Below are 228,997 nucleotides of genomic sequence, written 5' to 3' on the forward strand. Positions count from 1 at the left end.
CTCGCCTCCTTCGGTAACGCCCTCCAGCTCGGGGTGACCACCCTGGAACTGGACGTGCAGATCACCGAGAACGGCCAGGCCTGCGCAGCCCGTGGACCGGCGGGCTGGACTGGTGGAAGTACCGGGACCTGGGCAAGCTGACCCGCGCCGCGGGCGCCGGCACGGTGTCGGCGAACTGGCAGGTGCACGACCCGTCGCAGGGCACGGTGGCCTCGGCCGACTGGTACCTGCGGGAGAACCCGGCGTACTTCCACGGACCGGACGTACGCACCCTCCAGACGCGGTACGACCTGAAGGTGATCCCGTACACCGTCGATGACGCGAAGGTCATGCAGCGGGTTATCGACCTCGGTGTGGACGGCATCATCACCGACGACCCGGACCTGTTGGTGAGCGTCGCGGTGCGCAACGGCCTGCGCTGACGCGCTGCCACCCGACCGCCGTCCGGAGATTTCCGGCCGGCGGTCGGTGTTACCTGCTCCCGGGCCTCGGGTAGTCGGGGGGTGTCCCCGCCGTGAACACGAACCGTGCCGTGACCGAAACGCGGTAGCGGGGCGAGGGAATGCAGGTACGACTCATCGCATCCTGAGGAGGACCAGATGAGCACGCAGGCTGCTTCCACCAGGCCCATGAACCGGCCGATGAACGACCCGCAGAACCCCGCGTCGATGCGGAACACGCCGACCCAGCAGATGCCGGCGATGCACGACGGGCACCGGGAACAGATGCCGTCGCCGGGTACGGAGACCAAGCAGGCGTTCCTGACGACGGAATTCTGGATCTACGCTGCCGCGGTCGCGCTCGTGGTGATCTCGGCGTTCTGGAAGGGCACCACCGCCAACGGGTTGAACATCAACAACCCGAACCAGGCATGGTGGTTCCTGACCATCCTGACGGGTGGTTACCTGGTCAGCCGTGGTCTGTCGAAGGCTGGTTCCGCGCGTCGGTCCGGCCGGGAGCGCAGCAGGCGCTGAGCGTCGTAGGTGAACAGTGGCCTCCGGGAGAATCTCCCGGAGGCCACTGTCGTACGTCGACGCCTACTCTTCGAAACCGCCGAAGTCCCCGCCGAAGTCCTCACCGGCGTCGCCCTCGAAGGCGTCGCCGATCATCTCGCCGGCGATCATGCCGCCCGCGACGCCGAGCGCCGCACCGGCCACCATGCCGCCCACACCCATCCCTCGGCCGTGGCCGTGGCCGTGGCTCTTGCCCGCTCCGTAGCCCTGGTGCCCGTAACCCTGCGAGCGGAGGCTGCCGTAGCGGGAGGTGGTCTCACGCAGCCAGCCGTCGACGACCTGCGCCCAGTCGACCCCGTCGGCGTCGGCGTGCGACACCTGGTAGCGGCCGACCGCGTCGTGCCCGGCGCTGAGGAAGCCGCCCCGCTTGTCGCACTCCAGGATCACCTCGACGCCGTGCTGACTGGTCACGAAGGTCAGCTCGACCTCCTTGATCGTGCTGGAGTACTGCGGTGCGGCGAAGAACTCGATCTCCTGGTAGAACGGCAGCGTCTGCTGGACGCCCCGGATGTGACCGCGCTCCAGGTCGGCCTTCTTGAACTGGAAGCCGAGCCGCTGGAACGCCTCCAGGATGCGCTCGTGCACCGGCAGCGGGTGCACCGCCACCTGGTCCAGGTCGCTCTTGTCGACCGCGCGGGCGATGGCCAGCTCGGTGCGCAGGCCCATCGTCATGCCGTGCAGGCGCTGGCCGTACACGTCGGTGATCGGGGTTTCCCACGGCACCGGCAGCTGGAACGGGATGGAGAGCTGCTGCTTGGGCGCGAGCTGGAGCGGGCCGCTGACGACCATGCGGTGGAACTCCATCGTGCCCGTGTACTCCGCATCGTGTCCCTCGACCTCGACCCGGGTCACCAGGCCGATGACCACCTGCTCGATGGCCGCCGAGGCGTCGCCGCCGATGAGGTTGACCTGCCCGTCGAGGGTCAGGCCGGGCCGGGTGTTGGGGTTGGTCAGCACGGTGTCCACACTCGGACCGCCGACGCCGAACGCGCTCAACATCTTCTTGAAGACCATCGGAACTCCTGTGCGACGGGCGACCGCTCCAGATTGGAGCCGGACGTTGACTCAACGCGCAGCTTATCCAGATGCGCTGTGAGATGGCTGTGAAGCGCGCCCGACCCGCCTCGTCTCAGGCGGGCTCGACGACCATCAACTCGCCGACCTGTTCGCCGATCGTGGTGCGTGCCTCGGGCGACAGCCCGACGTCGGTGATCAGCACGTCGGCGGCCTCCAGCGGGGCGATGGTGGCGATGCCGATGGTCTCCCACTTGGTGTGGTCGGCCAGCACCACGAGCCGGCGGGCCGCCCCGATGAGGCAGCGGTTGACGCCCGCTTCCAGCAGGTTCGGCGTGGTGAAGCCGGTGCGGGGGCTGAGCCCGTGCACGCCGAGGAAGAGCAGGTCGACGTTGAGCGCGCTGATCGCCGCCTCGGCCACCGGCCCGGTCAACGCGTCCGACGGGGTGCGGATGCCGCCGGTCAACACGACCGTCTGGTCGGCGCGCGGGTTCTGGTAGAGCGCGTCGGCCACCGGGATCGAGTTGGTCACCACGGTCAGCCCCCGTACGTCGGAGAGCAGCGTGGCCAACGCGGCGGTGGTGGTGCCGGCGGACAGCGCGATGGCCATCCCCGGCTCCACCATCCTCGCCGCCCGGTCGGCGATGGCCCGCTTCTCGGCCTGCTGGCGGATCGACTTGGCGGCGAAGCCGGGCTCCTCGGCCGAACCGGGCCCGGCGAGCGTCGCGCCGCCGTGCACCTTGTCCACCAGGCCACGCTCGGCCAGCACCTCCAAGTCCCGGCGGATCGTCATGTCGGACACGCCGAACCGGCTGACCAGTTGGCTCACCCGCACACCGCCGCGCTGGCGGATCAGATCGAGGATGGCGGTCTGCCGCTGCTGGGCGAGCATCTGGGGAACCTCCTTCGCGCCGCGGGGATCAGGACCGGTCCTCACGGACGACCGCCACCTCACCGGCCGGCACGACCAGCTCACCGGCACACCGGGCACCGGTCAGCAGCTCGACGCCGGCCACCGGGAGCCGGATCTCCGCCTCGGTGTGGTTGATGACGAACAGCCAGGTCCGCTCGTCGTCGCGCCGTCGTACCACCTCCACGCCGGTCGGGGCCGACGCCGCCGGGCGGACGCCGGCCTCGTCGAGCAGCCGGGCGACCAGCCGGTCGGTGGCAGGCTCGTCCAGCCGGGTGCCGACGTACCAGGCCGCGCCCTCGCCGACCCGGCGCCGGGTCAGCGCCGGCACGCCCGGCAAGGGCCCATCGGTGTACGACGCCAGTACCTCGGCGCCGTCGGCGTGCAGCCACTCGGTCCACACGTCGGCCGCGCTGCCGTCGTCGAGGCGGACCTGCTCGCCCTCGCGCAGCGGGAAGAACTCCTCGGTCCGTACGCCCAGCAGCTCCCGGAACGCCCCCGGGTAGCCGCCCAGCCGGATGTGGTCGTTCTCGTCGACGATGCCGCTGAAGTAGGTGACGGCGGCGGTGCCACCGGCCTCGACGAAGCGGCGCAGCGCGTCGGCGTCGGCGTCCCGCACCAGGTACAGAGTGGGCACCAGGACGAGGCGATAGGCGCTGAGATCCGTCGACGGGTGGACGATGTCGGCGGTCACGCCGGCCCGCCACAGCGCGCCGTGGAGGGCGTTGAGCCGGTCGGCGTAGGTGACATCGACGCTGGGGTGCGAATCCAACTCGACGCCCCACCATGCCTCCCAGTCGAACAGGATCGCCACGTCGGCGTCCACTCGGCTGCCGCGTACCTCGGCCAGGGCCTTGAGGTCCGCGCCGAGCTGGCAGACCTCGCGGAACACCTTGGTCTCGGGGCCGGCGTGCGGCACCAGCGCGGAGTGGAACTTCTCGGCGCCGGCCCGGGAGGCGCGCCACTGGAAGAAGAGAACCCCGTCGGCGCCCCGGGCGACGTTCGCGAGGCTGTTGCGGCGCAGTTGCCCGGGCAGCTTGGCCACGTTGCGGGGCTGCCAGTTGACCGCGCTGGTGGAGTGCTCCATCAGCAGCCACGGGTCGCCGCCGGCGACGCCGCGGGTGTGGTCCGCCGCGAGCGCCAGCCCGAGGTGCGCCTGCGGGTCGGCGGCGGTCAGGTAGTGGTCGTTGGCGACCAGGTCCACGTCGTCGGCCCAGGAGTGGTAGTCCATGTGCTTCACCCCGGTGCCGATCATGAAGTTGGTGGTCACCGGCTGCCGGACCAGGGTCTTGAGCAGGGCGCGTTCGGCACGCAGTTGGGCACGCTGCTCGTCGGAGGAGAAGCGCAGGAAGTCGAGCTGCTGGGTGGGGTTGGCGAACGTGGGCGCGGTGCGCGGCGGGTTGACCTCGGCCCAGTCGCCGTACCGCTGGCTCCAGAAGGCGGTGCCCCAGGCGTCGTTGAGCCGGCCGAGGTCGCCGTAGCGCTCGCGCAGCCAGCCGCGGAACGCCTCGGCGCTGACGTCGCAGTAACAGTGCACGTTGTGGCAGCCCAGCTCGTTGGAGACGTGCCACATCACCACGGCGGGATGCTCCGCGTACCGGTCGGCGACGGCCCGTACCAACTCCAGTGACCGCTGGCGGAACACCGGGGAGCTGGGGCAGTACGCCTGTCGTCCGCCCGGCCAGAGGATGGTGCCGTCGGCCCGGCGGGGCAGTGTCTCCGGGTGGGCGCGGGCCAACCAGGGCGGCGGGCTGGCGGTGGCGGTGGCCAGGTCGACCTGGATGCCGCCGTCGTGCAGGAGGCCCAGCACCCGGTCGAGCCAGCCGAACTCGAACCGGCCCGGGGTGGGCTCCAGCAGTGCCCAGGAGAAGATGCCGACGGAGACCAGGTTGACCCCGGCCCGCCGCATCAGCTCGACGTCCTCCGACCACGTCTGCTCGGGCCACTGCTCGGGGTTGTAGTCGCCGCCGAAATAGATGCCGTCACCCTGCCATCGCCGCATGACAGCTGAGGGTGCACCTGGCGGCGCGGGTAAGTCAACATGTTCCAACATCGATCTCCTTTCCAACGTTTACCACGTAACGGCCGTGTCACAACTCGGTTATCGGAGGCGAACAGCCCTCTTGACAGCGCCCGACGGACGGGTAGCTTGATGCCCCACTGGCCGATCGTGTTCGTCAATGTGGATTCTCGGTGGATCCCGATGTGTATTCACGAGTCCGGACCGCTCACCACCTGACGGCCCTTGGGCGAAGCACCTCTTCATCAGCAGGAGGCACAGATGTCCCGTCCCCGATCCCAAGCCGAGTACCTCGCTCGGCTCGTACCGCCCTCCGTTGCCGGCATCAACCGACGCTCGCTGCTGGCCGGCGCGGCCGGCACCGGCGCGCTGCTCGGCACCGGCCTCCTCGCCGGCTGCGGCGACGACTCCGGCTCCGGCGGGTCCACCAAGGACGTGTCGCTCGGCTCGAACCAGTCCGACCCGAAGCCCAAGGACGTCGTCGCCAAGGTCGCCGACGGGTTCAAGACCTCGTCCGGCGTCCAGGTCGCGGTCAACACGGTCGACCACAACACGTTCCAGGAGAACATCAACAACTACCTGCAGGGCAAGCCGGACGACGTGTTCACCTGGTTCGCCGGCTACCGGATGCGCTTCTTCGCGTCCAAGGGCCTGGCCGGCGACATCAGCGACGTGTGGGGCAAGCTCTCCGGCTACTCCGACGCCTTCAAGAAGGCGTCCACCGGGGACGACGGCAAGCAGTACTTCGTCCCGGCGACGTACTACCCGTGGGCGGTCTTCTACCGCAAGTCGGTCTGGCAGCAGTACGGCTACCAGCAGCCGAAGACCATCACCGAGTTCACCGACCTCGGTGCGCAGATGAAGAAGGACGGACTGACCCCGATCGCCTTCGCCGACAAGGACGGCTGGCCGGCGATGGGCACGTTCGACATCCTCAACCTGCGCATCAACGGCTACCAGTTCCACATCGACCTGATGGCCGGCAAGGAGGCCTGGACCTCCGACAAGGTCAAGAAAGTCTTCGACACCTGGGCCGGCCTGCTCCCCCTGCACCAGCCGGACAGCCTCGGCCGCACCTGGCAGGAGGCCGCGCAGTCGTTGCAGCAGAAGAAGAGCGGCATGTACCTGCTCGGTCTCTTCGTCGGTCAGCAGTTCAGCAACGACGAGCAGGACGACCTCGACTTCTTCACCTTCCCCGAGATCGACCCGTCGATCGGCGCCAAGGCGCTGGACGCGCCGATCGACGGCTACATGATGGCCCGCAAGCCCAAGAACGAGGACAACGCCCGCAAGCTGCTGGAGTACCTCGGCAGCAAGGACCCCGCTGACATCACCGTCAAGAACGACCCGGCCACGCTTGTCGCCAACACCGGCGCGGACGTCAGCGGCTATACCGCGCTGCAGAAGAAGGCCGCCGAGCTGGTCGGGTCGGCCACCGAGATCGCCCAGTTCCTCGACCGGGACACCCGGCCGGACTTCGCCTCCACGGTGATCATTCCGGCGCTCCAGCAGTTCATCAAGGACCCCAAGGACATTGGCGGGCTCACGTCGTCCATCGAGAACCAGAAGAAGTCGATCTTCACTGACTGACGGCGGAAGGGGAAGGACACCATGTCCGACCTGCCCCTGATCCAAGCGGATCGCGCCGTGCCGCCGCCGGCCGCGACCACCTCCACGGGTGGTCGTCGCCGGCGGCTACGGCTCCTGTCCCGCACCGACCGCGTGGTCATCACGCTGATGGTGCTCGTCCCGCTGCTGCTCGTCACCGGGTTGATCTGGCTGCCCGCGGCGGCCACCGTGGTGCTCTCCGGCACCAACTGGGACGGCATCGGCCCCCTCAACGAAATCGAGTTCGTCGGCGCGCGTAACTACAGCGACGTGGTGAACAACTACCCGCCGTTCGTGCCGGCGGTCCAGAACAACCTGCTCTGGCTGGCAGTGCTGTTCCTGGTAGCCACCCCGTTCGGCATGTTCCTGGCCGTCCTGCTCGACAAGGAACTTCGGGGCAGCCGGTTCTACCAGACCGCGCTCTACCTGCCGGTGGTGCTCTCGCTGGCGCTGATCGGCTTCGTCTGGCAGCTCATCTACTCCCGCGACCAGGGGCTGATCAACGCGGTCTTCGGCAGCAGCATCGACTGGTACGGCGACTCGAACGTCAACATCTGGGCCGTCATGGTCGCCTCCGGATGGCGGCACGTCGGCTACATCATGCTGCTGTACCTGGCTGGCCTGAAGGGCGTCGACCCGTCGCTGCGGGAGGCCGCATCGGTCGACGGCGCATCGGAGAGCCGCACCTTCTTCCGGGTGGTGTTCCCGGTGCTGCGGCCGATCAACGTCATCGTGCTGGTGGTGACGGTGATCGAGTCGCTGCGCGCGTTCGACCTGGTCTGGGTGGTCAACAAGGGACGCAACGGGTTGGAGCTGATCTCCGCGCTGGTCACCCAGAACGTGGTGGGTGAGGCGAGCCGGATCGGCTTCGGCTCCGCGCTGGCCACCATCATGCTTGTCGTCTCGCTGGTCTTCATCACCATCTACCTGGCGACCGTGATGAGGGAGAACCGGGAATGAGCACCACGACCGTGACCCGGCGTACCGACGGCGAAGCCGACGCCCCGGCCCGCCGCCCCAGGATGACCCCGCTGCGGATGCTGCTGCACGGTTTCCTCATCGTCGTCGCGCTGATCTGGCTCTTCCCGATCGCCTGGGCGGTGCTGACGTCGCTGCGTTCCTACGAGTACACCGCCACCAACGGCTACGTCTCGTTCGGCGGCTGGACCTTCGACAACTACGTCACCGCGTGGCGGACGGCGGAGTTCGGCCAGCACTTCCTCAACTCGGTGTACATCACCGTGCCGGCGGTGCTGCTGACCCTCTTCCTCGCATCCTGCGTGGCGTTCGTCATCGCCCGGTTCAGTTGGAAGCTCAACCTCGTCCTGCTCGGGGTGTTCACCGCCGCCAACCTGCTGCCCCAGCAGGCGCTGCTCATCCCGCTGTTCCGGCTGTTCACCGAGGTGCCGCTGCCGGAGTTCATGAGCGACTCGGAGCTGCTCTACGACAGCTACTGGGGGCTGATCCTGATCAATGTGGCCTTCCAGTGTGGGTTCTGCGTCTTCGTACTCAGCAACTACATGAAGGCGCTGCCCCGCGACCTGTACGAGGCGGCGATGGTCGACGGAGCGAGCGTCTGGCGGCAGTACTGGCAGGTCACCATGCCGCTGTGCCGACCGGCCCTGGCCGCGCTGGCGACGCTGGAGGTGACCTGGATCTACAACGAGTTCTTCTGGGCCACCGTGCTGATGCGTACCGGTGACAAGTTCCCGGTCACCAGCTCGCTGAACAACCTGCGGGGCCAGTTCTTCACCGACAACAACCTGGTCTCGGCGGGCAGCGTGCTCGTCGCGATCCCCACCCTGGTGATCTTCTTTATGCTCCAGCGACACTTCGTCCGGGGCCTGACCCTGGGAGCTTCCAAAGGATGACGATCCTGCACCTGCGCCGCGCGCGGACCAGCCTGGTGCTCGACGCGCGCGGCCCGGGGCTGCCCCGGATCGTGCACTGGGGCGGCGACGTCGGCGACCTCGACGACGACGGCCTGCGCCAGCTCGTGGACGCGACCGTACCGCCGGTGGTGCCGAGCAGCTTCGACGAGCCCACCGTGCTGTCGCTGCTGCCGGAGCCGAGCGCCGGCTGGAGCGGCCGACCCGGGCTGGCCGGGCACCGCGACGGACGGGACTGGTCCACCGCGTTCCGCCTCGACGGGTTGGACAGTGGGCCCGATGCGGCGCGGGTGAGCGTGCGGGCGTCGGACCCGGCCGCCGCTCTGTCCCTGACCATCGAGATCGCACTGGACCCGCATGGCCTGCTGACCATCCGCCACCGGCTGCGCAACGACGGCGACGGCACGTACGAGTTGCGGGAGCTGGCGCCGGTGCTGCCGGTGCCGGCGGTCGCCACCGAGCTGCTCGACCTGACCGGCCGGTGGTGCCGGGAACGGTCCCCGCAGCGGCACCCGTGGCAGCACGGCGCCTGGGTCCGCGAGGGCCGGCACGGGCGTACCGGGCACGACGCCACCCTGCTGTTGGTGGCCGGCACCGCCGGGTTCGGTTTCGGCCACGGCGAGGTCTGGGCGGTGCACACCGCGTGGAGCGGTGACCACGTCACCTTCGCCGAGCGCCAGCCCACCGGCGAGTCGACCCTCGGCGGCGGCGAGTTGCTGGCTCCAGGCGAGATCCGGCTCGGCCCCGGCGACTCGTACGACACTCCCCTGCTCTACGCGGTGTGGTCCGACGCCGGGCTCGATGGCCTCAGCGACGTGCTGCACACCCACCTGCGGGCCCGACCCGGGCACCCCCGCTCCCCCCGCCCGGTCACCCTGAACGTCTGGGAGGCCGTCTACTTTGACCACGACCTGGACCGGTTGGCCGCGCTCGCCGACCGGGCCGCGCAGATCGGGGTGGAACGGTTCGTGCTCGACGACGGCTGGTTCCGGGGCCGGCGCGACGACACCGCCGGCCTCGGCGACTGGTACGTCGACGAGGGCGTCTGGCCGGACGGCCTGCAACCGCTGATCGACCACGTGACCGGCCGGGGTCTGGAGTTCGGCCTCTGGGTCGAACCGGAGATGGTCAACCCGGACTCGGACCTGTTCCGCGCGCACGCCGACTGGCTGCTGGCCGTGCCGGGGCGGCTGCCGCCGGCCTGGCGCAACCAGCAGGTGCTCGACCTGGGCCGCCCGGAGGCGTACGGCTACCTGCTGGAACGCCTCGACGCGCTGCTCACCGCGCATCCCGGCATCGGCTACCTCAAGTGGGATCACAACCGGGATCTCACCGAGGCCGGGCGCGATGGCCGCCCCGGGGTGCACGGGCAGACCGTGGCGGTCTACCGGCTCTTGGACGAGCTGCGCCGCCGCCACCCCCGCGTGGAGATCGAGAGCTGTTCGTCCGGGGGCGCCCGGGTGGACCTGGCCATCCTGGCCCACACCGACCGGGTCTGGGCCAGCGACTGCAACGACGCCCTGGAACGCCTCAGCATCCAGCGCTGGACCGGGTTGTTGCTGCCACCGGAGCTGGTCGGCACGCACATCGGCCCGGCACGCTCACACACCACCAAGCGGGTGCACGACCTCGGGTTCCGGGCCGCCACCGCGCTCTTCGGCCACCACGGCATCGAGTGGGACATCGCGTCGATCAGCAGTGCCGAGCAGACCGAGCTGGCCGCCTGGGTGGCGCTGCACAAGCGGCTGCGTCCGCTGCTGCACGCTGGCCGTGTGGTCCGGGTCGACCACCCGGACCCGGCCGTCTGGGCGCACGGCGTGGTCGACCACGACACAACCCGGGCGGTGTACGCGGTGGCCCGGCTGACCACCTCGGTGGCGCAGACCCCGGGCGCGGTACGACTGCCCGGTCTGGACCCGGGCCGGCGCTACCTGGTGCGGCCGGTGCCGGACGTGCCGGCCCCGGCGACCAGCGACCGCCGCGCGCCGGCCTGGCTGGGCGCGGGTGTGACGCTCAGCGGGGCCGCACTGGCCCGGGTGGGTGTGCAACTGCCCGCGCTGCACCCGGAGCAGAGCCTCGTGCTGGAGGTCACCGCCGTCGACTGATTCGGTGATGATCGTCGCGGCGGCGCCGACGCGTGGTCCCGTGCCTGCGGGACGCGCGGTGGTGTCCCATGGGCCCAGGGCGAGTTCACCCGGGCCGGATGGGCAGCTTTACTCGGTACCCGGGGAGTGTGCCCGAGACTGCCTTTGGAGTTGATGTCGTAAACGAATCACCGACGCGTCTCCCCGGATCAACGGGCAGTAGGGCCGCACGTCCAGGCCGCCGGGATGGAACAGCTTGTCCCCGAACTCCTTGCGTAACTGTGCGTCGTCAAGGTGCCCGGCGCGGATCTGAATCGTTTACGGCATCAGCTCCAAAGGGGCCGCGTGGCATATGCCCCGGTGAGCGCGGGCGGCACACCGGCGCCCGAGCCGCACCGCACGTGGGCGGATATCGCGGCCCGGCCGGCGCGGAGCGGAGCGGCACGGCACGGGGCGGGGCGGCGCGGCGCGGAGCGGGTGCGGGGCGGGTGCGGGGCGGGTGCGGGGCGGGTGCGGGGCGGGTGCGGGACGACGGATCCGGGACGGCTACGACGCTAGCCTGACCATCGAGGAACTTTCCGCCGAGCATCAGGACTGAGGGCCGCATGGCGTACGTGCTGCTGGGGATCGCCATCGCCGCGGAGGTGGTGGCGACCAGCCTGCTCAAGTCCACCGCGGGGTTCAGTCGGCTCTGGCCGACGCTGGCCTGCGTCGGTGGCTACCTGCTGGCGTTTCTCCTGCTGGCCCAGGCCGTCAAGGAGATACCGGTCGGCGTTGCCTACGCCCTGTGGTCGGGTCTGGGCACCGCCACCATCGTGGCGATCGGGGCGGTGTTCCTGGACGAGCCGGTCGGGCTGGCCAAGCTCGCCGGCATCGGGCTGATCATCGCGGGGGTGGTCATCGTGAACCTGGCCGGAGAGCACTGACCGTCGCTGGCGGGGTGGCCGGGCCTGTCGCTGGGCCCGGCCACTGCCGTCGGTCAGTTCGCGGCGCAGGTCACCTGCGGTGTGGCGTTGGTGCCGGTCCAACCACCGATGAAGCCGAAGCTGGTGCTGGCGCCGGCGGCGAGCCGGCCGTTGTAGTCCACGTTGCGCGCGGTCACCGTGGATCCACTGCTCGTCAGCGTCGTGTTCCAGGACTGGGAGACGCTCTGCCCGTTGGCGAACGTCCACCGGGTGGTCCAGCCCGTGATCGCCGTCGCGCCGGCGGTCACGCGTACCTCACCCTGGAAGCCGCCCTGCCACTGGTTGGTGACCGTGTAGGTCGCCGTGCAGCCGCCGGCCGGCGGCGGCGTGGTGGGCGGGGGCGTCGTGGGCGGCGGCGTGGTGGGCGGCGGAGTCGTCGGAGGCGGGGTGGTGGGCGGGGGCGTGGTCGGCGGGGGCGTGGTCGGCGGGGGCGTGGTCGGGGGGATGCTGTCGAAGATGCTCGCCTGCCGGGAGGTCTGCCGGATGCCGTTGGCGCCGTTGAAGAGCCGCTGGCCCCAACTGGTCAGGCTGGCCGGGTTGAAGGCGGTGGCCATGTCGAGATATTCCACGCCGCCGCCGTTACCGCTCCACGACCAGCCCAGCCAGCCGATCCCGTTGGCCTGGCTGTAGGCGAGGATGGTGTCCTCGTCGGGGTCGCCGTCGGAGTGGTTGAAGCCGAACTCACCGACCACGATCGGCAGCCCGGCAGCGCGGAAACGGCCCAGGTAGTCGGTGATCTCCGCGGCGGTGTCGAAGACGCCGTACATGTGGATGGAGAAGACCGTGTTGCGGGCCGGGTCGGCGGCGAAGACCGACGCGGCGTTGTCGCGCATGGTGAACGACCAGTCCTGCCCCCAGTTCGGCGCGTCCACCATGATGGTGTGGGTCAGCCCGCCGGTGCGCAGCCGCTTGATGGCGTTGGCGTTGTCGGTGGCCCAGGACGCGTAGTTCTGGTTGCCGTACGGCTCGTTGCCGATGTTGACGATGACGTACTTCTCCTGGCCGGTGAGGACGTCGGCGAGGCTGAGCCAGTAGTCGACGGCGCGGTCGAGGGTGATCGCCCCGCTCTGCTCGCCGTACCCGGTGGTGTCGTGCACCTCCAGCACGCAGATCAGGCGGTTGGCCTTACACAGTGAGATGACGTTCGCGACATCGGCGTTGGTGTTGCGGGTCCACCGGTCACCGCTGGAGAGCACCACCCGCACGGTGTTCGCGCCGAGCGCCTTGACGTCGGCGAACGCTCGGGTCTGCTGTGGATACCAGGTGTGCGCGTGGTTGACCCCGCGCATGATGAATTCGGTGCCGTTGGCGTCGTACAACTTGCCGCCCGCGACGGAGAAACCGGATGCGGCGTGCGCCGGCTGGCCGAACGCCAGCACGGCGACGAGCAGCGCGAGCAGGGCCGCACCGGCGGCGGAGAATCGAGTTTTCATGGCCTTCCTCAGGGAGGACCCCCGATGCCCAGCAGGGGTGGGACGTGACAGGGGATGGCAGCTGCAGCCCGGCAGCCGCCGCCCGGCTCGCGTCGGCGCTCGCATCAGCGTATGGCGATGGATCGATCGCCGCAACCGGTTCAGTGGGCCGGCCGGGAGGGCAGACAGCCGTGACGGCCCACGCGGGCGCGGGCCGTCACGGGGCGGTCATCCCCACCACAGGATGTGCGCCAGGCCGGATGTCTTAACCGGTTAAGAGAACGCTAGGCAGGTCTCCGCCATCCGTCAAGCATTACCCGCGCGAACCGGACGGGAGGGTTGAGCCTTGCTGACCTGGGTATCCCCGGACGATCCAGGCGTTGGGAAGGAGATACCAGGATGGTCAGCGTCGGTTACACCCTGATGTGCGAGCAGGCCGGTCCGAAGCAACTAATCGACCATGCGGTACGGGCCGAGGCCGCCGGCTTCGACCAACTGGTGATCTCCGACCACTACTACCCGTGGCTGGACGCCCAGGGCCACTCCCCGTACGCCTGGTCGGTGCTCGGCGCGGTCGCCCACGCCACCTCCCGCGCGGAGCTGATGTCCTTCGTGACCTGCCCGATCCGCCGCTACCACCCGGCCGTCGTGGCGCAGAAGGCCAGCACGATCGGCGCGCTCTCCGACGGCCGGTTCACCCTCGGCCTCGGTGCGGGCGAGAACCTGAACGAGCACGTGGTCGGCGGGTGGCCGCACGTGCAGCAACGCCACGAGATGTTCGAGGAGGCGTTGCAGATCATCCGGCCGTTGCTCAACGGGGAGACGCTGACCTTCTCCGGTAACCACTTCGACGTGCCCGACGCCTACATCTGGGACCGGCCGGAGCGGCCGGTGCCGATGGCCGTCGCCGCGTCCGGTCGACAGTCCGCGACGCTGGCCGCCGAGTACGGCAACGGCATCATCTCCACCGAGCCCGACCGGCACCTCATCGAGATGTACGACGACGCCGGAGGCGCGGGCCAGCCCCGCTACGGGCAGGTGGCGATCTGCTACGGCCCGGACGAGGCGGAGTGCCGCAAGATCGTGCACGACCAGTTCCGCTGGTTCGGGCTGGGCTGGAAGGTCAACGCCGACCTGCCGGGGCCGGAATCCTTCGCCGCCGCCACCCAGTTCGTCCGGGAGGAGGACGTCGCCGAGGGCGTTTCCTGCGGCCCGGACGTCGACGCGCACGTCGAGGCGTTCCGCAAGTTCGTCGACGCCGGCTTCACCCACGTGGCGATCATCCAGGTCGGCGGCGAGACCCAGCCGATGTTCCTGGACTGGGCGCAGGACCAGTTGCTGCCTCGCCTGCGAGCGCTGTGAGGACGACCCCCACCTGTCGGTTCGGCCGGGCGGAACTCCGGCTGGCGCTTGCCGCACCCCGGCCGACCGCCGGCCTGACCAGCGAGTGGCGGCTCGTCAACGGATTACGGACACACACCCGCCTCGGCGGGGACCCGGGCACCGACGCGCCTCCCGTCGTCCTGGTGCACGGCCTGGCGGTCTCGCACCGCTACCTCACCCCGCTGGCCGTCGCGCTCGCCGCCACCCATCCGGTGTACGTGCCGGACCTGCCCGGCTTCGGCCTGACCGAGCACCCCCGGGGCGCGTACGACGTGCGCCGGCACGCCGAGCACCTGGCCGCCTGGCTGGCCGCGTACCGGCTGCCGCCGGTCTGCCTGCTCGGGCACTCGTTCGGCGCAGAGGTGGCCGCCGCGCTCGCAGCCAGCCACCCGGAGGCCGTACGTGCGCTGGTGTTGGCCGGGCCGACCAGCGACCCGGCCGCCCGGTCCCGCCGATCGTTGTTCGGCCGGTGGCTGGTGGACACCCTGCGCGAGGCGCCGTTGCAGACGCCGCTGCTGGTGCGGGACGTCTGGAACGCGCGGCCCTGGCGGGTCCTCGCGACGCTGTCGCACTCGGCCCGCAACGCCATCGAGGCCGATCTGGTCCGGATCACCGCGCCGACCATGGTCCTCGCCGGCGGTCGGGACCCGGTGGCGCCGGCAGGCTGGCGGGATCAGGCGGCCCGGCTGGTGGACGGTGACCTGGTGGTCGTCCCCGGCGCCGCACACAACGTGGCCACCACCGCCCCGACGGCGGTCGCCGACGCGATCCGCCACCTCCTCACCCGCACTCTGACGAAAAGGTGAACCCATGCGCTTCGGCAACACGGAGATCCGTCCGCTCGGCGGCGGCCTCGGCTGCCTGCTGATGATCCTCTTCTCGATCCTCGCCTCGGTGGTGCTCACCGTGCTGCTCAACGTGGTGCTCTAAGCGGTTGGTCAGCGGCGCAGGCCCAGGGCGCTGAACACCTCACGGGTGGCAAGCCGGGCCGGGTCGAGGACCGACCGGCGCATCCACCGGGCCGCCGGTGTCACAGTGGCCCGCCAGAGCGCCCGCACGCCACGCGCCACCGGAATGACAGTCACCGACCAGACCCACCGCACACCTCGCAGCAGCGGGACGACTGTGTGCCGCCACACCCAGCGCAGCGCGCGCCCGAGCGGACGCAGCAGCAGCCGGTAGAGCTGCCGTAGCAGCCATCCGGCTGTCCGCCAGGCACCGAGCACTGCGGCGACGATCAGCAGACCGACGCCCCGTATGGCCCACCAACACCACCGGCCCAGCCAGACCAGCGCGGCGACCACCGCACCGGCGAGCATTCCGAGCCCCTGCCACAGCTGCCGGCCCAGGGGCGCGAGCACCGCGCCCAGCCACCGCAGCGGCCGGACCACGCCCCGGTCGACGAACCAGCGCACCGCGCTGCCCAACCAGACCAACGGCGGGCGGATCACCACGCGCCCCAGCCACACCAGCGGCTCCCACACCAGCCAGCGCACCCCCCGCGCTGCCGCAAACGCCACCGCCACCAGCAGGCCGCCGAGCGCGACGAGCGGCACCCAGACCAGCACGCGGGCACTCCACGCGAGGCCCCGCCCCAGCCAGACCAGCGGCAGCCAGACCAGGGTGCGCCCCGCCCAGACCAGCGGCAGCCAGACCAGGGTGCGCCCCGCCCAGACCAGCGGCACCAGCAGCCAGCGGTGCAGGAACCGACCGGTCGGGTCGAGAACGTGGCGTTGCAGCAGCCGGCCGGAGGCCGCGATCAGCTCCCAGAGCAGGCGTACCGGAAGCACCACGACCAGCGCCACACCGCGCGCGACGGCCGCGACGAGCGGGAGCGCGACGGCGGCCGGCTCCGCCCCGACAGGATCGGGCGGGCGTGCGGCCGGGCCGGTCACATAGGAGTCTCTCCTGTGGCCGAATGACGGATCGTCGTGGCGGTCGATCACGGTGGGCACGGTAACCGGTCGATGCCACAGCGGACATCCGGGTCGCGCCGCCGATCAGTGAGGTGCCGGGTCCAATGCCAGCTCGGTCAGCAGCGGATAGTGGTCGGAGGCGGTGTCGGCCGTACCGCCCCGGATCACCCGGCAGCTCCGGACCCGCCCGGCCAGCGCCGGGGTGCCGAACAGGTAATCCAGTCGCATCCCGGCGAACTCGACCCCGCCGAACCGGGTGGGCACGGTCAGACCGTCGGCCTCCGGTGCTCCGTTGGCGGAGGCGGGCCAGAGGTCGACCAGCCCGGCGGCCAGCAACCGGGCGATGGCGCGGGTGTCCACGGCGCCGCCGCTTCGCCGCAGGTGCCGCCGCCGGTAGAGGTCGGGCATCCCGGCCAGGCGGGCGGTGTGGTCGACGCCCGGGTCGAGCGAGTTGAGGTCACCGGTGACCAGCGTCAGCGGCCCCGGTGCGCGTCGTGCCGCCGCCACCAGCCAGTCGACCTCCATCCGTCGGCGTCCCCCGGAGTACGGGTAGAGGTGGGTGCCCAGCACGGTCAGCGGGCCGGCCGAGGTGGACATCACGACGCGGACGGCGGCGTGGTGGAACGGCCGGCGCAGCGGTGTCGCGGTGACGACCCGCAGCGGTGGCCGGACCAGCACCGCCACGGGCTGACCGATAAAGGAGCGGGCCAGGTGGGGTGTCATGCCCAGCCGATCGGCGACCTGGGCCATGAGCCCACCCCGGTCGAAGCCGCGCAACTCCTGGAGCGCCAGCACGTCCGGCGCCTGCTCGTCGACGACCTCGATCACCCGATCCAGCCGGCCGGGGTCACCACGATCCCGACCGCCGGTGCGGATGTTCCAGGTCATCAAGCGCAGCACGGCGACGCTCAGTCGGATTTGCCGGCTCGGGCCAGCTCGTCGTCGAGGGTGTCGACGTCCTCCGACTCGACGGCCGGCTGGTTGCCTTCCTTGAGGTCGGCGTTCGGGCGGATGACGAGGTAGAGCAGCCCGATCCAGAGCGCGGAGAGCAGGATCGCGCCCATGAAGTCGGTCGGGTGGTGCATGCCCCGGTACATCCGGGAGGTGGCCACTCCCACCGGCATGATCACGGCCAGCGCCACGAAAATCCAACGCCACCAGCGGTCGGTACGCGGAAACACGATGACGGTGATCGCCAGCCACACGCAGATCGTCGCCGCGATGTGGCCGGACGGGAACGACGACGTGGGCATCGGCCCGTCCAGGTTCTCCACGGCCGGGCGCGGCCGGTCGACCGCGCGGGCCGAGGCGAGGAAGAGGGTCAGCTCGCCGATCATCGCCAGCGCCACGAACAGCACGGGACGCCAGCGCCGCCACACCGCCAGCACCAGCGGACAGAACACCAGCGAGATGAGCAGGATCGCGTGGGTGTCACCGAACTTGCTCCACCACCAGCTCACCTCGGTCAGCATCTCGGTGTGGTGGTCGGCGAACCAGCGCGGCACCTCGGTGTCGAGGGTGTCGAAGAAGGTGCCCTTGGCGTGGTAGCTGACGTACATGCCGAAGGCGTAGAGCGCGCCGAACACCAGCACCCAGCCGACCAGCAGCTCGGCCACCGCCGAGCGGGGGTGGGCCAGCACGTGCTCCTCGGCCGGGGCGGGGGCGATGTCGCGCCCGGCCTCCGGCTCCAGCCCCTCGGTCAGCGGCGGCACCGGCCGGCCACGCTCGCGGCGCCACAGCCGGAAGGCGTACGCGGTCACGCCGAGCCAGGCGGCGCCGAGCAGCCAGCCGGCCAGCACGTCGGAGACGAAGTGCACGCCCAGCGCGATCCGGGTCAGCCCGATCAGCGCCACCAGCACGCCGACGCCGACGATCGCCGGCTTGCGCCAGCGGGGCGCCATCGCCGGCAGGAACACCAGCAGCAGCGCGCCGTACGCGACGAACGAGCCGAGCGCGTGCCCGCTCGGGAAGCTGTTGCCGGGGGCGCTGGCGATCGGCACGTCCACCACGGGGCGGAGCCGGCCGACAAGCGCCTTGAGCGACGGGTCGAGGATCAGGCCACCGACGCCGGTGATGATCAGATAGACGGCCAGCCGGGGCTGTCGCCGGATCAGCAGCCCGACCACGGCGATGGTGACGAGCCAGATGAGGATCGGTCGACCGCCCAGGTCGGTCACCGCCTGGAGCACGGTGACCAGCGGGTGGTGCGGGGCCACCAGCGAGTTGAACCACTCGGCGACGGCATGGTCGGCGTCCTGCAACGGGCTCCAGCGCACCCGGACGAGCAACAGCAGCAGCCCGAAGGCCACCCCGGCGCCGGTGACCGCCACCAGGCCAGCGATGCTCCGTTCGGCGAAATGACCGATCGGACGCCGCGCCACCTCTTTGACCGCGGTCACCCCGCACCTCCCTTGTCGTCCCTGGCGAGGCGCTTTACCCGATCCGCGCCGGGCGTACACGTGGCACCGGATCGGGCGCGGGCTAGAGGGCGGTCATGTCGCCGGTGTCGAGGAGTTCGGCGCGGTCCGCCTCGGGCTCCCACAGGTCGGGTTGGGCGGGCTCCTGCACGCCGATGCGCAGCGCCTCCAGTTGGGCGGCGAAGGACAGCCCGCCGAAGAGCGCCATTCCGGTCAGGTTGGCCCAGAGCAGCAGCGCCATCATGCCGGTCAGCGCACCGTAGGTCTGCCCGAAGTCGCCACTGAACCGCACGTACGCGGCGAGCAGCAGACTGGCCAGCCACCAGAGGGCGGTGGCGATGCCGGCGCCGAAGAACAGCCAGGAGAGGCCGGGCTGCCGGCGGCGCGGCGCATGCCGGAACAGCACGGCCACGGCGAGCACGGTCAGTCCGAGGCTCAGCGGGAAGCGGACCACGTTCCAGACGACGTTGGCGACCGCACCCCACTCGTAGTGCGCCCGCACCGAGTCGCCCATCGCGCCGCCGCCGACCAGGATCAGGAAGCCGGCCAGCGCGGGCAGGCCGGCGGCGACGGCCAGGATGGCGGCGCGGACGTACTTGCGCAGCGCGGGGCGATCCCGTTCCACGCCGTAGATGCGGTTGGCGCCGCGTTCGATCTGGGCCATCGTGGTGGTCAGCGTGACCAGCCCGGTGAGCAGACCGAGGGTGAGGGCCAACTCGCCGGCGTCCTCGACGCGTTCGCCCTCGCCGAGCAGTTCGGCGACCATCTGCTCGCTCTGACCGGGGGTGACCGCCAGCACCGTGTCGGCCACCACCCGGCCGCCCTCCTCGATGCCCAGCTCGCTGATCAGGCCGGTGAGGGCGATCAGGAACGGCACCACGGCGAGGCAGAGCTGCAACGCGAAGGCCCGCGCATGGCTGAACCCGTCGCCGTAGCGGAACCGGATGAAGGCGTCGCGCAGCAGGTGCCACCCGCCCTCGCGGCGCAGCGTGTGCCAGGCGTCGTCGGCGGACAGTTCCGCGTCGGCCATCAGCCGGGTCTCCGGCACGATCCGCGTGCTACTCACGGCGTGCCTCTTCGATCAGCTGCTCGCCCCGCTCCCCGGCGCCTTGTGCGTCGACGGCCAGGTCGGGGGTGTCCTCGGGTTGCGGAACGCAGAGCCACAGGGCCTGGGGTCGGACCTCGGCCCGCAGCTGCCGGCCCGGCGAGATGAGGTCGCCGTCCAGCTCCCGGGGCTGGTCCCGATTACTGGTGACCACCACCCGCCGGGCGCGGAACACCTCCATCCGCGGCACCTGGCCGCTGCGGCGGATCACCGCCCAGCCGAGCGCGAGCCAGTGCCGCAGGTTGCGCGGGGTGAGGACGGCGACGTCGAGCCAGCCGTCGTCCGGCTCGGCCTCGGTGAGCAGATGTACGCCGCCCTGTAGGCGGCCCACGTTGGCGATCAGGACCGACCGGGCGCGGCGGCGCACCGGGGGCCGGTCGTCGATGCGGATCTGCACCCGCATCGGCCGGTCCCGCAGGTGCCGGGCGGCGCCCATCACGTACGCGGGCCAGCCGATGCGGGCCTTGGTGGTCTCGGAGGTGGCGGCGAGCATCTGGGCGTCGAAGCCCATGCCGGCCATCACGGTGAAGTAGCTGTCCTCGACCGCGCCGACGTCGAGCAGCCGCCGACCCCGCTCGATGGCGACCTCGAGCCCGGCGGCGAGGTCGGTGGAGAGGCCGAGGTTGGCGGCGAGGAGGTTGCCGGTGCCCTGCGGCAACACGGCGAGGGCCACGTCCGTGCCGACCAGCCCGCTGACGCAGGACATCACGGTGCCGTCGCCGCCGCAGGCGAAGACGAGGTCGACGCCGGCCTTGACGGCCTGCTCGGTCTGGCCCCGGCCCGGGTCGTCGACGGTCGTCTCGAACCACTGGGGCTCGGGCCAGCCGGCGGCGGCCAGGGCGTCGTTGACGGTGCGGCGCAGCTCGTCGAGATCGTCGACCTTCACCGGGTTGACGACCACGGCCGAGCGCAGCCCGCCGTCGCCGCCTGAGGGGCGCCTGTCCTGTCCAGCATCCACGGCGTCAGTGTGCAGCACCGGGGCGGTGTCAGCGACCCGGCGACGCGGTGGCGTCGGGAGTGCCACAGACAGGTTTCAAACGCCGGCGGAGCCCGGTCAGGCCGCCGCCCGCAGCGCGGTCTCCACGCGTCGGCGCAGGTCGTCGAGGTCCACGCCGGACTCGGTGAGCACCAGCGCACCCAGCCCATGGCCCTCCCGGAGCACCCCGAGCAGGATGTGCTCGGTGCCGATGTGTCGGTGGCGCAGCCGCAGCGCCTCGCGCAGCGACAGCTCCAGCGCCTTCTTGGATCGGGGCGAGAACGGCCCGCCGAGGTACCGCTTGCGCCCCCAGCGGCGGCGTGGCGCCGGCACGGCCTCGCGCAGCGCGTCCGGGCCGAAGGACTGCTCGATCCGGGCGACGATCGCGGCCAGGTCGATGCCGATCTCCCGCAGGGCGGCGGCGTCCGCGTCGGCGAGGCCGGCGCCACCGGTGGCGGTGTGCCGCCGGATCCGATCGCGGAGGTCGTCGGCGCGCACCCCCGCGTCGGCGAGCACCCGGCTGGCGAGACCGGCGTCGTCGGCGAGCAGGGCGAGCAGCAGGTGCTCGGTGCCGACCGGCCGTTGGCCCTCGTCCCGCGCCTCCTCCAGTGCCCGCCGCACCACGCTCCGCGCCCGGTCGGTGAATCGTTCGAACATCACGCCTCCCAGGATGAGTTGACCGCCGGTCGTCCGGCGTGCTTCTTGTGCACCGCCTGCCGGCTGACCTCGAGCGCGTCGGCGATCTCCTGCCAGGACCAGCCCTGTCGACGGGCGTTGTCCACCTGGACCACCTCAAGCCGCTCGAGCAGCCGGCGCAGCGCGCGGACGGCGCGGAGCCCGACCCGTGGGTCGGTGCTGCCGGCCGCTGCCGCGAGTTCTGTCGCCTGACTCATATCGTCAACATACGTTGACAACACCACCTCTGTCAACCTTGGTTGACGACGCGCTCGGCAACGACGGCGATCCTGGCCCGCCACCGCGACCGCCCGACTACCCTCGGTGAAGGACACCGATGGTCGTGCCGGGCGCGACGCCCGGGAGGTGATATCGGATGGCGGCATCCGCCGACGCGGAGGTGCTCGTCGGCCTCGGCTCGGACCACGACCTCCCGGTCGTCGAGCAGGCCGCACAGGAGGCCGCCGGGCACGGCCGGCCACTGCACCTGCTGCACATCTTCGACTGGCACGCGGCCTTCTCGGCGAACACCGTCGCCACTCCCCGACAGCAGGCCGAAAAGCTCATCACCCAGGCCGCCCAGCTCGCCCATCAGGTCGAGCCGGGCCTGACCGTGCGCGCCGAGATCGTCGAGAGCGCCCTGCTGCCCACCCTCATCCGCCGCTCCGAGACGGCCTTCCTGCTGGCGGTCGGCGACAGCGGGATGGCCGGCAGCGGCCAGAACATCCCGGCCGAGACGTCCGCCGTGCAGTTGGCCGCGCGGGCCGGCTGCCCGCTGCTGGTGGTCCGCCGCGAGCCCCCGCCGGAGGGGCCGGTGCTGGTCGGCGTGGACGGCTCGCCCAGCTCCCACCTCGCCCTGCGGTGGGCGCTGGAGTGCGCGTCCCGGCGCGATGCCCGCCTGCTGGCGCTGCGGGTGGTGGAGAGCGACGAGGACACCGACGCGGTCGCCGAGCAGCTCAGAGACGCCATGGACCGCCACGCCGGCCGCCACGCCGGGGTGCCCACCGAGTGTCGCGCCGTCCGCGGTGACCCCGGCCAGGTTCTGATCGACACGTCCCGGTCGGCGCAGGTGGCCCTGGTCGCCGCCCGGGGCGACGAACCCGGCCGGGCCATGCTGGGCGCCGTCGCCCAGTCCCTGCTCTACCACTCCCCCGCCCCCGTGGTCGTCGTACGCGGCCTGGCCGACATGCCGCTCAAGGGGCCCGACGCCCACCCGGCCCGGGACCAACGGCCCTGACCCCGGGGCATCGACGACGACGAGGCTGAAGGCCGGACGCCACCCCTACCCGCGAGAGGCAGCATCATGGACACCGCTCTCGACGCGCACCGCCCCCTCGCCGAGGACGAACTGCGCCGGCTGGACGCCTACTGGCGCGCCGCGAACTACCTCACCGTCGGGCAGATCTACCTGCTGGGCAACCCGCTGCTGCGCGAGCCGCTGACCCCAGAGGACATCAAGCCGCGGCTGCTCGGTCACTGGGGCACCAGCCCCGGGCTCAACCTGATCTACGCGCACCTCAACCGGGTGATCGTCGCGCGTGACCTGGACGCCATGCTGATCACCGGCCCCGGGCACGGCGGCCCGGCCATCGTGGCCAACACGTGGCTGGAGGGCACCTGGTCCGAGCGCTACCACGACGTGGCGTGTGACGAGGAGGGGATGGCCCGGCTGTTCCGGCAGTTCTCCTTCCCCGGCGGCATCCCGAGCCATGTCGCGGCGGACGTGCCGGGTTCGATCCACGAGGGCGGTGAGCTGGGGTACGCCCTGAGCCACGCCTACGGCGCCGCGTTCGACCACCCGGACCTCGTGGTGGCCTGCGTGGTCGGTGACGGCGAGGCGGAGACCGGGCCGCTGGCCGGCAGCTGGCTGTCCAACGTGTTCCTCAACCCGGCGCGCGACGGCGCGGTGCTGCCGATCCTGCACCTCAACGGCTACAAGATCGCCAACCCGACCGTGTTGTCCCGGATCCCCGAGGAGGACCTGCTCGGCCTCCTGCGTGGCTCGGGCTACCAGCCGTACGTGGTGGCCGGCGACGATCCGGCCCTGGTGCACCACACGCTCGCCGCCACCCTGGACCGGGCGCTGGACGAGATCGCCGCCATCCAGCGCCAGGCCCGCTCCGGCGGCGCCGTCGAACGCCCCCGCTGGCCGATGATCGTTCTGCGGACGCCGAAGGGCTGGACCGGGCCGAGCGAGGTCGACGGCATCCAGGTGGAGGGCACCTACCGCGCCCACCAGGTGCCGCTGTCGCAGGTACGCGACAACCCGGCGCACCTCGCCGAGCTGGAGCGGTGGCTACGCAGCTACCGGCCCGAGGAACTGTTCGACGCCACCGGCGCGCCGGTGGACGAGCTGCGGGCGCTGCCGCCGCGCGGCGACCGGCGGATGAGCGCCAACCCGGTCACCAACGGCGGCGTCGTGCTGCGCGACCTGGCCCTGCCCGACTTCCGCGACTACGGCGTCGACGTACCCGAACCCGGCACGCCGATGGCCGGCGCGACAGGCGTGCTCGGCCCATGGATCCGCGACGTCATCGCCGCCAACCCGCAGACGTTCCGGCTGTTCGGCCCGGACGAGGTCGCCTCCAACCGGTTGGACGCCGCCTTCGAGGTGACCGACCGGGCCTGGATGGCCGGCACGCTGCCCGGCGACGACCACCTGTCCCCCGACGGCCGGGTGATGGAGGTGCTCTCCGAGCACCTGTGCCAGGGCTGGCTGGAGGGTTACCTGCTGACCGGCCGGCACGGGGTGTTCACCAGCTACGAGGCGTTCATCCACATCGTCGACTCGATGCTCAACCAGCACGCCAAGTGGCTGAAGGTGACCCGGGCGATCCCCTGGCGGCAGCCGCTCGCGTCGCTGAACTACCTGCTCTCCAGCCACGTGTGGCGGCAGGACCACAACGGCTTCTCCCACCAGGACCCGGGCTTCATCGACCACGTGGTCAACAAGAAGGCCGAGGTGGTGCGGGTGTACCTCCCGCCGGACGCCAACACCCTGCTCGCCACGATGGACCACTGCCTGCGCAGCCGGCACTACATCAACGTGGTGGTGGCCGGTAAGCAGCCGGCACCGAACTGGCTCACGATGGAGGAGGCGATCCAGCACACCCGCCGCGGCCTGGGCATCTGGGAGTGGGCCAGCAGCGACGGCGGCAGTGTGCCGGACGTCGTGCTGGCCTGCTGCGGCGACGTGCCCACGCTGGAGACGCTGGCCGCCGCCGACCTGCTCCGCCAGCACCTGCCGGAGCTGAAGGTGCGGCTGGTCAACGTGGTCGACCTGATGCGGCTCCAGCCGGACACCGAGCACCCGCACGGCCTGCCGGACAACGAGTTCGACACCATCTTCACCGCCGACCGGCCGATCATCTTCGCCTACCACGGCTACCCGTGGCTGATCCACCGGCTCACCTACCGGCGTACCAACCACGACAACCTGCACGTACGCGGCTACAAGGAGGAGGGCACCACCACCACCCCGTTCGACATGGTGATGCTCAACGACCTGGACCGCTTCCACCTGGTCATCGACGTCATCGACCGGGTGCCCGGCCTGGCCGCCCGCGCGGCGCACCTGCGCCAGCAGATGGTCGACGCCCGGCAGGAGGCCCGCGACTACACCCGGCAGTACGGCGAGGACGACCCGCGGGTCGGCCAGTGGCGCTGGGTCCGTGAAACCGACCCAACCAACCGTTGAGGAGGACGACGTGCGTGACGCGGAGATCCTGGTCGGCTACGACGGCTCCACCGACGCGTCGGTGGCCCTGGACTGGGCGCTGGAGGAGGCCGAGCACAGCGGCCAACCGGTGCGGCTGGCGTACGTCTTCGAATGGCTGACCGTGGCCAGTTGGGTCGGCCCGGGCGTGGCGCCCGGCGTCTGGCCGGACGACACCGCCCGGCGGCAGGTGGACGACCTGGTGCACAAGGCCGCGACGGACGCCGCCGCCACGCATCCCGGGCTGACCATCACCGGCCAGGTGTACGACGGGCCGCCGGCTCTGGTGTTGCAGGAACGCTCGGCCGACGCCGGGATGCTGGTGCTCGGCAGCCGAGGCCACGGCGGCTTCGGTGGGTTGCTGGCCGGGTCGACGGCGGTGTCGGTCGCCGCGCACGCGCACTGCCCGGTCGTGGTGGTCCGCGACGGGACCGGCAGCGAGCCGGACGGCCTGGTGGCGGTCGGTGTGGACGGTTCGGAGCCGTCACTGGTGGCGCTCGGCTTCGCCGCCGAACGGGCGGCCCAGCGGCGGGTGCCGCTGCGGGTGCTGCACGCCTGGACACCGGGCCCGAACGCCGAGGCCGGGGTGCCCGCCGAGCGGGCCGCGGTGGAGCAGGCGCTGGAGCCGTGGCGACGGACGTTCCCCGAGCTGGACGTGACAGTCGACCTGGTCCCGGGCAGCCCCGCAGCGATGCTGATCGAGGCGAGCCGCGACGCGCGGGTGGTCGTGGTCGGCAGCCGGGGCCGGGGCGGGCTGGCGGGGATGCTGCTCGGCTCGGTCAGCCAACAGGTGATCCAGCACGCCCACTGCCCGGTCGCGGTGGTCCGGGAACGCTGAGCGGGCCGGGCGCGCCGATCAGCGGTGCTCGGGCTGTGGGTCGGACGGGTTGAGCGTGAAGAACTCCTCCTCTTCCTGGGCCAGGTGCAGTCGGAGCAGGGCGTCCAACCCGTAGAGGGTGGCCAGCAGGTCGGGCACCTGGTCCGGCCGCAGCCGGCCGTCGGCGGTCTGGTTGAGCTGGGCCCCGAGCAGGTTGACCTGGCGGCGGATCTCCACGTGCGCCCGACTCATCGTCGCGGTCGCCGATTCGCTGCCCAGCGGGTCGGCCAGCGCCGGATAGAGCTGCCGTTGCTCGGCAGCCTCGTGCGGCAGCACCTGGTCGGTCAGCCGGCGGTACGTCTCCCGTACCGCCGGCAGGCACCGCGACGAGGCCGGGTCGGTGGCGACCAGGTCGGCGGTGTCACGCAGCCCGGCCAGCACGTCGCGTACCCCCTGGTGCTCCCCGGCGAAGCGGGCGAGCAACTCCCGGGTGCGCGGCGGGACGGCCCGGTGCCGCAACCCGCCGCCGAGGGCGCGCAGCGCGTTGAGGATGACCAGCACGTCGATGCCCTCCTGGAGGAACGCGCCAGCGACCGGGGGCAGCCGGCCGGCCGCCGCCGCGACCATCGCCAGCACCGCGAGCCCCATCCCGACGGTGGCGCTCTGCACGGCGATCCGGCGGGCGTACCGGGCGATCTCCACCGCGTCGGCGAGCCGGTCCAGCCGGTCCACGGTGAGCACCGCGTCGGCCACGTCCGCCGAGGCGCTCGCGCCGGTCGCGCCCATCGCCACACCCACGTGCGCCTGAGCCAACGCCGGCGCGTCGTTCACCCCGTCGCCGACCATCACGGTGACCGCCCGGTCCGCCTCGGCCCGGACCCGGTTCACCTTCTCCTGCGGCGTGCAGCGGGCGAGCACGTCGTCCACACCCACCACCTCGGCGACCTGGGCGGCGGTGGCCGGCCGGTCGCCGGTGACCATCACGATGCGCCGCAGGCCCGCCGCGCGCAGCCGCCGTACGGTCCGGCGGGCGTCGGGGCGCACCGGATCCTCCAACAGGATCGCGCCGAGCGGGCCGTCGTCGTCGCTGACCCACACCGTGGACCAGCCGGTCAGCTCGGTACGGGCCCGCGTCCGGTCCGCCCAGTCGGGCAGCTCGCCGGTGAACTGGCCCACCCGGATCAGCCGCCCGTCGACCCGGCCGCTGACCCCCACGCCCGGCTCCTCGGTCACCTCGGTCGGCTCGGTCAGCGTCAGCCCCCGCTCGCCGGCCTGCCGCACCAGCGCGGTGGCCAGCACGTGCGGGGAGAGCTGCTCGACCGAGGCGGCCAACCGCAGCACCTCGTCCCGGTCCCCGCCGGGTGCGACCACCGTCTCCGCGGCGCGCGGACGCCCCGCCGTCAGCGTGCCGGTCTTGTCCACCAGCAGGGTCTGTGCCCGCCCGAGCAGTTCCAGCGCGCCGCCGTCGCGGACCAGCACCCCGCGCCGGGCCACCCGGGACAGCCCGGACACGATCGCGATCGGGGTGGCCAGCAGCAGCGGGCAGGGCGTGGCCACCACCAGCACCGACACCGCCCGGACCAGATCGCCGGAGAGCAGCCACGCCAACCCCGCCAGCACCAGCGTGAACGGCACGAACGCGGCGGCGTACCGATCCGCCAGCCGGACCATCGGCGCCTGGTGGGCGGTCGCCTCCTGCGCCAGCCGGACGATCCCGGCGTAGGTGCTCTGCGCCGCGCTCTTCGTCGCCCGCATGCCGAACCCGGCGCCGGCGTTGACCACACCACTGGCCACCGCCTCACCGGCCGTCCGCTGGACCAGCCGCGACTCCCCGGTCACCACCGACTCGTCCAGGGTGGCCGGCTCGTCGATCGTGCCGTCGACCGGCACCACGTCCCCCGGGCCGACCAGCAACCGGTCCCCCACCGCCACCCGGTCCAGCGGCACCACCTCGATCGCGCCGCCGGGCCCACGCCGACGCGCGGTACGCGGAGCACGCTCCAGCAGGGCCCGCAGGTCGCGGGTGGCTCGGCGCTGCGCGTACGCCTCCAACGACCGCCCGGTCGCCACCATCACCGCGATCACCGCCCCGGCCAGGTACTCCCCGACCCCGAGCGCGCCGGCCAGGGCCAGCACGGCGATCACGTCCACGCCGAAGTGCCGGTGCCACAGCGCCCGCAGCATCGACCAGAGCGCGGGCAGCAGCGCGGCAACCGTGACGGCCGCCCAGATCAGGTCGGCCGCGCCGGCCCGACCGACGATCCGCAGCACCGCACCCGCCAGCACGGCGGCGGTGAGCCCGACCAGCGGCGTCCACGTCCACCAGCGGCGGATGCGGTGTCGGGCCGGCTGTTCCGGCACACACTCGGTCGAGTCCGCGCTCACCTTCGCATCGTCGCAGGCCACGACCGCCACGGGCCGGGCACCAGGCTTTTCGCCCGGCCCGGCGGCGCCCACGTTGCCAGGCGCGCGACCGGCGGGCAGCGGACGGGAGACAGCGACGGCCTGGCCGGGGCGGTGGGCGTGACGACCTGGCGGGATCGGGACCTGCGGCCCGTGCGGGACGCCGCCGGATGCCACAGGATGGAGCGGCGAGCCACGCGGGCACCGCGTCGTGAGGCACGATGAGCAGAGACGAAAGGTCGTGAGAATGAGTCAGGAAAGTCAGCTGACCACCGCGCTGGCGGAGGCCGCCGCGACCGCCGGCCACGCGCCCTCGGTGCACAACACCCAGCCGTGGCGTTGGCGGGTGCTGCCCGACGCGCTGGAGCTGCGTTCGGTGGCGGACCGGCGGCTGACGGCCACCGACCCGGAGGGCCGGCTGCTCGCGTTCAGCTGCGGCGCCGCCCTGCACCACGCCCGGGTGGCGCTGGCCGCGGAGGGTTGGCGCGCGGTGGTGCGGCGGATGCCCGACCCGGGCGACACCGAACTGCTGGCGCGGCTGACCGACCTGAGCCACATCCCGGCCGATCCGGACGCCATGCGGATCGTGCAGTGCATGTCGGTGCGGCACACCGACCGGCGTCCGGTCAGCGACGAGCCGGTGCCGGCGGCCGCGATCGAGGACATCACGCACGCGGTCACCGCCGAGGGCTGCCGGTTGCAGATCCTCAGCCGCGACCAGGTGCTGGAGCTGGCGGCCACGGCCGGACGCGCCGACACGGTCGAGGCCGAGGACCAGGAGCTGCGCGCCGAGCTGGCGTACTGGACCAGCCAGGCCGGCACCGGCACCGGCCTGCCGGCGGAGGTGCTGCCCGAGCAGCAGCCGCAGACCACCGTGCCGGCCCGCGACTTCGGCCGCCCCGGCAGCCTGCCGGTCGGCCCCGGCCACGACCGGGCGGCGGCGTACGCGCTGCTGTACGGCGACGAGGACGAGCCGGACAGCTGGCTACGCGCCGGTGAGGCGCTCTCCGCCGCCTGGCTGACGGCCACCCGCGACGGCGTGTCGGTGGTGCCGCTCAGCGCCGTGGTGGAGGTTCCGGCCACCCGGCAGACCCTGCGTCAGATGCTCGCCGGGATCGGCTACCCGTACATCGTGCTGCGGTTGGGGATCGCGGACCCGGCGGTCGCCGGCCCGCCGCACACCCCGCGGTTGCCCACCGAACAGGTGGTCGACACCTCCGCCGTGCGCGGCGAGCGGAGCTGAGGCACGAGACAGGGCGCCCGACGTCGGCAGTACGATCGCTCGATGACCAGCACCGACCCGCAGCACCGCCCGGAGTTCCCGGTGACGCCGTCGCTCGGGCTGAGCCCGCTGTCCCGGGTTCGTCTCGACGAGTTGCTCCAGGAGATGCTCGACCGGGTCGGCGAGGTGATGACCAGCCGGGAGCGGCTGCGAGCCCTGCTCGACGCGGTGGTCGGCATCGGCACCAACCTGGATCTGCGCACCACCCTGCAACGCATCGTGCAGGCGGCCTGCGAGCTGGTCGGCGCCCGGTACGGCGCGCTGGGCGTGGTCGGCCCGGACCGGCTGCTGCACGACTTCATCGTGCACGGCATCACCGCCGAACAGCACGAGCAGATCGGTGACCTGCCGCACGGGCGGGGTGTGCTCGGCCTGCTCATCGACGACCCCCGGCCGTTGCGGATGCCGGACATCACCCAGCACCCGCTCTCCTACGGCTTCCCGGCCAACCACCCGCCCATGCACACCTTCCTGGGCGTGCCGGTGCTCATCCGGGAGCAGGTGTTCGGCAACCTCTACCTGGCCGAGAAGAAGGGCGGCGTGCAGTTCACCGACGACGACGAGGAGATCGTCGTCGCGCTCGCCGCAGCCGCTGGCGTGGCCATCGAGAACGCCCGCCTCTACGCCCTGGCGCACCGGCGGGAACGCTGGCTGGCCGCCACCGCCGAGATCACCACGGTGCTGCTCGGTGAGGTCCGCCGCACCGACGCGCTGACGCTTGTCGCCCGCCGCGCCCGGGAGGTCGCCGAGGCGGAGCTGGCGCTGGTGCTGCTGCACGACACCGACACCGACCAGTTCACCGTCGAGGTGGTCGACGGCGTCGACGAGCAGGCACGGGCGCTGGTCGGCGCCGTCCTGCCGGCCGCCGAGACCAGCTTCGGCACGGCCGTGGCCGAGGGCCGGCACGACCAGGTGGACGACCTGGCGCACGCCGCGCCGTGGCCGGCGCTGCTGCACACCGGGCCAGCGACGATCTCACCGCTGGCCACCGCCGAGACGCTGCACGGTGTGCTGATCGTGGCCCACGGGCCGGAGCGCGGCGGCGGCACCAGCGCCGAGGACGTCGCCCTGCTGGGCAGTTTCGCCGGGCAGGCCGCGCTGGCCATGGAGCGAGCCCGCGGTCAGGAGGAACGGGAGCTGCTGGTGGTCCTGGAGGACCGCGAGCGGATCGCCCGTGACCTGCACGACGTGGTGATCCAGCGGCTCTTCGCCACCGGGCTGCAGTTGCAGAGCACCGCCCCGATGGCCCGCCCGGAGCTGGCCAAGCGGATCAACGCGGCCGTCGACGATCTCGACGCGACCATCCGCGACATCCGCCGGACCATCTTCGAACTGCGTACGCCGATGTCCGCCGCGCTGCGCACCGAGATCCGGGAGGCGGTCGAGGCGGCCGCCGAGTCGCTGGGCTACCGGCCGCACCTGGAGCTGAGCGGGCCGGTGGACAGCGCCGTCCCGGACGCGATCCGCCCCGACCTCACCGCCGTGCTGCGCGAGGCGTTGTCCAACGCGGTCCGCCACGCGCAGGCCACCCAGGTCGCCGTGGCCGTACGCGTCGCCGAAGGCCAGGTCACCCTCACGGTCACCGACAACGGGGTGGGCTGCGACCCGGCCGCCGCCCGGGGTGGGCTGGTCAACCTGCGGGAGCGGGCCGACCGCCTCGGCGGCACCTTCACGATCCGGCGGGTCGACCCGCACGGCACCGAGCTGTGCTGGTCGGTGCCGCTGCGCGACTGACCGGCACGGGCCGGGTCAGGGCATCTTGCCCAGCAGTCGGGTGGCCAGCACGGCGGCCTGGGTGCGGCGCTCCAGGCCGAGCTTGGCCAGCACGCTGGAGACGTAGTTCTTCACCGTCTTCTCCGCCAGGAACATCTTCCCGGCGATCTCCCGGTTGGTCAGCCCCTGCGCCACGTACTCCAGGATCCGCCGCTCCTGCTCGGTGAGCGCCTTCAACTCTCGGGGTTGCTCGACGCCGTTGCGGATGCGCTCCAGCACCCGGGTGGTGATCGCCGGGTCGAGCAGCGACTGCCCGGCCGCCACCCGGCGCACCGCGTCGACCAGGTCGGTGCCGCGGATCTGCTTGAGCACGTACCCGGCGGCCCCCGCCATGATCGCCGCGAACAGCGCCTCGTCGTCCTCGTACGAGGTGAGGATCAGACCCTTGATGGACGAGTCGACGGCGCGCACGTCCCGGCACACGTCGATGCCGTTGCCGTCGGGCAGGCGGGCGTCGAGGATCGCCACGTCGGGCCGCAACGCCGGAATGCGGCGGGCCGCCTCCTGCGCCGAACCGGACTCGCCGACCACCTCGATGTCGCCGCTGCTCTGCAGCAGGTCGGCCAGGCCACGACGGACGACCTCGTGGTCGTCGAGCAGGAAGACGCGGATCATTCCTCGTTTCTACCCGCCCCGCACGTCAACCGCACGGGCCGAAGGTCCCGCCGCGCCGAAACCCCGGTCCCGCGACCGCGCCCGGCCGGTGCGACCGGGGGCCTGGGCAGGGGCGGTCGGGCCCACCGGTTCGGGACGTACGGCCCTGCTCGGCACCCACCCGGCGGGCGGACCGTAGGGGTTACAGCCGTCGCGGCGTCTCCCGCGATCGGCCCACGGGAAGGGAGCACCGCCATGGACATCGGCTACACCGCTGACCACCTGCGGGCCGCCGCCGTCGACGCGGTCCGGGCACCCTCGCTGCACAACACCCAGCCGTGGCGGCTACGGCTGCGCGACGGGGGCATCGAGGTGCTGGTCGACCCGGCCCGGCGGCTGCCGGCGACCGACCCGAGCGGCTGGGGCGCCCGGGTCGCGTGCGGCGCGGCGCTGTTCAACCTGCGGATCTCGCTGGCCGTCGCCGGCAGGCCGGCGACGGTGCGGCTGCGCCCCGACCCGGCCGAGCCCGACCTGCTGGCCCGGCTGGTGCCGGACCTGCCGCGCCGCCCCACCCCCGCCGAGCAGAGCCTGCACACGGCCATCCCGCGCCGGTTCAGCAACCGGATGCCGTTCTGGCCGGACCCGGTGCCGTCCGACGCCCGCTGGCGGCTCATCGAGGCGGCCCGCGCCGAGCAGTGCTGGCTGGAGCTGCTGGTCGGGGTGAGCGCGGTGACCGCCTTCGGTGAGGTCGCGCGCAGCGCACACCGGGTGCTGGAACGCGACCCCGCCTACCGGACGGAACGCGAGGCGTGGCTGCGCCGGGAACCCGCACCGGACGGCGTGCCCGCCTCGGCCGGCGGCCCGCAGAGCGAGCCACAGGACGTGCTGCCGACCCGGGGCTTCGGCGGACGCGACCGTGCGCCGGGCCGGGACTTTGAACCGGAGCCCCTGGTGGGGGTGCTCGGCTCGGTGGGTAACACGGCCGTCGACCAGGTAGTCGCCGGCCAGGCCCTGCAACGGGTGCTGCTCACCGCCACCGACTCCGGGCTGAGCGTGTCGATGCTGTCCCAACCGATCGAGGTGCCCACCGCGCGGGAGCAGTTGCGGCTGTCGCTGGGGCGGTTCGGCGCGCCGCAGATGGTGCTGCGCATCGGGTACGGCCAGCCGGGCCGGCCCACCCCGCGCCGTGGGATCGACGAGGTGCTGGACCTGCCGGTGGTGCGGGCCTGAACTCGTCGACGGCGGACACCCTCAGGCGGCGAGCAGGGCGGCCTCCCGGATCGGGTCCAGGCCGATCGAGCTGCGGAGCGGTCGTCCGGCGCGCGGCGGAACCGAACCGACGTCGCGTAGCCACCGCCAGGTGTCGTCGACGGTTTCGACCACCGGTCGGCAGGTCAGCCCGGCAGCGAGGGCGCGGGTCACGTCCCGCTCCAGCAACCCCCGGTACGGGTGGCCGACCGGCAGCCAGATCGGCAGGTCGCTCCAGGGCTCCACACCGGCGGCGAGGATCGACGCGGGATCGGTCCAGCGCAGTCGGGCGTCGCCGCCGGTGGCAGCCACGCACGCGTCGAGCAGCTCGCCCATCGTGGTCTGGGCGGGGCGACCGATCGCGTTGAACGTGCCGCCCACCCGCCGGGCGCCCGCGTCCAGCATCCACCCCGCCAGGTCGCGGACGTCGATGTACTGCACCGGCAGGTCGGCCGGCCCGGGGGCGAGCACGTCACCGCCCCGTTCGATCCGCCGCAGCCACCACGGCAGCCGGCCGATGTCCTCGCCCGGGCCGAGGATCAGGCCAGCCCGGGCGACCAGCGCACGCGGGCCGAAGACCTCCCGCACGGCACGCTCGGCACCGGACTTGAGCTGCGGGTAGTCGCCGTCGACGGAGTCCGGGTCGGCGTCCACCACCGGGGAGTCCTCGTTCAGCCCGAGTGCGGCCGGGTCGGTGTAGACCGACCCGCTGGACACGTACACGAAGTGACCGACCGCGTCGACCAGGGCGCGGGCGGCGTCGCGGGCAGCGCGTGGCGCGCCGTCCCAGGTGTCCACCGCCAGGTCCCACTCGCCGGCGGCCAGAGCCGCCAGGCCGTCCGGCGCGGTGCGATCACCCCGCAACCGGTGTACGCCAGGCGGCACCGTGCCGTGCAACCCTCGGTTGAACACCGTCACCGACCAGCCACGGCGCACGGCCTCGGTGACGGTCGCCCCGCCCACGAAACCCGTCCCGCCCAGCACCAGCAGTCTCATGCGCCCCACCCTGGTCGCCCGGGCCGGCAGACGACACCCCTGTTCACCGACAGCGGATCTGCTCCTGGCAGAACGATCAAGGGCCGGGCCTCGATGGCCCAGCCCTTGATCACGACAACTGATGGTGGGCGATACTGGGTTTGAACCAGTGACCTCTTCCGTGTCAAGGAAGCGCGCTCCCACTGCGCCAATCGCCCGTGGTCCCCCCGATCCGACAACCAGGATCGTGGGGCGGATCGCGAGCGGACGACGGGATTCGAACCCGCGACCCTCACCTTGGCAAGGTGATGCGCTACCAGCTGCGCTACGTCCGCACGTCCCCGGCAAGCGCCGGCGACGGGTGAACTCTACCCGATGCCAAGATCGCCGAGCGCGGCCCCCTCGGGCATGGGCGATTGCACTGCTGGGCGTCGGGGTACTGATGAACCTCGACAGCGCACCACACCCCCTAAGGAGGCTGTCGTGGGTATCGGCACCAGCATCTTCCTGATCGCGCTCGGCGCGATCCTCACCTTCGCGCTGGACGCGAACATTGGCGGCCTCGACCTCGACGTGGTCGGCTGGATCCTGATGGCGGCCGGCGTGCTCGGCCTGATCATGACCACGCTGATCTGGGGTCGCCGCCGCTCGGCGGTCCCCGCCACCGAGCAGCCGGTCGAGTACCGGCGGGTCGAGGAACCGGTGGAGTACCGCCGGGTCGAGGAGCGTCGGGACATCGCCCCGCCGCTGTGACACCGCCACCGGCCGTGGCCGGTGCACCCGCAGGAGCACGCGCCCCGGGCCGGCCGCCTCGAACGAGGTGACCGGCCCGTCGCGTCCCCCGCATCAGCGGCACGGCCTGGCGCTGCCAGAGCCCGCGTTAGGATCCGGATCATGGCCTCTCTCGACACCGTGCTGGCCGCACACCGTGCCTACCTGCTGGGCTGGAACGTCGGCGAGCCCAGCGGCCCCGACCTGGTGACCTACCGCAGCGACGTGCCGCACGCCCCCCTCAACGGCGTGCTGCGCGCGACCGGACGTACGCCGCGGGAAGCCCTCGTCGAGGCGCGGCGCCGTCTCGACGGCGTACCCCGGATGTGGTGGGCCGGCCCGGACAGCGACGGCGGCCTCGCCGACGGCCTGGTGGCCCTCGGTGCCGTCGAGGTGGCCCAAATGCCGATCATGACGGTGGAGATCGGTGACGCGGCCGATGCTCCGACGCCGGCCGGGCTACAGATCAGTCTGAGCACCGACCTGGACGCGTTCGTCCCGGCCTACGCCCGCGTGTCCGGCATCCCGCCCGACGGCGTGGCGGCGGCGATCGACCGGGAGAAGGCGTTCGCCGGCAACGGCACCGTGCTCAGGTTGGCCGGTCACCTCGACGGCCGGATCGTCGGGACGGCTGTCGCCTGGCTGAGCCACGACCTGCTCACGCTCTACTTCGTCGGCACCCAGCCGGAGCAGCGTCGGCGGGGCATCGGCGCCGCGATGACCAGGGCCGCCCTCGACCTGGCCGGCGACCGGGGCATCCGCACGGTCGCTCTCACGTCGACGCCTGTCGCGGAGCCCGTCTACCACCGCCTCGGCTTCCGCACCGCCGGCACCTTCCGGTTGCTGACGTTCTGAGCCGCACATGCAGAAGGGCTCGCTACCGATTTCGGTAGCGAGCCCTTCTGCATCGTGTGGGCGATACTGGGTTTGAACCAGTGACCTCTTCCGTGTCAAGGAAGCGCGCTCCCACTGCGCCAATCGCCCTAGCTTGTTGCCGAGGTGGGGACGGGATTTGAACCCGCGTACACGGCTTTGCAGGCCGTTGCCTCGCCTCTCGGCCACCCCACCGAGGTTGCCCCCGTCATGCGTGGCGGCAGCTCCGAGCGGACGACGGGATTCGAACCCGCGACCCTCACCTTGGCAAGGTGATGCGCTACCAGCTGCGCTACGTCCGCACGCCCCCCGGCGTTCCCGGGTGACGGATCAGAACTTTAGCCGAGCCGGTGAACGACTGCCAAATCGGGGGTCATGTCGGCGCGTCCCCTTTCGTGCCGAACGGCAGTCGGCTGACGGCCCCGGGGGGACCGGAACCACGGCCGGCAGGCTTCCTAGGGGGCTGCCCTGGTGCCGCCACCGCCACCGACTGTCACCTTCCGGCGTCGCCCGCTCCCGTCGGGCCGATCGGCCGCCGGCGGACGGTCGGCCCGGCCGGCCGGTGTCGCCAGACCTCGACGAACACCCTCAAAAGAACGACCCGGAACGACATTCGAAAGTGTCCGGCTTCCGACTGCCACACTGCGGATCAAGCGGCGATGGTAACTGTTCGTGTTCGGTTGGATGGGCTACGGTAACGGTCGTGACGAGACGTGCGGCCGAAATTCGCCTGGATGCCCTTCTGCGCACGGCCTGTGACGTGATCGTGGAGCGCGGGCTGGCCAACACCCGAACGGCGGACGTGGCACAGGCCGCCGGGGTCAGCCAAGCACTGGTTTTCTACCACTTCGCCACGAAGGAGCGGCTGCTCGCGCAAGCATTCGCGTACGCGGTCGAGCAGGACCTGGCCCGACTGGACGCGGTCACCCGCTCCTCGGCCCCGCCGCTGACCAAGCTCCGCCGAATCCTCAAGCTCTACACCCCGGCCGGACGGCCGACCTCCTGGTCGATGTGGATCGACGGCTGGTCCGAGTCGCTCCGCACCCCCGAGGTGGAGAAGGCCTCCCGCCGGCTGGACCTGCGCTGGCGGGAGGACCTCGCCGAGGTGATCTCCGCCGGGGTCGCCGACGGCACCTTCCAGTGCGCCGACCCGGACGGGGCAGCCTGGCGGATCAGCGCCGTCATGGACGGCCTCGCCGTCCAGCTCGCCGTGCACGAGCGGGTGATCTCCCGCCGCCAGTTCGGGGAGTGGGTGCGGCTGGTCACCGCCCGGGAGCTGGGTCTGGAGCCGGCCGTCCTGGACTGAGCCGGCACGATCCCCACCTCCGGGCCGGGCAAAACGGCTCGAAGCACCCCCGACGACCGGAACAATCGGCAGCATGGATCTGCTGGAGGCGTACCGCCGGAGCCTGGCCGAGTTCGTCGACCGGGTGGACCAGGTCGGGCCCAGCCAGTGGCCCGACCCGACCCCCTGCGCGGACTGGGACGTCCGCACGCTTGTCAACCACGTGGTGAGCGAGGACCGGTGGAGCGTCCCCCTGCTCGCCGGCCGCACCATCGACGAGGTCGGCGACCGCTTCGACGGCGACCAGCTCGGCGCCGACCCGGCCACGTCGGCGCGGGAGGCGACCGCGCAGGCCGAGATCGCCGCCACCCATCCCGGCACGATCGACCGCACCGTGCACCTCTCCAGCGGTGCGACCCCGGCCACCGAGTACATCCAGCAGCTCCTCGCCGAGCACCTGGTGCACGGCTGGGACCTGGCGGTGGCGATCGGGGCTGAGCCACGGCTGGAGCCGGACGCGGTGCGGGTGTGCGCCCGGTGGTTCGCCGGCCAGGTCGACACCTATCGGAGCAACAACCTGGTCCACGACGCGGTGCGGCTCTCCGCCGACGCCGACGAGCAGGACCGCCTGCTGGCCGCCTTCGGCCGTGACCCCGACTGGGCCCCGGCCGACTGAACACGCCCCACGCCGGCCCCTGATCCGGTCGCAGCCAGCGGGCCGCCGCCACACCTCAGCCGACAGCAGCCGCCGCGGTATCGACCGCGGCGGCCATTGCACCCTTACCGGACACCACCTCTTCCACCGTGCTGACCTCGCGGAAAAGTCGAGCACAGGACCTTGCCGCACCCCCTGCCGACTGATATTCACAGATGCGCATGCTTTACCGCACGCGCCGGTCGGCGGCCCGCCGGCCATCCCGCTCCCATGAGGAGGTTCTGTGCCCCGGTCCGAGTGGTCACTCCCGACGAGCCGGCGACGACGCCGGCTCGTCGCCGTCCTGGCGGCGACGGCGACCGCCGCCGCGTTGCTCCCCACCGGTGCCAGCACCGCCGCCCCCACCGGCGGGGCACCGGCCGCCGAACGCTCCTCCGGGCCGTTCGCCGAGGGCCACCAGAGCGCCGACGTCGACAACCGCGCCGGTACGGCGGCACCCGACGCCCGCCAACGCGGCCTGGCCCGCGCCGCCGACCCCGACGTGCGATGGAACCGACTCGGCACGCCGCACGCCCTCGGCCCCGGCAGCGCCCCACTCGCCACCGGGCTACCCGCCGACCCGGAGGCCACCGCCCGCGCGTACCTGGCCGCCAACCGCGACCTGTTCGGAATGGACGCCGCCACTGTCGCCAGCCTCGACCGGGTGCTGGTCCGGCCCATCGGCACCGGTGCCGTGGTGACCCTCCGGCAGCGCTTCGGCGACCTGCCCGCCGGGCCGGACGGCCTGGTCACCCTCGCGGTCAGCGGCGGGTCGGTGCTCTCGGTCAGCTCGTCGCTGGCCCGTGACACGAGCCCGCCCGCGCCCGCCACCCGCACCGCCGAGCAGGCGTACGCCGACGCGCTCGCCGACGCCAAACTGACCCCCGACGCGGTGGCCAGCCACACCGTGCACGAGGTGGCCGTGCCCACCCCGCTGGACGGGCCCCGTGCCGCCTACGAGGTGACACTCATCGGCGCGAACACCGACCACCCTGCCGCGTTCACCACCTATGTGGACGGCATCACCGGGCAGGTGCTGGTCCGTGAGGATCTCGTCGACTACGACTCGGACAACCCGAGCTGGGCGGTCTTCCCGGCCACCCCGCCCCGCAACCTCGGCCCGGGGAAGGGCCCCCGGGTGCGCTGGTGCGGCGACCCGACGCCCGGCTGCAAGGCGGCGTGGCGCGACCCGGCCACCGGCCAGCCGTGGGACGTCGACGCGGCCACCGGCACGCCCACCTTCACCTCGCGCGGCAACTCCGCCAACACGGTGCTCTCCTGGGGTGCGGGCACCCCGGCCGTCCCGGCTCCCACCAGCCCCGACCGCCGCTACGAGTACCCGTTCACCGACCAGTGGCACCAGGCGAAGTGCAACCCGGAGGTGTTCACCTCCGCCCAGCGCAACGACGCGGACGCGTCCATCGCCAACCTCTTCGCCATGCACAACCGGATGCACGACTGGTCCTACCAGTTGGGCTTCACCGAGTCGGCGTGGAACCTCCAGGCGGTCAACCTCACCCCGGACGGGCTGGGCGGTGACGCCGAGCAGGGCCGCGCGCAGCAGGGCGCGCTGACCGGCAACCGCAACAACGCCAACCAGAGCACCCCGCGCGACGGGCTGCCGCCAACCACCAACATGTACCTGTGGCAGCCGCAGGCCGGCGGCCCGTACCCGCCGTGCGTGGACGGCGACTACGACATGACGGTGATCGGCCACGAGTACGCCCACGCCATCACCAACCGGATGATCGCCGGCCCGAACAGCGGGATCAGCGGCCACCAGGGCGGCGCCATGGGCGAGTCGTGGGGCGACCTGCTCGCCGCCGAGTACCTGTTCCAGCACGGGCTGCGCGCCCCCGGCGAGACGCCCTTCGTCACCGGCGGCTACGTCACCGGCAACCTGGTGAGCGGCATCCGCAACTACGACCTGAGCCGCAGCCCGCTCAACTACTCCGACATCGGCTACAACACCGGTGGTCCCGCCGTGCACGCCGACGGCGAGATCTGGGGCGCCACCAACTTCCGGGTCCGGTCCGCACTCGTCAAGCGGTACGGCCTCGGCACCCCGAAGCAGCAGTTGGAATGCGCGCAGGGGAAGGTCGCCGCCGACAAGTGCCCGGGCAACCGGCGCTGGTCGCAGCTCGTCTTCGACTCGTTCCTGCTCCAGGCCGTCAGCCAGGTCAGCATGCTCGACATGCGGGACAACATGCTCACCGCCGACCTGCTCCGCTTCGGCGGGGCGAACCAGGACCTGATCTGGGCCGAGTTCGCCCGCTCCGGGATGGGCCGGGACGCCGCCACCAACGGCGCCGCGGACACCGACCCGACGCCGAGCTTCGCCTCCCCGCGCGGCGGCAATGCGACGCTCACCCTGCGCCCGCGCGGGGACAGCGCCGACGCGCCCATCCGGGTGTACGTCGGTGCGTACGAGGCGCGGGCCACGCCCATCGCCGACACCGACCCGGCCACGCCGATCCCGGACACCGTGGAGCTGGTGGCCGGCACGTACGACCTGCTCGCCGTCGCGCCCGGCTTCGGGCACCAGCGGCTCAGCGTGGTCGCCAAGGCCGGCAAGAAGGGGCACATCGACCTGCGGATGAGCCGCAATCTCGCGTCCACCGCCTCCGGGGCCACGATCACCGGCGACGGGGTCAACCTGGACCGGATCGGCGACGACACCGAGGCCACGAACTGGGCGTCCCTCGACGGGGTGGCCGGCAAGCAGGTCACCGTGGCGCTGCCCGGCACCGCACCCCAGCTGATCAAGCGGGTGAACGTCAGCGCCATGCTGCGCCCGGCGATCACCGGGGACGCCGACACCGGCAGTCAGAACGCACTCAGCGCGCTGCGCTCGTTCGCGGTGTCGGCGTGCAACGCGAAGACCACCGACTGCGCGGACCCGACGCGCTGGAAGCGCATCTACACCAGTGCCGACGACGCGTTCCCCGGCGGGACGTACCGGGCGTACACCCGGGACATCAACCTCCGGACGTTCGCGGTGCCCACCACCCACGCCACGCACCTGCGCCTGGAGGTGCTGGCGAGCCAGTGCACCGGCGGCCCGCACTACGCGGGTGAACAGGACGACGACCCGGCCACGACGACGGACTGCGCGACCGCCAGCCCGGCCCGCGGCCAGGTCAGGATCGCCGAGTTCCAGGCCTTCTCGAAGTGACACCGTCGGGGCCGGCGGATCTCCGCCGGCCCCGACGCCCCCGGGTCAGCGGCGGGCCGGTCGCCAGCGGCCGGTCGGCGGGGGCCGCTCCCAGCGCCGGTCCTCGGACGGGTCCTCGGTCCCGGCCGGCGCGGCCCGGGTGAGGTGGCGCAGCCGCAGCAGCAGGCCCATCCCGAGTGAGAGCAGCAGGGCACCGAGCAGGAAGGCGGCCTGCACCACACCGAACCCGCCGGACTGCGCGACCGGGCGACCCGCGCCGGCCGCCGGTGGCGCGGCGTCGATCGGCTGGTCGGCGACCGGTTCGGTGCTCTCCTCCTCGGCCGGCTCACTCGCCGGTTCGCTGGGCTCCGGCGGCGTCGCGGTGGGCTTCGGCGTACTGGTCGGGGTGCCGCCCGCCCCCACCACCGAACGGGTCGCGGTCTGCCGGGCCAGCAGGCGCAGGTTCGCGTCGTACGCCTCGGCGGCGAGGGTGACGCGGCCCTGGGTGACGTCCTCGGCGAAAGCCACCCGGTAGCGGGCGGTGACCGTTCGGCCCGGGCAGAGCGTGCCCGGGTCGAGCTGCCGGTCGGTCAGCCGGGCCACGTCGCCGTCGGTCCGGATCTCCAGCGGAAAGACTCCGGTCTCCTCCACCCGGTCCATCTTCACCTGATCGAGCCGGATGCCCTGCACGCTCAGCACCATCGACCAGCGCACCTTGACGCAGCCGCCGCGCCGGTCGGTCCGCGAGACCACCGCAGAGAGCGTCCGCACCTGGTCGCCGGCGGTGAACCGGGCCGGCAGCCCACTCAACTCGGTGGCGAACGCCGCCTGCGCCGGAGCGGCCATCGCCAGCTCCACCCCGCTCAGGCAGGCCAGCACCACCCCGATCCGTAGCGCCTTCCGCCACACCGTCACCACCGCCGCCCTCCGTTCGGTTGTCTCCACCACGCAACGCTAGGAGCGCGCCGTCGACCGGGCCAGACGGGTGTGTTCGCACCGGGCGGCAAGGACAGGGCCTGTTATCACCGAGTGTGGTGAACCGGTGACCGGCCCCCGCGACACGCCCGGCGGTTGGTCGCTGGGACAATCGCCAGCGTGTCCGAACTCTCCACCACCTTCGTCCGGCTGCACGCCCGGCTCGCCCCGGTGGCGTTCGTGCCCGAGGTACGGCTGCACCAGGCGGACGAGCCGATCGGCCTCTGGGAGCTGACCGAGGGCGAGTTCAGCACCGACCGGCCGCCGCCGTTCTGGGCCTTCGCCTGGGCCGGCGGCCAGGCGCTCGCCCGCTACGTGACCGACCACCCGGAGCTGGTCGCCGGCCGCCGGGTGCTCGACCTCGCCTCCGGCTCCGGCCTGGTGGCCATCGCCGCCGCCCGGGCCGGCGCGGCGTCCGTGCGGGCCGTCGAGGTCGACGAGTTGGCCGTCGCGGCGGTCGCGCTCAATGCCGAGGCCAACGGGGTACGCGTCGACGCCGAGTTCGGCGACGTCCTCGACGGCGATGCCGGGGACGCCGAGGTTGTGCTCGCCGGCGACGTCTTCTACAGCGAGGCGATGGCCCGTCGGGTGCTGCGGTTCCTGCTGCGCGCGGCCCGTGCCGGCGCCCCGGCGCTGGTCGGCGACCCCGGGCGGGCGTTCCTGCCCCGGGATCGTTTCGACGAGCTGGCGAGCTACGACGTGCCGGTGCCGGAGGCCCTGGAGAGCGTCCGGGTGAAGCGCACCACCGTGTGGCAGTTGCGGGCCGGCCTGCCGGGGGCTGCCGGCTAGCGTGTCGGCGTGCTGTTCCGGAGCTGGGCGTCCGAGGTCGAGGCACCCTGGCCGGACGTGGCCACGGTGACCGACCACGTCGGCGTACCCCATCTGGTCGTGACCCGGCACGCGCTGGTCCGTCAGGTCCTCGCCGACCCGGCGACCTACCGGCCGGACAACGCGCTTGACGCGGTGACCCCGATGCCGGTGACCGCGCTGCGGGTGCTCGCCGGGCACCGGTTCCGGCTGCCGCCGACCCTGGCGAACAACTCCGGCGCCAGCCATCCGCAGATCCGGGCGATCGTCGCCGACGCGCTGCACCCCGCCCGGGTCGCCGCGCAACGCCCGTGGCTCACCGCGCTGGTCCGCGACCGGGTCGCCCGGCTGACCGCCACGCTGGACGCCGGGCAGCCGGTCGACCTGTACGCGGACCTCGCCGCCGACCTGCCGCTGCTGGTCCTGGCCCGGCTGGTCGAGCTGCCGGACGCGCCGGTCGGCGCGGTCAAGGAGTTCGCCCGCGCGGCGCTGGAGCTGTTCTGGGCGCCGCTGGACGGCGAGCGGCAGTTGGCGCTCACCGCCGAGGTGGGCCGGTTCCACGGCGTGCTGCGGGACTTCGCCACCACCGGCGGCGGCCTGGCCGCCGAACTGCGCGCGGCCGGGCACCCACCCGACGTGGTCGTCGGCGCGCTCTTCTTCCTGCTGGTCGCCGGCCAGGAGACCACCTCGCAGTTCCTCACCCTGCTGCTGCACCGGCTGGCCGGTGAGCCCGCCGTGCGGGCCGGCCTGCGCACCGGCGAGGTCGCCGTGGCCGACGTGGTGGAGGAGGGCCTGCGGCTGGAGCCACCGATCGTGACCTGGCGCCGCGTCGCGTCGACGGACAGCACGCTGGGCGGGCACCACGTGCCGGCGGGCACCAGCCTCGTGCTGTGGCTGGCCCGCGCCGGCCGGGACCCGGCGGTCGTCGAGACGCCCGACGAGTTCCGCCCGGGCCAACGCGGGTCGCGCCGGCACCTGGCGTTCGGGGCGGGAGCGCACCGCTGCGTCGGCGACGTGCTGGCCCGGATGGAGGCAGCCGTCGTGGTGGCCGAGGCCGCGCCGCTGCTGGACGGGGTGACCGTGGTCCGCCCACCCTGGTGCCCGGACAACCTGACCTTCCGGATGCCGGACGCCTTCGTCGTCCAGCGCTCTTCGGGGACCACCGGCCTGACCGGCTCCTGATCAACTCGGTAGGTTTCCGGGCGTGTCAGCGACCCCTGCTCGTCGGATCCTCGCCGTCGTACCGCTTCTGGCCCTGCTGGTGCTGAGTGCCTGCACAGGCAGCCCGGCGTCGCACGCCGCCCGACGGACCACCACGGATCAGCCGACCCCGTCCGCCCCGCTCCCCACTCCGTCGGCCTCACCGTCCGCGACCGCGAAGCCCACCCCCGGAAGCCTGGCCTGGTACGTGTCCCAGGTGCCGACCTTTCCCGAGGCGCCGCTGCCGCAACCGGTGCAGCTTCCCGCGACCGACACGGCACCGTTCTGGCACCGCGTGCCGACCGAGCAGAAGGTCGCCTTCATCACCATCGACGACGGCGGGCTGGCCCGCCCACCCGAGGTGATCGACTTCATCTGGGAGGCGCGGATCCCGGTCACGATGTTCCTGAACTCACCGGCGGCGCAGGAGCACACCGACTACTTCCGGCAGATCGAGGCGGTGGGCGGGATCATCGAGAACCACACCATCACGCATACCTCGCTGGCCGGCCGGTCGTACGCCTACCAGAAGCAGGAGATCTGCGGTGCGGCGGACAAGCTGGAGGCGCTGTTCGGCAAGCGACCGACCCTGTTCCGCCCCCCGTTCGGCGAGCACGACAGCAGCACCCTGAAGGCCGCGCACGACTGTGGCGCGAAGGCGGTCTTCCACTGGACCGAGACCGTCCACGAGGGGAAGGTGCGCTACCAGACCCCGGAGAAGGTGGTCCAACCCGGCGATGTGCTGCTCATGCACTTCCGGCCGGCGCTCATGGACGACCTCCTCGCGGCGCTGAAGGCGATCCACCGGGCCGGGCTCACACCGGCACTGTTGACGCAGTACGTACGGTGACCGAGCCGCCGCCGGCATGACCAAAGTCAGGGTCGGGTGGTGCCGTTCGGGCGCGGTGCGGCAGCCGGCCGGCCGCCTAGCGTCAGCGCATGATCACATTACGTGGGTTGACGAAACGGTTCGGGGAGACCACCGCGGTCGACGCCCTGACCGTCGACATCGCGCCCGGCCGGGTCACCGGCTTCCTCGGCCCCAACGGCGCCGGCAAGTCCACCACCATGCGGATGGTCCTCGGCCTGGACCGGCCCACCGCCGGGCAGGCGCTGGTCGCCGGCCGGTCGTACCGGGAGCTGCGCCGACCGCTGCACGAGGTGGGCGCGCTGCTCGACGCTCGAGCCATCCACCCCGCCCGGTCCGGTCGGGCGCACCTGCTCGCCATGGCCCGCAGCAACGGCATCCCGGCCCACCGGGTGGACGAGGTGCTGGACACCGTCGGGCTGGACGGGCGCTCCGCCGGCAAACCGGGCCGGACCCTCTCCCTCGGTATGGGTCAGCGGCTCGGCATCGCTGGCGCGCTGCTCGGCGACCCGCCGGTGCTGATGTTCGACGAGCCGGTCAACGGCCTCGACCCGGACGGGGTGCGCTGGGTCCGGCAGCTCATGCGTTCGCTGGCCGACGAGGGACGTACGGTCTTCGTCTCCAGCCACCTGATGAGCGAGATGCAGCTCACCGCCGACCAGCTCGTGGTGATCGGCCGGGGACGGCTGCTCGCCGACGCCCCGATCGGTGACGTGATCGCCGGCAGCGCGGTCGCCGTCCGGGTCCGCAGCCCGCATCCCGACGGGCTGGCCACCCTCTCCGCGCGTCTCACCGCGACCGGCGCCACCGTCGAGCCGGCCGGCACCGACGAGCTGACCGTCACCGGGGCCACCGTGGACCGCGTCGGTGACCTGGCGTACGAGCTGGGGGTGCGGTTGCACGAGCTGAGCTCGCACGGCGCGTCGCTGGAGCAGGCGTTCATGGAGTTGACCGCCGACAGCGTCGAGTACGCCGGCGGCCGGACCGGAGGTGGAGCACGATGAGCACGAACACCGTCGCGGGTGCCCGCCCCGCCGCGTCACAGGCTGCTCCGGCCGCGTTCGGCGGTGCGGTGGCCGCCGAGTGGACCAAGTTGTTCTCGGTCCGCAGCACCTGGTGGACGATGCTGGCCGGGCTGCTGCTGATGGCCGCGAGCGCCCTCCAACTGGCCATCTACGCGGCCAACGACAACACCAACGACGACCCGCTCGACGACCGGGGAATCGTCACCGCCGGCAGCGTGGTGATCGGTTCCGTCGAGCTGACCCAGTACGCGGTGCTGGCGCTGGGCCTGCTGGCGATCACCACGGAGTTCACCAGCGGCACCATCCGGAGCACCCTGCAGTGCACCCCGGCACGGGGTCGCGTACTGCTGGCCAAGGCCGTGGTGGCCGGGACGGTCACCTTCGCCCTCGGGCTGTTGCTCGGCGGCGTCGGCGCACTTGTCGCGCGGCCGACGCTGGGCGAGTGGGGCAGCGCCCCGGTCGCCGAGACGATCGGCGACATCGTGGCGGTGGCGACCTACCTGGCGCTGGTCGGCGTGCTCGCGCTGGGCCTCGGCGCGGCACTGCGCAGCGCGGTGCTCACGATCACCGTGCTGTTCGCCACCCTGATGATCGTGCCGCTGTCGCTCCAGGAGCCGGACATCGCCGCGCTGAACCGGGTCGCCGACGTCTTCCCCGGCGTGGCCGGCGGGCACTTCCTGGCCGGCGACACCGAGCCCTACCCGGGCGCGGTCGGGCTGCTGCTGCTCGCCGGGTGGGCCGGCGCAGCACTGCTGCTGGGCCGGGCCGCGCTGCGCCGCCGCGACGCCTGACCGGTGAGCGGGGGCCGACCCGGCCCCCGCTCACCCGTCGACCAGCCCCGCCTCGTAGGCGATGATCGCCGCCTGCACCCGGTTGCGCACGTCCAGCCGGGTGAAGATGCTGGTCAGGTAGCTCTTCACGGTCCCCTCCACCAGATGCAGCCGGCGGGCGATCTCCGCGTTGGACAGCCCCGCCCCGACCAGGGCCAGCACCTCACGCTCCCGCTCGGTCAGCCCGGCGGTCCGGTCCCGCGCGGCGGGCCGGCGGGCCAACCGCCCGGCACCCAGCTCGATCACCCGTCGGGCCACCCGAGGCGACAGGTACGCACCGCCGTCAGCGACCGCGTGCACCCCGGCGAGCAGCTCACGCGGGTCGCCGGCCTTGAGCAGGAACCCGCTCGCGCCGTGCCCCAGCGCACGGGCCACATGGTCGTCCTCACCGAAGGTGGTCAGCATGATCGTCGCCGTGGCCGGTGCCAGCCGGTGGATCTCGGCGGCGGCGGCCAACCCGTCCAGCCGGGGCATCCGGATGTCCAGCAACGCCACCCGGGGTCGGTGCGCCCGGACCAACTCCACCGCCGCCCGCCCGTCGCCGGCCTCGGCGACCACCTCGATGCCCGGGTCGGCGGCGAGAATGGCCCGCACACCGGCCCGGATCATCGCCTCGTCGTCGGCGAGGACCACCCGCACTGGCGTCGCCCCGACCGTGTCGGTGTTCACTGCGCGATCCGCTCCTTGCTGGCCAGTCGGCCGTCGGCGAAACACAGCCGCCACGTCGGCTCGGCGAGGGGAAAGTTGCCGTCGGTGTAGTACTCGCAGCCCGGCTCCGAGGCACCGAGCGGCGGGGTGAGCTGCCGGCGGGGCAACCCGGGCAGGTCGGCGCGTACCGTTCCGGGCCGCATCCGGTCGTACGTCGGCTCGTCCAGCACCGTCCCGGCCGTGGCGAACGGGTAGTAGACCAGCGACAGGACCAGCGCGAGACCGGCCGGCGCGGCGAGCGCGGTCAACAGGCTCCGCCGGACCCGACGCCGGGCCTCGCGCAGCCGCCGCTCGGCATCGGCCGGCCGCTCGAACCCACCGCCGGCGGAGCCGTCATCGCCGAACGCCCCGTCGATGAGCGGACCGTCGGTCACCGCGCCCGGCTCGACGGGACCGGCCGGCCACCCGCTGACGGGAACACCGGCAACCGGGTCGACGGGCAGCCGCGCCCGCACCGCGAAGCCGCCGTCCGGACACGGCGCCGCGGCCAGGACACCGCCGGCCAGCCGTACCCGCTCGGCGAGGGCGAGGAGGCCGCTACCCGAGGACGCCAGTCGGGGCAGTGGACCGGCCGGCGGCGGCCCGTTGCGCACCCGCACCTCGATCCCGTCCCCATCGAGGGCGATGGTGACGGCGACCGGGGCGCCCGGGGCGTACCGCGCCGCGTTCGTCAGCGCCTCCCGGACCACCCGGTGGGCGGCGGGCCCGGTCATCCCGGGCAACTCGACGACGCCCGGCGGGGCGTCCAGCTCGACCGCCATCCCCGCCTCCCGGGCACCGGCCACCAGGTCCGCGACGGTCTCCCCCACCGGCCGCACACCGGCGAAGCCGTCCTCTTCCCGCAGCACCCCGATGATGTCGTGCAGGCGTTCGGTCGCCGCCGCGACGCTGGCCCGCAGCTCGCCCACCGCCGCCCGGTGCCCGGGGGCCAGATCGCTGGCCAGCTCCAACGCGGCCGACCGCAGGGCGATCAGGCTCAGATCGTGGCCGAGCGAGTCGTGCATCTCCTCGGCGATGCGTGCCCGCTCGCGCAGCCGGATCCGCTCGGCCGCGCCCCGCCGCTCGCGCGCCAGCGCCTCGACGTGCCGGCGACCGGCATCGGCCAACTCCTGCTGCTGCCGGCGGTACCGGCCCACCAGCCACGGAAACACCCCGGCGAACAGCAACACCGAGGCCAGCAGGAACCAGGTCGCCGCACCGGTGTCGAGCAACCCCAGGTTGAGCACGGTGCCACCCACCGCGATCACGCTGAACAGCACCGCCGCCGGTGCCGCGCCCCCGCTCCGCCGCCCGGTCAGATAACTGAACACCGGGATCGCGAACACGAAATTGCCGTCGACCAGCGAACCGAGCACCACCAGCAGCAGCCCCACCAGCGGCCAACGCCGCGCCGACGCCACCGCCACCGCCAGCACCGCCAACGAGCCGAGCAGCAGCACCGCGCCGAAACGCGGGTCCGGTGGAGTCAGCCTGGCAACCACGATCGGAGCGGCCACCACCATCCAGAGCAGCACGTCCACCAGCGGACGCCGCCACCGGTACGCCCACGACGGCGCACCGGCCACCAACCGGCCCAGGATCCCCACGGCGGCCAGGCTACCCACGCCCGACCAGCGCGGACACCGACTAAAGTCAGGTGTTCAGCTGCTCTCCTCGGCCCACACCCGCCAGTCGTCGAGCACCCCGTGCAGGGCCGGAGTGAGCCAGCCCGGAGCCGACCGCCGGAACACGCCCGGATCCATCGCGCCGGCACCGTCGGGCACCGCGCCCAACAGATTCGGAACCAGGTCGGTGAGGTTCGTCCAGTGCACCAGCTCCGGCGACGACGGCCAGGCGCCGATCACCACACCAGCCGGCACCGCCCGCCGGTCCAACGCCTCCATCGTCAGGGCGGTGTGGTTGAGAGTGCCCAAACCGGCACGGGCCACCACCACCGCCGGGGCACCGAGCGACACCGCCAGGTCAGCCATCGTCCACGGCTCCCCCGACGGGCGCAGACCCATCGGCACCAGCAGGCCACCAGCCCCCTCGACCAGCACCAGGTCGTGCTTGTCCGCCTCGTCCCGGACGGCATCCACCGCCGCGTACAACTCCAGCGGCGGCAGGTCCGCCACCCGGGCGGCAGCCAACGGGGCGAGCGGATCCGGAAAACTCGCCAGGGTGCGGCCGGTCAGCGGGGCCGCCAACCGGTTGACCACGTCCACGTCACCCGGCTCCCCGCCGGCCGTACCCGTCTGACCCGGCTTGACCACCGCCACCCGCAGCCCGGCGGCCTGCGCGGCCGCAGCGATCGCCGCGGTCACCACGGTCTTGCCCACCTCGGTGTCGGTGCCGGTAACCAGGACCGGCCCCTCCCACGCGCTCACCGCGCGGCCCTTGCTCGCGACTGCGGGGCTCGCAAACCCGGCTCACTCCTCGCGCTCACGGTGTCACCTCGGTTCGCGACTGCGGGGCTCGCAAACCCGGCTCACTCCTCGCGCTCACGGTGCGCAGTCCACGATGACACCCAGCGCCCGCTCGAAATCCGCCCGGGGCACCCCGGCGCCGACGGTCAGCCGTAGCCGGGAGCGGCTGTCCGGGGTGGACGGCGGCCGGAAACAGCCCACCGCGACACCCCGGTCGCGGCAGTCGGCGGCCCAGGCGGTCGCCGCCTCCGGGCCGGGGGCGGTCACCGAGATCACCGCCGCGTCCGGCGTGGAGACGGTCAGCCCGGCGGCGCGCAACCGGCCGACCGCCAGCGCCACCCGGTCGGCCAACTCGGCCCGCAGGTCGTCGCCGTCGCGGGCCAGCCGCAGCGCCGCGTGCACACCGGCGGCGACCGCCGGCGGCAGCGCGGTGTCGAAGATGAAGGTACGGCCGGTCTCGACCAGGTGCCGGACGAACTCGGCCGGCCCGGCGACCACCCCGCCCGCGCCGCCGAGCGCCTTGGACAGGGTGGCGGTGACCACCACGTCCGGCTCCCCGGTCAACCCGGCGGCGGCGACCGCACCGGCCCCGGACGGCCCGGTCACGCCGAGCGCGTGCGCGTCGTCGACCAGCAGCAACGCGCCGTAGCGACGGGCCACCGCGTGCAGGTCGGCCAGCGGGGCGAGGTCACCGTCGACCGAGAAGACCGACTCGGTGACCACCACCGCCGGGCGGCCCGGCGCCACGGCGAGGGCGGCGGCGACCGCCGTCACGTCGGCGTGCGCGGTGACCACCGTCTCCGCGCCGGAGATCCGGCAGCCGTCGATCAGCGACGCGTGGTTGTGCGCGTCGGACACGAGCAGCGTGCGAGGTTGGACGAGGGCCCGCAGCGCACCGAGGTTGGCCAGGTATCCGGAGGAGAAGACGAGAGCCCGGTCGGTGCCCAACCACCGCGCCAGCTCGTCCTCCAACGCCTCGTGCGCATCGGTGGACCCGCGGACCAGACGCGACCCGGTCGCCCCCAGCCCGTACGCCGACAAAGCCGCCGTGGCGGCGGCGGTGACCTCCGGGTGGGTGGCCAGGCCGAGGTAGTCGTTGCCGGCGAGGTCGGTCATCCCGTCGTCGGCGGGGCGCGGATGCAGTCGCCGGGTCAGGCCGGCCTTGGCCCGCAACTCCGCGCGGCGGTCGAGCGCCGCCAGCCAGTCCGCCACCGTCACCCCTTCACTGCCGTCCGCGCCGAGACCCGCCGGGCGAAATTACCACCCGCCACCGCCAAACCGACGGCTCCGCCCGGCGCGGCCACCCGCCGAGCGGACACTGCCGCCGAACGATCAACCGGCCGGCGGGCCATTCCGGCTGACCGGGGCGCCTTGTAGGGTACGAGCCATGCCAGAGATCCTCGACCAGGCCCGTACCCAGGTCCTGGGTGACGGCGTCGGTCTTGACGAGGCCGGCGTCCTCGCCGTGCTGAACCTGCCCGACGAGCACCTGCCCGCCGCCCTCCAGCTCGCCCACGAGGTGCGGATGCGCTGGTGCGGCCCGGAGGTCGAGGTCGAGGGCATCGTCTCGCTGAAGACCGGCGGCTGCCCGGAAGACTGCCACTTCTGCTCCCAGTCCGGCCTGTTCACCTCCCCGGTGCGCTCGGTCCTGCTGGACATCCCGTCGCTGGTCGAGGCCGCGAAGCAGACCGCGAAGACCGGTGCGACGGAGTTTTGCATCGTGGCCGCGGTGCGTGGCCCGGACGCCCGGCTGATGAAGCAGATGCGCGAGGGCGTCGCCGCCATCAAGGCCGAGGTCGACATCCAGGTCGCCGCGTCGCTGGGCATGCTCTCCCAGGAGCAGGTCGACGACCTGGTCGACATGGGCGTGCACCGCTACAACCACAACCTGGAGACCTGCCGGTCCTACTTCCCGAACGTGGTCACCACGCACTCGTGGGAGGAGCGCTGGGAGACGCTGCGGATGGTCCGGGAATCCGGCATGGAGGTGTGCTGCGGCGGCATCCTCGGCCTCGGCGAGACGGTCGAGCAGCGGGCGGAGTTCGCCGCGCAGCTCGCCGAGCTCGACCCGCACGAGGTGCCGCTGAACTTCCTCAACCCCCGCCCCGGCACTCCGCTCGGTGACCGCGCGGTGGTCGAGGGCAAGGACGCGCTGCGGGCCATCGCCGCGTTCCGGCTGGCCATGCCCCGCACCATCCTGCGGTACGCGGGCGGCCGAGAGATCACCCTCGGTGACCTTGGCACGCGTGCCGGGCTGCTCGGCGGCATCAACGCGGTGATCGTCGGCAACTACCTGACCACGCTGGGTCGGCCGGCGAACGCCGACCTGGAGCTGCTCGACGAGCTGAAGATGCCGGTGAAGGCGCTGTCGGCGACCCTGTAGAGACGATCCGTGAGGACGACGTGACCCAGCTTGTCGAGACCGTACCGGCGCAGCGCTGGTGCGACAGGTGTGGCGAGGACGCGGCGGCTGGTGGGCACGAGCCGTGCGCGGCGGCCCGGGCGCTGGAGCCGCCGCGCTACTGCGCGCACTGCCGCCGCCGGATGAAGGTGCAGGTGCTGCCGGTCGGTTGGTCGGCGGTCTGCGTCGAGCACGGCGAGATCCGGGGCTGACGCGTGCTGCGGGGGCGGGCGGTGACGTTGCGGCCGGTGACCGACGACGACGTGTCGGCCCTCGCGGCGATCCGGGCCGATCCGGAGGTACGCCGGTGGTGGCGCGGCGGTGACGACCTGGCCGACTCCGTCCGCGCCGACCTGGCCGACGACGAGCTGACGCTGTACGCCATCGAGCACGACGGCCGGGTGATCGGCGCGATCCAGTGGTACGCCGAATCCGACCCGGACTACCGGCACGCCAGCATGGACATCTTCCTCGACCCGGCGGTGCGCGGCGCGGGGCTCGGCGTGGACGCCATCCGCACCCTGGCCCGGCACCTGATCGACGAGTACGGCCACCACCGGTTCACCATCGACCCGGCGGCGGCGAACAGCGCGGCGATCCGGGCGTACGCCAAGGCCGGTTTCCGCCCGGTGGGGGTGTTGCGCCGGCACGAGCGGGGCGAGGACGGTCGCTGGCACGACGGCCTGCTGATGGACCTGCTCGCCGACGACCTCGTGGAGTGAGCCGGCGGGTCAGCCGTCCCAGCACAGGTGCCCGTCCGGGAGCCGGCGGGCACCCTCGGCGGGTTGGTGGGTGCTGAGCCGCCCGTCCGGCAGCAGGTGTGCCACCGGCGTCCCGTGGCCGAGCGCCGCGACGTCGGCGATCAGCCGGCGGTGGCAGCGCCACCAGAGGCTCTCGCTGCACATCACCGCGGTGGTCCGCCGGGTCGCGTCGGCCAGCACCTCGGTCAGTGCCACGTCGAACTCCGGTGTGCGGGTGTACGCGGCGTACGCCCGGAACGCCGCGACCTTCCACCAGGTGTCCGGCTCGGGCTCTCCGGCCGGGACGTGCCGGCGTCCGCCCAGACGCGGCTCCCAGCGGTACTCGATCCCGTACTCGGGCAGCCACCGCTCCAACTCCTCGCGCCGGACGTCCGGGTTGGTGCGGCTGGCGGGGTAGCGCCGTACGTCCACGAGCAGGGCCACCCCGGACCCGGTCAGCAACTCCCCCAGCCGCACCCGGTCGGCTGTGCCGTGCCCGACGGTCAGCAACTCCCCCACAACGCTGAGATGCCCGAAATCCCGGCGGGTTATCCCTGGTCGGCGCGGCGAGATCTTGGACAGTTACCGTTCGCGCGAACGGTAACTGTCCAAGATCTTCAGCTCAGGCGATCGTGCAGGGGGTGTTGTTGAGGGTGAAGGCCGTCGGTTTCGGGTTGCTGCCGTTGTGGTTGCCGTTGAAGCCGAAGCTCACCGACGCTCCGGGGGCGAGCGTGCCGTTGTAAGAGAGGTTCGTCGCGGTGACCGCCGCTCCGCTCTGGCTGACCGTCGCCGACCAGCCCTGGCTGACGGTCTGCCCACCGGGGAAGCTGAACCGCAGCGTCCAGCCGTTGATCGCGGTGGTGCCGGTGTTCGTGATCGACACCGTGGCGGTGAAGCCGGTGTTCCAGTCGTTGGTGGCGTACCCCACGGTGCAGGTGCCGCCGACCGGCGGGGGCGCGGTGGTCACCGCGACCGGCGCGGACGCCGCGGAGGTGTTGCCGGCCGCATCGACGGCCACCACGTAGAACTGGTACGCCGTCGAGGCGGTCAGGCCGGTCACCGCCGCCGTGGTGCCGGTCGGTGAGCCGACCAGCGTGTCGGTGGCGCCGGCCTCGCGGTAGACCCGGTACCCGGTGACGCCCACGTTGTCGGTCGACGCCGCCCACGTCAGGGTGAGCCCGGTGGCGGTGACCGCCGAGGCGACCGGGGTGCCGGGCGCGGTGGGCGCGGTGGTGTCCGGTGCCGGTCCGGCCGGCGTGGCGACGCTGACGGCGGCCGACGACGCGGACCGGTTGCCGGCGCCGTCGAGGGCCCGCACGGTGAACTGGTACGTCCGCTCCGGCAGCAGCCCGGTCACCGCGAGCGTGTTCGTGGTGGCGGTATGCAGCACCAGCGCGTCGCTGCCCGTCTGCGACTGGGTGATCTCGTAGCCGGCCAGGCCGCTGCCGCCCGTGTCGGTGGACGCGGCCCAGGTCAGCGTGAGCCCGCTCGACGTGACGGCGGACGCGACGGGCGTGCCGGGCACGCTCGGCGCGGTCGTGTCCGGTACGACAGGTCCCGGCTCGTCGCCCCACACCCGGGTGGTGCCGGAGTAGAGCGGCACCTTCCGGTTCGGCCCGGCGGTGGTCTGGTACGACGGGTCGTTGGTCGGGTCCCAGGTGCCGCCCTCGGGCACGCCGATCTTGAACTGGACCTCCATCCGGTGCTGGGACTGCCCGGCCGGTGCGATGGTGTGCCCGGTGCAGTCCACCTCGACGTACCAGATGTCGCCGCTGAACTGCTTTGCGGTGGTCGGCGACGGGCAGCCCTGCGTGTAGCCGGCGGTGACCTGCACCGGACCGGTGCCGTCGGGCCGGAAGTAGTACCGGAACTTCCCGTCGGTGAGCGCGCGGGCCGGGAACGCCGACTTGTTGTAGACCATCACCTTGAGGCCGGTGGCGCGGGGCTCGGCCTGCATGACAGTGGTCTCCACGGTCAGCTGGTCGATGTCCGGCGTCTCGGCGACCGGGAAGTTGGCCAGGGGTGTGCCGCCGTACTCGGAGGTCAGCCGGACCAGCGCGGACGTGAAGCCGGCGTTGTAGTCGGTGGCCACCTCGTTCATCACGTAGTCCGACCGGCTGTCGCTGTACGCGTCGTTGGGCGAGGACGGGCCGCCGACCAGCGCGCCGTAGAGGGTGTGCCGGGTCTCGACGGGCACGGTCTGGCTGTCCCACCAGGAGCCGTGCGCGGTGCGGTGGTGCGGGTTGCGCGGTGAGTTGGCGCCGAACCCGATGACGTAACTGGAGCTGCGCGGGTTGTCGCCGAGCGCGTAGTTGATCTGCCGGACGGCGAAGTCGTGGTAGCGCGCCTTGCGGGTGGTGTCGGTGGTCTTGTCGCTGTAGACGAGCGCGGCGAAGGACGTGTTGGCGGCGTAGCGCAGCGCGCCCCAGGAGTCGAGCACGGCCATCCCGCCCGGCGAGTACGGCACGCGCTGGCCGTTCACCCCGACGGTCCAGTAGTCCAGCCAGCGGTTGGCGTCGTCGACGTACTTCTGCTTGCCGGTCAGGTTGGCCAGCAGCACGTACGCGCCGAACTGCTTGTTGTCCCAGGCGATTGTCCACTTGTAGGAGCGGGTGGTGGTCTGGTTCTCGGTGCCGAGCTTGTCGTACTCACTCTCGGCCTTGGCCAGGTAGCTGGCCTCGCCGGTGGCCCGGTGCAGCCAGATCGCGGCCCAGACCAGCTCGTCCTGCCAGCCGCTCCACGAGCGGTAGAAGCTTGTCGCGTCGGTGATGCACTCGTGGTAGGACTTCCGCACCGTGTCGGCGAAGGTGTAGAGCTGCCGGGCGTGCGTGAGCAGCCGGTCGGCGTAGGTCGCGTCGGTGGGCCGGAACACCATCGAGGAGGCGGCCATCGCGGCCGCCGTCTCCCCCGCCAGGTCCGCGCCGCCACAGCTCGCATCGATTTTGTACGCCGGCCGTGCCATCTGCATCACCTCGGCCGGGCCCCACCACTTGTGGTCGTCGTCGCCCTTGCCGACCTGCCCGTAGAGGACGTTGGCCGACGGATGTGCCTTGATGAAGTAGTCGTTGACGAAGCGCAGGTTGTTGAGCAGGTGCGGCAGTTGCCCGGAGGCGGTGTAGCCGCTGCGGTACTCCACCGCGCCCCAGGCGAGCATCGTGGCGCTGAACGCCATCGGGAAGCCGAACTTGACGTGGTCGCCGGCGTCGTACCAGCCGCCGGTGAGGTCAAGCCCAGCGTCGGCGCCGTCGGTGAGCGCGCTGTCGCCGCGCCAGGAGACCCGGTTCCAGTCCGGCAGCCGACCCGACTGCTGTGCCTCGTAGAAGAGCAGCGACTTCTGCAACGCCTCGGCGTAGTTGAACGCCGGCGCGGCGGACGCCGGCCCGGACGGTGGCGCGGCGACCGCGAGGGACAGCCCGGTGAGCAGGGCGACACCGGCGGCCAGCAACCGCCGGGGCCAGGGCTGGTCGGCGACCGCCGACCGGCCGGGGTGGCCGGTGGACGGCCGGGTCAGGTGGCGCATGGCAGCTCCTGTCGGAGGCGCCGCCGGTGGTCGCACCAACGCGGGACGGCGTGGGGGCGGCACGGCCACCGGCGACAGCGGGGTTGCGGTGTGACCACGGGACACTCGTGGAAGCGCTCCCATGGATAAGCGACAATGTAATGCGCGCATCGTCGGTTGGGAAGCCGGCCCGAATTTCGTACTCACGGGTAATCGGAGGCAGTCACCCTGGGCTATCTCACACTATCGACGCAACTCGATTGATGGTTGAACATACCCGCAGCTCCGGAGCCATCCGTCCACCTCGATGACACCGACGGGCGTGCGCGCCGGCCTCCTACCAGACAAACGTACTGTTGCTGACCCGCTACCCGGCGCGAGACAGTACCGATCATCAGCGGTGCCGTCGACGCCGCCGCTCCCCGGCCAAACCCTGAGGAGAACGCGATGGCACTACGACTCGCCGAGGGCACCGCCTGGTCCGACGTCCTCGCCCAGGCGGTGGCCGCCACTCCGGAGGCGTTCGGCGCCGACGTGGACGGCGTCACCACACTGCGCAACCTGATTGAAGGCGACTGGCGGGCGGTCGGCCAACCCGCCCCGGTCCGCACCCCGGTGGACAACACCGTCATCATCAACCTGCCCCGGCTCGACGCCGACAGCGCCCGGGCCGCCGTCGCGCACGCCGCGGGCGCCCACCGGGCCTGGGCGGCGACCCCCCTGGCCGACCGCAAGGCACGCGTCGCCGATGCGCTGGAGGCCCTCACCGCACACCGCGACCTGCTCGCCCTCCTGCTGGTCTGGGAGATCGGCAAGCCGTGGCGGCTGGCCTGCGCCGACGTCGACCGGGCACTCGACGGCGTCCGCTGGTACGCGGGCGAGATCGACCGGATGCTCGCCGACGGCCGCGAGCCGCTGCCCGGCCCGGTCAGCAACATCGCCTCGTGGAACTACCCGATGAGCGTCCTGGTGCACGCCGAGTTGGTGCAGCTGCTGGCCGGCAACGCCGTCATCGCCAAGACCCCGTCCCAGGGCGGCGCGGTCTGCCTGACCGTCGCGCACGCGCTGATGCGCCGGGCCGGGCTGCCCGCCACCCTCGTCTCCGGCGGCGGCGAGGAGCTGTCCGAAGTGCTGGTCCGCGCACCCGAGATCGGCGCGGTGGCGTTCGTCGGCGGGCGCTCCAACGGTGGCAAGGTGGCCGCCGCGCTGCTCGACAGCGACAAGCGGCACTTCATCGAGCAGGAGGGCCTCAACGCCTGGGGCATCTGGAACTTCTCCCAGTGGGACCTGCTCGCCACGCACCTCAAGAAGGGCTTCGAGTACGGCAAGCAGCGCTGCACCGCGTACCCCCGCTTCGTGGTCCAGCGCGACCTGGTCGACGAGTTCCTCGACATGTACCTGCCGGTGGTGCGCTCGGTCCGCTTCGGGCATCCCCTCGCGGTCGAGGAGACCTGGGCCGCCGGTGACCCGCTGCCCGAGCTGGACTTCGGGCCGCTGATCAGCGCCGCCAAGGCCGACGAGCTGCACCGCAAGGTCGAGGAGGCGGTACGCGGCGGGGCGGTGCCGCTGCACCGGGGCAAGCTGACCGGCGCGCCGTTCCTGCCCGGTCAGGACACCTCCGCGTACGTCGCGCCGTCGGTGCTGCTCGCCCCGCCCGGCCGGTCCCGGCTGATGCACGCCGAACCGTTCGGGCCGGTCGACACGATCGTCGTGGTCGACACCACCGACGAGCTGCTGGCCGCGATGAACGCCTCCAACGGCGCGCTTGTCGCGTCGCTGGCCTGCGACGACACCGACGAGGCCGGCAAGCTCGCCGTGGACCTCCAGGCGTTCAAGGTGGGCATCAACAAGCCGCGCTCGCGAGGCGACCGGGACGAGCCGTTCGGCGGGCGGGGCGCCTCGTGGAAGGGCGCGTTCGTCGGTGGCGACCTGCTGGTGCAGGCGGTCACCGTGGGCGGCGACAGCCGGCTCTACGGCAACTTCCCCGACTACAACAGCTACCCCGCCACCTGATCGAGGCGTGCGGGAAGGGCCCTCTGTTGGCACGGCAGGGGGCCCTCTCGACGTCGTACCGGCGGCGTACCGTCGAGTGATGGTGATGATCGCGCAGCTCTCGCTGGGAGTGTCCGATGCGGAGCGGGCCGGAGCTTTCTGGGCCGCCGCCCTCGGCTACCGCCGCCGCCCGCCCCGCCACCCCGGCGACGAGTGGATCGTGCTGGAGCCGCCGCCCGGGACACCCGGCGCGCCCATCGCGATGGACCTCAGCGAGAGCCCGGTCGAGGAGTTCCCCCGCGTCCACCTCGACCTGGACGCCGGTGAGCGCAGCCTCGACGAGGAGGTCGAGCGGCTGCTCGCCCTCGGTGCCCAGCCGGTCGACTGGCGGCACTACCCGACGGACCCACTGCCGACGGAGCCGCCGTACGTGGTGCTCGCCGACCCGGAGGGCAACCGGTTCTGCGTCTCGGGCCGCCGAGAACCGCCCCGGCCTTGACCAGGGCTCCTGCTACGCCCCAGGCGTCAGGAAGGTGCCCGTCCTCTGCACCGGCACGGCGAGTGGCACGGTGAGGGTGACCAGCGCGCCGTCGCGCTCGACCGTGCTGGACCGGCCCAGTCGGTGCAGCGTCCGCAGCATCGGGGTGTTCTCGGCCTGGATGTGCAGCACCAGCGCCGCGTACCCGGCCCGGTCGGCGTGCTGCACCAGCCGACGCAGCAGCGCCGAACCGAGCCCTCGCCGCTGCCAGTCGTCACGCACCAGCAGGGCCACCTCGGCCTCGTCGCCCTCGCCGAGCAGGTTGGCCATCGCGACCACCGAGTCCGCCGCACCGTCGGAGGCCGCGCTCGTGGCGACCAGTGTCACCCCCCGACTCGGCTCCAACAGTCGGCGCAGCCGGGCCGGTTGGGGCAGCGACGCCCCGCCCAGGTAGCGCCGCTGCCGGCTCCGCGGGGAACAGCCCTCGTGCAGCTCCAGCACACCCGACAGGTCATCCGCGGTCGCTGGGCGGACGGCCACCTCGGCCCCGTCCGGCAGGACCAGGGTGACCTGTTCGGCGGCCCGGCGCGCCACGGTGGCGGCCAACTCGACCAGCGCCTGCGCGCGGGCGTACTCCGCCGGTGTGAAGGCGGGCGCGGCCCGCCGCAGCGCGAACGAGCCGCCCGCCGGATCGGCCAGCAGCATGCCCGCGCCGGTGATCCCCCGGTCGATCCCGGCCGACGCCGGCCGCCAACTGACCGAGTCGGCCCCGAGCAGGGTCCGCAGCGCCTCGCCCGTCGCGTCCGGGTCACGGACCAGCCGGGTGGCCAGCCCGAGCACCCGGGTGGGCTGATCTGCCAGGCCACGCGCCTCGCTGCGCGCCACCCAGCAGTCCCGGCCCCGACCCCGCTCGACGGCGGCGATCAGCCCTGCCTCGTCGAGCGTGTCCGGGGCATCGACCAAGAAATCGTCCACCGCACCGTGTTCGGTGGGTTGGACCTGCACAGTGAGGATGTTGACCCCACGCAGCGCCAGGCTCGCCGTGAGAACCGACAGGTAACCCGGCCGGTCGTCCACGGTGGCTCGGATCCGCCACAACGTCATGGTTGGCTCCCTTCCCCACCTCAGAGCCTCGTCCCCGGCTGTTGCCGCCCGATTGCCCGGCGGTGTCAGGCCCGGAAAACCCCGGCCGGTCAGGGGCCGGCGACCACCGGCGGCGCGCCGACCAGATCCAGCCGGTCGCCGAGGATCACCGCGCTGGCCCGGACCAACTGGGTGAGCCGGTCGACCTCCGTGCTGTGGAAGTTGGCGGCGCAGAGCGTGTCGTTGTACTCCCGGGCCACCACCAGCACCAGGCCGGCCCGGCCGAACGGGGTGATCGCGTGGTGGGTGCCGTCGGGCGTGGTCACCGACCGGCCGCGCAGCGGGGTCACCTCCGGCAACCGCGGCGGTACGGGTGCACGCCAGCTCGCGTGGCCCACCGTGGCGCCGCCGCCACCGGTCCGCGAGGCCCAGTCCACCGGCACCACGGCGGCTACCGCCCAGTCGGCCGCCAGCAGCCCCGGCACCGCATCGACCAGGGTCGCGACACCATCCGCCGGGTTGGCCGCGACCTGTGCCAGCAGCTCCGCGTCCTGGCCGGTGGTGGTGGGCGCGCCGATCGCCCGCCACACACCGTCCACCCGTACGCCGGGGATCGCCGCGAGGCCGGCCAGCAGCCGCTCGACGCGAGCCGCGCCCGGCCAGACCACCGTGAAGTCGTCCACCGCGCGCCCGCCGAGCCGTTCGAGGACCACCACCTGGACGATGTCCGCCCCGGAGACGCCCAACGTGCGGGCGACCTGGCCGAGGGTGCCCGGACGGTCCGGCAGGGTGACCCGAACTCGCAGCAACATGTCTGTCCCTCCGCTCGGCGGGCCGGCGACGGCCGGCAGGCTGGTCACAGCCTGGTCGTTGACCATTTCGTCCCTGTTGCAGAGGCATGTCCCGAGGGGAAAATCTGACCTTGACAAGGTGAGCGGGCTGCCATGAACTAGTCGGATGAGTGATCCGGCCGTCGATGCGTTGCGGCCGGAGGCCGTCCCAGCCTCACCCACGGGGCTGGCCCTGGACCGACTCGCCAGCTATCTGGCCGAGCACCGACCCGAGTTGGCCGTCGGGCCGCTGCGCGCCCACCTGATCGCGGGCGGCAAGTCGAACCTCACCTACCTGCTGCACCTCGGCGACCGCGAGGTTGTCCTGCGCCGCCCGCCGCTGGGCCACGTGCTGGCGACCGCGCACGACATGGGCCGCGAGTTCCGGGTCATCTCGGCGCTGGCGTCGACCGAGGTGCCGGTGCCGGGCGCGCTGCTGCTCTGCACCGACCCGGAGGTGATCGGCGCGCCCTTCTACCTCATGGAGCGGGTGCCCGGCGAGGTGTTCCGCACCCGCGCGCAGACCGACCCGCTGGGCGACGAGCGACGCCGGGCACTGGCCATGGCGATGATGGACACCCTCGCCGCCCTGCACACCGTCGAGCCCGCGGCGGTCGGGCTGAGCGACTTCGGCCGCCCGGAGGGTTACCTGGCCCGGCAGGTCCGCCGCTGGGCCGGGCAACTCGACCGCTCCCGCAGCCGCGACCTGCCCGGCATCGACGAGCTGCGTGACCTGCTCGCGGCGACCGCGCCGGAGGGCGCGAACGCCGGTCGGATCGTGCACGGCGACTACCGGCTGGACAACCTCCTCGCCACGGCCGACCCGGTGGCCGTGCACGCGGTGCTCGACTGGGAGATGGCCACCCTCGGCGACCCCCTCGCCGACCTGGGGCTGCTGCTGACGTACTGGGATGTGCTGGGCGGCAGCGACGAGACCGAGGGCAACCCGGTCGCCGACGGGCTCGGCCCGCACGCCGGCTTCCCCACCGGCGCCGAGCTGATCGACAGGTACGCCGGGCGCAGCGACGTCGACGTCGGGCCGCTGCACTGGCACGTGGCACTGGGCTGTTTCAAGCTCGCGGTCATCTGCGAGGGCATCCACTACCGCCACACGCTCGGGCAGACGCTCGGCGAGGGCTTCGACCGGATCGGCGACATGGTGGCACCGCTGGTCGCGCACGGGCTGACCGCCGCCAGGGAGCGGTGATGGACTTCGCCTACGACACCCGGACCGAGGAGCTGCGCGACGAGCTGACCCGGTTCCTGACCGAGCACGTCTACCCGGCCGAGTCCGTGCACGCCGAGCAGGCGGCCGCCGGTGACCCGTGGTCGCGTACCCCGGTGCTGGCCGAACTGAAGGCGGAGGCCCGCAAGCGCGGCCTGTGGAACCTGTTCCTGCCCGACCCGCGCTACGGCGCCGGCCTGACCAACCTCCAGTACGCGCCGCTCGCCGAGCTGACCGGGCGCAGCCCGCACCTGGCACCGGAGGCGGTCAACTGCGCCGCACCGGACACCGGCAACATGGAGTTGCTCACCGAGTTCGGCTCGGACGCGCAGCGGGAGCGCTGGCTCATGCCGCTGTTGGAGGGTGAGATCCGCTCCGCGTTCTGCATGACCGAACCGGACGTCGCGTCCTCCGACGCCACCAACATCGCCACCCGGATCACCCGGGACGGCGACGAGTACGTGATCAACGGGCGCAAGTGGTGGTCGTCCGGCGCGATGGACCCGCGCTGCGAGATCTTCATCGTGATGGGCAAGACCGACCCCGCAGCCGACCGGCACCGCCAGCAGAGCATGGTGCTCGTCCCCCGGGACACCCCCGGCGTGACGGTGCGCCGGGGCATGACCGTCTTCGGCTACACCGACGGCTCACACGGCGGGCACGCCGAGATCGACTTCACCGACGTACGGGTGCCGGCGGAGAACCTCATCGGCGCCGAGGGCACCGGCTTCGCCATCGCCCAGGCCCGGCTCGGCCCGGGCCGCATCCACCACTGCATGCGGCTGATCGGCATGGCCGAACGGGCTCTGGAGCTGCTCTGCCGCCGCGCCAACGAGCGGATCGCGTTCGGCCGGCCCCTCGCCGAGCAGGGCGTCGTCCGGGAGTGGATCGCCGAGTCGCGGGTCCGCATCGAGCAGGCCCGCCTGCTGGTGCTCAAGACGGCCTGGCTGATGGACACCGTCGGCAACAAGGGCGCGCACACCGAGATCCAGGCCATCAAGATCGGCACGCCAGCGATGGCGGAGTGGGTGATCGACAAGGCCATCCAGGGGTACGGCGGCGCCGGCGTCAGCCAGGACACCCCACTGGCCGCCCTCTGGGCGCAGTCCCGCACGCTGCGCCTGGCCGACGGCCCCGACGAGGTCCACCGCAACTCCCTGGCCAAACGCGAACTCCGCCGCTGGACCCCCACCCCCGCCTAAACCCCCACCCCCGCCCCGCACCGCCCCAGGGCCCCGCCCGTTGATCATGAAGTTATTGCCACTCGCATCGGCGAGCCGCAGCAATAACTTCATGATCAACGGGGGGCGCCCTGGGGTGGGGGCCGGGGTGGGGTGGGGGTGGGGATTAGGCGGAGGAGCGGTGGATCAACTGGGTGTCCAGGAGGATGTGCGGGGCGGGGATGTCCTCGCCGCGGATGCGGGCGACCAGCAGGCGGGCCATCTGCCGACCCATCTCCTCCACCGGCTGGAAGACCGTGGACAGCGGCGGGTCGGCCTGCCGCGCGATCGGCGCGTCGTCGAAGCCGATCACCGCGACGTCCTCGGGGACCCGCCGGCCGAACTCCCGCAGGGTACGCAGCGCGCCGAACGCCATCAGGTCGGACGCGACGAAGACCGCGTCCAGGTCGGGGCAGGCGCCCAGCAGCCGGCGCATGCCGATCGCGCCGCTCTCCTCGCTGAAGTCGCCGTACGCGATCAGGTCGGGGTTGACGCCGGCTCCGGTGGCCTTGACGGCCTCGGTGTAGCCGGCCAACCGGGCCAGGCCCGCCCCCATGTCCTGCGGGCCGGCGATGGTGGCGATTCGTCGTCGCCCCTGGCCGGTCAGGTACTCCACCGCCTGCCGAGCGCCGCCAACGTTGTCCACGTCGACGAACCAGGCCGGCTGGGCGCCGGGTTGCAGCATCCGGGCTGGCCGGCCGCCCAGCACGGCGGGCAGGCCCCGATCCTCCAGCAGGGTCGGCAGCGGGTCGGAGTCGTGCAACGACAGCAGCAGTACGCCGTCGACGTGCTGGTTGGTCAGGTGGTGCTCGACGCGCTCGCGCTCCACCGGCGACTGGGCCATCGCCAGCCAGAGCTGCATGGGTGTCTCCAGCAGCCCGGAGCTGATCCCCCGCACGATGCCGGCGAAGAACGGCTCGGTGAAGACCCGCTCGCCGGATTCGGAAACCACCAGCGCGACGGAGTCGGTGCGCTGGGTGACCAGCGCGCGGGCCGCCCTGTTCGGCACGTACCCCAGCTCGGCGATGGCCTGTTGGACCGCGGCCCGGGCCTCCGGGCTGACCTGGGGCGAGCCGTTGACCACGCGGGAGACCGTGCCGCGACCCACGCCGGCGCGCGCCGCGACCGCGTCGAGGGTCGGGCGCCCGAGCGACCGGGTGCGCTGCGTTGTCATCGTCTGCTCCTCCGACGGCGGGCGGACCCGGCGCCACCTGAGTGGGGTGGACACCAGGACCGCCCTGATGGCTGGCCCGAGCCTATTGTGCGGCCAGACCGTTGCGTCGGATCACCTCGGCGTACCACCTGGCGCTGGACTTGGGGATGCGGACCTGGCTGTCGTAGTCGACGTGGATCATGCCGAACCGCTTGGTGTAACCCCAGGCCCACTCGAAATTATCCATGAGCGACCAGGCGAAGTAGCCCCGCAGGGGAACGCCCGCCTCGATCGCCGCGTGTGAGGCGCGCAGGTGGGCGTCGAAGTACGCGAGCCGGTCGACGTCGTCGACCTCCCCGTCGACCACCGTGTCGACGAAGGCGGAGCCGTTCTCGGTGACGTAGAGGGGTAGGTCGGTGTACTCCTCGTGGACCCGGCGCAGCGTCTCCAGCAGGCCCGGGGCGTCGATCTCCCAGTTCATGTCGGTGACCGGGAAGCCCCGGGTGACGAACCGGACGTCCTCGCTGCCGGGCCAGCACGACGGCGCCCGCCAGTACTTCTCCGGCTGCTCGCCCTCGATCGGCGCGGCCACCACGTGCCGGCTGTAGTAGTTGACGCCGACCACGTCCAGCGGGCTGGAGATGGTCGCCAGGTCACCGTCGTGGACGTGCCCGAAGTCGGTCACGCCGGCCAGGTCGGCCACCAGGTCCTCCGGGTACGCCCCCTTGAGCAGCGGGTCGAGGAAGAACCGGTTGGCCAGCCCGTCGATGCGCCGGGCGGCGTCCACGTCGCCCGGCGCGTCGCTGGCCGGGTCGACCGGGTAGAGGTTGACCGTGACGCCCAGCTCGGCGGTCGGGCGGGCGGCCCGCAACGCCTGCACGGCCAGCCCGTGACCGAGCATCAGGTGGTGCCCGGCGCGGACCGCGTCCGCGCCGTCGGTGCGGCCCGGCGCGTGCACACCGGAGCCGTAGCCGAGAAACGCGGAGCACCACGGCTCGTTGAGGGTGGTCCAGTACCGCACCCGGTCGCCGAGGGCGTCGGCTACAAGCGTGGCGTAGTCGGCGAACCGGGCCGCGGTGTCCCGGGCCGGCCAGCCCCCGGCGTCCTCCAGCGGCTGCGGCAGATCCCAGTGGTAGAGGGTCAGCCACGGCTCGATGCCGTTGGCCAGCAGGTTGTCCACCAGTCGCCGGTAGAAGTCGAGGCCGGCGGCGTTGGCCGGACCGGACCCGCCGGGCTGCACACGCGGCCAGGAGACGGAGAACCGGTACGACTTCAGCCCCAGCTCGGCCATCAGCGCCACGTCGGGGTCCAGCCGGTGGTAGTGGTCGCAGGCCACGTCGCCGGTGTGCCCGTTGACCGTCCGGCCCGGGGTGTGGCTGAAGGTGTCCCAGATCGACGGGCCTCGACCGTCCTCGGTCGCCGCGCCCTCGATCTGGTACGCCGCGGTGGCGGCGCCCCACAGGAAGCCGGGCGGGAAGGTCAGCGACGGACGCTCGGCGAGTGCACCGGAGGCCGGCGGGCGGGAGGGGTTGCTCACGATTTGACGGCACCTTCCATGATCCCGCCGATGATCTGGCGGCCAAACACGAGAAAGACGATCACCAGGGGGATGGTGCCGATCGCCGTGGCGGCGAACACCTGGGAATAGTCGGTGTAGTAGGCGTACGAGAGGAAGGAGAGCGAGACCTGCAGGGTCGGGTTCTCCGGAGAGAGGATGGCGTACGGCCAGAGGAACGAGTTCCAGGTCTCCATGAAGGTCAGCAGACCGAGGACGCCGGCGGCGGGGCGCAGCGCGGGCAGCACGATGCTCCAGTAGATCCGGAACGTGCTCGCACCGTCGACGCGACCGGCCTCGATGAGCTCGTCGGAGATCGCCTGGCTGGCGTACTGCCGCATCATGAACACGCCGAACGCGCTGACCAGGAACGGCACGGTGACCGCGTAGAGGGTGTCGTACCAGCCCAGGTCCTGCATCATGCCCCAGAGCGGGATGAGGCCCATCTGGGTCGGGATCATCATGGTGACGATGATCGCCAGCAGGAGGGCATTGCTGCCCTTGAACCGCAGCTTGGCGAAGGCGAACCCGGCCAGCGAACCGGTGAGCACCACCGACACGGTGACCACCGAGGAGACGATGATCGAGTTCATCATGCCGGTGAGGAAGTTGGCGGCGTCGTTGTCGAGCACCCGCCCGAAGTTGTCACCGAACGCCCCGCCGGGGGTCAGCGGCGGCGGCACGTCGTTGATGTTGTCCAGGCTGCGAGTGCCGATCACCACCATGTAGTAGAACGGGTAGATCGACAGCAGCGCCGCCAGGACGAGCGCCATGTAGGTCAGCGGGCTGGTGCGCCACAGGCGCTGGGAAGCCGAGATCATCGATCTCTCCTCACTTCGCCGAGCGGCGGACGAGTAGGAAGTTGAACAGCGACACCACGACGATGATCATGAAGATCGCCCAGGCGACCGCGGCTCCGTAGCCGGCGGTGTTCAGGTTCACGATGCCCATCTCGTACATGTACATGGCCAGCGTCTGGAACTCCCGCTGGTTGCCGCCGATGATGTTGCCGTTGCCGAAGAGCAGGGGCTCCGTGAAGAGCTGCATGCCGCCGATCGTGGACAGGATGACCACGAAGATGAAGGTGGGCTTGAGCATGGGCAGGGTGATCTGCCAGAACTGCCGCCACGGGCTGGCGCCGTCGATCGCCGCAGCCTCGTAGAGGTCCTTCGGGATCGCCTGCATGCCGGCGAGCAGGATCAGGGTGTTGTACCCGGTCCACCGCCAGTTGACCATGGAGGAGATGGCGGTCCAGGAACTCCACCGCTGCCCGTCCCAGTCGACCGGGTCGACACCGACGAAGCTGAGCAGCCAGTTGAACAGGCCGAACTCCCGCTGGAACAGCATCCCGAAGACGATCGCGACAGCGGCCACGGACACCACGTTCGGCATGAAGATGGCCATCCGGAAGAAGGTCTTGGCGCGCAGGAGGGTCCGGTTGAGCAGGTTCGCCAGGAAGAGGGCGAGCAGCAGCTGCGGGATGGTCGACAGGGCGAAGATGCCGAACGTGTTGACCAGCGCGTTCCAGAAGTACTCGTCGGACATCAGCCGGGTGTAGTTGTCGAAGCCGATGAACGAGTGATCGCCGATCATGTCCCAGTCGTGCAGAGACATCCAGGCGGTACGCAGCATCGGGTACAACCCGAACGCGCCGAAGATCAGAAAGAACGGGGCGATGTAAAGGTACGGCGAGTACTTGACATCGAGACGGTTGAGTAACCTTCCCCGGCGAAGTCGGGAAGGGACTTCGGGAGAAGGCGGTGCTGCTGGCGACGGCGGTGCCGTCGTGGCCGACAGGCTCATGCGAATTTCCTTTTCCGGCGAGGCCCGGGGGCCCTCGCGCAGGGCGCTACGCGGAGGGGACCGGCCGGTGGCGTCCGGGAAGCCCCGAACGCCACCGGCAGGGAATCACTCAGAAGGCACCCTGAGTCTTTGCGTCCTTCGTGAACTGCTCCCAGGCCTTCGCCTTGTCGGCCTGCCCGTTCTCGAACGCCCGCAGAGCCGGCTCGAGCGCGTTCTCCTTCACCGCCTGGTGCTTCGGGCCCAGGTGGATCGGCTGGATCTTGGCGACGCTCTCCCCGAAGATCTTGCCGGTCGGCGCGTTGCTGAAGTACTCGTTGGTGTAGCCGAGGAACGCCGGGTCCTTCAGCGCCTCCAGGTTGGTGGGCAGCGGGCCCTTGGCCTTGAAGGCCTCGACCTGGCCCTTCGCGTTGGTCAGGTACTCGGCGAGCTTCGCCGCCTCCTTCGGGTACTTGCTCTGCGCCGGAACCGCGAGCCACGAGCCGCCCCAGTTACCGCCGCCGCCCGGCACGGACGCGACATCCCACTTGCCCTTGTTGGCCGGACCCGAGTTTTCCGACACGATGCCGAGCATCCAGGACGGGCAGAAGGTGGCCGCGAAGGTGCCCTGCTTGAAGCCACCCGACCACTCCGGCGACCAGGTGGACGCCTTGGCGGAGATGTCCACCATCGAGGTGGCGGTGTCCCAGGCGTTCTTCACCGCGGGGCTGGTGTCCGCGATGACGTTGTCTTCCTTGTCGTAGAACAGGTCACCGTTGCCCTGGAAGAGCACACCGTTGGAGACGGCGGTGATCGAGTCGATGAACGCCTTGCCGCCGCTGCCCTGCTTGTACTTCAGACCGGCGTCGTGGAAGCCCTTCCAGTCCGGCCAGAGCGCCGACACCTGGTCGCGCTCGGTGGGCAGGCCAGCCGCCTGGAACAGGTCCTTGCGGTAGCAGACGGCGAGGCTGCCGACGTCGGTCGGCAGGCCGATCAGCCGGCCGTCCGGCGCCTTGCCCAGCTCCCACTTCCAGGGCAGGTATTCCTTCGAGTGGTCGGCGACCAGCGGGGTGAGGTCTTCCCAGTTGCGCGCGTTGGGCTTGAACTCGTTGAGGATGCCCTCTTCCAGGGCGGTGACGTCCGCCGCGCCCTTGCCGGTGGCCAGGTAGCGGACCAGCTTCGGCCGGTACTCACCGAGCTGCGCGGTCTTGCGCAGCTCGACCTTGATGCCGGTGTCCTTCTCGTACTGCTTGACGAGCTCGTCGTAGCCCATCTCGCCGAAGGTGTCGACGACCAGCTTGGCCGGCTTCTCGCCGGCCGCCGGCTTGTCGTCGTCCTTGCCGCATGCCGTAAGACCGCCGACGGCGGTGATCGCGGCCAGGGCAGCGACCGCCAGGCGGGTACGCCGCGTGGTGAGGCGCATCTGTAACCCCTCTTTCGGTGGTGAGGCTTGTCAGTCGGGTGTGGTGGGGGTGCCGTGGCGCATCCCGGTGGGCACCACCACGGGTGGCACCCGGCGCGCGGCGGGTGACCCGCACCACTCCGGGAGCGCTCCCATGAGATTGCCGGGGTGGTACGGGGGTGTCAATAGACCGTTGGGAGCGTTCCCAGATCGTTACCGCCCTGTTTCGGACGGGCACCGGGAGTCGACCGGACAGGCGGTCAGCGGGGCCGCGAGCAGCGGATCAACAGAAGCGGCGCAGCAGCGTGGTGGTGACGGCGGGATCAAAGAACATCGGGTCGAACCCGTCCGCGACCCAGTCGCGCAGCATGACCCGTTCCGGATGGGCCGGATCCGACAGGGCCGCCAGCAACGCGTGGTAGCCCGCCGGGCCACCGATGCCCTCCGGTGGGCAGGCCCACTCGCCGTCCAGGCAGACCGGGTACCGCTCGTCGGGGTCGGCGGTCAGCGCGTCCTCCACGACCAGGTCGTGCTCCCACCAGTCCCCGAAGTCGTACGTGTAGGAGAACCGACTGCCCTTGCCGAGCACCGCGTCCAGCCGTACGTCCAGCTCGTCGTGCAGCGCCAACTCCCCGTCCGGATCGGGCTCGCCGTACTGCACCCCGTCGACCTCGAACGAGTGCAGGTGGCAGTCCCGCCAACCCATCGCGTGCTGCACCACCCGGTGCAGCCGATCGAGCGTGTAGCCGGCGGGGACGAGCACCCGGCGCCACACCGGCGGACGGACGCCGGCGACGGACATCTTCAGCTGGAAGATCTGACGCGGCATGCTGTCCTGTCCTCCCGCGGCTTAGGCTGCGAGCATGATCTGCCGAGCGTGCCGGGCCCGGCGACACGACGACTGCCCGGGCCGGAACTGGTGCGACTGCCAGCACCGTACCGCCCAACCGACCCCTCCGGTCACTGGTCCGGCCGGCGAATGACGGTCGGAATTCCGATTCGACGGCTCTGGCCCGAGCCGTCGACCGCACCGCTCGACGATGCCACGCTGACCGCCCTATACGGCCGCGCTGACCAGCCCCGACTGCGAGTCAACTTCGTCTCCAGCCTGGACGGCGCGGTCACCGTGGACGGCTACTCCGCCGGGCTCTCCGGCGAGCCGGACAAGCGGGTGTTCGGCCTGCTGCGGATGCTCTGCGACGCGCTGGTGGTGGCCGCCGGCACGCTGCGCCACGAGGGCTACCGGGCGGTCCGGCTGAGCGAGACCCGCCGGGCCTGGCGCCGCGACCACGGGCTGGCCACGTACCCGACGCTGGTGGTCGTCTCCAGCTCGCTGGACCTGGACCCTGCGCAGGCTGCCTTCGCCGACGCGCCGGTCCGCCCGATCGTGCTCACCCACGCCGACGCCGAGCCACCGCCCGGCCTGACCGACGTCGCCGACCTGCTGCGCTGCGGCACCGGCCGGGTCGACCTCGCCGCCGGCCTCGCCGAGCTGCACCGACGCGGGCTGACCCAACTGCTCTGCGAGGGCGGCCCGCATCTGCTCGGCGCGCTCACCGCCGCCGACCTGGTGGACGAACTGTGCCTCACCGTCGCGCCACTGCTCGCCGGGCCCGGGCCGGGCCGGATCACCGCCGGCGACACCACCGCGCCCCGGCACCTGCCGCTGCGGCACGTGCTCGCCGCCGACGACGGCGTCCTCATGCTCCGCCACGCCCGTCAGTGAGTCCGATTCTCCGGACGACTGCTGACGTCGACCGCTACCGGTCGGCACGAGCTGAAGCGAGGCGTCGCCCGTAACGGAGGGCTTCAGTCAATGAGCACCGCCCCGGGAGCCCACGGGATCTGGTAGCGCTGGCCGTCCGCGGTGCTCACCCAGACCTGCACCTCTTCGTACGGCTCGGCGGCGACCACCTCGGCCACCGCGCCACGCGGCGCCGAGCCGAGCGGATGCGGCACGCCGTTGGCGACGACCTCGACGGTACGTCCCTGCGGCGCCTGGACCAGGACGTAGAGCCGGCCGCCGGAGCGACGGGCCACGGCAACGCCCAGCCCACTGCCGGTGGATCGGACGGTCGAGCAGACCACGTCACCGTCGACGCAGGCCAGGTCGTACGAGAGGTAGTCGAGCAACCGGCGCGGATCGCCCGCGTCCGGGGCGATCAAGACCTCGGCCGCCTGTCCCCCGGCGGCCCGCTCCTCGGCGCGTGGTTCCCGTCGGATCAACACGAGCGTCTCCGTCCCGACCCGGCCGACCGCGACGACCTGCGCCTGCGTCAACGGTCGACCGTCGGGACCGACGATCCCGACCGGGATGTCGGCAGCTGCGCCCGGCCCGGCGCCCCCGGCTTCGCCGTCCCCACGACCCACCGGCCCCATCTGCGGGAGCAGCAGTGCCCCCACGGCAAACGCCGCCGCCGTGCCGCCCGACAGCAGCAGACGCCGGCGGCGCCGTGCCCGGCTGCCTGCGATGACCCGGCGGGCGAGGTCGGGTGGCAGTTCGACGGTCGCGACAGCGTGGTCGAGCAGGCCGGCCACCTCGTGGTCACGCATGGTTCTCCTTCGCGAGGTCGAGGTCGAGTGGGGTGACACCGGCAGCCTCCAGGCGGGTCCGCAGCCGGCGCAGCCCACGGGATGCCTGGCTCTTCACCGATCCCGTGGAACAGCCAAGTTCGGCAGCCGCCTCCGCCTCGGAGAAGCCGAGCCAGTACCGCAGCACCACCACCGCCCGCATCTGCGGCGGAAGCTCCCGCATCGCCGCCAGCAGCAACTCCCGGTCGTCGACCCGGGCCATCTCGTCCTGCTGTGGCACCGCGTCTGGAAGTCCGGCGACCCGACGTCGGCTCCACGGTGAGCGCCACCGGCTGACGAGTCGGTTGATCATCGCGCGACGCAGGTAAGCCTCCGGCTGCCGCTGCCGGACCGCGCGCCAGCGGGGGTACGCCTGCTCCAGCACCTCCTGCAGCAGGTCCTCGGCGTCCGCCCGCTGCCCGGTGATCAGGACGGCGAAGCGGAGCAGTCGCGGGCCGCTCGTCGCGACGAAGGCGCCGAAGTCGTCATTCATGCGTGCTCCATGTCTACCTAACGCGACCGGCGCCTCCAAGGTTGAGTCCCTGGGGTGCCGGCTGGTGCCCGCGAGTGGGGCTACCCAGGACAGCGCGCACCCCGTGCACCCGGACGAGCACGCTGCGTCAGGCAGCTGGTGGTCAAGCGTGTCGTCCGACGCGTCGCGTGGCGACCTGTCGTACTCCTCGGGCAGGATGCAGGGCATGCGCGCCGACCGTGATGCCCGAGCGACCCGAGTCGCCCGATGACCGACGCCGACCTCGACAGCCCTGGCGAGGCGGTCGGGCGGGTGCTGGGCACCGCCGACGCCACCCCGTTGCAGTTCTGGACGGCCGTGGCACCCGGCAGCTACCTCCAGCTCGACGACGTGGTGGTCACCCGGCGTGAGCTGCCGGACCGGGAGCCGGTCACGATCGCCGGGGTGGTCACCCAGGTCCGCGCCCGGCACGAGGGCGCCCAGTTCGAGTCCGACGTGTTCGCCATCGCCGACGGCACGCTGCCCGCGCAGGTGCAGGAGGCGGCCGAGGTCACCACCACGCGGGTCGATCCGGAGCTGTACGTGCCGCCGACCCCGGGCGCGGTGGTGCACCGGGCCGAGGGCGACGCCCGCGCACGCGCGCTGCACTTCGACCGGATGGAGCGGCGCATCCCGATGGGGATGGGCCGCGACGGGGTGCCGGTCTACCTCAACGCCGACTTCCTCGACGGCAGCCGGGGCGCGCACGTCTCGATCTCCGGCATCTCCGGGGTGGCCACCAAGACCAGCTTCGCCACCTTCCTGCTCTACTCGGTGTTCCGCTCCGGGGTGCTGGGTGGCGACGCGGTCAACGCCAAGGCCCTGATCTTCAACGTCAAGGGTGAGGACCTGCTCTTCCTCGACCACCCCAACAGCCGGCTCGACGAGCCGACCCGCGCGGCGTACGCGAGGCTCGGGCTGAGCGCCGGCGCGTTCCCCGACGTGCGGGTGTACGCGCCGCCCCGGGTCGGTGACGCGGCCGGCACACCGGATGTGAGCAGCCGGCTCACCGGCGTGGACGCCTTCTACTGGACGCTGGACGAGTTCTGCGCCGACCGCCTCCTGCCGTACGTGTTCGCGGACGCCGACGACGAACGCCAGCAGTACACGATGGTGGTGCACTCGGTCACCGCGCACCTGGCCCGCTACGCCCAGCCGGCCGACGGCGGGGTGAGCATCGACGGGGTGCGGCTCGGCTCCTACGGTGATCTGGTCGACCACATCGTCGACCAGCTCAACGACGACGAGACCCGCTCCGACTGGGCGGGTAGCGCGGTCGGCCTGGGCACCGTCAACGCGTTCGCCCGGCGGTTGATCGGCAGTAAGAAGGACCTGGCCCGGCTGATCCGTGGCGACCTGGCCACCCGCCGACCGCACTCGATCAACACCAGCGAGTCGGCGCAGGTCACCGTGGTCGACCTGCACAACCTGCCGGATCGCGCGCAGCGGTTCGTGGTCGGTGTGACGCTCAAGAGCGAGTTCGAGCGCAAGGAGAAGTCGGGCACCGCCAAGCCGCTGCTCTTCGTCGTCCTCGACGAGCTCAACAAGTACGCCCCGCGCGAAGGCTCCTCCCCGATCAAGGAGGTGCTGCTCGACATCGCCGAGCGGGGCCGCTCGCTCGGGGTGATCCTGATCGGCGCCCAGCAGACGGCGAGCGAGGTGGAGCGGCGCATCGTCACCAACTCGGCGATCCGCGTGGTCGGCCGGCTCGACCCGGCCGAGGCGTCCCGCCCGGAGTACGGTTTCCTCCCGCCCGCGCAGCGGCAGCGGGCGTTGCTGGCCAAGCCGGGCACCATGTTCGTCAACCAGCCCGACATCCCGGTGCCGCTCTGCCTGGAGTTCCCGTTCCCGGCGTGGGCGACCCGGGTCTCCGAGGCGGGCCGGGCACCATCGGAGACACTGCGCTCGATCACCCAGTCCGCCGACCCGTTCGCCGTGGTGGGCTCCGGCGGCGGCGCCGACGACGACATCCCGTTCTAGGCAGGGGCCGGCGCAGCTATGAAGATCCTGCACACCTCCGACTGGCACGTGGGGAAGGTCCTCAAGGGGCAGTCCCGGGCCGAGGAGCACAAGGCCGTCCTGGCCGGGGTGATCGACATCGCCCGCGCCGAGCAGCCCGATCTGGTCATCGTCGCCGGTGACCTCTACGACACGGCCGCGCCCACCTCCGAGGCGACCCGCCTGGTCACCCGGGCGTTGACCGCGCTGCGCCGCACCGGCGCGGACGTGGTGGCGATCGGCGGCAACCACGACAACGGCCCCGCGCTGGACGCGCTGCGGCCGTGGGCCGAGGCCGCCGGCATCACGCTGCGCGGTGGGGTGCGGGAAAATCCGGACGAGCACATCATCGACGGCACCACGGCCGGCGGCGAACGGTGGCAGTTGGCCGCGCTGCCGTTCCTGTCCCAGCGGTACGCGATCCGCGCGCTGGAGATGTACGAGCTGACCGCTGCGGAGGCCAACCAGACGTACGCCGACCATCTGGGTCGGGTGCTGGGCCGGCTCACCGAGGGCTTCACCGAACCGGACCGGGTGCACCTGGTCACCGCGCACGTCACGGTGACCGGGGCGGCCGCCGGTGGTGGCGAGCGGGACGCCCACACGGTGCTCGGCTACGCCGTGCCGGCCACCGTCTTCCCGGCCACCGCGCACTACGTGGCGCTGGGTCACCTGCACCGGGCGCAGCGGGTCGCCGGGCCCTGCCCGGTGCGCTACAGCGGCAGTCCGCTCGCGGTCGACTTCGGTGAGCAGGAGAATGTCCCGTCGGTGACGCTAGTCGAGGTGACCGCCACCACCGCCGCCCGGGTCCGGGAGGTGCCGGTGACGGCGGCGAGCGCGCTGCGCACCGTGCGGGGCACGCTGGCCCAACTCGCCGAGATCGAGGCGCCGGACGCGTGGCTGCGCGTGTTCGTACGGGAGCAACCCCGCGCCGGCCTGCGCGAGGAGATCCAGGAGCTGCTCCCCCGGGCACTGGAGATCCGGATCGACCCGGAGTTGCTCGCCTCGCCGGGCAGCGGCGCCCGCATCGCGCAACGCTCGGGGCGCTCGCCCCGCGAGTTGTTCGCCGACTACCTGGACAGCCGGGGGCACGCCGACGAGGGCGTTCGGGAACTCTTCGACGAGCTCTTCGAGGAGGTCGATCACTGATGCGTCCCATGCGGTTGGACATGGCCGGTTTCACGGTCTTCCGGGATGAGACCACCGTCGACTTCACCGACGCCGACTTCTTCGCCCTGATCGGCCCGACCGGCTCGGGCAAGTCCACGGTGCTGGACGCCATCTGCTTCGCCCTGTACGGCATGGTGCCCCGCTGGGGTGGCCCCCGAGGGCTGGCCAACGCGCTCGCGCCGTCGGCGACCGAGGCCCGGGTGCGGCTGGTCTTCGAGTCCGGCGGCGCGCGGTACGTGGCGACCCGGGTGGTCCGCCGGGACGGCCGGGGCAACGTCAAGACCGCGAACGCCGGGTTGCAAATGATGCCGGCCGGTTTCGACGTGACCAAGCTCGACACCGGGTTGAGCCCGGACGATCTCGGTGAGGTGGTGGCCGGCACGCCCGCCGAGATGGAGCAGGCGGTGCTGGAGGCGGTGGGGCTGCCGTACGAGCAGTTCACCAGCTGCGTGGTGCTGCCGCAGGGGCAGTTCGCCGATTTCCTGCACGCCAAGCCGGCGACCCGGCAGCAGATCCTGGTCAACCTGCTCGGCCTCGGCGTCTACGAGGGCGTGCAGAAGAAGGCGACGGCACGGGCCGCGCAGGCGGAGGCCCGCCTGGACGCCGTCGACCAGCTGCTCGCCGGCCTGACGGGTGTGGACGACGAGGCGTTGGCCGAGGCCGACGCGCGGGTCGACCGGATGGTCGAGCTGGCCGGCGCGGTGACCGCTGCCGTTCCGGAGCTGGCGGCGGCCCGGGCGACCGCGCGGGAGGCGGCGGCGGCGTTGACCGCGCTGGACGACGAGCTGACCGTGCTGACCGGCATCAGGGCACCCCGCGGGGTGGCCGAGATCGCCCGAGCCGTGGTCGAGGCACGGGCCGAGGCCGAGGCGGCAGCCACCGGCGTCTCGCTGGCCGAGGAGCGGGAGGAGAAGCTGCGCGGCGAGCTGGCCGGTGCCGGTGACGAGAGCGCGCTGCGACTGCAACTGCGGGCGTACGAGGAGCGGGATGGGGTGACCGGCGAGGCCGAGACGGTCCGCGCGAGGGTGAGCGCCGCGCACGACGAGCACAGCGCTGCGGTGGCCGCGCTGGCCGCCGCCCGCGCCGACGCCGAGCGGGCCGACGCCGAGCTGGAGGCGGCCTTCCGGGCGCACGAGGAGGCGAAGGCCACCGACCTGGCGGTCAGCCTGCGGGTGCACCTGCATCCGGGCGCGCCCTGCCCGGTCTGCGAGCAGCCGGTGACCGAGGTGCCGGCGGTGCCGGTCGACTCGGCGGTGGCCGCCGCCACGGCGGCCGGCAAGGCGGCGCGGGCCGCCACCAAGGCCGCCCAGGCGATGGTGCAGCAGCGGGACGCGGCGGCACGGGACCTGGAGCGGTTGCTGGTGCAGGCCCGTGCCCGGCAGGAGCAGTTGGACGCCCGGCTGGCCGACCTCGACGGGCAGCTCGTCGGCGCGGCGGAGCCGGCCGTGCTGCGCCGGGAGCTGGCCGAGCACGCGCGGCTACGGCGCGCCCTGGAGGAGGCGGCGACGGCCGTACGCGCGGGCCGGGACAGCGCCCGCAAGGCCCGCGCCGGGGTGGACGCCGCCGAGGATCGGTTGCGCGCTGCCTGGCGGGGCTTCGACAGCGCCCGCGACGGGTTGGCGCGGTTCGGCCCGCCCGCCACCGACCGGGACGACGTGGCCGCCGCGTGGACGGCGCTGACCGGTTGGGCGAGCGCCGAGGTGGAGCGCCGCCGCGCCGACCGGGCCGCCCGGGCCGCGGTCGTCGCCGAGGCCGAGGCGGCTGCCGACGTCGTGCAGCAGGGCATCGCCGGCATCTTCGCCGCCGCCGACGTGCCGGTCGCCGACGATCCGGTGCATGCCGCGACGGTGGCGGTGGAGCGGGCCGAGGCCGACCGGCGCCGGCTGGCCGAGCGGCGCGAGCAGGCCGGGACGCTGCGCGAGCAGCGGGCCGAGCACGAGCGGGAGGCGCAGGTGGCACGCGCTCTCGCCGGGCACCTGCGGGCCAACAACTTCGAGCGGTGGCTGCTGGCCGAGGCGTTGGACCTGCTGGTCGACGGCGCGTCGGGGATCCTGCGGGAGTTGTCCTCCGGGCAGTACGAGCTGGTGCACGACAAGGGCGAGTTCTTCGTGGTCGACCAGCACGACGCCGGGCTGCGTCGGGGTGTGCGGACCCTCTCCGGCGGTGAGACGTTCCAGGCGTCGCTGGCGTTGGCGCTGGCGCTCTCCGAGCAGTTGGCCGGCATGTCGACGACCGCGGCGAGTCTGGAGTCGATCGTCCTGGACGAGGGCTTCGGCACCCTGGACGCGGCCACTCTGGACACGGTGGCCGCGACCCTGGAGAGCCTGGCCGCCCGGGGTGACCGGATGGTCGGCGTGGTCACCCACGTCCCGGCCCTGGCCGAGCGGATCCCGGTCCGCTTCGAGGTGCGCAAGGATGCGCGTTCGGCCCGCATCGAACGGACGGGCCGGTGAGCGCGAGGAGCGCAGCGCAGCGGAGCCCCGCAGTCGCGAACGAAAGGCAAGCCCGGTGACCGAGGCCGCGTTCTTCGTCGACTCGTGGGATCCGGCGTACGGTGCGTCGTTCGAGGCGTCCGCGTCGGGGCCGGCGACGCCGAGCAGCGCGCAGGTCGAGGCGGACGTGGAGTTGCCGGCCGTGGACTGGCGGGCGATCGGGGTACGCGCGGACGTGCGGTCGCCGGACGTGGTGTTGTTGGTCGACGGGGTCCGCAGGATCGACGCGAGCATCTGGACGGCCGAGGCCGACGGCGGGTCGTTCCCGGGTGTGGCCGCCTCGTACGCGGCCGGGGTGGTCCGCTGCGACCTGGGTCGGGGGGCGGCGCAGCTGGCCGGTACCCGGGTTGGCAGGGGTCTGTTCACGGCGAGCCCGTCGGCGCAGGACGTGGTGGCGGGGGCGATTCGGTACCCGGTGCACCGGGTGGGCGGCACCGGTGAGCTGGCGAAGCTGCCGGCCGCCGTGCAGGGCCCGTTGACCGCGTTGGAGGTGGCGGTGTCCGACGCCGCCCGGGTCGACGGCGACCTGTTGGTGGTGGACGGCCCGTTGCGCAGCCGCCGGCAGTTGCCGCGCACGCTGGGCTACATCAAGACCCAGCACAGCCAGTACCTCGATGCCCGCTTGACGGCGGTGGTGACCGGCATGGCGTCCGGTGAGCGTTCGCCGGTGTTCCGGCTCGGCACGGCCTGGGGCGGCTGGTCGTGGTATCTGCGGTTGCCGGTGGCGCTCGGCGCTCCGTGGGCGGGCATCGTCCGGGTGGAGTGCTCCGCCGACCTGCCCGTCGAGTCGGCGATCGAGCTGGCCGACCTGTCGCTTGTCACCCTGCCCCGGTTCGCGTCCACCCCGTACAAGGATCCGCGCGCCCCGCAGAACCTGATCCCGATCGCCGGCCTGGAGCGTCGCCTGCGGGCGCTGCTCGGCGATTCCCGGCTGCTGCACCGCGCGTTGAGCGCCGCGGCCCGCGTCGGCCGCTGAGCGGGGGGCTGGTCGCAATGGGACGTAAGCGGGCGGGTGACGACCGGCTGGTCGAGCAGGTGGACACCGGGCAGGCCGAGTTGGTGCCGTCCCCGGACCGGCCCGGTTCGTGGACGTTGCTGCTGGACGGCGCGCCGCAGTCGCACGTCGACCTGACCGATCCCACCCATCTGGAGTTCGAGTACGTCCGGCGGCTCGCCGCCGCTCTGGACCTGATCGCGCCCTCCGGCGAGCCGCTGCGGGTGCTGCACCTCGGTGGTGGCGCGCTGACCCTGCCCCGGTATGTCTCCGCCACCCGGCCCGGCTCCACCCAGCGGGTGTCCGAGGTGGACGGTGCGTTGGTGGAGTTGGTGCGTCGCGCGCTGCCGTGGCCCGCCGACACCCGGCTGCGGGTCCGCGTCGAGGACGCGCGGGCCGTGCTGACCTCCACCCGGGACGCCAGTTACGACGTGGTGGTCGCCGACGTCTTCGCCGGTGCCCGTACCCCGGCGCATCTCACCTCCGTGGAGTACGCCGCCGAGGTGGCCCGGGTGCTGCGCCCGGCGGGCTGGTACCTGGCGAACCTGGCCGACGGCCCGCCGCTGCGGCACGCCCGTGGGCAGGTCGCCACGGTTCGTGCGGTGCTGCCGCAGGCGTGCCTGGTCGGCGACGCGGCGGTGCTGCGCGGCCGCCGGTACGGCAATCTGGTGCTGGTCGCCGGCCGGACCACTCCCCCGGTGCCCGAGTTGACGCGGCGGGCGGCCGGCGACTGGTTTCCCGGGCGGGTGGTGGCCGGCGACGAGTTGGACCGCTTCTCCGGTGGGGCGACGGTGGTGCACGACGCCGACGCGACCGGCTCGGATCCGCCGCCGCCGGGCCTGTTCTCCGTGCGCCGCTGACACCGCGCCCGACGGCGCCGCAGAACTTTTTCGCGGAATGTTGATCCGCTCGGAGCGCCGATGCGTACCACCGGGCGTCCCGCCTTGTGGGGGCGGCGTTGGTCAACGGACATCCCGGAGGTCTGCATGCATGCGGTGGCGGCCGGTTGGCACGGCGACGCGGTTCGCGCAGACTGGTTGTCCGCGCGGTCGTCGTCGAGGCCGACTTCGTCTGCCCGAGGGGTCGACGCGCGAGCGTCGTCTCGCCAAAATGATCCGGTGACGCCCCGACCGGCGCCCGGGCGCCACCAGGCGACGACAACCGAGGCCAGCCATTCTGACCAGTTGATCCGGTTGCTCTACGCGGAGCACGCCGGTCCGTTGCTGATGTTCGTCATGCGGCTCACCGGGGGGGACCGGCAGCGCGCGGAGGACATCGTTCAGGAGACGCTGCTGCGGGCCTGGCGCAACGCGCACCGTCTCGGCGCGCAGGGGCAGGGGTCGTTGCGGCCGTGGCTGGTCACCGTGGCCCGCCGGATCGCGATCGACGAGCACCGCAGCCAGGAGGCCCGGCCGCCGGAGACGTACGACCGGGACCTGACCGCGTTCGCCGAGGCGGACAGCACCGACCGGGTGCTACGCACGATGACCGTGGCGGACGCGCTGCGTACGCTGAGTCAGTCGCACCGGGAGATTCTGATCTCGACGTACTTCCGGGGGCGGACGGTGCCGGAGGCCGCCGGGGAGTTGGGGCTTCCGTTGGGCACCGCCAAGTCGCGGGTCTACTACGCGCTGCGCGCGCTGCGCACGGCTCTGCAGGAGCGGGGGGTGACAGAATGAGCCGACCAGACCACATGGACGTCGCCGCATACGCGCTCGGCGTGCTCGACGAGCAGGACACCGAGCGGTTCGAGGAGCATCTCGCCGCGTGCTGGGCGTGCGCGGCCGAGCTGGAGACGATGGTGCCGGTGGTCGGCCTGCTCTCCGGCATCGACGGCGAGACGATGATGGCGCTGGAGCAGACCGCCACCGATCCGGCCCTGTTGGATCGGACGCTGGTCGCGGTCCGGGCCGACCGTCGGCGTACCCGGTTTCGTCAGTTGCTCGCCACCGCCGCGGCGGTGGTGGTCTTCGGCGGTCTGACGGGGTACGGCTTCACGAGTGTGGCGGGCGACGAGGCGCCGGGGATTCTCGCAGGGTCGCCGACGAGCGCGCCGGCGAACGATCCGCCGACGGCCGCGCCGACCGCCCCGCCGAGCGGCCCGGGTGTCGGCGGCACCGAGGAGGAGGGCGACCAGGTCGACGCCACCGATCCGACGACGGGCGTGCAGACGACCATGTTCCTGGTCGAGCGGGAGTACGGCACCCGCATCAACTTCAGTCTGCGGAAACTGCCTGGGCCGCGGACGTGCCGGCTCGTGGTGGTGCGTAAGAACGCCACTACCGAGGTCATCTCGACCTGGTCGGTGCCCGAGGGTGGTTACGGCACGAACAACCGCCCGCAGGGTCTCGAACTGAGTGCGTCGACGTCCGCTCCGGCGAGCGAGATCAAGCAACTCCAGGTGCAGTCGGTCGACAGCCACGGGGTGGCGAGCCCGCTGGTCACGGTGCCCATGTAAGGTCCCGCATCGAATCGGCACCGGTCATTTCACAATGACCGGTGCCGATCTGTTGTTTGGTGGGACAGGCCTCGTGCAGGGCCACACGGATGGACGTCGAATTCGGTTCAACGAATCCGAGTGAAATTGACCACTGTTACTACTTCAACCTTGACAGCCCGCCCGCCGTACCTATGGGTGAACTGCCAAGAATGAGGAGGGCACGTGGCACAGATGAAGCGGACCGTCATCCTGGTGAGCGCGATGGTCGCACTAACGGCCTGCGCTCCCGCGGGTTACGACGGGGCGAACTCGAGCGCGGTCGAGCCGGTCGCCGTCGCCGCGGCCGAGCCCACCGCATCGGCTGAACCCGAGGCGTCACCGGCCGCGGACGCGCCGGCCGCCGACGCGCCGCCGGCCGCGGACGTCGACCTGACCGAGAAGTTGATCGGTAAGAGCGTGGCCCGCATGGGCAAGGTCGTCACCGACCAGGACGGCTGGATCCTGTACCGCTTCGACAAGGACACCGCCGACCCGCCCGCGTCGAACTGCGTCGACAAGTGCGCGCAGGTCTGGCCCCCGGCGCTGACCGACGGAAACCCGCAGCTCACCGGGGTCTCCGACGACAAGGTCGGCAGCGTGACCCGGCAGGACGGCACCCGCCAGCTCACCATCGCCGGCTGGCCGGTGTACCGCTACATCGGCGACAAGAAGCCCGGCCAGTGGAAGGGCCAGGCCGTCGGCGGCACCTGGTTCGTGGTCCAGCCCGACGGCAAGAAGAACCTGAGCTGCCTGCCCACCAACACCCCGAAGCCGGTCGCCCCGCCCGCCGACAGCGAGTCGAGCGACGCCGGTGGTGGCTACTCGTACTGAGCCCGCCACCACGAGGACACGATGGTCGGTCGCCGCCGGGGAGGGCGCGACCGGCCATCGTCATGTCCACGACGTCGGCATACCGGTGGTGCCGGCATCCTCGTCAGACCCGCTCCCAAGGGCTCGGGACCGGAAAGTAGGTGTCCAGGAACGGGATGAGCAGCGCCAACTGGGCGGCCAGGTCCTCCTCGACGGAGTACGCGTCGTTGAGGCAGAACACCTGCCGGTCCCGGCGGGCCAGCAGGTGGGCCAGCCGGGCGGGTGTGTCCGGGTTGGACAGTTCCGCGATGGTGTAGCGCAGGCCCCCCGGCACCGCACGGCCGGTGTGGAACGCGTAGTAGTGGTGCAGCGACGAGGCGATCGACAGGTCGTTCATGCTGCGGAACTGGCTGGCCGCGGTTCGGCGGTACGGTTCGGGAAACGTCTGCTCGATCTCGTGGAGCACGCTGCGGCGCAGCGCGTGCGGCATGTGCTTCATCTTCTGGGTCAGCACCGTGCCAAACCGGTCGGCGATCAACGCCCGGTTGTTCTTTCCGGCCGCTGACGACGGGATGTCGTCGTCGGTGGGCGGGCCCGACGGCACCAGCGCCGGCGAGGGAAAGAACCGGGAGATGCCGTTGGCCAGGAAGAAGTCCTGGGGAAACACCTCGGTGCCGAGGAAGACGTCGTCGTTGAAGTACAGGAAGTGCTCGGCGAGGCCGTCGATGTGGTGCAACTGGCTCTCGATCGCGTGCGAGTTGTAGGTCGGCAGCGCGGTCGGATCGGCAAAGATCTCCCGGTGGCTGACCACCCGTAGACCCGGCGCGGTGTCGTCCAGCCAGGTCGGCACCTGGTCGTCGGTCACCAGGTAGATGTGGCGCACCCACGGCGCGAACAGGTTCAGTGAGCGCAGCGAGTAACGCAGTTCGTCCCGGCTGAGAAACCGCGCCGCGCTCGCCGCCTCGGCGTGGTACGGCACACCGGCCACCTCGGCCCGGCGGCGCAGCCAGGCCGGGTCGGCGCCGTCGACCCAGGTGTAGACGACGTCGATCGGGAAGGTGACGTCCTCGGGGAGGGGGGCGGCGAACTCCGGCCGGGTACGAACGGTCGCGGTGCTCGTGGGCGGGGCCAACGAGCTGAACAACGCCGGGGCTGCGGCGACCGCTGTCGCGGTCAGCGGCACCTCCTCCGTCACCCGGTTGCGCCGGGGCGCGACGAGCCGGCCGTCCCTCCGGGTCCAGAACTCCACGTCGCACCCGTACGCGTGCCCCAGCACCAGGAGCCGTCGGGGTTCCGTCCAGTACCAGGTCACCCGGAGCACCGACGTGGTGGACAAGTGCCGCCACACCGACCCCTCGAAACCCGGTTCGGGGGGCCCTTCCGGCTGGTCACCGGCCCCGAGGGCCGCGCTCACGTAGCCGGGAACCCGGGCGCAGGCCGTCGCCAACGCGGCCAGCACCCGGTCCCGGTCGACGGCGTCCACCGCGACCACGGAGGACTGGTTCGACACGCCACGAACGGTGAAGTGGGCGACGCCCGCCTCGTCGAGAGCTGCTATCACCGTCGACAGGTTCGCCTGTTGCGCCCCGAGCGGGGTGATGTCCCGGCGGACCCGCGCAACCCGAGGGGCACGGTCGGCGGTCACCATGATCCGGTCCGACTCGGCCAGCAGGTCGGGTTGCCGACGCGCCAGCCGCTCGGCCCGCCGCTCGCCCGCGCGATCGTCCCGTGAGGCTCGGGCGACCCACTGTTTCAGCTGGTGCCGGGTACGGGGGCTCACCTTCGTCGCGATCGCCCGTCGGGTCTGCGGGCTCAGCACCCGTCGGTAGACGTCGACGAACCGGGACGGCTCGGCGAGGGCCGGCTTGGTCGGCGGCGTACGCTTCTGCTCGGTCATCGCCTGTCCTTCCCTGCGTTCGCGCTCACGGACGGTCGATGACGACGATCGACAGCTCGCTGTCACGGGTGTAGTACGGGCGGACCCGTAGCAATGGCGCGGGATCCTCCTCGACGAGGTCCAGCCCTGGCTCGTCCACGAGGTAGATCTCGGGATAGTTGTAGATGAGCTTCTTGTCGACCACGTCATCGACGAGCAGACCCAACCGGACCTCACGGTCGGTGCCGGCCTGCGCCAGCCACAGATCCCAGTCCTCGTAGCGGCCCAGTCGCTGGACGGTCAGTTCCTCGACGGCGACATCGATGCGCAGGTGGCCGGTGCGGGTCGGCACCAGTGGCACGGAGACGGCCCCTTCGTGGTGGCCGCGTCGGCGCAGCATGGCCTGCTCCGGGACGCCGATGCCGGACCAGGCTATCTCGATCGACACCCGTTCGCCGCTGAGGGCGATCCGCCGCACCTCGGCGTGCTCCTCGCGCACCCAGCTGCGTACCGCCAGGAAGCCGTCGGCCGTTTGGTACGGCACGTGTGACCGGACCGCGTACCCGCCGGCCGGGTCGTCCACCGGTTGATGACCGCCCGCGAGGACCCGCGTGTCGATCCGGTTGGGACGCAGCCGGAGTCGCGCGCCGGTGGGTGGCTGGAGGTAGGCATTCCAGCGGCCCTCCGGCAACGCGTGCGCGGGCAGCACGGCCACCTGCTGGGCGGCGTCGTCCTGCGGCTCCAGTGGCACCTGCACCTTGTGCCCGGTGTCCCGGTCGCGCAGCAGCAGGTGTCCCCCGGCGGCGATACCCGGGGCGTCGATCCGCCAGCTGAGGCTGCGGTCCGGCAGCACCAGACAGTCCACCACCGGCCCGGCGGCCGGTGCGGCGGCCCGCCGCCGGATCGCCTTCTGCAACCGGGCGGAGGTGGCTCGGGCGTGCCGGATGCGGGCCAGGCGGACCAGGGCGCCCATACTCGCCCGGCGGGCCAGGTCGCTGCCGGCGATGCCGCGCAGGACCGGGTCACCCAACAGGCGGACCAGGTTGGGTTCCCGGATCAGCTCACCGCCACGAGCCAGGACCGACCGGCGGACCCGCGGTCCCTTGCCCGATCGAGCAGCCCGCGAGGACCCGCCGGGTGTCGGGCCTCGCTCGGCCAGCACGGCGGCACACCGCTGGGCGAAGGCCTCGGCGATCGTCTCCGGGTCGAAGCGGGCCGCGTTCACCAGTGCCACCTTGGCCAGCCGGGCCCGGAGGTCGTCGTCGTGCATCAGCGTCCGCAGCGCGTCGGCGTACGCGTCGACGTCGTTCATCGGGACCAGCAGGCCGTCGACACCATGCTGAATGATCTCCCGGGGGCCGACCGGGCAGTCGGTGCTGACGACCGGGAGGCCGAGCCGCATCGCCTCCACGATGGTCATGCCGAACGACTCACGCTCGGACGACACCGCGGCGATGGATCCCTTGACCCATTCCGTCGACATGTCCTCGCGCCGGCCCATCAACTGGACCTGGTCGGACATCCCCAACTCGCGGATCTGCGCGACCAGCGCCGGGCGTTGCGGCCCGTCGCCGTAGATCCGCAGTTTCCAGTCCGGGTGGTCGCCGGCGACCCGCGCGAAGGCGGCGATGAGCCGGTCGTACCGCTTGATCGGGTCGAGCCGCCCGGCGCTGACCACGATCCGGTTGCTCCCGCTGGCAGGCGGCACGGTGGGCCGGGGAACGCTGTTCGGCAGCGCCTCGACCCGGGTGTGCGGCACCGGATTGCCGGACCGGAACGCGGCGGCGTCGCCATCGGTCACGGTGAAGGCGAGGTCGATCCGGTCGTACGCGAGCCGGATGTGGTCCTTCAGCGCGTCGTCGATCAGATCCTGCGTCATGTGCTCCTGCGCCACCCGGACCGCGTGGTCGGGACCGTACCGCGCCACCGCCAGATTCAGGCCGGGCCGGGTTCCCACGATCACGTCGGCCCCGGTCGAGCGCAGGTATTCGATCACCCGCTCGTCGGTGAGCCGGCTGTACTGGGTGTGGAACTCCTCGCTCTCCGGCACCAGGAGGGACGGCTCCCGGTGCTGGGGATCGACCCGGTCGGGGCGACGTGGCCGGGTATCGACGAGCGGTACGAGCGCGATCCGCTCATCGATGGCGAACATCGGTCGGTCGAGCCGCCGGAACACCGAGGCGATCTCCACGTCGTGCCCCTGGCCCACCAGGGCGGTGGCCAGGTTCAGCACGGCCCGGTTGGTGCCGCCGACGCCGTACATGTTGTGGATGAGAAAGGCGAACTTCACCCGGAGGTCCTCAGCTCGTACGGACTCGGGACCGGGAAGTACGCCTCCATGAACGGTTCGAGGATGCTCATCTGGTGTTTCAGCTGCGCGAACGTCGAGTAGGCGTCGTTGATGCAGAAGGTGTCCCAGTCCCGTCGTGCCTCGGCCCGCCGCAGCCGCGCCTCAAGATCGGGCACCGCGAGCTGGACGTAGCCGTAGTTGACGTGGCCAGGCAGCGCGCGGCCGGTCAGGAACGCGTAGTAGTGGTGCAGGGAGTACGTGATGGTGAGGTCGTTGGCGCTGCGGAACCGGCTCCGCATGGTGGCCTCGTGCTCGATCGGGAACTCGCGTTCGATCTCGGCCAGGATGCTGCGGCGCAACGGGTAGGGCACGTGCTGGGTGCCCTGGGTGAGCGTCCGGCCGAACCGCTTCTCGATCAACGCCCGGTTGTTCTTGATCATCGCGTCCACCGGGGAGTCCAGGTGGGTGATCTCGCCGAGCGGGATCCGGTTCTGCGACAGGAAGAACTTGGTGTTGCCGTTGGCGAGGAAGAACGTCTGCGGTGCCAGTGGGCGACCGAAGAACATGTCGTCGTTGAGGTACAGGAAATGCTCGGCGAGACCGTCGATGCGGTGCAGCTGACTCTCGATCGAGCACGAGTTGAAGGTCGGCAGCGCGTCCGGGGCGGCGAAGATCTCCTCGTGGTTGACCAGGAAGATGTTGCCGGCGCTCAGGTCGAGCCACGCCGGCCGCTGGTGGTCGGTCACGATGTAGATGTTGCGGACCCACGGGGCGTTCAGGTGCACCGACCGTAGTGAGTACTTCAGCTCGTCACGGTTGATGTAGCGCGACTCGCTCGCCGCCTCGACGTGCAGCGACTCGCCGCGCACGCCCGCGCGGCGTTGCTGCCACTGCGGGTCCGCGCCGTCCACCCAGGTGTAGACCAGATCGATCGGGAAGTCGATGTCATCGGGGAGCAGCCGGTCGAACTCCGGCCGGCTACGCCGGGGCGGGTGCTGCTTCACCGGGGACGCCAGCCTGGTCAGCCGGTGCTCGCCCACCCGCACCGGCGTACCGTCCAGGGCCACCGCCCGCATCATCCGGTTCGGCCGGGGCGAACGCAGCACACCGGCGGCCCGGTCGGGCTTCCAGAACTCGATCTCGCAGCCGTACGCCGGGCCGAGGGTCAGCTTCAGGGTGGGGTCGACGCGGAACCAGGTCAGCTTGATCGCCCGTGCGGAGTACAGCTCCGTCCAGGCCTGGGTCTCCGACGCGTCCTTGAGGCCACCGACGATCGGCGGTCGGGGCAGCACCTGGCTCACGTAGCAGGTCGCGGCCCCACCGAGCTTCTCCAGCGCGCCCAGGGCGGCCACCCGATCGACCTCACTGACGCCGATCACGGGCGTCCGGTCGTCCATGCCCCGAACGAGGAAATAGTCCACCCCGTGCGCGTCGAGCGCACCACTCACCGCGTCGACGTTCCGCTGACGCCCCAGGATCGGGGTGAGGTCGGCATGGACGTGCGCGGTGCGACGGCCGCCGTCGACCAGGATCTCGCACAGGTCGGACACGTCGCCCGGGACTCGTCCCGGCGGGACGGACCGGCCCGCGCCGACGGGCCCGGGTGGTGCGACCGGCTGTCGCGGTACCGCCGGCATGTGGTTCACGGCACTTCCTTCGTGGAGGTCAGGGACGATCCGGAGCGGTTCGGCCGCAGGGCGAAAAGGCCGCCCGCCGTGGACACCGCCAGAACGACGGGTCGGCCGCTGTGGTCGACCTGGACGGCGTGGCCGCCAGCGATCGGCGTCGGCTCGCGGAGCCAGCGACAGGGCGTCGACCCGCCCGGATCCAGCCAGGCGACGCTGGAGCTGGACGCGTCGTCGCGGACCGCCAGCAGAACGGCGCCCGAGTCGGCCACATACCGGGCGGTCAGGGGGCCGGGGCCGCCGTGGCCGCCGAGGTCGGCGGCCGTCAACAGGTCCCACTCGCGGCCGGCGCCCCGGGTGCGGTACGACAACACCGACGCCGAGTTCCGCCGCCGGAACAGGAGCAGCCGATCGCCGTCCGGCAGCCGTAGCACGGCCGGTGGCCCCGCCGGTGGCTCGGTCTCCAGGAGCGTGTACTCGGCGGTGAGTTCCGGCACCGTGACCCGCCAACGGGCGGTTCCGGTGCGCCCGGCGGCAAGCACCTCCACGGTGTGGTCGTCCAGCGCGACGGCGGTCAGGCCGTCCTGGGTGTCCCAGCCGCCGAGGTCCTGCCACGGCGTCCAGGACGTCCCGTCGTGCAGTCGGGCGCTCAGTCCCTTGCCAGCGTTCCTGGCCAACAGCAGGATCCTGCCGCCCGGCAGGGCGACGGCCTGCGGCATGCCGATGTTCCGCCGCTTCGCGGGATCGCTGCGCCCGTTGGGGTTGCCAAGCGACTCCCACCGGACCTCCGCGTAGTCCCCGGAGGCCGGAAGCACGATCGTCCAGACGTCGCGGACGTGCCGGTCCGGCTCCGCGGTGAGCCCTTGCCGCACCGCGAAGAGCCGCCAGCCACCGTCGGGAGCCGCCAGCGCGGCGACGTGCGGCAGGAGTCGCGTACCGGGAACGCCCCGACCCGGGGCGAACCCACCCGACCTGGTCGCCCGCCAGTGCACCACCCGGCCACCCCGTACGGCGAAGGCGGACAACCGACCGTCGCCGCCCTGGACCGCCCAGGCCCGGGAGCCGGGATAGCGCAGGGTCGTGCCGGAGGCGTTCCCGGCGCCGATCGCGTCACCACCGACCTTGAGGTCGCCGTGGCCCACCGGACCGTCGGCGGGGCGGCGGTCAGCCCACCCGTAGACGTCCTTGTACCGCTGCTTGAGCGCCCGCCCCTTCGGGCTGAGGTTGGACGGCCACCGTCGGACGTAGTAGCCGCGGAACGCCTCGACGGAAGCGGCTCTGCCACCACCCTCGGCGAACCAGCGACGGGCCGCCTCATGGGCGAACAGCCCCGTGATGGTGTGGAAGATGTGGTCGGAGTAGTCGCCGGTGTCGGCGTGCTGTGGGTTCGCCTTGTTGTGCAGTTGCCGGTCGGGGTCCGGGTCCATCGTCCACAGCAGCGTCGGGTTGGCGTCGCGCAGCAGATGCAGCAGCGCCTCGACAAGGCTCTCCCGCGAGTAGTCGAAGGTCGCGGAGACCGGGGAGTCGGTCGGAATCATGGTGGGCGTACGGGCGGCCTCGCCGGTCCACAGGCGTGGCAGCGGGCCGGCGTCGGCCGGAGAACCTGGCGGCGGCGAACACCAGAGGTTGAGAGAGACGATCCGGATCTGCGGCGCGTCCACCAACGTCGACAGATCCGCCTCGATGCCGGACCCGACCGTGATCGCCGCACGGTGCCACTTGGCGCCCCGGTCGCCCAGGACCATGTCCCCATATGCGGCACGAAGTCCGTTGAACCGGGCGGCGGCGAAGCCCTCGAAGTCCACCGGCAGCGCGGCGTGCGCCGCGGTGCCACCCGGGGCGTTCCGTCCATCCGCCTCACCCGTGGTCAGGCAGACGGTCAGGTGCGCCTCGCTGTGTCGCAGCTGGCTGGCGAGCAACGGGTTCAGGAAGTACAGGTCGTCGTCCTGGTGGGCCATCACCGCCATGGACCGGGGCCGACCGGGGGACTGCCACCGCTGCCCGGCCTGTCGGGGCAGCGCCACGGCGCGCTTACCGAGCGCCCGCAACGGCGCGATCCAGCGATGCTGGTCAGATGTCACGTCACTCTCCGAGTCGGATCGGCGCGTCGGTGGCCGGCGGAGGGCCACTCGTTCGGGGCGAGGGCGGCCACGTGGCCGGCCTCGCCGTCGGTGGGACCTGCAGGATCACGGTGGTGCCCGGAGCCGGCTGCTGGACGCTGCGCCGATCGCCTCCACTCTTCCGCCACAGGGCGGTGGCCCCCAACCGTCGGCGCTCGGCAACCACATCGTCGGGCAGCTCGAAGGGCGCCGGGAAGGGCAGGTAGCGCGGCAGGAAGTCGGCCAGCATCTGCTCCTGGGCGGCCATCGTCGCCGGGTCCGAGTCGGTGTCGTTGAGGCAGAACACGTCACGGTGCCGGCGGGTCAGCAGCTCCGCGAGGCGCGCCGGGGTCGACGGGTGACCGAGGTCCGCGTACTCGTACTCGATGTCGGCCGGCACTGCCTGGCCGATCAGGTACGCCCAGTACTGGTGCAGCGACGAGGGGATGGACAGGTCGCCGTGGTGGCGGAAACGGTGCCGGGCCGTCGCGAGCACGTCGACCGGCAGCATGGCCTCGATCTGCTGCATGATGCTGCGCCGCAGGGCGAACGGCGTGTGCTTCATCTTCTGCGTGATGGTCACACCGAACTGCCGCTGGATGTGCCGGCGGTTGTTCTTGCCGGCGGCGTTCACCGGCGGGTCGCTGGGCTTCGCCTCGCCCAGCCCGAACTGCGCCGGCGAGAGGAAGAACTTGGCGATCCCGTTGGCGTGGAAGAAGTGCGTCGGCAGCAGCGGCCGGCCCAGGAAGACGTCGTCGTTGAGGTAGAGGAAGTGTTCGGCCAGGCCGTCGATGCGGTGCAGCCGGGACTCGATGGCGTGCGAGTTGAACGACGAACGTCCGCCGAGGTCGGCGAAGAGCTCGGCGTGCGAGATCACGGTGACCATCGGGTGGTTCGGGTCGAGCCAGCTGGGCAGCTGGCTGTCGGTGATCAGGAAGATCCGGCGGAGCCACGGCGCGAAGCTGTGCAACGAGCGCATCGAGTACCGCAACTCGTCGCGGTTGTGGTAGCGCGACGTGTTGGCCGCGATGGCGTGCAGCGGCCCGTCGGGGGTGCCGAGCGCGTCCATCTTGCGCTTGAGCCAGTCGGGGTCCGAGCCGTCCACCCAGGTGTAGACGGCGTCGATCGGGAAGCCCACCCGGTCCGGCGCCCGGACCGTGAGGTCACGGCGGGTGCGGTAGGTGTGGTCGTCCGCCTCGGGAACGAAGTGGCTGATGAGCGCCGCGGCGACCCGGACCTTCTCCGCCTCCGCGGGCGCCTCGTCGATCACCGCGTTGTGCCGGGGGGCGCGGACCACGTCGCCGTGCCGGGTCCAGAACTCGATCTCGCAGGCGAACTGCGCGCCGAGCACCACACCCGCCCGCACGTCGGTCACCGGGAACCAGACCTGGATCACCTCGGTCGGAGCATCGTCGGGCCGGTCCCGACCGGGCTGGACGGTGAGCGTCCGGACGTGCGCCCCGGACAGCGTCGGCGCGGACTTGACCAGGCGACGCACGGCCGGCCGCTGATCGTCGAGGACGGCCACCGTGCTCCGCAGGTGGTCGTCGTTGCGGATGCAGTGGTAGTCGATGCCTGCCGCTTCCAGGGCGGCGGTGACGGCGGTGAGGTTGCGGTGCCACAGCTGCAACGGCGTGGCCGTGTCGACCACCTCGGCCCGGGTCCGGACACCGCCGTCGGCCACGGTCACCAGGGCACCCGACGGATGCACGGTGTCGCCGCCGCGCCGCCGGGAGAAGGCCTGCACGAGGCCGATCCGGCGGTGGGCGGGCAGTAGACCCAACAGGCGTCGCCGTACGGGCTGGGGCAGCAGTCGGTAGATCTTCAGGGCAATCATGCGCCGGGCCGTTCGCTGGGAACGGCCACCTCGTCGGCGGCCACTGTCAGCCCTGCTGGTGGGTAGCGGCGTGGAACCCCACTCGCGCTGAAGCAACACACACTCGTGCAGCCATCACTGCATGCCCTTTCACAGTTCCCCCGTGGGCACCGCGTGGGATCCGGCACCGGCTGCGTGCCGCGCTGCGGCGGCTGTCGGCGGGCACCGAATCTCCGGGCCGGCTCGCGCGCTCTCCCATTCAGCGGGACAGACGGTGGCCGCCGCAGTTGCCCGGAGCGGTGCGTTTACTGCGGAAAATCAAACAACCACAGGTTCCACAGCCGACACACAGAGGGACGTCCCATAAGTACGCTCCGCCCCGATTCGCGAAAAAAATACTGGCCATTCGGTCGGTACGACAGCACCGGTACGGCCAACTGAAGGTGGCCGTGCGATTCTGCCCAACCGACTGCCGAACGGCTACGTGGTGAACGCCGATCCTCACCTGGCAGAGTGGCGGGGTGACCGAGACCGAACCCGCCGCGACCCGGGTGCTGCACCCGCCGGTCGGCTATCGGCTGGCCGCGTCGGTCCGCGCTCTGACCTTCAGCCCGTACGACCCGTGCGCCCGCATCGCCGCCGGCACCTTCTGGTGGGCGACCCGCACCCCCGACGGCCCGGCCACGCTCTCACTGCGGCCGGCCGGCGGTGAGCTGCTCGCCGAGGGCTACGGGCCGGGCGCCGAGCACGTGGTGGCTCGGGCCGACGCGATCGCGGGGCTGCGCGACGACCTGACCGGCTTCGCCGAGTTGGCGGCGGCGCACCCGCTCGTCGCCCGACTGGCCCGGGAGCACCAGGGACTGCGAATGCCCACCACCGGGCAGGTCTTTCCCCGACTGTTGCGGGCGGTGTTCGAGCAGAAGGTCACCGGCAAGGAGGCGTACCGGGCGTACTCGGCGACCGTGCGGCACTTCCGTGAGCCGGCCCCCGGCCCGCTGCAACCGCTGCTGCTGCCGCCGGAGGCCGCCGCGGTGGCCGCCACCCCGTACTGGGTGTTCCACCCGTTCGGCGTCGAGCAGCGCCGGGCCGACACGCTGCGCCGCGCCGCCGCGCTGGCCGACCGGCTGGAGCGCTGCGCCGACGCCACCGAGGCGACCCGTCGACTGACCGCCATCGGAGGCATCGGCCCGTGGACCGCCGCCGAGGTGGTCCGGATCGCCTACGGCGACCCGGACGCGGTAAGCGTCGGCGACTACCACATCCCGAACACGGTGGCCTGGGCGCTCGCCGGCGAGGCACGCGGCGACGACGCCCGGATGCTGGCTCTGCTGGAGCCGTTCCGGGGCCACCGGGGCCGGGTCTGTCTGCTGCTGGAGGCCGCCGGCATCCAGGCGCCGAAGTACGGCCCGCGTGCCCCGATCCGCTCGTTCGCCCGGTTCTGACCAGCCCGCCCGGCGCGCACCGGTCGGCGATCACCGGCCAGCGTACGGGCCACGGTCGGGCCGCCCGTCGGTGCCGGCGACGGCTGTGGTGTGCTGCCCCGATGAGCGCCGAGGCCAGCATCGTCCCGGCAGGTGCCGCGGACGCCGGTGAGATCCTCACCGTGCAGCGCGCCGCGTACCTGACCGAGGCACAGCACTACACCGATCCTTTCCTGCCGCCGCTGACCGAGACGCTGGACGAGGTCCGGGCAGCGTTGACCGGCCCGGCCACCGTCCTCGCCGCCCGGCTGGGGCACCGGCTGGTCGGCTCCGTCCGCGCCCACCTGGACGGGGACACCGCGCACATCGGGCGGCTGTCGGTCGCCCCCGACCAGCAGGGTCAGGGCATCGGGGGTCGGCTGCTCGCCGCGATCGAGGCGGCCTGCCCACCCGAGGTGGCCCTGTTCACCCTCTTCACCGGCGCGGACAGCGCCCGCAATCTCCGGCTCTACGAGCGGCACGGCTATCGGGTCGTGGCGCACCGGCCGGACCCGAACGGCATCCAACTGGCGGTGCTGGAGAAACCCGCCGTGCTGGACGGGCCTGCCGTCAGCCCTCCTCGCTTCGACGCTTGAGGCCGTCAGCCTCCAGCCGCAGGTAGTGGCGAAGCAGACCGCCGTAGAGCCAGCCGACCGGCCCGGCCAGCAGCCCGGACTGGGCGATCGCCAGCTCGACCCGGGTGCCGCCTCCCAGCAGCGGCGACAACCGGTGCTCCCCGCGGGTGTGCACTCCGGGGGTGTCGGAGACCCAGGTGAACTCCCGCCCCTCGGTCAGCTCGGTGACCCGCCACACCGCCGGTCGCAGCTTCGGTTGGGTCACCCGGGCGGTCGCGCCGACGGCGAGGGGGCCTGACTCGCCCCGTTCGATGTGGCTCACCGAGGCCGTCCACTCTGGCCACCGCCGCACATCGACCAGCACCTCCCAGACCCGCTGCGCATCGGCGGCGATCTCCGTACCGGCTTCGAACCGCATCACGTCTCCTCCCCGGCGGCACCGCCCGGCGTCGCCGCGCGATGGGGACGAGGCTGCCGGGCACATCGTGACGCGCGCATCCACCGGCCCGCCAGCTTCGGGCGCGGACCCGCCGACACCTCGCGCGGGTCAGGCGGCTTCGCGCAGGTCGGCCAGGCTCAATGGGGTACGCCGGGCGAGCAACTCCTCCAACTCCGGCACCGAACCGACCTCGCCGAGCACATTGCGGCCACCGCCGAACCGCTCCGGGTATCGGCGGGTCAACCGGTAGCGGTAGCGGCCCCGGATCAGCTCGACGCTCACCCGCCACCGCCCGCAGCAGTCACAGACCCACTCGGACATCTCACGAAAGTAGCTCTGACCTGCGCTTATCTGATTCACCCGGTCGGGACGAGCGGCGCTCGGGCGGACACGCCGCCCCCGCGTGCACCGTGATGTGCCTCACGACTGTCGGTACCGTCTGATTGACTGGCGCCGTGGACCTGCCGATCAACCCGCCGGTCGAGCCGATGCTGGCCAAGAGCGTCTCCAAGCTGCCCACCACCGCCGGGCTGACCTACGAGCCCAAGTGGGACGGGTTCCGGTGCATCGTGTTCCGCGACGGCGACGAGGTCGAGCTGGCCAGCCGGGGCGGCAAGTCGATGACCCGTTACTTCCCCGAGGTCGTCGAGCAGGCCCGCCGGCAACTGCCCGCCCGGTGCGCCGTCGACGGGGAGCTGATCGTGATCCGGCGCGACGGACCAGCCGGCCAGCCCCGGCTGGATTTCGAGCTGCTGGCCCAGCGCATCCACCCGGCGGCGTCCCGGGTGAAGCTGCTGGCCGAGACCACCCCGGCCGACTTCGTCGCCTTCGACCTGCTGGCCATCGACGACGAGTCGCTGCTCGACCAGCCGTACCCGCGCCGCCGGGAGCGGCTGGTCGAGGCCCTGGCCGGGGTCCGGCCGCCGGTGCACGTCACCCAGGTCACCACCGATCCGGACACCGCACGCCGCTGGTTCGACGTCTTCGAGGGCGCCGGGCTGGACGGCCTGATCGTCAAGCCGGCCGACCTGCCCTACGAGCCGGGCAAGCGGTTGATGTTCAAGGTCAAGCACGCCCGCACCGCCGACGCGGTGGTGGCCGGCTTCCGCTGGCACAAGTCCGGCCCGGTGGTGGGCTCGCTGCTGCTCGGTCTCTACGACGACGCCGGTCTCCTGCACCACGTCGGCGTGAGCGCGTCGTTCACCATGGCCCGCCGCGCCGAACTGCTCGACGAGCTGGCACCGTACCGGGACACCGGTGGCGAGCACCCGTGGGTGCACGGCGACCACGAGCGCGGCCAGCGCATCCCGGGCGGGGTGAGCCGCTGGACCGGCACGAAGAACCTGGAGTGGGAGCCGCTGCGCCCGGAGCTGGTGGTCGAGGTGGGTTACGACGCGATGGAGGGTGAGCGCTTCCGGCACACCGCGCGGTTCGTCCGCTGGCGGCCGGACCGCGATCCCCGCTCCTGCCGCTACGACCAGCTCGACCGCCCGATCCGCTACGACGTGGACCAGGTGCTGCGCGGCGACCCGACGACCACCGTGGACCGAGCCTCCACCGGCCCGGCGTAGCCTGGCTGTCGACCCGACCTCGGAGGATCACGTGACCCGCACCGCCGACCAGCCGTGGATGGCGACCAGTCGCCGGGTCCGTCGCAGTCTCGCCGCCTTCGTGGTGGCGGCGCTGCTGACCGCCGGCTGCACACTGCCGGCGTTCGCGCCGCGCACCGAGGTGCAGGGCGAGGCGGCGCCGGCCGGCAGCTCGGCGACCTGGCGGCCCTGCCCGGAGGTGGCCGAGGACCTGGTCGGCCGCGGCGCGCCGGACATGCGCTACGAGTGCGCCCGGATCGCGGTCCCCCGGGACTGGGGCACCGGCACCGGAGCGACCGCCGGGCCGGGCGCCGGGCAGACCTTCGAGATCGCCCTGCTGCGGGCCCGGTCCACCAAGCAAAGGGACCGGATCGGCTCGCTGGTCGTCAACCCCGGCGGTCCGGGCGGCTCCGGCGTGGACACCGCCGTCTACCTGTCGTTCGGTCCGCAGTTCGGTGGTCTGCCCAACTCGGTGACCGAGCGATTCGACATCGTCGGCTTCGACCCGCGCGGCGTGGCCCGTTCCAGCCCGGTGAAGTGCATCTCCGACGCCGACCTGGACGCCAGCTTCGGCTACGACCCCGATCCGGCGAGCCAGGCGTCGTTCGACGGTTTCGTCGGGCTGAGCCAGCGGATCGGGCGCGGCTGCGGCGACCGCTACGGCGACCAGTTGCCGCTGTACGGCAGCGAGCAGGCCGCCCGGGACATGGACGCGGTCCGGGCCGCCGTCGGCGACGACAAGCTCACCTACCTGGGCTACTCCTATGGCACGCTGCTCGGCGCCATCTACGCCCAGCTCTACCCGCAGCGGGTGCGCGCGCTGGTGCTCGACGGCGCCGTCGACCCGCAGCAGCGGCTGGTGGCCGGCTCGGAGAGCCAGGCACGCGGCTTCGAGCGGGCGTTCGACAACTTCAGCCGTTGGTGCGCCGCGAACGCCGCCCGCTGCCCGATCGCCCCGAACGCCCGCGCGGCGGTCACCACGGCCATCGACAAGGCCAAGGTCTCCCCGGTACGCGGTGACGACGGGCGCGAGGCCACCGCCGGCTGGGTCTTCTACGCGGTCATCTCGTCGCTCTACACCGAGTCGGGCTGGCAGGAGTTGGCGCAGGCCATCGACCGGCTGGCCGAGGGCGACCCGAAGGACGTGTTCCGGCTCGCCGACTCGTACGCCGGCCGGGAGAGCGACGGGCACTACTCCAACCTGTTCGACGCCAACCTCGCCATCAACTGCGCCGACGAAACCGAGAAGCCGAGCCGCGACGAGATCCGCCAGTTGCAGTCGGAGTGGCGCACGAAGTACCCGCTGTTCGGGCCGGCGCTCGCGGTCGGCATGTTGAGCTGCGTCGAGTGGCCGGGCGGGCGTGACCCGTACCCGACCGGCCAGGCCAACGGCGCGCCGCCGATCGTGGTGGTCGGCACTACCGGCGACCCGGCGACGCCCTACGAGCAGACCCCGCGCCTCGCGTCGATGCTGGGCGTCGGTCGGGTGCTCACCTGGGAGGGCGAGGGGCACACCGCGTACCCGCAGACCTCCTGCATCACCAACGCGGTCGACGCGTACCTGCTCGACCTGACCGTCCCCCGGGACGGCCTGCGCTGCCCGGCCCGCTAGCGATCCGCAGATTGGTCAGCAGACCGGAAACCGTCAGCCGGATGTCGCGAGAATCCGACTAACCTCCTGCTGATTTTCGGCCCAAACACGGATCGATGGGGGCATGAAACCTATCGCGCCCCAGACTCCAGACAGGAACACATAGGCCGATTGCCCGCTGAACCAGTATGTGTGTGCACCGCCTGCCTCCGGCACTCGCCGAAGCCGAAACGGACTCGCCTCGATTAGCTCGACAGCGCCTCGAAGGCGATCCAGCCCTGCAAGGTGCATAGTGCCGGTCGCCGGCTGTTGCTCGGCGAGTTCGAACATGGAATCGCATTCAATTAACGAGTCAAGCGATGGGAACTCCGGCACCTCGTGGTAATCCACGCCAACGATCACCACTCCGTCGGCTGAGAGACAGGCACCCGCAGGTGATCCGGTCTGCACCGCATACAGGATCTCAAGCTCCTCCGTCGGATCCTCTGGCTCGCAGACCGGCGTGAAGAAGACGTCGGAGTCAAATAAGCCACTCGTGTAGGTGAGCCCTCCATAGCGTTCCTGGACAAACTCCAGCGTTGAAACGATCTTACTGTTCGGCTGAACGTAGACGGCACGGATCTCTTGGTCAAGATCGGCGCCAACAAGACCTCGATCAAAATCTTCACGGCGCGAACACCTACGCAGAAAATCCTGGGCGCGCTGGGTCAACCCTGCTGGATTCTCACCGACGTAGTCGACCATTAGAGCACCTCCTATACGGTCGCACGAATCAGATGCCTCCGACACGTCCCGGCACATACTGCGGTACCGTATTCGTCGCCGACGACCGCCGCAACGGCACCGGCGGCAACCGCCACCACCTGGGCCGGGGGTGGCAGCACCGCCGCCACCATGGCTATCCCGCCCGCGACCGCGGAGATGGTGCCCGCGTTGTCGGCCACGGTCTTGACCGCCGACCTGGCGGTGTTGACCACCGCGTTGGCGGCTCGGCTGGCCGCATTCTTGATCTTTCCGAAGAAGAGGCCGTCGTGCCAGACGGGTACGACGTGCACACTGATCTGGCCGACGCGGAGCTCACGGTCAAGGAGCCGTCTCGAAGGACCGCGCAGTGGCCGTCTCCTCAGGCAACACGGCCACCAGGGGCAAGTGGTACACCAATTCCCTGGACGCAACCTCGGACGTCAAGGTTGATCGGCAGTGAGCGCAGCGATCGCAGCTGTTACCTGAGGGATCGCGAATAGCGACTCCAAGACCTGGATGCAACTATTGCCCTGCGCAACCAAGCCGCGCAATAGTTCAAAGGCCATCGCAACTTCGGGTGAAGCGACCGGGGGGCGCGCCTGAACGGAGAGCGGCTCCCCATTGAGCTGGGACCGAACAGATCTGGCGCTATGAACGACGCGGAGGCTCAGGTCAGCGTACGAGAGGCCGTACCGTTCAAGTACGGTCCGGGAGTTGTGCAGCTCCTCCGGTTCAGAAATTTTGCTCAATGCCAACTGATGGAAAATCGAAGCTGCGCCGAGCACGACCTGCTCCGCCTGAACACCCGCAGAGCCCTCTCGGACAGCCTGCCGGGTAGCCTCACCCTCCAGCGTTGAGAGTAGACCAAAGCTCCGCCCGTTGACCTTTCTCGAAACTACGTGGATGGGCCAACCCAGAAAGCGGCTCATCATATTCACGCGCAGTACGCCCGTCATCTCCAGCGAATCTATCGCAGGTGCCCATGGACGCTTGCCCTGGAATGGCTCGAGACGTCCCACCTTCAACAGTAGATCACTGCGATTGATGCCACTGCGCGCCAAGAACGCACTCGCCGTCGTCCCCTCGCTCATGAGAAGTGCGGTCAATACTTCGCGGTCGCCAACCCATGGGATGCCTCGTTCCTCAGAAGTTGATCGGGCGTCGGCCAGAACTTTCACGGCTCCTGCCGTCCAAGTGGGCAACACCGCAACATGTCGACCAGTTAGGGAATCTGCACTCTCGTGTGCAACCTCGCGAAGGATGGAACGAGCTTCATGAACGGAGAGTGGGTGCGCACTTCCTAGCCCCTCCTTGCCGTCGAGCTTCCGATCCACCGAATCCAGGAAATCGGACTTCAGGATGAGCTTAAGTAGAGGTATCTCACCCCCCATCCTTCGACAGTACTCGAGCAACATGTCACCCGATCCGACATATTCTTGACCGCCATGAGCCGCCCCTCTAAAGGCTGGCGAAAGGATCGCCATAACCGTCCACGAGGAGTAGTCGAGAACGTCCATCTTTGACACCCGTCGTCACGCCCGCGCCAAACCTTGGATATTTATAACCAAGTTCGTCGACCTTAAGGGAAAACTTACGCGGTGGTGGTGACCCCACCGCGGGCGTCAGTCGCGCTCGTGATCCGCCCGAGCCCGTCGTGGCTAATACGGGAGATGACGGTGTAGACAGGCCCGCCATTCCACGTGTCGAAGGTCTCCTCGCGGGTCACCATGCCCTTACTCGGGGTGGCGCCGTGGACGTCCGAAGCGTCGTGGTAGGTCCGGACATCGGAGATGACATCGACTGGCCGGGCGGGCGTTTCGCCGCATGTCTTGGCGACGGTCTCCACCCGGGACACCGCCGCGCGGATCCACGCGGTGCCGTTCTTGACGTACGTCGTGCGGGTGCAGGTCTCGTCGCCGGTACGGGCGGTGTCACCCAGATCAGACACCGTCCCCGGTTGGCCCTCACTGTCATAGGTGGTGCGGGTCTCGGTCCGCGCCCACACGTTCGACGCGAGCAGCTTGCGGGTCTTCTCCATGGACGGTCCGGTGAGGTACGCCCGGTCGGTGCCACCGGAGTGGCTGCGCGCGGCTGTCTGGCGGGTCCAACACTGCGAGGTGGACGCCTCGACAACCGCCGACCCGTCGAAGGACGCCTCCTCGGGCGGAGCGCCGGCCAGCGCCGCATGGTACGAGAACGTGTTGCCCTCGGAATCGGACACCTGTACGTCGCGCCGGCCACCGCCTGGCAACGGCTGGTCGTGCAGGCCGCGGTGGGAGCGCTTTCGAGTGGTCAGCGGTACGCCCCGACCCGGCTCGCCGACCTTGGTGACCACCTGGGAGTAGCCGCACCACTGCCCGTTGTTGGCACCGGCCATCCGCCCTTCGACCATCTGTGACGAGTAGTCCAGTGACATCTCGGGCAGCGGGCCCTCTGCCGGCGGCAGGCGCGGCGGGTTGGAGTAGGCGAACGCTCCGGAGCTGTCCCCGCAGTCCATGAACCCGATGCCTTTAGGTCCGTGGCCTTGTAGTCGCCCTCGTCCGAGGACTCGTCCGCGGTGATGGCGAAGACCATCGGTGAGGTGCAGGAGAGGTCGACCTTGGCCGACAACGCACTGGTGGCCGGGTCGTTGGCCACCTCAACCGGATCGGTCACCTGGCACTCCGACAGCTGCGGGGTCGTCGCCCGCACAGGCCGGCAGCCGCGTGAGGGTCAGCCGCTCAGCCCAACCCGCGCGCCGTAGATCTGTCGGATCTCGGCGTAGTCGAAGGCCGCCCCGACCGTCCCTGCGTCGCCGTTCACCACGACCACGGGCCGCTGACCCCGAGCCGGCGGGAGTGCTGCTCTAGCAGGCCAGCCAGGGCCGGCTCGATCCCCGTCGCTGTGGGATTCTCACCCGATGACCGACGTGATCTTCCGGGAGGCGGTCCGGGCCGACCTGCCCTCCGTCATCGCCCTGCTCGCCGATGACATCTTGGGCAAGGCCCGCGATTTCACCGAGGTCGACGACGCGTACGAGAGGGCGTTCGCCGCCATCGACGCGGACCCGCGCAACCAGCTGATCGTCGCAGAGCAGGACGGTGACCTGGTCGGCTGCCTGCAGATCACCTACATCCCCGGGCTCGGTCGGCACGGCGCCGAGCGGTCCCTGATCGAGTCGGTCCGGGTCCGCTCCGACCGCCGCAGCCAGGGGCTCGGCCGTGAGCTGATGGCCTGGGCGATCGACCAGGCCCGGCAGCGCGGCTGCGCCCTGGTCCAGCTCACCACTGACAAGACCCGCGACGACGCGCACCGCTTCTACCTGGGCCTCGGCTTCGTGGCCAGCCACGAGGGCATGAAGCTCGCCCTCTGACCGACCGGGGTCCGCGGAGCGCGGAGCGCGGAGCTGCGTCCTTGGGCGGCCCCCGTACCACCATGTCGCAGACGCTTTGGAGCTGATGTCGTAAACAAGTCAGCGCACCGATCCGTTTACGACATCAGCTTCAAAGCGAGCGCGGACCACCACCTCGCCTACTGCGGCCGAGCTGTGCGAGGCCGGCGCAAGCCCCGACGCCACAGCGAGCCCCAACGCCCAGCAAGCCCCGCCGCACAGCGAGGGCCCGCCGCACAGCGAGGGCCCGCCGCACAGCGAGGGCCCGCCGCACAGCAAGCCCGACGCCACAGGGAGCCCCCTCGCACAGCGAGGGCCCGTCGCGAAGCGCCCTGGCGTGCGGCAGCCGTCCGTCCGGCAGCGGTCAGCCGTCGACCAGGCGGCCGTCGCGCAGGGTGAGCACCCGGTCGGCCAGGTCGATCAGGGCGGGGTCGTGCGTGGCCACCAGTGCCGTCATGCCTCGGGCGTGCACCACCGCGCGCAGCAGATCCATGATGGACCGTCCGGTCTCCGAGTCGAGCTGACCGGTGGGCTCGTCGGCGATGAGCAGGTCCGGCTCGTTGGCCAGCGCGCGGGCGACCGCGACCCGCTGCTGCTGCCCACCGGAGAGCTCGTAGGGGCGCTGCGCCGCGTGCCCGCCCAGGCCGACCAGTTCCAGCAGCACCGCGACCCGTTGCTCCCGCTCCGCGGCCGGCACCTGTGCCAGCCGCAGGGGCACGCCGACGTTCTCGGCGGCGGAGAGGATCGGCACCAGCCCGAAGGTCTGGAACACGAACCCGACGATGCCCCGGCGCAGCCGCAGCAGTTCCGCCTCGCCGGCCGCGGTCACCTCGTGCCCGGCCACCACGACCTGACCGCTGTCCGGCCGGTCCAGCCCGCCGATCAGGTTCAGCAGCGTGGTCTTGCCCGCCCCGGATCGGCCGCGGATGGCGACCAGCTCACCGCGGTTGGCGCTGAACGAGACGTCCCGCACCGCGTGCACGGCGCGCTCGCCCCGGCCGAAGGTGCGGCTCACATTGCTGACCCGGACAACCTCGCCGGGGTGCGCCGTGGACGCACCGCCGAACCCGGCCGCTCCCGTCACCATCATGTCCCGACGGCTCACGCCCGTGCCTCCCGATCGTCCGTGGCCCGGTCACCGGGCCGTACCTGCACATGGTCAAGCTCCAGGTCGAGCCGAACCCGTTCCTTCATCGAGAGCGCGTCGACGAACGCGGCCGGCAACTGCATCCGACCGTTGCGGTCGAGCACCGCGTACTCCTCGCTGACCAACTCGGTGTTGCCCTCCGCGTCGATCCGGGCGGTCCGGCGTACCTCGGAGGCGGTCCGGCCGTCGCGGATCGCGACGGTCCGGCGGACCTGCGTGGCGACGGCGTGGTCGTGGGTCACCACCACGATGGTGACGCCCAGTTCGGCGTTGATGGCGCGCAGCGCCGCGAAGACGTCCGCGCCGGTCGCCTCGTCCAGCTCACCGGTCGGTTCGTCGGCGAAGAGCACCTCCGGGTCGTTGGCCACCGCCACGGCCACCGCGCAACGCTGCTGCTCACCGCCGCTGAGCTGTCCCGGCCGCCGCTGCGCGCAGTAGCCCACGCCGACCATGTCGAGCAGTTCCCGGGCCCGCTTCCGGCGGGCCTTGCGACTGAGCTTGCCAGCCAGCTGCATCGGCAGCTCGACGTTCTCCAGCGCGGTGAGGTACGGCAGCAGGTTGCGGCCGGTCTGCTGCCAGACGAACCCGACCAACTCCCGCCGGTAGCTCAACCGCCGCTTGGCCGACAGCGAGAGCAGATCGTAGTCGGCCACCCGGGCGATGCCGGCGGTCGGCGTGTCCAGGCCGGAGAGGATGTTGAGCAGGGTCGACTTGCCCGAACCGGAGGCACCGACGATCGCCACCAGCTCGCCCCGGTCGATGACCAGGTCGAGGCCCTGCAGGGCGACGACCTCCACCCCCTCGGTCTTGAAGATACGCACCAGGCCGTCGCAGACGATGTGGCCGCGCAGTCGGTCCTCCCCGCCGGCCCGCTCGGCGGCCCGTTGTGCGGCCCGCTGCTGTAGGACGGCCAGGTCCGGCATCGGTGCGGTCTGGGCGGTAGCGGTCATCTCAGCTCTCCTCTCCGAGCCGGAGCACCTCACCGAGGCGCAGCCGGCGGTTGTTCAGGGCTTCGACGACGACCGCGAAGCCGAGGGCGACCGCCCCGAGCGCGAACACCGCGACGACGAGACCGGGCTCGAAGGCCACCCGGACCGGTACGCCGCCGGTGAACGCGGTCAGGCCGAGCACCGGGTTGAGCAGCAGGGGCAGCACCGCCCCGACGAGCGCGCCGGTCAGCACCGACGTGCCGACCAGCGGGGCCAACTCGACGAGCAACAGCCCTCGCCACTGTCGGCGGGACAGGCCGAGGGTCCGCAGCCGGGACAGCACCTGACCGCGTGCTCGCGCGCCGGCGAGCACGGTGAACGCGATGGCGAGCAGCCCGAGCGCGGTGCCGCCGGCGGCGCCGGCCGCGAAGCCGAAGGCCAGCACACCGTTGGCACCACCGTCGCCGAGGTCCCGCCGGACGCCGTCGCGGGTGTCGACCGTCACGCCGATGTTCCGTTGCAGGCCGGTCACCGTTCCGTCGCGCTGGTAGCGGTCCTGCCCCTGGTCGCCGACTTGGCGCAACACCTCCGCGTCGAGCCGGTCCCCGGCGACCAGCAGGCTGGTGGGCACGGGCTCGGTGTTGCGGGCTGGCAGCGCCTGCCAGGGCAGGATCACGAACCGGCTGGTGCTCTCCGACAGCAGCGGGAAGCTCTCCTGCGAACCGGCGACCCGGAACTCGTACCGCTCGCCCTGCACGGAGACGAACGCCGAACGGTCCAGGCCCGCCCGGGTCAGGTCGGCGGCGACCGCCGGGGAGACGATGGCGGGCAGCGGTCCCGCAGCGGGCTGGGCGCTCGGCAACGCGGCCGGTACGGGCAGGTCCACACCGGACTCCCGGCTCACCGCGCTCAGACCCGAACTGTCCACCACCAACACCGCCACCGGAGCGACCCGCGCGTCGGTGCCGAGTGCGTCGGTGGCCAGCCGCTGATCCGGCTCGTCCAGCAGCCGGGTGACGGCCCGAACCCCGGGCAGCGCACTCAGCGCGTCGAGGGTGTCCGGGGCGAAACGTTCGCCCCGGACCACCGCGTCGCCGGGAACGATCCGCTCGACGGCCCGGTCCCGGCTCGCGTCGACACCGGCGGCGACGACGGCGCAGAACGCCGCCGTGCCGATCGCCAGCACCACGACGACCAGCGGGGCGGCCACCGCGGAACGGCCGGCCCGCGCGGTGCCGAGGAACGTCACGCTGCCCCGGGTCCGCGCGGCGAGCCGGCTGACCAACCGCAGAGGCCAGGGGTACGCGCGCAGCGCGAGCACCGCCGCGGCGATCGCGAGCAGCACCGGCACCGACACCAGCAGCGGGTCCACCTCGCCGAGGGTGAGGCCACGTCGGCGCAGCAGCACCGCCGCGAGCCCGGCCAGCAGCAGGAGGAAGACCTCGATGGTGAGCCGGCGCGCTGACGGGCGGAGCCGGACCAGGTCCCGGCGGGCCGCCCCTCCGGTCGGCACGGCCAGCGTCGCCAGCGGCAGCGCGAGGGTGACCAGCACGGTCGCCGCGGCGGCATACGGCGCGGTCGAGTCCGGGGCACCGGGGAACAGGGTGCCCAGCCACCAGCCCAGCGCGGCGGCGACCGGCACCACCAGCAGCGACTCGGCGAGGCTGCGCCGGGCGCCGGCGGTGGCCGCACCCCCTCGGGCGCGCAGCAGCACGAACTCCGCGCGGCGTCGGCGGGTGGCGAGGGTGGCCGCGAGCACGATCAGCCCGGCCAGGGTGGCGAGCACTCCGGCCGCGATCACCGCGAGCAGGGTCCGGGCGGCGTTCAGCTGGGCGGCGAACGCCCGCAGCGGCACGTCGAAACCCTGGGTCAGGGTGAGGTCCGACGGGGTGCTGCGCTGCATTGTCTGTAGGCCGTCGATCAACTGGTCCAGGTCGCGTGCGTCGATGGAGTCGACGCCGAGTCGGTACCGCCATTCGGACCGAATCGGCCAACCCTCCGCGGCCCGCTTGTTGAAGACCGACTGGGCGACCATGCCGACGACGATCTTCGGCTGGCCATCGCCGATCGGTTCGGTGATCCGCAGCGCCGGCGGCAGCCCGTCCCACATGCCGTTCGCTCGGTCGGTGGGGCGGAACAACCCGGCCACCAGCACGGGAGACGGATCGATGATGTTGCCCTTGGCGTCGGTGTGGCCGATGCGCAGTTGGCTGCCGGCCCGCAGGTTGAGCTTGCCGGCCACGTCGACATCGAGTGCCACCTCGATCGGCCGGCTGGGAACGTACGTCTCGCTCGGCCACGCCCCCTCGACGAGGGTGCTGCTCTCCTTGTCCTGGATGCCGGGCATGACCCGCAGGCCCAGGTCGACCAGCAGTTTGCCGGCCACGAGGTCCGGGCCGGCCACCCGGGCCGGTGGGATCTCCACGCTGTGCCAGCGCTCGGTGACCGCCGAGCCCACCTGCGGCGGCATCTGCTCCGCCAGGTCGTCGAACCGCTCGCGAGCGGCTCCCGTGGCGGTCTTGATCGAGTTAAAGGGCGTCTCGCCAGTGGAGTACGAGATGTCTCGGCGGGCGGGCAGCTCATTGTTCAGCTGCGCCCGCAGACCCTGTTCAGCGAGCCGGTTGACGAGCCGGGGCACCCCGCTGACCAGCAGCGTGACCACCAGGGTCAGCACCGCCAGAAGCAGGAACTGCCCGCCGTACGCCCGGACCCGCCGGGCGGCCGCGCCGACGCTCATCGTTCTCCCCCGATTCGCAGCTGCACCGCCGCCACCCGCTTGCGGATGCCGGTGGCGATGAACGCGCTGAAGGCGAGCGCCGCCAGCAGTAGACCCACCGCGGTCAGGCCAATCGGCACCCAGGGCAGCACGAACGTCGCCGCGGGCACCGGCCGACCAGCGGCCGGGGTGAGGATGACCAGGGGGGCCATGGTGGCCCCCACCGCGGCGCCGAGCAGCAGCCCGACACCCACGCCGATGCCGGCCAGGAAGGACTGTTCGGCCAGCAACGCCCGCGCCAGCAGCCGGGGTGTCGCGCCGAGGGTGTGCAGCACCGCGAACTCGCCGAGCCGGCGCCGGGCGGTTGCCCACACGTCCACCATCAGCCCGACGAGGGCGAGCAGCACCGCGCCGAGCGCGGCGGCGAGCATCCCGGTGCGGGAACCCTGCCAGTACGGGTCGTCGGCGGCCGACTCGATCACCGCTTCCCGGTTGAGCACGGTGACACCCGGCAGTTCGCTGGCCGCCCGTGCGGCGGCTGTCGCGTCGCCAGCACCGATCCACCACTCCGGCACCGGACGTATCGTCCCGCCAGCGGCGATCAGCGCGTCTGCCGCGGCGGGCAGGTCGAGCAGCACGCCCTCTCCGGTGGTGGTCGGCACGGAGGTCAATTCCCCGACCAGTCGCGCCGGCACTGACACGCCGGAGAGGTCCAGGGTGAATTTGTCGTCGACGCGCAGGCTCAGCGCATCGCGTACCCCGGCGGTCATCAGCACCGGTACGGCCGCGGCCGGTGCGCCCGGTACGACGACGAACCGGGTCGAGTCCTGGGAGGCACGCTCCCCGCCGGGATAGTCGAGCAGGTCGCGGCTTGCCACGAGCCCGGCGGCGCCCGATCGGACCGGCACGCGCGGCCCTCCGACCCAGGTCGTCGCCCAGTCGCCGGTCAACTCGGCTGGCCGGGCCTTGCCGTCGGCGTCGACCAGCGTCAAGCCTTGCACCTGAAGCCCGTAGGTGGTGCCGGCCCTCGGCCCGCCGTCGGCTTCGAACCCGGCCAGCCTCAGCCGCGCCTCACCCACGTCCGGTAGCTGGGCCGTGAAACGCGTGGCCCGTCCGTTGCTCGGGGCGTTGCCGGCCGGCAGCCGGAAGGCGAGCCCGTCGTCGCTGGTGACCAGCAACGCCACCGCGATCTGGTGGGACCGGACGGACCCCTCGACGGGGGTACGGACCGTGCCGGTGATCGCGCGGGTGCCGGCAGGCAGTTCGATTCCGACAGGGGCGCCCCGGGCCTGGACCATCCGCTGGTAGTTGTCCGACACCGGCACGTCACTGAGGCGGTCGTCGAGCCGGACGACGCCGGCCGCGCTGGCCGGGTCGACGCCGATCACGGTCACCGGCAGGTCCTGCCGGCCGACCCGTACCTCGTCCCGCCACGCGGGCAGGACCCGGTTCACGCCCGGCAACGCGGCGAGCTGACCGGCCCGGGCCAGCGGGGCGGAACCGGACCGCTCGGTCACCCGCAGGTCGGCGCCGACCGTGTGACTGGCCTGCTCGACCTGGGACCGCTCACCGGTGCTGATCAGGGACCAGGCGAGGGTGCTGCCACCGACGGCGAGGGCGAGCAGCAGCACCGGCCCGGCGTGTGGACGCCGGCCGGCCTGCCACATGCCGAACATGGTGGCCGTCCACGGCCGCCGGTCGACGAACCGCTCGGCGAAGCGGGTGAGCGGCGGGAGCACCCGCAGCGCCAGCACGGCACCGGCCAACACGCCGAGCGTCGGCGCGGCGACCAGCAGTGGGTCGAGCCCGAGCCGGCCGTCCGAGCCGGCCAGCGGTGAGGCGTACCGGCGCAGTTGCACCCAGGCGATCAGGGCGAGCGCCACCAGCACCAGGTCGACGCTGGCCCGCTGGACGCTCGCCGCCCGGTTCGGCCGGGACCTGGCGGCCATGTCGGCCACGTAGGTGCCGGCGCCGCGCAGCGTGGGCGCGACCATGGCCACGAGGCAGCCGGCGGCGGTCGCCGCGGCAGCCGCCCAGATCAGGGTGGTGTTGCCGCCGGCCGTGGACAGTTCGGCCGACCCGCCGGGCCGGACGAACCGCAGCGCCTCCCCGGCGATCACCGGCCCGAGCAGGGCTGCCGGGGCGATCACCAGGGTCGCCTCCCGGGCGGCCAGGCCGGCCAACTGTCGGCGGGCGGCGCCACGGGCGCGCAGCAGCGCGGTCTGCGGGCGGCGGTCCTCGTGCAGCAGCGCGGCGACCAGCACCAGCGCGTACCCGCCGAGCACCAGGATGAGCAGCAGCGGGGTGGCCAGCGAGGATCGGCCCACCAGGTCAGCGCGGCCGATCCGGTCCAGCAGCAGGTCCATCTTGGTCATCGACTGCGCCGACGTGCCCAGTTGCGCTGCTTCGGGCACCGCCGTCACGGCCGCCGTCATGGCATCCCGCACGGCCGGCAGGTCGCCGACGTCGACGCCGCCGAGGTCCGGTTCGGCCAGCCAGGAGACCGTCACCGAGCCGGGGAAGGTGGCCGCGAAGTCGGCCGGGTCCAGCACGAACGGCCCGTACGAGGTCCCCGAGCCGGCGCTGCCCGCACCCACTCCGGGAGCCAGCAGCCAGTACGCCTCGGTCGCGTCACGGGGCCGCCAGGTGCCGGCGAGCACCACTTCGCCGGCCCGCTCGGTGGCGCGGTCCCGCAGCGGGATCCGCGCTCCGGCGGTCAGGCCCAGTGCCGTGGCTACCCGTTCCGGCAGGCTCACCTGGACCGGCGTCGAGCCGGCCCGGGGCCATGCCCCGCTGGTCAGCTCGGCGTGCTCGGCCAGGCCCTCCATGGTTGCCAGGTTCGCGAAGATCGGGTCGTCGCCGGTGCGGGGCACGGACCCGAGGTCGCCGGTCAACTCCCGACCGGTGCCGTACCGGGCAACGGCGACGGTGACCGGCACGCCGGCGAGCCCGTCGGCGAACTCGGCCCGCACCGCCTGGTCGCGGGTGGCGAACTCGGCGGCGTCGCGCCCGCCGGAGCCGCTGACCAGCAGGCCGCGCTCCTCGGCCGGCGACGCGGCCACCAGCGCCCGCTGCCCGGCGTCCACCGCGCGGCGGTTGTAGTCGGACAGGCCGGTGACCAGCACGACGGCGACCAAGGCGGCGATCACCGCGGCAACCAGCAGACCTCGCGCCTCGCGGGCCCGTCTCCACACCAACTTCATCCGACGCCTCCCCTGGCCCTGGCGGACCGACGACCTTCAAGACAGGTCATCCACCGGGAAAGGTTCGCGCCCGTTACATGATCGTTATTCTGGGTAGTCGGCTCGGCCCGTGCGGCCCATTCGCCGGGCTACCGGCCGCGCCGGACCGTCCGTACCCCGAAGACGACCGCGCCCACGACGAGCGCGGCGCCCAGAAACTGCAGGCCGGGCGAGTCGTCAGCCTCTCCGTGCACGATGCCGGCAACCCCGAGCGCGGCGGCGAGGACGGCGAAGAGGTACGTCATTCGTCGACCCACTCCAGGAGGTCACCGGGCTGGCAGTCGAGCACCCGACACATCGCTTCCAAGGTGCTGAAGCGAACGGCCTTGGCGCGACCGTTCTTGAGCACGGCCACGTTTGCCGGGGTGAGCCCGACCCGTTCGGCGAACTCGCCGACACTCATCTTGCGCTTGGCCAACTCGACGTCGATGCGGACGATGATGGGCATCAGATCACCGCTTCCATGTCGGTCCGCAGCGTGGTGGCCTGCCGCAGCAGCGCACGCATCACCACCATCAGGAGCCCGGCCACTGTGACACCCACCGTCAGCAGGAACAGCAGGACCGGCAGGCCGGGGTCGTCCGCGTTCAACACGACGTAGAGGAAGACGGCGACGAGCACCACCCAGGCGGCGGCGATGGCCCAGACGATCGCGTCCACCCACTTCAGGGACGCCTCGGTGAAGATGCGGTCCTTCTTGACCAGGTTCAGCAATTGCCAGGTGCAAACGATCACCACCTGGACGCACAGCACCCAGAAGACCGCCACGGCCGTCGCCGGCCATCGGAGGTACGCGTCCTGCGGCGACTCCTGCGCCATGTGCGCGAACTGCCCCGGCAGGGAGAGTGTCTCGAACGGGATCAGGACCCCGAACAGCACCACGAGGAAAACTCGGAGAGCGGCTACCGCTCGACGCTCGACAACCATGCATCGATCCTCGCTCGTTACCTATCGAATGTCAATCGGTCGCGCAATGTTCGGCACGCACTCGCCCCGATAGCGTGGGGTGGCGGATCGACAGTCGACCCGGCAGTTTTTCCGGCCGCCCCCGTCACGACCGACGCCGAACCGGACATGGAGTAGACGTGAGCTCCACGACCGAGCACGAGGACCGATTTCGACGCGTCTACGCGGCCAACTTCGAGCCGCTGCTGGCGTACGCGATGCGACGCGTCGAGCAGCCCGAGGACGCGGCCGACGTGGTGGCAGAGACCTTCCTCGTCGCCTGGCGGCGCAGCCGTCACATGCCACCCGACACGGAGGTACGGCCGTGGCTGTACGGCGTGGCCCGGCGGGTGCTCGCCAACCACCACCGCAGTGGGCTGCGCCGAGGGCGGCTGGGCGACCGGCTGCGTCAACGGCTCAGGGCCGTCATCGTCGCCGACCCGGGCAGCGAGGTGCCCGAACGGCTCACGGTCCGGGCCGCGCTGGCCCGGCTCGGTGAGCAGGACCGGGAGTTGTTGATGCTGACCTTCTGGGAGGGCCTGGAGCCGCGCGAGGCCGCCGACGTCCTGCGCATCAGCCCGGCCGCGGCCCGTACCCGGCTGTCGCGAGCCCGGGCCCGGCTGCGACAACTGGTCGGTGACGATGCGGACCCACCCGGACATGTATTCGACGTCCTGGCCGTACGCACCCCGAAGGAGGGCCGATGACTGACGCGCACCTCGACCGCATGGTTCGCGACGCCGACCCGTACCGACCCGAGGTCGTTCAGCACCTCGACGGGGCCGCGCAGAACCTCCTGGAGGAGATCATGTCCACACCGACCCTCGAACCGGTCGCCGAACCGTCGGCCAGACGCCAGAGGAGACGCCGCGCGCTGCTGAGCGGTCTCGCCAGCGCGGGTGTCGCCGCCGTCGTTCTCGGCGTGGTCGTCACCGGCTCGATCATGAACGCGGATCGGCCGGAGGACCGCCCCTCCACCCCGGCGGACACCTCCGATGACACGAAGCCGATCACCGACTGGGCCATGGTGCTCAAGGCGGCCGAGGAGAACCCACGGTTGCTGATCGACCAGCCTGGCTGGAAGGCCACCTCCGTCTACGGCTTCACCGAGAAGGACGGTTCGATCACTTTCAGCAACAACGATCGGGAACTGGAGATGAACTGGTACCCGGCCGACGTGTACGACAGCTTCCACGAGGATCGGCTCCGGGTCAGCGAGCCGGCTCAGGTGACGGTCGACGGCTGGCCGGCCGAACGGTTTCAGTACAACGAGGGTGACTTCGCGGTCATGCTGAAGCCCCGCGAGGGCTCCTTCGTCGAACTCCGGACCAGCGGCACGTGGACGCGTGCGGCGTTCGACGAGGTCCTCGCCACCGTGGTCCGCGTCGACGCCAAAACCTGGTTGGCCGCGCTGCCGGCCGAGATCGTCACGCCGCAACGGGCGACCGAGCAGGCCGCCAAGGTGCTCGCCGACGTGCCGCTCCCCCCGGGCTTCGACGTCACCGCGCTGGGCGGGCTCGGCGCCAACGACGCGTACCAGTTCGGTGCCAAGGTGACCAGCCGCGTCGGCTGCGCCTGGATAGCCGAGTGGCTGCGCGCCAAGAAGGCCGGCGACGACGACGCTCTCCGGCGCGCCGGTGACGCGCTGCGCAGCAGCCACAGGTGGACGGTGCTGCGCCAGATGAACGACGAGGGAGACTGGCCGGAGGTGTTCTGGGAGACCGCCGACGAGGTGGCCGCCGGCAAACCGCCGGCCAAGTACCGGGACTCCCTCGGCTGCGAGTAGGGCCGGAGCCGGCAGAGCCGACGGGCGGGCGGCATCAGGCATGACATCTGGGGCGGGGCGCCGGGGATCAGCGCATCCTCGGCGCCCCGGTCACGTTCGCCGGTGGTAGTGGTTGCGGCGCGGGAGTTGGTCGGGGTCGAGCCAGGCCGGCGGCACGAACTCGGGATGGCCGTCGTCGCCGAGCCGGACCGCCCAGTCACTCTGGTGGACGTGTCGGTGGTGGTGGCCGCAGAGCAGGACGGCGTTGTCGAGGCTGGTCGGGCCGCCGTCGGCCCAGTGGCGGATGTGGTGGGCGGCGCACCAACGGGGTGGCCGGTCACAGCCGGGGAAGGCGCAGCCGCCGTCCCGCAGCACCAGGGCACGCCGCAGCGGGCCGGTGATGAGGCGGCGCTGCCGGCCCACGTCGAGGACCTGCCCGGCGCCGCCGAGCACGGCGGGAAGGATCGCGGCGTCGCAGGCGAGCCGACGCACCGTGTCGGGCGTGAGCTGCACGCCGATGTCGAGGGTGCCGCCGCGCAGTTGCCGGGTCAGCCCGTCGTAGCTGGTGGTGACGACGATCTGGGCGGGGTCGCCGCCGTTCTCGGGCAGGTCGCCGGCGCGCAGGGCGAGCCGGCACACGTCGGCGAGAGCGTCGTGGCGGCGCTGCCCCGCGCTGCGGGTGTCGTCGGAGCCGGAGGGCGCGCTCAGCGGGTCGATGGCGGCACGCAGCAGCGCGGCGGCCTCCGCGTCGAGGGTGCCGGCGAGCCGGAGCCGCCCGCCGGCCTGCTCGGAGATGGTGACGTGCCGGTCGCGGGCCGCCCGCGCGGCCTCGGCGGCGAGGGCCGTCGCCGCGGCGACATCGGCGACGTCGGGTGCGACGTGGTCGAGAATCCGCGCCCCCATCCGGCGCAGCAACGACGGATCGAACTGCGCGGCCCACTCGACCAGCACGCCGACCGCCTTGCCGGCGACCTCTGGGCCCGCGGACGTCGACACCGTGGCGGCCGTGTCGGCGATGACCCGGGCCTGCTCCACAGTGACCGCCCCGGTCGCGAGGGCGCTCCGCACGGCCGGCGGGGCGGCGTCGACGGAGGCGGCGAGGCCGACCAGCCGACGGGCGGATGCGACGTCGAGTCGCAGGCGATGGCGCAACCACACGGTCGTCGACGACGCGCCCTGCGCGACCGCGGTGCCCCGACCGTCCAACTCCCGAACGAGGGCCAACTGCACCGCCGCCAGCCGCTGTTGGAGCCGGTGCGTGGCATCGAGCGCCGCGATCAGATCACGCTCGGGCAGGGCCCAGGCAGCGGCGTCGGCGCACGCCCGCACCGCGCTCTCCGCCCGCGCCAACTCATCGATCACACCCAAACATTAGAACAGGTGTACGACAACTTCCGGGCGATGCGGAACCGCTTTGGTGCGGGCGTTGACCCCCCCCTCGCTGCCGCGACACCGACAGCCCTACCGCCAGTGGGCTCGCAGGTCAGGGTTTGTCGTCGTCGGGGGTGCGCTTGGCGCGGCTGGGCTGGACCCGCTTGGGCTCGCCGGGCATCTTGGGGTGGTCGGGAGGGTACGGCAGGTCGCCCTGACCAGCGGCGGCGTCCCGCTCGGCCCACTCCAGGAGCGGGGTGATGTCCCACGGGGCGTCGTCGATGCCGGCGTGCGGGTCGCCCCGCTCGGCGAGCCGGGCGGGCACGCTGCGGAGGTCGAAGTCGTCCGGGTCGACGTCGGGCAGCTCGTCCCAGGTGACCGGGGTGGAGACGGTGGCTCGCGCGGTGGCCCGCAACGAGTACGCGCAGGCGATCGTGCGGTCGCGCGCCATCTGGTTGTAGTCGACGAAGACCCGGCTGCCGCGCTCCTCCTTCCACCAGGCGGTGGTGACCAGGTCGGGCTGGCGGCGCTCCACCTCGCGGGCCAGCGCGATGGTGGCCCGGCGCACCTCCGTGAACGTCCATCGGGGTTGGATGCGCAGGTAGACGTGCACGCCCCGGCCACCGGAGGTCTTCGGCCAGCCGGTCGCGCCCAACTCGTCGAGGAGCGCGCGGACCTCCCCGGCGGCACGGGCCGCGTCGGCGAAGTCGGTGCCGGGCTGCGGGTCCAGGTCGATGCGCAGCTCGTCGGGGCGGTCCACGTCGGCGGCGCGCACCGGCCACGGGTGGAACACGATGGTGCCCATCTGCGCCGCCCAGGCCACGTGCGCCAGGTCGACCGGGCGGAGTTCCGCCGCGCTCCGGCCGCTCGGGAAGGTGATCTCCGCAGTGGAGACCCAGGGCGGGACGCCCCGGGTCGGCACCCGCTTCTGGAAGAACGCCTCACCCTCGACGCCCTCGGGGAAACGTTGCAGCGTGGTGGGCCGGTCCCGCAGGGCGCGCATGATGCCGTCGCCGACCGCGAGGTAGTAGTGGAAGACGTCCGCCTTGGTGAAGCCCCGCTGCGGGAAGATCACCCGGTCTGGACTGCTCAGCCGTACGCTGTGCCCGGCCACCTCGACCTCGGTGACCGCTGCCTTGGTGCCAGCCATCTCGCGACCTTATGCCACACCCCCGACGTTCGACGTACCGTTGACGGGTGAGTCTTGACGACAACGAGCTGCCCCAGACCGAGGACGAGTGGCGCGTCCGGCTGACCCCCGAGGAGTTCCACGTCCTGCGGGAGGCCGGCACCGAACGCCCGTGGACCGGCGAGTACGTGGACACGAAGACCCAGGGGGTCTACCACTGCCGCGCCTGTGGGCTGGAACTCTTCGCCAGCGACACGAAATTCGACTCGCACTGCGGGTGGCCGAGCTTCGACGACGCCATCCCGGGCCGGGTCAAGGAGATCGAGGACCGCAGCCTCGGCATGGCCCGCACCGAGATCCGCTGCGCCCGCTGCGACAGCCACCTCGGGCACGTCTTCCACGGCGAGGGCTTCACCCCGAAGGACACCCGGCACTGCGTCAACTCGGTCTCCATCCGGCTGGAACCCCGCTGACCTGAGGCCAGCGCGCGAAGCCAGGGCACGAAGCCAGCGCGCGAGGCCAGGGCACGAAGCCAGCGCGCGAGGCCAGGGCACGAAGCCAGCGCGCGAGGCCGGAAGGCGAGCGGCCTCCGCGCGGCGGGAGGTGCGCCAGCGGCGTACCCCGGTCAGCTCCCGGTCAGCAGCTCGACCTCGGCGGTCCGGGACCGCTCGATCCGCCGGGCCAGGTCGCGGACCTGCTCGTTGCGGCCGACGTCGATCTGGGCTCGGGCCAGGTCGGCCGCCGCCCGCTGGTGGTCGGCGAGCACCTCGCGCAGCACGCGGTCGACGTCGGCGTCGGGTGCGGCCCGCAGCCGGTCGAGCGCGGCGTCGTCGCCGTGCCCGGCGTGGTCGTGCCCGGTCACGCCGGCGCCCGGCCCGGCCGTGGGCAGCCAGCCACGCATGGTCGACAACTCGTCGGCCTCGGTCACCTCGACGGCGGCGGCCAGGGTGCGCAGCGCGTCGTCGCGCAAGCGGCCGCCCGCCAGCCGGACGATCTGCAGGGTGCGTTCGCTGTGCCCGACCATGGTGTTCAGGAAGACCACGTCGATGCCGCTCAGCGGGCCTTCGGCGGCCGATCCGGCTGTCGACGGCCCGCCTGCCGCCGACCCGGCCGGGGCCGCGGGAGCCGGCTCGGGCGCGGCCGACGGGGACGCGGACGGCCCGGCGCAGGCGGCGGCCAGCAGCAGCGCGGCGACCAAGGGCGCCAGCGGGGTCGCGCGAGGCATGGCGGGTGCTCCGATCACGCGTGGGCGGCGACACGGGCGCGGCCGGGGCCGCGCCCGTGCGGTCAGACCTGAAGCCAGAGCGCCGGTACGTTCGGCGGCTCCCAGCCGAGGATCGCGGTGTGCGCCTGCCGGCAGCGGTACGTGCGACCGCCGTAGGTGACCTGGTCGCCGACCTGGTACGCCCGGCCGGCCGTCCAACTGCCGCCCGGCGCGGGCGGAGTCGTCGGCGCGGCGGTCGGGGTGGGCCGCGGCGTGGGCGAGGGGGTCGGCGAGGGGGTGGGCGTGGACCCGCCGCCGCCGCCGATCTGCACGTCGATGCAGGAGTAGAACGCGTTGGCGGTGTCGGAGATGTTCCACACCGCGAGGATCTTCTGCCGGCCGGAGTAGCCGCCGAGGTTGACGGTGTGCGAGACGGTGGCGCCCGGCTGTTGGCCGTTGCCGTTGACCACGGCGACCCGGCTGTTGCCGATCCAGTACTCCCAGTTGCTGGTGGCGTGCCGGGCGGTGTTGACCCAGGTGAAGGTCAGCGAGCTGCCGACCGACGTGGCCGGCCAGCCCCGGTTGTCGTCGTTGAGGACGGCGAACTGGGCGATCCCGGCGTTGCAGCTGCGCAGGCCCTTCGGCCCCTCCACGCTCTGCGGCTCGTACTTGATCTGCCCGCAGTCGGGCACCCGGCCCTGCGCGCAGAGCGCCTGCCGGCTCGGCGGGGCGGAGACGTAGCCGTGCGCCTGGGCGGGCGCGGCGACGGTGAGGGTGGCGGCGACAGCACCCGCCGCCACCAGCGGGACGGTGATTCTTCGACGCATCGGGGCAGCTCCTTCTCGGTGAGGTGCCCCTCAACGTAATTTAAACTTTGTTAACAGTAAAGAGCCTGGTCAATAAATCCATCGATGTCGGCGAGTTTGTTGTCGGGGTCGCGGCGACCCAACGGACGACACGCCAGAGCCGACACGCCACCCGTACCGGTCGAGCGGCGGCGTTCGGCCCACCCGACCTTCTGCGCCGGGGCAACCTGATAGCACATGTCCTGATACGGGAGGTTTTCCATGGCAACGTGCGAGGTCTGCGGCAACGACTACTGGATGGCGTTCGAGGTACGCACGGTCAGCGGCGACGTGCACACCTTCGACTCGTTCGAATGCGCGATTCACCGCATGGCACCCATCTGCGAGCACTGCGAAATCAAGATCGTCGGGCACGGCGTCGAGGTCAACGGCCGGTTCTTCTGCTGCGGGCACTGCGCCCGATCCGTCGAACGCACGGAGGGCGCCGAGATCCGGGACGCCGTCGGCGCCCGCCCGGCCTGACGCGGCCCGCTGCGGTACGGTCGTCGTCATGCGGCCTTTCCTGGGCGTCCTTCCCCCGCCGCGCTCCTGATCGGAGCGCCGCGCCTCACGCCGACCGGGTGACCCACCCGCTCGGCCATTTCGCCGTACGCGCTCCGTCGACGTCGTCCCCGTCAACGGCTCACCCTTCGGAGCGCATCCGTGTCCACGTCCCGTACCGCGTCGCCGGCCGCCCCTGCCCCGGCCGTCCTCCGGGCCCGCACCGGCCTGATCCAGATCACCGTCACCGGAGTGCTGTGGGGCACCACCGGCGTGGCGGTGCAACTCCTGCGCGAGAGCACCGGGCTCAGCCCGGTGAGCATCGGCTTCCACCGCCTGGCGATCGCCGCGCTCGTCCTGCTGGCGTGCACCGCCGGCCGGCTCGGCGCGCTGGTGGACGCCCTGCGCGCGGCACCCCTGCCGCTGGTGATCACCGGCGTCGGCCTCGGCCTCTATCAGGCGCTCTACTTCGCCGCCGTGGCGCTGGCCGGGGTCAGCGTGGCCACCGTGGTCAGCCTGGGCCTCGCCCCGGTGCTCGCCGCGGCCTGGGAGTCGGCGCACGCCCGCCGGATCCCCGGCCCGCTGCGCCTCGGCACGCTGGTCGCCGCCGTGGCCGGCCTCGCCCTGATCACCATGGCCACCGCGCAGCCCACCACGGCGGCGCCGGCCCCACTGCTCGGCCTGCTCGCGGCCGCCGGCTCCGGCCTCGGGTACGCGGTGACGACCCTGATCAGCCGGCAGGTGTCGCAGCACACCGCACCCATGACGCTGACCACCATCTCCACCACCGTCGGCGCGCTGACCCTCGCACCGTTCGCGCTTGTCGCCGGCATCGGCGTACCGGCCCGCGTCGACGCGGTGGCGCTGCTGCTGCACCTCGGTGTCGTCACCACCGCCGTGGCGTACGCGCTGTTCTACGCCGGGCTGCGCACCACCCCGGGCAGCGTCGCCGCCGTGCTGACCCTGCTCGAACCGTTGACCGCGGCGGCGCTGGCCGTGGCGCTGCTGCACGAGCCGCTACCGCTGCCGGTGCTCGTCGGCGGCGTGCTGCTGCTCACCGCCGTGGCCGCCACCTACCTCAGCCCCAGCCACCCGGAGACGCCCTGACCGCCCCGGCCCGGTGGGGCCTACCATCGGTGCGTGCCCCAGCAGACCACCGAACTTCGCACCGCCTTCTTCGCCGACCTGGACGCCCGCACCTTCCACGACCTGCTCAAGCTGCGCACCGACGTGTTCGTGGTGGAGCAGAACTGCCCGTACCCGGAACTCGACGGTCGGGACGTGGAGCCGGGCACCCGGCACCTCTGGCTGACCGACGGCGACGCTCCCCTGGCGTACCTGCGGATCCTGACCGACCCGGGCGACCTCGCGCGGATCGGTCGGGTGGTGGCGGCCCCGGCGGCGCGCGGCGGCGGGCACGCCAGCCGGCTGATGACCTCGGCGCTGGAGATGGTGGGCGACCGGCCGTGCGTGCTGGACGCCCAGTCGCACCTGGTCGCGTTCTACGCCCGGCACGGCTTCGAGGTCAGCGGCCCGGAGTACGTCGAGGACGGCATCCCCCACACCCCGATGCGACGCGAACCCATTGACCGCTGACGATTTGCCTGGCATTGTGCCGGGTAACGCCGTCGCAGGAGCCAGCGAACAGGCACGGGAGTGGGCACTCCCGGCAGTCCGGGTGTCGTCGTCCGACCTCATCCCCCCGGGGGCTCCATGTCCACTCTCATCCGATCACGACGCGTGCTCTGGTTGTTCGCCATCGCGGCAGCCATCACGCTCCTGCTGACGACCGCACTGAGCACCATGCTGGTCCGGCCCGCCGCCGCGCACGGCTCGGTCGTCGACCCGCCCTCGCGCAGCTACAGCTGCTGGCAACGCTGGGGCGGCGACTTCCAGAACCCGCGGATGGCCACCGAGGACCCGATGTGCTGGCAGGCCTGGCAGGCCGACCCGAACGCCATGTGGAACTGGAACGGCCTGTTCCGCGAGGGCGTGGCCGGCAACCACCAGGGCGCCATCCCCAACGGTCAGCTGTGCAGCGGCGGGCGCACCCAGAGCGGTCGCTACAACGCCATGGACACCGTCGGCGCCTGGAAGACCACCTCGGTGTCGAACAACTTCCGGCTCCGCTTCTTCGACCAGGCCAGCCACGGCGCCGACTACATCCGGGTGTACGTGACCAAGCAGGGCTTCAACGCGGCCACCCAGCCGCTCGGCTGGAGTGACCTGGAGTTGGCCGGTCAGATCGGCAACACCCCGGCGTCGCAGTGGAACCCGGACACCGGTGGCGTCTCCATCCAGATCCCGGTCAGCGCACCGGGACGCAGCGGCCGACACATCGTCTACACGATCTGGCAGGCCAGTCACCTGGACCAGTCGTACTACCTGTGCAGCGACGTCGACTTCGGCGGGTCGTCGACCCCGCCGCCGACGACCCCGCCGCCCACCACGCCGCCGCCGACCACTCCTCCGCCCACGACTCCGCCGCCGACCACTCCCCCGCCCACCACGCCCCCGCCGGCCGGAGCCTGCACGGCGTCCTACCAGGTCACCGGCCAGTGGGCCGGCGGCTTCCAGGCTGAGGTGCGGGTGACCGCCGGCAGCTCGCCCGTCCAGGGCTGGTCGGTGAACTGGAACTACGGCAACGGCCAACAGGTCGCGTCGTCGTGGAACGCCACCGTGACCACCAGCGGCACGCAGGTCACCGCGCGCAACGTCAACTACAACGGCGCCCTCGCTGCCGGAGCGAGCACCACCTTCGGGCTGCTCGGCTCCTGGAACGGCAGCAACCCCGCTCCGCTGGTCTCCTGCACAACGACCAGCTGATCCCCGGCCGGCGCCGCACCCGGGCGGGGGTGCGGCGCCGGCCGGCGGGTTGCCCCGATCAGACCAGGCAGTTGACGATCTCCGCCACCGAGCGGCGGCGGCCCGTGTAGAAGGGGACCTCCTCGCGGACGTGCCGGCGGGCGCTGGAGGCCCGCAGGTCACGCATCAGGTCCACGATGCGGTGCAGCTCGTCGGCCTCGAAGGCGAGCATCCACTCGTAGTCGCCCAGCGCGAACGACGCGACCGTGTTGGCCCGGACGTCCGGGTAGCCACGCGCCATCTTCCCGTGCTCGGCAAGCATCTCGCGCCGCTCCGCGTCGGGCAGCAGGTACCACTCGTACGAGCGGATGAACGGGTAGACGCAGATGTAGGGGCGGGCCTCCTCGCCGGCCAGGAACGCCGGGATGTGGCTCTTGTTGAACTCCGCCGGCCGGTGCAGCGCCATCTGCGACCAGACCGGGGTCAGCGCCCGACCCAGCGTGGTGCGGCGGAACCGCAGGTACGCGTCCTGCAACGCGTCGCTGGACGCGGAGTGCCACCAGATCATCACGTCCGCGTCGGCGCGCAGCCCGGAGACGTCGTACACGCCCCGGATCACCACGTCCTTGCCGGCCAGCTCCTCGAAGAGGGCCTCGACCTCACCTGTGACGTTGTCCCGCAGCGACGGCAGCGGGGCGCTGGCCCGGAACACCGACCACATGGTGTAGCGGATGCTGTCGTTGAGCTCCCGCAGGCGGGCCGCGTTGGTCTGCTCGCTCATCTCGCCGATCCTCCCAGTGCTGTGATGATCTCGTCGGCCGCCGTCTCGCCGGAGCGGACGCAGACCGGGATGCCGACGCCGTCGTAGCCAGCGCCGGCGAGGACCAGTGTGGGGTGCGCGGCCCGCAGCGCCGTCCGCGCGGCGGCGACCCGGTCGGCGTGCCCCGGAGCGTACTGGGGCAACGCGCCACCCCACCGCTGCACGTGCCCGTCGACCGGAGCGGGCAGCGGTGCGCCGAGCACCGCCGACAACTCCCGGTGCACGGTGGCCGCCAGGTCCTCGTCGGGGCGTTGGAGGTGCGCCTCCTCGCCGTACCGGCCCACCGAGGCACGTACCAGCGCCAGCCCGGCCGGCCGGCGCAGGTGCCCCCACTTCGTGGTGAAGAACGTGGCCGCCTTGATCAGCAGCCCCTCGGTGCTCGGCACCAGGAAGCCGGACAGCTCGGGCAGGCGCGGCTGCGGCAGCGCCAGGGTGACCAGCGCGACGCTCGCGTAGTCCAGCTCACCGACGGCCGTGGCGGCCGCCGGGGCCGGGACGCTGAGCAGTCGGGCCGCCGGCCGGGCCGGCACCGCCAGCACCACGGCGTCCACGTCGATGTGTTCCGGGTCGCGGGTCGGGCCGACGGTGAGCCGCCAACCCGTGACGGTGGGCGCGACCTCGCGGACCGCGGCGTCGCGGCGGACCGTCGCGCCGCTGGCCGTCACCGCCGCCTCGACCAGGGTGCTCAACCCACCAGCCAGGGTGCCGAAGACCGGGGCGCCGGGAGCGCGCGGCGCGGCGGCCTGCGCCGCGCGGACCGCACCGACCAGCGTGTGTTCGACCCGGGCCGTGCGGGCCAGCGCCGGCATCGTGGTGACCAGGGAGAGGTCGTCGGCGCGGCCGGCGTACACGCCACCCAGCATCGGGTCGACCAGCCGGTCGACCACCTCGTCACCGAAGCGCGACCGGACCAGCGCGCCCACCGAGACGTCCGCGCCGGGCGCGACCAACGGCCGGCCGCCGTCGGTGTCGGCGTCCACCGCCGGGCGGGCGACCGTGGCCACCCGATCCAGATCCCCGGGTACGCCCACCAGCGTGCCGCCCGGGATGGGGCGCAGCCCTCCGTCGACCACCAGCGCCGCCTGCCCGACGGTGGGGTGCACGATCTGCTCGGCCAGCCCGAGCCGGCGGGCCAACGCCACCGCGGCGCTCTCGGCGCCGGTCGGGTCGCGCATCAGGAACGACTCGGCCCCGAACTCCACCGGCTGACCGGCCAGTTCCCCGGTACGCAGCTTGCCGCCCAGCGCGCCGGACTGCTCGTACACGGTGATCTCGGTGCCGGCCGGGGCGCGGTCGCGCAACCGGACCGCGGCGGCCAGGCCGGCGATCCCGCCGCCGACCACCGCCACCCGCCAGGGCTGCCGCATCGCCGGTCAGCCCTGGTCGGCCCGGCGACTGGACAGCTCGTGCACCAGCGCGACCACCCGGGTCAGCACCTCCGGGTCGGTCTCCGGCAGCACGCCGTGACCGAGGTTGAACACGTGACCGGGGGCGGCCCGCCCCTGGGCCAGGATGCGGCGTACCTCGCCCTCCACCACCGGCCACGGTGCGAGCAGCACGGTCGGGTCCAGGTTGCCCTGCACGGCCTTGTCCGGGCCGATCCGGCCGGTGGCCACGTCCAGCGGGGTCCGCCAGTCGACGCCGACCACGTCCGCGCCGGCCTCGCCCATCGCGCCGAGCAGTTCGGCGGTGCCCACCCCGAAGTGGATCCGCGGCACCCCGGCGTCTACCAGCCCGCTCAACACGGCGGTCGAGTGCGGCAGCACGTAGCGGCGGTAGTCGGCCTCGGAGAGGGTGCCCGCCCACGAGTCGAACAGCTGCACGGCGGACACGCCGGCCTCGATCTGGACCCGCAGGAAGGCCAGCGTCATCTCGGCCAGCCGGCCGCAGAGCGCGTGCCACAGCTCCGGATCGCCGTACATCAGCGCCTTGGTCTTCGCGTGGGTCCGCGACGGACCGCCCTCGACCAGGTAGCTGGCCAGGGTGAACGGCGCGCCGGCGAACCCGATCAGCGGGGTGTCACCCAGCTCGACCACCAACTGCCGGACGGCCTCGTCGACGTACGGGACGTCGTCGCGGGTGATCGGGCGAATGCGCTCGACGTCAGCGGCGGTACGGATCGGCTCGGCGACCACCGGGCCGGTGCCCGGCACGATGTCCAGGTCGACCCCGGCCGCGGCGACCGGCACCACGATGTCGCTGAACAGGATGGCCGCGTCGACCCCGTGCCGGCGCACCGGCTGGAGGGTGATCTCGGTTACCAGGTCCGCGCGGCGGCAGGACTCCAGCATCGGCACGCTCGCCCTGATCTCCCGGTACTCGGGAAGCGAGCGGCCAGCCTGGCGCATGAACCAGACCGGGGTGTGCGGGCCGGGGCGACGCCGGCAGGCCCGGATGAAGGGCGAGTCGGCGGGGCCGCCGGGGCGCGGGTCTCCGTCTCGGGCGGCAGTGCCCGTGGTTTCCGTGGTCATCGCCGCAATCGTGCCACGCCACGCACCCCCGACCCTCCTGGGGTGAAAGGAAGAACACCTTCCGGACGCCCACCACGCGGAGCGCCGGCAGCGGGCGGGCTGCGCGGAGGCGTCGGCGCGCCGTCGAAGCGGGTGGGCCGACGGCGGCATAGGCTGCCGGCATGGCCCCCCCGATCGCGCTCCCGGAGACCTTCGTCCGCGCGGTCGCCGGGTTGAGGTCGCCGGCGCCCCGGCCGGAGATCACGCTGGAGGAGGTTGGCGCCCCCCAGCGGCTGGCGCCGTACACGTTCGCGCTCTCCGCGGCGGTGCTGCGCGACGGCGACGAGGTGGCCACTGGCCGGCTGATCCTGCTGCACGACCCGGCCGGGCACGAGGCATGGCAGGGCACCCTGCGGCTGGTCACCTACGTGACCGCCGAACTGGAGGTCGACCTCGCCGCCGACCCGCTGCTGCCCGGGGTCGGCTGGACGTGGCTGACCGACGCCCTGGACACCCAGGAGGCGGCTCACCGGGCGATCGGCGGAACTGTCACCCAGACCATGTCGACCCGGTTCGGTGACCTGGCCGGCCCGCCGACCGTCGGCGACATCGAGATCCGCGCCTCCTGGACGCCGGTCGACGACGACCTCGCCCCCCACCTGCTCGGCTGGTGCGCGCTGCTCGCCTCGACGGCCGGCCTTCCGCCGCCCGGGGTCACCGCGCTCTCCGACCGCCGTCCCGCCGGCACCGCCTGACGCCGCCCCGCCCGGTTTCCGGGTCGGGGCGGACGTCCGTCGGGGTTACAGGTAGTTCTCCGCCTCGTCGCAGACCTTGTCGAGGCCCTTCATCGCCGCGTCGTACGCGCTCCTGTTGCCGGCCGACGCCGCGCCGAGCGCGGTGGTCAGCTTGTCCAGGCAGCTGGCGATGACCTTCTTCTGCCGGGCCTGCTCGTCACGGTCGTTGCGGGTGCCGGTCAGGTCCTGCTGGGTGTTGTCGAGCTTGTCCTGCATGGTCTGCAGGTCGGCCTTGAGCTTCGTGATCTCGGTGGTGTTGGCCGTGATGGTGCCGTCCCGCTCGCTCACCTGGTTGGTGAGGCGCTTCTCGGTCCGGTTCAGCTCGTTGTTCTTCGTCACGAACAACCCGGTCATCACCCCGCTGACGACGAAGAGCAGCGCTGCCACCAGGGCCAGCACCAGCACCGCCCGACCCCGACGGGCCGGCGGCGTGGCGGGCGGCCCGTACGGCGCCACCCCGGGCGGGGCAGACATCGGCTGCCCGTACGCCGGACCGGAGACCGGCGGCGCGGACATCGGCTGCCCGTACGCCGGACCAGAGACCGGCGGCGCGGACATCGGCTGCCCGTACGCCGGACCAGAGACCGGCGGCGCGGAGACCTGACCGCCGTACGGCGGTGCGCTGGCCGGGTAGCCCGGCGACGCCTGCGGGGTGCCGTACTGCGGCGGCACGGGCTGGGCTGCCCCGTACTGCGGAGCGGCCTGACCCGACGCGTACTGCTGCGGCGTGGGCTGCGGCGGCGCGTACTGCTGCGGCGGCGTCGCCTGGGCCGGCGCGTACTGCTGCGGCGTGGGCTGCTGCGGCGCGTACTGCTGCGGCGGGGTGGGCGGTCCGGCCGGGTACTGCACTGTCGCATCGGTGCCGGCCGCGTGTTGCACCGTCGCGTCGGCGTCGGGCGAGCCGGCAGGCGGGCCGGCGGCGTACGAGACGGTCTGGTCGGCGTCGGACGGCGGTTGACCCGCACTGGCGGGCGGCGTCGGGGTGGCCGACGGAACGCCCTCCGGCCCGGTCGGGGGTTGAGACATGATGTTCCTCCAGGTGAGCAGGTCCTCCGCCGGTAGGCGCGACGGACCGGATACGGCGAGGTCGTCCGGGTCCGAGGACCCGGTCGGATTGGGAAGCGGCCGACGATGGCCGGGGATGGCGTGGGCGGCCGAGGCCGCCCACTCAGCAGATCTTGAAACCGTCGCAGGCGACCTTGATCGGTACGGCCAGTCCGATGCCCTCGGCGTCACGAGCCTTGGCGGTGGCGATGCCGACCACCTGCTTGCTGCCGTTGATCACCGGCCCACCGGAGTTGCCGGGGTTGATTGGGGCGTCGAACTGGATGGTCGGCCCGGAGGCCCCCTGGGCGGAGCGCAGCGCGCTCACCACACCGGTGGTCACGCTGTCCTCCAGGCCGAGCGGAGCGCCGACCACGACGATCTGCTGGCCGGATTTCACGGCGCTGGGTGCGGTGACCAGGCCGGTGAACTTGCCGCTGGTACGCAGTTGCGCCACGTCGTTGGTCTTGTCGACCTTGACGATGGTGGCCGGGAAGCGCTGGTCGGTGCGCTCCAGGAAGACCTGGCGTCCGCCGCCCTCCCAGACCGACTCGACCACGTGGAAGTTGGTGAACAGGTTCGTCCCGCCGCCGTCCGCCGGCTTGCCCACCGCGAACGCGCTGCCGGTGAACTGACCGGCCCGGACCCGGAACACGCTGGGCAGCACGGCGCTGGCCACCGCCTCCGGGTTGAACGCCGCGCCGGCCTGCTTCTCCAACGCGTCCGCGCGGGTCTCCAGGCCGTCGAGGCGTGTGCCGTTGCCCTCCTGGGCCTGCGCCAGCCGCCGGTCGGTGTCGGCGAGCCGGTCGCCCAGCCGGTCGAGTTGGAACGCCTGTACGCCGGCCACGGCGGCCAGCACGACGACCAGCACCGTGGCGAGCACGACCGGCCAGCGACGCCGGCCGGGCCGCGCGGGTGGCGGCGGAGCCGGGGTCGGCCAGCCGGGCTGACCGCCGCCGGGCTGGCCACCGGTGAACATCGGTGGCGCGCTGGCCGAGTCACCGGGCGACGGGTAGCCGCTGGCGCCGTACGGCGTGGCGGCGCCCGGACCGTACGGGCCGGCCACCGTCGTTCCATACGGCGTCCGTGCGGCACCCTGCGGCGCCGCCGTGCCGTACGCCGCCGGCGCGGCGCCCTGAGGCGCGGCCGTGCCGTACGTCGCCGGCGCGCTGCCGTGCGGTGCGGTGCTGCCGTGCGGTGCGGCCGGCGCGGTGCCCTGGGGCGCCGCGCCCCACTGGCCGCCGTTGGGCGGGGCCGCCCAGCCGGTGCGGGGTGCCGGAACGCCCTGCGGCTGGTCGGTCCCGCCGGGCGGCGGCCCGGGCCAGGCAGCGCCGGCGGCGGGGTGCGGCTCGATGCGGGGTGGCAGTGGCCCCGGTCGCCCGGATGTGGACCCACTCATGTCGTCAGGCCTGGTGCCCTCCGGTCGTCCGTCCTGCGCGCCGAAGCCAGCCGTCATGATCGCCTTGCCTTCCCATGGTCTTCCTGTGCCGCACATCGACCCGGATGTCACCCTTTCGGGGCTCGCGGCTCGATGGACCGTACCTGCGTGAACGGGCTTTGTCTCCCCCGATGTCCGGCATCCGAAATGACACCTTGTGGACACCGGACCGACACACGCCGGACCGGCTGCACACGCAATATCAGCGCGCGCACTAGGGTTGGCAGGTGACCGACGAACCACCCCTGCGCCGTCGGCCCACCGAAGAACTCCCGGGACACGCACCCCACCACCCGCCGCTGGCTCAGTCGCAGCCGGCAGGCGAGGGGCCCGACCCGACCGACGGTGGGCCCGTTCCGCTGATCGCCCCGCGTGACGGCACCCCGGACCCGGTGGCCGCCCCGGCGGAGCTTGCCGAGGTCGTGGCCCGTTTCGCGGCGGGCACCGGCCCTGTTGCGCTGGACGCCGAGCGCGCCTCCGGATACCGCTACAGCCAGCGCGCCTATCTCGTGCAGCTCCGCCGCGCGGGTGCCGGCACGGCGCTGATCGATCCGCTGCCGCTGCCCGACCTCAGCGCGCTGGACGCGGTGATCGGGGAGGCCGAGTGGGTGTTGCACGCCGCGAGTCAGGATCTGCCCTGTTTGGCCGAGGTTGGGTTGCATCCGCGCCGGCTCTTCGACACAGAACTGGCCGCTCGGCTGGCCGGGTTCGAGCGGGTCGGTCTGGCCGCGCTGACCGAGCAGCTACTCGGGTTCACCCTTGAGAAGCACCACTCGGCGGCCGACTGGTCGAGTCGTCCACTGCCCGAGTCGTGGCTGACCTACGCGGCCCTCGACGTGGAGCTGCTCACCGACCTGCGTGACGCGCTCGACGCCGAACTGGCTCGGCAGGGCAAGTCGGCCTGGGCCGCGGAGGAGTTCGCGGCGCTGGTGCGTACCGGTGCCCGGCCGCCCCGGGTCCGCGCGGAGCCCTGGCGGCGTACGTCCGGCATCCACCGGGTGCGGGGAGCGCGGGCGCAGGCCCGGGTGCGTTCTCTGTGGTACGCCCGGGACCAGATCGCGTCCCGGCGGGACGCCGCGCCCGGGCGGGTGCTGCCCGACTCGGCGATCGTCGCCGCCGCCGAGCTCGACCCGAAGGACGAGAAGACGCTGCTGACGTTGCCGGGCTTCGGTGGCCGCTCGGTCCGCCGGCTGGCCCGCACCTGGCTGGCCGCGCTCGACGACGCCCGCCAACTGCCGGACGACGCGCTTCCGGTCACCCCGGCCGTGGAGGGTCCGCCTCCGCCGCACCGGTGGGCCGAGCGGGATCCGGTGGCGGCGGGTCGGCTGGTCCGCTGCCGGGAGGTGGTGGTCCGCATCGCCGGGGAGCACAACCTGCCTCCCGAGAACCTGATCACCCCGGATTCGGTACGCCGGCTGGCCTGGAGCCCACCGGAGGAGCTCACCGAGGAGGCGGTGGCGGAGACCCTGCGCGGCTTCAACGCCCGCGAGTGGCAGATCGCCCTGCTCACCCCCCATCTGACCCCCGCCCTGTCACCCCCGGCCTGATCCCGCGTGCCGCGTCGGTGCCGGGTGGTGTGGGGTGGGCCACAGCAGGCGGTGCGGACGGGTTGGTTACTGGCGAGTAGCATTCGGGAGAAACGTGCCCGTGTCGGCGACCCTCATTCGGTTCCGAGTGCCGCCTGCCGGCGCGAAGGCCGAATTGTGGTCGAATAGGAGGCTCAAGTGCCCCGTGAAGTTCGAGATGTCGTCTTCGTCGACGGCGTCCGTACCCCGTTCGGCAAGGCGGGTGGCATGTACGCCAACACCCGCGCCGACGACCTGGTGATCCGCTGCATTCGGGAACTGCTGCGCCGCAACCCGCAGCTGCCGCCGGAGCGGGTCGAGGAGGTCGCCATCGCGGCCACCACCCAGATCGGCGACCAGGGCCTCACCATCGGCCGCACCGCCGCGCTGCTGTCCGGCCTGCCCAAGACCGTTCCCGGCTTCGCCATCGACCGGATGTGCGCCGGCGCGATGACCGCGGTGACCACCGTCGCCGGTGGCATCGCCATGGGCGCGTACGACATCGCCATCGCCGGCGGCGTCGAGCACATGGGCCGCCACCCGATGGGTGAGGGCGTCGACCCCAACCCGCGCATCGTCGCGGAGAAGCTGGTCGACCCGTCCGCCCTGGTCATGGGCGCCACCGCGGAGAACCTGCACGACCTGGTCCCGCACATCACCAAGGACCGCACCGACGCGTTCGCGCTCGCCTCCCAGCAGAAGACCGCCAAGGCGTACGCCAACGGCAAGCTCCAGGACGACCTGGTGCCGGTGGCCATCCGCGACGCCGAGGGCGGCTGGGGCCTGGCCGGGGTCGACGAGGCCCCCCGGGACACCTCGCTGGAGAAGCTCGCCACCCTGAAGACCCCGTTCCGCCCGCACGGCAAGGTCACCGCGGGCAACGCGGCCGGCCTGAACGACGGCGCCACCGCGAGCCTGATCGCCGACGAGGCCACCGCCCGTGAGCTGGGCCTGCCGGTCGCCATGCGGCTGGTGTCGTTCGGTTACGTCGGCGTGGAGCCGGAGGTGATGGGCATCGGCCCGATCCCGTCGACGGAGAAGGCGCTGCGCATCGCCGGCCTGACCATCGACGACATCGGCCTGTTCGAGCTGAACGAGGCCTTCGCCGTGCAGGTGCTCGCCTTCCTCGACCACTTCGGCATCGCCGACGACGACCCCCGGGTCAACCCGTGGGGCGGCGCCATCGCCATCGGCCACCCGCTCGCCTCCTCCGGCGTACGGCTGATGACCCAGCTGGCCCGCCAGTTCGCCGAGCATCCCGAGGTCCGCTACGGCGTGACCGCCATGTGCATCGGCATCGGCATGGGCGGCACCGTGATCTGGGAGAACCCGCACTGGACGGAGGGCAACAAGTGAAGGCACCGAACGAGGTCGTCACCAAGGCGCTGCTGCGCCAGGTGAACGTACCGGGGCTGGACCGACCCGCCGCCCTGATCACGCTGGACAACGGCTTCGACCACACCAAGCCGAACACCTTCGGCCCGGGTGGGCTGGCCAGCCTGGACGAGGCGATCACCGCCGCGCTGGCCGCCGACCCTGCGTTCATCGCGGTCACTGGCAAGCCGTACATCTTCTGCGTGGGCGCGGACATCGTCGGGCTGCCGCAGCTCGCCGACCGCGCGCAGGCCCTGGAGATCGGCCGGCTCGGCCACCGGGTCTTCGCCCGGCTCAAGGACAGCACCGTGCCCACCTTCGCGTTCGTCAACGGCGCGGCGATGGGCGGCGGCCTGGAGTTGGCGCTGCACTGCCACTACCGGACGCTCTCCGGCGGCGCGGCGGCTCTCGCCCTGCCCGAGGTCTCCCTCGGTCTGGTGCCCGCCTGGGGCGGCACCCAGCTGCTGCCGAACCTGATCGGCATCCCCGCCGCCACCCAGGTGATCATCCAGAACCCGCTGATGCAGAACAAGATGCTCAAGCCGAAGCAGGCCGCCGAGCTGGGCATCGCGGACGTGCTGCTGGAGCCGGCCGACTTCCTGGAGCGGTCCCTGGAGTGGGCCGCCGGTGTGGTCCGGGGCCAGGTCACCGTGACCCGGCCCGAGGTCGACAAGGACATGTGGGCGGGCGTGCTCTACTTCGCCCGGGAGACGCTGAACCAGCGGCTGCACGGCGCGGTTCCGGCCGCGTACAAGGCCCTCGATCTGTTGGAGACGGCCAAGGACGGCGACTTCGCCGCCGGCACCGCCGCCGAGGACGAGGCCCTCGCGGACCTGGTCTTCTCCGAGGAGCTGCGCAGCGGCCTGTACGCCTTCGACCTGGTGCAGCGGCGGGCCAAGCGGCCGGCCGGCGCACCGGACAAGGGCCTGGCCCGCACGATCACCAAGGTCGGCATCGTCGGCGCCGGCCTGATGGCCAGCCAGCTGGCGCTGCTGTTCGCCCGCCGCCTCCAGGTGCCGGTGGTGATGACCGACCTGGACCAGTCCCGTGTGGACAAGGGCGTCGGCTATGTGCACACCCAGATCGAGAAGGCCGTCACCAAGGGCCGGATGGACAAGGGCACCGCCGCCAAGCTGTACGGCCTGGTCAGCGGCACGGTCGACAAGAGCTCCTTCGCCGACGCCGACTTCGTCATCGAGGCGGTCTTCGAGGACCTGGGCGTCAAGAAGCAGGTCTGGGCCGAGCTGGAGAAGATCGTCTCCCCGGAGGCGGTGCTCGCCACCAACACCAGCTCGCTGTCGATCACCGAGATGGCCGCGGAGCTGGAGCACCCGGAGCGGGTGGTCGGCTTCCACTTCTTCAACCCGGTGGCGGTGCTGCCGCTGCTGGAGATCGTCCGCGGTGAGCGGACCGACGACGCCACCCTGGCGACCGCGTTCGCGGTGAGCAAGCAGCTCAAGAAGTCCTCGGTGCTGGTCAAGGACGCCCCGGCGTTCGTGGTCAACCGGCTGCTCACTCGCTTCCTGGGCACCGTCTTCGCCGCCGTCGACCAGGGCACCCCGCTGGACGTGGCGAACAGCGCGCTCGACCCGCTGGGCCTGCCGATGCGCCCGCTCGCCCTGCTCCAGTTGGTCGGGCCGGCCGTCGCGTACCACGTGGGCGGCACGCTGCACGAGGCGTACCCGGACCGGTTCGGTGTCAGCGAGAACCTCAAGCGGATCGCCGACTCCGGCCAGCCGATCGTGGTCGACGACCAGATCAACGACGAGGTCGCGAAGCTGCTCGTGGTCGGCGACCAGCCGCTCACCGAGGAGCAGGTACGCCAGAACGCGCTCGACGCGCTCGCGCAGGAGATCCGGCTGATGCTGGACGAGGGCGTCGTCGCCGAGGCGCAGGACATCGACCTGTGCATGATCCTCGGGGCCGGCTGGCCGTTCCACCTGGGCGGCGTCACGCCGTACCTGGACCGGACCGGCACCAGCGAGCGGGTCACCGGCAAGCGGTTCCTGCCGCGCGGGGCGGCGAGCCTGCCCGCCTGACCGATCTCAGCACCCTGCATTCGCGGTGGTTGCCCCGTCCAGCTTGGATGGAGGTAGCCACCGCGAATGTCTTTGTGCCCGATTCCCCGTCGGGTCGGGACAGTGGGACCCTCTGGCGGCTGGCTACGGTCACCCGTTCGCACCCTCGCCTGGAGCTGATCAATGTCCCAACCGCCGGTCGATCCTTGGTCCGGGCAGACGGAGCCCGACGCGCGCTACGACTTCCACCGGCCGCACCCGGACAGCTACCCGGAGCCGCCCGCCGAGGGTTGGGTGCCCCAGCCGGGCGGGCAGCCGCCATACGACGGCCAGTGGCACGCCGCGCCGCAGCCCGCTCCCCCACCGGCGGCCCAGCAGCCGTATCCCGCACAGCCTTATCCCACCCCGCCCTATCCCACCCCGCCGCACTCCACCGCGCCGTACTCCGGCCCACCGCACTCCGTCCCGCCGTACTCCGGCCCACCGCACTCCACCCCGCCGTACTCCAGCCCACCACACGGCGGATATCCCGGCGCGCCGCAGGCCGGCTATCCGGCCGGCCAGTACGCCGGCTACCCGCCGCCCCATCCCGCCGGCGGCGGACAGGGGCAGTCACGCCAACTGATCCTGGCGCTGGGCATCGTCGGGCTGCTGGTGCTCTGCCTCGGTGGGGGCGGAGTCGCCTACCTCGCCTACGAGGGCGATCAGAGCACCGACCCAAAACCCACCCCGACCGCTGCCCCCACCACAGCGCCGCCCGCCACCCCCTCCTCGACGGCCACTCCGCCGCAGAGCCCCAGTCCCGCTGCCCAGATCCGGGTCGTCACACCGGAGACCCTCGCGGGGCGTCCGAAGAGCACCGACCCGACGCTGAAGAAGGCGTCGGAGGGGATGGTCGAGGAGCTGAGAAGCTCGATGCGCGTCGAGGCCCCCGTCGCCGGCGCCTTCTACGGCAGCCCCGACGAGCGGAACATGGTCATGGTGATCGCTGCCTCTACGTTCGTGCTCAACCCAGCGAAAGAGCTCGACGACGCGGTGCGGGGGTTGGCCAAGGGCATGGCCGTGACGGGGATGACCACCATCGCCCCAGGCCCACAGGGCGGGGTGGCCAAGTGCGGCGACGGCAAGTCCGCGGATGTGCCGCTGGGTGTCTGCGCGTGGGCCGACCACGGCAGCGTCGGGATCATTGTGATGTTCTTCTCGTCCGCGGCCGCCTCGGCGGCGGAGTTCGTCACCATCCGGGGGGAGATCGAGCAGCAGTCCTGACACCCGGCCACCTCCGGGTGGCCGGGGCCCCGTGCCGTGTGCCACGGACCGCTGAGGGTCAGGCCACCGGGAAGTACGCGTTCAGCTTGCCGCGCAGGTGGGCCGCGTAGATGATGCCGAGCACCGGGTTGCCGCGGTACGCGCTGGCCGTGCCGGTGGTGGCGTCGACGGCCACCGGTCGGGCCACCGCCGCGAACTTCACCTGCTGCCCCTCCTGCGCCCACGCCGAGGCCGCCGGCTCGATCTGGGTGCCGACCAGGGCGGGGAACACCGCCACGCCGTTCTGGAAGCCGCGCAGCTGCCCCTTTCGGGCCAGTACGTAGTCCGTCGCCGTGGCGGTGAACGTCTGCAGGGCGGCGGCGGTGACCAGGGTCGCCGGCGCGGCGATGGTGAACAGGTGCAGCTTGGTCGCCATCCACCGCATCTTGAAGTCGCCCCGGTAGCCGATCAGCACCGGCACGCCGCCCCAGTCTTCGGTTCGCACCTCGCAGCCGTCGGCCCGAAGCCGCTCACCGGCCGCGGTGAGGTACGCCTGCACCGGCTCCGTCGACGTCACGTCCATCTGCCCACACGCCTTTCGCCCGCTGCCCCGGCCGCTCATCTAACACCACCGCGGCCGGCCCCGCCGCCCCTGCCGCCGCCCGCTCGGCTGGGTTGCCGAGTACCCGGAGGACGTCCGAGCCCTCGCCTCCGGCAGCGCGCCGACCGGTCACCGTCGTCACGGCCGGGCACTCCCGAAGGCCGCCAATACTTTGCCCTTGCGCTAAGTGTCAGCTCACGCAACACTTAGCCACATGGCACAGTATTCGCCACAGCTCGACGGAGTGTTCGTCGCCCTCGCTGACCCGACCCGGCGCTGGGTCATCCGACGCCTTGGCCACGGTCCGACGAGCGTCGGCGATCTCGCCCGCGAGGTTCCGATGACCCTTCCCTCGTTCATGAAGCACGTGCGGACGCTCGAGTCGAACGGACTGATCCGCACGACCAAGTCCGGCCGGGTGCGCACCTGCATGCTCAACCGCGAGCGCCTCGCCGTCATCGACGACTGGCTCGCGGAGCAGCGCCGGATCTGGGAAGAGCGCACGGACCGCCTCGAACGCTTCGTCACCGATCAGCAGGAGAACCAGCAATGAATCCCGACCTGGACCTGACCTTGGCGCGGGTCATCCGCGCCCCTCGCGCTGCCGTGTGGAGCGCCTGGACCGACCCGTCTCGCTTCGAGAAGTGGTGGATCCCGGCGCCGACGCTGTGCCGCGTCGATCGCTTGGACGTCCGGCCCGGTGGCGCGCTCGTGACCCGACTGAGCGACGACGGGGTGGAGTTCGTCCCGCACCTCGATGCGTGCTTCCTCGTCGTCGACGATTTCGAGCGGATCGTGTTCACGAATGTGATTGACAGCGCCTGGCGGCCCGCGAACCCTACCCCGGTCCCCATGACCGCAGAGATCACCATGAAAGATCATCCGGACGGCACGGACTACCGGATCATCGTCCGCCACGGTGATCCCGCCGCTCGCGTCCGTCACGAGAATCTCGGCTTCGCGGAGGGCTGGGGCTCGGTCACCGAGCAACTCGCCGGGGTCGCCGAAAGCCAGGGTGCGCTATGAAGATCGCCCTTACCGAGTTCGTAACTCTCGACGGGGTCAGCCAGGGTCCCGGCTCGCCGACCGAGGATACGAGCGACGACTTCACCCGGGGCGGCTGGCTCGTGCCCTACCTGGACGAACTCTTCGTTCGGCGCACCTCTGACTGGCTAGGTCTCGCCGACGGTCTGCTGCTCGGGCGGCGAACCTATGAGGCGTTCGCTCGCGACTGGCCGCGGATCACCGACCCAAACGATCCGTTCACCGAGCGGATGAACTCACTACCAAAGTACGTCGTAACCAACACCTTGACGGAGGGTAGCTGGCACCCGACGTGGGTGCTCCACGGCGACCCGATCCACACCGTCGGGAAGCTCAAGGCGCAGCCAGGACGGGAACTCCAGATCCACGGAAGTGCCCGACTTGGCAAGGCCTTGTTGTCGGGCGGTCTCGTCGACACACTCCGACTCGTCGTCGCCCCCACCGTGGCCGGTTCCGGGCGGCGCCTGCTCGACCACCCGAGCGTACCCGTCGGCCTCCGACTCGTTCACCACGAAGTGACGCCGAACGGCCTGCTCCTGCTCGAGTACGAGCATGTCGGCGCCGCCCCTGTCGCGGAGTACGAGGGCGTCACCGCCTTCGTATAGTCACCACGTCCACGATGCGGCCCGGCCCGGCCCGGCTACTGCATCTCGGCGGCCATGGCCCGCGCCGCCGCGGCCGCCGCCCGCTCGGCCTTGTTGCCGAGTACGCAGAACTCGTTGCCCTCGGGGTCGGCGAGCACCACCCAACCCCCGCCGGTCGGGCTGACGTGATCGGCGACAAACGTCGCGCCAATGCCGAGCAGCCGCTCGACCTCCTCGGCCCGGGTCCGGTCGGCGGGTTGCAGGTCCAGGTGCAGACGGTTCTTCACCGTCTTGCCCTCCGGCACCTCGATGAACAGCACCTCCGGACCACCCGGCGGCAGGAGCATCGCCTCCGGGTCACCGGGGAAGTCGTCCGGCTGCCGGGGGCAGTCGAAGACCTGCGACCAGAAGCCGGCCAGGGCGTACGTGTCGCGACAGTCGATGCTGATGTTGTGGATCGTCGAACTCACAGTGGTCCTCCACGGTGGTGACGTGGTGCGGCGCCCGTTTCCGGGCGCGGCAGAGCACGCAGAAACTGGATCGCCCTCGGATGGGCGGTTCGCGCCCGACCCACGCGGGGCGCGGCGCCTCCGGGCCTCAGCCGACGCGGTCCCGGGGCGCGGAGTCAACATTGGTGGACATCGACGCACCCCCCTTCGCTTCCGAGCTGACCGGGGCATCTTGCCACCGGCCGCGCGACGCACGCAACCCCGCTCAGCCGGCCGTGGGCACCGGGCCGGTCACCGCCGGGGCGTCCGCCGTCGGCAGGGTGACCGTCACCTCCAGGCCACCGCCGGGCTGGGCGACCACCCGCACGCTGCCCCCGTGCGCCTGGCAGACCGCCCGGACGATGGACAGACCCAGACCGGAGCCGCGAGCACCGGTGCGTTCCCGCCCGCCGCGCCGGAACGGCTCGAACAGCCCCGGCACGTCGGCCTGGTCCACCTCGAAACCGGTGTTGCCCACCACCAGCCAGGAGCGTTCGCCATCGGTGCCGGTACGCACCCAGAGCCGGCCGTGCAGGTGGTTGTAGCGGACCGCGTTCTCGATCAGGTTGCCGGCCAGCCGGTCGAGCAGCCCCGGGTCCCCGACCACGGGCGCGGACTCCAGCGATGTCTGCACGCGCAGGCCGATCCGTTCCACCTCGCGGCGCATCGCCGACAATGCGTTGGCGGTGCCCGTGGCGAGGTCGCACTCGGTCCGGCGACCGAGCCGCCGCCCGGTCTGGGCCTCGCTGCGCGCCAGCACCAGCAGCGCGTCCACCAGGCCGTTGGCCCGCTCGGAGGCGTCGCGCACCACTGTCGCCATCCGGCGGTACTCGGCGGCGTCCGCGTCGTCGTCGCTGAGCGTCACGTCGATCTCGGTCCGCATCACGGCGAGTGGGGTACGCAGCTCGTGCGAGGCGTTCGCCACGAAGCGCTTCTGCGCCTCGAACGCGGCCGTGATCCGGTCGAGCATCGCGTCGAAGGTCTTGGCCAGTTCGGCCACCTCGTCGTCGGCGCCCGAGTAGCCGATCCGCTGGTCCAGGGTCGCCTCGCCGAGCCGCTGCGCGGTCGCGGTGACCTGGTGCAGCGGACGCAGCGCACGGCCGGCCACCGCGTACGCGCCGGCCACCCCGACCACGCTTATCGCCAACAGCGCGACGAGGCCCTTGGCCAGCAACTCCGCCGAGGCGGCGTCGACGAGTTGGCGCTGCCACTGCGAGGCGTCCATCGACCTGCCGTCGGAGAGCAGCACTGTCGTGCCGGGCAGCAGCTCGTCGGTGGGCCGCAGCGCGTCGCGGACCAGCAGCCAGGCCAGCAGCACCAGGATCGCGCCGGCACCGACCAGCAGCACACCGTTGAGCAGGGTCAGCCGCAACCGCAGGGTGGGCCGCAACCGGCGGCTCACCGGGCGCCCTCGGTTCGCGACTGCGGGGCTCGCAAACCCGGCTCACTCCTCGCGCTCACAGCCCCACCTCGGCGGTGCGGTAGCCCGCACCCACCACCGTCTCGATCAGCGGCGGATCGCCGAGCTTCTTGCGCAGCGTCATCACCGTCACCCGGACGATGGTGGTGAACGGGTCGGTGTTGGCGTCCCAGACCCGTTCCAGCAGTTCCTCGCTGGACACCACCGCCCCGCGCGCCTTGAGCAGTTCGCTGAGCACCCCGAACTCCTTGTTCGTCAGGTCGACCGGCACACCGGCGCGGGTGGCGACCCGACGGGCCGGATCGAGCACCAGGTCGGCGAGTTCGAGCACCGGAGGCGCGGCCGGGGTGGCCCGCCGGCCGAGCGCCTGCACCCGGGCGACAAGTTCGTCGAAGGCGAACGGTTTGGGCAGGTAGTCGTCCGCGCCGAGTTGCAGCCCCTCCACGCGGTCGGCCACGGTGCCGCTGGCGGTCAGCATCAGCACCCGGGTCAGCGCGCCCGAGGCGGCGAGGTCGGCGCAGATCTGGTCGCCGTGCACGCCGGGCAGGTCGCGGTCGAGCACGACCACGTCGTACCGGGTGACGAACGCCGCCTCGTGGCCGGCGTCGCCGTCGTAGGCCACGTCGACCGCCATTCCCCGCTTGCGCAACCCGCGCGCGATCGCGTCGGCGAGGTTGCGCTCGTCCTCCACCACCAGTACCCGCATCCCGGCCTCCCCCTCGCTGCTGACCACCGACAACCTAGTGCCGACCTGCAACATCGTCCCGCGCCGGTCGCCGTCGCGGACCGGGCGCGGCGGTACGCGACGCCTGCCGGCGGCGGTCAGCCGGACATGCCCCACAGTTGGTACGTGCTGTTCGGGATGGCGCACAGCAGGCGGTCCGGGATGGGCTGGCAGTCCCCGGTGGCGCGCGGCAGCACGTCCAGGACGCGTACCTTGCCGGCGCGGATGTCCAACTCTCCGACGAGCAGGCCACCGTCGGGGTGCCGGCGGAGGCCGACCATCCGGTGGTCGGGGCCGAGTTGGTACAGCTCCCACCGGCCCAGATCGGCCAACTCCTCGCCAGTCAGCGCGTCGATCACGAGGTACTGCTTGACCGGGCCGGCCTCGCTGCCGCTGACCATCAACCTGTCGCCGTACGGCCAGCCCCACAGCCAGCGGTCGCTGCGCCAGCGCAACCCGCCCGTGGCGGGGTCGAGGGCCTGCAGTTCCTCCGCGGCGGTACGCAGACACACCACGGGGCCACAACCCCCCGCGAACTCGACCGGGCCGGTGACGCGTGTCCAGCGCCGGTCCAACCGATCCAACCCGTACGCGGTGACAGTGGCCGAACCTCTGTCGACGGCCAACAGCAGGTCGTCCATCACCTCCAGCCCGAGCGGTCCGTCATCGGGTGGGAGCAGGCTGGCACTGGCCAGCACCGCGCCCGTGCTCGCCTCGCGTACCTCGACTGGCGCGTTCACGGGGTTGAGCACCATCCGGTCCACGCCGCGCCCGGAGGTGCGGAAGCTGATCTGGGCGCTGGTGGGCGGCAACTGCCAGCGCACGGTGCCGCAGCAGGGGTCGACAGCCCGCAGGACGCTCGATTCGGCTTCGCCGCCGGAGTGCAGCAGCACGTTGCCGTCCGCCAACGTGATGGCCCTGCCCGACTGCTCCCACCGCTGGGCCCCGGTTGCCCGGTCCAGCGCCACGGTGCGCGTCTCCCGGCCCACCGGCCCGATCTCGTACCCGGTGACCAGCAGCGTCCCGCCCAGCGGGGTGATTCCCCACTGCCGGGCCCGCGGCGACAGCGGCGCCTGCCAGGCAGGCGCGCCGCCGGGCAGCCGGTACGCGGCCAGCCGCGCCGAGGTGTCGGTCGGCTCGACGACCAAGAAGAGGTCACCGTCGACGAGCACGTCGGACCCGAGCCGGGCCGGCAGCGTCACAAGTGTCCGTGGCGGCGGTGGCACGGCCGCGGCGGCGACTGTGACAAGCACGAGCAGCAGGACCAGCGCGCCGCGTAGCCGCCGGTCGCCGGCACGGGGTGGGCGGGGCGGCAGGTCCGGGTCGGGACCGTGCCGCAACTCGCCGAGGTCGATCACCGGGCCGGTCACGGGCGCGACCGCCGGATCGCCGCCGCGTCGACGAGGGTGCGCCAGTCGTCCATCACCAGTACGCGCATCCCCGTCCTCCTCGCTGCTGGCCACCGGCGCCCTGACGCCGGCCGACAACCATCGTCTCTCGCCTATCGACTCGGTCGCACCCGTCAGGCGGGTAGTCGCCACAGCGCGAACGAGGCGTCCAGCCGCCGGCAGAGCAACTGCCCGCCGATCACCGCCTGGCACTCGCCTGTCGCGTCCGGCAGCACGTCCAGCAACCGCACGGTGCCCGCCCGCACGTCCAGTTCGGCGACGAGCAGACCTCCGTCGGGATGACGGCGTACGCCGATTGTCGGGCCGCCGAACGGGAACTGGGCCATCTCCCAGCGGCCCAACTCGGCCAGCACCCGACCGGTCTGCGGGTCGAGCACGACGATCTGCTCCGCACCCGGCCCGGCGCTGCTCAACGTGGTGGCCACCAGCCGGCCGGCGTACGGCCACACCCACGCCCAGCGGTCGTTGCCCCAGAGCAGCCGACCGGTCGCGGCGTCGACCACCCGCAGGCCACCGGAGCGGTTCTGGAGGCAGACGACGGCACCGCAGTCCGACGCGTACAGCGCCTCGTCGGCGGGTGTGCGCCACCGCTGCTCCAGCCCGTCCAGCCCGTACGCGGTGATCATGGTCGGATATCCGCCGAAGGTGAGCAGCATGTCGTCCACGATCTGCACACCCGTGTTCGCCCCACCGCCGGGCGGGGCCAGGTCGGCACGGGCCAGCACGGCTCCGCTGACCGCGTCGAGGACCTCGACCGGCCCGTTCGCGTGGTTGAGCACCACCCGGTCCACTCCGTGCTCGCCCTCGCGGAAGCTGAACTCGCCACCCGGGACGACGGGCACCTGCCAGCGCACCGTGCCGCAGCACGGATCGACCGCGCGCAGGGTGCCCCCCTGGTCGTCGTCGACGGAGTGCAGCAGCAGGTTGCCGTCGCCGAGCCTGCTGGGGCTGCCGGGCTGCTGCCAGTGGTACGCGCCGGTCGCGCGGTCCAGCGCCACCGTGAGCGTGCCCTGCCGGTCCGGGCCGGTCTCGTGCCCGGTGGCCAGCAGCAGCTCACCCTGCTGGGCGATCCCCCAGTACCGGCCCTCCGCCGGCAACGGAACCTGCCAGGCCGGCTCGCCGTCGGGTAGTCGGACGGCGGTCAGCCGCCGCTGCCCCGTCGGCCCGCTCAGCGGTTCGACGAGCACGAAGAGGTCGCCGGCGACCAGGGCATCGGCACCGAGCCGACCCGGCAGCGTCACCACCTCCCGCCGGGTCGGTGGCCCCGCAGCGGCGAGGCTGATCAGCACCAGCAGCAGGACCACGGCGCAGCGCAGGGGCCGCCCCTTGGCCAGCGGCGGGCGGGGCAGCGGGTCGGTGTCCGGCCCGTGCCGCAGCTCGCCGAGGTCGATCACCGGGCCGCTCATCGGGACAACCGGAACAGCGCCGTCGAGCCGTCGAGGCGACGGCAGAGCAGGACGGGCAGCGCCGCCTGGCACCCACCGACCACCCCGGGCAGGACGTCCAGGATCCGCGTCCGACCGGCTGCCAGGTCCAGTTCGGCGACCACGAGCCGGCCGCCGGTCGCCGGCCGTACGCCGATCAGGTCGTCGTCCCGCCGCAGCCGGCTCACCAGCCCCCACTGGCCCAGATCCGTCCGCTCCAGCCCGGTCCTCGCGTCGCGTACCGCGTACCGCTGGTCGAGTCCGGTCACCAGCAGCTTGTCCTGCCGGACGTCGGCCAGCGTGTCCGGGCCGGCGTCCGACCACCGAACGGCACCGGTGGCGGGGTCGATGGCCTGGATCCCGCCGGTCTGCTGGACCGTGCAGAGCAGGTCGGCGCACACGGTCACCCAGGCCACCAGCGGCACCGGGGCCGTCCACAACGGATCCATCCCGGGCAGGCCGTAGGCGACCAGCCGCGTGCTGCCGGGCGGGACGAGCAGCACCATGTCGCCGACGACCTGCACGCGCTGGAACGCCGACCGGTCCCCGGGCAGCGTGTCGACACTGCGCACGAGGTCGCCGGTGCCCACGTCGTACACCTGCACCTCGCCGGTGGGCTGAACGATCACCACCTGGTCGACCCCATCGGCGCGTTGGTGGTAGTCGGGGCTGCCGGGTGGGACGGGCAACGACCAGAGCACCCGGCCGGTGTCGGGCGCCACCCGGCGCACCGTGCCCGGCCCGTCGCCCGAGTCGTTCGCGAGGAGGAGGCCGCCGTCGGCCGTCCACTGGACGAGCCCCAGGTGCTGCCAGCGCCGCTGACCGGTTGCGGCGTCGAAGGCGGTGGTCTCCAGTACCCCGTCGGCGGTGCTGGTCCCCGCGGCCAGCAGCAAGCCGCGTTCGGCCCACACGGCCAGGTAGTCGCCGCTGGTTGCCAATGGCACCCGCCACCGGCGCCGCAGGCTCTGATCGCCGGTCGGCGCGGGCCGGGTGTACGCGGTCAGGTACCGGTCGCCGTTCGGCGTCGACGGGTCGACCACGACGATGCCGTCCTCGACGAGGTACGCCGAGGCCCCCGGCGCGGTCGGCACCGACGTGACCGTCCGCCGCGGCACCGGTGCCGCGGCGGTCAGCACGGCCAGGGTCAGCAGCAGGACGGCCGTGCTGCGCAGCGGCCGGCCGGCGGCGCGCGGCCGGCGGGGCGGCGGTGTCGACGCCGGCTCGTCCCGGACCTCACCCAACTCGATGATCGACAACGACCGTCCCTCCGTGGCGGGGTACGACCGACCGGGGATCTCCCCGGCAAACCGGCCGTGGCAGCACCGGCCCGGCAAATGCGACGCACGCCCGCCTGTACGATGGCGCGTCGTGGCTGTGCCGGTGGTAGACCCCTCGCTGAATCCCGTTACCGACGCCGACCCGGCCGAGGTCGAGCCGACACGGCGACCTCGACGCCGTCCGGCCCGCGCCGACCTGTTGGCCCTCGGAGCCTATGTGCTGCTGGGCGTCTTCGTGTGCCTCAACTACTGGGGTGACGTGACCGGCCGGGTCTCCTCGCACCTGCCGACCGACCACAGTTGGTTCGAGTGGCTGTTCGCGCACGGCGCGTACTCGGTGCGGCACCTGGAGAACCCGCTGTTCACGGCCCGGCAGAACGCCCCGGACGGGGTGAACATGATGGCCAACACCTCGCTGCTCGGGGTGACCCTGCCACTGTCGCCGCTGACCATGCTGCTCGGTCCGCAGGTCACGTACGCGCTCTATCTGGGTGGTGCCCTGGCTGCCACCGCCGGCACCGCGTACTGGATGCTCTCGCGGCATCTGGTGCGCTCCCGGGCGGCGGCGTTCGTCGGTGGCGCGTTCCTCGGTTTCGCGCCGGGGGTCGTCCACCACGCCAATGGTCAGCCCAACTTCGTGTCGAACTTCCTGTTGCCACTGATCGTGGTACGGGTGCTGCGGCTGGGTGAGCCGGGCCGCTGGCGGCGCAACGGGTTGGTGCTCGGCGCTCTGGTGGCGTACCAGATCTTCATCAACGAGGAGATGCTGCTGCTCACCGCGCTGGCCTGCCTGGTCATCGTGCTGGCGTACGCCGTGCAGCGGCCGGCGGCAACGCGAGCCGTCGCCGGCACGTTCCTGGCCGGGCTCGGCGTCGCCGGCGGGCTGGCCCTGCTGCTGGCGGCGTACCCGATCTGGTTCCAGTTCAACGGCCCGCAGTCCTACCGCGGCCTCCAGGGCGGGGTCTTCCACAACTGGGGCGAGGACCTGGTCGCCTTCGTCACCTTCGCCCGGGACACCTGGGCCGGTGACCCGGCGGTGGAGAAGACGATCGGGCTGACCGAGCAGAACACCTGGTTCGGCTGGCCGCTCGTGCTGCTGTCGGTGGTGGCGCTCGTGCTGCTGGTGCGCCGGTCGCTGACCGCCCGGATCATCGCGGTGCTGATCGTGGTCTTCACGGTGGCCTCGATCGGGCCGTGGGTGCGCTTCGACGGCGTGGAGACCGGGGTGCGCGGCCCGTGGTCGTACGTGTCGGACGACCTGCCGCTGGTCGAGATGATGATGCCGACCCGGTTGGCCCTGGTGGTGGCCGCCGCGGTGGGCGTACTGCTGGCGCTGACCTGGGACGCCGCGTACCGGCAGGGGCGCCCGGTGGCCGACCGGCTCCGGGTGCCGGCCCAGCGCACCGGCGAACCGACGGCGTCCGACGAGCCGTCCACGCCCGCGCCGCGCCGTCGGTGGCTGCGCCCGGTGGGGTACGCGGCGGTCGCGCTCGCGGTGCTGCCGCTCTTCCCCCGACCGCTGCCGGCACAGCAGGTGGACCCGCCGCCGCACTTCATCACCGCCGGCGGTTGGCGCCCGTACGTGCCGGCCGGCCGGACCCTCGTGCCGGTGCCGATCCCGAGCAACGTGCACGGCCTGCCGACGCTGCGCTGGAGCGCCCTGACCGAGCAGGAGTTCCCCGTCCCGGGTGGCTACTTCATCGGCCCGAACGAGCTGGGCGAGGGCGTCTTCGGCGCACCGAACCGGCCCACCAGCAGCCTCATCTACTCCACGATGGACGCGGGAGCCGTCCCGGCGCTCACCGACGAGAACCGCCGCCAGGCCGTCGAGGATCTGCGCTTCTGGCGGGCGTCGGTGGTGGTGCTCGGGGCGCACCCGCGCGAGGCGGTGCTGCGCGAGCTGGTCACCGGCCTCATCGGGCCGCCGCAGCGGGTCGACGACGTCTGGGTCTGGGACGTCCGCACGCTTGTGGACTGAGCGACGGCGGACTGAGCGACGGCGGTGCGGTCGTCAGCCGACCCGGTCGCGGACGTCCCACACCCACCCACCGTCGACCTGGCGGCCGGGGCCGAGCAGGTCCTCGACCGTCCGGCGCACCGGTTCGTCGTGCGCGAGCCGGCCGAGCACGACGAGCGCGGCCCGCCAGTGCCGCAGGTCCTCGACGGCCTGGCGGCGGTCGGCGTCGGTGAGCACCGGCACCGCGCCGGTCTGCGCGACCCGCCGCAGCAGCACGGCGGTGGGCCGGTCCGGGGCACCCCAGCGCGCCGTCGGGTCGTCCGGGCCGCTCGGGCCGATGAAGTAGCCGCCCGGCGCGTCGAACGCCAGCCCCGTGCGGGCCGACCAGAGCATCACCGGGCTCAGCGCGGCACCGGTGATCGGGGGCAGCGCCACCACGGTCCGGCCCGGGGGCACCAGCGGCCGCCACCGGCCCTCGGCGACGAACGCCGGCACCGGCGCGACCGGGATCGCCCGGATCGGCGTCGGCATGAGCGGGAGCAACGCGGCGGCCACCGCACCGCCCCACAGCAGTCGTACCGGCAGCCCCGGGACGGTCGACGCCCGGCCCACCGTCCGCACCCGGTCCAGGGAGAGCGCCACCAGCACGCCCAGCACCGGCACGCAGACCAGCGCGAACCGGGCCGGCACCGCGAGATCGAGCAGCGGCAGCCCGGCGACCAGCCGATACGGGCCGGGAATGCCGGTGGCGGCGCCATCCACCCGCAGGTCGGTGCCGAGTGAGAGCAGGGCGAAGACGACTCCGCAGCCAGCCAACGCGCGGACCAGGGGCCGCCGCCACAGCCAGATCACGATGACCACGGCGAGCACCAGCAGCCCCGGGCCGAAGAACGAGTTCTCCTCGGTCGGGTTCGGTGACAGCAGTCCGGGCAGCCAGTCGTCGCCGAGCACGGTCTGCCGGGCCGACGCGGTGAACGACGCCGCGTCGAGCTGGAAGCCGTGCGCGGCGAAGGCCATCCCGGTGTAGTGCTGCGGGCCGTAGAACTGGAACCACAGCGGGTACGCCAGCGGCACCACCGCCACCACGGCCGCCACGGCGAGCCGGCCGAGCAGGGCCGGCGCGTGCCGCCGCGCCGCCGCCCGGTCGGCGAGCGCGTAGCCCAACGCGAACACTCCGGCGGCGAGGACCAGGAAGACCAGGACCTCCTCGCCGATGAACACCTGCCAGACGAGCAGCAGCCCCAGGCCGACACCGGGCCGCCACACCCCGCCGGGGCGTGGGCCGGGGCGGAAGACCAGAGCGAGGATCGGCGGGACCAGGAACTGGGCGGCCACGTGCAGGTGCGCCCCACCCTGGGCGACCATGCCGGGGGCGAAGCCGCAGACCAGCCCGCCGACCGCCGCCGCGGACCGGGCGGTGACCAGCCGGCGGCGCAGCAGCGCGTACCAGGCCGTGGCCGTGCCGGCGAGGCCGCAGACCACCGCCACACAGAACGCCACCTGCGAACCGAACAGCAGCGTCACCGGGGTCAGTGGGACGCCCAGGCCGAGCACCGACGTGTTCGCCATCAGGTTGACGCCGTCCGGCGCGTTCAGCGCCGTGCTGTAGAGCGGGTTCTCCCCCTCGACGACGGCGTGCGCCGCGTGGGCCAGCATCCACTCGAAGAGGACCTGGTCGCCGGCCTGGTGGAACAGCCGCCCGGGGTGGCCCCACTGACCGCTGGTCAGCAGCAGCGCGAGACCGAAGTAGCCGGTGATCACCAGCGCGTCCGGCAGCCACGCCGGTCGGAACCGGCGCGCGGTCGCGGTCGCAGGGCTGTCCGTCGCCGCCGTCACCGACGACGACGTTCCCGTGGTCATCAGACCGGGCGGTCGGTCAGTGTCCGGACATCCCACACCCAGACGTCCAGCTCCTGCCGGCCCGGGCCGACCAACTCCTCGACGGTACGCCGCAGCGGCTCGACGTTCTGCTGGCGCGTCGGGAGCACCAGGATCGCCGCCCGCCAGTGCCGCAACTCGTCCAGGAAGCGTCGGCGCTGCCGGTCGTCGAGCTTCGGTGTCCGGCCGGTGGTCGCCACCTCCTCCAGCAGCTGACCCACCCCGCTGGGCCGGCCACCGAACCTCCCCGGGTCACCGGTGTTGCCGTTGCGGGGTGCGAGGAAGTAGCCGCCCGGGATCTTGAAGTCGAGGTTGGTGGCCGCAGCCCAGCGCATGCCGTGCGTGTTGCCCATGCTCGGCACCGGGATCGGCACGAGGGTCTGGTCCGGCCCGACGTACGTCCGCCAGCGGTCGGCGGTGATGAAGTCCGGCACCGGCGGTCGGGAGACCATCCGCAGCGGCATCGGGGCGATCGGCAGCAGCGCGAACGCCAGGCCTGCGGCGGTGAGCGTCCGCACGGTACGCCGGTCGGCCGGGCGCAGCGCCCAGGCCCGCTCGACGGCCAGCGCGAGCAGCAGACCGATCACCACGGTGGTGATCAGGCCGAACCGGGTCGGCACCACCGCGTCCAGCAGGGGCAGGTGCACCAGCAACTGCCACGGGCCCGTGATCAGCTCCCGGTCCCACCAGGAGATCCGCTCGCCGAGGGAGAGCACGGCGAAGAGGCCGCCGGTCACCGCGAGCGCCCGGACGATCATCTCCCGGCGCAGCCAGACCACGACGGCGACGACCAGCAGCGACAGGCTCCAGCCGAAGAAGGCGTTCTCCTCGGAGTAGTTCGGCGCCAGGTTGATGTTGGCCCGCTGGTTGCCGCCGAGCGTGGTGGAGCCGGGGGCGAAGAACGCGGCGATGTCGTTGCCGTAGTCCTGGACCGCGTCGCTGAGACCGTGGTACGCCATCGGCCCGGCAAACTGCACATACAGGGGGTACGCCAGCAGCGCCCCGGCCAACGCGGTGCAGGCCGCGACTCCAGCGCCGAGAGGTCGCCACGCCGCCCGCCAGCGGGCCGGCTCCTGGGCGAGCACCGCGAGCAGGAAGACCCCGCAGGCCATCGCCGTGAAGAGCAGGATCTCCTCGTTGATGAACGCCTGCGCGGTGACCAGCAGGGCGAGCAGCAACCCGTCCCGCACCGGCCGGCGGGACCGGGTGAGCACCAGCACCCGCCAGACGATGAACGGCAGCAGGAACTGGCTGATGATGTTCGGGTGCCAACTGGCGTGCGAGAGCATCGCCGGGGAGAAACCGCAGAACCAGCCGCCAGCCGCCGCCGCGAGCGGGGTACGCACGAGGTGGCGGGACAGCACGAGGTACCAGGCCATGGCCGTGCCGGCGAGGCCGAGCGTCACCAGCACCACAAAGGACACCGCCGGCCCGAAGAGCAGGGTCACCGGCACCATCGGGATGCCCAGCGCCAGCACGGCCGTGTTGGCCATCAGGTTGACGCCGTCGGGGTAGTTGAACTGCTCGGTGTAGAACGGGTACTCGCCGTGCAGCACCACCCGCACCGAGTGGGCCAGGAAGAACTGCACCTGGGCCGGGTCGCCGGTGTAGAGCGATGCCACCCGGCCGGCGGGGTCCAGCCAGATCCGGCTGGTCACCCAGAGCGCGGCGAGCAGGAACAGCCCGCCCACCGCCAGGTGCTGTCGTCGGCGGGTCCAGCCGGTCCACCACCGTCGGCGCGGGCCGGCCGGCGCCGAGGCGGCATCGTCGTCGACGTCGACCGGTACGGCAGCCGGGGGCGCGTCGACCGGCGCGGCCGGCGCGGCTGTCACGGCTTCGACCGGCGCGGCCGGCGCGGCGTCGGCCGGGGCCTCGACGGTGCTGGCGTGGGATCGGGCATCGCCCAGGGCGGGAGCATCGGCCACACTGGCCGCGTTGGCCGGGGAGGCGCGGCGAGTGTGGTGGCTCACAGTCTCGTCGGCGCCCACTGCCGCCTCCGGGCGCGGCGCGGACAGGGCGCGGGACTCGGCAGGCGTCACAGTCGGCGGAGTCTACCGGAGTGACGAAACGCCACTAAAAGCCCCGGTGCGTCCAATGTGGTGGGTGAGACGCCGGCCAGCTGAGCCGCCGCATCGGACATCTCGTACTATGGCGCTTTCCGGAAACGACGGCTAGGCGATCGGGGGCGGACCAGGTGACTCCAGGCCGCCGGCACGGCACGACGCTCACCGTCCTGCTGACCGCACTGTTGACCGCCACCGCGTGCGGCCCCGTGGCTGACCGCGCACCGCGCGACCTGCGGGTGGGTTACGACAGCGTCGACGGCACGCTGCGGGTGTGGCCACCGCGGGGCGACCTGGCCGGTGACGCCGCGGCGACGGCGAAGGTCACCGACGCGGTCCGCGACTGGCGTTCACCGGTCGACGACCGGGCGCACCTGCCCTCGTCCGGCATCCTGTTCTCCGGGCGGGTCGACGGCACGCCGGTGGCCCTGGTGGCGGCCGACGTGCCCGGCGAGAGCGCGTCCTGGCTGTTGCAGCTCAGCGGCGACGGCGACCGCTACGCGGTGACCCGCGCCACCGAGTACACCGACCCCGGCTACCTGGTCTACTCCGACGTGCTGCCGGTGCACACGGCCGGCGGCCGGCGCTACCTGGTCTCCGCCCGGGTGCAGCAGCTTCTCGGGCCACAGGGCCGGGCGCTGGCCCTGGCCGATGGCCTCAGCGCCCCGGCCGACGTGCCGGCCTGCGCGGCCGTCGCGGTGACCGCGACCCTGCGGGCCACCGAGTCCCTGCCGCAGGGGCGCGCCGCCGACCGGCTGCTCGACCTGGGCACCGGCATGACCGACCCGCGCTATCCGCTGGTACGCGACGAGTCCGGCGCCGGCCGGCGGGCGCTGACCGGCCTGGACACCTGCGTGCTGGCCGGCGAGCGGGGCCCGTTCGGCAGCATCCCGCGTCGGATCGGCGACCGGGACGCGCCGCGGTCGGTGCCGACGTCCTGGCCGATGGCGAAGCTCACCGTCCGCTCACTCGGTGAGGTCGCCCTCGGCGGTGGCGAGCCGGCCGAGTTGCAGCAGCTCAGTTGGGACACCGACGCCGGCGCGATGACCTCGGTCGTCTACCGCCCGGCGGACGGGAGCGCGCCGGTGGTCTCACCGGCCGACCGGGCCACCCCGTTGCAGACGTACCACCTGCCGCTGCCCGGCCAGCCTCTGGTGGTGCTCAGTTGGCGGCCCACCCGGGACAGCAGCCTCTCGGTGCCGCCCGGAACTCCCCTGCTGGCGGAACGCCCCGGCCTGGTGGTCATCCCCGAGCCGCCCCGCACCCAGACCTACAGCCTCGCAAACGCCGACAAAACCCACTACCGCTCAATAACCCCCCGCTAATCCCCCGCGCCTCCCCTCCCCACGACCCCCACCCCCCCCCACCCCCACCCCCACCCCCACGCGATCTTGCACTTTCTGCCCGGCCATATGGGGCAAGGCACGCGTAACGGCGACCGAAAGTGCAAGATCGCGCGCAGGGTGGGTGGACGTGCAACGAGCGCGGCGGGCGTCCCCCGTGGGGGGCGCCCGCCGTCGGGGGTTTTAGTTCTGGGCTGGGGCGTCGGTTGGCGTCAACCGGACCGGGGAGTTGTCGAGGCCGGAGATCCAGCCGGTGACGTTGCGGGCCACGTCCTGGGCGGTCAGACCAAGGTCGGCGAGGATCTGCGCGCGGGTGCCGTGCGGGTGCCAGTCGGCCGGTACGCCCAGGTCCTTGAGCGGCACCCGGACGTCGGCGTCGCGCATCGCCTGGCCGAGCGCGTCGCCCACCCCGCCGACCCGGACGCCGTCCTCGACGCTGACCACGAGCCGGTGGCGGGCGGCCAGCTCGACCAGCTCAGCCGGCACCGGGCGGACCCAGCGGGGGTCGACGACGGTGACCCCGTAGCCCTGCTCGGCGACCCGGGCGGCGACCTCCATGCCCAGCTGGCCGAACGAGCCCACGGCGACCAGCAGCACGTCGGTACGCGCCGACTCGGCCAGCACGTCGACCGGGCCGACCCGACGCAGCGCCGGCAGGTCGGCGGCGACGGCGCCGGTCGGGAAGCGCACGACGGTCGGGCCGTCGTCGACGGCCAGCGCCTCGCGCAGTTCCTCGCGCAGCGTGGCGGCGTCGCGGGGAGCGGCGATCCGCAGCCCTGGCACCACCCCGAAGACCGACATGTCCCAGATGCCGTAGTGGCTGGGGCCGTCCGGGCCGGTGATGCCGGCGCGGTCCAGCACGAAGGTCACCGGCAGCTTGTGCATCGCCACGTCCAGCAGGACCTGGTCGAAGGCTCGGTTGAGGAAGGTGGCGTAGACGGCGACCACCGGGTGCAGGCCGCCGAGCGCCAGCCCGGCCGCCGACGTGGCGGCGTGCTGCTCGGCGATGCCCACGTCGTACACCCGCTCGGGGTACTTACGGGCCAGCTTCGCGATGCCGGTCGGCTCGGCCATCGCGGCGGTGATGCCCACCACGTCCGGCCGCTCGTCGGCGATGGCCAGCAGCTCGTCGGCGAAGACGTGCGTCCACTTCACCGCTGGCGCGGCCAGCAGCGCTCCGGTCTCCACGTCGAAGGCGCCGCCGGGGCCGTGCAGGCAGTCCGCCTCGTCCTCCTCGGCCGGGCGGTAGCCGTAGCCCTTGCGGGTGACCGCGTGCACGATCACCGGGCCGCCGAAGTTCTTCGCCGCCCGCAGCGCGGACTCGACCGCCGCCACGTCGTGCCCGTCGACCGGGCCGACGTACTTGATGCCGAGGTCCTCGAACATGGCCTGCGGCGCGACCGCGTCCTTGATGCCCTTCTTGACCGCGTGCAGCACCTCGTACATCGGCTTGCCGACCAGCGGGGTGGAGCCGAGTGCGTCCTTGACCGTGTCGAGGACCTTCTCGTAGCCCGGGTTGAGCCGCAGCGAGGAGAGGTGGTCGGCGAGGCCGCCGATGGTCGGCGAGTAGGACCGGCCGTTGTCGTTGACGACGATGACCAGGGAGTTGCCGGCGGTGGCGATGTTGTTCAGCGCCTCCCAGCACATGCCGCCGGTGAGCGCGCCGTCGCCGACCACGGCCACGACGCTGCGCGCCTCGCCCCGCAGGGCGTACGCCTTGGCCAGGCCATCGGCGTAGGAGAGCGCGGTGGAGGCGTGCGAGTTCTCGATCAGGTCGTGCTCGCTCTCGGCCTGGCTGGGGTAGCCGGAGAGGCCACCGCGCTGGCGGAGCTTGTCGAAGCCGGCCTGACGGCCGGTGAGGATCTTGTGTACGTACGCCTGGTGGCCGGTGTCGAACAGGAGCCGGTCACGGGGGGAGTCGAAGACGCGGTGCATGGCCAGCGTCAGCTCGACCACACCGAGGTTGGGCCCGACGTGCCCGCCGGTGCGGGAGACCTTGGCGATCAGGAAGTCGCGGATCTCCGCGGCGAGCACGCCCAGTTCCTCGCCCGACATCCGCTTGACGTCCTGCGGACCGCGAACCGTCCCCAGCAGTCGGCCGTGGTTAGCCGTGTCCTCTTCAACACTCATGACCGCAGAGTCTATCGGCCCTGCCGTACTCCGCAGCCCGGCCGAGCCCGCCGCACCCGCACCCGCCGACTGAGCGCCTGCTCAGAGCCCGGCAGGCCCGGCCCACGACGACCGACGGCGGGCCTGGTCAGGACCGGATCCGCAGCCGGCGCGGTGGGGCGGCCGGTACGCCGGGGTACGCCGGGCCGGCCGGGGTCCAGGAACCCAGGACCGCGCCCCGGGTGGCGCCGGTCACTGACGGGATCGACCCGGGCAGGCCGTGCCAGGACAGCCAGCCGAGCAACGCGAAGGCGTACGCCTCCTTGGCCTGCGCCGGCACGCCCAGCTCGTCGGTGCCGCGCAGCCGCCACCGACCGGCACTGAGGGCAGCGAGCCGGCCCAGCAGGGTGGGGTTGCGCACACCGCCCCCGGCGGCGACCACCTCGACGACGCCGCGCCTGTCGCACTCGACGGCCACCACCCGCGCGGTCAACTCGGTCAGCGTGGCCAGCAGGTCGTCCACCGGCACGGGCGCGTCGAGCGCGGCGAGGTGGCGGTCCAGGTAGCCGGCGTGGAACAGCTCCTTGCCGGTGGACTTGGGCGGCGACGCCGCGTAGTACGGCTCGGCCAGCAGTTCGGCGAGCAGCCCCGGGTGTACCCGGCCGGCCGCCGCCCGCGCGCCGTCGAGGTCGCACGGCCGGCCCAGGAAGCGCCGGGCCGCCGCGTCCAGCAGGGCGTTGGCCGGGCCCACGTCGTACCCGAGGACCGGCGCCCCGGGCGCGACCACGGTGAGGTTGGCGATGCCGCCCAGGTTCAGCGCCGCACGCGGCCCGGCGGCGCCGTCGAGCAGCAGCGCGTCGAAGGCCGGCACCAGCGGCGCGCCCTGACCACCGGCGGCGATGTCCGCCGAGCGCAGGTCACTGAGCACCGGTACGCCGACCCGGGCCGCCACCCGGGCCACCGCGCCCAGTTGCAGGGTGCCCCGGGCCACCCCGTCGGCGACCCAGTGGAAGACCGTCTGACCGGGCGAGACCACCGCGTCGACCTGCCCACCGGCCAGCTCCAGGCCGACGGCCGCCGCCTCGGCGAACACCTCACCCAGGCGGTTGTCGAGCCGGCAGACCGCCTCGATGGTGGTGGCCTCCGGCGGCAGCAGCGCGGCGATCTCGGCACGCAGGGCCTCGTCGTACTCCAACTCGCGGTGCCCCAGCGGCCGCAGCCAGAGGGTGTCCTCCTCGGCGGTGAACTCCGCCGCGACGACGTCCACCCCGTCGTACGACGTGCCCGACATCAACCCGACGATCTTCACGGCGTCAGGTTAGCGGCGGCCCGAGTCACCTGGTGGCAGCCCCGGCGGCGGTCAGCCCGCGCCTGGCACGAGCGGGCAGACAGCCCTACGCGGTGTCGCTGGTCGCGGGCTCGGGCACGCCCGGCACCAGCAACGCCACCAACTCCACATGCTGCGTCATCGGGAACAGGTCGAACCCGCGCAGCGCCGCCAACCGCCAGCCCAGCCCGGCGAAGGTGCGTACGTCCCGGGCGAAGGCCGCCGGGTCGCAGGCCACGTACGCGATGGCCCGAGGGCCGGCGGCGGCCAGCGCGCGGACCACCGCGGCGCCGGCCCCGGCGCGCGGCGGGTCGAGCACCACCACGTCGACCGGGCCGGTGATCCGCCGGCGGGCCAGCGCGGTCTCCACCCGGGCCGACACGACCTCGACGCGGGGCAGGTCGGCCAGGTTCTGTCGGGCGGCGGCGACGCCCTGCGGAGCCGCCTCCACCACGGTCACCCGGCCGGTCGCGCCGACCCGGGTGGCCAGCCCGGCGGCGAACAGCCCAGCGCCGCCGTAGAGGTCCCAGGCCACCTCGCCCGGTCGCGGGTCGAGCAGCTCCAGCACGGCCGTGGACAACGTGTCGGCCGCCGCCGGGTGCACCTGCCAGAAGGCGGACGCGGGCAGCGTCCAGTCCCGCCCGGCCGCCACCTCGCGGACCACGGCCGGCCCGCTCACCGGCGTGGAGATCCCGTCGCGGACCTCCGCGACTGTCACGTCCCCGCCGGTGCTGGCGACGGTCTCCACCGCGTCGGCGGCCGGCCAGGACGCGCCGGTCGGGGTCAGCACCGGCAACTGCTGGATGGCCGGGTGGGCGATCCGGCAGCGGTCGATCGGCACGACCTCGTGCGAGCGGTGCTTGAGCAGGCCGGCCCGGTCGGCGGCGTCCACCGCGTAGCGGACCCGGGAGCGCCAGCCCAGCAGCCCGCCGGGCAGCGCCTCGACCCGGACGCCGAGGCGGTCCAACTCGGCGTCGGTCAGCCCGCCGAGGCGGGTCAACTGCTCGCGCACCACGGCGGCCTTCCAGGCCAGCTGCGCCTCGGGGGCGACGTGTTGCAGGTCGCAACCGCCGCAGGCGCCCGGTTTCGCGTACGGGCAGGGCGGCTCGACCCGGTCCGGCGAGGCGTCCAGCACGGTCACCGCGTCGGCCCGGACGAACCCCTTGTGCACCTCGGTGACCTCGGCGATCACCCGCTCGCCGGGCAGCGCGTGCCGGACGAAGACCACCTGCCCGTCCACCCGGGCCACGCAGTGCCCGCCGGGTGCGACCGCGTCGACGGTCAGCTCGACGCGCTCCGCCTCGGCCAGGCCAGGCTCAAACTCCGCGGGTGCCGCGGTCCGCTCAGTCACGGCCGCCTCCGACTGTTCCGCTGCCCACCGGGCCGCTCTCGCCGGGCTGCGCGGGCACCACCTCCGGGGGCACCGTGCCCCGGGGCCCGCGCGCCGGGGTCCGGGACAGGGTGGCGTCCAGCCGGTCCAGGTTCTTGCTCGCGCTCGAGGCGAGCTGCCAGGGAACGCTCACCACCATCACCCCCGGTTCGAAGAGCAGCCGGCCCTTGAGGCGCAACGCGCTCTGGTTGTGCAACAGGTTCTCCCACCAGTGCCCCACCACGTACTCGGGGATGAAGACGGTGACCACGTCGCGCGGTGACTTGCGGCGCGCGGAGGCCACGAAGTCCAGGATCGGCCGGGTGATCTCTCGGTACGGCGAGTCGACCACGGTGAGCGGGATCGCCATCTCCCGCCGCTCCCAGTCGGCCTGAAGATCGCGGGTGTCCTGCTCGTCCACGTTGACCGTCACGGCGGTCAGCGTGTCCGGCCGGGTGGCCCGGGCGTACGCGATGGCCCGCAGCGTCGGCTGGTGCAGTTTGCTGACCAGCACGATCGCGTGGTTGCGGGCGGGCAGCACGGCCCGGCCCTCGTCCGGCGGGGTCAGCTCGGCGGCGACCCGGTCGTAGTGCCGGCGGATGGCCAGCATCAACACGTAGATCACCGCCATCGCGGCGATCGCGATCCACGCGCCGAGCAGGAACTTCGTGATCAGGACGATCACCAGCACGGTGCCGGTCAGGCCCGCGCCGAACGTGTTGATGGCCCGAGATCGGTGCATCCGGCGGCGCGCCTCCGGGTCCCGCTCGGTCCGCAGCCGCCGGTTCCAGTGCCGGATCATGCCGGCCTGGGAGACGGTGAACGAGACGAAGACCCCGACGATGTAGAGCTGGATGAGGCGGGTCACCTCGGCCTGGAAGCCGACGATCAACACGATCGCGAAGAGGGCGAGGAAGACGATGCCGTTGGAGAACGCGAGCCGGTCGCCCCGGGTGTGGAACTGGCGGGGCAGATAGCGGTCCTGGGCGAGGATCGACCCGAGCACCGGGAAGCCGTTGAACGCGGTGTTCGCGGCCAGGAAGAGGATCAGGGCGGTCATCCCGGCCACCACGTAGAGCAGGATCGACCCGGAGCCGAAGACCGTCTCGCCGAGCTGGGTGGTGACGGTCTTCTGCACGTACCCCTCGGGGCCGGAGACGATCTGCAGGGCCGGGTCCTCGACGAACTGCAGGTGGGTCAGCCGGGCCAGCCAGATGATCCCGACCAGCATGCTCACCGAGATGCCGCCGAGCAACAGCAGCGTCGTGGCGGCGTTCCGGCTCTTCGGCGCCTTGAACGCCGGCACCCCGTTGGAGATCGCCTCGACCCCGGTGAGCGCGGCGGCGCCCGAGCTGAACGTCCGTAGCAGCAGGAAGATCAGCGCGAAACCAGTCACGCTGTGCTCGGCCTGGATGACCAGGTCGGCGCTCGGCGCGCGGAGGTCGTCGCCGAGAACGAAGACCCGGACCAGCCCGGTGAGCAGCATCCCACCGATGACGATCACGAAGCCGTAGGTGGGGATGGCGAAGGCGGTGCCCGACTCGCGCAGTCCGCGCAGGTTGACCGCGGTCAACAGGGTCACCGCGATCACCGCGATCATGACCTTGTGGGTGGCCACGAACGGCACCACCGAGCCGAGGTTGGCCACGCCGGAGGAGACCGACACGGCCACCGTGAGCACGTAGTCGACCAGCAGCGCGCTGGCCACCCCGACCCCGAACTTCGGGCCCAGGTTGACCGTGGCCACCTCGTAGTCACCACCCCCGGAGGGGTACGCGTGCACGTTCTGCCGGTAGCTGGCCACCACCGTGAGCATCACGACGACAACGGCCAGCGCGATCCACGGGGAGAACAGGTACGCCGACGCGCCGGCGATCGACAGGGTCAGCAGGATCTCGTCGGGCGCGTACGCGACGCTGGACAGCGCGTCGGAGGCGAACACGGGCAGCGCGATGCGCTTCGGCAGGAGGGTGTGCTGCAGACGGTCGGACCGGAACGGTCGACCGAGGAGCAGCCGCTTCAGCAGCGAGGTGGGACTGGCCACGAACGCCAAGGGTACGACCACCACGGCGAGAACGCGGGGGTGGGCGATCACGGCTGCCCGGCGCGACGGGGTACGGTCGGTCCCCGCTGCCGACCGGCACGTGGCAGGCTCGCAGTCGAAGGCCACCGGCCGCGCCTGCGCAAGGGCAAGCGGCAGCGGTACGCACCTTGGGAGGGACAGCGTGCACGTCGTGATCATGGGATGTGGTCGGGTCGGGTCGACGCTCGCCCACAGCCTGGAGTCCCGGGGGCACTCGGTGGCGGTGATCGACCACGATGCCGACGCCTTCCGCCGGCTCGGCCCCGACTTCGCCGGGATCACGGTGACCGGGGAGGGCTTCGACGGTGACGTGCTGCGCCAGGCCGGCATCGAGCGGGCGGACGCCTTCGCGGCCGTCTCCAGCGGCGACAACTCCAACATCATCTCGGCCCGTCTGGCCCGGGAGACGTTCGGGGTGTCCCGGGTCGCGGCACGGATCTACGACCAGCGCCGGGCGCAGGTCTACGAGCGGCTGGGCATCCCCACCGTGGCGACCGTGCGCTGGACGGCCGACCGGATGCTGCGGCACCTGGTGCCGGAGGGCAACGTGGAGATCTTCCGCGACCCCACGAGCACCGTATCGATCGTCGAGGTCCCGGTGCACAAGGACTGGATCGGCCGTCCGGTGCGCAAGTTGGAGGAGGCGTCCGGGGCGCGGGTGGCCTACCTGATCCGCTTCGGCATCGGCACGCTGCCCACCGCCTCCACCGTCCTACAGGAGGGCGACCAGGCCTTCATGCTGGTCAGCGACGACATCGTGGGGACGGCCACGTCGGTGGCGGCGGCGCCGCCGGAAGGGGGGCACTGAGCCATGCGGATCGCCATCGCGGGGGCCGGAAACGTGGGCCGTTCGATCGCCCAGGAGTTGATCGACAACGGCCACCAGGTGATGCTGATCGAGCGTCAGCCCAAGATGCTGCGCCCGGACCGGGTGTCGGCCGCCGAGTGGGTGCTCGCCGACGCCTGCGAGCTGGCCAGCCTGGAGGAGGCCAACCTCGCCGGCTGTGACGTGGTGGTCGCCGCCACCGGCGACGACAAGGTCAACCTGGTGGTGTCGCTGCTGGCCAAGACCGAGTTCGCGGTGCCCCGCGTGGTGGCCCGGGTCAACCGGGCCGAGAACGAGTGGCTCTTCACCGAGCAGTGGGGCGTGGACGTCGCGGTGAGCAAGCCTCGGGTCATGGCCGCGCTGGTCGAGGAGGCGGTCACCGTCGGCGACCTGGTCCGGCTGATGACGTTCCGGCAGGGCGAGGCGAACCTCGTCGAGATCACCCTGCCGCCGACCGCGCCGTACGTCGGTCAGCCGATCCACGCCGTGCCGCTGCCCCGCGACGCCGCGCTGGTGGCGATCCTGCGCGGCAAGCGGGTCCTGGTGCCCAGCCCGGACGACCCCATCGAGGCCGGCGACGAGTTGGTGTTCGTCTGCACCGCCGAGGTGGAGGACGACGTCCGCGCGGTGATCCTCGGCCCGGACAGCGTCGAGCGGACCCGCAACTCGCGCTGAGCCGCCCGCGCGGGGCTGCCCCGCGCGGTCAGGCGCCGGGCAGCGGGGACGGTTGCGGTTCCCGGGTGACCCGGCGCACCGTCCAGACCGTGATGAGCAGCAGCAGCGCGTACGGCGGGTAGCCCAGCGCCAGCCGGGCCACGCCCAGCGCGGTGTCCTGGTGGGCCAGGTAGAGCCCGGCCTGCACACCCACCTTGGCCAGCCAGACCACGCCCCAGAGCACGGTCAGCTGGGTGAAGGTGCGCACCAGCTTCGGGTCGTCCCGCCACTCGGAGCGACCCTTGGCCACCAGCACCGACCAGATCCAGCCGACGAGGGGCTGCCGGATGGCCGCCGAGATCAGCAGCGCGATGCCGTAGCCGATGCCGTAGAGGATGCCGGGGAGGTAGAAATCCCGCTCGTCGCCGGTGCGCCAGGCGATGGCGGCGCCGATGCCGACGCCGAACAGCCCGTTGACCGCGTGTCGGATCGGCCGGCGCTGGGCCAGTCGCAGCCCGGCGATCAGCAGCGCGACGGCCACCGAGGCGATCACCGCCGGCCGCAACTCACCGATGATGTTGGCGACGACGAAGACCACCACCGGGATGCTGGATTCCACCAGCCCTCGCCAGCCGCCAAGCTGATCGGCCATCTGCTCGGCGACCGTCGGCAGTCGCTCGTCGTCCTGAGGACCGGTCTCCGGCTGTGCCGCCCGGTGCTGTCCCGTCGTCATGGCCGGCCTTCCGTCCGCAGCGCCGTCACTTCGGCGAGTCCAGCTCGTAGTACGGGTTGTAGATGACCTTGCGGTCGTCGCGCATCGCCACCCGGCCACGCGCGGTCAGGTGTCGCCCCGGCTCGATCCCGGAGATGTGCCGTCGGCCCAGCCAGACCAGGGTGACCACGTCGCTGCCGTCGTACAGGTCGGCCTCGAGGGTGGGCAGATTGGTGCGCGGCGTGTAGACCACCGTGCGCAGCCGCCCGGCGATCGAGACCACCTGACCCCGGGAGCACTGCTGGGCCAGGACGCCGCCACACTCGGCGCTCTCCTGGCGCAGCTCCTGCGCGTCGATCTCGGCCTCGCTGGCGGTGAACCGTTGCAGGATGCGCCGCAGCGACACCCTGCTCTCGTCGGTCATCATGACCTCCGCGTCACCCTCTCCACGCTCACCGGCCCGCCGTGGGGCACTGCCCCGGCACCGGCAACGCCGGAACCGTTCCGCCAGCGTACGCCGACGGGGCCGGTTCCGGCGCTCCGGTGCTCGGCGGTCAGACCTGGCGCGACTCGGAGGCGGCGGCCGCGTCGCCCGCCTCGGCGTCGGCCTGGTCGGCCATCTCCCGAGGCAGGCGCAGCGGCAGCGGCTCGCGGACCGGCTTGGCCTCCTGCCCCCGGTCGACCACCAGGCCGTCCAGGCACTCGGCGAGCGGCCCGGCGCTGGCCGGGTCGACTGCCACCCGGCCCTGGAAGACGCCGCGGACCATCCAGCGCGGCCCGTCGACACCGACGAACCGCAGGTGCGTGGGGCCGTCCTCGGTACGCACCTGGGCGTGCAGCTCCGGGCCGTACTCGCCGTCGACCTCCTGGGCGGTGGCACCGTCGCGCAGCAGCGACTGACGGATCTCCTCGCGCACCTCGTCCCAGATCCCCTCCGAGCGGGGCGCGGCGAAGACACCGAGCTGCAGGGCGTTGTCACCGTGGACCAGCACCACCTGCTGGATCACGCCCTGCGGGTCGGCCTGCACCCGCACCTCCACCTCGGCGACCGCCGGGATTTGCAGGCTGCCCAGGTCGAGGCGCTGCACCTCGTCGTTGACCTCGGAGATGTCGTACGGCCCGCGCACCAGCGCGGGCGTCGACTCGCCGGTGCCCTCGTCGAGGACCTCGGTGGTCCGCTCGTCACGGGTGTGCCGCCCGGCACCGGCCCGCTTTCGGGAGAAGATCACTGCGCCCGCCCTCCGCTGTTCGCACTCACCCTGCCACCTCTTCCGTCCGGCCACGGCCCGGCTCGTCGACCCGATCCCGCGCGACCCGATCCTGCCCGGCCGGCGACGGCACCAGTCCGGCGTGCCCGCCGGTCGAGCCGTGCCCGCCGGTCCCACGCTGGGACTCGGGCAGCTCGGCCACCGGCTCGAACCGCGCCCGTGCGACCCGCTGGATCACGAGCTGCGCGATCCGGTCACCGCGGGAGATCTTCGCTGGCGTGTCCCGATCATGGTTGATCAGGTTGACCAGGATCTCACCCCGGTAGCCGGCGTCGACCGTACCGGGCGCGTTGAGCACCGTCACGCCGAGCCTGGCCGCCAGGCCGGATCGCGGATGGACCAGGCCCACGTACCCCTGCGGCAGGGCGATGGCCACCCCGGTGGGCACCAGGGCACGGCCGCCGGGCGGCAGCTCCACGTCCGTGGCGGCCACCAGGTCGGCCCCGGCGTCGCCCGGATGGGCGTACGCGGGCAGCGGCAGCTCGGCATCGAGCAGCCGCACGGGCACGGGTACGACGTCGGTCACGAGACCCTCTTCCGTCCGGTTGTCGGGCTGACCATGCCATCCTGCCGGTTACCCGGGCCGTCGTGCGCCGTACCCTCGCAGGAGTGAGCATGTCGCCCTCCCCGTCCGCCGGTCGGCCACCGGTCGCGGCCCGTCCGACGTACGCCGAACGGCTGGATCTGCCCTGGTGGCTGTGGCTGGTCGGGTTACTGGCCGCCGCTCTGCTGGCCGTCGAGATCTGGATGGGCGGCACCGGCGCGCGTGCCTGGGTGCCGTTCGCGGTGCTGCTGCCGATCACCGCGGCCGGGCTGTGGTGGCTGGGCCGGATCCGCGTCGCGGTCACCGACTCGGAGCTGCTGGTGGACGACGCCCGGCTGCCGGTGCGCTTCGTCGCCGACGTGGTCCCGTTGGACGCGGCCGGCCGCCGTGAGGTGCTCGGGGTCGGCGCGGACCCGCTCGCCTTCGTGGTGCAGCGGCCGTGGATCAGCGGTGCCGTGCAGGTGGTGCTCAACGATCCGGCCGACCCGACGCCGTTTTGGGTGGTGAGCAGCAGACGTCCGGTCGAGCTGGCCGAGGCGCTGCTGGCCGCCCGGGACGCTCGGACGCCCGCCGACCGGAGGGCCGCCGAGCCGGGCTGACCCCCGCCGGCGCACACGGCGCGCGGCCCGACTGGGGCCCACGCGACCGACGGAGGCGCAGGGCCTGCTGAGGCCCGCGCGGCCCGCTCAGGTGCCTGTCGGCGGGCCGGGCAGGGCCGATGGTGGCGCCGGCCGGGCGATACCGCGACGGCGCAGGTCCACCTGGAGCTGCTCGGCCATCTGTCGAGTGGCCCGGCGGTTGAGGAAGCTGGCTACCGCCGCACCGGTGAGGAACGGCCCGAGCGTGGTGAGGTTGCGCCCGAAGCGCCGCAGCAGCGTGTCCCGCAGCTCCTTGCGGGCGGCGGTGCCGAGCACCGCGCCCACCCCGACGCCGGGCACCATCGGGTTGACTCCGCGCTGGGTGGCCCACGAGTGCACCAGGGCGACCGTCCGTTGGCTGCCGCTGTCGGCCAGCGGCACGCCGTAGACCTCGTGCAGCTCACCGACCAGCTTCAGCTCCACCGCCACCACCGCGACCGTCTCGGCGGCGAGCAGCACCGGCGCGGAGAGCAGGGTCGGTGCGACAGTCCACTCGACGGCGGCGACTCCCCCGCCGGCCGCGCCGACCCCGGCGGTCGTCCGGGCCGCGTTGCGGATCAGGCGATCGGCCAGGGCGGCGTCGTCCAGGCCGGGGAAGTGTTGGCGCAGGGTGGCCAGGTCCCGTATCGGGATGTGTGGGGCGATCTCGGCCACCGTGTCGACCATCCAGCGCACGGCCGCACGGGGCTTGAAGAGGTCGGAGATGCCCCGGCTACGGGCCTGCCCGACCATCCGGGCGAGAAGTTGACGCCGCCGGGCCGGCTCGATGTCGTCAGCGGTCAACGCCGCGACGGTGGCGCCGAGCTCGTCCGCGCCGCCGCCGGTGGTGTCGGCTCGATCGCTCATGGGTCGGACCTCCCGCTGCTGTGGCATCCCGCTACGAGTCAAGCAGGTACCCACGGGAGTCGCATGCCTACACCGGTAGCGGCGGCCCCGATCAGGAGGCCGCCGCCGGTGTTGTGAGTGTCAGACGCACTCGCGGCAGATCAGCTCGCCGTTCCGCTCGACCGCCAGCTGGCTGCGGTGATGCACCAGGAAGCAGCGGGCGCACCGGAACTCGTCCTGCTGCATCGGTAGCACCTTGACCGTGAGCTCCTCGTCGGCCAGATCGGCACCGGGCAGCTCAAAACTCTCGGCGACCTCGGCCTCGTCGACGTCCACTGCGCCCGACTGTGAGTCGACGCGCCGGGCCTTGAGCTCTTCCAGGCTGTCCTCGCCGAGGTCGACCTCGTCGCGACGCGGGGCGTCGTAGTCGGTGGCCATCGGTTTCACTCTCCCATATCGATGTTGTCGCTTCCGGTTGTAACGCCGGACGACGCTGTTTCGGTTCCGCTGGCCGGCCACCACTTGTGTCGGGCTCCCGACCCGTGGACCGCACGGATCGAGATCGCCGGGGCAACTCCCCTGCGAGCGCGGAACCTTACCCCCCCTAGGGCGAGGCATGTATACCGCCCTTGCGGTTGAGATGTACGCCACCGCACGCCAAGATGTTCCCGATGTGACTCAGGCGACACGAAGATAGGGGTAGTAGTACCCGGTTCGCGGTCGGCGCGCCGGCATGTCGGGCTGTTTCCACGCGACGGCCGGACAACCGTTAACCTCAGCGGCGTATTCGACGGCCGGCGGTCAGTGCGATCGATGACGGCCGCCGCCGCCCACCTGAGCTCCCGGGAGCGCCCAGATGAGTTTTGCGCGAGTGCGAGCACTCGTCGTGGTCGGCCTGCTGGGGGTCCTGGCCCTGGCCTTCGTGATCACCGCGGTCCTCCGCGACAGCCAGAGTGGTGCGGGCGCCAAGGGCTGCCCGGACGGGTGGCCGCTGGCCGACGTCACGCTGCACGAGACCAAAGACGTCAAGATCAATGTGTTGAACGCGACCGACGAGCCGGGCCGGGCCGGCGCCGTCGCGGACGACTTCCGCAACCGCAAGTTCCAGGTCCAGAAGGTCGGCAACGCGCCGAAGGGCATCGACGAGGTGGCCGTGCTGCGGTACGGCCCCAAGGGCGTCGGCTCGGCGCACCTGCTGCGGGCGTACTTCCTGAACAACGCCGACTACCAGTACGACGAGAAGCGCACGGACGACGTCGTCGACGTCGTGCTGGGCAACGGCTTCCAGCAGCTCGCCACGACCACCGAGGTGAACCAGTCTCTCGGTGACCTGGGCGCCCCGCAGGCGCCCCGGGGCTCCTGCCCGTCCCCCGCCGCCGACAAGTGACCCGGTAATCGGCCGGGCCACCGGACGTCGCGGGCGCCCCTGCGTGGCGGCCGGTGTCGTCGGACGCGCCCGGCCAGCCTCGGCTGCCGGTCAGGGGCCGCCGGAGGCGTCCAGGGCGGCCAGCCGGTCGTGTAGCGGCTGCAGGAGCGCGGGCGGGGCCGCGATCACCAGGTCGGGGCCGGGCGGGCGACCGGCCAGGCCGGTGACCCGCACGCCGGCCTCCGCGGCCACGAGCCCGCCGGCGGCCAGATCCCAGGCCTCCAGACCCTTCTCGAAGTACGCGTCCAGCCGCCCCTCCGCCACCAGGCAGAGGTCCAGCGCGGCGGCGCCCAGGCGGCGGATGTCCCGCACGTGCGCGATCAGCCCGGCCACCACCGACGCCTGGTGCGCCCGCCGCCCGGCGTCGTAGCCGAAGCCGGTGCCGACCAGCGCCTGCCCCAGGTCCGTCTCGCCGGAACAGCGCAACCGGACACCGTCGCGCCAGGCGCCACCGCCGGCCGTGGCGGTCCACTCCTCGCCGGTGCTCACGTTGCGCACCACGCCGGCGACCACCACCCCGTCCACCTCGGCGGCCAGCGACACCGCGCTGTACGGCAACCCGTAGAGGTAGTTCACGGTGCCGTCGATCGGGTCGATGATCCACCGCACGCCGCCCGGCTCGGCCGGCCCGGTGTCCTTCGTGCCGTACTCCTCGCCCAGGACGGCGTCGCCCGGCCGCAGCCGGCGCAGCGCGTCGAGCACCTGCCGCTCGACGGCCCGGTCCGCGGCCGTGACCACGTCGGTGACCGTGCTCTTGGTCGCCGCGACCGAGACACCCTCGACCCGCATCCGATGTGCGGTGGCCGCGGCGTCCCGTGCCACGTCGAGCGCGATCGCGAGCAGTTCCCGCGCTGACGGCGCCGAATCGTGCATCCCAAGGTCCCCTTCCCGTACGACCGGGGTGTTCCGGGCCGTCCGCGAGTATCATCTTTACAAAGTCCACATCTGCGCCGAATCGGCGGTCCCGCCGCCGTTACACCGTGCGGCGCAGGATGATCGCCGCAGACGGCGTTACAATTCACCCTGCCCACGCGCCGCGGACCGCCGACCACCGGCCGGCCCGGGACACGGGGGCCCCTCAACCACATCGTCTGGCTCGGTTGCCCCATGCTGTGTCGGACGACCCGGCCGTGCCCGCTCTTCGCCTCCGGAAGGTCATTCGTGACAGAACCCCGCCAACCCGGCGCAGACGTTCGCTCGCTCACCGACACGCTGATCGCGCACGCGCAGAGCGCCGGTGGTCAGCTCACGTCGGCTCAGCTCGCGCGCACCGTCGAGTCCGCCGAGGTGACTCCGGCCCAGGCCAAGAAGATCCTGCGGGCACTCTCCGAGGCGGGAGTGACTGTGGTGGTGGACGGCTCGGCGAGCACCCGCCGCCGCGTCGCCGCCGCCCGCTCGACCACGCCGGCGTCTCGGGCCACCACCGCCAAGACCACCAAGAAGGCCGCGGCCCCCGCCCCGAAGCAGGCCCCCGCCTCCGACGAGTCGACGCCGTCGGCGCCGGCCCCCCGGAAGGTGGCCGCGCGCAAGGCCACCGGCAGCACCGCCGAGGTCGGCGCCGCCGCGGCCACTCCGGCGAAGGCCACCAAGTCGACCCGGGCCACCAAGGCGACGGTGGCCGCGGCCGCCGGCGCCAAGCCGGTCAAGGCCGGCGGCAAGGCCAAGGGCGAGGGCGGCGAGGGTGAGATCGACCCCGAGGAGCTCGCCGCCGCCATCGAGGACGTCGTGGTGGAGGAGCCGGCCGAGCTGGCCCAGGCCGCCGAGACCGACGCCGCCGCGTCGGCCACCGACAACGACTTCGAGTGGGACGACGAGGAGTCCGAGGCGCTCAAGCAGGCCCGGCGTGACGCCGAGCTGACCGCCTCCGCCGACTCCGTCCGGGCGTACCTGAAGCAGATCGGCAAGGTCCCGCTGCTCAACGCCGAGCAGGAGGTCGAGCTGGCCAAGCGGATCGAGGCGGGGCTCTACGCCGCCGAGCAGCTGCGCGCGGCCGACGAGAGCGAAGAGAAGCTCCCGCGGGAAATGGTCCGCGACCTGGGCTGGATCTCCCGTGACGGCGAGCGGGCCAAGAACCACCTGCTGGAGGCGAACCTCCGTCTGGTGGTGTCGCTGGCCAAGCGCTACACGGGACGCGGCATGGCCTTCCTCGACCTGATCCAGGAGGGCAACCTCGGCCTCATCCGCGCGGTGGAGAAGTTCGACTACACCAAGGGCTACAAGTTCTCCACGTACGCCACCTGGTGGATCCGGCAGGCGATCACCCGCGCGATGGCCGACCAGGCCCGCACCATCCGCATCCCGGTGCACATGGTCGAGGTCATCAACAAGCTCGGCCGCATACAGCGCGAGCTGCTCCAGGACCTGGGCCGTGAGCCCACGCCGGAGGAGCTGGCCAAGGAGATGGACATCACACCCGAGAAGGTGCTGGAGATCCAGCAGTACGCTCGGGAGCCCATCTCGCTGGACCAGACCATCGGCGACGAGGGCGACAGCCAGCTCGGTGACTTCATCGAGGATTCCGAGGCTGTGGTCGCGGTCGACGCGGTGTCGTTCTCGCTCCTGCAGGACCAGCTCCAGCAGGTGCTGCAGACGCTCTCCGAGCGTGAGGCGGGCGTGGTGCGTCTGCGGTTCGGCCTGACCGACGGTCAGCCACGGACGCTGGACGAGATCGGCCAGGTCTACGGGGTGACCCGGGAACGAATCCGGCAGATCGAGTCCAAGACGATGTCCAAGCTGCGTCACCCGTCCCGGTCGCAGGTCCTTCGGGATTACCTGGACTGAGCCGGCTTCGTCAACCGAACGTGTCGTTTTGGCCACCTGGTGTGCAACGCCAGATGGTGATCGTCCGGATGCACGAATGTGATCGTTGACGTGGCACCCTGGGTGCACGGCACACTGTCCCTGCCAGGTGTGACCTCGGTCCCCCGCGGGCACACAGGGAAGGCAAGGCCCGGCACGGGTGTTGCACGATAGGTGAGCAACGACCGAAGAGATTGTTCATCGGTGACGACCAGAGGAGGAAGGCGATGACCCCGACCCTCACGCCGCCGCCCGTGACGGCGGCTCCCCCAGCCGCCGATGAACGGTGCGACCGCTGCAATGCTGCCGGGAAGCTCCGGATCACTCTGGCGGGTGGGAGTGAGCTGGTGTTCTGCGGGCACCACGCGAACAAGTACGCGGAGGATCTCGTGAAGATCACCGAGCGGTTCGTAACGGACCCCGAGTTCAGCTGGCGTGGTGCCGATCTGATGGCGAACTGAGTACGTAAACCGACATAGCCGGCCGGAGGCACCCCGAGGGTGCCTCCGGCCGGCTTTTCGTTACCCAGGCGCCCCGCGCCCCGGGGCGGGCGGGCCTGCGGACTGGGGCAGGCGGGGCCGGCCCGGCTTCGCGGCTCGATGTGGCCGGTGGTGCCGATGTGGTGTGGGGTCAGAGGGTCTGCACGGTGGCGATGCGTTCCTCAAGCTGCTCGATGGTGGCCTGGGCGCTCGGCGGGCCGCCGCAGAGCCGGCGCAGTTCGGCGTGGATCTTGCCGTGCGGCTGGCCGGTGCGGTGGTGCCGGGCGGCCACCAGAGCGTTCAGTTGGCGCCTGAGCGCCACGCGACGCTGGGCGGCGCTCATCGGTGCCGGCGGGGCCGCGGTGGGCGCAGCGGCCGGCTGAGCGGCCCGCTCGGCGGTACGGCGACGCTGGGCGGCGAGTTGTGATGCCTGCCGCTTGGTCAGCAGCAGGGAGACCTGGTCGGCCGTGAGCAGACCGGGCAGGCCGAGGTACTCCTCTTCCTCGGGGGTGCCGGCCTGGGCCGCGGTGCCGAACGACGCCCCGTCAAAGATCACCTGATCCAGCTCGGCGGTGGCCGAGAGCGCGGCGAACCGCTTCTCCAGCTCACCGCTGGCCTGGTCGTCGCGCTGCGCGCGTTCCAGCAGGTCGTCGTCGAAGCCGTCGGCTTCCTTGGGTTTGCCGAGCACGTGGTCCCGCTCGGTCTCCATCTCGCTGGCCAGCCCGAGCAGGTGCGGCACGCTGGGCAGGAAGACCGAGGCGGTCTCCCCGGGGCGGCGGGCCCGGACGAACCGGCCGATCGCCTGGGCGAAGTAGAGCGGGGTGCTGGCGCTGGTGGCGTACACACCGACCGCGAGGCGCGGGATGTCGACCCCCTCGGACACCATCCGCACCGCGACCAGCCACCGCTGCTCGGACGCCGCGAACGTCGCGATCCGGGCGGACGCGCCCTGGTCGTCGGAGAGCACCACGGTGGCCTTCTCGCCGGTCACCTGCTCGATGAGCTTCGCGTACGAGCGGGCGGTCTGCTGGTCGGTGGCGATGATCAGGCCGCCGGCGTCGGCCATGCCGGCGTTGCGGAGCACGGTGAGTCGGGCGTCGGCGGCGCGCAGCACCTGCGGCATCCAGTCTCCCGCCGGGTCCAGCGCGGTACGCCACGCCTGCGCCACCAGGTCCTGCGTCATCGGCTCACCGAGGCGGGCGGCCAACTCCTCCCCCGCGTTGGTGCGCCAACGGGTCTCCCCGGAGTACGCCAGGAAGAGCACCGGCCGGACCACCCCGTCGCGTAGCGCGTCGGAGTAGCCGTACACCGAGTCGGCGCGGGAGCGCAGCAGCCCGTCGCCGCCCCGCTCGTAGCTGACAAACGGGATGGGGTTGTCGTCGGAGCGGAACGGCGTGCCGGTGAGCATCAGCCGGCGTACGGCGGGCTCGAAGGCGTTTTTCACCCCGTCGCCCCAGGATCGGGAGTCGCCAGCGTGGTGGATCTCGTCGAGGATGACCAGGGTGCGCCGGGTCATGGTGCGCCGCCGGTGCACCTGCGGGGCCATCCCCACCTGGGCGTAGGTGACCACCGCGCCGTGGAAGTCGGCCGCGGAGTGCACGTCGGCGTTGCGGAACGCGGCGTCGAGCTGGATGCCCACCCGGGCTGCGGCGTCCGCCCACTGGTTCTTCAGGTGCTCGGTCGGCGCCACCACGGTGACCGCCTCGATGGTGCCGTCACCGAGCAGTTCGGCCGCGATCCGCAGGGCGAAGGTGGTCTTCCCGGCGCCGGGCGTGGCGACCGCGGTGAAGTCCTCGGTCCGCCGGCGCAGGTACTCCACCAGGGCCTTGCGCTGCCAGGCGCGTAGTGCCGGGAACGTCTCGAGCACCGGCGTCCGGGCTGCCACGCGAAGCTCCTCTCCGACCGCACGACGGCGGACCCCGGGCGAGGGCCACGAGTTCCGCCGCCCATGAAAACGCCTCCGCGCAGAAGCTGCCGCGAAGGCTGACTCAGCATAACCAGCGCGGGCCCCAGGGCCCAGGCGACGCCACGCCCGTCACATCGGCCACCCCGACCCGGGCGGCCTCACCACTCCCGGTCGGTACGCGGATCGGCCCCATCGCTGCGGGGTGACCGCAGTGTCGCCACCGGGGCGGACCAGCGTCGACGCAGCGCGATCAGGCGCAGCCCGAAGACGAGCACGGCGGCGGCGGTGAGCGGCGCGGGCCCGGTCTGCCCGGTGACGTACAGCAGCACCACCACCACCGATCCGGCCAGGGCGGCGAGCGCGTAGATCTCCCGGCGCAGCACCACGGGGATCTCGGCGGTGAGCAGGTCACGGGCGAGCCCGCCGCCGATCGCGGTGAGCATGCCGATCAGGCAGGCTCCGACCGCCGGCACCTGGGCGTCGAGCGCCTTGAGCGTCCCGGTCACGGTGAACAGTGCGAGGCCCGCCGCGTCCAGCACCAGCACGGTGGTGCGTAGTCGGGCGAGTTGGGGGTGCAGCCAGAAGACGGCGAGGGCGGTGACGGCGGCGGTGGCCGCGTACCGCCAGTCGGCGAAGGCCAGCGGCGGGACCTCGTCGATGACCAGGTCCCGGAAGATCCCACCGCCGAGGGCGGCTACGAAGCCGACGAAAGCGACACCGAACAGGTCGAGTCGCTTGGCGACCGCCGCCGACGCCCCGGAGGCCGCGAACACGGCGACCCCGGTCAGGTCGGCAAGAAGCAGGGCGGTGGAGGTGGTCACCGCCGCAGGCTACGTCGCCGGCCAGGGCACCGGCCCGGGTTCACTCGCGGTACGAGTCGTAGATCTCCTTGCACTTGGGGCAGACCGGCGAACCGGGCTTTGCCGCCTTGGTGACCGGGAAGGTCTCTCCGCAGAGCGCGACCACGTAGGTGCCCATGACGGCACTTTCGGCGATCTTCTCCTTACGGACATAATGGAACATCTCGGGACCGGTGTCGGCGTCCTTCAGCTCCGGACGCTCGAGAACCTCTGTGCTCACGTCTGCACCTCCAACCGCCAAGTTTGGCAGGTCGTCGCGGCCGGGTCCACCTGAGGCCTGTCGAAGCCCGACCCCGTACCGTGGCCCAACGTGACTGACTTTCGCATCAGCTTGGGCCCCGAGGTGGCCGAAGCCCAGCGCGACGGCCGGCCCGTCGTCGCCCTGGAGAGCACCATCGTCTCGCACGGCCTGCCTCGGCCGGACAACCTGCGGGTGGCTCGGGAGATCGAGCAGGCGGTCCGGGACGCCGGGGCCGTCCCGGCGACGATCGGCATGATCGCCGGCGAGCTGGTGGTCGGCCTGGACGACGCACAACTGACCCGGCTCGCCACCGTCGACGGGGTGACCAAGCTCTCCGTCCGTGACCTCGCGCTGGCGGCGGCGACCGGCGCGGACGGCGCGACCACCGTGGCCGCGACCAGTGCGGTGGCCGCCGCCGCCGGGATCGGCGTGTTCGCCACGGGCGGGCTGGGCGGGGTGCACCGGGAGGCCGCGCACACCTTCGACGAGTCGGCGGACCTGGTCACCCTGGCCCAGACCCCGATCGCGGTGGTCTGCGCCGGGGTCAAGTCGGTCCTCGACGTGGGCGCGACCCTGGAGCGGCTGGAGACCCTCGGGGTCGCCGTGCTCGGTTACCGCACCCGCCGGTTCCCCGGCTTCTACCTCACCGACGCCGGCTTCGACCTGGACTGGTCGGTGGACTCGCCGGAGCAGGTCGCCGCCGTGCTCGCCGCCCGCGACGAGCACGCCGTGCACACCGGCGGGCTGCTGGTGGCCAACCCGCTGCCGGTCGACGAGCAGCTCGACCCGGAGCTGCACGACCGCACGCTCGCCGACGGTCTGGCCCTGCTGGAGCGCGACGGGATCACCGGCAAGGCCGTCACCCCGTACCTGCTGGCGCACTTCCACTCGGCCACCGAGGGCGCGAGCCTGGCGGTGAACGTCCGGATCATCCTGCGCAACGCCGATCTGGCCGCGCGGATCGCGGTCGCCGCGGCGGCCCGCACCGCCGCAGCCCCGGCATGACCCGACCGGCCCGGGTGGTCGTCGTCGGTGATGTGATCACCGATGTGGTCGCCGTGCTGTCCGGACCGCTCGCGATCGGTTCGGACACCGGGGCTGAGATCAGCCTCGGCGGCGGCGGTCAGGCGGCCAACACCGCCGCCTGGGTCGCCGCGCAACGGGTGGACGTCACGCTCGTCAGCGCCGTCGGTGACGACGACGCGGGGCGGGTCCGGGTGGCCGAGCTCGAACGGGCGGGTGTCGACTGCGCGGTCGAGCGGGTCGAGGACGTACCGACCGGCACGGTGATCGTGTTGGCCGTCGACGGCGAGCGGACCATGGTCAGTCAGCGGGGCGCGAACCTGCGGCTGAGCGCCGCGCACGTCGAGCAGGCCCTCGCGGCGGTGCCCGAGGCTGGGCATCTGCACCTGTCCGCGTACACCCTGTTGGACGCCGGGTCGCGCGGCGCGGGGCTGCGGGCGCTGGCCGTCGCCCGCGAGCGCGGGCTCACCACCAGCGTCGACGCGGCCTCCGCGGCGCCGCTGCGGCGGGTGGGCGCGCGGGCCTTTCTGAGTTGGGTACGCGATGTCGACCTGCTCCTGGTCAACGCGGACGAGGCCACGGTGCTGGCCGGCGGGCTGGACCCGGCGGCGCAGGGGCGGGCGCTGTCGGCGACGGCGCGGCGGGTGGTGGTCAAGGGTGGCGCGGCGGGCGCGGTCTGGGTCGACCGGACGGGAACGGTCAGCGTGGCGACGGCCCGGCGGGTGACGGTGGTTGACGTGACCGGGGCCGGTGACGCCTTCGCGGCCGGCCTGCTCACCGCGTGGCTCGGCGGTGCCACCTCGACCGCGGCCCTGGACCGCGCCACCGAACTGGGCGCGCTGGCCGTCTCCAGCGTCGGCGCCCGACCTCGGTCGTGATCTCCCGAACCCTGGCCCGCGCGGCGCGGGTCAGGGTTCGGCGTCGATGATCTTGTGCGGGCGCTCCTCGGCGGTGAGGCTCATCGGCGGGGTGTCGTCCTGCAGGCGGGGGCGGAACCGGTTGGCCAGCCGGTGCTGCTCCTTGGGCGGCCGGTCGTTGGCCAGCAGCACCGCCAGCCACGGGATGATCACCATGCCGAGGGCGCACAGGGGCAGCCAGAGCCACAGCAGCGGGGCCTTCACGCCAACCAGGATCGCGCCGGCCACGATGCAAGCCACTCGGATGCCCATCATCAGGACATAGCGGCGTTGTCGGGTGGTGAGCTGATCGTTCTGGCTGCGCGAGGCGTCGGTGATCAGAATCGGCTGGTACGCCTGACGCTTCACCTTGGACCTCCTCGAGGGGGTTACGCCTCATCCTGTCACCGCAGGCCCGTGATCAGCGAAATTTGCCCCATACAGAACGTGTTACGTGCGTGGTACGCTGCGCGTCGTGGGCAGCAAGTTCAGCTTCACCGACGAGGCGTTGGCCAACCTGAGGGTCTACGACGTCACACCCGGGGAAGTCTGGGAGGCGCTGCACAGCGCTCGACGGGTCATCCGCCACCTGGGCGACGACGTGATGGTGGTCTACGCCGCCGCCCGACGGGGTCGCCGACTGGCGGTGCTGCTCGCCGAGGCTGATGGCACCGACAACGACTGGGACATCCTCTCCGCCCGCGAGCTGAGCGACGTCGAGGCCAAGCGCTACGACGAGGCCGTGCGGAGATCGCGCCGATGAGGAGGCCGTGACGATGCACCGTGACGACGCGACCAAGCAGTTCCACAGCGGCGACGACCGGATCGCCGAGTTGATCGACCAGAGCCCGGAGGTGGACCTGCCCACCCCCGACACCGACGTGCCGATGGTGAGCCGATCGGTCCGGCTGCCGCTGGAGACCTACGAGCGGGTGCGCGCCGTCGCCGACGCCCGCGGCATCGGGGTCACCACGCTGATGCGGCAGTGGATCGAGACCGGCCTGGCCGACCTGGACGACTCGGCCACCGTCTCGCTCGCCGACGTCCGACGCGCGCTGGCCTCGCTGGCCCACCCGACCGCCGCCTGAGCGACCGGGTCAGCCGCCGGCGGTCTTCGCCTTCGCCGCCGCCTTCATCTGCTGCTTGTACTCCCGCACCCGGCGCAGCGAGTCGGCGTCGGTGACGTCGGCCACCGACCGGTACGCGCCCGGGTCGCCGTACCCGCCGGCCGCCTCCCGCCAGTCCTGCGGGGTCACCCCGAACCGCTTGCCGAGCAGTGCCACGAAGATCTGCGCCTTCTGCTTGCCGAAGCCGGGCAGCTCGGCGACGCGGCGGAACAGCTCCGGCCCGTCGGCGACGTCCGACCAGAGCAGGGCGGCGTCTCCGTCGTAGCGGTCCACCAGGACCTGGCACACCTCCTGCACCCGGGCCGCCATCGCCTTCGGGAACCGGTGCAGGGCGGGTGGCTGGGCGAAGATCGCGATCAACGCCTCCGGGTCGTACCCGGCCAACTCCGCCGCGTCCAGGTCGTGGCCGAGCCGCTGCGCCAGCACGTACGGCGAGGAGAACGCCTTCTCCATCGGCACTTGTTGATCAAGGACCATGCCCAGGAGTCTGGCCAGCGGACTCTGCTCCAGCAGCCGGTTGGCCTCGGGATCGATGGGTAGCACGAGCGTCATGCACCCCATCCTGCCCGGCCGCTCAGCCCGGCGGGCACCGACGCTCCGGGTGGGGATCCGGCGGGTGGTGCCGACCGGTGACACGACGAGGGGCAGGATGACGGCGTGGACGAACACGACATGCTGCTCTCCCCCGCCGGCATCGACGCGCTGCGGACCGCGCTGACCGGGGCCGGTTTCACCAGCAACGGCATCGCCGAACGGCTCGGCGCGCACACCACCGGCGCGGTCGCGCGCAACGACTACCGCGCCGCGCTGCGCGCCACCGAGGACCGCGACCCGCTCGCCACCCTGATCCGGGTGTTCATCTGCGACCAGACCGAGCCGGAGGCGGCAGTTGCCGCCGCGCTGGCACCACTGAGCGTGGCTGAGGCGCTCGCCGGTGGCCTGGTGGAGCGGCACGGTGACGGCCTGCGCGCCGGCGTCGACCTGGAGCCGTACGGCGACGACTGGTGGGTGCTCGCCGACGTACCGGCCAGCGCCCGGCCGGGGCAACCACTGCACGCTGAGCACGTGCTCGGCATCGGCGGGGCCACCCAGACGCTGCTCGGCGCGACCCTGCGCCGGCCCGTCGACACGGCCCTGGACCTGGGCACCGGCTCCGGCGTCCAGGCCCTGCACCTGGCCACCCACGCCCGTTCGGTGACCGCCACCGACCTGTCGGAGCGGGCCCTGCGCTTCGCCGCGACGACCGCCGCCCTCAACGGCCAGGACTGGGAGCTGCTGCGCGGCGACCTGGTCGCGCCGGTGGCCGGCCGACGGTTCGACCTGGTGGTGAGCAACCCGCCGTTCGTGGTCGGCCCCGGCACCACCACGCACGTCTACCGCGACTCCGGCCGGGTCGGTGACGCGATCGCCGCCGAGCTGGCCGCCGCCGCTCCCGGCCTGCTCACCGAGGGCGGCACCATGCAGTACCTGGCGAACTGGGTGCACGTCGCCGGCGAGGAGTGGGACGAGCGGGTGGCCGGCTGGTTCGCCGGCACCGGCCTGGACGCCTGGGTGATCCAGCGCGAGGTGGCCGACCCGATGGCGTACGTCGACCTGTGGCTCACCGACGTCGGCGAGAGCACCGACCCGCAGCGGATGGCCGCCTGGCTGGACTGGTTCGACGCGCACAAGGTCGAGGGGATCGGCTTCGGCATCGTGTCGCTGCGCCGGGGTGGGCACGCCGACCCGATGGTCCGGGTGGAGGACCTGCGCCAGCGGGTCGAGCCGCCGCTGGGCGACCAGGTGGGCGCCTGGTTCGACCGCCAGGACTTCCTCCGGGTACGCGACACCGACGCGCTGCTCGCCGAGCGCTACCGGGCTGCCGAGGGCCTCCAGCTGCGGCAGGAGGCCACCATGGGTGACGAGGGCTGGGCGGTGGACCGGCAGGTCCTCGCGATGCCGCACGGCCTGCGTTGGACCGAGGAGATCGACCCGCTGGTGCTGGCGCTGGTCGGTGGCGCGGACGGCCGGCTGCCGCTGCGCGACCAGCTCGCCCTGCTCGCCGCGGCGCACGACGTCGAGCCCGACGAGATGGCCGAGGCCGCCGGTCCGATCGTCGCGCACCTGGTGGAGCGGGGCTTCATCGAGCCGGTGACCGCCTGATGCGGGCGCGGACGGCGACCGGCGCACCGGTGGTCCGCTGATGCGGGCGGTGGTGCAGACCGTCGGGCGGGCCAGCGTGACCGTGGACGGCGAGGTGGTCGGCGCGATCGAGAACGGCCTGCTGGTGCTGCTCGGGGTGACCCACACCGACACCCCGCAGACCGCTCAGACGATGGCCCGCAAGGTGCACGAACTGCGCATCCTGGACGGCGAGCGGTCCGCCGCCGACACCGGCGCGCCGATCCTGGTGGTCAGCCAGTTCACCCTCTACGGCGACGCCCGCAAGGGACGCCGTCCAACCTGGACCGCAGCCGCCCCCGCCGAGGTGGCCGAACCACTGGTGACGGCGGTCGTCGAGGCCCTGCGCGAGCGCGGCGCGAAGGTCGAAACCGGCCGCTTCCGCGCCCACATGCTCGTCGAGAGCCTCAACATAGGCCCCCAAACCCTCCTCCTAGACCTCTAACCCACCCACCTCCCGCACCCACCTCACCCACCTCCGGCCCGACACCACCCCGTTGATCATGAAGTTATTGCCCGACGCGCCGCTGCGGCGGGCAATAACTTCATGATCAACGGGCAGAGAGGGGGACGGGGGACGGGGGTTAGGAGAAGAGGCCTCGGCGGGTTAGGGACTGGCGGAGCCAGTTGTCGAGTTCGGCGGTCCAGTCGGTGCGGTCGGCGGTGGCGTGGTCGACCGTGAACCGGCCGAACGCGTCCCGGCCCTCGGTGAAGATCCCGCCGCGTTTGTCGACCTCCAGCACGACCTGCATCTGCCGCGCGTCGGCGATGAAGGTGACCTCCAACTGGTTGATCGAGCGGGCGTACTGCGGCGCCGGGCTGAACTCGATCTCCTGGTAGAAGGGCAGACTCTGCCGTACGCCGTAGAGGTGGCCACGCTCCACATCGGCGCGAGCGAACCGGAAACCCAGTCGCAGCAGAGCCTCCAGCAGCCGCTCCTGCGCGGGCAGCGGGTGCACCGACACGGCGTCCAGGTCACCCTTGTCGACCGCGCGGGCAACCTCCAACTCGGTCCGCAGCCCCATCGTCATGCCGTGCAGGTGCTGCCCGTACAGCTCGGTAACTGGCGTCTCCCAGGGCACGTCGAAGCGGAACGGGATGTCGTGGCGCTGCCCCGGCTCCAACCGGAACGCGCCGGTGACCCGCTGACGGTGGAACTCCTGGTTGGCGTCGTACTCGTTGTCGCCGCTCTCCACCTCGACCCGGGTGACCAGGCCGAGTGTCACGTGGTCGATGTCGACCTGGTGGTCGCCGCCGACGACCTGGATGCGGCCCTCCAACTGGCCGCCCGGGCGGCAGTTCGGGTTGACCAGCACCGTTTCGACCGACGGGCCACCGACCCCCATCGCCTTCATGAGCCGTTTGAAGACCACACCGTCCTCCAACCTCGTCGTCGCCGACCCGAGGTGGCCGGCCGTCCGCAACGTAACGGGCAAGGACAAAAACCCGCCGGGACGACACACCGCGCCAGCGACCCGACCGGATTCCTGTCGGGTGCCCGATCGCCTCACTCCCGTTTCACGCCCCTCCCGCCAAGCTGTGTGTCACACCGGCACCACTGAGCCGGAAAACGGCACAGACGTGGACACGGGGAGAGACAGAGATGGTCCTGCAGATGACGGAACACCGGATGCGCCCGGCAGCCAGCACCGACACCGACGCGGCCACCGAGGCCCTCGTCGACCTGGACGCCACCGACGAGCGCGGCATTTCCACAGACCTGGTCCGGGCGTACCTCAACGGGATCGGCCGGACGAAGCTGCTGACCGCAGCGCAGGAGGTCGACCTGGCGCGGCGCGTCGAGGCCGGTCTGTTCGCCGACGAGAAGCTGGCAACCTGCACCCCGGTCTCGCCGGAGCTGCGGGCCGACCTGGAGCTGATCGTCGCCGAGGGCCGGGCGGCCAAGGACCATCTGCTGGAGGCGAACCTGCGGCTGGTGGTCAGCATCGCCAAGCGCTACACGGGACGCGGCATGGCCTTCCTCGACCTGATCCAGGAGGGCAACCTCGGCCTCATCCGGGCGGTGGAGAAGTTCGACTACGCCAAGGGCTACAAGTTCTCCACGTACGCCACCTGGTGGATCCGGCAGGCGATCACCCGCGCGATGGCCGACCAGGCCCGCACCATCCGCATCCCGGTGCACATGGTCGAGCAGGTCAACCGGATGGTGCGGGCCCGCCGCGAGTTGGCGGTGACGCTGGGCCGCGAACCGACGGTCGCCGAGGTCGCCCACGCACTGGAGATCCCCGAGATCCAGGTCATCGAGCTGATCTCGTACGACCGCGAGCCGGTCAGCCTGGACCAGGCCGTCGGCGACGACGGCGAGAGCGCGCTCGGCGACTTCGTGGCCTCGGTGGACCCGCGCAACGAGCCCGGCGACACCGCCGCACAGGGCGAGCTGCGCAACGAGGTGAGCATCGTGTTGTCCACGCTGTCCCAGCGGGAGCAGGCGGTCATCCGGCTCCGGTTCGGCCTGGACGACGGCCGGCAGCGCACCCTGGACGAGGTCGGCCGCGAGTTCGGCCTGTCCCGGGAGCGGATCCGGCAGATCGAGAAGGTGACGCTGCTGAAGCTCCGCGCCCCGGAGCGGGCGCAGCGCCTGGAGGCGTACGCCTGCTGACGCACCACCTCCACGGAAGGCCTCGGCGGTTCGCCGGGGCCTTCCGGCCGTCCACGGGAGTCAGAGGCGGCGGGGCCCGGTGTCCGGGCGGGCCGCCGCGCCACCCACCCGCACCTGGGCGTGCAGGACCGAGATGCCGTCCGGCCGGGCGAGCACCGGGTTGAGGGTCAGCGAACGCACCCGGGGCTGCTCGTCGGCGAGCTGACCCACCCGCAGCAGCAGGTCGGCCAGGGCAGCCCGGTCGACCGGTGCGGCCCCTCGGTGCCCCCGCAGCAGCGGCGCGGCCCGGGGTTCGTCGACGAGTTCGGCGGCGTCGCGGTCGGTCAGCGGCACCGCCCGCCAGGCCCGGTCGCCGAGCAACTCGGTGGCGACCCCTCCGAGACCGAAACCGACCACCGGCCCGAACGCCGGATCTTCCATCAGCTCCACCACGCAGGCCACCCCCGGCGCGACCATCGGCTGCACCAGCACCTCCGCGCCGAAGCTCGCGGCCAGCTCGGCGTACGCCCGGCGGACGGTCGCCTCGTCGGGCAGGTCGAGCCGGACCGCGCCGAGGTCGAGCCGGTGCCGCAGCCCGGCGGCGGCGGCCTTGAGTGCCACCGGAAAGCCCAGCCGCCCCGCCGCGTTGACCGCCGCGTCGGCCGAGTCAGCGGTCACCGACGCCACCGTTTCGATGCCGTACGCGGCCAGCAGCGCGTTCGGATCGGGCGGATCGCGGAGCGCGGCCTGGGCGGCGGCCCGATCGACCCGGGGCAGCTCGGGTGCCACTCCGGGCGGACGGCGCAGCCACTCGGCGTACCGGTGCACCCGGGCCAGGGCCCGGACCGCCTCCTCCACACCGCCGAACGCGGGCACCCCGGCCGGCAGCCGACCCACCAGGAACGTCGCCACGGTCGGCTTGCCCAGCGCGAGCGCGGCCGGCAGCGCGGCGGTGACGTCGGCATCCACATCGGTGCGTTGGCCGGGCAGCGGCGGGGCGAAGACCACCACCAGGGCGTCCACCCGATCGTCGCCGGCCGTCTCAGCGAGGGCGGCGGCGAACTCGGCGGCGCCCGCGCTCGGCCCGACGTCGCGGGGATAGCCGTCGACCACGGTGAGGCCCTGCCCGACGCACGCGGTCGCGGCCAGGCCGGTCAGCGCCGAGGAGTTGCCGACCACGCCGACCCGACCACCGGCGGGCAGCGGCTGGTTGGCCAGCAGCACCCCCACGTCGAGCAGCTCCGGAACGGTGTCCACCCGGATCACCCCGGACTGGGCGAACAGCGCGGCCACCGCCACCTCGTCCGGCCCGGCGGTGTCGCCCACCCCGGCCGGGCGGGCCCGCGAGGCGAGCGCGACGACCGGCTTGGCCCTGCCGATCCGCCGGGCCAGCCGGGCGAACTTGCGCGGGTTACCGAACGTCTCCAGGTACAACATGATCACGTCGGTGCCGGGGTCGTCCTGCCAGTACTGCAACAGGTCGTTGCCGGAGACGTCGGCCCGGTTGCCGGCCGAGACGAAGCTGGACAACCCGAGGCCGCGCCGGTCGGCCTCGGCGAGCAGCGCCACCCCGAACGCGCCGGACTGGCTGAAGATGCCGACCCGGCCGGCCGGCGGCAGCGCCGGGGCGAGAGTGGCGTTGAGGCGTACCGCCGGGTCGGTGTTGGCCACGCCGAGGCAGTTCGGGCCGACCACGCGCATGCCGGCGGCGTGCGCCGCGCGGACCAGCGCCCGCTGCGCGGCCGCGCCCTGCGCGCCGGCCTCGGCGAAGCCGGCCGAGATGACCACCAGGCCGTGCACTCCCGCGGCGGCCGCGTCCGCGACCACCGCGGTCGCCGCAGACGGCGGGACCGCCACCACCGCCAGGTCCACCGGGACCCCGGCGTCGACGGCCGACGGGTACGCGGGCAGCCCCGCCACGGTCGACGCGCTCGGATGCACCGGCACCACCGCACCGGTGAAGCCGCCGTCGCGCAGATGCCCCAGCACGGCCGCGCCGACGCCCTGGCCGGTGGCGCTGGCGCCGTACACGGCGATGCCGCGCGGCGCGAGCAGCCGGGCGATCGAGCGGGCCTCGGTGCGGTGTTCCCGGCCGAACTGCACCTCCAGCGTGGCCTCGGTGGGCGCGATCGGGAAGCTCAGGTGCACCACGCCGTCGGCGTACTCGCGCTGGACCTGGTAGCCGAAGTCGGAGAAGACCCGCAGCATCGTCCCGTTGGCTGGCAGCACCTCGGCGACGAAGCTCAGGATGCCGTTGCGCCGGGCGGCGTCGGCGAGGTGCTCCATCAGCACCGAGCCGATGCCCCGGCCCTGGTAGGCGTCCTCCACCACGAAGGCCACCTCCGCCTCCGGCGCCTGCGGGCCGAGCCGCTCGTACCGGCCGACCGCGACGATCTGGTCGCCGGCGAGCACCACGAACGCCTCCCGGTCGTGGTGGTCGACCGTGACGAATCGGATCAGATCCCGTTCGGGAATGCGCGGGTACGGCGAGAAGTACCGCAGGTAGCGGGTGCGCTCGGAGAACCGGCTGTGCATCGCCACGATGGCCGGCGCGTCGTCCGGGCTGATTGGTCGCAACTGGACGGTGGTGCCGTCACTGAGCAGCACGTCCACCGGCTGGGCCACGGTTGTCACCGGCGCCGTCCTCCCCCGGCCCGGCTCAGTCTCGCGGATCGTGCGGGTCGAGCCCCAGGAGCGGGAAGACGGTCTTGCGGGTCGCCGCGATCGCCCGGTCCACCGCGTTCGGCTCGCCGGTCGGCTGCCACGGCTCGTACGACGGGTCGGCATCGTCGGTCATCCGCAGCGGAATCTCCCGGCCCGGACGGCGGGCGGCGGCAAGCTCCCGCCAGGCCGGCGGGGTGAGCGTCGCCGGGTCGATCGGGTCGCCGGTGGCCACGGCCAGCAGGTGGCTCCAGGCCCGGGGCACCACCTCGACCAGCGCGTACCCACCGCCGCCGGTGGCCACCCAGCGGCCGTCGCACAACTCGTCGGCGAGGGCTCGCAACGCCAGGTAGGTGGCGCGCTGCCCGTCCACGGTCAGGCTCAGGTCGGCCAGCGGGTCCAGCCGGTGCCCGTCGGCACCGCACTGGCTGACCAGCACCTGTGGCCGGAACGCGCGCAGCACCGACGGCACGATCGCGTGGAACGCCCGCTGCCAGCCGGTGTCGTCGACGCCGGGCGGCAGCGGCATGTTCACCGCGGTGCCCTGCGCACCGGGCCCGCCGGTCTCGTCGGGGAAACCGGTGCCCGGAAAGAGCGCGAGCGGGGTCTCGTGCAGGCTGACCGTGAGCACCCGGGGGTCGTCCCAGAAGATCTGCTGCACGCCGTCGCCGTGGTGCACGTCCACATCCACGTACGCGATGCGCTCGGCACCCAGGTCGAGCAGGCGGGCGATGGCCACGGCAGGGTCGTTGTAGACGCAGAAGCCGGAGGCACGGGCGGGCATCGCGTGGTGCAGGCCACCGGCCACGTTCACCGCCCGCCGCGCGTCGCCGCGCCAGACCGCCTCGGCGGCGGCCACAGTGGCTCCGGCGATCAGCGCGCTGGACTCGTGCATCCCGTCGAAGACCGGGTTGTCGGAGGTGCCCATCCCGTACCCGGCGAACAGCGGGTCACTCGGCGCGGCCCGCACCGCCGCCAGGTAGGCAGGGTCGTGCACGCGGGTGAGCAGAGCGTCGTCGGCCGGCTCCGGTTTCACCATGCGTACGCCCGGACGGTCCAGGATGCCCAACTCCCGGGCGAGCGCGAAGGTCAGCTCCACCCGCACCGGATCGAGCGGATGGTCACCCATGTCGTAGGCGAGCAGCGACTCGTCCCACACCACCACCGTGTCGTCGGACATGAGCCCATCGTCGCACGGGGACCGTCCGCACGCGCTGGTCAGCTACCGGGTGTCGGGCCCGGTGGCGACCGGCCGGGCCGGATCGGCGACCCAGTTGCTCCACGATCCGACGTAGAGCGCCGCGTCCGGCCGGCCCGCCAGGTGCAGCGCCAGCACGGCCTGCGCGGCGGTCACCCCGGAGCCGCAGTACGCGCCGACGGCCCGCTCCCCGGCCACCCCAACGGCGGCGAACCGCTCCCGCAGCACGTCGGCGGCCAGGAAGCGTCCGTCCGCGCCGACGTACTCGCCGGCCGGCAGGTTCGCCGCGCCCGGCACGTGGCCGGCCACCGGGTCGATCGGCTCCACCTCGCCCCGGTAGCGGGGCGCCGCCCGTACGTCGAGCAGCACGGCGTCGTCGGCGGCGGCCAGCGCGGCGGCCTGCCCCGCGTCGAGCACCGGAAGATCGCCGGGGCGCACCTCGACGTCACCGGGGGCCGGTGCGGGCACCTCGGTGGAGACGGGCCGACCGGCGGCGACCCAGGCCGGGTAGCCGCCGTGCAACACGCGCACCGGGCGGTGCCCGGCCCAGCGCAGGGTCCACCAGGCCCGTGCCGCGGCCATGCCGTCGCCACCGTCGTACACCACCACGGGGTGACCGGCGCGGACGCCGGCGGCCCGCAGCGCCGCCTGCAACGCGGCCGGATCGGGCAGTGGATGCCGGCCGCCGACGCCGGGCGGGCCGCAGAGCGCGGTGTCCAGGTCGACGAAGACCGCGCCGGGCAGGTGGCCGGTCAGGTAGTCGTCGTGGCCGGGCGGGCCGGTGAGCCGCCAGCGGACGTCGAGCAGGGTGGGCGGATCGGCGTCGTCGAGCTCGGCGGCGAGACGACCGATCTCGACCAGAGGCTCCTCAATTCCGGACATGGCGACCATCCAACACCATCCGGCTCGACACCCCAGGCGGTTCGGCGGCGGTCGCGCGCCAAACCGCAAGGTAGCATCGTGCATCGGAGGGCCGCTGACCTTATGAAGTCTCACGACCTGGTCGACACGACCGAAATGTACCTGCGCACCATCCTCGAGTTGGAGGAGGAGGGCGTGCCGCCGCTGCGCGCTCGGATCGCCGAGCGGCTACGGCAGAGCGGCCCCACCGTGAGCCAGACCGTCGCCCGGATGGAGCGCGACGGCATGCTCACCGTCGAGGGCGATCGGCAACTGACCCTCACCGCGCTGGGCCGCGGCATGGCTGTCTCCGTGATGCGCAAGCACCGCCTCGCCGAGTTGCTGCTCGTCAATGTGATCGGGATGCCCTACGAGGAGGCCCACGAGGAGGCCTGCCGCTGGGAGCACGTGATGAGCGACGCGGTGGAGAAGCGGGTGTACGACCTGCTCAACCGGCCGACCCGCTCCCCGTACGGCAACCCGATCCCGGGTCTGGAGGCGTTGGGCTCGCCCGAGACGCAGGCCACCGAGGCCGGCGACAGTGAGCGCAACCTGGCCTTCCCCGGGCTCACCGGGCCGGTGGTGGTTCGCCGGATCTGTGAGAGCGTGCAGACCGACTCCGACGTGCTGCGCCAGTTGCACGCCGCCGGTGTCGACCCGGGTGCCACGGTGACCGTGGCGCAGGAGCGCGACGGGGTGTCGATCGACCGCTCCGGCGACCGCGTCCGGCTGCCGCGCGAGGTCGCCTCGCGGGTCTTCGTCGCCGCCAACTGACCAGCCGCCCGCCGCCGGGCGTCACAGCGCCCGGGTGTCCACCTTCTTGGCCAGCGAGATCAGCTCTGCGGTCAGCTTCTCGGCCGCAGAGCGCTCGGTGCCTCGGGCGCCGGTCCAGGTCAGCGTCGCCAACCGGCCGTCGGTGGCCAGCCAACCGACCTCGGCGACCGGCCCGTGGCCGCTCGCGGCAGCGGTGGTACGCCGGTACGCCTGCTGGCCCAGGCCGGTGACCTTCGTGGCCTTGGCGGGCACCACGTCCGCGCCGAAGGTGGTCTTGTCGATCGACGTCTCGGACACGCTCAGCGTCAGCTCCGGCAGCGCCGCGTCCCCGGCCCGGACCACACAGGTGTGGGTGTCGCCTCGTTCGCTGGCCGCCGCCACGTCGAAGCGCGCCTTGACGAGTTGCTCGATGAGCGCGAAATCCAGCAGTCGGCAGGCGCCGCCCGAGGAGGCCGCCGCCACATCCACCGCGATCGGCACCGGCGGCGGCACCGCCACCGGCTCGGCGTCGGCGGCACAGCCGCTCACCAGCAGCCCGGTCAGCCCCGCGACCACGATCCGCCCGCGCACGCTCCACCCTCTCGCCGACCGACGGCGGTAGGCGCCCGCCGGATGTCCGTCGGAAACCGTACGGGGTGCGCGGGCGCGGCGGAAGTCCTCGTTTCGCCGTTATCCGCAGGGTGGATCATCCACGTACGGGCAGTGCCGGCAGCCGCGTCCACAGCAGGTGCCGCGCCGGGCCAGGAAGGCGGCGCTGAGCACGAACAACCCGGTCGCCGGGTCCAGGTAGCCGGCTTCCCCGCTGGCCAGCGCGGCGGCGTGCGCGGCGAGGATCCGGGCCCGGTCGGGGTGCTCGGGCGGCAGCCGGGACGGGTGCGGCTCGGTGAGCGGCCGATCGGCCAGGGGTCGTCGCTCTCCGGTCACCGCAGCAGTCTAGGGAGCGTCGAGGAGCGCGATGCTGGTGCGGGCTGCGGCGCGCCTCGACGGGTCTACCTGCGGCGTCAGCCGAACCAGGTCATCGCCTGGCCGTGACCTCGCGTCCAGGCCAGCGGCGTGCCGTCCAGCGCGAGGACGTTGTGCAGCCCCTCCCTCGGTGGCGTCGGCAGTCCGTCGTACGGCAGCACCTCCGGCGCCTCGATGGAGACCCAGTGCCCGGACAGCTCGCGGACCAGCCGGACGAACGCCTCCCGGCGCGGCGGCGACACCTGGTAGAGCACGGAGGTGTGGAAGACCACCAGCGTCGCGCCGGCCGGCGCCCGCGCGGCCAGCGCCGGCAGGTCGTCCACCAGGTCGCCACGGACCAGCAGCGGCGGGTCGGCAGCGGCGACCGCTGCGGCAGCCCGTAGCCGCGCCCGCCGGTGGTCGTGCTCCGGCCAGATCAGGGCGTCCAACCAGGACATGTCCGCCGGGTCGGTCACGTCGAGCGGGTTGAGGTCCAGGCCGGCCCGCCACACCACCTGGGGTACGCGTGTCGGCAGCGCCAACCCGCTGGCCGCGCACTCCAGGACCGGCTCGCCGGAGCCGACCTGATGGTCGCCGTAGCGGTACGCGTACCGGTCGGGGTAGAGGCAGAGCCCGGCGGACGCGCCGACCTCCAGCAAGGCGAGGGGCTGCGGCAGCGCGGCGAGCACCGGCAGCAGCACCGCACACCGGCCCGCCTCGTTTGTCTGGGTAGCCCGGACGCGAATCTGCGCCTCGATGACCCGCCAGTGCGTGACCGTGTAGTCGTGGAACGCGGCCGGGTCGCCGACCGGGCCGCCGAGCCAGCGGACGACACCGAACAGCAGGTTCGGTTGTCGCTTGGCCGGCGGGAGCCCGTCGAGCAGGGCGAGCAGTTCGTCGTCGCGGGACACCGCCCGGGACAGCCGCTCGTACGCGGGCGAAACTCCGCGTACCTCACGGTTGGCGAACCGGGCGTACGCCTCAGCGGTCGTCATGCCCTGATCGTCGCAGCCTCCGCCGGCAATCGGTGCCCCTGTCAGCGTCGATCGTCGGCGAAGGCCGCACGGGGGTCGAGGGCCTGACCTCGTGCGTACTCCTCGTCGAAGGTGGCGGTGCCGAGCGCCTCGATGGCGGCGGCGCGCGCCTTGGCGAGGTCGGCCGCGTCGTCCGGATCCGGCACCTGGCCGAGCGACGCGAACGCGGCATCCGCGACACCGATCATCCGCGCCGCACGAGCGTGATCACCTTCGGCGGTGGCGAGCGCGGTTTCCGCCACGCAGACGTACGGCACGAAGTCGGCCCAGCCTTCTCGGAACACCCGCTCGCGGCTCTCGGCGAACAGGTGCCGCGCCACGTCGATGTTGCCCATGCCCAGCTCGCAGAACGCCAGGTTGTGATACTCGGAGTTGACCGTCATAGGCTGGTCGAGCGCCTCGTTGAGGGCGATGCTCTCCCGGTACAGGTCCCGGGCCCGGGCCAGGTCACCGGACATCCGCGCCACGCCGGCCAGGACGTGCCTCGGCCGTTCCTCAAGGCTCCGGTCGCCCGAGCGCAGCGCGACCTCAAGAGCCTCGCGGGCACGAGCCTCCCCGCCCGGCAGGTCGCCGCCACGGATGGCGACCCGGGCCAGGCTGTACCGCGCCTCCACCTCGCCCGCCAGGTCGCCGGCCGCCTGCGCCCGCGCGATCTCGGCCTCGCTCATCCGCACCACGGCCTCGGTCTCACCGCGCCGGAACGCCGCGCGCACGTTCGTACTGAAATCCACCGGGTCTCCCCCTGCGTGTTCGGTCACCGTTACTCGAACACGGTCCAGGTCTCGACGAGGCGGAAGCCCATCGACTCGTACAGGGACCGACCCATCTCGCTGGGTTGCAGGTACGCGGTGTCCGCGCCGGACGCGAAGGCGTCGCGTACCACGGCCTCGGTGATGGCCCGACCCAGGCCACGGCCCCGGGCGGCCGGGGCGACGGCGATGTTGAACACACCGACCACGCCGGCGGTCCGCACCCCGAGACTGGTGCCAGCGGGGTGACCCGACTCGTCCGCCAGATAGCCGGCGATGGCGTCGACGTCGAGCACACCACCGGCCATCAGTGAGCCGAAGGCGCTTGCGGGAGCTTCGAACCCCTCGGCGAGAGTCGCCGTGTAGAGGTCGCTCTCGGCCGCACCGACCCGGCGTACCAGCTTTCGCTGCGCCTCGTCGGCCCGGAACACGATGTCGCCCGCGGCGCACGTCAGCATCGGCAGCTCACTGCGTTGCACCAGGCCGTGCCGGGCCGCCAGCTCGACGACATCGTCCCCCGCCTCGCCACGCACCACGATCGACCAGCGCGGGACCCGCCCGCTGACCTCCGCCGCCAGCTCGTCGAACGCCGCGAGGTCCGGCTCCAACGTCGTGTCGTAGATCGTGTTCAGCGTCGCGATGTCGGCGTATGCCAGGGCGGCGCGAGCTGTCCCCCGCTCGGCGTACCAGCCCTTCGGGGTGGCCTTGCAGAGGACTTCGAGGACCTCGAACTGCGCCGCAGCCACCCGGTCAGCAATCGTGTTCACGTCTGCATCTCTCATGTTTCTCGTGATCAGCAGCGACCGAGACTACCCCCACGGACGGTCAAGGAAGCAGAGCGAGAGCGGCTACGACACGATGGGCGGCGACCAGCGATCCGACAATGAACCCCGTTCCTCACACTTCGGCCCCCGTGCCCGTGCGCCGCCGTGCCCGCCTCGTAGAGTGCTGCGGCGCTCCGGACGGTGAGCGGCAGGGGCAACGGGGAGGAATGTGTCGTGCGGGGTCACGGTTTACGGGTACTGATCGTCGGCGGTGGAATCGCGGGGCTGGCGACCGTCGCGGCGTTGCGCGAGTGGGGCGCGACGGTCGACGTGGTGGAGCGGGCCGCTGGGCCGACCGACTCCGGCACCGGCATCTATCTCACCGGCAACGCGACCCGCATGCTCGGCGTACTCGGTCTGCGGGAGCCGGTCGCCGACATCGCCGTGGAGATCACCCGGCAGCGCAGCGCCAACCAGCGCGGGCGCGGCCTCTTCGACATCGACGTGGCCGCCCTGTGGCAGGGCGTCGGACCCTGCGTGTCGCTGCCCCGGGCGCAGTTGCACCGGGTGCTGCTCGACGGCGTCGGCGACACCCCGATCCGCTGGGGCCGCCAGCCGGTCACGCTCGTCGAGGAGGGCGAGCGGGTCGCCGTCGAGTTCGACGACAACAGCACCGAACGGTACGACCTGGTGATCGGCGCCGACGGCGTGAACTCGACCGTCCGGCGGCTCGCCTTCGACGGCCAGACGGCCCGCAACCTCGGCCAGTACGCGTACCGGTGGGTCGCGCCCCGGATCGACGACGAGCCGGTCTGGTCGGTGCAGTTGGGGCGCGGCAGGCAGTTCCTCACGATCCCGATCAGCGCCGAGCAGACGTACTGCTACTACAACGACGGCCCGGTGGCCGACCGCCCCGGCTGGCGCGACGAGGTGGCCGAGTCGTTCCCCGAGCCGGCCGCCACCATGCTCAAGGCACTCGACCACGACGACAGCACCCTGCACGCCGGGCCGAACCAGGAGGTCGTGCTCGATTCGTGGTCCCGAGGGCCGGTGCTGCTGATCGGTGACGCCGCCCACGCCACCTCACCGAACATGGCCCAGGGCGCGGCGATGGCCCTGGAGGACGCCGTCGTGCTCGCTTCGTCGTTGGCCACCGCCGATTCCGTCGCCGAGGCGGTGCGCGGATACGAGGTGCGGCGCCGCCCGCGTACCGGATGGGTGCTGTCCCAGACCCACCGCCGGGACAAGGCCACCGGGCTCCCGCCCGCGCTGCGCGACCTGGTGATGCGCCGCCTCGGCGAGCAGATGTTCCGGTCGAACTACGGCCCCCTGTTCGCCCAACCCTGAGCCGGCCGTGCCGTGTGATGATCAGGTGATGCGGGTAGCGATGGCGACCGATGCGGGACACCCTGGGCGTACCAATGAGGATTTCGCCGGCGCCGTCCCGTGCGGCATGGTCCTGGTCGACGGCGCGGGTGGCATCGCCAGCGCCGAGAAAGTCTGCCATCACGGTGTGGCCTGGTACGCCACCCGCCTCGGCGGTGCCCTCCTGGGCGCGCTGTCGGTGGATCGGAGCCTGCGCGACGTGTTGGCCGAGAGCATCGAGCGGATCACCGACGAGCATCGCGACACGTGCGACGTCGCCCACTCGATCAGCCCGTACGCCGCCGTGGCGATGCTCCGATTTTCCGGCGGGCTCGTCGAGCACCTGGTCCTCGGTGACGCGGTGGTGGTCCTCGGCCGGGCTGGGGGCGAGCCGTTCGTCGCCCACGATCCGCGCGAGGTGGTGATCGCCCGGTCCTTCGAGGCCCGGCTCAAGGGCATTCCCGAGGGCAGCGACGAGTACCGGCGGCTGCTGCTGGAGTTGCGGGCGCACCGGAACAGCCCGGGCGGCTTCTGGGTGGCCAAGGACGACCCGCGGGTGGTGGACGAGGCGATCACCGGCAGTTGCCCGGCGGACGAGGTGACCGTGGCGGCGCTGCTCAGCAACGGCGCGAGCCGACTGGTGGACACCTTCGGGCTCACCGACTGGGCGGGGCTGCTGCACCTGCTGGACACCGACGGACCCGGCGAGGTCATCCGCCGGGTCAGGGAGGCCGAGGTCCGCGACGGCGTCGCCACCGACGACGCGACGATCGTCTGCCTGGGGTCGTCGCGCACCGTTTAGCTTGCGAAAGTAGGTCAACGGCGGCCCGGACACCTACTTCTCATCAATTGATCTTGTTGACTTTCGTCGCCGGGATATCTCCTCCAGGTGCTGACGCTGGTGCTGCCGGACCATCTCGTCCCAGGCCTCCTGGTCATAGTCGGGGTCCGGCGGAATCCACCGGTGCGAGTTGTCGCTGTAGTGGAACCGCTCGTCACCCCGCCGGATCAGGCTCACCGGACCCAACCCAGGAAGCGGCGATGCAGCAGCCCGGCGGGCACCCACGTCAGGTCCTCGGCCGCCCAGACCAGGTAGGACCCCATGTAGAGGCCCAGCGACACCGGAGCGCCGTCGAACTCGGCGCGCAACTCGGTGCGCCGGGTCCGGCACGGCCAGGGCGCTGCGCAGCCCCCGCACGTCCACACCGGAAGAACCGGGCCGTGGGTGGTCACCGCAGGCCGTCCAGGAAACGCCGGGTGGCGACCCGGGCGTGCCAGCGGGTCGCCCATTCCGCCTGATAACAGGGGTACGGGGACAGCCGCGCCCACCACCAGCGACAACCGGCACAGAGCCCGTCGACGCCGGGCAGGTGAAGGGACAAGATCTGCCCGACCTGGTCCTCGGTCACTCCTGCTCCTCCCCTGGCCAGTGGCCTCGACGGATCGGGATGCGGTGCCGGGCACGACAGGGCAGGTCCGCGCCGCAGCGACAGATCCAACGCCACCGCCGCCACGACCAGACCGGCCGATGCCGCCGAGCCAGAGTCATCGCCACCGCCAGCAGGTAGTCGTCGTACGGCACACGCGATCCCATAAGGCTCCAAAGTTGGACTCCTATTTTGGAAGTACAACCAGGCTAGAAGTTGGACTCCTAATTTGGGAACCTCTTCGCGGCGTGTCGCGATGTCCGGCTACGACCGGGCCATAATCAGCCGGTGGTGAACCCGACGATCCAGCGACGGCGCCTCGGCCTTGCTCTCAAACGGGCTCGTGAAGGTGCAGGCAAGACGCAGGACGAGGCGGCTGCTGTCATCGACGCGGCAGCAAGCAAAATCAGCAGGGTCGAGCTTGGACAGTCCGGGATCAAGCTCACCGACCTGAACCTGCTGCTCAATCTCTACGGGATCCGGGGTGATGAAGCCGAGCCGCTACGCGACCTCGCACGCGCAGGGCGGCAGCGCGGTCGCTGGAGCACCTACCGCAACGCTGTGCCGGACTGGTTCCGCCAGTACCTGGACCTCGAAGGTGACGCGTCGGAGATTCGTTGGTACCAGCCGGAGGTCATCCCGGGCGTCCTTCAGATCGAGCCGTACATCCGTGCCATGAATGCGATCGCCTATCCACGGCCGCCCGCCGATGAGGTCGACCGGCAGGTTGCCATCCGCATGGAACGACAGTCGATCCTGCGGCAGGACGACGGACCTGACCTGAGCTTCATTCTCAGCGAGTCGGCGCTGCGGCGAAGCATCGGCGACGGGGCAACGATGCGCAGCCAACTTCTACACCTGGCTGAGGTCGGCAAACAGCCCAACGTCACGCTCCAGGTCTTCCCGTTCGACGCGCAGACCTACGAGACGGCCTCGTTCAGCTTCATCATCCTGCGTTTCGGTGACGACGCCGCATCGGACGTGATCTACGTCGAGACCTTCACCGACGCTGATTACCTTGACCGGCCCGACGCCGTACGGGCCTACACTCGACTGTGGGACCGACTCCGGGCAGCCGCTCTCGGGCCGGTAGAGTCGCGCAAGCTCATCCTGAGGATGGCGGACGACGTGGAGCGGCAACAGACCTGAGAGAGTGATCATGGAGACCTCGAATCGCCTGGTCTGGCGTAAGTCGAGCTACAGCGACAACAACGGCGGCGCTTGTGTCGAGGTTGCCGAACTAGATACGAGCATCGCGGTGCGCGACAGCAAGGACCCCAACGGGTCGACCCTTCGCTTCACGAGAGGCGCATGGACGGGGTTCGTACGTAGCATCCGGTAGCCCAAGACCCGAAGCTCAGAGGTTTGCCGTGGTCTGGCGGTGACGCAAGAGCCCGCACGACCAATTCCCCGCGCCGATCGTTTGCCTGCTCCGGTCCGTGTCCGTTCACCATCGTCACGAACCTCCTCGACCGGCTGCGGCGGCAATAGCCATCTCGGAAGAGCAGCTTCGCACCGGACCTCTCCAGAGGAAAGGGCCCGTAGGATCCGGTGCGCGCTCCAGGTGGCTACTCCGGCCGCGCCTGCCTTTGAGCGATGATCGAATCAGTTCGCACGCAGAATCGAGCGTCAATACCGAGCTAGATCGACGTAGCGTAGGAGGCAAGGCCGCCGCCGGCGGGTCCGAGGCTCCTTTTTGGCTGCCAGCGGAATCACCAGCATGACGGCAACGCGTAGCGAGACTGCGTGCGGGGCCAAAGTCACTGGACCGTACCTCTACCCTCGGATCGTGAACTCAGGGGACAGCAGGTGGAATATCAACCTCGACAACGAGGCCAACGATGCGGCCGTGCTCTTTTCCCATGGCCTAGCGATCACCGAGAACATCACCCGTGACTACACCGCCGCCGTCGCCGCTATGTCGCTGCTCGCCTTGGGCGCCGAGAAGCTGCTAAAGCTAACGGTCGGGCTCGCCCATCTCGATCGCGGAAATCCGTGGCCAAGGCAGGGATACATGAGGCGAGACATCGGCCACCGCGTGGCGACCGCCGACAAAACGGCTCGCGACCTGCTCGACCTGAACAGCGGAACTGCGCCAGGCGATGTACAAGAGAAAGCTGCTCGGGTTGACGGCGACAAGATTCTTGCAGTCGCGCTAGCTACACTTGAGCGCTTTGGTGACGCCGGCCGATTCTACTTCCTCGACTCTTTGGGCGAACAGCCGCAGATCGAGCGTGCACCGCATTTTCTGTGGCTGGATATGGTCAGCGAGATCATGACCGCAGAGCCGGGCCTGGTCGAAAAGATCAACACGGAGGAGGAGTTCCGGCAGGCGCGGGCCGGCATCAACCATGTGATTGTGGGCTCGTTAACGCGCTGGTGGGACTTCTATCGGTCGGTGTGGACTACCGGCGTAGTCGGGGAGCAAGCGAAGGTGTTCTCCTCGACAATCCGTCTGGCCAGCCGGTAGGCAGAGCGCCTCGCCTGTTCAGCCGGCGACGTTGCGGTAGAAAAGCACACCGGCATGCTCTTCTGCCTCTGACAGCGCCCGCTCGGCCCTGTCGGGTCGCTGCGGGCCAGCCCCGGAAAACCTCAGTCGTCCACAGGCTCGAAGCTGAGCACACACGTGCCGGGTTCCGAACCCGCAGGCCAACTCTTGACTGCGCGCCACTTTGTGCCCAGCCGGTCGTCACGGCACTCGATCTGAAGCCTCTGCAGGCCGAGAGGGAGGCGCGGGTTGTTCTGTCCCGATCCCTCCTCGGCGGATACACCGGCGAGGAGGAACCAGCCCGCGTCCCAGTTAACCTCACCTTGGACTGGAGGCGTCACGTGGGTAGGGGCGTGCGCCTGACCGTCGTCGTCCACCCATATCAGTTCGTATGCTGACTGGATCCCGGGCCAGAAGACCAGTGAGACGCGCAAAGGTGCCGGGGAGGAGGCAGGAACCGCCGGGTTTTTTGGATCGCGCGTTGTGAACTCGACACGAATCCTTCCAGGCTGGTAGTGGAGCTGCAGCGCTCTGCGCGACTCTGACGCGGCCTTTTGTGATGCCTTAGCTGACGCAAACGCCAGCAGCGCGGTCATGAGCGTGATGCCGGCTGCGGTGATGGCGATATCTTCGCTGGTGATGAGCTTCGGAAAGCGGTGCCGGAGGAACACCGCCGTCGCGACCCCGGCAGCCACTCCAAGACCTGCCACCCATGGCCAATGCCACCGGCTCGACGTTCGTGTCATCACCCTGATATTGCCATGGCGAGGTCCACACCCACACCTGTGACCCACCGGGGACCGAGGATCTGCTGGGCGACATCCGCCTCTGCCGTTCCTCGCGAGCCAGGGAGCTTATAAACGGCGCTGCCCCGACCGACGATGAAGGAGGCCGGGGCAGCGCTTATCGCGTACGTCAGCTGCAGCCGCTGGTGGAGCCGCAGCCCTCGCAGACGTAGCAGCTACCGGCGGGGCGCATCTTCGTACCGCAGGTGAAGCAGAGCGGTGCGTCGGCGGCCTTGCCGATGACGGCCTCCAGCAGTTCGGTGCTGGAACCCACGCTCGGAGCCGGCTTGGCGGCGGCAACCTCGGCCATCTCCTGGGCCGGCTGAGCGACGGCCTCCGGCTTGGCCGGAGCCGCCACCGGCGCGGACGACGCCATCGCGGTGAGCTCGGCGCCGGTGACCCCGGCGGCTTCCGCGTCGGCCTCGGCCCGCAGCTGGGCGGCCCGCTCGCTGGCGGTGAAGATGCCCAGCTCGGCGCGGCGCTCGTAGGGCAGGAAGTCCAGCGCCAGGCGACGGAAGATGTAGTCCATCACCGAGGCTGCCATCCGCACGTCCGGGTCGTCGGTCATGCCGGCCGGCTCGAAGCGCATGTTGGTGAACTTGCTGACGAACGTCTCCAGTGGCACGCCGTACTGAAGGCCGATGCTGATGGCCACCGAGAAGGCGTCCATCACGCCGGCCAGGGTCGAGCCCTGCTTGGACATCTTGAGGAAGACCTCACCGAGGCCGTCGTCCGGGTAGGACGACGCGGTGAGGTAGCCCTCGGCGCCACCGACGGAGAAGCTGACCGTCTCGGACGGGCGCTTCTTCGGCAGGCGCTTACGCACCGGCCGGTACTCGACGACCTTCTCGACCACCGGCGCGGCCGTGGCGGTCTCGACGGCGGCCAGCTCGGTGGCCTTGTTGGACTTCGCCACCGAGAGCGGCTGGCCGACCTTGCAGTTGTCCCGGTAGATCGCCAGCGCCTTGAGGCCGAGCTTCCAGCCCTCGAAGTAGATCTTCTCGACGTCCTCGACGGTGGCCGCCTCCGGCATGTTGACCGTCTTGGAGATGGCGCCGGAGACGAACGGCTGGATGGCCGCCATCATCCGCACGTGGCCCATCGGGGCGATCGTCCGCTCGCCCATGGCGCAGTCGAAGACCGCGTAGTGCTCCGGCTTGAGGCCGGGGGCGTCCACCACGTGGCCGTTGTCGGCGATGTGCTCGACGATCGCCTCGACCTGCTCCTCGGGGTAGCCGAGGCTGCGCAGGGCGCGCGGAACCGTCTGGTTGACGATCTGCATCGAGCCGCCGCCGACCAGCTTCTTGAACTTGACCAGCGCCAGGTCCGGCTCCACGCCGGTCGTGTCGCAGTCCATCATGAAGCCGATCGTGCCGGTCGGCGCGAGGACGCTCGCCTGCGCGTTACGCCAGCCGAACTTGTCACCGATCTTGTTGCCCTGGGTCCACTGCTTGGTCGCCTCGCGGACGATCGCGGTGGCCACCGGGCTGGTCGGCTTGATCTCGTCGTTGGCCGCGGCGTGCTTACGCATGACCCGCTTGTGCGGCTCCGCGTTGCGGGCATAGCCGTCGTACGCGCCGACGACGCCGGCCAGCTCGGCCGAGCGGCGGTAGGCGGTGCCGGTCATCAGCGACGTGATCGACGCGGCGACCGAGCGGCCCTGCTCCGAGTCGTACGGCAGGCCGGAGGCCATCAGCAGGGCGCCCAGGTTGGCGTAGCCGATGCCGAGCTGCCGGTAGGCGCGGGACGTCTCACCGATCTTCTCGGTCGGGAAGTCGGCGAAGCAGATCGAGATGTCCATCGCGGTGATGACGAACTCGACGGACTTGACGAACTTCTCCACGTCGAAGCCACCGTCGGCGCGGAGGAACTTCATCAGGTTGAGCGAGGCCAGGTTGCACGAGGAGTTGTCCAGGTGCAGGTACTCCGAGCACGGGTTCGACGCGGTGATCCGGCCGGTCTCCGGGCAGGTGTGCCAGTCGTTGATCGTGTCGTCGTACTGCAGGCCCGGGTCGGCGCACTCCCACGCGGCCTGAGAGATGGTGCGGAACAGCTTCTTGGCGTCGATGGTGTCGATCACCGAGCCGTCCAGTCGGCCGCGCAGGTCGAAGCCGCCGCCGTTCTGCACCGCCGTCATGAACTCGTCGGAGACCCGCACCGAGTTGTTGGCGTTCTGGTACTGCACGCTGACGATGTCGGAGCCGCCAAGGTCCATGTCGAAGCCGGCGTCCCGCAGCGCGCGGATCTTGTCCTCCTCGCGCGCCTTCGTGACCACGAACTCCTCGATGTCCGGGTGGTCCACGTCGAGGATGACCATCTTGGCCGCCCGCCGGGTCGCGCCGCCGGACTTGATGGTGCCGGCGGACGCGTCAGCGCCGCGCATGAAGCTGACCGGGCCGGAGGCGGTGCCACCGGAGGAGAGCAGCTCACGCGACGAGCGGATCCGCGACAGGTTGACGCCGGAGCCGGAGCCGCCCTTGAAGATCAGCCCCTCCTCCTTGTACCAGTCGAGGATCGAGTCCATCGAGTCGTCCACGGCGAGGATGAAGCAGGCGCTGACCTGCTGCGGCGACGGCGTGCCGACGTTGAACCAGACCGGCGAGTTGAAGCTGAACACCTGGTTCAGCAGCATCCAGGTCAGCTCGTGCGCGAAGATCTCGGCGTCCGCCGGGTTGGCGAAGTAGCCGTACTCCTCACCAGCGGTGCGGTAGGTGGTGACCACCCGGTCGATCAACTGCTTGAGCGACCACTCGCGCTCCGGGGTCCCCACCGCGCCCCGGAAGTACTTGGTGGTCACGATGTTCGCCGCGTTGACGCTCCACGACTCCGGGAACTCCACGCCACGCTGCTCGAAGTTGATCGAGCCGTCCCGCCAGTTGGTCATCACGACGTCGCGGCGCTCCCAGGCGACCTCGTCGTACGGGTGGACCCCCTCGGTCGTCCACACCCGCTCGATCTTCAGCCCCGCGCTCGCGCCGGCCTTGCTTCGTGACCTGCTTGTCGTCACACCATCCCCCGACATCTCATCCGCCCCCTCGTCCGCGCGGTCATCCCGCCGCACGTCTACCTGCAAAAACACAAACCTCAGTTGGTACGGCCGGTGGCCCCCGTCGCCCCGGCCTCCGCCGCGCCCGCACGCGCACGGGCGGCGGCACGCAATGTCTCGATTTCCTGCTCGAAGTCGGCCAGCGAGTCGAAGGACCGGTAGACGCTGGCGAACCGCAGGTACGCCACCTCGTCCAGGTCCCGCAACGGGCCCAGGATCGCCAGCCCCACGTCGTGGCTGGGGATCTCGGCCGCGCCCTTGGCCCGCACGGTCTCCTCGACCTTCTGGGCCAGCAGCGCGATCGAGTCCTCGTCGACCGGCCGGCCCTGGCACGCCTTGCGCACCCCGCCGATGATCTTCGTCCGGCTGAACGGCTCGGTCACCCCGCTGCGCTTGACGACCGCGAGGACCGCCTCCTCGACGGTGGTGAACCGCTTGCCGCACTCCGGGCAGGAGCGTCGCCGTCGGATCAACTGGCCGTCGTCGGCCTCCCGCGAGTCGACCACGCGGGAGTCGGCGTATCGGCAGTACGGACACCGCATCGCCAACCTCCTAATCATGATCAACCACGGGCGTACCGGGCACCTCCGGGCACGACTCGACACGACGGTGCCAGCTGAGCTGACGCCCGCCGTGGTCGGCGCTGCGGGAGTGCGGTCGGTAGTCGGACCCAACCTGTGGGCAACTTACGCCCATGTCACTACTACATCTAGGGGTTGACCGTATGTCGCTGACGAACCCGGGTCAAGTTGGCCGGCGTGTCCGGCGCGTCACGGACCATCCGGTCATCCGCGCCCACCACTCCCGCCGGAAGACCCAACGCCGAGGCCGCTGCCGGGTTACCGGTCAACAGTGTGGCGTCGCCCGCAAACGGGTCACCAATCGAACATCAGTGCTATCCGACGTACCATTTATCAGAACATCCGTACGACCGGAGTGGTTTTTCACCCCGACACGCCGGTGAGAGGTCGTACAGATGTTTGAAAATGACCGATCTCACCTATACGGTCAGGAACAGCCGGGCGCGTTGGATCTTCAGCACACCCGGCTCCGCAGCACCGTCAGCGCACCACCGCACGCACCACGAGCCGACGAGGCACCCCAGCGCCGACCAGGGAGGACGGACGTGACCGAGGACCGGGCCAGCCGGCCGAAGAGCCCGCAACAGATCACCGACGCGGGTCCGCCGGCCACCCGACGCCGCAGTGCCGCGCGCAGCCGGACGGGCCAGCCCGCCGTGCGCCCGGTCACCCCGGTGGTCAGCACCTTTCCCGACCCGGCGACGGTCGACCTGACCGCCCGCCAGCGCCGCATCCTGGAATTCATCCGCAACTGGGTGGAGCGCCACGGCTACCCGCCGAGCGTCCGAGAGATCGGCGAGGCGGTCGGCTTGGTGTCGCCGTCCAGCGTCGCCTACCAGCTCAAAGAGCTGGAGAAGAAGGGCTTCCTGCGCCGCGACCCCAACCGGCCGCGCGCCGTGGACGTCCGCGCCCCCAGCGAGGCCATCGACGACGAGCTGTCCCGCGCCCAGCGACCGACTCCGGCCTACGTGCCGATGCTCGGGCGGATCGCCGCCGGTGGGCCGATCCTCGCCGAGCAGGCCGTGGAGGACATCTTCCCTCTCCCCCGCGAGTTGGTGGGCGAGGGCGAGGTCTTCATGCTCCAGGTCAAGGGTGACTCGATGCTCGACGCGGCGATCTGCGACGGCGACTGGGTGGTGGTCCGGCAGCAGCCGACCGCCGACTCCGGCGAGATCGTGGCCGCCATGCTCGACGGCGAGGCGACCGTCAAGACCTACCGGCGACGCGACGGCCATGTCTGGCTGATGCCGCAGAACCCGGCCTTCGACCCGATCCCCGGTGACGACGCCACCATCATGGGCCGGGTCGTGGCGGTGCTGCGCCGGATCTGACCGGCCCGCGGGTGAGTGCCACCACGGCGCTCACCCGCGCGACCGATCGCGCGTTGCTCCCGGCTCTTGAAGCGTCAGTAGCGGTCGCCCCGGTGCGGGCCTCGACCGCCTCCCGGATACGGCCCGTACGGGTCGACAGGCGCGTCTTCGTCACGTCTGCGAGGGGACCGCTGACCCCGGTAGTCCGGGTCCTGCCCGCCGCGCCGGGGAGGCTCCGCCCGACCCCCGCCGGGCTGGCCACCTGCGCGACCGCCTCCAGGCTGACCGCCGGCCCGACCGCCTCCGGGCTGACCGCCGCCCCGACCTCCGCTGGGCTGGCCACCGCCGCCGCCGTAGACACCGCCGCCGGGCCGACCACCGCCACCACCCGGAGGGCGACCGCCCCCGCCTGCCGGTCGGCCACCGCCGCCAGCGCCCGGCGCACGACCGCCACCGTAGACACCGCCGCCACCGGCACCGGCGGCACCGCCCGGCAGGGGAGCACCGTAGCCGCCGCCGGCGTCGGCCGCCGCCGGACGGCCACCGCCGTACACCGCTCCGGCCGCCGGCGCCGGGCCACCACGGCCCGCGCCGGCCCCGTAGACCGCGCCGCCCGCCGGTGCGCCACCGCCGTAGACGCCGCCACGACGGTCGTCGGCTGCGCGACCATCGTCGCCCCGCCCTGGGGCCGGGTCGAGGGGATCGCCGTCCGGATCCGACCGTTCGGACCCCTCGCCCGGCGGCCGGCGGCGGGCCCGCACGATGCCGATGATGCCGGCGCCGACCAGCAGCAGGCCGACCAGGCCGACGGCGCCGACCAGGTAGGTGATCTCGTCGAAGCTCAGCCCGTCGAACCAGGACCGCGAGGCGGCCGGCTTGACGGCGGCATCGGCCGCCAACGGCACAGCCGTCGAGGTGGACGGCGTGTAGCTGAGGATGTCGACCGGGTCGTCCTCGCTGAACTGGCCGCCGTCGGAGACGGTGACGAAGCTCTTGCCGTCCGGGGTGTAGCTGATCGCCTCGCCGAACGGGTCGGCCAGCGGCGTCACCCGGGGCTTTCCGGTCGTGAGCGCGCCGACGATGTCACCGCTGGCTACGTCGTACTCGAAGGCATCCGCATAGGTACGCAGGACGACCCGCGCGCCGTCCGGGGAGCGGGCCGCACCGGTGATCGCGACCCGGCCGAACGTGTTGAGCGGGTTGTCGGTCTCCGTCGCGGGCAGTGCGATGTCGCCGACCTTGCGCATCGGCACCGGGTCGGTGTCACCGGTCTTCAGGGCCGCCGCCGGGGTGTAGATCTCGGCCTTGCCGCTGGTCACCTTGGTGATGATCAACGGCTTGCCGTCGTCGCCGATGAGGAGCGCCTCGGCGTCGTGCGGCTTCCCCTCGGGGTACGAGAGCCGGTGCAACACGGGCTGCTTGGCGCCGGTTACCGGCATCGACCAGAGCGCCACGCGCTTGCGGCGTTCCTTGGCGGTAACGTTGTCACCGGTGTCAGCGATCCAGAGGGTCGCGCCGTTTGGGGAGAGCGCCAGGTCTTCGGTGTCGAAGGGGCCGGCTCCCGAATACTGGACCGGCTCCCTCGCGATCTTGCACTTGCTGTCCAGGAAGAAGACCCGTTTGCGCGCCGCGATCTCGGTGCTGTCGTTGATGACGATGTAGCCGGTCTTGGTCGCCACCAGACCCGACAACTCCCGCAGCCGCTCGTCGGTGACCGTGCACCGCTTCTTGCCGGGGGTGATAGCGGGCGGCTCGGACGGCCCGGGAGCGGGAGCGGCTACGGCCACTCCGGCAAGCGCCACGGTTGCCCCAAGCAGGCCGAGGGCAACCGTGACCGAGGAAACGACGCGGCGCATTCGGCCAGTGTCGCATGCCGCACGTTTCGGGTGGATGACGCCGGGACCAATCAGGACAGCTTGACGGCCGCCTGCCCCTGTCGCTCGACGTCGAACGGCGCCAGCTCTGCGGCGAGCGCCGCACTGACCCGGACATGCAGCAGCGTGCCCTCCGCCAGGTGCGAGGTGCTCAGCACCTCACCGCTGCGGTGCACCCGGGACACCAGGTCACCCCGGTCGTACGGCAGGACCGCCCGGACCTCCACCGCAGGCTGCGGCAGCCGCTCCTCGATGGCCTCGCGCAGACCGTCGATGCCCCGCCCGGAGTGCGCCGAGACGAAGATCGCGTCCGGCCAGAGCCGCTTGAGCCGCAGCAGCGTGTCCTCGTCGGCCGCGTCGGTCTTGTTGACCACCAGCAGCTCGGGGAGCCGGTCCGCGCCCACCTCGGCGAGCACCTCGTGGACCGCCCGGACCTGCTCCTCGGGATCCGGGTGGGTGCCGTCGACGACGTGCACCACCAGATCCGCCTCCGCGACCTCCTCCAGCGTCGAGCGGAACGCCTCGACGATCTGGTGCGGCAGGTGCCGTACGAAGCCGACGGTGTCGGAGAGGGTGTAGAGCCGCCCGTCGGAGGTGGTGGCCTTGCGGGTGGTCGGGTCCAGCGTGGCGAAGAGCGCGTTCTCCACCAGCACGCCCGCACCCGTGAGCCGGTTGAGCAGGCTGGACTTGCCGGCGTTGGTGTAGCCGGCGATGGCCACCGCGGGGATGGCGTTGCGGGAACGGCGGGAGCGCTTGGTCACGCGTACCGTCCGCATGCTCTTGATCTCGCGGCGTAGCCGGGAGATGCGGTGGCGGATGCGTCGCCGGTCGGTCTCCAGCTTGGTCTCACCGGGACCACGCACACCCACACCGCCGCCAGCGCCGCCGCCGCGACCACTACCGCCGGTCTGCCGGGACAGCGTCTCACCCCAACCACGCAGCCGGGGCAGCAGGTATTGGAGCTGGGCCAGCTCGACCTGCGCCTTGCCTTCCTTGCTCTTGGCGTGCTGGGCGAAGATGTCGAGGATCAGCGCCGTCCGGTCGACAACCTTGACCTTGGTGCGCTGCTCCAGGTTGCGCAGCTGTGACGGGGACAACTCACCGTCGCAGATGACCGTGTCGGCGCCGGTGGAGAGCACCACCGCGCCAAGATCTTCGACCTTGCCCCGGCCGATGTAGGTGGCCGGGTCGGGACGCGAGCGGCGCTGGATCAACCCTTCGAGCACCTGCGAGCCCGCCGTCTCGGCGAGCGCGGCCAGCTCGGTCAGGGAATTCTCCGCATCGGTGACCGTGCCCTCGGTCCAGACGCCCACCAGGACGACCCGCTCCAGCCGCAGCTGGCGGTATTCCACCTCGGTGACGTCGGTGAGCTCGGTTGACAGGCCCGGGACGCGTCGGAGGGACTGCCGCTCCGACAGCTCCATCTCGCCGGTGGTGACGTCGTCGAGCTCGTCCTCGACCCCGACGAAGCTCTCCTGGTCTCGCAAGCGGTTCTCCTGTCCGTTTTGATAAGTAGAACGTAATCCTGACATGAGACAACACGCGATGCACCTGCTATATGCCCGTGCCGAGGGTCGCCAAAAGTGGGGGCGAATGCCAGTCGGCCTCGTCAACCCGGTAGAAATGCGGGGCGGCGGCCGAACGGCCGCCCAGCCGTGACGGAGGGACCCCGTGGCCATCACCCGACTGCCGAGCGCCGGATTTTCGATCACCATCCGGATCGCAGTGACCGCAGACGCCTCCTCGATCGGCCGACTCACCACCTCTGTCGGCGAGGCCGGGGCGATCGTCACGGCGCTGGACGTGGTGGACTCGGACCCGACCCACGTGATCGTCGACCTGACCTGCGACACCGCCGACGCCAGCCACGCCGACCAGGTGGTCGAGGCGCTCACCGCGCTGGACGGCGTGGACGTCCGCAAGGTGTCGGACCGGACGTTCCTGCTGCACCTCGGCGGCAAGATCGAAGTTACCTCCAAGGTCGCGCTGCGCAACCGCGATGAGCTGTCCCGGGCGTACACCCCGGGGGTGGCCCGGGTCTGCATGGCGATCGCCGAGAACCCGGCGGACGCGCGCCGGCTGACGATCAAGCGCAACACCGTCGCGGTCGTCAGCGACGGCTCGGCCGTGCTCGGCCTCGGCAACCTGGGCCCCGCCGCGTCGCTGCCGGTGATGGAGGGCAAGGCCGCCCTCTTCAAGCGCTTCGGCGGCGTGGACGCCTGGCCGGTGGTGCTGGACACCCAGGACACCGACGAGATCGTGCAGATCGTCAAGGCGATCGCACCCGCGTACGGCGGGATCAACCTGGAGGACATCGCCGCGCCGCGCTGCTTCGAGATCGAGGCCCGGCTGCGGGAGGCGCTGGACATTCCGGTCTTCCACGACGACCAGCACGGCACCGCGATCTGCGTGCTGGCCGCGCTGACCAACGCCCTGCGGGTGGTGGGCAAGCAGCTCGCGGACGTCCGGGTGGTGGTCTCCGGAGCCGGCGCAGCCGGCACCGCGATCATGAAGCTGCTGCTGCGCCAGGGCGTCGGCGACATCATCGCGTACGACCGCGAGGGCGCCCTGCACCGCGGGCTGACCGGGCTCAACTCGGCCTGGCAGTGGCTGGCGGAGAACACCAACAAGGAGAACTACTCAGGCGACCTGCCCGGCGCGATCCGGGGCGCCGACGTGTTCATCGGGGTCAGCGCGCCGAACCTACTCACCGGCGACGACATCGCCCAGATGGCCAAGGACGCGATCGTCTTCGCGCTGGCCAACCCGGACCCGGAGGTCGACCCTCGGGAGGCGCGCAAGCACGCCGCGGTGGTCGCCACCGGCCGCTCCGACCAGCCGAACCAGATCAACAACGTGCTCGCCTTCCCGGGGGTGTTCCGCGGCATGCTGGACGCGCACGCCGAGGAGTTCACCGAGGAGATGGCGCTCGCCGCCGCCCAGGCCATCGCCGACGTGGTCGGTGAGGAGAAGATCAACCCGACGGTGATCGTGCCGAGCGTCTTCGACTCGCGGGTCGCCCCGGCGGTAGCCGCGGCCGTGCGCGCCGCCGCGAACAACCCCAGCCCGCTCCCGGCCGCCGACCCCGGCCCGGCCGACCTCCCCGAGATCGCCGCCAACGCCAGCGCCACCCCCTGAGCCGACGCGGCGGCCACCTTGAGTGGTCGTCGCGTGCCCTTTGCTCTGCTTCAACCAGCGCAACGGCCGGTGTCCGACTATCGGACACCGGCCGTTGCGTCTGTTGAAGCAGAGCAAAAGGGGCACGGTGCCCCACCGCGCCCAGGCGGATCAGCGCCCGAACGCGGACCGGCCGGCCGCGCGGACCACGACCCGCCAGCGGCGTGCGGGGTCAGGCGGTGGTCGGGAGTGCGTCGAGGTCGACCTCGCCCGTGGCCACCAGCAGAGCCGGGCCGGCGAGCCAGCAGGAGTCGTCGGTGACGGTGACCGTGACCCGGCCCCCCGGGACGTCGACGGCGACCACTCCGGTGCCCCGGCCGGCGTCGCGCAGGGCCACGGCGGCCACCGCGCAGGCACCGGTGCCGCAGGACATCGTCTCGGCGCTGCCGCGCTCGTACACCCGCATGAGGGTGTGCTCGTCCACACCGTCGACCGGCTCGCCGGCCACGATGAACTCCACGTTCACCCCGGACGGGAAGACCGTCGGGTCGAACCCGGGCGCGGTCGTGAGGTCCAGCGCGCCCAACTCCAGGTCGGCCGGCAGGACGCAGACCAGGTGCGGGTTGCCGACATCCACGGCAGTGCCGGGCAGCGCCCGACCGCCGAGGGTGGCGGTGGAGTCGTCGTACAGCCGGGGGCGCCGCATCTCGACGGCGACGGTGTCCCCCTCGATCAGCGCACGCACCACCCCGGCCCGGGTGGCCACCGGCAGCGCCGCGCCCGTCGGAGTCACCAGCCCGTTGTCGACCAGGTAGCGGACGAAGACCCGCGAGCCGTTGCCGCACATCTCGGCGAACGAGCCGTCGGCGTTCCAGTAGTCCATGAACCACTCGGCCTCGCCGGCCTGCCCGGCGCCATCCGGATGCTTGGCCGCGCGGACCACCCGCAGCACCCCGTCCGCGCCGATGCCCCGTCGCCGGTCGCAGAGCGCCGCGACCAACTCCGGGGTCAGGTCGAGCTGACCGTCCGGGTCGGGAAGGAGGACGAAGTCGTTGCCGGTGCCGTGGCCCTTGGTGAACTCCACGCCCTCAATCATCGCGCAGCGGCGGGCACCACACGCAGGGCGGCCTCGATCAGGTCCGGCGCCGAGGAATCCAGCCACTGGATCCGCGGGTCGCGCCGGAACCAGGAGCGCTGACGGCGGACGAAGCGCCGGGTGGCGCGGACCGTCTCGTCGTGCGCCTGCGCCTCGGTCAGCTCACCGGCGAGCAGCCGCAGCACCTGCTGGTAGCCGAGCGCCCGGCTGGCCGTCCGGCCCTCGGCCAGCCCCCGACCCGCCAGCTCGCGGGTCTCGGCCACCAGGCCGTCGGCCCACATCCGGTCCACCCGCACCGCGATCCGCTCGTCCAGCAGGCCGGTGTCGAGGTCGACCCCGAGCTGCACCGACGGGTAGTACGGCGTCGGCACCGGCAGCGACGCCGTGAACGGCGCACCGGTCAACTCGATGACCTCCAGCGCCCGGACGATCCGGCGCCCGTTGCCGGGCAGGATGCTCTCGGCGGCAGCCGGGTCGGCGGCGCGCAGCCGCGCGTACAGGGGCGCCGGGCCGACCTCGGCCAACTCCCGTTCCAGCCGCTCGCGCAGCGCCGCGTCGGTGCCGGGGAACTCGAAACGCTCCAGCACCGCCCGCACGTACAGCCCTGACCCGCCGACCAGCAGCGGCACCCGCCCCCGGGACAGGATGTCGTCCACTGCCACGCGGGCCAGCCGCTGATATTCCGCGACGCTGGCCGGCTCGGTGACCTCCCAGATGTCGAGCAGGTGATGCGGCACACCGTCCCGCTCGGCGGGGGTCAGCTTGGCGGTGCCGATGTCCATGCCCCGGTAGAGCTGCATCGAGTCGGCGTTGACCACCTCCCCGTCCAGGGCATGCGCCAGAGCGATGCTCAGCGCCGACTTGCCCGCCGCCGTCGGGCCGACCACCGCCACGACCGTGCCTGCCACGCCGCCGTTCACGCCCGATCCCAGGAGGCCACGAAGTAGGCCACACCGTAGGGGGCCGAGTCGTGCAGCAGCTCACCGCGCCACCCGCCGCCGGTCGCCCGGGCCGCACCCGCGAGCACCTGCCACGGTGCCCGGCCGGCGGCCTTCAGCTGCGCCGACAACCCCGGGTCGAGGTCGCGCAGACCGTCCAGGTCCGCCCCGGCCAGGGCCGCCGAGACCCGCATGTCGTACGCGAGGGCACGCGGATCGTCGTACCCCGGTGACTTCTCGCCCCGGCAGGCCGACCCGTCGCCGAGCACCAGCAGCGCGACCCGGTCACCGGCGGCGGCGACCTCCTCGGCGAGCGCGGTCAGCTCGGCCGGGCCGGCGTCGGCGGTCACCTGCGCCGCGGTCACCGGCACTGCTGTCCCCGGCGCGGCGGACCCCGGCACCGCCGTCACCGGGGCACGCGCGGGGGACCCCGGCCCGGCGGACGCCGGGGGACGCGCGGCGTGGCGGCCCAGCAGCCAGGCGCCGATGGTCAGGCTCAGCGGCAGCACCGCGCCACGGTCCGGCTGACCGGGGACCAGTGGCACGTCCAGATCGACACCCCAGGGCTGCAGCGACCCGGTGGCCGGGGGCCGGATCAGGCCGGTCGTCGGGCCGGCGCCGATCAGCACCACCGCGTCCGGGACGGCGGCGAACAACCGACCGACGGCGGTGTCACAGGCCGCACGCAGGTCGTCCAACTCGGGCGCCGCCGCTCCGGCCACCTCGGGCACGAGCAGGGGCGGATGCGGGCAGACGGCAGCGGCGACCAATGGCACCCAATCACCGTAGCGGGACTCCCCGGTGGGTCTGCGCGCCGATCCGGTCAATCGGGCCCTAGGACACCGTATGGTCACGGTCGGCGATAGGCGCTCGACGCGGACCGGGGCGGACCTGTGACAATGCCGGAAGTAACTTGGCTGCGCCGTGGCGGCGACGGGGGGTCATTCCCTCGACGCCGGGAGAACGAGGATGGGCACATGAGCGACTGGACTGCCTTCGGACGGGTGGACGCGGACGGCACCGTTTACGTCAAAACCACCGAGGGCGAGCGGGTTGTCGGATCCTGGCAGGCGGGAGCACCGGAGGAGGGCCTGGCGCACTTCGCACGCCGCTTCGCCGACCTGGTCACCGAAGTGGACCTGACCGAAGCACGGCTCAACTCGGGCGCGGCGGACGCCGGGCACTCGTTGAGCACGATCCGGCGGATCCGCGCCACGCTGCCCGAGGCCCACGTGGTCGGCGACATCGACGCCCTGGCCGCGCGGCTGGACAAGCTGGCCACCCTCGCCGAGGAGAAGGCCGCCGAGGCGCGTGCCGCCCGGGATGCCGCCCGCGGTGAGGCCCTGGCCCGCAAGACCGCGCTGGTCGAGGAGGCCGAGAAGCTGGCCGCCGAGTCCACCGGTTGGAAGACGGCCGGGGACCGGCTCAAGGAGATCCTCGACGAGTGGAAGACCATTCGCGGAGTCGACAAGAAGGCCGACGGCGAGCTGTGGAAGCGGTTCGCCGCCGCCCGGGACGGCTTCACCCGGCGTCGGGGCGCCCACTTCGCCACCCTGGACGCGCAGCGCAAGCAGGCGCAGACCGCCAAGGAAGAGCTGGTCGCCGAGGCCGAGAAGCTCAAGGACTCCACTGAGTGGGCCGCCGCGGCCAACCAGCTCAAGGAGCTGATGACGCAGTGGAAGGCCGCGCCGCGCGCCTCGAAGGAGGCCGAGCAGAAGCTCTGGGAACGGTTCCGGGCCGCGCAGGACGCCTTCTTCAGCCGGCGCAGCGAGGTCTTCTCCGCACGGGACAACGAGCAGCGCGGCAACCTGGAGCGTAAGCAGGCCCTGCTGGCCGAGGCCGAGGCGTTGGACATCGACGCTGACCCGAAGGGCGCCCAGGCCAAGCTGCGGGAGATCCAGGCCCAGTGGCACGAGGCCGGCCGGGTGCCCCGCGAGGCCGCCACCGGGCTGGAGCGTCGACTGCGCGCCATCGACGACAAGGTCCGCGAGGTGATGGACTCGGCGTGGCGTCGTACCACCAAGGAGGACAACCCGCTGCTCGCCCAGATGCGGGCCCAGGTGGCCGAGGCCGAGGACCGGCTGGCCCGGGCGCAGAGCGCCGGGGACGCCCGCCGGATCAAGGAGGCCGAGCAGGCTCTCGCCTCCAAGCGCCAGTTCCTCCAGCTCGCCGAGCAGGCCGGCTGACCCAAGGCGTTCCGAGAGCCCTCGACCCTTGACGGGGCCGAGGGCTCTCGCATGTCCGCGCCCCGCGCCCCGCGCCCCGCGCCCCGCGCCCCGCGCCCCGCGCCCCGCGCCCCGCGCCCCGCGCCCCGCGCCCCGCGCCCGCGCCCGCGCCCGCGCCAAGATCAACACACTTTCAGGGAAGTTGCTGCTTCCGACGCGCGGGAAGCAGCAATATCCGCGATGTTGTGTGGATCTTGCCGGGAGGCGAGGGCGGGAGCGGGAGGGGTGGTCCGGTTGACGCATCGAGGTGGGCTGATGAGAATGGGCGACGGAGTCAGGCTGGGCCACCGGCACCAGGGCAAGGACGGCGGGACACCGCTGTCACGGGTCGCCGGTGAGCTTGCGCGAGTGTCCCCGTCCGCGTGACATGGACCGTCGCGCACTGTCCGCGTACCCCAAAGGGAGCGTGACGTGCCGACGGCCGCCCGCCCGCGCCCCCCACGGCCGGCGCGGGCCTCCGAAGTGGAGCTCGCATGTTCCGTCCCACCGCACTCGGCGGCGCGCTGACCGCGCTCGCCACCGCCGCGGCCGGCGTGTTCCTCGCCGCCGCCGTCAGCACCAGCCCAGCCGTCGCCGCTGGCACCGGCAGCGGCTACCTGCACACGAACGGCAACCAGATCGTGGACAGCACCGGCGCCACGGTCCGGTTGACCGGCATCAACTGGTTCGGCATGGAGACCGACAACAAGACCTTCCACGGGCTGTGGTCGAACAACCCGTGGCGGGGGCAGCTCGACACGATGGCCCGGCTGGGCTACAACACGTTGCGGGTGCCGTACTCGAACGACGCGTTGAAGCCGGGGGCGACCGCCAGCGGGGTCAACGACTTCGTCAACCCGGACCTGGTCGGGCTCTCGCCGTTGCAGATCCTGGACAAGGTGATCGACTACGCCGGCAGCAAGGGGATGCGGATCATCCTGGACCGGCACCGGCCGACGGCGGCCGGGCAGTCGCCGCTCTGGTACACGTCGACGGTCTCCGAGGCGACCTGGATCAACGACTGGAAGATGCTCGCCCAGCGGTACGCGGGCAACCCCACGGTGATCGGCGCGGACCTGCACAACGAGCCGCACGCCGAGGGCACCAACCCGGCGGCAACCGGCGCTTGCTGGGGCTGCGGTGACCCGGCGCGGGACTGGCGGCTCGCCGCCGAGCGGGCCGGCAACGCCATCCTCGGTGTCCAGCCCAACTGGTTGATCTTCGTGGAGGGGGTGAGCTGCCCCAGTGGTGGCCTCTCCAACGTATGGGACAACGACCCGAGCAACGACGAGGACTGCGGCTGGTGGGGTGGCAACCTGTCCAAGGCCGGCGAGTTCCCGGTACGGCTGAACGTCGCCAACCGGCTGGTCTACTCGCCGCACGAGTACGCCACCTCGGTCTACCGGCAGGCCTGGTTCGACGCCCCGGACTACCCGGCGAACCTGCCGACGATCTGGGACAAGTACTGGGGTTACCTCTACAAGCAGAACATCGCCCCGATCATGATGGGTGAGTTCGGCAGCACCCTGGCCGACCCAAAGGACCGGGTGTGGTTGGAGAAACTGATGGCGTACACCGGCACCGGGGTGACCGGGATGTCCTTCACCTACTGGTCCTGGAACCCCAACTCCGGTGACACCGGCGGCATCGCGCTGGACGACTGGACGAACATCAACACCACCAAGCAGGCGATCCTCCAGCCGTACCTGATCGCGCCGTCCGGTGGCGGCGGCCCGACGCCGACGCCGACCGCTACGGCCTCGCCCACCGGCGGCCCAAGCAACCCGCCGACCGGTGCCTGCACGGCCACCTACCGGCAGGTCAACGCCTGGCCGGGCGGCTTCCAGGGCGAGTTGACCGTGAAGAACACCGGCTCCGGCGCGGTGAACCCGTGGTCGGCGACCTGGAGTTGGCCGGCCGGGGTGACGCTGGGCAGCGGGTGGAACGCCACCGTCACCCAGGCCGGTACGACGGTCACGGCCGCCGCGCCAAGCCACGCGCCGTCCCTGGCGGCGGGGGCGTCGGTCACCGTGGGCTTCACCGCCAACGGTACGGCCAGCGCCCCGGCGACCGTGAGGCTCAACGGCGTCAGCTGCTGAGCCACCGAGAGGGCCGGCGCCCACGCCGAGGGCGCCGGCCACCTCGGGTCCACTTCGAGCGCCGACCCTCCGCAGGGCGGCGCACCCCGGCCGCACGGAGCATTTACATCCAGTTCCTTCTATGTTTCCATCGGGAAAGCGCTTGCCAATCGATGCGGGCGGCGCGAGCGCGGGAGCCGCTCTCCGCACCGAACCGCACCGGCGGACCCGGGACCTCAGAGCCCTAGCCACCTCGCCGCCCACGGGCATGGGCGTCGCGACGGTGCGTCCGCCTCACCGAAAGGAAGCAGCATGCGTACAGCACAGCGTCGGATGACGCTGATCGCCACCACCGCCGCGGCCACCGCCACCCTGCTCACCGTAGGCCTCCTGACCGCCGTCTCGGCCCAGGCGGCGGCCGGCTGCCAGATCGCCTACTCGGTGGCCAGCCAGTGGCCGGGCGGGTTCACCGGCAACGTCACGGTCACCAACCTCGGCGACCCCGTCTCCGGGTGGACGCTGCGCTGGTCGTACGGGGCCGGCCAGCAGGTCAACCAGGCGTGGGGCGCGACCGTCTCGCAGAGCGGCAGCCAGGTCTCGGCGACCAACGTCGACTACAACGCCAACCTGGCGACCAACGGCAGCACCTCGTTCGGCTTCAACGCGAGCTGGAACAACGCCAGCAACCCGGTGCCGACCAGCTTCACCCTGAACAACGTGGCCTGCACCGGCGGCACCACGCCGACCACACCCACCAACCCGTCGCCCAGCACACCGGCGCCGAGCAACCCGCTGCCCAGCGACCCGGTGCCCAGCATTCCGCCGCAGACCGGGCTGGTCGGCTGGGCCACCCAGAACGGCGGCACCACCGGCGGCGGCGGGGCGCCGACGACCACCGTCACCAACGCCTCGGCGCTGACCAGCGCGCTGAACGCCACCGGTTCCGCGGTGATCCGGGTGTCCGGGACAATCTCCTGCTCGGGCATGCTGCGGGTCCGGTCCAACAAGACCATCCTCGGCAACTCCGGCGCGACCATCGCCGGCTGCGGGCTCAACATCAGCGGCGACCGCAACATCATCATCCGGAACCTGACCTTCCGGAACTGGAACGACGACGCGATCAACGTGCAGGAGTCGGCCACCAACATCTGGATCGACCACAACAGCTTCAGCAGCGGGTACGACGGCGCGGTCGACATCAAGCGCGGGTCGGACTTCGTCACCGTGTCGTGGAACCGGGTCTTCAACCACGACAAGACCATGCTGCTCGGCCACAGCGACGACAACGGCGGCCAGGACATCGGTCACCTGCGGGTGAGCTACCACCACAACTGGTTCGACGGCAGCAACCAGCGCAACCCCCGGGTGCGCTTCGGCAACCCGGTGCACGTGTTCAACAACTACTACCGGGCCAACGGCGGTTACGGGGTGGCCTCCACCGAGAACGCCGGGGTGCTGGTCGAGGGCAACTACTTCGAGAACGTCAGCGACCCGTACCACCTCGGTGAGGGCGACTCCGGCCCGGGCCGCATCGTCGCCCGCAACAACCACTTCGTCAACTCACCCACCGGGCAGGCCGGCGGCAGCGTCGCCAGCATCCCGTACTCCTACCAACTGGACACGGCGAGCAACGTCAAGTCCATCGTGACGGCCGGCGCCGGCGCCGGTCGGATCACGGTCTGATCGGTGCGCCCCCTGTCGTCGCGCCGACGGCGACAGGGGGCCCCTGCTCAGTGGGCGGCGCAGCCACCGGTGGTCGCGGCCGCGACCACCGGAGCGCCGATCGTGGGCAGACCGAGCAACACCCCGGGGGTACGCGGGGAGCGGCCCGCCTCTGCGGCGTCGCCGGCCCGGGTGCGGCGGTGCGCCACCGGCGCCCCGTCGGCGTTGAGGTGGTGCGGCGCGGCGTACGTGATCGTGGTGTGCACGATGTCCCCCGGCCGGATCTGGCCGGCAAGCGACTCCCCGCCGGGGGCCTCGGTCGCGAAGTGCACCAGTCGACCGTCGCGGGCCCGGCCGGACATCCGCCCGGTCCGCTCGTCCTTGCGGCCCTCACCGACCGCGACCAGCACCTCGACGGTCTCCCCCACCAGGCGCTTGTTCTCCGCCCAGGTGATCTCCTCCACGGTGGCGATCAACCGCTCGTAGCGCTCCTGCACGACCTGCTTGGGCAGCTGGCCGTCCATGGTCGCGGCCGGGGTGCCGGGGCGCTTCGAGTACTGGAAGGTGAAGGCCGACGAGAACCGGGCCTCGCGGACCACGTCCAGGGTGCGCTGGAAGTCGGCCTCGGTCTCGCCGGGGAAGCCGACGATGATGTCGGTGGTGATCGCCGCATCCGGCATCGCCGCCCGGACCTTCTCGATGATCCCCAGGTAGCGCTCGGAGCGGTACGACCGGCGCATCGCCCGGAGCACGTCGTCGGAGCCGGACTGCAACGGCATGTGCAGCGAGTGGCAGACGTTCGGCGTCTCGGCCATCGCCGCGATCACGTCGTCGGTGAAGTCCTTCGGATGCGGGCTGGTGAACCGGACCCGCTCCAGCCCGTCGATGTCGCCGCACGCGCGCAGCAGCTTGCCGAACGCGTACCGGTCGCCGAACTCGACGCCGTAGGAGTTGACGTTCTGCCCGAGCAGCGTCACCTCCAGCACGCCCTCGTCGACCAGGGCGCGCACCTCGGAGAGGATGTCGCCGGGGCGGCGGTCCTTCTCCTTGCCGCGCAGGGAGGGCACGATACAGAACGTGCAGGTGTTGTTGCAGCCCACCGAGATCGAGACCCAGCCGGCGTACGTGGACTCGCGGCGGGTCGGCAACGTGGACGGGAAGACGTCCAGCGACTCCAGGATCTCCACCTCGGCGGCGGCGTTGTGCCGGGCCCGCTCCAGCAGCACCGGCAACGCCCCGATGTTGTGCGTGCCGAACACGACGTCCACCCAGGGCGCCTTGCGGACGATCTCGCCGCGGTCCTTCTGGGCCAGGCAGCCCCCGACGGCGATCTGCATGCCGGGGTGCTTGTCCTTCACGGGGCGCAGATGACCGAGGTTGCCGTAGAGGCGGTTGTCGGCGTTCTCCCGCACCGCGCAGGTGTTGAAGACGACGACGTCTGCGGTGTCGTCGGCCTGGGGCGCACGCACGTAGCCGGCCTGTTCGAGCAGGCCGGAGATGCGCTCGGAGTCGTGCACGTTCATCTGGCAGCCGTAGGTGCGCACCTGGTAGGTGCGCGGGCTGCCCGCCGCTGCGGTAGTCATGACCCGGACAGCGTATCCGGGTCGGCCGGATCCCCCGAACCGAGGAGCAACCGATATGTGTCGGAGCATCAAGACGTTGCGTGAGCCGTTCACCCCGCAGGTGACCGACGCGGACATCGAGGCGGCGGCGTTGCAGTACGTCCGGAAGATCTCAGGCTTCCGGGCGCCCGCCGCGCACAACGCCGCCGCGTTCGACGCCGCGGTGGCCGCCGTCGCCGAGGCCACCCGCACCATGCTCGACCAGTTGGTGGTCCGGGGCGCCGCACCGGCCGCCGTCGCCGACCAGCCGGCCGCCGCCGCTCACAGCTGAGCGCCCCGGCACCCGGCGCTGGCCCGCACCGAGCGGGCCCGCCCGGTCAGGCCGCGGCGAGAGCCGGGGCGACCGTGTCGGGCGCCCAGCGCGAGCGGTGACACTGCGACCAGCCCCGGCAGCCCGGGTCGGCGAGGGTGCAGAGCCGCTGGCCGCTGAGCACCTCACCGTCGTCGGTTTCCCGCACGTCGAAGTGCACCGGGCGGACCGTGCCGTCCGGGGCGACGAGCAGGTGCCGGCCGGCGTCGAGCGTGTCGTCGCGCAGCAGGCAGTTGCGGTCCAGCAGACGGGCCAGCGCGGCGATGCTGGCGTGCTCGGCGAGCTGCTCGGGCACCCCGTAGCAGTCGACCACCGTCGCGAACTCGCCCGGCGCCTGCCAGACGTCGCACACCACCGCGTACGCCGGCAGCCGGGCCGGGTCGGCCACGGCCAACGGCATCACCACCCGACCGAGTGCCTCGGCCAGCGCCGGGTAGACCTCAACGGGTCGCACCCGGTCGATTCTCCAGTTCCACAGCTCGGTCATTCCGCCTCCTCGCTGCGTTCGTCCCACCGGCCTCCGGATCGGGCCTTACTGACGATGGTGGGGGGCATTTGACCCCAGCCGGGGGCAAGTTACCGGTCTGTGACCATTCCGGACCAAATTTCCCTGAGCAGCATTGCTCTGAGTAGCGGGAAGGTGACAGTTTATCGGGTATGGTGCGCGATCCCCACCACCGCCACCCCGTGTTCGGCGACGGCCGCCGAGAGGGTCACCGCAGGACGACGAGGTGCTCGCTGCGGGGCAACAACTCGCCCACCACGGGCGCGCCGGGCACCTCGCCAGCCACCAGCAGGCCGCCGGAGGTCTGCGCGTCGGCCAGCAGCAACCGCTCGTCCTCGCCCACGGCACCGAAATCGGTCCACGGGGTGACCCACTCCAGGTTGCGCCGGCTGCCGCCGCTGACGTACCCGTCGCGCAGCGCCTCCCGGGCGCCGGCCAGGTAGGGCACCCGGGCCGTGTCGATCGCGACCGTCAGCCGGCTGGCGCGGGCCAGCTTCGAGGCGTGCCCGAGCAGACCGAACCCGGTCACGTCGGTGCCGCAGCGGATGCCGGCGGCCACCGCCGCCCGGGAGGCGTCGCGGTTCAGCGCGCTCATCGTCGCCACGGCCTCCGGGAAGCTCTCGCCAGTGGTCTTGTGCCGGGTGTTGAGCACGCCCACCCCGAGCGGCTTGGTCAGCGACAGCGGCACCCCGGCCCGGCCGGCGTCGAGGGTGATCAGCTCCTCCGGTCGGACCGTGCCGGTGACCGCGAGGCCGTACTTCGGGCCATCGTCGTCCACGCTGTGCCCGCCGGCCAGGTGGCAGCCGGCCTCCCGGGCCACGTCCTGACCACCGCGCAGCACCTCGCCGGCCAACTCCATCGGCAGCACGTCGCGCGGCCAGCAGAGCAGGTTGAGCGCGACCAGCGGGACGCCGCCCATCGCGTACACGTCGGAGAGCGCGTTGGCCGCGGCGATCCGACCCCAGTCGTACGCGTCGTCGACGACCGGGGTGAAGAAGTCCGCGGTGCTGACCAGGCCGGTCCGCTCGTCCAGTCGGACCACTGCCGCGTCGTCGCCGTGGTCCAGACCGACGAGCAGCTCGGCGGTGCCCGTGGCCGGGCCGAGCCCCGCCACCATGATCTCCAGCTCGCCCGGGGGGATCTTGCAGGCGCAGCCCCCACCGCGGGCGTAACGGGTCAACCTCACCGGTTCTGTCATCTCACTATGATCTCGGTTACGCGCTGCCGCCGCCACGAGCGCTGTCACCGGTGACCGAAATTGAATCCGGGGCCACGAGTCGGCCCGGTGTTACCGCTCCGTGACCAACTGGGTTGCGTTCCGCCACGTCAGGCCGCCTACAGTTGCCCAACCAGGGGTCATCCGGCCCCGATCCGGGAGACGACAGGGGACGGTGGACGACGTGACGACGGGCGAACCGCTCATCGTGCTGGACGCGGTCAACAAGTGGTTCGGACCGCTGCACGTGCTGGACAACGTCTCGTTGTCGGTGGGTCGGGGCGAGGTGGTCGTGGTGATCGGCCCGTCCGGCTCCGGCAAGTCGACGTTGTGCCGCACCATCAACCGACTGGAACCAATCAACTCCGGCACCATCATCTTCGACGGTCAGCCGCTGCCGGCCGAGGGCAAGCCCCTCGCGAAGCTGCGCAGCGAAGTGGGCATGGTCTTCCAGTCCTTCAACCTCTTCGCCCACAAGACCATCCTCGAGAACGTCACTCTCGGCCCGGTCAAGGTCCGCAAGGAGAAGCCGGCAGCCGCCCGCGAGCGCGGCCTCGCCCTGCTCGACCGGGTCGGCATCGCCAACCAGGCGGACAAGTTCCCGGCCCAGCTCTCCGGTGGGCAGCAGCAGCGGGTGGCCATCGCCCGGGCGCTGGCCATGCAGCCCAAGGCGATGCTCTTCGACGAGCCGACCAGCGCCCTGGACCCGGAGATGGTCGGCGAGGTGCTCGACGTGATGACCTCACTGGCCAGCGACGGCATGACGATGGTCGTGGTCACCCACGAGATGGGCTTCGCCCGGCATGCCGCGAACCGGGTCATCTTTATGGCCGACGGGCAGTTGGTCGAGGACGCCCCACCAGCGGAGTTCTTCGCCAACCCGCGCAGCGAGCGGGCCAAGGACTTCCTCTCCAAGATCCTCACGCACTAGGCGTCCGTAGTGGAGCGCGCCGTCCCCCGGTGGGCTCCGTCGAAGAAGGAGAAGAATATGCGTATTACGCGCGTTGCGGCAATCGCCGCTGTCGCCGCTCTGGCGCTCGGCCTCACCGCCTGCGGTGGCGACGACGACGGGGAGGGCACCGGCTCTAGCAGCAAGTCCTTCGCCGCCGGCAGCACCATGGAGAAGCTGAACAAGGCCCAGAAGATCAAGGTCGGCACCAAGTTCGACCAGCCTGGCTTCGGCCAGAAGGGCCTGTCGGGCAAGCCGGAGGGCTTCGACGTCGAGATCGCCAAGATCATCGCCAAGGAGCTCGGCATCTCCGAGGACAAGATCGAGTGGGTCGAGGCCCCCTCGAAGGTCCGCGAGGACGTCATCGTCAACGACACGGTCGACCTGGTCGCCGCGACCTACACGATCAACGACAAGCGCAAGGAGCGCATCGCCTTCGCCGGGCCGTACTACGAGGCTGGCCAGAACGTCATGGTGAAGAAGGACGACACCACGATCACCGGCCCGGACTCGTTCAAGGACGGCACCAAGAAGGTCTGCTCGGTCACCGGCTCCACCCCGGCCGAGGAGATCAAGAAGTACGTCAAGGACGTCGGCTCGCAGCTGGTGCTCTTCGACACCTACGACAAGTGCCGCGACGCCCTCAAGGGCGGCCAGGTCGACGCCGTGACCACGGACAACGTGATCCTGCTCGGCTACATCGCCAAGGACGAGGCGTCCTTCAAGCTGGCCGGCGCCAACTTCACCAAGGAGCCGTACGGCATCGGTGTGAAGAAGGACGACGCGGACTTCCGCAGCTTCATCAACGACACGCTGGACAAGGCTGTCGCCGACGGTAGCTGGAAGAAGGCCTGGGACGACACCGCCGGCAAGTTCGGCGCCGAGCTGGGCTCCGCGCCCACCATCAACCGCTACTGATCCTTCGATCTGGAGGGTGGGGAGGAACACCGACCCGTGAACGTGCTCATCGACAAGTTCGACGTCTTTGCGGGTGGTTTCTGGCTCACCCTCCAGATCTGCGTACTCGCCGCGATCGGTGCCCTCATCCTGGGCGCCATCGTGGCGGTGCTCCGCATCTCGCCGGTGCCGCCGCTACGCGCGCTCGGCACCAGTTACGTCAACATCTTCCGCAACCTGCCGCTGACCGTGGTGATGTTCTTCGCCGCGTTCGGTCTGCCGGCGCTCGGCTCCAACGCGGACTTCCTCCGCATCCCGGTGATCGACTCGTTGTTCACCCGACTCGGCACCGACCTGCCGTACTTCCGGTTCGCGCTGATCGCCCTGGTGCTGTACACGGCGGCGTTCGTCTGTGAGGCGCTGCGGTCCGGCGTCAACGCGGTGCCCCCCGGCCAGGCGGAGGCCGCGCGTTCGCTGGGCCTGACCTTCGGGCAGAACCTGCGCTACGTGGTGCTGCCGCAGTCCTGGAAGGCCTCCATCGTGCCGCTCGGCTCGGTGATCATCGCGATGATCAAGAACTCGGCGCTGGCCGGCTTCTTCGGGGTCGTCGGCGATCTGTCGGCCACGGCCGACCAGCTCACCGGAGCCGAGGGCTACGCCTTCGTCCCGGTCGCCATCGGCATCTCGATCGGCTACCTGATCATGACGGTGCCGCTCGGCACCCTGCTGGACCGGATCGAGAAGCGACAGGCGGTGGCCCGATGAGTCAGCAGACAAGCGTCCTCTACGACGTTCCCGGGCCCCGACAGCAGCGGATCACGCTGATCAGCAGCATCGCCGCCGGGCTGGCCCTGCTCGTCGGGGCGTACTTCCTGATCTACCGACCACTGGACGAGAAGGGCCAGTTGTCGATGGAGTTGTGGGGTCCGCTCATCGACCCCTCCAACGAGAACTTCTCCGCGGTATGGGAGCGGATCGGCCTCGGCTTCAAGAACACCCTGATCGCGGCGGTGATGGCCATCGTGGCCTCGCTGGTGGTCGGCACGCTGTTGGCGATGTTGCGGATCCAGCTCAAGAGCCTGACCGGCCGCAAGTTCACCGGGCTCGCCACTCCGCTGGCGTACCTGTTGCGAGGGCTGAGCACGCTGCTCTCAGCGGTCACCAGGGTCTGCGTCGAAGTGTTCCGCGGCCTGCCGGTCGTGATCACCATCTTCTTCGTGGCCCGTGGCTTTCCCGAGTTCGGCATCGCCTTCGACAACCTCTGGTACTTGGTCATCGGTCTCACGATCTACAACTCCGTGGTGATCGGCGAGATCCTGCGCTCGGGCATGGAGGGTCTGCCCGGCGGGCAGCGCGAGGCCGCCGCCGCGCTCGGCCTCTCACCGTTCCAGTCGACCCGGATGATCCTCCTGCCGCAGGCATTCCGGATCATGCTGCCAGCGCTGATCAGTCAGCTGGTGGTGGTGTTGAAGGACACCTCACTCGGCTTCATCATCAGCTACGAGGAGACGCTGAACATCGGCAAGCAGATCATCGGCGCGCTGGGCAACCCCATCCAGGTCTACGTCGTGATCGCCGTTCTCTTCATCGTGGTGAACTACTCGCTGTCGAAGCTCGCGCAGTACGTCCAGCGCCGGCTCGCCCAGGGTCGCAAGACCGCGGACACCCCGGCACAGAACCCGCCGCCCGCGGCACTGATGTCCCAGGCCGAGGGTGCCGGCGGCGTCTGACACCCCGCTCGCAGCACAGAGGGCCAGCCCGGCGTTCGGGCTGGCCCTCTGTCCATCTCCCAGAGCATCAGCGAGCAGCGCACCGCGAATCCTCTGTCTCGCCGTCGCGGGGGTCCGCACGGCGCTGGCCGCGCGATCCGCCCGTCGACCAGGCCGGGCCGACGGTGTCGTGGATCAGCGGGCGATCTCGGTGACCCGGGACTCGCGGACCACGGTGACCCGGATCTGACCCGGGTAGGTCAGCTCCTCCTCGATCTGCTTGGCCACGTCCCGGGCCAGCACGGCCGCCCCGATGTCGTCCACGTCGTCCGGCTTGACCATCACCCGGATCTCCCGGCCGGCCTGCATGGCGAAGACCTTGTCCACGCCGAGCTTGCCGGCCGCGATCTCCTCGATCCGCTCCAGCCGCTTGACGTACGCCTCAAGGCTCTCCCGGCGCGCACCCGGCCGACCGCCGGAACAGGCGTCGGACGCCTGGGTCAGCACGGCCTCGATGGTCTGCGGCGGCACCTCGTTGTGGTGCGCCTCGATGGCGTGCACCACGTCCTCGTGCTCGCCGTACTTGCGGGCCAGGTCGGCGCCGATGATGGCGTGGCTGCCCTCCACCTCGTGGGTAAGCGCCTTGCCGATGTCGTGCAGGAATGCCGACCGCTTGATGGTGGGCACATCCAGCCGCAGCTCGGCCGCCATGATGCCGGCGATGTGCGCGGTCTCGACCAGGTGCTTGAGCACGTTCTGCCCGTACGACGTGCGGTAGCGCAGGCGACCCAGCAGGGTGACCAACTCCGGGTGGATCTCGGTGATGCCGACCTCGACCAGCGCGTCCTCGGCGGCGCGGAGGCAGAGCTGCTCCACCTCCTGACGGGCCAGGTCGTAGACCTCCTCGATCCGGTGCGGGTGGATCCGCCCGTCCAGCACGAGCTTCTCCAGGGTGAGCCGGCCGACCTCCCGGCGTACCGGGTCGAAGCAGGAGAGCAGCACCGCCTCGGGGGTGTCGTCGATGATCAGGTTGACCCCGGTCACCGACTCGAAGGCGCGGATGTTGCGCCCCTCCCGACCGATGATCCGGCCCTTCATCTCGTCACCGGGAAGGTGCAGGACGCTGACCACGCTCTCGGCGGTCTGCTCGCTGGCGACCCGCTGGATCGCGTCCACGACGATGTGCCGGGCCCGCTGCTCGGCGGTGTTGCGGGCGTCGGACTCGATGTCCCGCACCAGCAGCGCCGCCTCCCGCTTGGCGGACGTCTCGATCACCTCGATCAGCTCCAGCCGGGCCGCGTCGGCGGTGAGGCCGGCCACCCGTTCCAGCTCCCGGCGGCGCAGCTCCTCCGCCTCGGCCAGCTCGGCCTCGCGCTGGGTGACAGCCGACTCCCGAGCCGCGAGGGCGGCGCTCGCCGCGGTGAGTTGCCGCTCCCGCTCGGCGAACCGCTCCACCTCCTCGGTGTGCAGGCGTTCCCGCTCGTCCATCCGCGCCGCCCGGCGCTCCACCTCGGCGGCCTGCTCGCGAGTGGTGGCGGCGAGGACCGCGACCTCCCGCTCGCCGCTGCGGCGGGCCGTCGTACGCAGTTGCTCGGCGTCCGCCTCGGCCTGCTTGTGCGCCCGTTCCAGCACGGTGTCCGCCTCGGCGCGGGCGTCGTCGAGCATCCGTCGGGCCTCGGCCCGGGCCGCCTTCGCCTCGGCCGTCGCCGCCGCCGCCTCGGTACGCGCGGCGGCAGCCGCCGACTTCGCCACGTCGATCGTGCTGTTCGCCTGGTCCGCCGCGTTGCGCAGGGCGGCCAGCGACTGCTCCTGACGGTCCTTCTCGGCGATGAAGGCCGGATCCTCCGGGGCCGGTGCCGCACCCATCCGGCGCAGCGTCCGGACGCCGACCAGCACGGCCACGACCACCACCACGGCGAGGATCAGGACGGCCGCGAGGAGCACGACGTCGAGGGCGTTCATGCCGGGACCCCGTTGGGTCTACCGGTGAACCTGTGCCGCCGCCCCGTCATGGCCGCCTCCCCTGAACGTCAAGACCGCAGCGAATGTGCCATAGGCACACTCCTGCGGCTGTGGACGCCCGACCGGAGCGGCTGGCCGTGGGTAGCTCTCTCCGCCGGCGGTGCCCGCAGGCAACGTCGGCGACCGGGTGCAGTTGTCGCGGCGTCCCGGACCGGCCTGTCCGGAACTGCCGCCATAGGCCGCGGAGTCGGCCAAAGTGATGCTGTTCTGTTACGCGATCTATGTTGTGGACTTAGCCTGCGTTGGTCGGGCAATGTGAGCCTGTATGGCGAGGCTAGGTCTCCGGGGGTGGTCTGGTCAAGGACTCATGATCAAACCCCCCGAACGGAGAGAAGTTGCGGCGTCACCTAAAGCAATTGCGGTGTCGGATACGCCCGGACAAACGCGGCGAGACGACGGCCCCGATCCGAGCGTCGTGCCTGTTCAGCAGGGACGACGCCGGACGCTGAGCCGGCTATGTGACACCACGACGGCGCGCACCACCGCTTACTCCACCGGACGGCTGTCGCGATCCAGCTCACCTTCGGCGTCGGCGAGCGCGTCGGCGTCGATCTGCTCGGCGAACTCGGCCGCCTCGGCGCTCTGCGCGGCCAGCGCGTCCTTCACCGCCCGGATCGCCACACCGGGCGGGTAACCCTTGCGGGCCAGCATCCCCACCAGCCGGCGGAAAACCGCGTCGGGCTCACCCCGGGCGGTCCGCAGTTTGCGGTCCACCAGGGCGCGGGCGGTCTCCGCCTCGGTCTCCTCGTCCAGCTCACCCAGCGCCTCGGTGGCCACCTCGCCGTCCACGCCCTTGCGGCGCAGCTCGTTGGCGAGCGCCCGGCGGGCCAGGCCACGCCCAGCGTGCCGACTGGACACCCAGGCGCGGGCGAACGCGGCGTCGTCGATGATGCCGACGTCGTCATACCGGTCGAGGACCTCGGCCGACACCTGCTCGGAGATGCCCCGCTTGGCCAGCGCCCCGGCCAACTCGGCCCGGGTGCGGGGCCGGACGGCGAGCTGGCGCAGGCAGATCTCCCGGGCCACCTCGGACTCGTCGCGCGGCGGCGCCGAGGGCTCGGCGGCGTCACCCTCCTGGGGGCGGCCCCGGCGGCCCTGACGGGGGCGGGGTGGATCGCTGGCGTCGCCCGCACGGGGTGGGCTGGCATCCCAGCCCCGCCCCGTACGAGCGCGTCGTCCTGCCATCTGGGTCAGCGACCGGTCAGAAGTCGACCGGCGGCAGCTCCGGGCCACCGGCGGCGTCACTCGCGCCGACACCGACGCCGAGCTTCTCCAGGATCTTCTTCTCGATCTCGGCCGCCACGTCCGGGTTTTCCTTCAGGAACTCCCGGGCCTTCTCCTTGCCCTGGCCGAGCTGGTCACCGTCGTACGTGTACCACGCGCCGGACTTGCGGATGATCGCCTGCTCCACGCCGACGTCGATCAGCGAGCCCTCGCGCGAGATGCCCTTGCCGTACATGATGTCGAACTCGGCCTGCTTGAACGGCGCGGCCACCTTGTTCTTGACGACCTTGACCCGGGTGCGGTTACCGACCACGTCGGTGCCGTCCTTGAGGCTCTCGATGCGTCGCACGTCGAGCCGGACCGAGGCGTAGAACTTCAGCGCCCGACCACCGGTGGTGGTCTCCGGGCTGCCGAACATCACGCCGATCTTTTCCCGGAGCTGGTTGATGAAGATCGCCGTGGTGCCGGTGTTGCTGAGCACACCGGTGATCTTCCGCAGCGCCTGGCTCATCAGCCGGGCCTGGAGGCCCACGTGGCTGTCGCCCATCTCACCCTCGATCTCGGCGCGCGGCACCAGGGCCGCCACCGAGTCGATCACGATGATGTCGATCGCGCCGGAGCGGATCAGCATGTCTGCGATCTCCAGCGCCTGCTCGCCGGTGTCCGGCTGGGAGACCAGCATCGCGTCGGTGTCGACGCCGAGGGCCTTCGCGTACTCCGGGTCGAGCGCGTGCTCGGCGTCGATGAAGGCCGCGATGCCGCCGGCCCGCTGGGCGCTGGCCACCGCGTGCAGCGCCACCGTGGTCTTACCGCTGGACTCCGGGCCGTAGATCTCGACCACCCGGCCGCGCGGCAGGCCGCCAATGCCGAGCGCGACATCGAGCGCGATGGAGCCGGTCGGGATCACGGCGGTCTGGACGACCGGCCGGTCCCCCAGCCGCATCACCGAGCCCTTGCCGAATTGCTTGTCAATCTGAGCGAGAGCAAGGTCGAGTGCCTTCTCCCGGTCAGGCCCTGCTGCCATGGTTGCCACCCCTGCCTTCGCCGGCGTCTTTGCTGAGCTTCGCGTCACGCGGGACACGCTAGGCGCTAGGTCCGACAGAAAACCAGCCGACGGGCCGCGAGCTGTGGACGAGCACCCCGCTGTGGACAATAGCCGAACAGGTGTACGACTCGACAAGCGACACGCGGAAGCGACGAAAAGGCTGCTCAGCGTAGTCGGGCGGGCACTCGATCGGGGTACGCGGCGCAGACCGCCCGCCACACCACGTGCGTCTGCTGCCCCGACGCCAGTGCCTGCTCGATGGTCCGTCCATCGAGCTGCGACAGCACCTGGTCGCGGGCGATGCTGGCCGCGTAGCCAGGCCCGAACGCCTCTTCCAAGCGCGCCCAGAAGTCGGTCAGCCGCACGTGATCAACCCTCCTCGCCCGGCGCCCCGGTCGGCACCGGGCGCAACGCTAGCGCCACCAGGGGCGCTGTCGCGACCGCCGCGAGCAGGGTGAGCACTGGATATCCGGCCACCTGCATGACAAACCCGCTGGCCACGGCGGCACCGGCACCCGCCAGCCCCATGATCAGGTCGGAGAAGCCCTGGACGCTCGGCCGCACGTCGGCCGACACCGACTCGGAGAGCAGCGTCGAGCCGGCCACCATCGTCCCCGACCAGCCCAGCCCGAGCAGGACCAGACCGACCGAGAGCCGGGGCGTGTGGTGCCCGGCCGTGCCGGCGACCGCGCAGGCGGCCAGCAGCAGCCCGACCCCGCCGAGGATCACCGCCCGCCGACCGAGCCGGTCGGTGAGCCAGCCGACCACCGGGGAGAACGCGTACATGCCGGCGATGTGCAGGCTCAACACGATGCCGACCAGCCGCAGCACGTCGGCGTCGGCGTGCGACTCACCGAGCCGGACCGGGGTCATCGCCATCACCGCCACCATCACCAGGTGACCCACCGCCACGGCGGCGATGCCGAGCCGGGCGGCGGGCTGCCCGCGTACCACCGACCAGGCCGCCCGCATCCCGGCGCCGCGCGGCGGGCGCACCCCGACCGGCGCGGCGGCCGGCGTCGCGCCGTCGACCGGGCCGCCGGCCGCCGGCGCCTCGGCCGCCACGGCGGCGGGCGGCGCAGCGGCGATGGGCGACACAGCAGCTACGGGCGGCACAGCGGCGGCAGGCGGCACAGCGGCGGCGGGCGGGTCGGCGGCCGCGAGACGGCGTGCGGTGAGCAGCGGGTCGGGCCGGAGCAATCCGAGGAGTACGCCGCCAGCCAGCACGAACGCAGCCGCGCTGAACGCGAACGGCCCGGCCAGCGGCGGCAGCCCCCAGCCGGTGGTGACCCGGTCGGCGAGCGCGGCGAAGTTCGGCGCGGCCACCGCGCCGATCGTGGTGGCCCAGATGATCACGGAGAGTTGTCGCCCCCGCCGGGCCGGCTCGGCGAGGTCCACCGCCGTGTAGCGGGCGTGCAGGTTCGCGGCGGTGCCACCGCCGAAGAGCAGCATGCCGAGAAAGAGCAGCGGCACCGACCGGGTGACCGCGGCCAGCACCACGAGCACGCCGCCGACGGCACCGATCGCGTACGCCACGACCAGGCCCGGTCGGCGGCCGTGCCGGGCCATGATCCGGGTGACCGGGATGGCGAGCAGCGCCGCACCGACCACGCCGGCGCTCTGCGCGATGCCGGCCATCGCGGTGCCGGCGATCCGGGCGGCGAGCAACGCGCCGACGGCGATGCCGATGGTCACGCCGACGCCGCCGATGATCTGGGTGCCGAAGAGCAGGCGCAGGGTCCGCCGCTGGATCGGCCCGGCGTCGGGGCGGGCGGTACGCGGCGCGGTCAGGTCGGTGGCCATCAGCGCTCCTCGGGACGGGGGTGGCCCATCCTCGCGTACCCGCGTGGGTTTCGTCGCCCGGCTCACTACAGGGCGCGGGCGGCGACGGTGAGGTCGGCGACCAGACCCTCGTACGCCTTGTCCTGGTCGTCGGCGCGCAGCACCGCCGACGGGTGGATGGTGGCCAGCAGGCGGGCCGGCGGCGCGTCGGCCAGCTTTCCGGCGTTGTCGACCGGCACCCGCTGGAAGTCCTCCGGGTGCTGGGCCGACGCGGGCCAGGGCAGCAACTCGCCCCGTTGCCGGGTGACCCGGAAGGACGGGCCGAGCAGCGCCTTGGCGGCTGTCGCGCCGAGCACCACCACGATCTCCGGACGCAACCGGGCGAACTCGGCGACCAGCCAGGGCCGGCAGGCGGTGATGTGCACCTGGTCGGGGGTCTGGTGGATCCGCCGCTTGCCGCGCACCTGGAAACGGAAGTGTTTTACGGCATTTGTCAGGTAGAGCTGCGCGGGATCGAGCGCGGCGTCGTCGACCGCGCGTCGCAACAGCCGACCGGCGGGGCCGACGAAGGGCAGACCTTTTTGATCTTCCATGTCGCCGGGCTGCTCGCCGACCAGCACCACCCGGGCGCTCTCGTCGCCTCGACCAAAGACCGTCTGCGAGGCGTCCCGATAGAGCTCACACCCCCGACAGCCGCCCGCTGCGGCGCGCAGCTCGCCGATGGTGTCGGCGTCGGGTGGGATGAACCGCTGGGCGCCCGGGGCGCTCCCGGTCTGCTCGGCCATGCCGACTGTTATATACCCGTTCGATGCCGACTGCCGGGTGCGCCCGCCGCTGCGGTGCTGCCGCCCCCGCGTCAGTAACCGCCGCCGCCGCCACCCCCACCCGAAGCCATCGCGATCAGCACGATGACGATGATGACCACCGCCACCGCCACCGCGATCCAGACTCCCTTACGCGCCCCACTCGAAGCCATGACCCCACCTCCGGCGCCCGCATACCCACCCCGTCCGCCCCGAATCATCGCGATCTTGCACTTCCTGCCCTGGCATAGCGCCCATACCGGGCATATCCGCGACACAAAGCGCAAGATCGCGGGGGGTGTGGGGGTGTGGGGGTGGGTGGGTGGGGTCAGGTTGGGAAGCCGGGGGGTGGGGTGGGGTTTGTGGCTTGAGTTAGGGCGGCGGCCAGGGGGGCCAGGTCGGCGGTGGTCAGGGGGCTGACGGTGATGCGGAGGGCGGGTGGGGCGGCGATCCGGTAGAGGGCGCCGGGGGCCACCGCCCAGCCGACGTCGCGCAGCGCGGTGACCGCGCTGGTCTCGTCCGCCACCGGCAGCCAGACGTTGATGCCGCTGCGGCCGTACGCGGTCAGGCCGTGCGCCGCCAGCTCGGCCAGCAGCCCCTCGCGCCGCAGCTCGTAGCTCTGCGCCGCCCGCCGCACCAGCTCGGTGACCGCCGGGTCCCGCCAGAGGGCGAGGACCAGCCGTTGCAGCACGGTGGAGACCCAGCCGGCGCCGACCCGCGTACGGCCGGCCACCCGGGCCACCGTGGTCTCGTCGCCGGTCAGCACCGCCAGTCGCAGGTCCGGGCCGAAGGGCTTGCTCACCGAGCGCAGGAAGGCCCAGCTCTCGGTCGCACCGGCGAGCGGGTGCAGGGGTACGCGGGCCAACTCGGCGGCGTGGTCGTCCTCGATGAGCAGCAGGTCCCGTCGACCGGCGAGCAGCGCCCGCAGCTCCTCGGCGCGGGCGGCGGAGACGGCAGCGCCGGTCGGGTTCTGCGCCCGGCTGGTCACCACCAGCGCGCGGGCGCCGGCGGCCAGTGCGGCGGCCACCCCGGCCGTCAGTGGCCCCTCGTCGTCCAGCGGTACGCCGATCGGGCGCAACCCCAGGGCGGCGACCAGGTCGAGCAGGTTCGCCCAGCCCGGGTCCTCCACCGCCACGGCGTCACCGGGGCGCAGGTGGGCGCCGAGCAGCCGCTCGATGCCGTCCAGCGCACCACCAGTGAGGGTGATCTCCGAGGCTGGCACGCCGTCGGCGTTCAGCCGGGCGCGGGCCGCCTCGGCCAGTTCGGGGAGCACGCCGGCGTGGGAGTAGCCGACCGGAGGGCCGATGTCGGCGCCGAGCGCCGCGAGGTGCGGACCGAGCGGGGGCAGCAGCATGGGGTCGGGCTCACCCCGGGACAGGTCACGGGCGCCGGGCAGCGGCGCGGGGCGCAGTGCGGAGCGGCGGGCGGCCACTGGCGGGCGGGGGCGGACCCGGGTGCCGTGCCGTCCGGCGGTGGCGAGCAGGCCGCGCTGGCGCAGCTCCTGGTAGGTGCGGGCGACGGTGGCCGGGCTGACACCCAGCTCGGCGGCGAGCACCCGGACCGGCGGCAGGGCAGCGCCCGGCGGCAGGGCGCCGGTCCGGATGCCCGACTCGATGCTGGCCGAAATCGCGACGACCGTCGCTCCAGTGAACTGATAGCGTGCTGACACAAACAAGAGATTGTACTAGAACAAAGGGGCGACCATGTACCCACCCACCGCCCGGACCACCCCCAACCGTTCCCGCGACCGGATGAGCTACGACCGGACCGCCGCGCACGCCGTGCTCGACGAGGCGTACCACTGCGCGCTCGGGTTCACCGTCGACGGCGAACCACGGGTGCTGCCCACCCTGCACGTCCGCATCGGCGACACGCTCTACCTGCACGGCTCGACCGGCAGCCGGCCACTGCTCACCGCCCGGGACGGCGGGCTGCCGGTCTGCGTCGCGGTGACCCTGCTCGACGGGCTGGTCTACGGCCGCTCCCAGTTCCACCACAGCGCCAACTACCGCTCGGTGGTGGCGCTCGGCACCGCCCGGCTGGTCACCGACGAGCAGGAGAAGAGCGCCATGCTCACCGCGCTGGTCGAGAAGGTCGGCACGGGCCGCAGCGGCGACAGCCGCCCGCCCACCCGCCGCGAGTTGGCCGAGACCGCCGTGCTGGCGTTGCCGCTGCGGGAGGTCTCCGTGCGGGCCCGCAGCGGTGGGGTCCGCGACGACGAGGCCGACCTGCACCTGCCGCACTGGGCCGGCGTGCTGCCGATGCGGCTGACCGCCGGGCTGCCCGAGCCGGACGCCGCGGTCACCGCGCCGCTGCCGGCGTACCTGCGGGAGGCCCGCACACCCTGGCACGACCCGGCGCCGATGCGCGGCGAGCACGTCCGACTGGAGCCGCTGGACCTGGCGCACGCCGGCGACCTGCACACCGCCACGGCCGACGACGAGGTCTGGCGACACCTCGGCGTCGCGCGGCCCACCGAGCCCGCCGGGACCGCCGCCGTGGTCGCCGCCGCCCTTGCCGCACAGCAGCGCGGCGAGCGGGTGGCCTGGGTGCAACGCTGCGCGGTGACCGGGGCGGTGGTCGGCACCACCTCGTACTACGAGATCGACCCGGAGCGGCGGTCGGTGGCCATCGGGTACACGTTCCTGGGCCGGCCGTGGTGGCGCACCGGGATCAACACCGAGGCGAAGCTGTTGCTGCTGGGCCGGGCCTTCGACGAGTTGGGGGCGGTGCGGGTGGCCTGGCACACCGACATCCGCAACGTCCGCTCGCAGGCCGCCATCGAACGGCTCGGCGCCACCCGCGAGGGGGTCCTGCGGATGCACCGGCAGCGCCCGGACGGCTCCTGGCGGGACACCGTGCAGTACGCGATGACCGTCGACGAGTGGCCGAACGCACAGGCCATGCTGCGGGAAAGACTTCGCCGGACGGCACCGGTGGCCTGATGATGACGGGCGTGCTGGGGATCACCGACATCTGGACGTACGTACTGGGCACCGTGGCCATCGTTCTGCTGCCCGGGCCGAACTCTCTCTTCGTGCTCTCCACCGCCGCCAAGCGGGGTGTCAGCACCGGTTACCGGGCGGCGGCGGGGGTGTTCGTCGGCGACACGGTGCTGATGTTCCTCTCTGCCGCCGGGGTGGCGTCGCTGCTCAAGGCGTACCCACCGGTGTTCCTGGTGATCAAGTACGCCGGTGCCGCGTACCTCGCCTATGTCGGGGTGAGCATGCTGCGCGGCGCCTGGCGGCGCTGGCGCGACCGCAACGACCCGACCACGCCGCGGCTCATCGACGCCGCCGAGCCGGCGGCGATGCGCAGCCCGTTCCGCAAGGCGCTGGTGATCAGCCTGCTGAACCCGAAGGCGATCCTGTTCTTCATCTCGTTCTTCATCCAGTTCGTCGACCCGAACTACGCCTGGCCGGCGCTGTCGTTCCTGCTGCTCGGGCTGATCGCCCAGGCGGCCAGCGTGCTCTACCTGACCGCGTTGATCTTCGCGGGCACCTTCCTGGCCACGCAGTTCCGCCAACGCCGTCGACTGGCCGCCGGCGGCACCACCGCCATCGCCGCGCTGTTCCTCGCCTTCAGCCTCAAACTGGCCACCGCCAGCGCCGGCTGACCCCACTCCCGTCCGCGTCAGGTGCCGTCGCCACCGCTGCCGCCACCACCGATGCCCGCGCCGCCCGCGGTGCCGCCGAGGCCGTAGCCGGGACGGACCGGCTCGTCCGGGTGGCGGCTGACATGCGGTGACCCGGTGATGCGCGCCGACCAGTCCGCGTGCGCCGCCGCGGCGGCGTGCCGGTTGATCGCCTGACGCAGCCAGCCGTCCACGGTTGCCACCCAGTCCCGCTGCTCGGCGTCGGCGTGCCAGATCCGGAACCGGCTGATGCTCTGGTGGGTGATGCCGGCCAACGCCAGCCGACGGTCCATCCAGAGGATCACCTCTAGGCCCGCCGAGTTGGTCACGAAGATCACCTCCAGCTCGGTGATCGGGCCGGCGTAGAGCGGACCCACCCAGAAACCCCAGCGCTGGTGCAGCGGCAGGGTGTGCTCCACCCCGGGCAGCCCACCCTCCTGCAACCCGGCCTGACGGATCGTGAAACCCAGCGTGTCCAGCGCCGCGAACACGTGCTGCTGCGTGGGGATCGGGTGCACGAACACCGGCACCATGGCGCCCTGATCCAGATCCGGGTCGACGGACACCTCCGTCCGCAACCCCATCCGCAGGCTCAGCAGCGGCACGCCGCCGAAGGTGGTCACCGGCGTCTCCCACGGCAACGGCAACGCGAAGTCCACCGCCCGCCGCCGACCAGCCGGTACGACGAACCGCCCGGCGATCGGCAGTTGGTGGAACTGCACCAGACGCCGGGCGGCCTCCGGATCGTTCGGCTCGACCGTGGTGACCAGGCCGAGCCGGATGTGCCGCACCAGCACGTCGTCCGGCCCGGCGGCGAGGGTCACCCGGCCCGGCAGGCGTAGGCCCGGACGGGTGCTCGGGTTGGGCAGCGTGGTCTGTACGGACAGCCCGGTCCCGCCGGACTCCCGAGACACCCCCGTCAGCCGCACCACGCCCCCACCAGGCCACGCCCTTGGAGCCTCGCGTCCGCGAGGTCACCTCAAGGTTCGCGGACCCGGCGGGTGGTCACCTCGACTTCGGCGAAGAGTGACCACCCCTCCGGTTTCACCGCATACGTCGCCCGCGTGGCACCGTGTCGGTTTCGTCGTCGAACTCGCCGATGACCTCCTCCAGCAGGTCCTCCAGGGCGACGAAGCCGACCGGACGGGACGGGCCACCACCGTTGCGCACCAACGCGAGCTGGGACTGCCTGGCCCGCATCGCGGCCACCG

At 72.1% G+C, this 228,997-nt stretch carries 210 protein-coding genes, 5 tRNA genes and 1 pseudogene (2 of these 216 cut by a window edge); 95 read left to right on the plus strand and 121 right to left on the minus strand.

The annotated features are described in order from the left end of the window. From ABZ780_RS09745 to ABZ780_RS09755, 3 genes are all read left to right on the plus strand, one after another. A protein-coding gene (locus ABZ780_RS09745; protein ID WP_357485517.1) for a glycerophosphodiester phosphodiesterase family protein crosses the window boundary here: on the plus strand, positions 1–141 show its end. The gene continues 153 nt to the left of window position 1, outside the view; only the last 141 of its 294 coding nucleotides appear in the window; the start codon falls outside the window, past its left edge; the stop codon is at positions 139–141. A 23-nt stretch (positions 142–164) separates the two neighbouring features. Beyond that, positions 165–422 (plus strand): glycerophosphodiester phosphodiesterase family protein, encoded by a 258-nt coding sequence (locus ABZ780_RS09750; RefSeq protein ID WP_357485518.1) that lies wholly within the window; start codon positions 165–167, stop codon positions 420–422. A 270-nt stretch (positions 423–692) separates the two neighbouring features. Then, complete coding sequence (locus ABZ780_RS09755; protein WP_357006754.1) at positions 693–974, plus strand: hypothetical protein; 282 nt, start codon at positions 693–695, stop codon at positions 972–974. A gap of 63 nt (positions 975–1,037) precedes the next feature. Here ABZ780_RS09755 and ABZ780_RS09760 read toward each other — a convergent pair whose 3' ends face one another. The 3 genes from ABZ780_RS09760 to ABZ780_RS09770 form a co-directional block, all read right to left on the minus strand. After that, positions 1,038–2,027: a sporulation protein gene (locus tag ABZ780_RS09760; RefSeq protein ID WP_357485520.1), complete on the minus strand. Its 990-nt coding sequence runs from the start codon at positions 2,025–2,027 to the stop codon at positions 1,038–1,040. A gap of 115 nt (positions 2,028–2,142) precedes the next feature. After that, positions 2,143–2,919 (minus strand): DeoR/GlpR family DNA-binding transcription regulator, encoded by a 777-nt coding sequence (locus ABZ780_RS09765; RefSeq protein WP_357485521.1) that lies wholly within the window; start codon positions 2,917–2,919, stop codon positions 2,143–2,145. A gap of 28 nt (positions 2,920–2,947) precedes the next feature. Beyond that, complete coding sequence (locus ABZ780_RS09770; protein ID WP_357485523.1) at positions 2,948–4,939, minus strand: beta-galactosidase; 1,992 nt, start codon at positions 4,937–4,939, stop codon at positions 2,948–2,950. A gap of 279 nt (positions 4,940–5,218) precedes the next feature. Here ABZ780_RS09770 and ABZ780_RS09775 point away from each other — a divergent pair, with 279 nt between their 5' ends. The 5 genes from ABZ780_RS09775 to ABZ780_RS09795 all read left to right on the plus strand — a co-directional run bounded on the left by ABZ780_RS09775 (position 5,219) and on the right by ABZ780_RS09795 (position 11,464). Continuing rightward, positions 5,219–6,547, plus strand: coding sequence for an ABC transporter substrate-binding protein (locus tag ABZ780_RS09775; RefSeq protein ID WP_357485525.1), 1,329 nt, complete (start codon positions 5,219–5,221; stop codon positions 6,545–6,547). Positions 6,548–6,568: 21 nt separating this feature from the next. After that, complete coding sequence (locus ABZ780_RS09780) at positions 6,569–7,525, plus strand: sugar ABC transporter permease (RefSeq protein WP_357485527.1); 957 nt, start codon at positions 6,569–6,571, stop codon at positions 7,523–7,525. Further along, a complete protein-coding gene (locus ABZ780_RS09785; protein ID WP_357485528.1) occupies positions 7,522–8,436 on the plus strand; it encodes a carbohydrate ABC transporter permease in 915 nt (304 codons plus the stop codon). The genes ABZ780_RS09780 and ABZ780_RS09785 overlap by 4 nt, the downstream gene beginning before the upstream one ends. Then, positions 8,433–10,559, plus strand: coding sequence for an alpha-galactosidase (locus tag ABZ780_RS09790; protein WP_357485530.1), 2,127 nt, complete (start codon positions 8,433–8,435; stop codon positions 10,557–10,559). Before ABZ780_RS09785 ends, ABZ780_RS09790 begins: the two co-directional genes overlap by 4 nt. Before the next feature lie 584 nt (positions 10,560–11,143). Beyond that, positions 11,144–11,464, plus strand: a complete 321-nt coding sequence (locus tag ABZ780_RS09795) for a multidrug efflux SMR transporter (protein WP_357485532.1) — start codon at positions 11,144–11,146, stop codon at positions 11,462–11,464. A 53-nt stretch (positions 11,465–11,517) separates the two neighbouring features. Here ABZ780_RS09795 and ABZ780_RS09800 read toward each other — a convergent pair whose 3' ends face one another. Then, a complete protein-coding gene (locus ABZ780_RS09800) occupies positions 11,518–12,936 on the minus strand; it encodes a cellulase family glycosylhydrolase (protein WP_357485533.1) in 1,419 nt (472 codons plus the stop codon). Positions 12,937–13,314: 378 nt separating this feature from the next. On the opposite strand from ABZ780_RS09800, the gene ABZ780_RS09805 reads away from it, so the two are divergent. Beyond that, entirely contained in the window at positions 13,315–14,277 is a 963-nt protein-coding gene (locus ABZ780_RS09805) for a TIGR03557 family F420-dependent LLM class oxidoreductase (RefSeq protein WP_357485535.1), read from the plus strand. Then, positions 14,274–15,104 carry an alpha/beta hydrolase gene (locus ABZ780_RS09810; protein WP_357005142.1) on the plus strand — a complete coding sequence of 277 codons (831 nt, stop codon included), beginning with the start codon at positions 14,274–14,276 and terminating at the stop codon, positions 15,102–15,104. Before ABZ780_RS09805 ends, ABZ780_RS09810 begins: the two co-directional genes overlap by 4 nt. A gap of 132 nt (positions 15,105–15,236) precedes the next feature. Here ABZ780_RS09810 and ABZ780_RS09815 read toward each other — a convergent pair whose 3' ends face one another. The 7 genes from ABZ780_RS09815 to ABZ780_RS09845 all read right to left on the minus strand — a co-directional run bounded on the left by ABZ780_RS09815 (position 15,237) and on the right by ABZ780_RS09845 (position 21,605). Beyond that, positions 15,237–16,244 (minus strand): hypothetical protein, encoded by a 1,008-nt coding sequence (locus tag ABZ780_RS09815; protein WP_357005139.1) that lies wholly within the window; start codon positions 16,242–16,244, stop codon positions 15,237–15,239. 54 nt (positions 16,245–16,298) lie between these two features. Beyond that, complete coding sequence (locus ABZ780_RS09820) at positions 16,299–17,114, minus strand: endonuclease/exonuclease/phosphatase family protein (protein WP_357005136.1); 816 nt, start codon at positions 17,112–17,114, stop codon at positions 16,299–16,301. Between the two features lie 8 nt (positions 17,115–17,122). Further along, a complete protein-coding gene (locus ABZ780_RS09825) occupies positions 17,123–18,613 on the minus strand; it encodes a phosphatase PAP2 family protein (protein WP_357005133.1) in 1,491 nt (496 codons plus the stop codon). Positions 18,614–18,695: 82 nt separating this feature from the next. After that, positions 18,696–19,697 carry a YihY/virulence factor BrkB family protein gene (locus tag ABZ780_RS09830; RefSeq protein WP_357005130.1) on the minus strand — a complete coding sequence of 334 codons (1,002 nt, stop codon included), beginning with the start codon at positions 19,695–19,697 and terminating at the stop codon, positions 18,696–18,698. Then, positions 19,690–20,694, minus strand: a complete 1,005-nt coding sequence (locus tag ABZ780_RS09835) for a diacylglycerol kinase family protein (protein WP_357005127.1) — start codon at positions 20,692–20,694, stop codon at positions 19,690–19,692. Before ABZ780_RS09835 ends, ABZ780_RS09830 begins: the two co-directional genes overlap by 8 nt. A 96-nt stretch (positions 20,695–20,790) precedes the next feature. Beyond that, positions 20,791–21,369 carry a Clp protease N-terminal domain-containing protein gene (locus tag ABZ780_RS09840; RefSeq protein WP_357006752.1) on the minus strand — a complete coding sequence of 193 codons (579 nt, stop codon included), beginning with the start codon at positions 21,367–21,369 and terminating at the stop codon, positions 20,791–20,793. Then, positions 21,369–21,605 (minus strand): HTH domain-containing protein, encoded by a 237-nt coding sequence (locus ABZ780_RS09845; RefSeq protein ID WP_007457155.1) that lies wholly within the window; start codon positions 21,603–21,605, stop codon positions 21,369–21,371. Before ABZ780_RS09845 ends, ABZ780_RS09840 begins: the two co-directional genes overlap by 1 nt. Before the next feature lie 158 nt (positions 21,606–21,763). Between ABZ780_RS09845 and ABZ780_RS09850 the strand changes: the two genes are divergently transcribed. From ABZ780_RS09850 to ABZ780_RS09860, 3 genes are all read left to right on the plus strand, one after another. Continuing rightward, positions 21,764–22,624 (plus strand): universal stress protein, encoded by an 861-nt coding sequence (locus tag ABZ780_RS09850; protein ID WP_357485536.1) that lies wholly within the window; start codon positions 21,764–21,766, stop codon positions 22,622–22,624. Positions 22,625–22,690: 66 nt separating this feature from the next. After that, on the plus strand, positions 22,691–25,084 hold the full coding sequence (locus ABZ780_RS09855) for a phosphoketolase family protein (protein WP_357485538.1): 2,394 nt from the start codon (positions 22,691–22,693) through the stop codon (positions 25,082–25,084). Positions 25,085–25,094: 10 nt separating this feature from the next. Then, positions 25,095–25,940 carry a universal stress protein gene (locus ABZ780_RS09860; RefSeq protein ID WP_357005118.1) on the plus strand — a complete coding sequence of 282 codons (846 nt, stop codon included), beginning with the start codon at positions 25,095–25,097 and terminating at the stop codon, positions 25,938–25,940. An 18-nt stretch (positions 25,941–25,958) separates the two neighbouring features. Here ABZ780_RS09860 and ABZ780_RS09865 read toward each other — a convergent pair whose 3' ends face one another. Next, entirely contained in the window at positions 25,959–26,438 is a 480-nt protein-coding gene (locus ABZ780_RS09865) for a hemerythrin domain-containing protein (RefSeq protein ID WP_357485871.1), read from the minus strand. Positions 26,439–26,447: 9 nt separating this feature from the next. Beyond that, positions 26,448–28,304: pseudogene (locus ABZ780_RS09870) on the minus strand (heavy metal translocating P-type ATPase); the annotation flags it as partial. Between the two features lie 154 nt (positions 28,305–28,458). Between ABZ780_RS09870 and ABZ780_RS09875 the strand changes: the two are divergent. Continuing rightward, positions 28,459–29,565: a nitroreductase family protein gene (locus ABZ780_RS09875; protein WP_357006745.1), complete on the plus strand. Its 1,107-nt coding sequence runs from the start codon at positions 28,459–28,461 to the stop codon at positions 29,563–29,565. 42 nt (positions 29,566–29,607) lie between these two features. Further along, positions 29,608–31,338 (plus strand): GAF domain-containing sensor histidine kinase, encoded by a 1,731-nt coding sequence (locus tag ABZ780_RS09880; protein ID WP_357485540.1) that lies wholly within the window; start codon positions 29,608–29,610, stop codon positions 31,336–31,338. Between the two features lie 15 nt (positions 31,339–31,353). On the opposite strand, the gene ABZ780_RS09885 is transcribed toward ABZ780_RS09880, so the two are convergent. Continuing rightward, the gene (locus ABZ780_RS09885) at positions 31,354–31,992 is read right to left on the minus strand and encodes a response regulator transcription factor (protein WP_357005112.1); all 639 of its coding nucleotides are present in this window, start codon (positions 31,990–31,992) and stop codon (positions 31,354–31,356) included. 234 nt (positions 31,993–32,226) lie between these two features. Between ABZ780_RS09885 and ABZ780_RS09890 the strand changes: the two genes are divergently transcribed. Next, complete coding sequence (locus ABZ780_RS09890) at positions 32,227–33,201, plus strand: nitroreductase (protein WP_357005109.1); 975 nt, start codon at positions 32,227–32,229, stop codon at positions 33,199–33,201. 21 nt (positions 33,202–33,222) lie between these two features. Here ABZ780_RS09890 and ABZ780_RS09895 read toward each other — a convergent pair whose 3' ends face one another. The 3 genes from ABZ780_RS09895 to ABZ780_RS09905 all read right to left on the minus strand — a co-directional run bounded on the left by ABZ780_RS09895 (position 33,223) and on the right by ABZ780_RS09905 (position 34,529). Further along, positions 33,223–34,215, minus strand: coding sequence for an NAD-dependent epimerase/dehydratase family protein (locus ABZ780_RS09895; RefSeq protein WP_357005107.1), 993 nt, complete (start codon positions 34,213–34,215; stop codon positions 33,223–33,225). A 122-nt stretch (positions 34,216–34,337) separates the two neighbouring features. Further along, positions 34,338–34,412, minus strand: a tRNA-Val gene (locus tag ABZ780_RS09900). 44 nt (positions 34,413–34,456) lie between these two features. Further along, positions 34,457–34,529, minus strand: a tRNA-Gly gene (locus ABZ780_RS09905). A gap of 148 nt (positions 34,530–34,677) precedes the next feature. Here ABZ780_RS09905 and ABZ780_RS09910 point away from each other — a divergent pair. Both ABZ780_RS09910 and ABZ780_RS09915 read left to right on the plus strand, forming a co-directional pair. Next, the gene (locus tag ABZ780_RS09910) at positions 34,678–34,947 is read left to right on the plus strand and encodes a DUF6458 family protein (protein ID WP_357005104.1); all 270 of its coding nucleotides are present in this window, start codon (positions 34,678–34,680) and stop codon (positions 34,945–34,947) included. 141 nt (positions 34,948–35,088) lie between these two features. Beyond that, entirely contained in the window at positions 35,089–35,820 is a 732-nt protein-coding gene (locus ABZ780_RS09915) for a GNAT family N-acetyltransferase (protein WP_357485542.1), read from the plus strand. A 57-nt stretch (positions 35,821–35,877) separates the two neighbouring features. Here ABZ780_RS09915 and ABZ780_RS09920 read toward each other — a convergent pair. The 3 genes from ABZ780_RS09920 to ABZ780_RS09930 form a co-directional block, all read right to left on the minus strand. Next, positions 35,878–35,949 (minus strand) — tRNA-Val (locus ABZ780_RS09920). A 13-nt stretch (positions 35,950–35,962) separates the two neighbouring features. Beyond that, positions 35,963–36,033 (minus strand) — tRNA-Cys (locus ABZ780_RS09925). Positions 36,034–36,067: 34 nt separating this feature from the next. After that, positions 36,068–36,140 (minus strand) — tRNA-Gly (locus ABZ780_RS09930). A 401-nt stretch (positions 36,141–36,541) separates the two neighbouring features. Here ABZ780_RS09930 and ABZ780_RS09935 point away from each other — a divergent pair. The 3 genes from ABZ780_RS09935 to ABZ780_RS09945 all read left to right on the plus strand — a co-directional run bounded on the left by ABZ780_RS09935 (position 36,542) and on the right by ABZ780_RS09945 (position 40,992). Continuing rightward, entirely contained in the window at positions 36,542–37,144 is a 603-nt protein-coding gene (locus ABZ780_RS09935) for a TetR/AcrR family transcriptional regulator (RefSeq protein WP_357485543.1), read from the plus strand. 73 nt (positions 37,145–37,217) lie between these two features. Further along, positions 37,218–37,799, plus strand: coding sequence for a TIGR03086 family metal-binding protein (locus ABZ780_RS09940; RefSeq protein ID WP_357485545.1), 582 nt, complete (start codon positions 37,218–37,220; stop codon positions 37,797–37,799). 262 nt (positions 37,800–38,061) lie between these two features. After that, complete coding sequence (locus ABZ780_RS09945) at positions 38,062–40,992, plus strand: M36 family metallopeptidase (protein WP_357485547.1); 2,931 nt, start codon at positions 38,062–38,064, stop codon at positions 40,990–40,992. Positions 40,993–41,037: 45 nt separating this feature from the next. Here ABZ780_RS09945 and ABZ780_RS09950 read toward each other — a convergent pair whose 3' ends face one another. Beyond that, positions 41,038–41,916 (minus strand): hypothetical protein, encoded by an 879-nt coding sequence (locus tag ABZ780_RS09950; RefSeq protein WP_357005088.1) that lies wholly within the window; start codon positions 41,914–41,916, stop codon positions 41,038–41,040. 150 nt (positions 41,917–42,066) lie between these two features. Here ABZ780_RS09950 and ABZ780_RS09955 point away from each other — a divergent pair, with 150 nt between their 5' ends. From ABZ780_RS09955 to ABZ780_RS09975, 5 genes are all read left to right on the plus strand, one after another. Next, on the plus strand, positions 42,067–42,735 hold the full coding sequence (locus tag ABZ780_RS09955; RefSeq protein ID WP_357005087.1) for a 50S ribosomal protein L11 methyltransferase: 669 nt from the start codon (positions 42,067–42,069) through the stop codon (positions 42,733–42,735). Positions 42,736–42,792: 57 nt separating this feature from the next. Then, positions 42,793–43,935 carry a cytochrome P450 gene (locus tag ABZ780_RS09960; RefSeq protein ID WP_357485873.1) on the plus strand — a complete coding sequence of 381 codons (1,143 nt, stop codon included), beginning with the start codon at positions 42,793–42,795 and terminating at the stop codon, positions 43,933–43,935. Between the two features lie 22 nt (positions 43,936–43,957). Beyond that, positions 43,958–44,803: a polysaccharide deacetylase family protein gene (locus tag ABZ780_RS09965; RefSeq protein ID WP_357485548.1), complete on the plus strand. Its 846-nt coding sequence runs from the start codon at positions 43,958–43,960 to the stop codon at positions 44,801–44,803. Between the two features lie 89 nt (positions 44,804–44,892). Beyond that, entirely contained in the window at positions 44,893–45,825 is a 933-nt protein-coding gene (locus tag ABZ780_RS09970; RefSeq protein WP_357005082.1) for an ATP-binding cassette domain-containing protein, read from the plus strand. Further along, positions 45,822–46,637 carry an ABC transporter permease gene (locus ABZ780_RS09975; RefSeq protein WP_357005079.1) on the plus strand — a complete coding sequence of 272 codons (816 nt, stop codon included), beginning with the start codon at positions 45,822–45,824 and terminating at the stop codon, positions 46,635–46,637. The genes ABZ780_RS09970 and ABZ780_RS09975 overlap by 4 nt, the downstream gene beginning before the upstream one ends. A gap of 30 nt (positions 46,638–46,667) precedes the next feature. On the opposite strand, the gene ABZ780_RS09980 is transcribed toward ABZ780_RS09975, so the two are convergent. The 4 genes from ABZ780_RS09980 to ABZ780_RS09995 all read right to left on the minus strand — a co-directional run bounded on the left by ABZ780_RS09980 (position 46,668) and on the right by ABZ780_RS09995 (position 51,001). After that, on the minus strand, positions 46,668–47,345 hold the full coding sequence (locus tag ABZ780_RS09980; protein WP_357005076.1) for a response regulator transcription factor: 678 nt from the start codon (positions 47,343–47,345) through the stop codon (positions 46,668–46,670). Then, positions 47,342–48,970 carry a histidine kinase gene (locus ABZ780_RS09985; RefSeq protein WP_357005072.1) on the minus strand — a complete coding sequence of 543 codons (1,629 nt, stop codon included), beginning with the start codon at positions 48,968–48,970 and terminating at the stop codon, positions 47,342–47,344. The genes ABZ780_RS09980 and ABZ780_RS09985 overlap by 4 nt, the downstream gene beginning before the upstream one ends. A 54-nt stretch (positions 48,971–49,024) precedes the next feature. Continuing rightward, a complete protein-coding gene (gene bioD / locus ABZ780_RS09990) occupies positions 49,025–49,750 on the minus strand; it encodes a dethiobiotin synthase (RefSeq protein WP_357005069.1) in 726 nt (241 codons plus the stop codon). A gap of 114 nt (positions 49,751–49,864) precedes the next feature. Further along, positions 49,865–51,001, minus strand: a complete 1,137-nt coding sequence (locus tag ABZ780_RS09995; protein ID WP_357005066.1) for an 8-amino-7-oxononanoate synthase — start codon at positions 50,999–51,001, stop codon at positions 49,865–49,867. A gap of 175 nt (positions 51,002–51,176) precedes the next feature. Here ABZ780_RS09995 and bioB point away from each other — a divergent pair, with 175 nt between their 5' ends. Genes bioB through ABZ780_RS10010 form a run of 3 tightly spaced genes read left to right on the plus strand, consistent with a single transcriptional unit; the run spans position 51,177 to position 52,912 of the window. Further along, the gene (gene bioB / locus ABZ780_RS10000; protein WP_357005062.1) at positions 51,177–52,172 is read left to right on the plus strand and encodes a biotin synthase BioB; all 996 of its coding nucleotides are present in this window, start codon (positions 51,177–51,179) and stop codon (positions 52,170–52,172) included. A gap of 20 nt (positions 52,173–52,192) precedes the next feature. After that, a complete protein-coding gene (locus tag ABZ780_RS10005) occupies positions 52,193–52,402 on the plus strand; it encodes a hypothetical protein (protein WP_357005059.1) in 210 nt (69 codons plus the stop codon). A gap of 3 nt (positions 52,403–52,405) precedes the next feature. After that, positions 52,406–52,912, plus strand: a complete 507-nt coding sequence (locus ABZ780_RS10010) for a GNAT family protein (RefSeq protein ID WP_357005055.1) — start codon at positions 52,406–52,408, stop codon at positions 52,910–52,912. Positions 52,913–52,921: 9 nt separating this feature from the next. Here the strand turns inward: ABZ780_RS10010 and ABZ780_RS10015 are convergent, their stop codons facing one another. After that, the gene (locus ABZ780_RS10015) at positions 52,922–53,449 is read right to left on the minus strand and encodes a DUF488 domain-containing protein (RefSeq protein WP_357005051.1); all 528 of its coding nucleotides are present in this window, start codon (positions 53,447–53,449) and stop codon (positions 52,922–52,924) included. Between the two features lie 103 nt (positions 53,450–53,552). After that, a complete protein-coding gene (locus tag ABZ780_RS10020) occupies positions 53,553–56,450 on the minus strand; it encodes a glycoside hydrolase family 9 protein (protein WP_357485550.1) in 2,898 nt (965 codons plus the stop codon). Between the two features lie 426 nt (positions 56,451–56,876). Between ABZ780_RS10020 and ABZ780_RS10025 the strand changes: the two genes are divergently transcribed. After that, positions 56,877–58,442, plus strand: a complete 1,566-nt coding sequence (locus ABZ780_RS10025; RefSeq protein WP_357485552.1) for an aldehyde dehydrogenase family protein — start codon at positions 56,877–56,879, stop codon at positions 58,440–58,442. A 79-nt stretch (positions 58,443–58,521) separates the two neighbouring features. Beyond that, on the plus strand, positions 58,522–58,920 hold the full coding sequence (locus ABZ780_RS10030) for a VOC family protein (protein WP_357485553.1): 399 nt from the start codon (positions 58,522–58,524) through the stop codon (positions 58,918–58,920). Between the two features lie 12 nt (positions 58,921–58,932). On the opposite strand, the gene ABZ780_RS10035 is transcribed toward ABZ780_RS10030, so the two are convergent. After that, positions 58,933–60,003, minus strand: a complete 1,071-nt coding sequence (locus ABZ780_RS10035; RefSeq protein WP_357005039.1) for a GNAT family N-acetyltransferase — start codon at positions 60,001–60,003, stop codon at positions 58,933–58,935. Positions 60,004–60,092: 89 nt separating this feature from the next. After that, positions 60,093–60,794, minus strand: coding sequence for an amino acid-binding protein (locus ABZ780_RS10040; protein WP_357005036.1), 702 nt, complete (start codon positions 60,792–60,794; stop codon positions 60,093–60,095). A gap of 145 nt (positions 60,795–60,939) precedes the next feature. Here ABZ780_RS10040 and ABZ780_RS10045 point away from each other — a divergent pair, with 145 nt between their 5' ends. After that, the gene (locus ABZ780_RS10045) at positions 60,940–62,019 is read left to right on the plus strand and encodes a phosphotransferase family protein (RefSeq protein WP_357485555.1); all 1,080 of its coding nucleotides are present in this window, start codon (positions 60,940–60,942) and stop codon (positions 62,017–62,019) included. Continuing rightward, a complete protein-coding gene (locus ABZ780_RS10050; RefSeq protein WP_357485557.1) occupies positions 62,019–63,239 on the plus strand; it encodes an acyl-CoA dehydrogenase family protein in 1,221 nt (406 codons plus the stop codon). The genes ABZ780_RS10045 and ABZ780_RS10050 overlap by 1 nt, the downstream gene beginning before the upstream one ends. Positions 63,240–63,384: 145 nt before the next feature. Here ABZ780_RS10050 and ABZ780_RS10055 read toward each other — a convergent pair whose 3' ends face one another. The 6 genes from ABZ780_RS10055 to ABZ780_RS10080 form a co-directional block, all read right to left on the minus strand. Then, positions 63,385–64,431, minus strand: coding sequence for a LacI family DNA-binding transcriptional regulator (locus tag ABZ780_RS10055; protein WP_357005027.1), 1,047 nt, complete (start codon positions 64,429–64,431; stop codon positions 63,385–63,387). 82 nt (positions 64,432–64,513) lie between these two features. Further along, a complete protein-coding gene (locus ABZ780_RS10060; RefSeq protein ID WP_357005024.1) occupies positions 64,514–65,947 on the minus strand; it encodes a GH1 family beta-glucosidase in 1,434 nt (477 codons plus the stop codon). Continuing rightward, positions 65,944–66,786 (minus strand): carbohydrate ABC transporter permease, encoded by an 843-nt coding sequence (locus ABZ780_RS10065; RefSeq protein WP_357005021.1) that lies wholly within the window; start codon positions 66,784–66,786, stop codon positions 65,944–65,946. The genes ABZ780_RS10060 and ABZ780_RS10065 overlap by 4 nt, the downstream gene beginning before the upstream one ends. Positions 66,787–66,796: 10 nt before the next feature. Further along, a complete protein-coding gene (locus ABZ780_RS10070; protein ID WP_357005018.1) occupies positions 66,797–67,768 on the minus strand; it encodes a sugar ABC transporter permease in 972 nt (323 codons plus the stop codon). Positions 67,769–67,877: 109 nt separating this feature from the next. Next, positions 67,878–69,167, minus strand: a complete 1,290-nt coding sequence (locus ABZ780_RS10075) for an extracellular solute-binding protein (RefSeq protein ID WP_357005015.1) — start codon at positions 69,165–69,167, stop codon at positions 67,878–67,880. A gap of 262 nt (positions 69,168–69,429) precedes the next feature. Continuing rightward, positions 69,430–69,975 (minus strand): plasmid pRiA4b ORF-3 family protein, encoded by a 546-nt coding sequence (locus ABZ780_RS10080; protein ID WP_357005012.1) that lies wholly within the window; start codon positions 69,973–69,975, stop codon positions 69,430–69,432. A gap of 150 nt (positions 69,976–70,125) precedes the next feature. Between ABZ780_RS10080 and ABZ780_RS10085 the strand changes: the two genes are divergently transcribed. After that, positions 70,126–70,872 (plus strand): pyrimidine reductase family protein, encoded by a 747-nt coding sequence (locus ABZ780_RS10085; RefSeq protein WP_357005009.1) that lies wholly within the window; start codon positions 70,126–70,128, stop codon positions 70,870–70,872. Between the two features lie 83 nt (positions 70,873–70,955). Here the strand turns inward: ABZ780_RS10085 and ABZ780_RS10090 are convergent, their stop codons facing one another. After that, on the minus strand, positions 70,956–71,699 hold the full coding sequence (locus ABZ780_RS10090; RefSeq protein WP_357005006.1) for a hypothetical protein: 744 nt from the start codon (positions 71,697–71,699) through the stop codon (positions 70,956–70,958). After that, positions 71,692–72,210, minus strand: coding sequence for a SigE family RNA polymerase sigma factor (locus ABZ780_RS10095; protein WP_357005003.1), 519 nt, complete (start codon positions 72,208–72,210; stop codon positions 71,692–71,694). The genes ABZ780_RS10090 and ABZ780_RS10095 overlap by 8 nt, the downstream gene beginning before the upstream one ends. Positions 72,211–72,456: 246 nt before the next feature. Between ABZ780_RS10095 and ABZ780_RS10100 the strand changes: the two genes are divergently transcribed. The 8 genes from ABZ780_RS10100 to ABZ780_RS10135 all read left to right on the plus strand — a co-directional run bounded on the left by ABZ780_RS10100 (position 72,457) and on the right by ABZ780_RS10135 (position 82,192). Further along, complete coding sequence (locus ABZ780_RS10100) at positions 72,457–74,208, plus strand: ATP-binding protein (RefSeq protein ID WP_357004999.1); 1,752 nt, start codon at positions 72,457–72,459, stop codon at positions 74,206–74,208. Between the two features lie 18 nt (positions 74,209–74,226). Further along, complete coding sequence (locus ABZ780_RS10105; RefSeq protein WP_357004996.1) at positions 74,227–75,375, plus strand: exonuclease SbcCD subunit D; 1,149 nt, start codon at positions 74,227–74,229, stop codon at positions 75,373–75,375. Then, positions 75,375–77,849, plus strand: coding sequence for an SMC family ATPase (locus ABZ780_RS10110; RefSeq protein WP_357004992.1), 2,475 nt, complete (start codon positions 75,375–75,377; stop codon positions 77,847–77,849). The genes ABZ780_RS10105 and ABZ780_RS10110 overlap by 1 nt, the downstream gene beginning before the upstream one ends. A gap of 55 nt (positions 77,850–77,904) precedes the next feature. Further along, a complete protein-coding gene (locus ABZ780_RS10115) occupies positions 77,905–78,864 on the plus strand; it encodes a hypothetical protein (protein WP_357485558.1) in 960 nt (319 codons plus the stop codon). 17 nt (positions 78,865–78,881) lie between these two features. Continuing rightward, a complete protein-coding gene (locus tag ABZ780_RS10120) occupies positions 78,882–79,742 on the plus strand; it encodes a fused MFS/spermidine synthase (RefSeq protein WP_357004986.1) in 861 nt (286 codons plus the stop codon). Positions 79,743–79,868: 126 nt separating this feature from the next. Beyond that, positions 79,869–80,561, plus strand: a complete 693-nt coding sequence (locus ABZ780_RS10125) for a sigma-70 family RNA polymerase sigma factor (RefSeq protein WP_357485560.1) — start codon at positions 79,869–79,871, stop codon at positions 80,559–80,561. Continuing rightward, entirely contained in the window at positions 80,558–81,340 is a 783-nt protein-coding gene (locus ABZ780_RS10130) for a zf-HC2 domain-containing protein (protein WP_357004978.1), read from the plus strand. Before ABZ780_RS10125 ends, ABZ780_RS10130 begins: the two co-directional genes overlap by 4 nt. A 213-nt stretch (positions 81,341–81,553) precedes the next feature. Beyond that, positions 81,554–82,192, plus strand: coding sequence for a hypothetical protein (locus ABZ780_RS10135; protein WP_357006739.1), 639 nt, complete (start codon positions 81,554–81,556; stop codon positions 82,190–82,192). Between the two features lie 103 nt (positions 82,193–82,295). Here the strand turns inward: ABZ780_RS10135 and ABZ780_RS10140 are convergent, their stop codons facing one another. The 5 genes from ABZ780_RS10140 to ABZ780_RS10160 form a co-directional block, all read right to left on the minus strand. Beyond that, on the minus strand, positions 82,296–84,068 hold the full coding sequence (locus ABZ780_RS10140) for a stealth family protein (RefSeq protein WP_357485561.1): 1,773 nt from the start codon (positions 84,066–84,068) through the stop codon (positions 82,296–82,298). A gap of 25 nt (positions 84,069–84,093) precedes the next feature. After that, positions 84,094–86,337, minus strand: coding sequence for a glycosyltransferase family 4 protein (locus ABZ780_RS10145; RefSeq protein ID WP_357485563.1), 2,244 nt, complete (start codon positions 86,335–86,337; stop codon positions 84,094–84,096). Beyond that, positions 86,334–87,887, minus strand: coding sequence for a stealth conserved region 3 domain-containing protein (locus ABZ780_RS10150; protein ID WP_357004969.1), 1,554 nt, complete (start codon positions 87,885–87,887; stop codon positions 86,334–86,336). The genes ABZ780_RS10145 and ABZ780_RS10150 overlap by 4 nt, the downstream gene beginning before the upstream one ends. Before the next feature lie 92 nt (positions 87,888–87,979). After that, on the minus strand, positions 87,980–90,043 hold the full coding sequence (locus tag ABZ780_RS10155) for a PIG-L family deacetylase (protein ID WP_357485564.1): 2,064 nt from the start codon (positions 90,041–90,043) through the stop codon (positions 87,980–87,982). A gap of 1 nt (position 90,044) precedes the next feature. Then, a complete protein-coding gene (locus ABZ780_RS10160; protein ID WP_357485566.1) occupies positions 90,045–91,898 on the minus strand; it encodes a stealth family protein in 1,854 nt (617 codons plus the stop codon). A 500-nt stretch (positions 91,899–92,398) separates the two neighbouring features. Here ABZ780_RS10160 and ABZ780_RS10165 point away from each other — a divergent pair, with 500 nt between their 5' ends. Next, positions 92,399–93,319 (plus strand): DNA-3-methyladenine glycosylase 2 family protein, encoded by a 921-nt coding sequence (locus ABZ780_RS10165; protein WP_357485568.1) that lies wholly within the window; start codon positions 92,399–92,401, stop codon positions 93,317–93,319. A gap of 101 nt (positions 93,320–93,420) precedes the next feature. Then, a complete protein-coding gene (locus tag ABZ780_RS10170; protein WP_357004957.1) occupies positions 93,421–93,933 on the plus strand; it encodes a GNAT family N-acetyltransferase in 513 nt (170 codons plus the stop codon). Here the strand turns inward: ABZ780_RS10170 and ABZ780_RS10175 are convergent. After that, positions 93,908–94,330: an SRPBCC family protein gene (locus tag ABZ780_RS10175; RefSeq protein ID WP_357485569.1), complete on the minus strand. Its 423-nt coding sequence runs from the start codon at positions 94,328–94,330 to the stop codon at positions 93,908–93,910. The two genes, ABZ780_RS10170 and ABZ780_RS10175, sit on opposite strands and share 26 nt — an antisense overlap. A 129-nt stretch (positions 94,331–94,459) precedes the next feature. Next, positions 94,460–94,672: a hypothetical protein gene (locus tag ABZ780_RS10180; protein ID WP_053653514.1), complete on the minus strand. Its 213-nt coding sequence runs from the start codon at positions 94,670–94,672 to the stop codon at positions 94,460–94,462. A 134-nt stretch (positions 94,673–94,806) separates the two neighbouring features. Between ABZ780_RS10180 and ABZ780_RS10185 the strand changes: the two genes are divergently transcribed. Both ABZ780_RS10185 and ABZ780_RS10190 read left to right on the plus strand, forming a co-directional pair. Then, a complete protein-coding gene (locus ABZ780_RS10185) occupies positions 94,807–95,922 on the plus strand; it encodes an ATP-dependent DNA ligase (protein WP_357004951.1) in 1,116 nt (371 codons plus the stop codon). Positions 95,923–95,980: 58 nt separating this feature from the next. Further along, positions 95,981–97,552 carry an alpha/beta hydrolase gene (locus ABZ780_RS10190; protein WP_357485874.1) on the plus strand — a complete coding sequence of 524 codons (1,572 nt, stop codon included), beginning with the start codon at positions 95,981–95,983 and terminating at the stop codon, positions 97,550–97,552. 33 nt (positions 97,553–97,585) lie between these two features. Here ABZ780_RS10190 and ABZ780_RS10195 read toward each other — a convergent pair whose 3' ends face one another. The 4 genes from ABZ780_RS10195 to ABZ780_RS10210 form a co-directional block, all read right to left on the minus strand. Beyond that, positions 97,586–98,275, minus strand: a complete 690-nt coding sequence (locus tag ABZ780_RS10195; RefSeq protein WP_357485570.1) for a hypothetical protein — start codon at positions 98,273–98,275, stop codon at positions 97,586–97,588. An 11-nt stretch (positions 98,276–98,286) separates the two neighbouring features. Beyond that, complete coding sequence (locus ABZ780_RS10200) at positions 98,287–98,586, minus strand: hypothetical protein (protein WP_357485572.1); 300 nt, start codon at positions 98,584–98,586, stop codon at positions 98,287–98,289. 129 nt (positions 98,587–98,715) lie between these two features. Further along, positions 98,716–99,792 (minus strand): hypothetical protein, encoded by a 1,077-nt coding sequence (locus ABZ780_RS10205; RefSeq protein WP_357004942.1) that lies wholly within the window; start codon positions 99,790–99,792, stop codon positions 98,716–98,718. 74 nt (positions 99,793–99,866) lie between these two features. Next, a complete protein-coding gene (locus ABZ780_RS10210) occupies positions 99,867–100,772 on the minus strand; it encodes a hypothetical protein (protein WP_357485574.1) in 906 nt (301 codons plus the stop codon). 402 nt (positions 100,773–101,174) lie between these two features. Here ABZ780_RS10210 and ABZ780_RS10215 point away from each other — a divergent pair, with 402 nt between their 5' ends. Next, positions 101,175–101,627 carry a GNAT family N-acetyltransferase gene (locus ABZ780_RS10215; RefSeq protein ID WP_357004936.1) on the plus strand — a complete coding sequence of 151 codons (453 nt, stop codon included), beginning with the start codon at positions 101,175–101,177 and terminating at the stop codon, positions 101,625–101,627. Positions 101,628–102,009: 382 nt separating this feature from the next. On the opposite strand, the gene ABZ780_RS10220 is transcribed toward ABZ780_RS10215, so the two are convergent. From ABZ780_RS10220 to ABZ780_RS10250, 7 genes are all read right to left on the minus strand, one after another. After that, the gene (locus ABZ780_RS10220; RefSeq protein ID WP_357485875.1) at positions 102,010–102,732 is read right to left on the minus strand and encodes an ABC transporter ATP-binding protein; all 723 of its coding nucleotides are present in this window, start codon (positions 102,730–102,732) and stop codon (positions 102,010–102,012) included. A gap of 14 nt (positions 102,733–102,746) precedes the next feature. Further along, positions 102,747–103,742 carry an ABC transporter ATP-binding protein gene (locus ABZ780_RS10225; RefSeq protein ID WP_357485575.1) on the minus strand — a complete coding sequence of 332 codons (996 nt, stop codon included), beginning with the start codon at positions 103,740–103,742 and terminating at the stop codon, positions 102,747–102,749. A gap of 1 nt (position 103,743) precedes the next feature. Next, positions 103,744–106,458 carry an FtsX-like permease family protein gene (locus tag ABZ780_RS10230; protein ID WP_357004930.1) on the minus strand — a complete coding sequence of 905 codons (2,715 nt, stop codon included), beginning with the start codon at positions 106,456–106,458 and terminating at the stop codon, positions 103,744–103,746. Then, the gene (locus tag ABZ780_RS10235) at positions 106,455–109,640 is read right to left on the minus strand and encodes an ABC transporter permease (protein ID WP_357485577.1); all 3,186 of its coding nucleotides are present in this window, start codon (positions 109,638–109,640) and stop codon (positions 106,455–106,457) included. The genes ABZ780_RS10230 and ABZ780_RS10235 overlap by 4 nt, the downstream gene beginning before the upstream one ends. Positions 109,641–109,768: 128 nt before the next feature. Beyond that, positions 109,769–109,924: a hypothetical protein gene (locus tag ABZ780_RS10240; RefSeq protein ID WP_357485578.1), complete on the minus strand. Its 156-nt coding sequence runs from the start codon at positions 109,922–109,924 to the stop codon at positions 109,769–109,771. After that, a complete protein-coding gene (locus ABZ780_RS10245; RefSeq protein WP_053653506.1) occupies positions 109,921–110,127 on the minus strand; it encodes a helix-turn-helix transcriptional regulator in 207 nt (68 codons plus the stop codon). The genes ABZ780_RS10240 and ABZ780_RS10245 overlap by 4 nt, the downstream gene beginning before the upstream one ends. Then, a complete protein-coding gene (locus ABZ780_RS10250; protein ID WP_357004923.1) occupies positions 110,127–110,606 on the minus strand; it encodes a DUF2975 domain-containing protein in 480 nt (159 codons plus the stop codon). Before ABZ780_RS10250 ends, ABZ780_RS10245 begins: the two co-directional genes overlap by 1 nt. 158 nt (positions 110,607–110,764) lie before the next feature. Between ABZ780_RS10250 and ABZ780_RS10255 the strand changes: the two genes are divergently transcribed. Next, positions 110,765–111,331 (plus strand): sigma-70 family RNA polymerase sigma factor, encoded by a 567-nt coding sequence (locus ABZ780_RS10255; RefSeq protein ID WP_357004920.1) that lies wholly within the window; start codon positions 110,765–110,767, stop codon positions 111,329–111,331. Continuing rightward, complete coding sequence (locus ABZ780_RS10260) at positions 111,328–112,410, plus strand: hypothetical protein (protein ID WP_357485580.1); 1,083 nt, start codon at positions 111,328–111,330, stop codon at positions 112,408–112,410. The genes ABZ780_RS10255 and ABZ780_RS10260 overlap by 4 nt, the downstream gene beginning before the upstream one ends. A 90-nt stretch (positions 112,411–112,500) precedes the next feature. On the opposite strand, the gene ABZ780_RS10265 is transcribed toward ABZ780_RS10260, so the two are convergent. After that, positions 112,501–113,751, minus strand: a complete 1,251-nt coding sequence (locus ABZ780_RS10265) for a DUF222 domain-containing protein (RefSeq protein ID WP_357004914.1) — start codon at positions 113,749–113,751, stop codon at positions 112,501–112,503. A gap of 121 nt (positions 113,752–113,872) precedes the next feature. Further along, a complete protein-coding gene (gene ligD / locus ABZ780_RS10270; protein ID WP_357004911.1) occupies positions 113,873–114,910 on the minus strand; it encodes a non-homologous end-joining DNA ligase in 1,038 nt (345 codons plus the stop codon). A 47-nt stretch (positions 114,911–114,957) separates the two neighbouring features. On the opposite strand from ligD, the gene msrB reads away from it, so the two are divergent. Beyond that, a complete protein-coding gene (gene msrB, locus ABZ780_RS10275) occupies positions 114,958–115,362 on the plus strand; it encodes a peptide-methionine (R)-S-oxide reductase MsrB (RefSeq protein ID WP_357004907.1) in 405 nt (134 codons plus the stop codon). Positions 115,363–115,514: 152 nt separating this feature from the next. Here the strand turns inward: msrB and ABZ780_RS10280 are convergent, their stop codons facing one another. Next, positions 115,515–116,114, minus strand: a complete 600-nt coding sequence (locus tag ABZ780_RS10280) for a DUF305 domain-containing protein (protein WP_357004904.1) — start codon at positions 116,112–116,114, stop codon at positions 115,515–115,517. A gap of 62 nt (positions 116,115–116,176) precedes the next feature. Beyond that, positions 116,177–116,920 (minus strand): lytic polysaccharide monooxygenase, encoded by a 744-nt coding sequence (locus tag ABZ780_RS10285; RefSeq protein WP_357004900.1) that lies wholly within the window; start codon positions 116,918–116,920, stop codon positions 116,177–116,179. 240 nt (positions 116,921–117,160) lie between these two features. Here ABZ780_RS10285 and ABZ780_RS10290 point away from each other — a divergent pair, with 240 nt between their 5' ends. From ABZ780_RS10290 to ABZ780_RS10305, 4 genes are all read left to right on the plus strand, one after another. After that, positions 117,161–117,421 carry a hypothetical protein gene (locus tag ABZ780_RS10290; protein WP_053653495.1) on the plus strand — a complete coding sequence of 87 codons (261 nt, stop codon included), beginning with the start codon at positions 117,161–117,163 and terminating at the stop codon, positions 117,419–117,421. Positions 117,422–117,601: 180 nt separating this feature from the next. Further along, the gene (locus tag ABZ780_RS10295; RefSeq protein WP_357004897.1) at positions 117,602–118,546 is read left to right on the plus strand and encodes a DMT family transporter; all 945 of its coding nucleotides are present in this window, start codon (positions 117,602–117,604) and stop codon (positions 118,544–118,546) included. A 33-nt stretch (positions 118,547–118,579) separates the two neighbouring features. Beyond that, entirely contained in the window at positions 118,580–119,035 is a 456-nt protein-coding gene (locus ABZ780_RS10300; RefSeq protein WP_357004894.1) for a GNAT family N-acetyltransferase, read from the plus strand. Positions 119,036–119,152: 117 nt separating this feature from the next. Beyond that, a complete protein-coding gene (locus ABZ780_RS10305; protein ID WP_357485582.1) occupies positions 119,153–120,265 on the plus strand; it encodes a lytic polysaccharide monooxygenase in 1,113 nt (370 codons plus the stop codon). A gap of 58 nt (positions 120,266–120,323) precedes the next feature. On the opposite strand, the gene hemQ is transcribed toward ABZ780_RS10305, so the two are convergent. Genes hemQ through hemE form a run of 3 tightly spaced genes read right to left on the minus strand, consistent with a single transcriptional unit; the run spans position 120,324 to position 123,535 of the window. Next, the gene (gene hemQ / locus ABZ780_RS10310) at positions 120,324–121,025 is read right to left on the minus strand and encodes a hydrogen peroxide-dependent heme synthase (RefSeq protein ID WP_357012412.1); all 702 of its coding nucleotides are present in this window, start codon (positions 121,023–121,025) and stop codon (positions 120,324–120,326) included. After that, entirely contained in the window at positions 121,022–122,431 is a 1,410-nt protein-coding gene (gene hemG, locus ABZ780_RS10315; protein WP_357012409.1) for a protoporphyrinogen oxidase, read from the minus strand. The genes hemQ and hemG overlap by 4 nt, the downstream gene beginning before the upstream one ends. A gap of 6 nt (positions 122,432–122,437) precedes the next feature. After that, entirely contained in the window at positions 122,438–123,535 is a 1,098-nt protein-coding gene (hemE, locus tag ABZ780_RS10320) for a uroporphyrinogen decarboxylase (RefSeq protein WP_357012407.1), read from the minus strand. A gap of 161 nt (positions 123,536–123,696) precedes the next feature. Between hemE and ABZ780_RS10325 the strand changes: the two genes are divergently transcribed. Continuing rightward, positions 123,697–124,269, plus strand: coding sequence for a DUF3000 domain-containing protein (locus ABZ780_RS10325; protein ID WP_357012405.1), 573 nt, complete (start codon positions 123,697–123,699; stop codon positions 124,267–124,269). 45 nt (positions 124,270–124,314) lie between these two features. Here ABZ780_RS10325 and ABZ780_RS10330 read toward each other — a convergent pair whose 3' ends face one another. Beyond that, positions 124,315–125,334 carry a hypothetical protein gene (locus tag ABZ780_RS10330; RefSeq protein WP_357485583.1) on the minus strand — a complete coding sequence of 340 codons (1,020 nt, stop codon included), beginning with the start codon at positions 125,332–125,334 and terminating at the stop codon, positions 124,315–124,317. Between the two features lie 142 nt (positions 125,335–125,476). After that, on the minus strand, positions 125,477–126,751 hold the full coding sequence (locus ABZ780_RS10335) for a trypsin-like peptidase domain-containing protein (protein WP_357012401.1): 1,275 nt from the start codon (positions 126,749–126,751) through the stop codon (positions 125,477–125,479). A gap of 266 nt (positions 126,752–127,017) precedes the next feature. Here ABZ780_RS10335 and ABZ780_RS10340 point away from each other — a divergent pair, with 266 nt between their 5' ends. The 4 genes from ABZ780_RS10340 (at position 127,018) to ABZ780_RS10355 (ending at position 133,013) form a co-directional block, all read left to right on the plus strand. Continuing rightward, on the plus strand, positions 127,018–128,337 hold the full coding sequence (locus ABZ780_RS10340) for a ribonuclease D (protein ID WP_357012399.1): 1,320 nt from the start codon (positions 127,018–127,020) through the stop codon (positions 128,335–128,337). Between the two features lie 177 nt (positions 128,338–128,514). Beyond that, positions 128,515–129,711, plus strand: coding sequence for a thiolase family protein (locus ABZ780_RS10345; protein WP_357012397.1), 1,197 nt, complete (start codon positions 128,515–128,517; stop codon positions 129,709–129,711). Further along, positions 129,708–131,768 carry a 3-hydroxyacyl-CoA dehydrogenase NAD-binding domain-containing protein gene (locus ABZ780_RS10350; protein ID WP_357012395.1) on the plus strand — a complete coding sequence of 687 codons (2,061 nt, stop codon included), beginning with the start codon at positions 129,708–129,710 and terminating at the stop codon, positions 131,766–131,768. The genes ABZ780_RS10345 and ABZ780_RS10350 overlap by 4 nt, the downstream gene beginning before the upstream one ends. A 162-nt stretch (positions 131,769–131,930) precedes the next feature. After that, entirely contained in the window at positions 131,931–133,013 is a 1,083-nt protein-coding gene (locus ABZ780_RS10355; protein WP_357012392.1) for a hypothetical protein, read from the plus strand. 58 nt (positions 133,014–133,071) lie between these two features. Here the strand turns inward: ABZ780_RS10355 and ABZ780_RS10360 are convergent, their stop codons facing one another. Continuing rightward, positions 133,072–133,575 (minus strand): levansucrase, encoded by a 504-nt coding sequence (locus ABZ780_RS10360; protein ID WP_357012390.1) that lies wholly within the window; start codon positions 133,573–133,575, stop codon positions 133,072–133,074. Between the two features lie 262 nt (positions 133,576–133,837). Between ABZ780_RS10360 and ABZ780_RS10365 the strand changes: the two genes are divergently transcribed. The 3 genes from ABZ780_RS10365 to ABZ780_RS10375 are packed head-to-tail and all read left to right on the plus strand — an operon-like array spanning position 133,838 to position 135,242. Then, complete coding sequence (locus ABZ780_RS10365) at positions 133,838–134,146, plus strand: metalloregulator ArsR/SmtB family transcription factor (protein ID WP_357485585.1); 309 nt, start codon at positions 133,838–133,840, stop codon at positions 134,144–134,146. Further along, entirely contained in the window at positions 134,143–134,619 is a 477-nt protein-coding gene (locus tag ABZ780_RS10370; RefSeq protein WP_357012386.1) for an SRPBCC domain-containing protein, read from the plus strand. Before ABZ780_RS10365 ends, ABZ780_RS10370 begins: the two co-directional genes overlap by 4 nt. Beyond that, a complete protein-coding gene (locus ABZ780_RS10375) occupies positions 134,616–135,242 on the plus strand; it encodes a dihydrofolate reductase family protein (protein WP_357012383.1) in 627 nt (208 codons plus the stop codon). Before ABZ780_RS10370 ends, ABZ780_RS10375 begins: the two co-directional genes overlap by 4 nt. 35 nt (positions 135,243–135,277) lie before the next feature. On the opposite strand, the gene ABZ780_RS10380 is transcribed toward ABZ780_RS10375, so the two are convergent. From ABZ780_RS10380 to ABZ780_RS10405, 6 genes are all read right to left on the minus strand, one after another. Continuing rightward, the gene (locus ABZ780_RS10380) at positions 135,278–135,691 is read right to left on the minus strand and encodes a VOC family protein (protein WP_357012381.1); all 414 of its coding nucleotides are present in this window, start codon (positions 135,689–135,691) and stop codon (positions 135,278–135,280) included. A gap of 244 nt (positions 135,692–135,935) precedes the next feature. Further along, on the minus strand, positions 135,936–137,111 hold the full coding sequence (locus tag ABZ780_RS10385; protein ID WP_357012379.1) for a HAMP domain-containing sensor histidine kinase: 1,176 nt from the start codon (positions 137,109–137,111) through the stop codon (positions 135,936–135,938). Positions 137,112–137,166: 55 nt separating this feature from the next. Further along, positions 137,167–137,835, minus strand: a complete 669-nt coding sequence (locus ABZ780_RS10390) for a response regulator transcription factor (RefSeq protein ID WP_357012377.1) — start codon at positions 137,833–137,835, stop codon at positions 137,167–137,169. A 116-nt stretch (positions 137,836–137,951) separates the two neighbouring features. Continuing rightward, complete coding sequence (locus ABZ780_RS10395; RefSeq protein WP_357012374.1) at positions 137,952–139,223, minus strand: PQQ-binding-like beta-propeller repeat protein; 1,272 nt, start codon at positions 139,221–139,223, stop codon at positions 137,952–137,954. Positions 139,224–139,375: 152 nt separating this feature from the next. Continuing rightward, on the minus strand, positions 139,376–140,668 hold the full coding sequence (locus ABZ780_RS10400; RefSeq protein ID WP_357012372.1) for a PQQ-binding-like beta-propeller repeat protein: 1,293 nt from the start codon (positions 140,666–140,668) through the stop codon (positions 139,376–139,378). Next, positions 140,665–141,942: a PQQ-binding-like beta-propeller repeat protein gene (locus ABZ780_RS10405; RefSeq protein WP_357012370.1), complete on the minus strand. Its 1,278-nt coding sequence runs from the start codon at positions 141,940–141,942 to the stop codon at positions 140,665–140,667. Before ABZ780_RS10405 ends, ABZ780_RS10400 begins: the two co-directional genes overlap by 4 nt. Before the next feature lie 118 nt (positions 141,943–142,060). Here ABZ780_RS10405 and ABZ780_RS10410 point away from each other — a divergent pair, with 118 nt between their 5' ends. Then, positions 142,061–143,941, plus strand: a complete 1,881-nt coding sequence (locus tag ABZ780_RS10410; protein ID WP_357012434.1) for a hypothetical protein — start codon at positions 142,061–142,063, stop codon at positions 143,939–143,941. Between the two features lie 33 nt (positions 143,942–143,974). On the opposite strand, the gene ABZ780_RS10415 is transcribed toward ABZ780_RS10410, so the two are convergent. Beyond that, positions 143,975–145,780, minus strand: coding sequence for a hypothetical protein (locus tag ABZ780_RS10415; RefSeq protein ID WP_357012368.1), 1,806 nt, complete (start codon positions 145,778–145,780; stop codon positions 143,975–143,977). Beyond that, entirely contained in the window at positions 145,780–147,630 is a 1,851-nt protein-coding gene (locus tag ABZ780_RS10420; protein ID WP_357485877.1) for a hypothetical protein, read from the minus strand. Before ABZ780_RS10420 ends, ABZ780_RS10415 begins: the two co-directional genes overlap by 1 nt. A gap of 401 nt (positions 147,631–148,031) precedes the next feature. Here ABZ780_RS10420 and ABZ780_RS10425 point away from each other — a divergent pair, with 401 nt between their 5' ends. Then, complete coding sequence (locus tag ABZ780_RS10425; protein ID WP_357012431.1) at positions 148,032–149,186, plus strand: hypothetical protein; 1,155 nt, start codon at positions 148,032–148,034, stop codon at positions 149,184–149,186. Between the two features lie 201 nt (positions 149,187–149,387). Here the strand turns inward: ABZ780_RS10425 and dxs are convergent, their stop codons facing one another. The 4 genes from dxs to ABZ780_RS10445 form a co-directional block, all read right to left on the minus strand. Then, positions 149,388–151,334, minus strand: a complete 1,947-nt coding sequence (gene dxs, locus ABZ780_RS10430) for a 1-deoxy-D-xylulose-5-phosphate synthase (protein WP_357012366.1) — start codon at positions 151,332–151,334, stop codon at positions 149,388–149,390. Between the two features lie 127 nt (positions 151,335–151,461). Further along, a complete protein-coding gene (locus ABZ780_RS10435; protein ID WP_357012363.1) occupies positions 151,462–152,622 on the minus strand; it encodes an anhydro-N-acetylmuramic acid kinase in 1,161 nt (386 codons plus the stop codon). 85 nt (positions 152,623–152,707) lie between these two features. Then, entirely contained in the window at positions 152,708–153,991 is a 1,284-nt protein-coding gene (locus ABZ780_RS10440; protein WP_357012361.1) for a TRAM domain-containing protein, read from the minus strand. Next, entirely contained in the window at positions 153,984–156,053 is a 2,070-nt protein-coding gene (locus ABZ780_RS10445) for an APC family permease (RefSeq protein WP_357012359.1), read from the minus strand. The genes ABZ780_RS10440 and ABZ780_RS10445 overlap by 8 nt, the downstream gene beginning before the upstream one ends. A gap of 181 nt (positions 156,054–156,234) precedes the next feature. Here ABZ780_RS10445 and ABZ780_RS10450 point away from each other — a divergent pair, with 181 nt between their 5' ends. Continuing rightward, positions 156,235–156,900, plus strand: a complete 666-nt coding sequence (locus tag ABZ780_RS10450) for a TrkA family potassium uptake protein (RefSeq protein ID WP_357012357.1) — start codon at positions 156,235–156,237, stop codon at positions 156,898–156,900. Between the two features lie 3 nt (positions 156,901–156,903). Then, on the plus strand, positions 156,904–157,593 hold the full coding sequence (locus ABZ780_RS10455; RefSeq protein ID WP_357012354.1) for a TrkA family potassium uptake protein: 690 nt from the start codon (positions 156,904–156,906) through the stop codon (positions 157,591–157,593). Between the two features lie 28 nt (positions 157,594–157,621). Here ABZ780_RS10455 and ABZ780_RS10460 read toward each other — a convergent pair whose 3' ends face one another. From ABZ780_RS10460 to dut, 4 genes are all read right to left on the minus strand, one after another. Next, a complete protein-coding gene (locus ABZ780_RS10460; RefSeq protein WP_357012352.1) occupies positions 157,622–158,305 on the minus strand; it encodes a DUF3159 domain-containing protein in 684 nt (227 codons plus the stop codon). Between the two features lie 25 nt (positions 158,306–158,330). Then, on the minus strand, positions 158,331–158,711 hold the full coding sequence (locus ABZ780_RS10465; RefSeq protein WP_357012350.1) for an OB-fold nucleic acid binding domain-containing protein: 381 nt from the start codon (positions 158,709–158,711) through the stop codon (positions 158,331–158,333). Positions 158,712–158,838: 127 nt separating this feature from the next. Beyond that, positions 158,839–159,513, minus strand: a complete 675-nt coding sequence (locus ABZ780_RS10470; protein ID WP_357012347.1) for a DUF3710 domain-containing protein — start codon at positions 159,511–159,513, stop codon at positions 158,839–158,841. A gap of 25 nt (positions 159,514–159,538) precedes the next feature. Further along, positions 159,539–160,078, minus strand: coding sequence for a dUTP diphosphatase (gene dut / locus ABZ780_RS10475; RefSeq protein WP_357012345.1), 540 nt, complete (start codon positions 160,076–160,078; stop codon positions 159,539–159,541). Positions 160,079–160,167: 89 nt separating this feature from the next. Between dut and ABZ780_RS10480 the strand changes: the two genes are divergently transcribed. Further along, complete coding sequence (locus ABZ780_RS10480; protein ID WP_357012343.1) at positions 160,168–160,695, plus strand: DUF3093 domain-containing protein; 528 nt, start codon at positions 160,168–160,170, stop codon at positions 160,693–160,695. Between the two features lie 87 nt (positions 160,696–160,782). Here ABZ780_RS10480 and ABZ780_RS10485 read toward each other — a convergent pair whose 3' ends face one another. After that, complete coding sequence (locus ABZ780_RS10485) at positions 160,783–161,580, minus strand: hypothetical protein (protein WP_357012340.1); 798 nt, start codon at positions 161,578–161,580, stop codon at positions 160,783–160,785. Positions 161,581–161,700: 120 nt separating this feature from the next. Further along, positions 161,701–161,997, minus strand: a complete 297-nt coding sequence (locus tag ABZ780_RS10490; protein ID WP_007075406.1) for a DUF4193 domain-containing protein — start codon at positions 161,995–161,997, stop codon at positions 161,701–161,703. A gap of 433 nt (positions 161,998–162,430) precedes the next feature. Here ABZ780_RS10490 and ABZ780_RS10495 point away from each other — a divergent pair, with 433 nt between their 5' ends. Continuing rightward, positions 162,431–162,946, plus strand: coding sequence for a LytR C-terminal domain-containing protein (locus tag ABZ780_RS10495; protein WP_357012429.1), 516 nt, complete (start codon positions 162,431–162,433; stop codon positions 162,944–162,946). A 90-nt stretch (positions 162,947–163,036) separates the two neighbouring features. Here ABZ780_RS10495 and ABZ780_RS10500 read toward each other — a convergent pair whose 3' ends face one another. Further along, positions 163,037–163,858, minus strand: a complete 822-nt coding sequence (locus ABZ780_RS10500) for an inositol monophosphatase family protein (RefSeq protein WP_357012338.1) — start codon at positions 163,856–163,858, stop codon at positions 163,037–163,039. Positions 163,859–164,146: 288 nt separating this feature from the next. On the opposite strand from ABZ780_RS10500, the gene ABZ780_RS10505 reads away from it, so the two are divergent. After that, entirely contained in the window at positions 164,147–165,766 is a 1,620-nt protein-coding gene (locus ABZ780_RS10505) for an RNA polymerase sigma factor (protein ID WP_357012336.1), read from the plus strand. A gap of 245 nt (positions 165,767–166,011) precedes the next feature. Continuing rightward, entirely contained in the window at positions 166,012–166,245 is a 234-nt protein-coding gene (locus ABZ780_RS10510; RefSeq protein ID WP_357012428.1) for a hypothetical protein, read from the plus strand. A gap of 169 nt (positions 166,246–166,414) precedes the next feature. Here the strand turns inward: ABZ780_RS10510 and ABZ780_RS10515 are convergent, their stop codons facing one another. The 3 genes from ABZ780_RS10515 to ABZ780_RS10525 form a co-directional block, all read right to left on the minus strand. Then, positions 166,415–168,148, minus strand: a complete 1,734-nt coding sequence (locus ABZ780_RS10515; RefSeq protein WP_357012334.1) for a DEAD/DEAH box helicase — start codon at positions 168,146–168,148, stop codon at positions 166,415–166,417. Positions 168,149–168,327: 179 nt separating this feature from the next. Beyond that, on the minus strand, positions 168,328–168,990 hold the full coding sequence (locus ABZ780_RS10520; RefSeq protein ID WP_357012330.1) for a trimeric intracellular cation channel family protein: 663 nt from the start codon (positions 168,988–168,990) through the stop codon (positions 168,328–168,330). Between the two features lie 40 nt (positions 168,991–169,030). Next, positions 169,031–169,249: a DUF3039 domain-containing protein gene (locus ABZ780_RS10525; RefSeq protein WP_088946800.1), complete on the minus strand. Its 219-nt coding sequence runs from the start codon at positions 169,247–169,249 to the stop codon at positions 169,031–169,033. Between the two features lie 90 nt (positions 169,250–169,339). Here ABZ780_RS10525 and ABZ780_RS10530 point away from each other — a divergent pair, with 90 nt between their 5' ends. Together ABZ780_RS10530 and ABZ780_RS10535 are read left to right on the plus strand one after the other, a co-directional pair. Next, positions 169,340–170,275 carry a pseudouridine-5'-phosphate glycosidase gene (locus ABZ780_RS10530; protein WP_357012328.1) on the plus strand — a complete coding sequence of 312 codons (936 nt, stop codon included), beginning with the start codon at positions 169,340–169,342 and terminating at the stop codon, positions 170,273–170,275. Further along, on the plus strand, positions 170,272–171,171 hold the full coding sequence (locus ABZ780_RS10535; protein ID WP_357485587.1) for a PfkB family carbohydrate kinase: 900 nt from the start codon (positions 170,272–170,274) through the stop codon (positions 171,169–171,171). Before ABZ780_RS10530 ends, ABZ780_RS10535 begins: the two co-directional genes overlap by 4 nt. A 30-nt stretch (positions 171,172–171,201) precedes the next feature. Here the strand turns inward: ABZ780_RS10535 and ABZ780_RS10540 are convergent, their stop codons facing one another. Then, on the minus strand, positions 171,202–171,558 hold the full coding sequence (locus ABZ780_RS10540; RefSeq protein ID WP_357012324.1) for a DUF3099 domain-containing protein: 357 nt from the start codon (positions 171,556–171,558) through the stop codon (positions 171,202–171,204). Positions 171,559–171,664: 106 nt separating this feature from the next. Between ABZ780_RS10540 and ABZ780_RS10545 the strand changes: the two genes are divergently transcribed. Together ABZ780_RS10545 and ABZ780_RS10550 are read left to right on the plus strand one after the other, a co-directional pair. Continuing rightward, positions 171,665–171,952, plus strand: coding sequence for a hypothetical protein (locus tag ABZ780_RS10545; protein WP_357012322.1), 288 nt, complete (start codon positions 171,665–171,667; stop codon positions 171,950–171,952). Between the two features lie 13 nt (positions 171,953–171,965). After that, positions 171,966–172,277: a hypothetical protein gene (locus tag ABZ780_RS10550; protein WP_357012427.1), complete on the plus strand. Its 312-nt coding sequence runs from the start codon at positions 171,966–171,968 to the stop codon at positions 172,275–172,277. 9 nt (positions 172,278–172,286) lie between these two features. Here the strand turns inward: ABZ780_RS10550 and ABZ780_RS10555 are convergent, their stop codons facing one another. Next, a complete protein-coding gene (locus ABZ780_RS10555) occupies positions 172,287–172,877 on the minus strand; it encodes an HhH-GPD-type base excision DNA repair protein (RefSeq protein WP_357012426.1) in 591 nt (196 codons plus the stop codon). Positions 172,878–172,973: 96 nt separating this feature from the next. Here ABZ780_RS10555 and ABZ780_RS10560 point away from each other — a divergent pair, with 96 nt between their 5' ends. Together ABZ780_RS10560 and dtd are read left to right on the plus strand one after the other, a co-directional pair. After that, the gene (locus tag ABZ780_RS10560) at positions 172,974–174,458 is read left to right on the plus strand and encodes a methyltransferase (RefSeq protein WP_357485588.1); all 1,485 of its coding nucleotides are present in this window, start codon (positions 172,974–172,976) and stop codon (positions 174,456–174,458) included. 40 nt (positions 174,459–174,498) lie between these two features. After that, entirely contained in the window at positions 174,499–174,921 is a 423-nt protein-coding gene (gene dtd, locus ABZ780_RS10565) for a D-aminoacyl-tRNA deacylase (protein ID WP_357012316.1), read from the plus strand. 139 nt (positions 174,922–175,060) lie between these two features. Here dtd and ABZ780_RS10570 read toward each other — a convergent pair whose 3' ends face one another. Then, positions 175,061–175,849 carry a sporulation protein gene (locus tag ABZ780_RS10570; protein WP_357012425.1) on the minus strand — a complete coding sequence of 263 codons (789 nt, stop codon included), beginning with the start codon at positions 175,847–175,849 and terminating at the stop codon, positions 175,061–175,063. Between the two features lie 242 nt (positions 175,850–176,091). On the opposite strand from ABZ780_RS10570, the gene sigB reads away from it, so the two are divergent. Continuing rightward, on the plus strand, positions 176,092–177,096 hold the full coding sequence (gene sigB, locus ABZ780_RS10575) for an RNA polymerase sigma factor SigB (RefSeq protein WP_357012313.1): 1,005 nt from the start codon (positions 176,092–176,094) through the stop codon (positions 177,094–177,096). A 60-nt stretch (positions 177,097–177,156) separates the two neighbouring features. On the opposite strand, the gene ABZ780_RS10580 is transcribed toward sigB, so the two are convergent. Genes ABZ780_RS10580 through ABZ780_RS10590 form a run of 3 tightly spaced genes read right to left on the minus strand, consistent with a single transcriptional unit; the run spans position 177,157 to position 181,816 of the window. Then, complete coding sequence (locus ABZ780_RS10580) at positions 177,157–179,709, minus strand: GNAT family N-acetyltransferase (RefSeq protein WP_357485590.1); 2,553 nt, start codon at positions 179,707–179,709, stop codon at positions 177,157–177,159. A 25-nt stretch (positions 179,710–179,734) separates the two neighbouring features. Beyond that, a complete protein-coding gene (locus ABZ780_RS10585; RefSeq protein ID WP_357012307.1) occupies positions 179,735–180,916 on the minus strand; it encodes an acetoin utilization protein AcuC in 1,182 nt (393 codons plus the stop codon). Between the two features lie 42 nt (positions 180,917–180,958). Further along, positions 180,959–181,816 (minus strand): sulfurtransferase, encoded by an 858-nt coding sequence (locus ABZ780_RS10590; RefSeq protein WP_357012305.1) that lies wholly within the window; start codon positions 181,814–181,816, stop codon positions 180,959–180,961. Between the two features lie 102 nt (positions 181,817–181,918). On the opposite strand from ABZ780_RS10590, the gene ABZ780_RS10595 reads away from it, so the two are divergent. Continuing rightward, complete coding sequence (locus ABZ780_RS10595) at positions 181,919–182,608, plus strand: metal-dependent transcriptional regulator (RefSeq protein ID WP_357012303.1); 690 nt, start codon at positions 181,919–181,921, stop codon at positions 182,606–182,608. Between the two features lie 21 nt (positions 182,609–182,629). Here ABZ780_RS10595 and ABZ780_RS10600 read toward each other — a convergent pair whose 3' ends face one another. From ABZ780_RS10600 to ABZ780_RS10620, 5 genes are all read right to left on the minus strand, one after another. After that, positions 182,630–183,178 (minus strand): hypothetical protein, encoded by a 549-nt coding sequence (locus ABZ780_RS10600; protein ID WP_357485592.1) that lies wholly within the window; start codon positions 183,176–183,178, stop codon positions 182,630–182,632. A 99-nt stretch (positions 183,179–183,277) separates the two neighbouring features. Beyond that, positions 183,278–183,532, minus strand: a complete 255-nt coding sequence (locus tag ABZ780_RS10605; RefSeq protein ID WP_357485593.1) for a DUF5522 domain-containing protein — start codon at positions 183,530–183,532, stop codon at positions 183,278–183,280. Positions 183,533–183,609: 77 nt separating this feature from the next. Next, a complete protein-coding gene (locus tag ABZ780_RS10610) occupies positions 183,610–184,545 on the minus strand; it encodes a DUF2332 domain-containing protein (protein ID WP_357485595.1) in 936 nt (311 codons plus the stop codon). A 41-nt stretch (positions 184,546–184,586) separates the two neighbouring features. Then, complete coding sequence (locus tag ABZ780_RS10615) at positions 184,587–185,315, minus strand: tetratricopeptide repeat protein (protein WP_357485596.1); 729 nt, start codon at positions 185,313–185,315, stop codon at positions 184,587–184,589. A 29-nt stretch (positions 185,316–185,344) separates the two neighbouring features. After that, on the minus strand, positions 185,345–186,100 hold the full coding sequence (locus ABZ780_RS10620; protein ID WP_357485598.1) for a GNAT family N-acetyltransferase: 756 nt from the start codon (positions 186,098–186,100) through the stop codon (positions 185,345–185,347). A 231-nt stretch (positions 186,101–186,331) separates the two neighbouring features. Between ABZ780_RS10620 and ABZ780_RS10625 the strand changes: the two genes are divergently transcribed. Further along, positions 186,332–187,444, plus strand: a complete 1,113-nt coding sequence (locus tag ABZ780_RS10625; protein WP_357012290.1) for an FAD-dependent monooxygenase — start codon at positions 186,332–186,334, stop codon at positions 187,442–187,444. Between the two features lie 28 nt (positions 187,445–187,472). Further along, positions 187,473–188,264 carry a hypothetical protein gene (locus tag ABZ780_RS10630; RefSeq protein ID WP_357012288.1) on the plus strand — a complete coding sequence of 264 codons (792 nt, stop codon included), beginning with the start codon at positions 187,473–187,475 and terminating at the stop codon, positions 188,262–188,264. A 33-nt stretch (positions 188,265–188,297) separates the two neighbouring features. Here the strand turns inward: ABZ780_RS10630 and ABZ780_RS10635 are convergent, their stop codons facing one another. From ABZ780_RS10635 to ABZ780_RS10645, 3 genes are read right to left on the minus strand one after another with little or no spacing between them, the layout of a single operon-like run. Then, positions 188,298–188,480 (minus strand): hypothetical protein, encoded by a 183-nt coding sequence (locus ABZ780_RS10635; RefSeq protein WP_357012286.1) that lies wholly within the window; start codon positions 188,478–188,480, stop codon positions 188,298–188,300. After that, positions 188,477–188,695: a hypothetical protein gene (locus tag ABZ780_RS10640; protein WP_357012284.1), complete on the minus strand. Its 219-nt coding sequence runs from the start codon at positions 188,693–188,695 to the stop codon at positions 188,477–188,479. The genes ABZ780_RS10635 and ABZ780_RS10640 overlap by 4 nt, the downstream gene beginning before the upstream one ends. Continuing rightward, the gene (locus ABZ780_RS10645; protein WP_357012282.1) at positions 188,692–188,871 is read right to left on the minus strand and encodes a hypothetical protein; all 180 of its coding nucleotides are present in this window, start codon (positions 188,869–188,871) and stop codon (positions 188,692–188,694) included. The genes ABZ780_RS10640 and ABZ780_RS10645 overlap by 4 nt, the downstream gene beginning before the upstream one ends. 306 nt (positions 188,872–189,177) lie before the next feature. Between ABZ780_RS10645 and ABZ780_RS10650 the strand changes: the two genes are divergently transcribed. The 3 genes from ABZ780_RS10650 (at position 189,178) to ABZ780_RS10660 (ending at position 191,359) form a co-directional block, all read left to right on the plus strand. Then, entirely contained in the window at positions 189,178–190,038 is an 861-nt protein-coding gene (locus tag ABZ780_RS10650; RefSeq protein WP_357012279.1) for a DUF5753 domain-containing protein, read from the plus strand. 10 nt (positions 190,039–190,048) lie between these two features. Further along, a complete protein-coding gene (locus ABZ780_RS10655; RefSeq protein ID WP_357012424.1) occupies positions 190,049–190,231 on the plus strand; it encodes a DUF397 domain-containing protein in 183 nt (60 codons plus the stop codon). A 447-nt stretch (positions 190,232–190,678) separates the two neighbouring features. Further along, positions 190,679–191,359 carry a hypothetical protein gene (locus ABZ780_RS10660; RefSeq protein WP_357012277.1) on the plus strand — a complete coding sequence of 227 codons (681 nt, stop codon included), beginning with the start codon at positions 190,679–190,681 and terminating at the stop codon, positions 191,357–191,359. A 122-nt stretch (positions 191,360–191,481) separates the two neighbouring features. On the opposite strand, the gene ABZ780_RS10665 is transcribed toward ABZ780_RS10660, so the two are convergent. The 3 genes from ABZ780_RS10665 to nrdR all read right to left on the minus strand — a co-directional run bounded on the left by ABZ780_RS10665 (position 191,482) and on the right by nrdR (position 195,750). After that, positions 191,482–192,072, minus strand: a complete 591-nt coding sequence (locus ABZ780_RS10665; protein ID WP_357012275.1) for a hypothetical protein — start codon at positions 192,070–192,072, stop codon at positions 191,482–191,484. A 220-nt stretch (positions 192,073–192,292) separates the two neighbouring features. Beyond that, on the minus strand, positions 192,293–195,184 hold the full coding sequence (locus ABZ780_RS10670) for a vitamin B12-dependent ribonucleotide reductase (RefSeq protein WP_357012272.1): 2,892 nt from the start codon (positions 195,182–195,184) through the stop codon (positions 192,293–192,295). A gap of 62 nt (positions 195,185–195,246) precedes the next feature. After that, a complete protein-coding gene (gene nrdR, locus ABZ780_RS10675) occupies positions 195,247–195,750 on the minus strand; it encodes a transcriptional regulator NrdR (protein ID WP_357012270.1) in 504 nt (167 codons plus the stop codon). 584 nt (positions 195,751–196,334) lie between these two features. On the opposite strand from nrdR, the gene lexA reads away from it, so the two are divergent. After that, entirely contained in the window at positions 196,335–197,120 is a 786-nt protein-coding gene (gene lexA / locus ABZ780_RS10680; protein ID WP_357012268.1) for a transcriptional repressor LexA, read from the plus strand. A 74-nt stretch (positions 197,121–197,194) separates the two neighbouring features. Here lexA and ABZ780_RS10685 read toward each other — a convergent pair whose 3' ends face one another. Together ABZ780_RS10685 and hflX are read right to left on the minus strand one after the other, a co-directional pair. Continuing rightward, complete coding sequence (locus tag ABZ780_RS10685) at positions 197,195–198,955, minus strand: hypothetical protein (protein WP_357012266.1); 1,761 nt, start codon at positions 198,953–198,955, stop codon at positions 197,195–197,197. A 50-nt stretch (positions 198,956–199,005) separates the two neighbouring features. Further along, positions 199,006–200,460, minus strand: coding sequence for a GTPase HflX (gene hflX, locus ABZ780_RS10690; RefSeq protein WP_357012264.1), 1,455 nt, complete (start codon positions 200,458–200,460; stop codon positions 199,006–199,008). A 184-nt stretch (positions 200,461–200,644) separates the two neighbouring features. Here hflX and ABZ780_RS10695 point away from each other — a divergent pair, with 184 nt between their 5' ends. Beyond that, complete coding sequence (locus ABZ780_RS10695) at positions 200,645–202,111, plus strand: NAD-dependent malic enzyme (RefSeq protein WP_357012260.1); 1,467 nt, start codon at positions 200,645–200,647, stop codon at positions 202,109–202,111. 211 nt (positions 202,112–202,322) lie between these two features. Here the strand turns inward: ABZ780_RS10695 and dapF are convergent, their stop codons facing one another. The 3 genes from dapF to ABZ780_RS10710 are packed head-to-tail and all read right to left on the minus strand — an operon-like array spanning position 202,323 to position 204,900. Continuing rightward, positions 202,323–203,174, minus strand: coding sequence for a diaminopimelate epimerase (gene dapF, locus ABZ780_RS10700; RefSeq protein ID WP_357485600.1), 852 nt, complete (start codon positions 203,172–203,174; stop codon positions 202,323–202,325). An 8-nt stretch (positions 203,175–203,182) separates the two neighbouring features. Further along, entirely contained in the window at positions 203,183–204,106 is a 924-nt protein-coding gene (gene miaA / locus ABZ780_RS10705; RefSeq protein WP_357485601.1) for a tRNA (adenosine(37)-N6)-dimethylallyltransferase MiaA, read from the minus strand. Next, positions 204,103–204,900: a class III extradiol dioxygenase subunit B-like domain-containing protein gene (locus tag ABZ780_RS10710; protein WP_357485603.1), complete on the minus strand. Its 798-nt coding sequence runs from the start codon at positions 204,898–204,900 to the stop codon at positions 204,103–204,105. Before ABZ780_RS10710 ends, miaA begins: the two co-directional genes overlap by 4 nt. Positions 204,901–205,101: 201 nt before the next feature. Here ABZ780_RS10710 and ABZ780_RS10715 point away from each other — a divergent pair, with 201 nt between their 5' ends. The 3 genes from ABZ780_RS10715 to ABZ780_RS10725 all read left to right on the plus strand — a co-directional run bounded on the left by ABZ780_RS10715 (position 205,102) and on the right by ABZ780_RS10725 (position 210,089). Continuing rightward, entirely contained in the window at positions 205,102–206,310 is a 1,209-nt protein-coding gene (locus ABZ780_RS10715) for a DUF349 domain-containing protein (RefSeq protein ID WP_357012252.1), read from the plus strand. A gap of 512 nt (positions 206,311–206,822) precedes the next feature. Next, positions 206,823–208,427 (plus strand): cellulase family glycosylhydrolase, encoded by a 1,605-nt coding sequence (locus tag ABZ780_RS10720; RefSeq protein ID WP_357485604.1) that lies wholly within the window; start codon positions 206,823–206,825, stop codon positions 208,425–208,427. A 291-nt stretch (positions 208,428–208,718) separates the two neighbouring features. Further along, positions 208,719–210,089 (plus strand): cellulose binding domain-containing protein, encoded by a 1,371-nt coding sequence (locus tag ABZ780_RS10725; RefSeq protein ID WP_357485606.1) that lies wholly within the window; start codon positions 208,719–208,721, stop codon positions 210,087–210,089. Positions 210,090–210,136: 47 nt separating this feature from the next. On the opposite strand, the gene miaB is transcribed toward ABZ780_RS10725, so the two are convergent. Next, positions 210,137–211,651, minus strand: coding sequence for a tRNA (N6-isopentenyl adenosine(37)-C2)-methylthiotransferase MiaB (gene miaB / locus ABZ780_RS10730; protein WP_357012246.1), 1,515 nt, complete (start codon positions 211,649–211,651; stop codon positions 210,137–210,139). A gap of 55 nt (positions 211,652–211,706) precedes the next feature. Here miaB and ABZ780_RS10735 point away from each other — a divergent pair, with 55 nt between their 5' ends. After that, positions 211,707–211,961 (plus strand): DUF2277 family protein, encoded by a 255-nt coding sequence (locus ABZ780_RS10735; protein WP_357012244.1) that lies wholly within the window; start codon positions 211,707–211,709, stop codon positions 211,959–211,961. Positions 211,962–212,007: 46 nt separating this feature from the next. Here the strand turns inward: ABZ780_RS10735 and ABZ780_RS10740 are convergent, their stop codons facing one another. Both ABZ780_RS10740 and selD read right to left on the minus strand, forming a co-directional pair. Next, positions 212,008–212,487 (minus strand): hypothetical protein, encoded by a 480-nt coding sequence (locus ABZ780_RS10740; RefSeq protein WP_357012241.1) that lies wholly within the window; start codon positions 212,485–212,487, stop codon positions 212,008–212,010. A gap of 226 nt (positions 212,488–212,713) precedes the next feature. Beyond that, positions 212,714–213,703, minus strand: coding sequence for a selenide, water dikinase SelD (gene selD / locus ABZ780_RS10745; protein WP_357012238.1), 990 nt, complete (start codon positions 213,701–213,703; stop codon positions 212,714–212,716). 193 nt (positions 213,704–213,896) lie between these two features. Here selD and ABZ780_RS10750 point away from each other — a divergent pair, with 193 nt between their 5' ends. From ABZ780_RS10750 to ABZ780_RS10765, 4 genes are read left to right on the plus strand one after another with little or no spacing between them, the layout of a single operon-like run. Next, a complete protein-coding gene (locus ABZ780_RS10750) occupies positions 213,897–214,652 on the plus strand; it encodes an amino acid ABC transporter ATP-binding protein (protein WP_357012236.1) in 756 nt (251 codons plus the stop codon). 57 nt (positions 214,653–214,709) lie between these two features. After that, positions 214,710–215,588, plus strand: a complete 879-nt coding sequence (locus ABZ780_RS10755) for a glutamate ABC transporter substrate-binding protein (protein ID WP_357012234.1) — start codon at positions 214,710–214,712, stop codon at positions 215,586–215,588. 36 nt (positions 215,589–215,624) lie between these two features. Continuing rightward, positions 215,625–216,332: an amino acid ABC transporter permease gene (locus tag ABZ780_RS10760; RefSeq protein WP_357012231.1), complete on the plus strand. Its 708-nt coding sequence runs from the start codon at positions 215,625–215,627 to the stop codon at positions 216,330–216,332. Continuing rightward, on the plus strand, positions 216,329–217,297 hold the full coding sequence (locus ABZ780_RS10765) for an amino acid ABC transporter permease (protein ID WP_357012228.1): 969 nt from the start codon (positions 216,329–216,331) through the stop codon (positions 217,295–217,297). Before ABZ780_RS10760 ends, ABZ780_RS10765 begins: the two co-directional genes overlap by 4 nt. A 174-nt stretch (positions 217,298–217,471) precedes the next feature. On the opposite strand, the gene rny is transcribed toward ABZ780_RS10765, so the two are convergent. From rny to ABZ780_RS10800, 7 genes are all read right to left on the minus strand, one after another. Beyond that, the gene (gene rny, locus ABZ780_RS10770; RefSeq protein WP_357485607.1) at positions 217,472–219,238 is read right to left on the minus strand and encodes a ribonuclease Y; all 1,767 of its coding nucleotides are present in this window, start codon (positions 219,236–219,238) and stop codon (positions 217,472–217,474) included. 546 nt (positions 219,239–219,784) lie between these two features. Next, positions 219,785–220,483, minus strand: a complete 699-nt coding sequence (locus ABZ780_RS10775) for a regulatory protein RecX (RefSeq protein ID WP_357485609.1) — start codon at positions 220,481–220,483, stop codon at positions 219,785–219,787. A gap of 16 nt (positions 220,484–220,499) precedes the next feature. After that, positions 220,500–221,546, minus strand: coding sequence for a recombinase RecA (gene recA, locus ABZ780_RS10780; RefSeq protein ID WP_357012219.1), 1,047 nt, complete (start codon positions 221,544–221,546; stop codon positions 220,500–220,502). Between the two features lie 185 nt (positions 221,547–221,731). Beyond that, positions 221,732–221,932: a DUF3046 domain-containing protein gene (locus tag ABZ780_RS10785; protein ID WP_355167865.1), complete on the minus strand. Its 201-nt coding sequence runs from the start codon at positions 221,930–221,932 to the stop codon at positions 221,732–221,734. Between the two features lie 4 nt (positions 221,933–221,936). After that, positions 221,937–223,370, minus strand: coding sequence for an MFS transporter (locus ABZ780_RS10790; RefSeq protein WP_357485610.1), 1,434 nt, complete (start codon positions 223,368–223,370; stop codon positions 221,937–221,939). A 65-nt stretch (positions 223,371–223,435) separates the two neighbouring features. Further along, the gene (locus ABZ780_RS10795; protein ID WP_357485612.1) at positions 223,436–224,134 is read right to left on the minus strand and encodes a UdgX family uracil-DNA binding protein; all 699 of its coding nucleotides are present in this window, start codon (positions 224,132–224,134) and stop codon (positions 223,436–223,438) included. A 346-nt stretch (positions 224,135–224,480) separates the two neighbouring features. Continuing rightward, positions 224,481–225,821: an aminotransferase class I/II-fold pyridoxal phosphate-dependent enzyme gene (locus ABZ780_RS10800; protein WP_357485614.1), complete on the minus strand. Its 1,341-nt coding sequence runs from the start codon at positions 225,819–225,821 to the stop codon at positions 224,481–224,483. A gap of 34 nt (positions 225,822–225,855) precedes the next feature. Here ABZ780_RS10800 and ABZ780_RS10805 point away from each other — a divergent pair, with 34 nt between their 5' ends. Next, positions 225,856–227,097 carry a bifunctional pyridoxamine 5'-phosphate oxidase family protein/GNAT family N-acetyltransferase gene (locus ABZ780_RS10805; RefSeq protein ID WP_357485617.1) on the plus strand — a complete coding sequence of 414 codons (1,242 nt, stop codon included), beginning with the start codon at positions 225,856–225,858 and terminating at the stop codon, positions 227,095–227,097. Then, positions 227,097–227,768 (plus strand): leucine efflux protein LeuE, encoded by a 672-nt coding sequence (gene leuE / locus ABZ780_RS10810; protein WP_357012206.1) that lies wholly within the window; start codon positions 227,097–227,099, stop codon positions 227,766–227,768. The genes ABZ780_RS10805 and leuE overlap by 1 nt, the downstream gene beginning before the upstream one ends. A gap of 17 nt (positions 227,769–227,785) precedes the next feature. Here leuE and ABZ780_RS10815 read toward each other — a convergent pair whose 3' ends face one another. Then, entirely contained in the window at positions 227,786–228,715 is a 930-nt protein-coding gene (locus ABZ780_RS10815) for a sporulation protein (RefSeq protein WP_357012204.1), read from the minus strand. A 115-nt stretch (positions 228,716–228,830) separates the two neighbouring features. Further along, positions 228,831–228,997: the 3' portion of a hemolysin family protein gene (locus ABZ780_RS10820; protein ID WP_357485618.1), read on the minus strand. Its footprint extends 898 nt past the window's final position; 167 of the gene's 1,065 nt are visible here — the last part of the coding sequence; its start codon lies beyond the right edge, outside the window; the stop codon is at positions 228,831–228,833.

It is taken from the genome of Micromonospora sp. NPDC047467 (genome assembly GCF_040643095.1).
Taxonomy (GTDB): Bacteria; Actinomycetota; Actinomycetes; order Mycobacteriales; family Micromonosporaceae; genus Micromonospora.

Excerpts from the sequence above, each read along its gene's own strand:
- ABZ780_RS09755 (WP_357006754.1), top strand. The coding sequence starts at position 693 with ATGCCGGCGATGCACGACGGGCACCGGGAACAGATGCCGTCGCCGGGT.
- ABZ780_RS09760 (WP_357485520.1), bottom strand. The coding sequence starts at position 2,027 with ATGGTCTTCAAGAAGATGTTGAGCGCGTTCGGCGTCGGCGGTCCGAGT.
- ABZ780_RS09765 (WP_357485521.1), bottom strand. The coding sequence starts at position 2,919 with ATGCTCGCCCAGCAGCGGCAGACCGCCATCCTCGATCTGATCCGCCAG.
- ABZ780_RS09770 (WP_357485523.1), bottom strand. The coding sequence starts at position 4,939 with ATGCGGCGATGGCAGGGTGACGGCATCTATTTCGGCGGCGACTACAAC.
- ABZ780_RS09775 (WP_357485525.1), top strand. The coding sequence starts at position 5,219 with ATGTCCCGTCCCCGATCCCAAGCCGAGTACCTCGCTCGGCTCGTACCG.
- ABZ780_RS09780 (WP_357485527.1), top strand. The coding sequence starts at position 6,569 with ATGTCCGACCTGCCCCTGATCCAAGCGGATCGCGCCGTGCCGCCGCCG.
- ABZ780_RS09785 (WP_357485528.1), top strand. The coding sequence starts at position 7,522 with ATGAGCACCACGACCGTGACCCGGCGTACCGACGGCGAAGCCGACGCC.
- ABZ780_RS09790 (WP_357485530.1), top strand. The coding sequence starts at position 8,433 with ATGACGATCCTGCACCTGCGCCGCGCGCGGACCAGCCTGGTGCTCGAC.
- ABZ780_RS09795 (WP_357485532.1), top strand. The coding sequence starts at position 11,144 with ATGGCGTACGTGCTGCTGGGGATCGCCATCGCCGCGGAGGTGGTGGCG.
- ABZ780_RS09800 (WP_357485533.1), bottom strand. The coding sequence starts at position 12,936 with ATGAAAACTCGATTCTCCGCCGCCGGTGCGGCCCTGCTCGCGCTGCTC.
- ABZ780_RS09805 (WP_357485535.1), top strand. The coding sequence starts at position 13,315 with ATGGTCAGCGTCGGTTACACCCTGATGTGCGAGCAGGCCGGTCCGAAG.
- ABZ780_RS09840 (WP_357006752.1), bottom strand. The coding sequence starts at position 21,369 with ATGTTCGAACGATTCACCGACCGGGCGCGGAGCGTGGTGCGGCGGGCA.
- ABZ780_RS09845 (WP_007457155.1), bottom strand. The coding sequence starts at position 21,605 with ATGAGTCAGGCGACAGAACTCGCGGCAGCGGCCGGCAGCACCGACCCA.
- ABZ780_RS09850 (WP_357485536.1), top strand. The coding sequence starts at position 21,764 with ATGGCGGCATCCGCCGACGCGGAGGTGCTCGTCGGCCTCGGCTCGGAC.
- ABZ780_RS09855 (WP_357485538.1), top strand. The coding sequence starts at position 22,691 with ATGGACACCGCTCTCGACGCGCACCGCCCCCTCGCCGAGGACGAACTG.
- ABZ780_RS09880 (WP_357485540.1), top strand. The coding sequence starts at position 29,608 with ATGACCAGCACCGACCCGCAGCACCGCCCGGAGTTCCCGGTGACGCCG.
- ABZ780_RS09885 (WP_357005112.1), bottom strand. The coding sequence starts at position 31,992 with ATGATCCGCGTCTTCCTGCTCGACGACCACGAGGTCGTCCGTCGTGGC.
- ABZ780_RS09890 (WP_357005109.1), top strand. The coding sequence starts at position 32,227 with ATGGACATCGGCTACACCGCTGACCACCTGCGGGCCGCCGCCGTCGAC.
- ABZ780_RS09895 (WP_357005107.1), bottom strand. The coding sequence starts at position 34,215 with ATGAGACTGCTGGTGCTGGGCGGGACGGGTTTCGTGGGCGGGGCGACC.
- ABZ780_RS09915 (WP_357485542.1), top strand. The coding sequence starts at position 35,089 with ATGGCCTCTCTCGACACCGTGCTGGCCGCACACCGTGCCTACCTGCTG.
- ABZ780_RS09940 (WP_357485545.1), top strand. The coding sequence starts at position 37,218 with ATGGATCTGCTGGAGGCGTACCGCCGGAGCCTGGCCGAGTTCGTCGAC.
- ABZ780_RS09970 (WP_357005082.1), top strand. The coding sequence starts at position 44,893 with ATGATCACATTACGTGGGTTGACGAAACGGTTCGGGGAGACCACCGCG.
- ABZ780_RS09975 (WP_357005079.1), top strand. The coding sequence starts at position 45,822 with ATGAGCACGAACACCGTCGCGGGTGCCCGCCCCGCCGCGTCACAGGCT.
- bioB (WP_357005062.1), top strand. The coding sequence starts at position 51,177 with ATGCCAGAGATCCTCGACCAGGCCCGTACCCAGGTCCTGGGTGACGGC.
- ABZ780_RS10020 (WP_357485550.1), bottom strand. The coding sequence starts at position 56,450 with ATGCGCCACCTGACCCGGCCGTCCACCGGCCACCCCGGCCGGTCGGCG.
- ABZ780_RS10025 (WP_357485552.1), top strand. The coding sequence starts at position 56,877 with ATGGCACTACGACTCGCCGAGGGCACCGCCTGGTCCGACGTCCTCGCC.
- ABZ780_RS10030 (WP_357485553.1), top strand. The coding sequence starts at position 58,522 with ATGGTGATGATCGCGCAGCTCTCGCTGGGAGTGTCCGATGCGGAGCGG.
- ABZ780_RS10035 (WP_357005039.1), bottom strand. The coding sequence starts at position 60,003 with ATGACGTTGTGGCGGATCCGAGCCACCGTGGACGACCGGCCGGGTTAC.
- ABZ780_RS10040 (WP_357005036.1), bottom strand. The coding sequence starts at position 60,794 with ATGTTGCTGCGAGTTCGGGTCACCCTGCCGGACCGTCCGGGCACCCTC.
- ABZ780_RS10045 (WP_357485555.1), top strand. The coding sequence starts at position 60,940 with ATGAGTGATCCGGCCGTCGATGCGTTGCGGCCGGAGGCCGTCCCAGCC.
- ABZ780_RS10050 (WP_357485557.1), top strand. The coding sequence starts at position 62,019 with ATGGACTTCGCCTACGACACCCGGACCGAGGAGCTGCGCGACGAGCTG.
- ABZ780_RS10055 (WP_357005027.1), bottom strand. The coding sequence starts at position 64,431 with ATGACAACGCAGCGCACCCGGTCGCTCGGGCGCCCGACCCTCGACGCG.
- ABZ780_RS10065 (WP_357005021.1), bottom strand. The coding sequence starts at position 66,786 with ATGATCTCGGCTTCCCAGCGCCTGTGGCGCACCAGCCCGCTGACCTAC.
- ABZ780_RS10070 (WP_357005018.1), bottom strand. The coding sequence starts at position 67,768 with ATGAGCCTGTCGGCCACGACGGCACCGCCGTCGCCAGCAGCACCGCCT.
- ABZ780_RS10075 (WP_357005015.1), bottom strand. The coding sequence starts at position 69,167 with ATGCGCCTCACCACGCGGCGTACCCGCCTGGCGGTCGCTGCCCTGGCC.
- ABZ780_RS10080 (WP_357005012.1), bottom strand. The coding sequence starts at position 69,975 with ATGCCGCGTCAGATCTTCCAGCTGAAGATGTCCGTCGCCGGCGTCCGT.
- ABZ780_RS10085 (WP_357005009.1), top strand. The coding sequence starts at position 70,126 with ATGACGGTCGGAATTCCGATTCGACGGCTCTGGCCCGAGCCGTCGACC.
- ABZ780_RS10090 (WP_357005006.1), bottom strand. The coding sequence starts at position 71,699 with ATGCGTGACCACGAGGTGGCCGGCCTGCTCGACCACGCTGTCGCGACC.
- ABZ780_RS10095 (WP_357005003.1), bottom strand. The coding sequence starts at position 72,210 with ATGAATGACGACTTCGGCGCCTTCGTCGCGACGAGCGGCCCGCGACTG.
- ABZ780_RS10100 (WP_357004999.1), top strand. The coding sequence starts at position 72,457 with ATGACCGACGCCGACCTCGACAGCCCTGGCGAGGCGGTCGGGCGGGTG.
- ABZ780_RS10105 (WP_357004996.1), top strand. The coding sequence starts at position 74,227 with ATGAAGATCCTGCACACCTCCGACTGGCACGTGGGGAAGGTCCTCAAG.
- ABZ780_RS10110 (WP_357004992.1), top strand. The coding sequence starts at position 75,375 with ATGCGTCCCATGCGGTTGGACATGGCCGGTTTCACGGTCTTCCGGGAT.
- ABZ780_RS10120 (WP_357004986.1), top strand. The coding sequence starts at position 78,882 with ATGGGACGTAAGCGGGCGGGTGACGACCGGCTGGTCGAGCAGGTGGAC.
- ABZ780_RS10125 (WP_357485560.1), top strand. The coding sequence starts at position 79,869 with ATGCATGCGGTGGCGGCCGGTTGGCACGGCGACGCGGTTCGCGCAGAC.
- ABZ780_RS10130 (WP_357004978.1), top strand. The coding sequence starts at position 80,558 with ATGAGCCGACCAGACCACATGGACGTCGCCGCATACGCGCTCGGCGTG.
- ABZ780_RS10135 (WP_357006739.1), top strand. The coding sequence starts at position 81,554 with ATGAAGCGGACCGTCATCCTGGTGAGCGCGATGGTCGCACTAACGGCC.
- ABZ780_RS10140 (WP_357485561.1), bottom strand. The coding sequence starts at position 84,068 with ATGACCGAGCAGAAGCGTACGCCGCCGACCAAGCCGGCCCTCGCCGAG.
- ABZ780_RS10160 (WP_357485566.1), bottom strand. The coding sequence starts at position 91,898 with ATGATTGCCCTGAAGATCTACCGACTGCTGCCCCAGCCCGTACGGCGA.
- ABZ780_RS10170 (WP_357004957.1), top strand. The coding sequence starts at position 93,421 with ATGAGCGCCGAGGCCAGCATCGTCCCGGCAGGTGCCGCGGACGCCGGT.
- ABZ780_RS10175 (WP_357485569.1), bottom strand. The coding sequence starts at position 94,330 with ATGCGGTTCGAAGCCGGTACGGAGATCGCCGCCGATGCGCAGCGGGTC.
- ABZ780_RS10180 (WP_053653514.1), bottom strand. The coding sequence starts at position 94,672 with ATGTCCGAGTGGGTCTGTGACTGCTGCGGGCGGTGGCGGGTGAGCGTC.
- ABZ780_RS10190 (WP_357485874.1), top strand. The coding sequence starts at position 95,981 with ATGGCGACCAGTCGCCGGGTCCGTCGCAGTCTCGCCGCCTTCGTGGTG.
- ABZ780_RS10195 (WP_357485570.1), bottom strand. The coding sequence starts at position 98,275 with ATGGTCGACTACGTCGGTGAGAATCCAGCAGGGTTGACCCAGCGCGCC.
- ABZ780_RS10205 (WP_357004942.1), bottom strand. The coding sequence starts at position 99,792 with ATGGACGTTCTCGACTACTCCTCGTGGACGGTTATGGCGATCCTTTCG.
- ABZ780_RS10210 (WP_357485574.1), bottom strand. The coding sequence starts at position 100,772 with ATGGACTGCGGGGACAGCTCCGGAGCGTTCGCCTACTCCAACCCGCCG.
- ABZ780_RS10215 (WP_357004936.1), top strand. The coding sequence starts at position 101,175 with ATGACCGACGTGATCTTCCGGGAGGCGGTCCGGGCCGACCTGCCCTCC.
- ABZ780_RS10220 (WP_357485875.1), bottom strand. The coding sequence starts at position 102,732 with ATGGTGACGGGAGCGGCCGGGTTCGGCGGTGCGTCCACGGCGCACCCC.
- ABZ780_RS10225 (WP_357485575.1), bottom strand. The coding sequence starts at position 103,742 with ATGACCGCTACCGCCCAGACCGCACCGATGCCGGACCTGGCCGTCCTA.
- ABZ780_RS10230 (WP_357004930.1), bottom strand. The coding sequence starts at position 106,458 with ATGAGCGTCGGCGCGGCCGCCCGGCGGGTCCGGGCGTACGGCGGGCAG.
- ABZ780_RS10235 (WP_357485577.1), bottom strand. The coding sequence starts at position 109,640 with ATGAAGTTGGTGTGGAGACGGGCCCGCGAGGCGCGAGGTCTGCTGGTT.
- ABZ780_RS10240 (WP_357485578.1), bottom strand. The coding sequence starts at position 109,924 with ATGACGTACCTCTTCGCCGTCCTCGCCGCCGCGCTCGGGGTTGCCGGC.
- ABZ780_RS10245 (WP_053653506.1), bottom strand. The coding sequence starts at position 110,127 with ATGCCCATCATCGTCCGCATCGACGTCGAGTTGGCCAAGCGCAAGATG.
- ABZ780_RS10250 (WP_357004923.1), bottom strand. The coding sequence starts at position 110,606 with ATGGTTGTCGAGCGTCGAGCGGTAGCCGCTCTCCGAGTTTTCCTCGTG.
- ABZ780_RS10260 (WP_357485580.1), top strand. The coding sequence starts at position 111,328 with ATGACTGACGCGCACCTCGACCGCATGGTTCGCGACGCCGACCCGTAC.
- ligD (WP_357004911.1), bottom strand. The coding sequence starts at position 114,910 with ATGGCTGGCACCAAGGCAGCGGTCACCGAGGTCGAGGTGGCCGGGCAC.
- ABZ780_RS10280 (WP_357004904.1), bottom strand. The coding sequence starts at position 116,114 with ATGCCTCGCGCGACCCCGCTGGCGCCCTTGGTCGCCGCGCTGCTGCTG.
- ABZ780_RS10285 (WP_357004900.1), bottom strand. The coding sequence starts at position 116,920 with ATGCGTCGAAGAATCACCGTCCCGCTGGTGGCGGCGGGTGCTGTCGCC.
- ABZ780_RS10290 (WP_053653495.1), top strand. The coding sequence starts at position 117,161 with ATGGCAACGTGCGAGGTCTGCGGCAACGACTACTGGATGGCGTTCGAG.
- ABZ780_RS10305 (WP_357485582.1), top strand. The coding sequence starts at position 119,153 with ATGTCCACTCTCATCCGATCACGACGCGTGCTCTGGTTGTTCGCCATC.
- hemQ (WP_357012412.1), bottom strand. The coding sequence starts at position 121,025 with ATGAGCGAGCAGACCAACGCGGCCCGCCTGCGGGAGCTCAACGACAGC.
- hemG (WP_357012409.1), bottom strand. The coding sequence starts at position 122,431 with ATGCGGCAGCCCTGGCGGGTGGCGGTGGTCGGCGGCGGGATCGCCGGC.
- hemE (WP_357012407.1), bottom strand. The coding sequence starts at position 123,535 with ATGACCACGGAAACCACGGGCACTGCCGCCCGAGACGGAGACCCGCGC.
- ABZ780_RS10325 (WP_357012405.1), top strand. The coding sequence starts at position 123,697 with ATGGCCCCCCCGATCGCGCTCCCGGAGACCTTCGTCCGCGCGGTCGCC.
- ABZ780_RS10330 (WP_357485583.1), bottom strand. The coding sequence starts at position 125,334 with ATGTCTCAACCCCCGACCGGGCCGGAGGGCGTTCCGTCGGCCACCCCG.
- ABZ780_RS10335 (WP_357012401.1), bottom strand. The coding sequence starts at position 126,751 with ATGAGTGGGTCCACATCCGGGCGACCGGGGCCACTGCCACCCCGCATC.
- ABZ780_RS10355 (WP_357012392.1), top strand. The coding sequence starts at position 131,931 with ATGTCCCAACCGCCGGTCGATCCTTGGTCCGGGCAGACGGAGCCCGAC.
- ABZ780_RS10360 (WP_357012390.1), bottom strand. The coding sequence starts at position 133,575 with ATGGACGTGACGTCGACGGAGCCGGTGCAGGCGTACCTCACCGCGGCC.
- ABZ780_RS10370 (WP_357012386.1), top strand. The coding sequence starts at position 134,143 with ATGAATCCCGACCTGGACCTGACCTTGGCGCGGGTCATCCGCGCCCCT.
- ABZ780_RS10375 (WP_357012383.1), top strand. The coding sequence starts at position 134,616 with ATGAAGATCGCCCTTACCGAGTTCGTAACTCTCGACGGGGTCAGCCAG.
- ABZ780_RS10390 (WP_357012377.1), bottom strand. The coding sequence starts at position 137,835 with ATGCGGGTACTGGTGGTGGAGGACGAGCGCAACCTCGCCGACGCGATC.
- ABZ780_RS10400 (WP_357012372.1), bottom strand. The coding sequence starts at position 140,668 with ATGAGCGGCCCGGTGATCGACCTCGGCGAGCTGCGGCACGGGCCGGAC.
- ABZ780_RS10415 (WP_357012368.1), bottom strand. The coding sequence starts at position 145,780 with ATGACCACGGGAACGTCGTCGTCGGTGACGGCGGCGACGGACAGCCCT.
- dxs (WP_357012366.1), bottom strand. The coding sequence starts at position 151,334 with ATGAGTGTTGAAGAGGACACGGCTAACCACGGCCGACTGCTGGGGACG.
- ABZ780_RS10455 (WP_357012354.1), top strand. The coding sequence starts at position 156,904 with ATGCGGATCGCCATCGCGGGGGCCGGAAACGTGGGCCGTTCGATCGCC.
- ABZ780_RS10460 (WP_357012352.1), bottom strand. The coding sequence starts at position 158,305 with ATGACGACGGGACAGCACCGGGCGGCACAGCCGGAGACCGGTCCTCAG.
- ABZ780_RS10465 (WP_357012350.1), bottom strand. The coding sequence starts at position 158,711 with ATGATGACCGACGAGAGCAGGGTGTCGCTGCGGCGCATCCTGCAACGG.
- ABZ780_RS10480 (WP_357012343.1), top strand. The coding sequence starts at position 160,168 with ATGTCGCCCTCCCCGTCCGCCGGTCGGCCACCGGTCGCGGCCCGTCCG.
- ABZ780_RS10485 (WP_357012340.1), bottom strand. The coding sequence starts at position 161,580 with ATGAGCGATCGAGCCGACACCACCGGCGGCGGCGCGGACGAGCTCGGC.
- ABZ780_RS10490 (WP_007075406.1), bottom strand. The coding sequence starts at position 161,997 with ATGGCCACCGACTACGACGCCCCGCGTCGCGACGAGGTCGACCTCGGC.
- ABZ780_RS10500 (WP_357012338.1), bottom strand. The coding sequence starts at position 163,858 with ATGCACGATTCGGCGCCGTCAGCGCGGGAACTGCTCGCGATCGCGCTC.
- ABZ780_RS10510 (WP_357012428.1), top strand. The coding sequence starts at position 166,012 with ATGACCCCGACCCTCACGCCGCCGCCCGTGACGGCGGCTCCCCCAGCC.
- ABZ780_RS10535 (WP_357485587.1), top strand. The coding sequence starts at position 170,272 with ATGACCCGACCGGCCCGGGTGGTCGTCGTCGGTGATGTGATCACCGAT.
- ABZ780_RS10550 (WP_357012427.1), top strand. The coding sequence starts at position 171,966 with ATGCACCGTGACGACGCGACCAAGCAGTTCCACAGCGGCGACGACCGG.
- ABZ780_RS10555 (WP_357012426.1), bottom strand. The coding sequence starts at position 172,877 with ATGGGGTGCATGACGCTCGTGCTACCCATCGATCCCGAGGCCAACCGG.
- dtd (WP_357012316.1), top strand. The coding sequence starts at position 174,499 with ATGCGGGCGGTGGTGCAGACCGTCGGGCGGGCCAGCGTGACCGTGGAC.
- sigB (WP_357012313.1), top strand. The coding sequence starts at position 176,092 with ATGACGGAACACCGGATGCGCCCGGCAGCCAGCACCGACACCGACGCG.
- ABZ780_RS10585 (WP_357012307.1), bottom strand. The coding sequence starts at position 180,916 with ATGTCCGACGACACGGTGGTGGTGTGGGACGAGTCGCTGCTCGCCTAC.
- ABZ780_RS10590 (WP_357012305.1), bottom strand. The coding sequence starts at position 181,816 with ATGTCCGGAATTGAGGAGCCTCTGGTCGAGATCGGTCGTCTCGCCGCC.
- ABZ780_RS10595 (WP_357012303.1), top strand. The coding sequence starts at position 181,919 with ATGAAGTCTCACGACCTGGTCGACACGACCGAAATGTACCTGCGCACC.
- ABZ780_RS10610 (WP_357485595.1), bottom strand. The coding sequence starts at position 184,545 with ATGACGACCGCTGAGGCGTACGCCCGGTTCGCCAACCGTGAGGTACGC.
- ABZ780_RS10630 (WP_357012288.1), top strand. The coding sequence starts at position 187,473 with ATGCGGGTAGCGATGGCGACCGATGCGGGACACCCTGGGCGTACCAAT.
- ABZ780_RS10655 (WP_357012424.1), top strand. The coding sequence starts at position 190,049 with ATGGAGACCTCGAATCGCCTGGTCTGGCGTAAGTCGAGCTACAGCGAC.
- ABZ780_RS10670 (WP_357012272.1), bottom strand. The coding sequence starts at position 195,184 with ATGTCGGGGGATGGTGTGACGACAAGCAGGTCACGAAGCAAGGCCGGC.
- nrdR (WP_357012270.1), bottom strand. The coding sequence starts at position 195,750 with ATGCGGTGTCCGTACTGCCGATACGCCGACTCCCGCGTGGTCGACTCG.
- ABZ780_RS10685 (WP_357012266.1), bottom strand. The coding sequence starts at position 198,955 with ATGCGCCGCGTCGTTTCCTCGGTCACGGTTGCCCTCGGCCTGCTTGGG.
- ABZ780_RS10715 (WP_357012252.1), top strand. The coding sequence starts at position 205,102 with ATGAGCGACTGGACTGCCTTCGGACGGGTGGACGCGGACGGCACCGTT.
- ABZ780_RS10720 (WP_357485604.1), top strand. The coding sequence starts at position 206,823 with ATGTTCCGTCCCACCGCACTCGGCGGCGCGCTGACCGCGCTCGCCACC.
- ABZ780_RS10725 (WP_357485606.1), top strand. The coding sequence starts at position 208,719 with ATGCGTACAGCACAGCGTCGGATGACGCTGATCGCCACCACCGCCGCG.
- miaB (WP_357012246.1), bottom strand. The coding sequence starts at position 211,651 with ATGACTACCGCAGCGGCGGGCAGCCCGCGCACCTACCAGGTGCGCACC.
- ABZ780_RS10735 (WP_357012244.1), top strand. The coding sequence starts at position 211,707 with ATGTGTCGGAGCATCAAGACGTTGCGTGAGCCGTTCACCCCGCAGGTG.
- ABZ780_RS10740 (WP_357012241.1), bottom strand. The coding sequence starts at position 212,487 with ATGACCGAGCTGTGGAACTGGAGAATCGACCGGGTGCGACCCGTTGAG.
- selD (WP_357012238.1), bottom strand. The coding sequence starts at position 213,703 with ATGACAGAACCGGTGAGGTTGACCCGTTACGCCCGCGGTGGGGGCTGC.
- ABZ780_RS10755 (WP_357012234.1), top strand. The coding sequence starts at position 214,710 with ATGCGTATTACGCGCGTTGCGGCAATCGCCGCTGTCGCCGCTCTGGCG.
- ABZ780_RS10765 (WP_357012228.1), top strand. The coding sequence starts at position 216,329 with ATGAGTCAGCAGACAAGCGTCCTCTACGACGTTCCCGGGCCCCGACAG.
- rny (WP_357485607.1), bottom strand. The coding sequence starts at position 219,238 with ATGAACGCCCTCGACGTCGTGCTCCTCGCGGCCGTCCTGATCCTCGCC.
- ABZ780_RS10775 (WP_357485609.1), bottom strand. The coding sequence starts at position 220,483 with ATGGCAGGACGACGCGCTCGTACGGGGCGGGGCTGGGATGCCAGCCCA.
- recA (WP_357012219.1), bottom strand. The coding sequence starts at position 221,546 with ATGGCAGCAGGGCCTGACCGGGAGAAGGCACTCGACCTTGCTCTCGCT.
- ABZ780_RS10790 (WP_357485610.1), bottom strand. The coding sequence starts at position 223,370 with ATGGCCACCGACCTGACCGCGCCGCGTACCGCCCGCCCCGACGCCGGG.
- ABZ780_RS10795 (WP_357485612.1), bottom strand. The coding sequence starts at position 224,134 with ATGGCCGAGCAGACCGGGAGCGCCCCGGGCGCCCAGCGGTTCATCCCA.
- ABZ780_RS10805 (WP_357485617.1), top strand. The coding sequence starts at position 225,856 with ATGTACCCACCCACCGCCCGGACCACCCCCAACCGTTCCCGCGACCGG.
- leuE (WP_357012206.1), top strand. The coding sequence starts at position 227,097 with ATGATGACGGGCGTGCTGGGGATCACCGACATCTGGACGTACGTACTG.